General features: G+C 43.4%; 195 protein-coding genes, 4 pseudogenes and 1 riboswitch (2 of these 200 running past the window's edge). Of the genes and pseudogenes, 53 read left to right on the top strand and 146 right to left on the bottom strand.

Features of this window, described 5'->3' with window-relative positions:
• From MHI48_RS16665 to MHI48_RS16650, 4 genes are all read right to left on the bottom strand, one after another.
• Positions 1 to 1,900, bottom strand: partial view of a glycoside hydrolase family 16 protein gene (locus tag MHI48_RS16665; RefSeq protein WP_405141145.1) — the 5' portion only. It extends 149 nt beyond the left edge of the window; 1,900 of the gene's 2,049 nt are visible here — the first part of the coding sequence; the start codon lies at positions 1,898 to 1,900; its stop codon lies off the left edge, out of view.
• 153 nt (positions 1,901 to 2,053) lie between these two features.
• Positions 2,054 to 3,595: a response regulator gene (locus MHI48_RS16660; RefSeq protein WP_405141143.1), complete on the bottom strand. Its 1,542-nt coding sequence runs from the start codon at positions 3,593 to 3,595 to the stop codon at positions 2,054 to 2,056.
• Positions 3,596 to 3,598: 3 nt separating this feature from the next.
• Complete coding sequence (locus tag MHI48_RS16655) at positions 3,599 to 5,416, bottom strand: sensor histidine kinase (RefSeq protein WP_405141141.1); 1,818 nt, start codon at positions 5,414 to 5,416, stop codon at positions 3,599 to 3,601.
• A 94-nt stretch (positions 5,417 to 5,510) separates the two neighbouring features.
• Positions 5,511 to 7,163: an extracellular solute-binding protein gene (locus MHI48_RS16650; RefSeq protein WP_338708965.1), complete on the bottom strand. Its 1,653-nt coding sequence runs from the start codon at positions 7,161 to 7,163 to the stop codon at positions 5,511 to 5,513.
• Positions 7,164 to 7,361: 198 nt separating this feature from the next.
• Between MHI48_RS16650 and MHI48_RS16645 the strand changes: the two genes are divergently transcribed.
• Positions 7,362 to 7,619, top strand: a complete 258-nt coding sequence (locus tag MHI48_RS16645) for a GlsB/YeaQ/YmgE family stress response membrane protein (RefSeq protein WP_036613911.1) — start codon at positions 7,362 to 7,364, stop codon at positions 7,617 to 7,619.
• 160 nt (positions 7,620 to 7,779) lie between these two features.
• Here MHI48_RS16645 and MHI48_RS16640 read toward each other — a convergent pair whose 3' ends face one another.
• The 3 genes from MHI48_RS16640 to MHI48_RS16630 form a co-directional block, all read right to left on the bottom strand.
• Positions 7,780 to 8,571, bottom strand: coding sequence for an SDR family oxidoreductase (locus MHI48_RS16640; protein WP_338706165.1), 792 nt, complete (start codon positions 8,569 to 8,571; stop codon positions 7,780 to 7,782).
• Positions 8,572 to 8,977: 406 nt separating this feature from the next.
• Complete coding sequence (locus MHI48_RS16635; protein WP_405141139.1) at positions 8,978 to 9,424, bottom strand: GNAT family N-acetyltransferase; 447 nt, start codon at positions 9,422 to 9,424, stop codon at positions 8,978 to 8,980.
• 163 nt (positions 9,425 to 9,587) lie between these two features.
• Positions 9,588 to 10,016, bottom strand: a complete 429-nt coding sequence (locus MHI48_RS16630; protein ID WP_036673638.1) for a MarR family winged helix-turn-helix transcriptional regulator — start codon at positions 10,014 to 10,016, stop codon at positions 9,588 to 9,590.
• Positions 10,017 to 10,182: 166 nt separating this feature from the next.
• Here MHI48_RS16630 and MHI48_RS16625 point away from each other — a divergent pair, with 166 nt between their 5' ends.
• Positions 10,183 to 11,493, top strand: a complete 1,311-nt coding sequence (locus MHI48_RS16625) for an amidohydrolase family protein (protein WP_405144672.1) — start codon at positions 10,183 to 10,185, stop codon at positions 11,491 to 11,493.
• A 132-nt stretch (positions 11,494 to 11,625) separates the two neighbouring features.
• On the opposite strand, the gene MHI48_RS16620 is transcribed toward MHI48_RS16625, so the two are convergent.
• Positions 11,626 to 12,045, bottom strand: a complete 420-nt coding sequence (locus MHI48_RS16620) for an ester cyclase (RefSeq protein WP_076317746.1) — start codon at positions 12,043 to 12,045, stop codon at positions 11,626 to 11,628.
• A 359-nt stretch (positions 12,046 to 12,404) separates the two neighbouring features.
• Between MHI48_RS16620 and MHI48_RS16615 the strand changes: the two genes are divergently transcribed.
• Positions 12,405 to 12,761, top strand: a complete 357-nt coding sequence (locus MHI48_RS16615) for a helix-turn-helix domain-containing protein (RefSeq protein WP_221821430.1) — start codon at positions 12,405 to 12,407, stop codon at positions 12,759 to 12,761.
• Positions 12,762 to 12,957: 196 nt separating this feature from the next.
• On the opposite strand, the gene MHI48_RS16610 is transcribed toward MHI48_RS16615, so the two are convergent.
• From MHI48_RS16610 to MHI48_RS16505, 22 genes are all read right to left on the bottom strand, one after another.
• The gene (locus MHI48_RS16610) at positions 12,958 to 13,791 is read right to left on the bottom strand and encodes a radical SAM protein (RefSeq protein WP_405141137.1); all 834 of its coding nucleotides are present in this window, start codon (positions 13,789 to 13,791) and stop codon (positions 12,958 to 12,960) included.
• 225 nt (positions 13,792 to 14,016) lie between these two features.
• Positions 14,017 to 15,144, bottom strand: coding sequence for a Ger(x)C family spore germination protein (locus MHI48_RS16605; protein WP_405141135.1), 1,128 nt, complete (start codon positions 15,142 to 15,144; stop codon positions 14,017 to 14,019).
• Positions 15,141 to 16,235 (bottom strand): endospore germination permease, encoded by a 1,095-nt coding sequence (locus tag MHI48_RS16600; protein WP_405141133.1) that lies wholly within the window; start codon positions 16,233 to 16,235, stop codon positions 15,141 to 15,143. The genes MHI48_RS16605 and MHI48_RS16600 overlap by 4 nt, the downstream gene beginning before the upstream one ends.
• Before the next feature lie 3 nt (positions 16,236 to 16,238).
• Complete coding sequence (locus MHI48_RS16595) at positions 16,239 to 17,732, bottom strand: spore germination protein (RefSeq protein WP_405141131.1); 1,494 nt, start codon at positions 17,730 to 17,732, stop codon at positions 16,239 to 16,241.
• Positions 17,733 to 17,962: 230 nt separating this feature from the next.
• Complete coding sequence (locus MHI48_RS16590; protein WP_091029878.1) at positions 17,963 to 18,331, bottom strand: hypothetical protein; 369 nt, start codon at positions 18,329 to 18,331, stop codon at positions 17,963 to 17,965.
• Between the two features lies 1 nt (position 18,332).
• Positions 18,333 to 18,680, bottom strand: coding sequence for a YolD-like family protein (locus MHI48_RS16585; protein ID WP_036673624.1), 348 nt, complete (start codon positions 18,678 to 18,680; stop codon positions 18,333 to 18,335).
• The gene (locus MHI48_RS16580) at positions 18,677 to 19,894 is read right to left on the bottom strand and encodes a DNA polymerase IV (protein WP_405144670.1); all 1,218 of its coding nucleotides are present in this window, start codon (positions 19,892 to 19,894) and stop codon (positions 18,677 to 18,679) included. The genes MHI48_RS16585 and MHI48_RS16580 overlap by 4 nt, the downstream gene beginning before the upstream one ends.
• Before the next feature lie 316 nt (positions 19,895 to 20,210).
• Positions 20,211 to 21,662, bottom strand: a complete 1,452-nt coding sequence (locus MHI48_RS16575; RefSeq protein ID WP_405141128.1) for a glycoside hydrolase family 1 protein — start codon at positions 21,660 to 21,662, stop codon at positions 20,211 to 20,213.
• A 13-nt stretch (positions 21,663 to 21,675) separates the two neighbouring features.
• Positions 21,676 to 23,541, bottom strand: coding sequence for a beta-glucoside-specific PTS transporter subunit IIABC (locus MHI48_RS16570; RefSeq protein ID WP_076250544.1), 1,866 nt, complete (start codon positions 23,539 to 23,541; stop codon positions 21,676 to 21,678).
• A gap of 146 nt (positions 23,542 to 23,687) precedes the next feature.
• Complete coding sequence (gene licT, locus MHI48_RS16565; protein WP_076250546.1) at positions 23,688 to 24,527, bottom strand: BglG family transcription antiterminator LicT; 840 nt, start codon at positions 24,525 to 24,527, stop codon at positions 23,688 to 23,690.
• A 259-nt stretch (positions 24,528 to 24,786) separates the two neighbouring features.
• On the bottom strand, positions 24,787 to 25,116 hold the full coding sequence (locus MHI48_RS16560) for a metal-sensitive transcriptional regulator (RefSeq protein WP_127549284.1): 330 nt from the start codon (positions 25,114 to 25,116) through the stop codon (positions 24,787 to 24,789).
• A gap of 239 nt (positions 25,117 to 25,355) precedes the next feature.
• Positions 25,356 to 25,595, bottom strand: coding sequence for a glutaredoxin family protein (locus tag MHI48_RS16555; protein WP_405141125.1), 240 nt, complete (start codon positions 25,593 to 25,595; stop codon positions 25,356 to 25,358).
• Between the two features lie 33 nt (positions 25,596 to 25,628).
• Entirely contained in the window at positions 25,629 to 25,832 is a 204-nt protein-coding gene (locus tag MHI48_RS16550; protein WP_339193524.1) for a heavy metal-associated domain-containing protein, read from the bottom strand.
• Positions 25,833 to 25,837: 5 nt separating this feature from the next.
• Entirely contained in the window at positions 25,838 to 26,467 is a 630-nt protein-coding gene (locus tag MHI48_RS16545) for a nitrite reductase (protein ID WP_405141123.1), read from the bottom strand.
• A 16-nt stretch (positions 26,468 to 26,483) separates the two neighbouring features.
• Positions 26,484 to 27,362 (bottom strand): hypothetical protein, encoded by an 879-nt coding sequence (locus MHI48_RS16540; RefSeq protein WP_405141121.1) that lies wholly within the window; start codon positions 27,360 to 27,362, stop codon positions 26,484 to 26,486.
• 28 nt (positions 27,363 to 27,390) lie between these two features.
• A complete protein-coding gene (locus MHI48_RS16535) occupies positions 27,391 to 29,829 on the bottom strand; it encodes a heavy metal translocating P-type ATPase (RefSeq protein WP_405141119.1) in 2,439 nt (812 codons plus the stop codon).
• A 29-nt stretch (positions 29,830 to 29,858) separates the two neighbouring features.
• On the bottom strand, positions 29,859 to 30,059 hold the full coding sequence (locus MHI48_RS16530) for a cation transporter (protein WP_047843207.1): 201 nt from the start codon (positions 30,057 to 30,059) through the stop codon (positions 29,859 to 29,861).
• A gap of 351 nt (positions 30,060 to 30,410) precedes the next feature.
• Positions 30,411 to 31,298: an RCC1 domain-containing protein gene (locus MHI48_RS16525; protein ID WP_405141117.1), complete on the bottom strand. Its 888-nt coding sequence runs from the start codon at positions 31,296 to 31,298 to the stop codon at positions 30,411 to 30,413.
• A 177-nt stretch (positions 31,299 to 31,475) separates the two neighbouring features.
• Entirely contained in the window at positions 31,476 to 33,407 is a 1,932-nt protein-coding gene (locus tag MHI48_RS16520) for a fructose-1,6-bisphosphatase (RefSeq protein WP_405141116.1), read from the bottom strand.
• Between the two features lie 276 nt (positions 33,408 to 33,683).
• Positions 33,684 to 34,004: a hypothetical protein gene (locus MHI48_RS16515; RefSeq protein WP_405141114.1), complete on the bottom strand. Its 321-nt coding sequence runs from the start codon at positions 34,002 to 34,004 to the stop codon at positions 33,684 to 33,686.
• Positions 34,005 to 34,890: 886 nt separating this feature from the next.
• A complete protein-coding gene (locus tag MHI48_RS16510) occupies positions 34,891 to 35,901 on the bottom strand; it encodes a S8 family peptidase (protein WP_405141112.1) in 1,011 nt (336 codons plus the stop codon).
• A 21-nt stretch (positions 35,902 to 35,922) separates the two neighbouring features.
• Positions 35,923 to 36,846, bottom strand: coding sequence for an endonuclease I family protein (locus MHI48_RS16505; RefSeq protein ID WP_405141110.1), 924 nt, complete (start codon positions 36,844 to 36,846; stop codon positions 35,923 to 35,925).
• A 213-nt stretch (positions 36,847 to 37,059) separates the two neighbouring features.
• On the opposite strand from MHI48_RS16505, the gene MHI48_RS16500 reads away from it, so the two are divergent.
• The gene (locus MHI48_RS16500) at positions 37,060 to 37,224 is read left to right on the top strand and encodes a hypothetical protein (RefSeq protein ID WP_405141108.1); all 165 of its coding nucleotides are present in this window, start codon (positions 37,060 to 37,062) and stop codon (positions 37,222 to 37,224) included.
• A gap of 307 nt (positions 37,225 to 37,531) precedes the next feature.
• Positions 37,532 to 38,932 (top strand): hypothetical protein, encoded by a 1,401-nt coding sequence (locus MHI48_RS16495; RefSeq protein ID WP_405141106.1) that lies wholly within the window; start codon positions 37,532 to 37,534, stop codon positions 38,930 to 38,932.
• A 306-nt stretch (positions 38,933 to 39,238) separates the two neighbouring features.
• Here the strand turns inward: MHI48_RS16495 and MHI48_RS16490 are convergent.
• Positions 39,239 to 40,137 (bottom strand): annotated as a pseudogene (locus MHI48_RS16490) (IS30 family transposase).
• Here MHI48_RS16490 and MHI48_RS16485 point away from each other — a divergent pair.
• Positions 40,104 to 41,288, top strand: a pseudogene (locus MHI48_RS16485) (transposase); the annotation flags it as partial. The pseudogenes MHI48_RS16490 and MHI48_RS16485 sit on opposite strands and share 34 nt — an antisense overlap.
• A gap of 978 nt (positions 41,289 to 42,266) precedes the next feature.
• A complete protein-coding gene (locus tag MHI48_RS16480; RefSeq protein WP_405141104.1) occupies positions 42,267 to 42,707 on the top strand; it encodes a fascin domain-containing protein in 441 nt (146 codons plus the stop codon).
• Between the two features lie 770 nt (positions 42,708 to 43,477).
• Here MHI48_RS16480 and MHI48_RS16475 read toward each other — a convergent pair.
• The gene (locus MHI48_RS16475) at positions 43,478 to 44,386 is read right to left on the bottom strand and encodes a LysR family transcriptional regulator (RefSeq protein ID WP_405141102.1); all 909 of its coding nucleotides are present in this window, start codon (positions 44,384 to 44,386) and stop codon (positions 43,478 to 43,480) included.
• A 145-nt stretch (positions 44,387 to 44,531) separates the two neighbouring features.
• Here MHI48_RS16475 and MHI48_RS16470 point away from each other — a divergent pair, with 145 nt between their 5' ends.
• Entirely contained in the window at positions 44,532 to 45,551 is a 1,020-nt protein-coding gene (locus MHI48_RS16470) for an alpha/beta fold hydrolase (protein ID WP_405141100.1), read from the top strand.
• Positions 45,552 to 45,844: 293 nt separating this feature from the next.
• Here MHI48_RS16470 and MHI48_RS16465 read toward each other — a convergent pair whose 3' ends face one another.
• From MHI48_RS16465 to MHI48_RS16445, 5 genes are all read right to left on the bottom strand, one after another.
• On the bottom strand, positions 45,845 to 46,885 hold the full coding sequence (locus MHI48_RS16465) for an NADH:flavin oxidoreductase (RefSeq protein ID WP_405141098.1): 1,041 nt from the start codon (positions 46,883 to 46,885) through the stop codon (positions 45,845 to 45,847).
• A 209-nt stretch (positions 46,886 to 47,094) separates the two neighbouring features.
• The gene (locus MHI48_RS16460) at positions 47,095 to 47,670 is read right to left on the bottom strand and encodes a TetR/AcrR family transcriptional regulator (protein ID WP_405141096.1); all 576 of its coding nucleotides are present in this window, start codon (positions 47,668 to 47,670) and stop codon (positions 47,095 to 47,097) included.
• 96 nt (positions 47,671 to 47,766) lie between these two features.
• Positions 47,767 to 48,330, bottom strand: coding sequence for a GNAT family N-acetyltransferase (locus MHI48_RS16455; RefSeq protein WP_405141094.1), 564 nt, complete (start codon positions 48,328 to 48,330; stop codon positions 47,767 to 47,769).
• 349 nt (positions 48,331 to 48,679) lie between these two features.
• Positions 48,680 to 48,925 carry a hypothetical protein gene (locus MHI48_RS16450; RefSeq protein WP_076317753.1) on the bottom strand — a complete coding sequence of 82 codons (246 nt, stop codon included), beginning with the start codon at positions 48,923 to 48,925 and terminating at the stop codon, positions 48,680 to 48,682.
• A 278-nt stretch (positions 48,926 to 49,203) separates the two neighbouring features.
• A complete protein-coding gene (locus tag MHI48_RS16445; RefSeq protein ID WP_405141092.1) occupies positions 49,204 to 49,770 on the bottom strand; it encodes a hypothetical protein in 567 nt (188 codons plus the stop codon).
• Between the two features lie 153 nt (positions 49,771 to 49,923).
• On the opposite strand from MHI48_RS16445, the gene MHI48_RS16440 reads away from it, so the two are divergent.
• Positions 49,924 to 50,517, top strand: coding sequence for a DUF1648 domain-containing protein (locus MHI48_RS16440; protein ID WP_405141091.1), 594 nt, complete (start codon positions 49,924 to 49,926; stop codon positions 50,515 to 50,517).
• Positions 50,514 to 50,963 (top strand): DUF5808 domain-containing protein, encoded by a 450-nt coding sequence (locus tag MHI48_RS16435; protein WP_405141089.1) that lies wholly within the window; start codon positions 50,514 to 50,516, stop codon positions 50,961 to 50,963. The genes MHI48_RS16440 and MHI48_RS16435 overlap by 4 nt, the downstream gene beginning before the upstream one ends.
• A 282-nt stretch (positions 50,964 to 51,245) precedes the next feature.
• Here the strand turns inward: MHI48_RS16435 and MHI48_RS16430 are convergent, their stop codons facing one another.
• Both MHI48_RS16430 and MHI48_RS16425 read right to left on the bottom strand, forming a co-directional pair.
• Positions 51,246 to 52,409 carry an MFS transporter gene (locus tag MHI48_RS16430; protein WP_338708964.1) on the bottom strand — a complete coding sequence of 388 codons (1,164 nt, stop codon included), beginning with the start codon at positions 52,407 to 52,409 and terminating at the stop codon, positions 51,246 to 51,248.
• A gap of 440 nt (positions 52,410 to 52,849) precedes the next feature.
• On the bottom strand, positions 52,850 to 54,712 hold the full coding sequence (locus MHI48_RS16425) for a beta-glucoside-specific PTS transporter subunit IIABC (protein ID WP_405141087.1): 1,863 nt from the start codon (positions 54,710 to 54,712) through the stop codon (positions 52,850 to 52,852).
• A 415-nt stretch (positions 54,713 to 55,127) separates the two neighbouring features.
• Here MHI48_RS16425 and MHI48_RS16420 point away from each other — a divergent pair, with 415 nt between their 5' ends.
• Entirely contained in the window at positions 55,128 to 55,880 is a 753-nt protein-coding gene (locus tag MHI48_RS16420) for a MurR/RpiR family transcriptional regulator (protein WP_036673609.1), read from the top strand.
• A gap of 91 nt (positions 55,881 to 55,971) precedes the next feature.
• Here MHI48_RS16420 and MHI48_RS16415 read toward each other — a convergent pair whose 3' ends face one another.
• The 3 genes from MHI48_RS16415 to MHI48_RS16405 all read right to left on the bottom strand — a co-directional run bounded on the left by MHI48_RS16415 (position 55,972) and on the right by MHI48_RS16405 (position 60,523).
• Complete coding sequence (locus tag MHI48_RS16415; protein ID WP_405141085.1) at positions 55,972 to 57,144, bottom strand: CynX/NimT family MFS transporter; 1,173 nt, start codon at positions 57,142 to 57,144, stop codon at positions 55,972 to 55,974.
• A gap of 25 nt (positions 57,145 to 57,169) precedes the next feature.
• Positions 57,170 to 58,594 carry a glycoside hydrolase family 1 protein gene (locus MHI48_RS16410; protein ID WP_076327467.1) on the bottom strand — a complete coding sequence of 475 codons (1,425 nt, stop codon included), beginning with the start codon at positions 58,592 to 58,594 and terminating at the stop codon, positions 57,170 to 57,172.
• A 423-nt stretch (positions 58,595 to 59,017) separates the two neighbouring features.
• Complete coding sequence (locus MHI48_RS16405; RefSeq protein WP_076327902.1) at positions 59,018 to 60,523, bottom strand: NAD(P)/FAD-dependent oxidoreductase; 1,506 nt, start codon at positions 60,521 to 60,523, stop codon at positions 59,018 to 59,020.
• A gap of 165 nt (positions 60,524 to 60,688) precedes the next feature.
• Here MHI48_RS16405 and MHI48_RS16400 point away from each other — a divergent pair, with 165 nt between their 5' ends.
• Positions 60,689 to 61,258, top strand: coding sequence for a TetR/AcrR family transcriptional regulator (locus MHI48_RS16400; protein WP_076327468.1), 570 nt, complete (start codon positions 60,689 to 60,691; stop codon positions 61,256 to 61,258).
• A 302-nt stretch (positions 61,259 to 61,560) separates the two neighbouring features.
• On the opposite strand, the gene MHI48_RS16395 is transcribed toward MHI48_RS16400, so the two are convergent.
• A complete protein-coding gene (locus MHI48_RS16395) occupies positions 61,561 to 61,926 on the bottom strand; it encodes a nuclear transport factor 2 family protein (protein WP_340030435.1) in 366 nt (121 codons plus the stop codon).
• Positions 61,927 to 62,273: 347 nt separating this feature from the next.
• Here MHI48_RS16395 and MHI48_RS16390 point away from each other — a divergent pair, with 347 nt between their 5' ends.
• The 3 genes from MHI48_RS16390 to MHI48_RS16380 are packed head-to-tail and all read left to right on the top strand — an operon-like array spanning position 62,274 to position 65,203.
• The gene (locus MHI48_RS16390; protein ID WP_340030433.1) at positions 62,274 to 63,236 is read left to right on the top strand and encodes a phosphatidylinositol-specific phospholipase C/glycerophosphodiester phosphodiesterase family protein; all 963 of its coding nucleotides are present in this window, start codon (positions 62,274 to 62,276) and stop codon (positions 63,234 to 63,236) included.
• Positions 63,223 to 63,921 (top strand): response regulator transcription factor, encoded by a 699-nt coding sequence (locus MHI48_RS16385; RefSeq protein ID WP_036613934.1) that lies wholly within the window; start codon positions 63,223 to 63,225, stop codon positions 63,919 to 63,921. Before MHI48_RS16390 ends, MHI48_RS16385 begins: the two co-directional genes overlap by 14 nt.
• Positions 63,896 to 65,203 carry a sensor histidine kinase KdpD gene (locus MHI48_RS16380; RefSeq protein ID WP_200868516.1) on the top strand — a complete coding sequence of 436 codons (1,308 nt, stop codon included), beginning with the start codon at positions 63,896 to 63,898 and terminating at the stop codon, positions 65,201 to 65,203. The genes MHI48_RS16385 and MHI48_RS16380 overlap by 26 nt, the downstream gene beginning before the upstream one ends.
• Positions 65,204 to 65,325: 122 nt before the next feature.
• Here the strand turns inward: MHI48_RS16380 and MHI48_RS16375 are convergent, their stop codons facing one another.
• The 3 genes from MHI48_RS16375 to MHI48_RS16365 all read right to left on the bottom strand — a co-directional run bounded on the left by MHI48_RS16375 (position 65,326) and on the right by MHI48_RS16365 (position 68,275).
• The gene (locus MHI48_RS16375; protein WP_235200813.1) at positions 65,326 to 66,030 is read right to left on the bottom strand and encodes a hypothetical protein; all 705 of its coding nucleotides are present in this window, start codon (positions 66,028 to 66,030) and stop codon (positions 65,326 to 65,328) included.
• A gap of 101 nt (positions 66,031 to 66,131) precedes the next feature.
• Positions 66,132 to 67,526 (bottom strand): cell wall metabolism sensor histidine kinase WalK, encoded by a 1,395-nt coding sequence (locus MHI48_RS16370; RefSeq protein ID WP_036613936.1) that lies wholly within the window; start codon positions 67,524 to 67,526, stop codon positions 66,132 to 66,134.
• 41 nt (positions 67,527 to 67,567) lie between these two features.
• A complete protein-coding gene (locus tag MHI48_RS16365; protein WP_036613937.1) occupies positions 67,568 to 68,275 on the bottom strand; it encodes a response regulator transcription factor in 708 nt (235 codons plus the stop codon).
• Between the two features lie 154 nt (positions 68,276 to 68,429).
• On the opposite strand from MHI48_RS16365, the gene MHI48_RS16360 reads away from it, so the two are divergent.
• On the top strand, positions 68,430 to 68,687 hold the full coding sequence (locus MHI48_RS16360; protein WP_024630063.1) for a GlsB/YeaQ/YmgE family stress response membrane protein: 258 nt from the start codon (positions 68,430 to 68,432) through the stop codon (positions 68,685 to 68,687).
• Positions 68,688 to 68,955: 268 nt separating this feature from the next.
• Here the strand turns inward: MHI48_RS16360 and MHI48_RS16355 are convergent, their stop codons facing one another.
• The 9 genes from MHI48_RS16355 to MHI48_RS16315 form a co-directional block, all read right to left on the bottom strand.
• A complete protein-coding gene (locus MHI48_RS16355) occupies positions 68,956 to 69,309 on the bottom strand; it encodes a hypothetical protein (protein ID WP_036613938.1) in 354 nt (117 codons plus the stop codon).
• A gap of 51 nt (positions 69,310 to 69,360) precedes the next feature.
• A complete protein-coding gene (locus tag MHI48_RS16350) occupies positions 69,361 to 70,569 on the bottom strand; it encodes a hypothetical protein (RefSeq protein WP_036613939.1) in 1,209 nt (402 codons plus the stop codon).
• Positions 70,570 to 70,626: 57 nt separating this feature from the next.
• Positions 70,627 to 72,294 carry a hypothetical protein gene (locus MHI48_RS16345; RefSeq protein WP_340030429.1) on the bottom strand — a complete coding sequence of 556 codons (1,668 nt, stop codon included), beginning with the start codon at positions 72,292 to 72,294 and terminating at the stop codon, positions 70,627 to 70,629.
• A gap of 109 nt (positions 72,295 to 72,403) precedes the next feature.
• The gene (locus MHI48_RS16340; RefSeq protein ID WP_405141079.1) at positions 72,404 to 74,257 is read right to left on the bottom strand and encodes a beta strand repeat-containing protein; all 1,854 of its coding nucleotides are present in this window, start codon (positions 74,255 to 74,257) and stop codon (positions 72,404 to 72,406) included.
• Between the two features lie 242 nt (positions 74,258 to 74,499).
• A complete protein-coding gene (locus MHI48_RS16335; protein WP_036615349.1) occupies positions 74,500 to 74,784 on the bottom strand; it encodes a sensor histidine kinase KdpD in 285 nt (94 codons plus the stop codon).
• An 88-nt stretch (positions 74,785 to 74,872) separates the two neighbouring features.
• On the bottom strand, positions 74,873 to 75,406 hold the full coding sequence (locus tag MHI48_RS16330; RefSeq protein ID WP_036615351.1) for a DUF1572 family protein: 534 nt from the start codon (positions 75,404 to 75,406) through the stop codon (positions 74,873 to 74,875).
• Positions 75,399 to 75,524: a hypothetical protein gene (locus MHI48_RS16325; protein WP_268748595.1), complete on the bottom strand. Its 126-nt coding sequence runs from the start codon at positions 75,522 to 75,524 to the stop codon at positions 75,399 to 75,401. Before MHI48_RS16325 ends, MHI48_RS16330 begins: the two co-directional genes overlap by 8 nt.
• Before the next feature lie 24 nt (positions 75,525 to 75,548).
• Complete coding sequence (locus MHI48_RS16320) at positions 75,549 to 75,701, bottom strand: hypothetical protein (RefSeq protein ID WP_155985136.1); 153 nt, start codon at positions 75,699 to 75,701, stop codon at positions 75,549 to 75,551.
• Between the two features lie 240 nt (positions 75,702 to 75,941).
• Positions 75,942 to 76,877: an NADP-dependent oxidoreductase gene (locus MHI48_RS16315; protein ID WP_405141076.1), complete on the bottom strand. Its 936-nt coding sequence runs from the start codon at positions 76,875 to 76,877 to the stop codon at positions 75,942 to 75,944.
• 142 nt (positions 76,878 to 77,019) lie between these two features.
• Here MHI48_RS16315 and MHI48_RS16310 point away from each other — a divergent pair.
• Both MHI48_RS16310 and MHI48_RS16305 read left to right on the top strand, forming a co-directional pair.
• Positions 77,020 to 77,160: pseudogene (locus MHI48_RS16310) on the top strand (nitroreductase family protein); the annotation flags it as partial.
• Positions 77,161 to 77,496: 336 nt separating this feature from the next.
• Positions 77,497 to 79,053: a BCCT family transporter gene (locus MHI48_RS16305; RefSeq protein WP_047843191.1), complete on the top strand. Its 1,557-nt coding sequence runs from the start codon at positions 77,497 to 77,499 to the stop codon at positions 79,051 to 79,053.
• A 52-nt stretch (positions 79,054 to 79,105) separates the two neighbouring features.
• Here MHI48_RS16305 and MHI48_RS16300 read toward each other — a convergent pair.
• A pseudogene (locus MHI48_RS16300) lies at positions 79,106 to 79,408 on the bottom strand (MFS transporter); the annotation flags it as partial.
• Positions 79,409 to 79,585: 177 nt separating this feature from the next.
• On the opposite strand from MHI48_RS16300, the gene MHI48_RS16295 reads away from it, so the two are divergent.
• Positions 79,586 to 80,530: a D-isomer specific 2-hydroxyacid dehydrogenase family protein gene (locus MHI48_RS16295; protein ID WP_036615361.1), complete on the top strand. Its 945-nt coding sequence runs from the start codon at positions 79,586 to 79,588 to the stop codon at positions 80,528 to 80,530.
• Positions 80,531 to 81,034: 504 nt separating this feature from the next.
• Here MHI48_RS16295 and MHI48_RS16290 read toward each other — a convergent pair.
• From MHI48_RS16290 to MHI48_RS16260, 7 genes are all read right to left on the bottom strand, one after another.
• Complete coding sequence (locus MHI48_RS16290) at positions 81,035 to 81,181, bottom strand: hypothetical protein (RefSeq protein ID WP_179087923.1); 147 nt, start codon at positions 81,179 to 81,181, stop codon at positions 81,035 to 81,037.
• 93 nt (positions 81,182 to 81,274) lie between these two features.
• Positions 81,275 to 81,760 carry a nitroreductase family protein gene (locus MHI48_RS16285; RefSeq protein WP_036615363.1) on the bottom strand — a complete coding sequence of 162 codons (486 nt, stop codon included), beginning with the start codon at positions 81,758 to 81,760 and terminating at the stop codon, positions 81,275 to 81,277.
• A 17-nt stretch (positions 81,761 to 81,777) separates the two neighbouring features.
• Positions 81,778 to 82,353 (bottom strand): nitroreductase, encoded by a 576-nt coding sequence (locus MHI48_RS16280; protein WP_036615365.1) that lies wholly within the window; start codon positions 82,351 to 82,353, stop codon positions 81,778 to 81,780.
• Between the two features lie 20 nt (positions 82,354 to 82,373).
• Positions 82,374 to 82,856, bottom strand: a complete 483-nt coding sequence (locus tag MHI48_RS16275) for a MarR family transcriptional regulator (RefSeq protein WP_017688279.1) — start codon at positions 82,854 to 82,856, stop codon at positions 82,374 to 82,376.
• Between the two features lie 329 nt (positions 82,857 to 83,185).
• On the bottom strand, positions 83,186 to 83,710 hold the full coding sequence (locus MHI48_RS16270) for a DUF3841 domain-containing protein (RefSeq protein WP_036615368.1): 525 nt from the start codon (positions 83,708 to 83,710) through the stop codon (positions 83,186 to 83,188).
• Between the two features lie 21 nt (positions 83,711 to 83,731).
• Positions 83,732 to 83,899 carry a hypothetical protein gene (locus MHI48_RS16265; RefSeq protein ID WP_155985137.1) on the bottom strand — a complete coding sequence of 56 codons (168 nt, stop codon included), beginning with the start codon at positions 83,897 to 83,899 and terminating at the stop codon, positions 83,732 to 83,734.
• Between the two features lie 527 nt (positions 83,900 to 84,426).
• Complete coding sequence (locus tag MHI48_RS16260; protein ID WP_405141072.1) at positions 84,427 to 84,576, bottom strand: hypothetical protein; 150 nt, start codon at positions 84,574 to 84,576, stop codon at positions 84,427 to 84,429.
• Positions 84,577 to 84,943: 367 nt separating this feature from the next.
• Between MHI48_RS16260 and MHI48_RS16255 the strand changes: the two genes are divergently transcribed.
• Complete coding sequence (locus tag MHI48_RS16255; protein WP_405141070.1) at positions 84,944 to 85,324, top strand: hypothetical protein; 381 nt, start codon at positions 84,944 to 84,946, stop codon at positions 85,322 to 85,324.
• A 147-nt stretch (positions 85,325 to 85,471) separates the two neighbouring features.
• Here MHI48_RS16255 and MHI48_RS16250 read toward each other — a convergent pair whose 3' ends face one another.
• From MHI48_RS16250 to MHI48_RS16220, 7 genes are all read right to left on the bottom strand, one after another.
• Positions 85,472 to 85,747, bottom strand: coding sequence for a hypothetical protein (locus tag MHI48_RS16250; protein ID WP_405141068.1), 276 nt, complete (start codon positions 85,745 to 85,747; stop codon positions 85,472 to 85,474).
• 419 nt (positions 85,748 to 86,166) lie between these two features.
• Positions 86,167 to 87,129, bottom strand: coding sequence for an amidohydrolase family protein (locus MHI48_RS16245; protein WP_338706112.1), 963 nt, complete (start codon positions 87,127 to 87,129; stop codon positions 86,167 to 86,169).
• A gap of 16 nt (positions 87,130 to 87,145) precedes the next feature.
• Positions 87,146 to 88,504: an ABC transporter substrate-binding protein gene (locus MHI48_RS16240; protein WP_405141066.1), complete on the bottom strand. Its 1,359-nt coding sequence runs from the start codon at positions 88,502 to 88,504 to the stop codon at positions 87,146 to 87,148.
• A gap of 191 nt (positions 88,505 to 88,695) precedes the next feature.
• A complete protein-coding gene (locus MHI48_RS16235) occupies positions 88,696 to 89,577 on the bottom strand; it encodes a carbohydrate ABC transporter permease (RefSeq protein WP_338706110.1) in 882 nt (293 codons plus the stop codon).
• A gap of 17 nt (positions 89,578 to 89,594) precedes the next feature.
• Positions 89,595 to 90,527 (bottom strand): sugar ABC transporter permease, encoded by a 933-nt coding sequence (locus tag MHI48_RS16230; RefSeq protein ID WP_036615375.1) that lies wholly within the window; start codon positions 90,525 to 90,527, stop codon positions 89,595 to 89,597.
• A gap of 335 nt (positions 90,528 to 90,862) precedes the next feature.
• Entirely contained in the window at positions 90,863 to 92,083 is a 1,221-nt protein-coding gene (locus tag MHI48_RS16225) for an amidohydrolase family protein (RefSeq protein ID WP_338706109.1), read from the bottom strand.
• A gap of 23 nt (positions 92,084 to 92,106) precedes the next feature.
• On the bottom strand, positions 92,107 to 93,366 hold the full coding sequence (locus tag MHI48_RS16220) for an amidohydrolase family protein (protein WP_405141063.1): 1,260 nt from the start codon (positions 93,364 to 93,366) through the stop codon (positions 92,107 to 92,109).
• A gap of 202 nt (positions 93,367 to 93,568) precedes the next feature.
• Here MHI48_RS16220 and MHI48_RS16215 point away from each other — a divergent pair, with 202 nt between their 5' ends.
• The gene (locus MHI48_RS16215; RefSeq protein ID WP_405141061.1) at positions 93,569 to 95,227 is read left to right on the top strand and encodes a PucR family transcriptional regulator; all 1,659 of its coding nucleotides are present in this window, start codon (positions 93,569 to 93,571) and stop codon (positions 95,225 to 95,227) included.
• 134 nt (positions 95,228 to 95,361) lie between these two features.
• Here the strand turns inward: MHI48_RS16215 and MHI48_RS16210 are convergent, their stop codons facing one another.
• The 4 genes from MHI48_RS16210 to MHI48_RS16195 form a co-directional block, all read right to left on the bottom strand.
• Positions 95,362 to 99,165, bottom strand: coding sequence for a GH32 C-terminal domain-containing protein (locus tag MHI48_RS16210; protein ID WP_405141059.1), 3,804 nt, complete (start codon positions 99,163 to 99,165; stop codon positions 95,362 to 95,364).
• A 66-nt stretch (positions 99,166 to 99,231) separates the two neighbouring features.
• Entirely contained in the window at positions 99,232 to 100,824 is a 1,593-nt protein-coding gene (locus MHI48_RS16205) for a glycoside hydrolase family 32 protein (protein ID WP_076327494.1), read from the bottom strand.
• A 395-nt stretch (positions 100,825 to 101,219) separates the two neighbouring features.
• Complete coding sequence (locus MHI48_RS16200; protein WP_179086459.1) at positions 101,220 to 101,366, bottom strand: hypothetical protein; 147 nt, start codon at positions 101,364 to 101,366, stop codon at positions 101,220 to 101,222.
• A 225-nt stretch (positions 101,367 to 101,591) separates the two neighbouring features.
• Positions 101,592 to 102,473 (bottom strand): LysR family transcriptional regulator, encoded by an 882-nt coding sequence (locus MHI48_RS16195; RefSeq protein WP_076253196.1) that lies wholly within the window; start codon positions 102,471 to 102,473, stop codon positions 101,592 to 101,594.
• 176 nt (positions 102,474 to 102,649) lie between these two features.
• Between MHI48_RS16195 and MHI48_RS16190 the strand changes: the two genes are divergently transcribed.
• Both MHI48_RS16190 and MHI48_RS16185 read left to right on the top strand, forming a co-directional pair.
• A complete protein-coding gene (locus MHI48_RS16190) occupies positions 102,650 to 103,444 on the top strand; it encodes an SDR family oxidoreductase (RefSeq protein WP_036615385.1) in 795 nt (264 codons plus the stop codon).
• A 28-nt stretch (positions 103,445 to 103,472) separates the two neighbouring features.
• Complete coding sequence (locus MHI48_RS16185) at positions 103,473 to 103,814, top strand: nuclear transport factor 2 family protein (protein ID WP_036615388.1); 342 nt, start codon at positions 103,473 to 103,475, stop codon at positions 103,812 to 103,814.
• Positions 103,815 to 103,932: 118 nt separating this feature from the next.
• Here MHI48_RS16185 and MHI48_RS16180 read toward each other — a convergent pair whose 3' ends face one another.
• The 5 genes from MHI48_RS16180 to MHI48_RS16160 form a co-directional block, all read right to left on the bottom strand.
• Positions 103,933 to 105,027, bottom strand: a complete 1,095-nt coding sequence (locus tag MHI48_RS16180) for a Ger(x)C family spore germination C-terminal domain-containing protein (protein WP_405141056.1) — start codon at positions 105,025 to 105,027, stop codon at positions 103,933 to 103,935.
• Between the two features lie 2 nt (positions 105,028 to 105,029).
• Positions 105,030 to 106,169, bottom strand: a complete 1,140-nt coding sequence (locus MHI48_RS16175; RefSeq protein WP_405141054.1) for a GerAB/ArcD/ProY family transporter — start codon at positions 106,167 to 106,169, stop codon at positions 105,030 to 105,032.
• Positions 106,142 to 107,602 (bottom strand): spore germination protein, encoded by a 1,461-nt coding sequence (locus tag MHI48_RS16170; RefSeq protein ID WP_036615397.1) that lies wholly within the window; start codon positions 107,600 to 107,602, stop codon positions 106,142 to 106,144. The genes MHI48_RS16175 and MHI48_RS16170 overlap by 28 nt, the downstream gene beginning before the upstream one ends.
• A 344-nt stretch (positions 107,603 to 107,946) precedes the next feature.
• Complete coding sequence (locus MHI48_RS16165; RefSeq protein WP_174806471.1) at positions 107,947 to 109,032, bottom strand: L-dopachrome tautomerase-related protein; 1,086 nt, start codon at positions 109,030 to 109,032, stop codon at positions 107,947 to 107,949.
• Positions 109,033 to 109,285: 253 nt separating this feature from the next.
• Positions 109,286 to 109,570, bottom strand: a complete 285-nt coding sequence (locus tag MHI48_RS16160; protein WP_036615403.1) for a hypothetical protein — start codon at positions 109,568 to 109,570, stop codon at positions 109,286 to 109,288.
• A 188-nt stretch (positions 109,571 to 109,758) separates the two neighbouring features.
• Here MHI48_RS16160 and MHI48_RS16155 point away from each other — a divergent pair, with 188 nt between their 5' ends.
• Genes MHI48_RS16155 through MHI48_RS16135 form a run of 5 tightly spaced genes read left to right on the top strand, consistent with a single transcriptional unit; the run spans position 109,759 to position 112,072 of the window.
• On the top strand, positions 109,759 to 110,001 hold the full coding sequence (locus MHI48_RS16155; RefSeq protein ID WP_036615405.1) for a hypothetical protein: 243 nt from the start codon (positions 109,759 to 109,761) through the stop codon (positions 109,999 to 110,001).
• A gap of 11 nt (positions 110,002 to 110,012) precedes the next feature.
• A complete protein-coding gene (locus MHI48_RS16150; protein ID WP_036615408.1) occupies positions 110,013 to 110,399 on the top strand; it encodes a spore coat protein in 387 nt (128 codons plus the stop codon).
• A complete protein-coding gene (locus MHI48_RS16145) occupies positions 110,396 to 111,532 on the top strand; it encodes a zinc-dependent alcohol dehydrogenase (RefSeq protein ID WP_036615410.1) in 1,137 nt (378 codons plus the stop codon). Before MHI48_RS16150 ends, MHI48_RS16145 begins: the two co-directional genes overlap by 4 nt.
• A gap of 31 nt (positions 111,533 to 111,563) precedes the next feature.
• Entirely contained in the window at positions 111,564 to 111,764 is a 201-nt protein-coding gene (locus MHI48_RS16140; RefSeq protein WP_076210515.1) for a hypothetical protein, read from the top strand.
• Between the two features lie 11 nt (positions 111,765 to 111,775).
• On the top strand, positions 111,776 to 112,072 hold the full coding sequence (locus tag MHI48_RS16135) for a spore coat protein (RefSeq protein WP_036615415.1): 297 nt from the start codon (positions 111,776 to 111,778) through the stop codon (positions 112,070 to 112,072).
• Positions 112,073 to 112,282: 210 nt separating this feature from the next.
• On the opposite strand, the gene tenA is transcribed toward MHI48_RS16135, so the two are convergent.
• The 5 genes from tenA to MHI48_RS16110 all read right to left on the bottom strand — a co-directional run bounded on the left by tenA (position 112,283) and on the right by MHI48_RS16110 (position 120,674).
• Positions 112,283 to 112,945, bottom strand: a complete 663-nt coding sequence (tenA, locus tag MHI48_RS16130; RefSeq protein ID WP_083669638.1) for a thiaminase II — start codon at positions 112,943 to 112,945, stop codon at positions 112,283 to 112,285.
• A 113-nt stretch (positions 112,946 to 113,058) separates the two neighbouring features.
• Positions 113,059 to 113,156: riboswitch (TPP riboswitch) on the bottom strand.
• Positions 113,157 to 113,362: 206 nt separating this feature from the next.
• Positions 113,363 to 116,035: an endo-1,4-beta-xylanase gene (locus tag MHI48_RS16125; protein ID WP_036615417.1), complete on the bottom strand. Its 2,673-nt coding sequence runs from the start codon at positions 116,033 to 116,035 to the stop codon at positions 113,363 to 113,365.
• 296 nt (positions 116,036 to 116,331) lie between these two features.
• Positions 116,332 to 117,183, bottom strand: a complete 852-nt coding sequence (gene licT / locus MHI48_RS16120) for a BglG family transcription antiterminator LicT (RefSeq protein ID WP_076318155.1) — start codon at positions 117,181 to 117,183, stop codon at positions 116,332 to 116,334.
• Positions 117,184 to 117,200: 17 nt separating this feature from the next.
• Positions 117,201 to 118,643: a glycoside hydrolase family 1 protein gene (locus MHI48_RS16115; RefSeq protein ID WP_036615418.1), complete on the bottom strand. Its 1,443-nt coding sequence runs from the start codon at positions 118,641 to 118,643 to the stop codon at positions 117,201 to 117,203.
• 72 nt (positions 118,644 to 118,715) lie between these two features.
• Positions 118,716 to 120,674, bottom strand: coding sequence for a beta-glucoside-specific PTS transporter subunit IIABC (locus tag MHI48_RS16110; protein ID WP_405141048.1), 1,959 nt, complete (start codon positions 120,672 to 120,674; stop codon positions 118,716 to 118,718).
• Between the two features lie 339 nt (positions 120,675 to 121,013).
• Between MHI48_RS16110 and MHI48_RS16105 the strand changes: the two genes are divergently transcribed.
• The gene (locus MHI48_RS16105) at positions 121,014 to 121,187 is read left to right on the top strand and encodes a tryptophan RNA-binding attenuation protein (RefSeq protein WP_076253183.1); all 174 of its coding nucleotides are present in this window, start codon (positions 121,014 to 121,016) and stop codon (positions 121,185 to 121,187) included.
• A 286-nt stretch (positions 121,188 to 121,473) separates the two neighbouring features.
• A complete protein-coding gene (locus MHI48_RS16100) occupies positions 121,474 to 121,866 on the top strand; it encodes a hypothetical protein (protein WP_036671465.1) in 393 nt (130 codons plus the stop codon).
• A 70-nt stretch (positions 121,867 to 121,936) separates the two neighbouring features.
• Here MHI48_RS16100 and MHI48_RS16095 read toward each other — a convergent pair whose 3' ends face one another.
• The gene (locus MHI48_RS16095) at positions 121,937 to 123,676 is read right to left on the bottom strand and encodes an ATP-binding cassette domain-containing protein (RefSeq protein ID WP_339193454.1); all 1,740 of its coding nucleotides are present in this window, start codon (positions 123,674 to 123,676) and stop codon (positions 121,937 to 121,939) included.
• 307 nt (positions 123,677 to 123,983) lie between these two features.
• Here MHI48_RS16095 and MHI48_RS16090 point away from each other — a divergent pair, with 307 nt between their 5' ends.
• A complete protein-coding gene (locus MHI48_RS16090) occupies positions 123,984 to 124,388 on the top strand; it encodes a VOC family protein (RefSeq protein WP_047843163.1) in 405 nt (134 codons plus the stop codon).
• 17 nt (positions 124,389 to 124,405) lie between these two features.
• Here MHI48_RS16090 and MHI48_RS16085 read toward each other — a convergent pair whose 3' ends face one another.
• Complete coding sequence (locus MHI48_RS16085) at positions 124,406 to 125,269, bottom strand: LysR family transcriptional regulator (protein ID WP_083669641.1); 864 nt, start codon at positions 125,267 to 125,269, stop codon at positions 124,406 to 124,408.
• A gap of 151 nt (positions 125,270 to 125,420) precedes the next feature.
• Between MHI48_RS16085 and MHI48_RS16080 the strand changes: the two genes are divergently transcribed.
• The 4 genes from MHI48_RS16080 (at position 125,421) to MHI48_RS16065 (ending at position 129,053) form a co-directional block, all read left to right on the top strand.
• Complete coding sequence (locus MHI48_RS16080; protein ID WP_036615429.1) at positions 125,421 to 126,260, top strand: alpha/beta fold hydrolase; 840 nt, start codon at positions 125,421 to 125,423, stop codon at positions 126,258 to 126,260.
• Between the two features lie 242 nt (positions 126,261 to 126,502).
• Positions 126,503 to 128,257: a methyl-accepting chemotaxis protein gene (locus tag MHI48_RS16075; protein ID WP_036615431.1), complete on the top strand. Its 1,755-nt coding sequence runs from the start codon at positions 126,503 to 126,505 to the stop codon at positions 128,255 to 128,257.
• A gap of 270 nt (positions 128,258 to 128,527) precedes the next feature.
• Positions 128,528 to 128,779 (top strand): (4Fe-4S)-binding protein, encoded by a 252-nt coding sequence (locus MHI48_RS16070; RefSeq protein WP_036616061.1) that lies wholly within the window; start codon positions 128,528 to 128,530, stop codon positions 128,777 to 128,779.
• On the top strand, positions 128,772 to 129,053 hold the full coding sequence (locus tag MHI48_RS16065) for a GNAT family N-acetyltransferase (protein WP_036615433.1): 282 nt from the start codon (positions 128,772 to 128,774) through the stop codon (positions 129,051 to 129,053). Before MHI48_RS16070 ends, MHI48_RS16065 begins: the two co-directional genes overlap by 8 nt.
• 99 nt (positions 129,054 to 129,152) lie before the next feature.
• Here the strand turns inward: MHI48_RS16065 and MHI48_RS16060 are convergent, their stop codons facing one another.
• The 8 genes from MHI48_RS16060 to MHI48_RS16025 all read right to left on the bottom strand — a co-directional run bounded on the left by MHI48_RS16060 (position 129,153) and on the right by MHI48_RS16025 (position 146,181).
• On the bottom strand, positions 129,153 to 130,820 hold the full coding sequence (locus MHI48_RS16060) for an alpha-glucosidase (protein ID WP_405141043.1): 1,668 nt from the start codon (positions 130,818 to 130,820) through the stop codon (positions 129,153 to 129,155).
• A 52-nt stretch (positions 130,821 to 130,872) separates the two neighbouring features.
• Positions 130,873 to 132,501, bottom strand: coding sequence for an alpha-glucosidase (locus MHI48_RS16055; RefSeq protein WP_405141041.1), 1,629 nt, complete (start codon positions 132,499 to 132,501; stop codon positions 130,873 to 130,875).
• 22 nt (positions 132,502 to 132,523) lie between these two features.
• Positions 132,524 to 133,417, bottom strand: a complete 894-nt coding sequence (locus MHI48_RS16050) for a carbohydrate ABC transporter permease (protein WP_405141039.1) — start codon at positions 133,415 to 133,417, stop codon at positions 132,524 to 132,526.
• A 13-nt stretch (positions 133,418 to 133,430) separates the two neighbouring features.
• The gene (locus MHI48_RS16045) at positions 133,431 to 134,345 is read right to left on the bottom strand and encodes a sugar ABC transporter permease (protein ID WP_047843154.1); all 915 of its coding nucleotides are present in this window, start codon (positions 134,343 to 134,345) and stop codon (positions 133,431 to 133,433) included.
• A gap of 61 nt (positions 134,346 to 134,406) precedes the next feature.
• Entirely contained in the window at positions 134,407 to 136,143 is a 1,737-nt protein-coding gene (locus MHI48_RS16040) for a sugar ABC transporter substrate-binding protein (protein WP_405141037.1), read from the bottom strand.
• 253 nt (positions 136,144 to 136,396) lie between these two features.
• Positions 136,397 to 137,803, bottom strand: a complete 1,407-nt coding sequence (locus tag MHI48_RS16035; RefSeq protein ID WP_405141035.1) for a response regulator — start codon at positions 137,801 to 137,803, stop codon at positions 136,397 to 136,399.
• A complete protein-coding gene (locus MHI48_RS16030) occupies positions 137,800 to 139,512 on the bottom strand; it encodes a histidine kinase (RefSeq protein ID WP_405141033.1) in 1,713 nt (570 codons plus the stop codon). The genes MHI48_RS16035 and MHI48_RS16030 overlap by 4 nt, the downstream gene beginning before the upstream one ends.
• A 285-nt stretch (positions 139,513 to 139,797) precedes the next feature.
• On the bottom strand, positions 139,798 to 146,181 hold the full coding sequence (locus MHI48_RS16025) for a GDSL-type esterase/lipase family protein (RefSeq protein WP_405141031.1): 6,384 nt from the start codon (positions 146,179 to 146,181) through the stop codon (positions 139,798 to 139,800).
• A 208-nt stretch (positions 146,182 to 146,389) separates the two neighbouring features.
• Here MHI48_RS16025 and MHI48_RS16020 point away from each other — a divergent pair, with 208 nt between their 5' ends.
• Positions 146,390 to 147,262 (top strand): AraC family transcriptional regulator, encoded by an 873-nt coding sequence (locus tag MHI48_RS16020; RefSeq protein ID WP_076327513.1) that lies wholly within the window; start codon positions 146,390 to 146,392, stop codon positions 147,260 to 147,262.
• A gap of 128 nt (positions 147,263 to 147,390) precedes the next feature.
• Here the strand turns inward: MHI48_RS16020 and MHI48_RS16015 are convergent, their stop codons facing one another.
• Positions 147,391 to 148,128, bottom strand: coding sequence for an SDR family NAD(P)-dependent oxidoreductase (locus MHI48_RS16015; RefSeq protein WP_047843148.1), 738 nt, complete (start codon positions 148,126 to 148,128; stop codon positions 147,391 to 147,393).
• 176 nt (positions 148,129 to 148,304) lie between these two features.
• Here MHI48_RS16015 and MHI48_RS16010 point away from each other — a divergent pair, with 176 nt between their 5' ends.
• Positions 148,305 to 148,919 (top strand): TetR/AcrR family transcriptional regulator, encoded by a 615-nt coding sequence (locus tag MHI48_RS16010; RefSeq protein WP_036615461.1) that lies wholly within the window; start codon positions 148,305 to 148,307, stop codon positions 148,917 to 148,919.
• Between the two features lie 264 nt (positions 148,920 to 149,183).
• Here MHI48_RS16010 and MHI48_RS16005 read toward each other — a convergent pair whose 3' ends face one another.
• Both MHI48_RS16005 and MHI48_RS16000 read right to left on the bottom strand, forming a co-directional pair.
• Entirely contained in the window at positions 149,184 to 149,915 is a 732-nt protein-coding gene (locus tag MHI48_RS16005) for a hypothetical protein (RefSeq protein ID WP_076327514.1), read from the bottom strand.
• 41 nt (positions 149,916 to 149,956) lie between these two features.
• Complete coding sequence (locus MHI48_RS16000; protein WP_245838040.1) at positions 149,957 to 150,259, bottom strand: immunity 53 family protein; 303 nt, start codon at positions 150,257 to 150,259, stop codon at positions 149,957 to 149,959.
• Between the two features lie 173 nt (positions 150,260 to 150,432).
• Here MHI48_RS16000 and MHI48_RS15995 point away from each other — a divergent pair, with 173 nt between their 5' ends.
• Entirely contained in the window at positions 150,433 to 150,792 is a 360-nt protein-coding gene (locus tag MHI48_RS15995; RefSeq protein ID WP_076327516.1) for a DUF3221 domain-containing protein, read from the top strand.
• Between the two features lie 220 nt (positions 150,793 to 151,012).
• Here MHI48_RS15995 and MHI48_RS15990 read toward each other — a convergent pair whose 3' ends face one another.
• The 7 genes from MHI48_RS15990 to MHI48_RS15960 form a co-directional block, all read right to left on the bottom strand.
• Positions 151,013 to 152,287 carry a choline esterase gene (locus MHI48_RS15990; protein WP_245838043.1) on the bottom strand — a complete coding sequence of 425 codons (1,275 nt, stop codon included), beginning with the start codon at positions 152,285 to 152,287 and terminating at the stop codon, positions 151,013 to 151,015.
• 112 nt (positions 152,288 to 152,399) lie between these two features.
• Positions 152,400 to 153,047 (bottom strand): response regulator transcription factor, encoded by a 648-nt coding sequence (locus MHI48_RS15985; protein WP_076327517.1) that lies wholly within the window; start codon positions 153,045 to 153,047, stop codon positions 152,400 to 152,402.
• Positions 153,044 to 154,267 carry a sensor histidine kinase gene (locus MHI48_RS15980; RefSeq protein ID WP_076327518.1) on the bottom strand — a complete coding sequence of 408 codons (1,224 nt, stop codon included), beginning with the start codon at positions 154,265 to 154,267 and terminating at the stop codon, positions 153,044 to 153,046. Before MHI48_RS15980 ends, MHI48_RS15985 begins: the two co-directional genes overlap by 4 nt.
• 314 nt (positions 154,268 to 154,581) lie before the next feature.
• Positions 154,582 to 156,198 carry a glycoside hydrolase family 43 protein gene (locus MHI48_RS15975; RefSeq protein ID WP_083677346.1) on the bottom strand — a complete coding sequence of 539 codons (1,617 nt, stop codon included), beginning with the start codon at positions 156,196 to 156,198 and terminating at the stop codon, positions 154,582 to 154,584.
• Positions 156,199 to 156,259: 61 nt separating this feature from the next.
• A complete protein-coding gene (locus MHI48_RS15970; RefSeq protein WP_076327519.1) occupies positions 156,260 to 158,236 on the bottom strand; it encodes a YjhG/YagF family D-xylonate dehydratase in 1,977 nt (658 codons plus the stop codon).
• A 16-nt stretch (positions 158,237 to 158,252) separates the two neighbouring features.
• Complete coding sequence (gene gucD, locus MHI48_RS15965) at positions 158,253 to 159,719, bottom strand: alpha-ketoglutaric semialdehyde dehydrogenase GucD (protein WP_036671416.1); 1,467 nt, start codon at positions 159,717 to 159,719, stop codon at positions 158,253 to 158,255.
• A 21-nt stretch (positions 159,720 to 159,740) separates the two neighbouring features.
• Entirely contained in the window at positions 159,741 to 160,616 is an 876-nt protein-coding gene (locus tag MHI48_RS15960) for a fumarylacetoacetate hydrolase family protein (RefSeq protein ID WP_076327520.1), read from the bottom strand.
• A 216-nt stretch (positions 160,617 to 160,832) separates the two neighbouring features.
• Here MHI48_RS15960 and MHI48_RS15955 point away from each other — a divergent pair, with 216 nt between their 5' ends.
• The gene (locus MHI48_RS15955) at positions 160,833 to 161,747 is read left to right on the top strand and encodes an AraC family transcriptional regulator (protein ID WP_076327521.1); all 915 of its coding nucleotides are present in this window, start codon (positions 160,833 to 160,835) and stop codon (positions 161,745 to 161,747) included.
• A gap of 122 nt (positions 161,748 to 161,869) precedes the next feature.
• Here MHI48_RS15955 and MHI48_RS15950 read toward each other — a convergent pair whose 3' ends face one another.
• The gene (locus MHI48_RS15950) at positions 161,870 to 163,291 is read right to left on the bottom strand and encodes a family 43 glycosylhydrolase (RefSeq protein ID WP_036615492.1); all 1,422 of its coding nucleotides are present in this window, start codon (positions 163,289 to 163,291) and stop codon (positions 161,870 to 161,872) included.
• A 135-nt stretch (positions 163,292 to 163,426) separates the two neighbouring features.
• On the opposite strand from MHI48_RS15950, the gene MHI48_RS15945 reads away from it, so the two are divergent.
• Positions 163,427 to 164,236 (top strand): AraC family transcriptional regulator, encoded by an 810-nt coding sequence (locus tag MHI48_RS15945; RefSeq protein WP_036615494.1) that lies wholly within the window; start codon positions 163,427 to 163,429, stop codon positions 164,234 to 164,236.
• A gap of 194 nt (positions 164,237 to 164,430) precedes the next feature.
• Here the strand turns inward: MHI48_RS15945 and MHI48_RS15940 are convergent, their stop codons facing one another.
• From MHI48_RS15940 to MHI48_RS15895, 10 genes are all read right to left on the bottom strand, one after another.
• Positions 164,431 to 164,697: an ROK family protein gene (locus tag MHI48_RS15940; protein ID WP_036615497.1), complete on the bottom strand. Its 267-nt coding sequence runs from the start codon at positions 164,695 to 164,697 to the stop codon at positions 164,431 to 164,433.
• A gap of 133 nt (positions 164,698 to 164,830) precedes the next feature.
• Positions 164,831 to 165,784, bottom strand: coding sequence for an alpha/beta hydrolase (locus MHI48_RS15935; protein ID WP_036615499.1), 954 nt, complete (start codon positions 165,782 to 165,784; stop codon positions 164,831 to 164,833).
• Between the two features lie 56 nt (positions 165,785 to 165,840).
• A complete protein-coding gene (locus MHI48_RS15930) occupies positions 165,841 to 166,893 on the bottom strand; it encodes an LLM class flavin-dependent oxidoreductase (RefSeq protein WP_036615501.1) in 1,053 nt (350 codons plus the stop codon).
• 29 nt (positions 166,894 to 166,922) lie between these two features.
• Entirely contained in the window at positions 166,923 to 167,792 is an 870-nt protein-coding gene (locus MHI48_RS15925; RefSeq protein WP_036671398.1) for an NAD(P)-dependent oxidoreductase, read from the bottom strand.
• 159 nt (positions 167,793 to 167,951) lie between these two features.
• Positions 167,952 to 168,536: a TetR/AcrR family transcriptional regulator gene (locus MHI48_RS15920; protein ID WP_245838046.1), complete on the bottom strand. Its 585-nt coding sequence runs from the start codon at positions 168,534 to 168,536 to the stop codon at positions 167,952 to 167,954.
• Between the two features lie 228 nt (positions 168,537 to 168,764).
• Entirely contained in the window at positions 168,765 to 169,937 is a 1,173-nt protein-coding gene (locus tag MHI48_RS15915) for an MFS transporter (RefSeq protein WP_076327522.1), read from the bottom strand.
• A 24-nt stretch (positions 169,938 to 169,961) separates the two neighbouring features.
• Positions 169,962 to 170,780 carry a MerR family transcriptional regulator gene (locus MHI48_RS15910; protein WP_076327908.1) on the bottom strand — a complete coding sequence of 273 codons (819 nt, stop codon included), beginning with the start codon at positions 170,778 to 170,780 and terminating at the stop codon, positions 169,962 to 169,964.
• 255 nt (positions 170,781 to 171,035) lie between these two features.
• On the bottom strand, positions 171,036 to 173,504 hold the full coding sequence (locus tag MHI48_RS15905) for an FAD-dependent oxidoreductase (RefSeq protein ID WP_076327523.1): 2,469 nt from the start codon (positions 173,502 to 173,504) through the stop codon (positions 171,036 to 171,038).
• Entirely contained in the window at positions 173,501 to 173,815 is a 315-nt protein-coding gene (locus MHI48_RS15900) for a helix-turn-helix transcriptional regulator (protein ID WP_036615511.1), read from the bottom strand. Before MHI48_RS15900 ends, MHI48_RS15905 begins: the two co-directional genes overlap by 4 nt.
• Before the next feature lie 232 nt (positions 173,816 to 174,047).
• Complete coding sequence (locus MHI48_RS15895) at positions 174,048 to 175,862, bottom strand: family 43 glycosylhydrolase (RefSeq protein WP_036615513.1); 1,815 nt, start codon at positions 175,860 to 175,862, stop codon at positions 174,048 to 174,050.
• A 354-nt stretch (positions 175,863 to 176,216) separates the two neighbouring features.
• On the opposite strand from MHI48_RS15895, the gene MHI48_RS15890 reads away from it, so the two are divergent.
• Positions 176,217 to 177,578 carry an alkaline phosphatase gene (locus tag MHI48_RS15890; protein WP_076327524.1) on the top strand — a complete coding sequence of 454 codons (1,362 nt, stop codon included), beginning with the start codon at positions 176,217 to 176,219 and terminating at the stop codon, positions 177,576 to 177,578.
• A 114-nt stretch (positions 177,579 to 177,692) separates the two neighbouring features.
• Here MHI48_RS15890 and MHI48_RS15885 read toward each other — a convergent pair whose 3' ends face one another.
• From MHI48_RS15885 to MHI48_RS15870, 4 genes are read right to left on the bottom strand one after another with little or no spacing between them, the layout of a single operon-like run.
• Complete coding sequence (locus MHI48_RS15885) at positions 177,693 to 179,108, bottom strand: 6-phospho-beta-glucosidase (RefSeq protein ID WP_076327525.1); 1,416 nt, start codon at positions 179,106 to 179,108, stop codon at positions 177,693 to 177,695.
• Positions 179,109 to 179,119: 11 nt separating this feature from the next.
• Positions 179,120 to 181,021 carry a glucose PTS transporter subunit IIA gene (locus MHI48_RS15880; RefSeq protein ID WP_076327526.1) on the bottom strand — a complete coding sequence of 634 codons (1,902 nt, stop codon included), beginning with the start codon at positions 181,019 to 181,021 and terminating at the stop codon, positions 179,120 to 179,122.
• Positions 181,022 to 181,048: 27 nt separating this feature from the next.
• A complete protein-coding gene (locus MHI48_RS15875; RefSeq protein WP_076327527.1) occupies positions 181,049 to 181,603 on the bottom strand; it encodes a DJ-1 family glyoxalase III in 555 nt (184 codons plus the stop codon).
• Between the two features lie 12 nt (positions 181,604 to 181,615).
• Positions 181,616 to 182,173, bottom strand: coding sequence for a DJ-1 family glyoxalase III (locus MHI48_RS15870; protein ID WP_076327528.1), 558 nt, complete (start codon positions 182,171 to 182,173; stop codon positions 181,616 to 181,618).
• Between the two features lie 232 nt (positions 182,174 to 182,405).
• Between MHI48_RS15870 and MHI48_RS15865 the strand changes: the two genes are divergently transcribed.
• From MHI48_RS15865 to MHI48_RS15850, 4 genes are all read left to right on the top strand, one after another.
• Positions 182,406 to 183,365: a LysR family transcriptional regulator gene (locus MHI48_RS15865; protein WP_076327529.1), complete on the top strand. Its 960-nt coding sequence runs from the start codon at positions 182,406 to 182,408 to the stop codon at positions 183,363 to 183,365.
• A gap of 163 nt (positions 183,366 to 183,528) precedes the next feature.
• On the top strand, positions 183,529 to 184,905 hold the full coding sequence (locus MHI48_RS15860; RefSeq protein WP_179086460.1) for an MmgE/PrpD family protein: 1,377 nt from the start codon (positions 183,529 to 183,531) through the stop codon (positions 184,903 to 184,905).
• Positions 184,906 to 185,155: 250 nt separating this feature from the next.
• Positions 185,156 to 185,596 (top strand): CBO0543 family protein, encoded by a 441-nt coding sequence (locus MHI48_RS15855; protein ID WP_036671368.1) that lies wholly within the window; start codon positions 185,156 to 185,158, stop codon positions 185,594 to 185,596.
• Between the two features lie 106 nt (positions 185,597 to 185,702).
• Positions 185,703 to 186,173: a ferritin-like domain-containing protein gene (locus MHI48_RS15850; protein ID WP_036671366.1), complete on the top strand. Its 471-nt coding sequence runs from the start codon at positions 185,703 to 185,705 to the stop codon at positions 186,171 to 186,173.
• 126 nt (positions 186,174 to 186,299) lie between these two features.
• Here the strand turns inward: MHI48_RS15850 and MHI48_RS15845 are convergent, their stop codons facing one another.
• From MHI48_RS15845 to MHI48_RS15795, 11 genes are all read right to left on the bottom strand, one after another.
• The gene (locus MHI48_RS15845; protein WP_076327531.1) at positions 186,300 to 187,187 is read right to left on the bottom strand and encodes a cation diffusion facilitator family transporter; all 888 of its coding nucleotides are present in this window, start codon (positions 187,185 to 187,187) and stop codon (positions 186,300 to 186,302) included.
• Between the two features lie 329 nt (positions 187,188 to 187,516).
• The gene (locus MHI48_RS15840) at positions 187,517 to 192,589 is read right to left on the bottom strand and encodes a hypothetical protein (RefSeq protein ID WP_405141018.1); all 5,073 of its coding nucleotides are present in this window, start codon (positions 192,587 to 192,589) and stop codon (positions 187,517 to 187,519) included.
• A 270-nt stretch (positions 192,590 to 192,859) separates the two neighbouring features.
• The gene (locus tag MHI48_RS15835) at positions 192,860 to 194,068 is read right to left on the bottom strand and encodes an SGNH/GDSL hydrolase family protein (protein ID WP_076317810.1); all 1,209 of its coding nucleotides are present in this window, start codon (positions 194,066 to 194,068) and stop codon (positions 192,860 to 192,862) included.
• Positions 194,069 to 194,085: 17 nt separating this feature from the next.
• Positions 194,086 to 196,317, bottom strand: a complete 2,232-nt coding sequence (locus tag MHI48_RS15830) for an FAD-dependent oxidoreductase (protein WP_340030397.1) — start codon at positions 196,315 to 196,317, stop codon at positions 194,086 to 194,088.
• A gap of 97 nt (positions 196,318 to 196,414) precedes the next feature.
• On the bottom strand, positions 196,415 to 198,025 hold the full coding sequence (locus MHI48_RS15825) for a response regulator (RefSeq protein ID WP_340030396.1): 1,611 nt from the start codon (positions 198,023 to 198,025) through the stop codon (positions 196,415 to 196,417).
• The gene (locus MHI48_RS15820) at positions 198,025 to 199,764 is read right to left on the bottom strand and encodes a histidine kinase (RefSeq protein ID WP_076327535.1); all 1,740 of its coding nucleotides are present in this window, start codon (positions 199,762 to 199,764) and stop codon (positions 198,025 to 198,027) included. Before MHI48_RS15820 ends, MHI48_RS15825 begins: the two co-directional genes overlap by 1 nt.
• Positions 199,765 to 199,857: 93 nt before the next feature.
• Positions 199,858 to 201,444 carry an extracellular solute-binding protein gene (locus tag MHI48_RS15815; RefSeq protein ID WP_036671349.1) on the bottom strand — a complete coding sequence of 529 codons (1,587 nt, stop codon included), beginning with the start codon at positions 201,442 to 201,444 and terminating at the stop codon, positions 199,858 to 199,860.
• 65 nt (positions 201,445 to 201,509) lie between these two features.
• Positions 201,510 to 202,379 carry a carbohydrate ABC transporter permease gene (locus MHI48_RS15810; protein WP_076210617.1) on the bottom strand — a complete coding sequence of 290 codons (870 nt, stop codon included), beginning with the start codon at positions 202,377 to 202,379 and terminating at the stop codon, positions 201,510 to 201,512.
• A 13-nt stretch (positions 202,380 to 202,392) separates the two neighbouring features.
• The gene (locus tag MHI48_RS15805) at positions 202,393 to 203,340 is read right to left on the bottom strand and encodes a sugar ABC transporter permease (RefSeq protein ID WP_036671347.1); all 948 of its coding nucleotides are present in this window, start codon (positions 203,338 to 203,340) and stop codon (positions 202,393 to 202,395) included.
• A gap of 276 nt (positions 203,341 to 203,616) precedes the next feature.
• Positions 203,617 to 205,902, bottom strand: a complete 2,286-nt coding sequence (locus MHI48_RS15800) for a DEAD/DEAH box helicase (RefSeq protein WP_405141014.1) — start codon at positions 205,900 to 205,902, stop codon at positions 203,617 to 203,619.
• 116 nt (positions 205,903 to 206,018) lie between these two features.
• Positions 206,019 to 208,319, bottom strand: coding sequence for a stalk domain-containing protein (locus tag MHI48_RS15795; RefSeq protein ID WP_340935895.1), 2,301 nt, complete (start codon positions 208,317 to 208,319; stop codon positions 206,019 to 206,021).
• 231 nt (positions 208,320 to 208,550) lie between these two features.
• Here MHI48_RS15795 and MHI48_RS15790 point away from each other — a divergent pair, with 231 nt between their 5' ends.
• The 3 genes from MHI48_RS15790 to MHI48_RS15780 are packed head-to-tail and all read left to right on the top strand — an operon-like array spanning position 208,551 to position 212,213.
• Positions 208,551 to 210,014 carry a spore germination protein gene (locus tag MHI48_RS15790; protein WP_340935896.1) on the top strand — a complete coding sequence of 488 codons (1,464 nt, stop codon included), beginning with the start codon at positions 208,551 to 208,553 and terminating at the stop codon, positions 210,012 to 210,014.
• Positions 210,007 to 211,095, top strand: a complete 1,089-nt coding sequence (locus tag MHI48_RS15785) for an endospore germination permease (RefSeq protein ID WP_340935897.1) — start codon at positions 210,007 to 210,009, stop codon at positions 211,093 to 211,095. Before MHI48_RS15790 ends, MHI48_RS15785 begins: the two co-directional genes overlap by 8 nt.
• Complete coding sequence (locus tag MHI48_RS15780) at positions 211,092 to 212,213, top strand: Ger(x)C family spore germination protein (RefSeq protein WP_405141011.1); 1,122 nt, start codon at positions 211,092 to 211,094, stop codon at positions 212,211 to 212,213. The genes MHI48_RS15785 and MHI48_RS15780 overlap by 4 nt, the downstream gene beginning before the upstream one ends.
• A 164-nt stretch (positions 212,214 to 212,377) precedes the next feature.
• Here MHI48_RS15780 and cls read toward each other — a convergent pair whose 3' ends face one another.
• The 4 genes from cls to MHI48_RS15760 all read right to left on the bottom strand — a co-directional run bounded on the left by cls (position 212,378) and on the right by MHI48_RS15760 (position 215,462).
• Positions 212,378 to 213,817: a cardiolipin synthase gene (gene cls / locus MHI48_RS15775; RefSeq protein WP_083677348.1), complete on the bottom strand. Its 1,440-nt coding sequence runs from the start codon at positions 213,815 to 213,817 to the stop codon at positions 212,378 to 212,380.
• Between the two features lie 211 nt (positions 213,818 to 214,028).
• Complete coding sequence (locus MHI48_RS15770) at positions 214,029 to 214,373, bottom strand: DUF3992 domain-containing protein (protein WP_076327542.1); 345 nt, start codon at positions 214,371 to 214,373, stop codon at positions 214,029 to 214,031.
• Positions 214,374 to 214,457: 84 nt separating this feature from the next.
• Positions 214,458 to 214,805 carry an S-Ena type endospore appendage gene (locus MHI48_RS15765; RefSeq protein WP_076327543.1) on the bottom strand — a complete coding sequence of 116 codons (348 nt, stop codon included), beginning with the start codon at positions 214,803 to 214,805 and terminating at the stop codon, positions 214,458 to 214,460.
• 177 nt (positions 214,806 to 214,982) lie between these two features.
• Positions 214,983 to 215,462: a GyrI-like domain-containing protein gene (locus tag MHI48_RS15760; RefSeq protein WP_076327544.1), complete on the bottom strand. Its 480-nt coding sequence runs from the start codon at positions 215,460 to 215,462 to the stop codon at positions 214,983 to 214,985.
• Between the two features lie 105 nt (positions 215,463 to 215,567).
• Here MHI48_RS15760 and MHI48_RS15755 point away from each other — a divergent pair, with 105 nt between their 5' ends.
• Positions 215,568 to 216,542: a YafY family protein gene (locus tag MHI48_RS15755; RefSeq protein WP_076327545.1), complete on the top strand. Its 975-nt coding sequence runs from the start codon at positions 215,568 to 215,570 to the stop codon at positions 216,540 to 216,542.
• A gap of 167 nt (positions 216,543 to 216,709) precedes the next feature.
• Here MHI48_RS15755 and MHI48_RS15750 read toward each other — a convergent pair whose 3' ends face one another.
• The 7 genes from MHI48_RS15750 to MHI48_RS15720 form a co-directional block, all read right to left on the bottom strand.
• On the bottom strand, positions 216,710 to 217,939 hold the full coding sequence (locus MHI48_RS15750) for a multidrug effflux MFS transporter (protein WP_036615585.1): 1,230 nt from the start codon (positions 217,937 to 217,939) through the stop codon (positions 216,710 to 216,712).
• Between the two features lie 137 nt (positions 217,940 to 218,076).
• Positions 218,077 to 219,300, bottom strand: a complete 1,224-nt coding sequence (locus MHI48_RS15745; RefSeq protein WP_076327546.1) for a macrolide family glycosyltransferase — start codon at positions 219,298 to 219,300, stop codon at positions 218,077 to 218,079.
• A 70-nt stretch (positions 219,301 to 219,370) separates the two neighbouring features.
• Complete coding sequence (locus tag MHI48_RS15740; RefSeq protein WP_076327547.1) at positions 219,371 to 220,735, bottom strand: MFS transporter; 1,365 nt, start codon at positions 220,733 to 220,735, stop codon at positions 219,371 to 219,373.
• Positions 220,736 to 220,931: 196 nt separating this feature from the next.
• Positions 220,932 to 221,219 (bottom strand): HesB/YadR/YfhF family protein, encoded by a 288-nt coding sequence (locus MHI48_RS15735; RefSeq protein WP_076327548.1) that lies wholly within the window; start codon positions 221,217 to 221,219, stop codon positions 220,932 to 220,934.
• Positions 221,220 to 221,242: 23 nt separating this feature from the next.
• A complete protein-coding gene (locus MHI48_RS15730) occupies positions 221,243 to 221,602 on the bottom strand; it encodes an iron-sulfur cluster assembly accessory protein (protein WP_083677349.1) in 360 nt (119 codons plus the stop codon).
• Positions 221,592 to 221,939, bottom strand: a complete 348-nt coding sequence (locus MHI48_RS15725) for a winged helix-turn-helix transcriptional regulator (RefSeq protein ID WP_370511441.1) — start codon at positions 221,937 to 221,939, stop codon at positions 221,592 to 221,594. Before MHI48_RS15725 ends, MHI48_RS15730 begins: the two co-directional genes overlap by 11 nt.
• Positions 221,940 to 221,951: 12 nt before the next feature.
• Entirely contained in the window at positions 221,952 to 223,310 is a 1,359-nt protein-coding gene (locus MHI48_RS15720; protein ID WP_076317829.1) for an MFS transporter, read from the bottom strand.
• Positions 223,311 to 223,476: 166 nt separating this feature from the next.
• Here MHI48_RS15720 and MHI48_RS15715 point away from each other — a divergent pair, with 166 nt between their 5' ends.
• Both MHI48_RS15715 and MHI48_RS15710 read left to right on the top strand, forming a co-directional pair.
• Positions 223,477 to 224,136, top strand: coding sequence for a metalloregulator ArsR/SmtB family transcription factor (locus MHI48_RS15715; RefSeq protein WP_036615595.1), 660 nt, complete (start codon positions 223,477 to 223,479; stop codon positions 224,134 to 224,136).
• A gap of 200 nt (positions 224,137 to 224,336) precedes the next feature.
• Entirely contained in the window at positions 224,337 to 224,738 is a 402-nt protein-coding gene (locus tag MHI48_RS15710) for a VOC family protein (protein WP_076327549.1), read from the top strand.
• Between the two features lie 29 nt (positions 224,739 to 224,767).
• On the opposite strand, the gene MHI48_RS15705 is transcribed toward MHI48_RS15710, so the two are convergent.
• Positions 224,768 to 225,946: an MFS transporter gene (locus MHI48_RS15705; protein ID WP_076327550.1), complete on the bottom strand. Its 1,179-nt coding sequence runs from the start codon at positions 225,944 to 225,946 to the stop codon at positions 224,768 to 224,770.
• The gene (locus MHI48_RS15700; RefSeq protein WP_036671325.1) at positions 225,936 to 226,118 is read right to left on the bottom strand and encodes a hypothetical protein; all 183 of its coding nucleotides are present in this window, start codon (positions 226,116 to 226,118) and stop codon (positions 225,936 to 225,938) included. Before MHI48_RS15700 ends, MHI48_RS15705 begins: the two co-directional genes overlap by 11 nt.
• Before the next feature lie 139 nt (positions 226,119 to 226,257).
• On the opposite strand from MHI48_RS15700, the gene MHI48_RS15695 reads away from it, so the two are divergent.
• Entirely contained in the window at positions 226,258 to 227,145 is an 888-nt protein-coding gene (locus tag MHI48_RS15695) for a LysR family transcriptional regulator (RefSeq protein ID WP_036615607.1), read from the top strand.
• 46 nt (positions 227,146 to 227,191) lie between these two features.
• On the opposite strand, the gene MHI48_RS15690 is transcribed toward MHI48_RS15695, so the two are convergent.
• Positions 227,192 to 227,875 carry a TetR/AcrR family transcriptional regulator C-terminal domain-containing protein gene (locus MHI48_RS15690; RefSeq protein WP_076327551.1) on the bottom strand — a complete coding sequence of 228 codons (684 nt, stop codon included), beginning with the start codon at positions 227,873 to 227,875 and terminating at the stop codon, positions 227,192 to 227,194.
• A gap of 136 nt (positions 227,876 to 228,011) precedes the next feature.
• Between MHI48_RS15690 and MHI48_RS15685 the strand changes: the two genes are divergently transcribed.
• Entirely contained in the window at positions 228,012 to 229,364 is a 1,353-nt protein-coding gene (locus MHI48_RS15685; protein ID WP_036671318.1) for an MATE family efflux transporter, read from the top strand.
• Between the two features lie 110 nt (positions 229,365 to 229,474).
• On the opposite strand, the gene MHI48_RS15680 is transcribed toward MHI48_RS15685, so the two are convergent.
• A complete protein-coding gene (locus MHI48_RS15680) occupies positions 229,475 to 230,491 on the bottom strand; it encodes a S9 family peptidase (RefSeq protein ID WP_036671316.1) in 1,017 nt (338 codons plus the stop codon).
• On the bottom strand, positions 230,484 to 230,686 hold the end of the coding sequence (locus MHI48_RS15675; RefSeq protein ID WP_036671314.1) for a GNAT family N-acetyltransferase. 442 nt of this gene lie beyond the right edge of the window; only the last 203 of its 645 coding nucleotides appear in the window; its start codon lies off the right edge, out of view — the gene reads right to left on this strand; the stop codon is at positions 230,484 to 230,486. Before MHI48_RS15675 ends, MHI48_RS15680 begins: the two co-directional genes overlap by 8 nt.

The following is a 230,686-nucleotide window of genomic DNA, read 5'->3' as shown; positions in this document are numbered from 1 at the left end:
TCGGTGCAGTTGCGGAATACCACTGCTCGTTAGTGACTTTATAGTAAAACTTGCCGTCTACATACCATTTAATGTTGTCCTCTTCCCAGACTACCGAGTATACATGATAATCATTGGCAAAAGTTTGCCCCGCCGGGAAGTGATAATCGCCGCCCGAATACTGGTTCCCGGGCCATTGTCCACCAAAGTGTATAGTACCGCTTACTGATCCAGGCAGACGGCCTCTCGCTTCCATAACATCAATTTCTCCTGATGCAGCCCAAGTGCCGTATACCGAATCTTTTGGAAGCATCCACAGTGCTGGCCATACACCATCACCTGTAGGAAGCTTGGCACGAAAATCGACTCTGCCGTATTTCAAGGACAGTTTATCCTTGGTGTTAATCTTTCCCGAAGAATACTGTGCATACCGATTCGGGTCTTGGGGGAAAGATTTGCTGTCGTTCATGGCTTTGATATTCAGCTTTCCATCCTGTACATATACATTTTGGGTGCTGTTTGTGTAGTGCTGCAGTTCTGCATTTCCCCATCCCCAAGTACCGGGATCGTTGTTAAGATAATATCCTGTTTCATAGTTCCATTTACTTGTATCCAGCGTAGTTCCGTTGAATTCATCCTGCCAAATGAGGTTCATGCCCGCGATTGCCGGGTCGGTTGGCGTTCCGATCGAGATATCCTCTTGATCAGATACATCCGGACGCGGGGCATTTGGATTGCCGATGAAGGTATAGTTGACGAAGTTGTTGCCAATATTTCCACCCGCCTGTCCGTTCAGCGGATATCCGATACGGATCTGCATATTTTCTTGGATTGGCTGGAACCAAAGACCATAGATATAATCGGACCAGTAACCCCACTGATTGGCATCGGACATATTGTTATACCCATTACCGGAGTATGCAAATTTGCTCTGGCTGGAGTTACTCAAATCCACCCATTGCCCATTGATGTTAATCTGGTATACGAAGTTGCCTAGTTCCTTGGCGATTGGCGCGCCCCCATCAATTTTGGGAAGCGGAACCCCAATGGAACCATTCGCATCTGCTGTGAAGGTTGTTCCTTCGTATGGCGTAATGACATATGAATTTCTTGTAGGTTCATTAAACGTAATGGTATAAACAAGATTAGTCGAAGAAGTCTTTGATTCTAATTTGACATTGATCGACTCCGTTACGTTAAACCAGTACCCACCTCCGCCATCAGTGAAATGGCCAAAATTGTGATCGTAGATCCAGCCGCTGGCTGCGTTATTGTCAATATCAATCCAAGTGTTGCTGTTTACAGGTTTGACATACACCTTCAAATCATCCGCAACAGCTTCATAAGTGACCGCAGGATTATTGTTGAACGTTGGATATGTAAAGCCTGCACCGCCTGTGAAACTTGCTGTGATTTGTGGACCTTGTGTCGCATTCATCGCTGTGATAGTTGTTTTGTTGATGTTTTGGAATACAAGTTGATACTCCAGTTTAACACCATTCGCTTTGGAGTACAGTTGGATCTCCGTTGTTGCGGAGAGGGTGAACCAATAACCATTGAAGCCGCCATCGCTCCAGTGCCCCCAGTTTTGGTTATAGATATAACCGCCTGCCTGGTCGATATCAACCCAGTTGTTGCCCACTTTTACATTAACGCCTACATCACTGTAAACATCATTCCATGTCGCGGAGCCTCCATTGAACTTAGGCATAACAAATCCGTAGCTGGCCTTGCCAACCCCCGATTTTGAAATAACAGGCCCGTCTACTGGTGAGAAGTACTCCATTGAGGTTACGGTAGTTCCCGCTGCCTGAACCTTTGAAGGTGGCAGTATGCCAATACTAGCCAGCATCACAACCACAAGGAACATACCGAGTACCTTTTTCATAAACCGTTTCGCCGCAAAGTGAGATGGTTTCATGATAGTCCTCCTTTAATAAAATATTAGCTTCTCCCAATCCATGCGCATTAAGGAAATCGCTTACATGAAGGGGTATCTTTATTCTATCGAATAGATTAATTCGCTGAAAAGGTACAATTGTTTTTGTGGTATCCCATTTTTTTGGCTTTTGATTCAATCTGCCTTCTGCCGCATCATCTGTCGGTACTCTGTGGGTTGGATCTGCATCACAAGTCGGAACGCGCGTGTAAAGCTTTTATAGCTTTCATAGCCAACCATAGCAGCCACCTCCACAATTTTATGATCGGTTTCGGCGAGAAGCCGCCGCGCTTTATCCAGACGCACATCTCGTAGGTATTCAGCAAAACCTTTACCAATATTCTTCTTAAACAGATTTGAAAAATAAGCATAATTAAGCGATACATGATTGGATACCATCGCGAGGTCCAGCGGTTTGTGGTAACTCTCGTGTATAAAACGAATGGCTTCATTTAGATCCTGCGAATGGCGATAGCTGCACTTATAGTCATAATATAACTGATTCAACCGAAGCAGCTGCTGTTGCAGTGCTTGTATATACTCACGCATCCCTTGATAATCAAAGAGATTACGCAATGATTCAAGGTCCAGCACTTCTTCCCCCATATAAGGGTGGATAACTCGTTCGTATTCCTCCATCATCTGAACGGTGGCGGCGCAGAGCTGTTGGGTATAGCGAATAGGATAACGTTGCAGCACCTTTTTGTGAAATATTGCAGAAATACCCTGAGTAATTGTTCCGCTGTTATCTGTTCCAACCGACTGGAACAGTTCATATAAGTCTTCATAGGGAAGTTGCCACTGCTGTTCCATATGCTCAATATGTGCTGGGAAGATACTGTACTGATCAGGAAACAGATAACTGTGGCGATAGAGCTCAAGCACTTGGGAATAGCTGTCTGGTAGTTCCTTTAACCCCTGAATCGGGTTAGTCATGGCTGTTATGACATTGATCTTTCCTTCCTTGAGCGCTGCAGGCAAAACACTTGGATCTATGGACGCATCCACCGCAAGGATCAGGTATGGGCGATGTTGCAGGCAAATACAACCTTGTCTGCCAAACACACGATAAGCAATGGCTTCCATACTATGAGCGTTGCTGGCTCCGGGCTGGTTCATGCAAACTTCTTCCCGCAGCAGGGCTAGACGATAATTACGCCATAACGCATCATTTTGTTCCTCAATCTGAAGAATCCATGCGTCATCACTTAATGCACCCTGCATAAACATTCTTAATTCTTTACGATCGGTCTCTTGGGCGAGACGGGATACAAGCTGCATATTATGCGTAAGTGCCTGCCGTGTCTGGATCTCTTGCCATACATGCTCCAGGGAATGTTGCAGATCCTCTCGCTTCAAAGGTTTGAGCAAGTAACCCCTTGCCCCAAGCCCGATCGCTTTTTGGACATATGTAAAATCACTATAACCGCTGATAATGAGGTATTCCACATCCATGTATTCCTCTTTGGTTTGAGCCATGAGAGTCAACCCATCCATATCCGGCATCATAATATCGGTAATAACGATGTGAATGCAATGCTGCCGCAATAGGGACAGCGCCTCAATCCCGCTCGAGGCACAGTATATGTTGTTCAGCTCCAGAGGAAATTGATGCAGCATGGCCTGCAGGCCGTCTCGAATGTGTTTTTGATCGTCCACAATCAGGATATTAATCATGCTCTACCACCCTCCAAGATTTACATTTTCCCAAGGCAAGCGTATCGTTACGCAGGTATATGCACCTTGCACACTATCAATCCAAAGACCGCAATTCTTGCCATAATGAAGCTGCAATCGCTTATTCACGTTTTCCAAACCAAGTCCGCTCCTGCTTGTAACCATCGGTGTATCCGATTCGCTCCTCAGTAATGCCTGAAGACGGTGTAACATCTCAGGCTCTAACCCCTTTCCGTCATCTCTTATGTTAATGAAAAGCAGACCGTCATTCTCCACAGAAAAGGTAATCTCTATAGTTACCCTGCCGCCTGAAGGTGCCCCGTGATGAACTACATTTTCAACGATAGGCTGCATACACATCTTGGGAATGGCGTAGCGAAGTATCTCCTGAGGAAGATCCGCCGTCATAACGATACTGCCGCCTTCCATAAAGTTGATAAATTCAATATAATTTTGGATATTGGCAAGCTCCTCACGAAAAGCAACAGTATCGCTGCGCCACTGCATGCTGTAACGTAGCTGGGAGCCCAACGACACCAATGAATTGGCTATAGCAGGCTGCCTCTGTACCTCTGCCACCATACGGATCGATTCCAGGGCGTTATATAAAAAATGAGAATTAATCTGCGAATGCAGGGAATGCAACTGTGCGTTTTTGGCAATTAACTGTTTATCCACGACCTGTGTCATTAGACGTTTGACCTCATGTAACATTTTATTGTAATTCACCGCCACCTCATCGATTTCATCCCCTCTTTCGTTCTCATCAAGGCCTGTATCAATCATTGCATCCAGCTCGCCTTTCCGTACCTGACGCATGGATACCAGTACGCTGTCCAACCGCCGGAAAATACGCCGCGTCGTTTGGGATACGAGTAGCATAATCAGCAGCAATACACATAATGTAATCGTTACCACAAATGCATACCAACTGCGCGGCCCCTTCATCAATGCCTGATGGGAAGCAATCTCGACCACATAAGTGTTCAACGGAGCGATGTATCGATACAATGCATAGAAGCTCTGACCACCCACCTTAACCAGAAGTGGGTTTTCCTGCGGCACTATATCCAGCTGGTGATAAATACTGCCAAGGATCTCCTCCATCCCCTGCCCGTACTTCTCAGAAAACTCATGCTGGGGATTGTAAACATACTGGGGAGGATCACTTGCGTTCATCAATACCGAAAAGAAGTCCCCCTTGCTCTCCTGGAGCAGGTCGCTGAAAAACATGCTGTGCGGGACTCGCACTTCCATAATACTAGGGCGCTTTTGTTCCTGCCCTTGAAGGCGAACCAGACGATAGTAGGATAAAGTGTGTTCACCATCCCTAAAAGAAAATAAACGGTAAGCCGCACCACCTTCGTCCCGTAGCTTTATCCAATAATCCTGCGGCCAAAATTTCTTATAATGATAGATTTCAGGCCAGATTTCATACAAGTTTGGGTTATCAACGTAAAAGCTAAGCTCACTGATCATCGCATTGCTTTGAATGATATTAAGCATTTGCTCAAACTGGTTCTGCTTAAACTTCACCAGACGCAGTCCATCCACAAGCATATTGGAATGAATAAAATCCACAAATGACTTTTGAGTAAGGGCTGTATTGGAAGCGTTCTCAATCATGTCCATTCGTCTGCGCAATTGTTCATTCAGCCATGAAACGTGGCTGTTGCCCGTTGCCATAGCATCCTTATATAGCTGGGTTTCTTGCATGCGGATATACACAAAGGATATCAAAATAACAGGTATGGCAATCATCAGGCTAAATGCCAGAAACAGCTTTTGGGATATACGGGCATTGCGATATAGCTTCCTCAATCTCGTTAGTAGGTATTTCATTCTAATGTATTCACCACCTTTGTTATACCATATATTACTAGTTAGCTGATAATTAACAATGTAGTAGGAATGGTTATCTGGCTATCTTGGCTTTCCGCAGTTCCAGTTCAGCTTGGCGATATTCCATCACCTGGTTAAAGCCGTAGTTCACACGACGTATCAGAAAATTCTCAAAAATTTTGTCAAAGGCAGCTTCATCCTTCGCTGTAATCAGTTCTGGCAGTACTTCTTCCCAATTCTGAGAAATACGTGACCAGGCTAACGCTATATCGGAATCCCCTATAGGATCTAGTCCCTTATAGATGCCGCTGTCCAGGTCGGCCTGTTGGTTGGCGAACTCCTCCATTTGCTTAATGGATGGGGCATTCTCTGGTCTCCACTTGTTAACGAAAGCAGGGTTTCGCAGCATCCAGTAGGTATCCATAATGCCATATTCCTTTTCCAGCCGCTCCCTATCCGTGTCATGCAACTGAACCATTGCCGCTGTCAACTGCGGTTTGCCGTTCTTCATCTCCCAGGTTTCACCTTCTTTGCCCAAAAATAAATCCCTTTGGCCTTCTTCGCTGGCCAGATAGGTCAAAAATCGAATGGCCCGTTCAGGGTTTTCCGTGGATCTGCTAATCATCGTAACCATCCAGCCATCCATGCTGCCGGGAAACAGTTTGGCGGATTCCCCCCTGCTGCTCCGGGGTCCATCTACAGCGATATAGTATGAACTCTGATTCGTAAGGACTTCCAATTTCGAATTGAGGTCCGATATGTCTGTCCATTCCCGAATCATCATAAAATATTGGGCATGGTTGGTTTTTTCCTGCACCTGCGCACTGGAGTCGACCAGAAAATCAACATTAATCAGGCCCTGCTCGTAAGCGGTACGAAATGTTTTCAGCCACTCCATATAATCGGGATCTGTCATTCGGTCGTATACTTTACCGTTCTGTTCATGGGGGATCGCAAGCAGATTTTGCAAATATTCGGTCAACCCATAGGATGCATTCCCCTGTGCCCAAAACGGACTGATCAGCTGACCTTTATAAACAGAATATTGATTCTTCAGCAGTTGCAATGCATTTAAAAAACCTTTTGGTGTGGTAAGGTCCGGTTTGTCCATCGACTCATACAGATCTTTACGTACGAGAAAGGTTTGGTTCGCTCCCGTCAAGCCGGTTGAACGCATCTGTTCGGGACTGTACGCATCATTGGGAATGATATAGGTATGGCCGTCTTCCTGCCGATACCATTGTAGAGCACCATCACCTGCTACCTTGTAAAAGTAAGGATCATACTGGTCGGCTAGCTCATCCAGGGCATAGACGAGATTACTCTCCCGAAGTTTGTTAACCGCACTCTCCCAGGAGCCGATGGTTATCAGATCCGGCAGACTACCGGTCGTCAACATTCGTGATAACATCTCGCTTGGTTCACCAGTTGATACTTCAAATTCGATATTGACCCCTGTTTTTTGGGTGACATATTTGGAAGTCAGGCTCTCACCCCAAGTGTGCCCGTACCATTCGGCTCCAACGAACCACGTTAGATTCACGGGGGTGGTATCCAGCTTCCATGACGGTTCTTCCAGATTCAGATTAAGGCTCTGTATCTGCTCCGTGAAGTCAGCCTTTGTCGAAGCACCCTTATCTTCCGATTGCTCTGACTCAGAACAAGCAGACAAGCCTGACATCAGACTCATCATCAACAAGGCTAAAATAAAAGGACTTCGAAACATAAACACCTGAGCGCCTCCTTTCTATACTGGCCATCTCCATCCCCATCTGCACCAGCATTCATACTAGTGGTGGTACAACCGATTTTACTACCCTTGGATTAAAATGGAAATGGTTTAGTGGACGATTCGCAGATGATCCGCAACATTCCCCCTAACGAAACATAACTTGTAATAAATCAATGGAAGGGAGACCAATTCGTGTATTTAATCTGGATACTTATTGTCGGTGGGCTAATTGGCTGGTTAAGTGGAAATCTGATTGGACGGGACGTGCCGGGAGGCGTACTTGGAAATATCATTGCTGGCTTTGTTGGATCGTGGTTAGGGTATGAACTGTTGGGACCGAGGGGGCCTGTGGTGGGTGGATTTCATATCATACCCGCGATCGTCGGGTCAATCATTGCTCTCTTGATTTTCTATGCTCTGGCGCGCGCTGGAGCGTTTCGAAGACGTTAAAAAGGCGGAGACGACAAGTTTTACCCAATTGATTGGGTATTGACGTAAAGCTTCTTTCGCCACCGTTGCATCATCTTCTTCACAAAGCGTAGTTTCCACCCGGTAGTCGAATAAAGCCGCCGATCCTGTTGATCGGCGGCCTCCTTTGGTTTTATGGAAATTAGAAACCACCTCTAGAATGAATGATTTGTCCGGTGATCCATTGAGAATCGTCGCTTGCGAGAAAAGCAATCAGACGGGATACATCTTCAGGAAGACCGATCCTGCCCATCGGAAATCCCGGTAGCAAAGATTTTTTCACTTCTTCCGACATCCAACCCGTATCGGTAGGACCGGGATCAACCGCATTCACAGTAATGTGAAACGGAGCCAGTTCAGCAGATAGACATTCGGTAAAGGTGGAGACAGCGCCTTTTGTTGCGGCATAAGCGAGATTGCCAGGCATCGGCCCCTTACCTTGACCGGACGTGAGGTTGATGATCCGGCCGCCGCAAAGGTCCTGATGGACGGCCAGTTCAACCTCCAGCATACGCGCAAATTCGGCCGATAGCATGAATGTACCTCGAATGTTCATTGCACAGTGCGCATCGATCAATGATGCATTTAATTGACGGAAATCAGCTGCTACACTGTAGGTAGCGTTGTTGACGAGAATGGTCGGCAGCCCGAGAGCCGATCGGCATGCATCAAGCAGTTGCGCTGGAGAATTGGGATCGGTAAGATCGACCTCCATATGCGCTGCCTTAACGCCATAGGAGCGAAGTTCTTCGGCAAAGAGATCCGGCCAGTTTTTGTCAGCATCCCCCGGATTCTCTGTTTTATCGTAATCGTACAGATGGGTATAGAACACATTAGCGCCTTCTTGTGCCAACGTGCGGCAGACAGCGGTTCCAATACCTCCGGGGCGGCTTGTGCCTGTCACAATAGCGGTTTTTCCGTATAGTTTGGTCATTTTATTACCTCCGTTTAATAAGGGAGGGAGAAAACCATTTTTCATTGGAGATGGAATTATCCTAGGTATAACAAAAAGCGGATACATCAAGTATCCGCGCCCGGGTTTGATTCAAACGGTTCCTCGCGTCCCTTGAATGATTGCGGATCGGCATCACAAACCAGGCGTGTGGTTATAACCAAAACACCAAGTCGTGCGATCCAGTTTAGATAACCATTACAAGGAAGTCCACATTGTCCGACGAGTCCCCTTTCCTATATCTCCACTTCAAATATTACGAGTCAGACTCAATTACTGTCAAGACAAATACATGGGATTACAGTTCCTGTGAAAATGGTTGGGTGGTCAAGCATCCTGCTAACCTGCAGACTGTTCACTTTTTTGAATGTAACTTTATATTCGATTTTTACAACTTCAATTCATATCGTATATCAGGTAAATTCTCTTCATTTTCTTGTCCTCTACCAGTAATTTCAAATCCATTATTCTCATAAAATCTTTGGGCATTTTTATTCACTTCAAATGTATATAAAGTTAATTTTCCATTTGCTTGTGCTTTTGCTTTATTAAGCAAGGTTCGCCCTATTCCATTCCCTTGATAATCAATATGAATATAAAGTTGGCTTATCTCAGTTTCACTATAGGCAATCATTCCAACTACTTTTTCATCAATTAACGCTAAATCTATTTGATACTGTTTAGATAGTATATGATTTAAAAAATATAGATGGTTTTCGAAGCTATGGGTTTCAGCCTGACCAATTGCCCGTTCCTTACTATCTCTCCACATTTTCACTGTATGTTCAGCATACTTGGGATTATAGTTAGATATTTTAATTTCAAGTTTGTTCATTAATATACCGCCTTAAATAGAAAGATTTTCAAACGATGCAGTAATGACTTGAAAAATATCTTCTTGATCCAAGATTTCCGTTCTATTGTAAGTAATAATTCCTGATGAGAAATCAATGTCATCAGTGTTCTATGGCCACCAGTTACCTCTGCCTACCAGTCTATTATATGCGTTCATTAATTCTGATCAGTAATTTCTTTAAGATTTGCTTCTCCTCGTCATTAAGGGCTTGAACGATTTCATCCTCCACTTTTTGAAATGAGTTATTGAAGTCTTCAATCAAGTCAACCGCTTTTGGTAATACGTAAATATTTTTTTGCCGTTCATTATTGGCCGGGATTTTACGTTCGATGAAACCTTTTTGCTCTAGACCTTGAAGCATGCTTGTAACGCTTGCCCCACGCAGATGAAACCGATCTGCAAGATCCTTTTGAATAATATGATTATCTTGATTCTCATAAATATAATCGATTACTTTTCCTTGTTGAGAACTTAATCCTAGCTCTTTTATACTCTCATCCGCTCTTTTCTTTAATTTAAGCCCGATAATTTGAAACAAATCCATATAAGGCGTATCTTCTCGGGAATGCATGACCGTCCATCGTCCCCTCTGTAATTGTTAGGAATCTAATTGTAAGTAGCTAAAATATACAGTGATCCCAGTAGGCTTGTCAAACAATTGTTAGACTATTGACTGTTAGATATCTAACAGTTATACTGCGAAGTGTTCAGTTACAAACACATTAGGAGGAGTTATGATGGAGAAATTAAATCAGAATGCTGGGTTAGAAGAAATTACGGCGATTACAAATGTACGAATCTTTGATGGATATCAAATTATTGCTCCCAGACATATTGTCATTAAAGGGGTGTCCATTATTTCAGTGGGCGGAGACATCCCAAGCGACGCAACAATTATCGATGGAGAAAATGCGACATTAATACCCGGCCTGGTTGATGCACATGTCCATACCTCAATTGGCGGATTACGAGATGCCTTAAAATTCGGTGTTACAACAGAACTCGAAATGAACGGCGATTTTACTAAAAGAGGGCGCGAAATTCAGCTAAAAAATGTGGATGACATTGCAGACGTCCGATCTGCTGGTACGGCGATTACCGCTCCTGGTGGGCACCCAGATGAACTGCTGCCTGATGGAGATGAAATACCTGAATTCGTATTAAAGGAACTAGAGAAGCTATCGGAGGAAGACCGGGAAGCAATGTTAGCCGCCTACGCTCACGATCACGACGAAATACCTCAAGTGACGACGGTTGATGAAGCGATCAAACATGTGCATACCCAAGTGGAGAATGGATCCGACTATATTAAGATCATGATTGAAGAGGGAACGGTTATGGGTGCACCCGGCCTGCCTGTTCTAAGTGATGAGATTCTAAAAACAGCCGTTACTGAAGCCCACAAGTTCGATAAGTTGGTCATTGCCCACGTTTTGACGGCTCTTTCATCGAAAGCTGCCATCGATTTTGGAGTCGACGGTTTGGGCCACTTGTTTATCGACAGACCCGAGTACACGTCCGAATTGGTCAAATCCATAGCTGATTCTGGAGCTTTTGTTACACCGTGCTTGGTGTTAAATTCATCGATTATTGGTAATCCGGCATCGGAATTGGCTAGTGATCCACGAGTTCATTCAAAATTAAGTCCGGATTGGATCGATATTTTGAACTCAAGCTTCAATACATTCCCACAAGGCAATATGGAGAACAGCTTTAAAAATGTGATGGATCTTCACCGTGCCGGAGTTGATATTCTTGTAGGGACGGATGTCGCACCGGTACCCGTTCCGAACCTTGGTGGCCTTGCTCATGGGGCCAGTGTTCACCACGAAATGCAGCTGCTGGTGAAGGCTGGGTTCACTCCGATCGAAGCTCTTCAGTCGGCTACTTCCAAACCGGCCCGTTGCTTTGGTCTACATGATCGTGGCCGGATTACCGAAGGTGCACGTGCTGATCTTATTCTCATAAACGGTGATCCGATCACTAATATTTCAGATACCTTGTCAATCAAATCTGTGTGGTTCAATGGTTCGCAAAAACTAGGCTAAAACTAGTAGTTTATATTTCCTAATTGTAAAATCACTAAGAAGAGGGATTGCAAAATGCAGTCCCTCTTCGACTTTAATCTATTTTTCCAAATCTTAATTTTTTGGAACGATGCCCAGATCAATGAGAGGTAATTATGCTTTTGGAATTGCCCCTATTTGTTGAAGCAAGCCAAGCATATCGGGTTGACCATACTCTTCAATAATTTGGCCATTAGAGATCCGATAAAAATTCATTGCATTTACTTCGATTTTTTTGCTCGTTGGTGGAAACCCGAGAAACTCTCCGTCTTGTGTGCCCTTCATGACAAAATGAGCTGCTACTAGATCCTCTTCTGCTACCAGCTCCTTAACAGTCCATTGTATATCGGAAAAACCAGATCTCATCATATGAATTATGGAGAGATAACCACTTGGACCATTCATTGGTTCTTTTTGCATAGGTACATAAAAAACAGCATCTGGAGCAATCAATTCTTCAGCAAGTTCCTTGCTTGCCGTATTAATGAAGTTCGTGAAACGATACATCAATTGTTTGTTTTCTGTAATCGTCATATTTAAACCCCTTTCTATTTTCGTGAGCATATGCCTTCATTAAAATTTTATCTCTACTTTAGATAATTGGTAAGTAGGCACCTTAATGTTGCATAGGAACCTTTTTGTAACTAGTATTTTATCTTTAGGTTGCAGAGCCAATAAACTGATCTCTAAATGCTGTCTCCAAGAATTCAAGAACGTTAACATATGATTCAAAAAATAGTCACTCAGTTGCATAAACTCTCTTGCAAACTCCCTCCTCCTTTCATTTGATTTTTCATCGACAGAATTATAATATAAGCAATGTATTGATTTTGAAAGTAGGCACCTTTTTGTTATATAGGAAACTAATAGTAACTATTGGAGGCGATAATACAGTGATTTCAAAAAAAGAGTTGCCGTTGTGTCCCGTCGCAACGACAGTTGGATTGATAGGTAACAAGTGGAAGTTATTGGTTATGAGGGATCTTTTGAAGGGAACTCATCGATTCGGAGAACTTCGTAAAAGTATCCCGGAGATCAGTCAAAAGGTTCTCACTGAAAATTTACGTTCAATGGAAGAGGATGGAATTGTCATTCGTACTGTTTTTGCAGAAGTCCCTCCGAGAGTCGAATACAGCTTAAGTGATTTAGGAAATTCACTGAAGCCAATTATATTCTCTATGGAAACATGGGGGCTCGGGTACCAGAAACTCAATGATGAACTTCCAAACGATATTGATCAGAGTGAATGATGTCAAATTGTTACTCCACGGTCATTTCAAAATAGAATAAATTCCTCTACATCTTCAAGTTAAGTCAATGGAGGACTCATGCGTCCTCCATTAATTCGTATGAGAGAGTTGATCTTCGAACACCAGTTTCTGCAATATTTCTATTGCATGAAGAAAAAACGGACAAGATCCTCATTAAATGAATGGCTATTTAAAATCAAAATGGATATGCGCTGTTTTTGGATACATGAATAATTTCAGATGGAAACCTTGCCTTAAAATATTTTTCGACTTTCAGATGAATGCTTTTCTCGTACCATCTGTCCCAACCGTTCGCCTCAAATAATTGTGGCATCCCTAACCGCTTAGATCTCATCCCCATTTGACCATCACCAATCAATAGCGTATCAATCCAAATTCGATCAGTTATGCCTTGTAACATGTTAGCGAAATTAGGTGAAAAAGGTAGCACAGGGGAAATAGATACTTGTGTATGTATCCCTGCATCATTTATCTTTTTCAAGGCTTTAACTCGTAAATCTATTCCAGGAGCATAGGGCGAAAAAATTCGTTTCACGTCTTCGCGATCTGTCTCGATTGTCATTGAAACCATAATTCGACATTTTCCTTTTAATTTCAGCAGTATATCAAGGTCTCTGGCAACCAGGGGGCTTCTAGTTTGAATTTGAAGTGAATCTGGTGGGTTTTTATCCATTTCTTCCAATAGGCTTCTTGTAATGTTTGCCTTCTGCTCTACAGGTTGATAAGGATCTGTGGCTGATGACATGAATATACTTATGGGTTTATTTTTACGTCTTAGAAGAGAGACTTCTTTTAGATAGTTTTCTGCTGCATTTTTCTTGACATCCACCCACGATCCCCAAGGAATATCCTTAAACTTTTGAATAGGCATTTCTCTGACGTAACAGTATTCGCAAGCAAATGCACAACCCGTATAGGGATTTAGTGAATGAGTAAAACCAATATCTAGATAACCTTTTACTTCACTTAATATTTTCTTAGACACAATGTCTTTGATTTCAATTGGCATGACGCTACCATCCCCTCAATTACTTTTACGCCCACTTCTCCTCTTGCGTTTTATCTTAAAATTTCTCATGCTACTTGAAAAGTAGGCACCTTTTGATTAGATAGGAACCAGAATGTATTTATTGGGTGTTAACAACAAAACAACCGTTTCAAGAACGGTTGTTTTGTTGTCATGAAACATTAAACTAGTGTTCTAGTCCCAGATTTTAATGTCCGGATACTCGGATTACTCTACTGCTCCAGTGGCGCCGATTCGAAGATCAACTTCCACATCAAAATGTGCTCGAGATAGTTCTTTCCCCCAGTCGGCCTGTGCTTCCTTGTATAAGGGATACTGATATGCCCTGGCATAAAAACCATACCCGAAAGGGTCGATATTATAGTTTTGGCACTTTTTAATAAGCGCCTCCATGTTTTTTTTCATTTCCTTGCTTAATTTATTTGCCATTTCCTCGGAATTTCCCAAAAGCTCAAATTCAAGAAACTTTTCAGTTATGCTGACGATCGACTTCACTTTAATGTTGAATTGAAATCTGCCTTTTTCATGAGAGGATTTTGTTTTTACTGATATGTCACCTAAAGAAAAACTCACTTTGTCGATGTTAAATGGCAGGGTTTGTTGCAAATCATCAACAGGAAAAGTGAGACTGACCCCTGGTTTAGCCTCATTTTTCAAAATGTGAAGAAGTGACGTCTCCTGATAGGTCAAGGAAGTTCTGTACTCCCCTTTTCGGGATAACAGAGTTGTTCCTTTTAGCATGATTTTATTATTTTCGATCTTGATTTCGGAGATGGAAGGTGTCGTCGCTCGATCATATAATTGTCTATGTAGTTCCTGTGCGGTTGTTTTTACTGTAGCTGAACTTCTGCTTCCTGAATCGACAATCGCTTTTATAAATAAAGGTAACGGCGGTTGATCTTTGGCTTGAAAATTGAAAATATCCGCAATAGAACCGTCAAAAGCAACGATGCGGTCGGTAATCGTATTGCGAGGATCGCGGAACATGACATCAAGTACTTTAAACCAATCCTTATATTGGAGTAATTGTTTCCCTACAATGATGACTTGATAATTACGTCCCGCAAGCGAACCCGGAAATTGGGCATCCTGCTGATTTTTAGACTGTCTTAAACCTTCTGCTACTCCGCCCCCTTCACGGCTTTTCTTTTGAATGTCCTTACTGAATACAGGGGCAGATATATAATAATGGAGCTTTTTATCTTTGACATCCAGTCCAAGAGCCAAAGGAACCGTTGCGTCTTCTAAATTGGTTTTGTCATTAACACAACCTGCGAGCGCAACCAATAAAATACAGGACACACCCGAGATAATGAATTTCCCGCCCCATCTCATGTGCGTTGCCCCCCTCCCATTTTTTTGCGGATTGTTACATACAGAAGAACGCCTGCAGGCAGAACAAACTCCATCATAAATCCAATGTAATTGAGTATGTAGTTTACTTGGGCAGATTCGATAAAGCTGGGCCGATAGAGGAAAAAGCTAATCTCAATGACAATACACCACATTGCAAGATGGTATCTTTCCTGCCCTTTTCCTACCAGCGACGCGGAGCACCTCGAGACAAGATACATGGAGGGAATCCATATGCAAGAGAAAACGAACAGATAAAATGCGATAAATACCACTTCTACGCGCTCAATAAACTGAAATTCAATGGACTTCATAATGCTAATTACGGGGTCATTATACTCCCCGATCTCATCAGGACTAAAGTACACGTAACAAATCAGGGTGATTCCCAAATAAACGATGCAAGTGAGCGTATTGGAGATGATCATGGCAGGTAATGCTTTTTCTTTGTTTACTAGTTGGGGATAGAGAAACAAAACCAGGCCGATGCCGAGCATCGGATAGATCATAAATTGGATGGATGAAAGAACTGGGAACCACCCCTCTTTAAAGATGGGCAATAAATAGAGCCAATGGGCACGACTTAGCGTAGACACATAAATGAACGGAATCCAAATGGAGAGTATGGTGACTATTTCGCTGTACCGCCCGATGGCCTGAAAGCCATGCTGCGCAATCTGAAATGTGGGGATGAGCAGTAGCAGGACTAGAATATAAATATACGTGCTTGGCAATAACCATAATTTAATGACAAGTGAAGCAATCATATAACCGTCATACGCCAGAAGCAAATAATAGGACATAAATATTAAAGCAGCTAATTTTGCTGCCCACACGCCGATATAACGCTGAATCAATTCGAGAATTGAACTGTTTGGACTATATTTCATCAACTTGACGATCGCTACGGAGGCTAACGTTGCCAGCCCCCAGCCCAAGAAAATAACCATCCAGCCATCTGTCCCCGCATGCCTCGCCAGCTCTCTTGGAATAGACAAAAAAGCAACACTGATTTGGAAAGAAGAAATAATAAGAATGAATTGAAGCATCGTTACCGGGCGTAATGACTTCATGTTCTATTTATTCTCCTTCCATCCTCTGCTTTTCCCCTGTCTTTTTGACTGGCGTGAATTCGTGCTTGCGGGGCGGTTGTTCATCATCCACAAAGGTACCCGCAATATGGTATCCTTCCAATCCATGGCCCTAAATGGAGCTATAGGTGTGCTATAGGAGGTACCGAGTGAGTTTAGTGTTATTAGTCGACCGATGAAGCTCATCATGCCCACGACCAGTCCAACAAACCCGAACCAGGTAGCTAGTATCATCAACATGAACCGCATGATGCGTACAGCTGCCATCATGTCTTGATTGGGAATAATAAAAGATGAAATAGCTGTAAAAGCCACCACGATAACCATTACATTGCTGATCAACCCTGCCTCCACAACTGCCTGTCCAATGACAATACCACCGACGATTCCTACTGTTTGTCCTACTGGAGCTGGAAGGCGAACTCCTGCTTCCCTTAACATCTCAAGTGTTATTTCCATAATAATTGCCTCTACAAATGGTGGGAACGGAACTTGCCCCCGTGACTCACCAAGCGTTAATAGGAGCTTCAAAGGAATAATCTCAAAATGAAACGAAATGACGGATATAAAAATTCCAGGCAAAAAAATAGCGATGAAAAAGGCAAAAATGCGCAATATTCTGAGGAATGACGAAATGGACCATCGGGAACTGTAATCATCAACCGTCTGAAAAAAAGACATGAATGTAGCTGGCGCAACCAGAACACTTGGCGACCCATCGACTACAACGACACAACGGCCTTGCAGTATTTGAGAAGCAGCCGTATCCGGTCTTTCTGTCGTAATCATTTGGGGAAGTAACGCAAGAGGTTGGTCCTCAATAAATTCAGCCAATTCTCCGGTGTTAATGATGGCATCCACATCAATGGATTGAATCCGTTCTTCCAGCGCTTTAATGATGTCCGGCTGGGTCACATCTTCCAAATAAAGCAAATATACTGGCGTTTGTCCCCGCTGTCCAACAATATACCGTTTCACCTTTAACTCTTTGTCCGCAATATAACGACGGATCATGGCTATATTTTGAGAACCTGTCTCTATAAATCCTTGATGAGCCCCTTTCAGTGAGGGCTCCTGCTGAGGATCCTCAATAGCGCGTTGCGGGAATCCTTTTGTATCTAATGCGTATGCAGTACTTCTTCCTTCAATAAATAACACGCTGTAGCCGAGTATAATGGAAAGTCTGAGCTCTTCCCACTTGGCGTGAGGTTTTACATAACCCACTGTTGTAATGAAATCTCCAGAAGGATTTCCGGTTTCTAGTTGAAGCGGAGCAAGAACATTTTGATTAAGTGACGCTTTATCTGTCAATTCTTCCATATAGATTATTGCGGCTAGTTCTCCGGTCTGTTTTATGCTTAACTTTCGGATGATTAAGTCGGGAGTGTTTGTAAAGATTTCTTCAATTCTACCCAAGGATTCGTTCAAACTTTTGGTGATATTCTCCTCATTCGTGTTCGTGGCAGATTGTTCATTCACTTCCCTTACCTCCCTCCCTTCTTACAGCAACATTTCCTTATTATGACGAATATTCTCCTTGATATACATCGCGGATTGTTCTTCGGTACACATTGCAATTTGAAGTCAACGTTTCATCATGGGAAAAAGTTTTCTGCCTTTTTATTTATCTTTTTCGTAATTCCCGGTTTGCCGAAAGATCTGCTCGTATTGGTTGCCGCAACCATAAGTTAGACTCTTATTTTCTATGTTCATTTGAGCAAATCAGTAATATCAACGTTCATATGTTCAGTAAGCATTAAGGTTACATCTACTTTCACTTTGCTCCATAATAATGTCATTTTATGAATGTAACCTCTCACCGAATAATCTACCGTTAAACTCAGCTCAGATCTCACTTCATCTATGATTTTTATATGATGTTCCTTTAGCCTTTGCTTTGATTTGTACATTTCTAAAGCTATTTTCTTTTGGGTACCGTCCAGGTAGTCAACATACACAGATTTCATTTTGAAGTTTGAAGCGTATATTTTATGCTTATCTACCTCCAGAGCACCTAACAGATAAGGGAGCTCCACTACCCTCTTTACGAGTGAAAGTTCCTCGAAAGTCTGTCGCACTTTACACGCCTCCTTCTTCAAGTTTTACAGCGACCAATTGATCAAAATCGACCCATTCAAATCCATTCTCCATTTCAATTTTGATTTTCTTTCCAAAGGTACTGACTGAAGTGACGATCCCGTGTATATACCGATTGCCTGACTCAGTAAATATTGCAAAGGTGGCTTGCAATGTATAATTGAGCGACATATCTATATTTTGTGTAATAATCTCCCACTCATCTTCATGGATCAGCGGTTTCGTTAGATAATGAACTTGAGTACGATGCTGTATAATCCGTTCTTTATGTTGTGGAAGCATCATGCGGCTCGATTCCCATAATCCATTGGCCTCCAGTTTTTTGCTCATTTATAATGCCCCCCAATTTTAGATGCTCGATCGATCGCTTGACCCGCAGCCGTAATGGAGCTTGCTCGTAGAATGGCAATGTCGCCAAATCGATCCTTAATGTCGTCCATCACCTGATCAATGGCCCGTTTCTGTTCTTGATCATCAAAAAAAGATAGTTGATATGTATCCGCGTTGGATAATTGAGACAGGGATACGCCTACACGGCGCACAGGTTGCCCATCCCAGTGTTGATGAAATATGCGTTTGGCTATCTTGCATACATCAACGGTTATGTTTGTAGGATCAGACAGTTTAACCTGCCTGTGAAAACCAGTGGGGTGGTCAAAATCCGCTCCAGACACACTTACGGACACGACACTACCCATCAGTCCCTTTTGGCGGGCTCTTCTGCATACTTCTGTGCAGATATCGAGAATAACCACTTCGATCTCCCAAGCCTCTGTGAAATCTCTAGGCAAGGTCATTCCGTTTCCGATATCTTTTTGTGTACTGTGCGTGTTGACGGTTACCGGCGAATTGTCGAGTCCATTTGCGACTCGCCAGATGACTTCTCCATTAACGCCCCACTTACTTCTTAATTTGGAAAGAGGCGTATTCGCCAAGTCTCTAATGGTTCGGATCCCCATCTTCCACAGATGTTTTTCCATTCTTGAGCCTATCCCCCACATATCGCGGATGGGCTTATCTCCAATATGGAGGTGTAACTCCTCTTTTTTTAAGTGGAAAATGCCCCCCTCTGCTTTTTTAGCGATTATATCGCAGCATAATTTACTGATGATTTTGTTTTCACCAATGCCAGCTCTCGCGTAAACGCCTGTTTCATTATAGATTTTGTCTTGAATTTGCTTGGCCAAATCGACTGGATCATTACCGAATAGATGCATAGACCCTGTAAAATCAGCGAATAATTCGTCTATACTGTACGGTTCGACCAGATCGGTGAACTCTTCAATAATGGACATGATTTGAGTGGATACTTCGATATATTCTTGCATGTGTGGTCTCACAATGATCAGTTCAGGGCACTTCTGAAGAGACTGCCAGAGTGGTTCCGCGGTAGACACACCCTTCGCCTTGGCTAGTGGACAAGCGGCAAGGATAATTCCAGAGCGTCTTGCGGGGTCTCCCGCAACAGCTAATGGTCTATTTTTGTATTGAGGCATTTTTGCCTTTTCGACTGAAGCATAAAACGACTGCATGTCGATGAGCATAATAGTTCGCTGCTTAGCCAACACTGAAATCACTCCTGTACATTTGAGAACGTATGTTTGTATATATTATAGACCGAACACACGTTCTTTATGCAAGAGGTAAATATTTATAATTAGCTTTTGAAAACCCTTGGACACCATAATGAACTGTAGACTGGATATTGTCAGCCACTTTAGCCATCCAAATAATTAATTTTTAGTTTTATTATTGATGCACAAAAAACCAAGTACTTGTCTCACAAAGTGATAAGTACTTGGTCTATTTGATAGAATTTAAAGATTGGATCATCTTTCGTTCGATTGCAAATTATATTTCCTAATTCAATCTTTCCCCGTTGGATTCAATCACCTTTTTATACCAGTGGAAACTGTCCTTTTTACTTCTTTTCAGGGTACCTCTGCCCTTGTTATCCTTATCTACATAAATGAATCCGTAGCGTTTCTCCATTTCGCCAGTTGAGGCACTAACGATGTCGATGCAACCCCAAGCCGTGTAGCCGATAAGATTAACGCCATCGAGGATAGCTTCTCTCATTTGTTCGATATGATCTCGCAGGAAATTGATCCTGTACGTATCATGGATAGAGCCATCCTCTTCGATGACATCAACCGCTCCCAGACCATTTTCAACGATCATTACAGGGATTCTATACCGATCGTACACATGATTGAGTACGTAACGAAGTCCAACTGGATCGATTTGCCATCCCCAATCATTTGCCTTCAAATAAGGATTTTTGAATCCACCAAAGACATTCCCCTGGGTCTCATCACCTTCTGGGCGGGTACCCACTACATGAGACTTGTAGTAGCTGAAGCTATAGAAATCAACACAGCCTTGTTTTAGCACTTCTACGTCCTCTTCTGCCATCTCAATCTGAATATTGTTCTCATTAAAATATCTCTTGGCAAAGTCAGGGTATTCCCCTCTAACTTGCACGTCGCTGCTCAGCATATTGTTAATCTGATCCATTCTCAGAGCCTTCAACATATCTTCCGGTTTACATGTACTTCCGTAACCATGACTATAATTAATCATGCAACCGATTTGGAACGCCGGATTAATCTCATGAGCAAGCTTGACTGCTTTTGCACTTGCTATAAATTGATGATGTAAAGCCTGGAATCTTAATTGCGTACTATCCACAACCGTATTGTTAAATACCCCACTATCATCAACTAATAATGCCCCTGCTATATATGCTCCTGCTGGAACAATTAAACTATTGATCTCATTAAATGTAATCCAGTACTTCACGACATCCTTGTAACGGGTGAAAATGGTCTCACAATACCGTACGTAGCAATCGATCATTTCTCTGGAAGCCCAAGCATTGAATTTCTCAGTTAGCGCAAACGGAGCTTCGTAATGTGAGATCGTAACGATAGGTTCAATATTATACTTTTTCAGTTCACTGAACACCTTGTCGTAAAATTGAAGTCCTGCTTCATTTGGCGTTACATCGTCCCCGTTGGGGAATATTCTGGACCAAGCAATGGACATTCTGAAGCATCGAAAGCCCATCTCTGCAAACAGACGGATATCTTCTTTGTAATGATGGTAAAAGTCTACTGCCTCATGGGAAGGATAGTTTACACCCTCCTCAATGTGTTTAGTGATCCGTCTTGGAATAGTATGCGTTCCACCCGTCATCATATCTGCTGTACTTGCTTTTTTACCATCAATGTTCCAGGCACCCTCGTATTGATTCGCCGCTGTTGCGCCGCCCCACATAAAAGAGTCTGGGAATACGGTTGTGTTCTTCATTGGAAATTCCTCCTTATATGATCTTAATTAGTTTTTCCCCGATCGTAATCGATGGTTTATCTATACCAATTACATCTGTAAAGTCATCTGAATTCGTAACAATAATAGGTGTAGTCAGATCATAACCTTTGGCGGCTATTGCATCTGTATCGAATTCGATAAGTAAATCCCCAGCTTTTACTTCATCACCTTCTTGTACATGCACCTTGAAATGTTCACCTTTCAGCTTCACCGTGTTCATGCCGATATGAACGAGGAGTTCAGCGCCATTATTCGAGCTAATACCCATTGCGTGGAAGGTAGGGAATACCGCGGATATGACACCATCGGCTGGTGAAACAAGCTTTCCAATTGTAGGTTCAATGGCGATCCCTTTTCCCATAGCTCCAGTTGCAAAGGCTTCGTCCTTTATTGTTGATAACTCTAGAACTCGACCAGTCATTGGTGCTGTGAGTACATGTTCAGAAACACTAACAACAGGCACACGGTTTGTTGAAGATGAATTGGCTGGTGTTCGTTGATCCTCTCCATCCTCAGGCACATCTTCAAATCCTAAAATAAGCGTCATCAAGAAGGTAACAACAAAGCCAATGACCAGACCAATTGCTGCATGGATTAGGTTCCATGGATTATCAGTGATAAATGCTGGTAACGTAGCCAAGCCGGCAATGCCTAGAGCAGATCGAGCTACACCGAACAAGCCAACGTATATTCCGCCTACAATACCACCAATGACAACAGCGATCAGTGGTTTTTTTAACCGTAGATTTACACCAAACAATGCAGGTTCGCTAATTCCTAACAGCGCAGTTACGCTAGTAGAGTAAGCAACTTGTTTAAATGCTTTATTTTTGGTTCTTAATGCGACCGCGAGCGCAGCTGCACCTTGAGCAATATTGTGTACGAGCATACCTGGGCCAACAATGCCATCGGTTTTTGTCTGTGCATAAGCAGTGAGGACAACGGGTCCCAAACTATAGTGCATCCCCGTCAGAATCAGGAATGGGAATGCCCCGCCGATAATACCAGACACTAACCATCCTGCGTGTGTATTGACATAGGATACAGCAGAAGCAAGATAGTTACCGGCAATTGCACCCAATGGTCCTAGAATAATTAATGTTAGAGGCGCCATAACAAGGATTACAACTAAAGGTTTCAAAATGGATTTGATCACGGAAGGAGAATACTTTTCAGCAAATCGTTCCACATATGACAGGATCCATACGGCTAGAATAATTGGAATAACGGAAGAAGAATACGTCGCTTGTGTGACAGGCAGACCCAAGAACGTAACAGGCTCACCTGCAGACATTAACGCCGAAAAGCTAGGATGTAACAAGATACCCGCAATGGTTAACGCAAAACCCACATTAGCTTTAAGTTTAACAGCAGCACTCCAGGCGAGTAGCATTGGCAAGAAGTAATAAGCCGCATCCCCGACGAAAGTCATAATCGTATTAAATTGACCGTCAAGGTCAACGAGATCAAAGGTTTTCAAAATAAGAAGAACTGCCTTAATCATGGCACAACCGATCATCGCCGGTAGGATGGGTGTAAAGATTCCGGAAATCGTGTCCAGAACAGTAGAGACTTTTCCTTTTTTCACAGTTGGAGCATCATTCTTGCTTGTAAAGTTCCCTAGCTGCGCAAGGGCTTTATAGACGTTGTTGACCTCATTACCAATAATGACCTGATACTGACCTCCACTACTGGCAACGCCCACAACTCCTTGTACGTTTTTCAGTGCTTCGTTGTTTGCAATCGACTCGTCTTTTAAGTTAAAGCGCAGCCTGGTAGCACAGTGTGTAACACTTTCAATGTTTTTTTCACCACCAACAAGTTTTAGAATGTCGGTAGCCGTTTGTTCATGTTTCATTTTTGTTCCCCCTTCAATGTATTATTCTACAAAAAAAGACCTAGAGTTCTATCGAATATAGATATGCTCTATACACGATGGAACTCTAGGTCTTGCCTGCATCACCAGTAACAATCCTAGTATAGTCATTATGGAGCGATGATGGGTCAATCCCTTTCTTCATCAGTCACCCTTTTGATATGAACAGTTAAATACACCAATTCGTCTTCGGTTAATTCTTTCCCATAGTCTACCCGAATCAACTGCGCAATTCTTAGACTACATTGGTACTCTAGCTTATATTTTTCTTTAATAATATTGAGGAAATCGTTATCATTACTTTTCATCACCGTATTGTTAAACAGACGATAGGCAAAAAACTTTAGATGCGTGATCAGTCTGGAGTAGTGAAGGGAGCTTTCGTTAAAGTGAATTTTGAACTGATAACGAATAATATTTAAGACCTTTTGAATCAATTGTGTCATCTTCATGGTATCTTCCATTTCAGATCCTAGTTCTGCATTGACGATATGAAGCGCAATAAAGCCGGCCTCATCTTCAGGCAACGTAATGTTGAATTCTTGATTAATCATATCCAAAGCCTTCAAAGCCACTCGATACTCATTGGCGTAGAATGCTTTAATTTCAGACAATAACGCATTGTTGAAGTTCATTCCCTGTTTATAGCGTGATACGGCGAAGTTAATATGGTCTGTTAGCGTCAAATATATATTTTCATTCAGCTCTTTATCCAAGGACTGCTTGGCATATTGAATAATACTATCAGACACACGGATGTACTCCATCGGAATCTGCGCGAGCAGGGCATATAATTTTCCAGTTACATTTTTGGACTTCAGGAAAAATTCTTTCTCAATCTTCTCTGTGTCCACATCGTCTCCTTTTTTCTTCTGAAAACCAATGCCACTTCCTAGAAGCATCATCTCCTGGCGTCTTTCATTTACAGCGCAGACGACATTATTATTAATAATTCGCGTGATTTTCATACGAATCTCCTTTTAAAATGAAACGTTAACAGAATTTAGCAAATAAAAAAGACCATTAATAGTGCACACATGGTAATTATACTCTACATGTTTGCATATTAATCGGTCTTGCCTGCTGATCAGTAACAATCCTGATTATATTCATTATTTACTTGTACGATTATCTTAGTGGAAGGCGTTAAATTTGTCAATATGGTCATTTAAGTACTGATGGGGCATTTGCCTGAATAAAACAAGAGGATATCTCCCCTATCCTAGCTTACTTAATTAACTTATTTACAGTGATCATCAGTTCATCCAAAACTTTGTGATCGCCTTCTGAAATGCGTTCAATGACACAGCTCTTCATATGATGTTCCAAAAGCTGCTTTCCTACGCCATTCAACGCGGATTGAATGGAGGCAATTTGGTGCAACACGTCATCACAATACGTATCCTTCTCAATCATTCCTTTTACTCCACGCACTTGCCCTTCAATCCGATTCAACCGGCTAATTAATTTTCGCTTTGTACTCTCCGAATGATGGCTTTTCCGCTCGTTTGAAGATGTATGGTCACATGAGGCGTCCTCAAGTATCGTATCATCCATGTAGATCAACTCCTTTATTACACATTACCATCCCCCCCTACCCTATGTAAAGGGAGCAAGAAGTATCATGGTACGTGCTAAGAGAACGGCTTGTCATCAACCAAGATTGAATCGGTTGGGCAACCATCTACTGCATCTTGTAAGCATATTATACCCTCCACTCCTACAACGATATATCAGTCAAAGGTATTTTTTTATTAAGAATAACCCCAGTCGGAAGTTGACCGGGGTCATAACAGTTACTTAACTAACTCACTGATTTCAGTTAGATTTTCGGCAAAGCCTACAAAAACCTTATCTCCAATGACAATGGTTGGAACAACCTGTTTGCCAGTCAACTTCCAGACTTCCTCAGCGTACTTGGCATCTTCCTCACAATTGTAATCCGTATAGGGAATCTCATGCTCTTTAAAGTAACGTTTAGCATAATTGCAATCGCTACAGGTTGGGATTGAATAAATATGAATGGATTCCGTCATGCCCAATTACTCTCCCTTGTATTTCAATATATATTACGCTCCGACGTTATATCCTTTTTTACGGATCGCTTCTTCAATTTCAGCGATTTGAACTTTAGAATCGTCAAATCGAACTTCTACTGTTCCCTGTTCAAAATTAACGTGGCCTTCAGCGCCAAGAGCGCTAATTGCACTTTCAATTTTAGATACACAAGAACGGCAAGACATACCTTGAATTTTTACAGTTGCTTCTTTCACTGTTTTCACCCCCTTTCAAGCGTCATAGACTTCAAGTTTTCCAGTGTCATTCGATTAACGAATTTGCTGAACTTTTCTTTGCCTTTTGCATGCATCTTATAATAATCAATAATTGCGGTAACGAAAGGAATAAGCTGATCCTCCGTTAATCCGGAATGTAGCAGCTTGGCGAAGGAGGGTTTAAGCCCCTTCGACTCGCCACCAACATAAACATTGAACTTATCGCGCATCTTTACGATCCCAATATCCTTAATCAACGGTTCACTTGTGCCTAAGGCGCATCCAGCATATCCAATCTTGAGTGGTGTAGGCGTATCGATACCGGAAATGGCCTGATTTAAATTTTTGGCTGTTTCCATGCCTGCTTCTTCTGCACCTCTACAAAAGTTGCAAGCGATCAGACTTTTGGTTACAAATCCTGCAGGGTTTATTTCAAGACCGTGATCCTCAAGTTCATTTGTGATCTGATCTCGTTGTTCAATCGATACTTCTGTGTAGAGTTGCTTAAAGGGTGTCATTTCCACTTTTGAATCTGGACCAATAATCTCACCAATTTTAACTAGTTGCTCCGGAGTGAATAAGCTTCCACCAAGTTGGATTGCTGGACTAATCGCTATTTTAATTTTATCTCCCATGCGCATACCTCTCTACTCACTTTATATCTACTACAAAAGGTACTGTAAAGACTTCCCCATCATGCTGGAATTGGCCCCAGATTTTATAGATTCCGCTATGCGGGAAGGAGGTCATAAATTCCGCTTTTGGACCTGTTGCCTTTTCCTCTGTTGGATGAACATGCAGATATTGCTCTGCATCCTCAGAAAGGATAACAACATGACCTACAGCACCGAGGTATTGTTCAAGATTATTAATCCCTTCGTTCGTTGACGCATCCATGATATTAAAGGTCAGATTTACGTCGTTGTTGGCCTTTTTGGTACTCAATGAAAGTTCGATTTTTTTACCATCCACTTCTTTTACAAGGTTGGAATCCGCTTGAACAGGCTTTTGGGCTTTTTCTTGTCCCCCAACGTTCACCCATTCACTGAGTGCAGTACTCACTCCACCTTTTGGAACAAAGTCGGCAAGGATTTTGTATTCGCCACCGGCTGGAAATGAAGTTTCAATCGCAAACTTTCCATCGCCTTTATAATCAGGATGAATGTGATTAAAGTAAGAAAGATCTTTACTCACTACGATAAGGTGCATTCGTTTTTCGTGACCCATTTCAAATTCATTAACCGGATTACCATCGACGTCCGTGATTTGGATTGTCAGATGCGAATTTTCATTGGCCTTCACATCTGATGCAAAGGAGAACGAGGCTTTAAGGATACTTGCTGTTGAATCAGCATGAGGCCCTGCATGATCATGACTCGCACCTTCAGTTTCAGAATTCTTCTCAGTATGATTCATACCACCATGTCCATCTGTATGTGCACTTTCTTTAGGGGTTCCGCAAGCAGACAACACACCGAAAGCTAAAACACCGGTTAACATTAGCATGATTTTTTTACTCCTCATCATCATTATGTTCGCTCCTATTCTAGTACTTTGACTAGTGACGTACTTTTACGCGTTGCAATCGCAGGGCGTTTAGAACGACGGATACCGAACTCAAGGCCATCGCTGCGCCTGCAACCCATGGGGCTAACAGACCGATAGCTGCAATAGGGATGCCTAAAGTGTTGTAACCAAGTGCCCAGAACAAGTTTTGCTTAATGTTGTTCATGGTCTTACGACTCATGTAGATAGCATCAGGAATACTGGATAGATCGCCGCGCATGAGCGTTACATCAGCCGCTTCCATCGCTACATCTGTCCCCGTACCAATCGCCATACCAATATCTGCAGTTGCCAAAGCCGGTGCATCGTTGATACCATCGCCAACCATGGCCACTTTTTTACCTTGAGATTGCAGTTTTTTCACTTCTTCCGCTTTTCCTTCCGGCAAGACCTCTGCACGAACGTGGTCAATACCTACTTGAGCAGCGATGGCTTTTGCCGTCCGTTCATTGTCACCTGTAATCATAATGACCTGAATGCCCATTTCTTTCAGACGGCTCACTGCAGCTTTCGAAGTTTCTTTAATCGTGTCTGCTACAGCGACCATACCTGCATATTGACCATCAATGGCAACCAGCATCGCAGTTTTCCCCGCTTCTTCCAAACGTGACATCGAATGATAAGCTGCTTTTGCATCGATATTATACTTTTCCATCAGTCGACGTGTACCCACGAGTAGTTGTTTACCTTGAACCATTGCCTGGATTCCGAAACCCGGAAATGCTTCAAAGGATTGTGTTCCTGGTAGTTCGATATTTCGTTCCTGGATGCCTACAACGATGGCTTCTGCAAGTGGATGCTCAGAATTTTTCTCTGCAGCTCCAACAAGTTTCAGGAATTCATTTTCATTGCCAAGAGCGACGACGTCAGTCAATTCAGGTTTACCTTTTGTAACAGTACCGGTTTTATCCAGAAGGATCGCATCAATTTTATGCGTCTGCTCCAGATGCTCTCCGCCTTTGAACAACACCCCTAGTTCAGCCGAACGACCAGACCCCGCCATAATGGATGTTGGGGTTGCAAGTCCAAGTGCACATGGACATGCGATAACAAGAATCGCAATTGCTTTTTCTAACGAACCTGCAAAATCGCCTGGTGTAACCCAGAAGTACCAAACCACGAAAGCAACTATTGCAATTCCTACAACGATCGGGACGAATATGCCCGAGATCACATCGGCTACCCGCTGAATTGGTGCTTTTGATCCCTGAGCTTCTTCAACAACCTTAATAATTTGTGCAAGAGCGGTTTCTTTACCTACTTTGGTTGCTTTGATCCGAAGAATACCGTTTTTATTAATCGTAGCTCCAATCACAGCATCTCCGACTTGTTTCTCTACTGGAAGGCTTTCGCCCGTAAGCATGGATTCATCTACAGATGAGATCCCTTCCAGCACCTCTCCGTCTACAGGTACTTTATCTCCTGGACGAATAAGGACAACATCTCCTACAATGACTTCATCCACTGGAATGGTAAGTTCTTTGCCATCCCGAACCACTAATGCCGTCTTCGCCTGTAGACTCATCAGTGATTTAATAGCCTCTGATGTTCGGCCTTTCGCAAGTGACTCAAACAATTTACCCATAAGAACCAATGTAATAAGGACCGCACTCGTTTCATAATAGAGGGATGGACCATGATGCATCCCGTCAGCCATACTTGACCATTGAATGGTTAAATACAAACTATAGAAGTAGGCTGCAGAGGTACCAAGTGATACCAACACATCCATGTTGGCACTCCCGTTTCGGAGAGCCTTATACGCACCTACATAGAACTGTCTACCAATATAAAATTGTACTGGTGTAGCCAGGATTAGTTGGAACCACGGATTCATAAACAATTCCGGCACATAGATCCATGAAGTGAACGAGAAGTGACCTACCATAGTCCACAACAGCGGCAAGGAAAGAATCGCCGAAATCAGTAATTTCCGTTTTTGATTACTCAGTTCTTTCGCACGATGGTCACTTGCACCACCACTGGAACCGTCTGCCTTCACGATCGCCGTATAACCAAGTTTTTTCACCTTGTTTTTCATGTCTTCGATGGAAACTTCACCAGGGGAAAATTCAACTCGGGCCGTTTCCATGGCGAAGTTTACTGAAGCGTTAGTCACGCCGGGCAACTTGTTCAGGCCCTTTTCAATTTTGTTCGCACATGCTGCACAGGTCATACCTTCAAGATTGAACTGCGCAACCTCTGATACGGAACCATATCCAAGTTTTTTGATTTTTTCCTCAAGTTCTTTCATTTCCACTTTCGTGGGATCATACGTTACACTTGCCTTTTCCAAAGCAAAGTTAACATTTGCTGATGTGACCCCGTCCATTTTACCGAGGCCTTTTTCGATTTTGTTTGCACATGCTGCACAGGTCATTCCTGTAATTTGTATACTCGACTGTTTTGTCTGAGCCTCTGCTGTTGCCACAATAACTCACTCCCCTCATCGTCCATTACTTACGCTACTTCGTAGCCTTGCTCTTCAATAACTTCTTTAATTTGCTCCAAGGAGACTTGATTTTCATCATACGTCGCTTCAACCGAATCATCACTGAGGTTCACCTTGCCACTCACTCCAATTTCTTTCAGAGCACCTTCGATGGAGTTTACACAATGTTGGCAGCTCATACCTTGTACATTCAAAACAATGTTTTTCATCTTATTTCGTCCCTTCTTGTGGGTGATTTTTTGGTTTAGTTTGACCTAAACGATGGGCTAAACTCTCGAGGCCAGTTTTTCAGGTCTCATCAAGCTCTTGTACAATACAATACCCCCCTACCCTATATTAGTCAACATATTTTTATACCCCCACACCCTATATCGACTGTCTTTCTCGTTAGATCAATGAATTATGGAGAGAAGAATCGATTATTTATACGCTGATCGGTAATCGGACCATGTTCTTGTCCAGGACTTGGGAAAAAACTTGTACCGATAAAATAAAAAAGCCGCTAAAATAGCGACTTCAATGGGATCATGATTTTGTCTCTCGATATAAAATTCCCTTATCTATTGTTGGATGCTACTCCATCGGCTTACATCACATTGTCCATAATGATTATCACCCACAGCAACCATCGTACCATCCGATTTCAGTCCAATCGTATGGGCACACCCCGCCGAAACAGCTCGAATATCGTGCCAGCCACGTACATCGCATTGGTGATGTTTATTCGAACCCACCGCAACCATTGTACCGTCAGACTTAAGACCAACGGTATGATAACTCCCCGCTGAAACTGCCACAATATCGCGCCAACTGCTTACGTTGCATTCACCATCATTATTTCTTCCCACAGCCACTACCGTGCCATCCGATTTAAGTCCAACCGTATGAAGATACCCCGCCGAAACAGCCAATATGTCGCTCCAGTCGTTTATGCTACATTGGTTATACTTATTGTTACCAACCGCTGTTACCGTACCGTCTATTTTTAGACCAACTGTATGCCAGTCACCTGTCGTGACCGATACAATATCACGCCAGCTGCTCACGTTGCATTCCCCTTCATTATTTCGCCCCACCGCAACCACAGTGCCATCTGATTTAACCCCAACCGTACGGCACCAACCTGCCGAAATGGTTACAATATCGCGCCATTCGCTTACATTACATTGGTCATGCTTATTCCAACCTATAGCAGTTACCGTACCATCAGATTTAAGACCAACGGTATGTGCATTACCGGTGTTCGTAGCCATATGAACATTACCAGCAGCGACTGCGACAATATGGCACCAATCGCTTACCTTACATTGACCGTATTTATGATCACCCACAGCTATTACTGTTCCGTCAGATTTAAGAGCAACGGTATGACGACGACCTGCCGCTATGGTACAGTTACATAACCGTTTCGTCTCAAACACTGTTTCCTTACGTGAAATGTAGTCCATATCTTCCTCCTCTTCACAAATTGAAGGCAAATTTACATTTCCTCTACGTTGTTAGATCGCACTGCTACAAAAGAAAGGCTCGTACAGGCAGGGTATTATTACTTCCCTGCCCAATACGAGCGTCTACGTCCAATTGCACTCAAACGGTTGCTCCGAATGTGTACTTTAGCAATCGTTTCATTTCATGTGGCGATAGTCTAATAGATCCTTCAAATTTGAGATTTTCTGCAACAGCTGTTCCCCGACATTGGTTTCCCTCACCAGTTTCCGTGCCAGTTCTTTGTCCACCAATCTTTTTAGAGATAACACGTCCGTTCCGTTACATAAGACATCTTCTTTTGAGTTAAATTTCTTATGGGCGACAAGTTGCATGCCAAAGGAATTGTACAACAAGGTATATCCGGCAATGCCCGTTGTGGATTGATAGGCTTTGGAAAAACCGCCGTCAATCACGATCATTTTCCCATTTGCTTTTACAGGGTTCTCTCCACTAATTTCTTTGACTGGCGTGTGCCCGTTAATGACATGTCCATGATCTGGATTCAAATCAAACTCCTGCAAGATTTTTCGACAGATCTCTTCATTTTCACGTAAATGGTAGTAAGGATTCTTTCTCTCCTTATGTGCTTCTTTATCTTGGATAAAATACCGTTCAAAAGTGGTCATTTCTCTCTTTCCAAAGAGCGAGGAGCATTCTCCTGTCCAGATGTACCATACCATATCCGTCGCCAGATCTTCTGTCTCTTCCGGATGCGCAAAGGCGTAACGTAAATAGTCTTCAAAAACATCAAGCAATTGACGGCCCGCATATGTCTTGTCTTCAATCTGCATTTCTTCCATATTTCCTTCTTCATCCAAAGGAATACAGCCGTGGATTAACAAATTCCCGTTGTAGTTTAAATAAAGGCTACCCTTTTTCATGAGAAAATTCATATGTCTGGCCATCTTTTCGGAATGCTGAACGGAAAACAACAGCTTTTCCATCACTTGGCGTTCTTCCTCCAGCAATTGTTCAGGTTTCTGCGGATTTACGGTTGCGAAACAGGTGTTTTCCAGCAGGTATGTTTTACCGCAGATGTTGATTTCATTGTTGTCGTAATCAATCTGCTCCAGCAAAAGTCTTTCAGACATATTAAAGTATGGGCGTCTCTTGATAATCGGGATTTCAAGTTTAAATTGAATCATGGCAATGGCTTGGTGAATTTTGGTGATCTGCAGAATCTCCTGCTCCGATACATTATGGCCAGCCTGTAGCTTAGGTCTGAAGGACGGATTGTCCTCGTAATATTTCTCCGCCAGGTTTAGCAGTGGGCGCAGATTGATTCCGTATACATCTTCAATGATGTCCAGATTATCGTATCTGGCGCAGATCCGAATAATATTCGCAAGGCAGACCAGGGAACCTGCGTAGGCTCCGATCCAGAGGACATCATGGTTCCCCCACTGTATGTCTACAGAATGGTAGTTGATCAGCGTATCCATAATTTTATCGGGGTACGGCCCCCGGTCATAGATATCTCCAACCACATGAAGATGGTCAACGACCAGGCGCTGTGTCGTATAAGCAAGTCCGATAATGAGATTGTCCGCCTGGCCCAAGGATATAATTTGCCGATATATTTCCTCGTAATAAGGATTCTTATTGTTGGTCGAATCCGTCTTGTATAAAAGCTCTTCTACAATATATACATATTGCTCCGGCAGAGCTTTACGCAATTTTGAGCGTGTATACTTGGAAGAGGCATAAGAAATAAGCTTAAGCATGTGTTCAATTGTTAGTCTATACCACTGGTTCAAAGCCTGTTTATTGCTCAGTTCCCCTATAACCAGCTGTATTTTTTCTTCCGGGTAATAAACTAACGCCGCAAAATCATTGATTTCTTGTTCCGTCCATACCTCCCGGAATAATTCTTTGATTTTCTCTTTGACGGTACCCGAACCGTTTCTTAGTACATGCTGAAAAGCGTGGAACTCCCCATGCAAATCACTGACAAAATGCTCGGTTCCCTTTGGGAGATTGGAGATCGCTTCAAGGTTGATGATCTCTGTTATGATTTTTTCTTCCGTATCATATTTCTCGGCCAATAAATCTAGAAACTGCTCATCCAAAACAGATGTCCCCCCTTCAAGGAAGTATGGTGTTGTATAGCCGGGTCCAAAAGCTTTAGACCTATATAAAATTACACTCTATACTTGGCATTGATTATATGGTGATTATCAGCATTGCCTTCCCCCATCATACTCCAGTTCATCATATATGAACAAATTTCATTGAATGGATTTGAATGAACAATGTCTGTAGTTATTTTAGGAATAAAAAAGCTGCTAATATAGCGACTTTCAATGAGAGCATGTTCTTGTTTCTCGACATTTTTTTACTAACTGCTATTTTACACAATGAAAAATAAACGATCTATTTTCCGAATTTGCTTGTTTAAATTCCCAATCACCATATGTTTTAATTTTTGAAAAACCAATTTGTTTCAGCGACTCATCAAGTTCTTCTTGATTTCGAAACCTCAGCTGCATTTTTTCATGAACTAACACTTTTTCTGTTTTGGTATTTTTTACTATTTCATAGAAAGTGTAAATATCTCCCTCAAACCCTTCATATTCTGTATAAATTTCTAAAGGATCTCCGCTTAGTCTCTCTTTAGCTAAGTCAGGAGTTTTGTCCTTCTCCCATTCTTCCCATACTTTTACCAAAGGGTTTCTTGTATCAAAAATAAAGTGACCCCCGATTTTTATGTTGACTGTCAACTGTGTAATTTAAAGTAATCCCTTTTATAACAATCCTTCAATAGAATTACACCTTATTTTCTGTGTAATTAGCATACTACGATGTATAATTGCTTCTTTCATTCGCACACATGAGAACTAGTGTTCCTTATAACTATACAGAACATTTGTTCTAATATAAAGATGAATTTTTATACAATTGTAGGACAACAAACTTATACATACGAAAAACTAGCTAATGCTATGTCAAGTCAAGCTTTCTCATATTCAGCTTATTGCTGTAAATAGAGCACCAGCATACGGTGATAATGTACTGTAGATTTTAAAATAACGGCTGGCCTCAACCATCAAACATGCTAGAAGGGCGGTGGGAGAACTGTTTTTAGTACGAGGTTTGTCCCCAGGGGCTGTCACGTTCTCCCGGCTACTTCCAGCATAAAATAGCTATTAAAAAAAGCCAACCAGAATCTCTGGTTGACCAAATAATTCGAAGGACTGTCCCATAAGTCATGAATAACAGTGGACATTCCTTACTAGTGTTATTTATTTATGTTATTTGCTCTGATTTGCACAGGTCTGAGCTGTAACGAATCACGGAAACCCTATTTCGTCGATTGGGTCGATTTTTAGGTCCTGACGCCATATTATGACGGAATAACGTTTACTGATGGAGTTAGAATAAAAAGTGGTACGGCAGATTTGTTTCCTGTGAAGCAAGGATTGTTAGTGACTGACGTTACTGCACGTATCAACCTTGTCACAAGGCATGTTTGCATATAACATGAAGTCCCTCCCAACGATAGCACTGCTAAATAAAAGCCTGATTCAGAGGTGGCTGTGTTTTTACTCTAGACTATCTCGTGAGCCCAGGTTCGTGATTCCGTACACGAACAGATTCGGGAGTTACGACGACGTGATGATTAAGTTGCAGTAGACCGCACCCTTCCAGTCTCGGGTCTTGTGCGAGTGATACGGTTCGTTTGATTAGCTGAGCATAGATTTCCGGTTCTGTGAATTTTCTTCTATATTTGGTTTCAAGAAAATTAATGAGCAGAGCGGCAGCGCCAGCCACATGTGGTGAGGCCATTGAGGTTCCTCTTAATTGTGCATACTTAGGCTGAGTATAAGTCGACCAGATGCCGTCACCAGGCGCAACAAGATCCACCTGATCATTGGTATTGGTGAAGCCAGGGAAAGTGCCGTTCAAACTAATGGCTCCTACGCATACAGCCTCTGGGTAAGCGCCGGGGTAACCGACTTCGTCTTCTGCTGCACCAGATCCATTGCCTTCATTGCCTGCTGCGCAGACAACCAAGATATCGTTATCAACGGCAGCCTTCACGGCATCGTGCAGAGCTGGATCGTCGTCTGGTCCACCGAGGGACATATTAATGACGCGAACGCGCTGCCTATTGTCTGGACCGCCACGCCACTTTATACAGAATTGAATTGCTTTTACGATGTCCTCGTTAGTGGCGCCGAAGTCCACGCCTCCAGCTCTATTAATCCGCTGCATAACTTTGGCGATCAGCAGCTTCACTTTAGGCGCTACACCGATAACACCGTTTCCATTCTCTACAGCCGCGATCGTACCTGCAACATGTGTGCCGTGACCGCTGAAGTCAGTGACATCACTATCTCCTCCTTCAGAAGCAACGAAGTTGCGTGTTGCTACAATATTGCTGCTCAAATCGGCATGTTGTACATTACAACCACTGTCGATTACCGCGACAACAACATCTTCGCCTTTGCGGCTTTCTTCCCAGATATGTTCTGCTTTTATCATCTGAACACCAGCAGGCATCTCGTGAATCGTTTCTTCTTGTGCTAATACTTCATACTTAGGTATTCGAAAGTCAGTCATATGGACATCTCCTTAGTAGATTTAGTGAAATTGACTAAACGTTGAGAAATCGATTTTCGATGCAAGCTCCGGCATGTCAATGAACGGATTGCGATTACCCTGTATACGGAATATCGCTTGATTGCGGTGCTTCTCATACAGCAGATTCGGTGGAAACTGCTTGTGCCAGTCCAGCAAGACTTGAACGTTAAACTTGCTTCTAAACTCCGGTTTGATCTGATCACCATGCCTCATCAAGAAATAAAGAGTGGCTCTCGCTACGAATCCTTTTCCATATTCAGGCTCGAATTCACCTCCTGTTCGTGCATCTCCGCCTGTTTCCATACCGCAATGGTCTCTTGTCGAGTCATTGGTCATAATCCGTTCCGGGTTAAAATTTGGGAAGTCCTCATAGACCTTGTTGCCGCGATAGCTGTTGCAGCCGATCTCACAATAAAAGAGGTGATGGAGGTCACCTCTCATCGGTTCGCGTTTATTGAAATAGGATTGTGGAACAACATGCTCAATATTAAGCGGTAAGCCGCCTTCACTCGTTACATCCTGCTGCTGAAGGAATTCTTGATCTTCTTTTAATACGGAAACCGGGTCGGCTTCTTTTCCGGAGTATATGCTTCGAAAAGTCCCATCGGAGTGTAAATCTACCCAGGTTTTCAGGTGCTGACCGCTGCTTCCGTAGTTGGGCTGATTCTCGTGCGTATGGGTTAACAGCTCGTTAAGCGAACGAAATAATGTCTTTGAATCGGTAGTAGACAGATCAACACTGTTGTAATACTGTTGGATATCTGTCTGATCTTGTGCGGCATCATAATATTCACGATCATTCAGTCCTATACGTTCAAGATTAGTTTCAAGTAGCTTGATGCTGCTATCCATGCCTGTTAGTAAATGACGGATATCATCAATCTGAACTGTCGTTTGTGTATCAGACATCATCCTTTGATCCAATGCATAAACCTCCTAATTTTGGGTTGATTTCTTATGTGCCATGAAGTAGCATGGTCGATTTTAGATTTTACTATACGCAGAAAAAAGTTCCGGTAAATGATGAGCATCAATTACGTACAGAGATTCTAACAATGGAAAATGTCGAACACTAAGAAATGGATGTTTATTTTTTGATACAACTAACTTTACCAACGGAGCTTCCGGGCTAAAGATATGGAAAAAGCTTTGCAGGATGCACTGCACAAGGCTGAAGGCTTGCGGTTTGACTTCAATCATCCGCAAAAGATAGATTGGATCTCAGAACAGCAGGTTCGACAAAGAAAGACATTTTCCCCAACATATTTTGAAAAAGATTCCGGGATATCTTATAAAAAGTAAATCGTTATCAATGTCAGCAGAAAATAAAGTATTAGACTGGATATCTTTATTCCACACGGCTTTTCGAATTGTAATACCATCAGACTCCATTGAATAAGTTTTTAGACTGACCCTAGAAATTGAAACAGCGACAGCAAAGGACGAGAAAATAAAGCCCTAGACTGTCGCTGTTTTATTGAACTAAAGTTACCCGTTAGCGTAAAATCGTTTCTTGATTTCTCCAAAAAAATAATTAGGCATTTACCCTTATGTCCATTTGCCTATAAACCGCATAAGATGCCTTTAACTAAAGAAGAGGAGTAATCAAATGAACTATTACAGCCTAAATCAAAATTCTTTATATTACGCTAATGCAACCCAATCATTACCACTTCAATATGAAGTATTATTTCAACAACCAAATTACTATTACAACCCATGTAGAGCTGGGAACTGCATATGCTTTAATCAGTTGCATCCTTACCATCCTTACCATGCTTATCCTTCCTATTACGATAATCGTTTCTATACGTTTCCAACCTATCTTGTCAATGCAATAGACTACCACTTTGCCAGACAACAAGGTGAACACGTCTATCTGGTAAGAAGTGGCGAGTTAATCAAGATGGACAGCAATACACTCAGACCTGTCGGAAGAGACTCGGGATGGGAAAATGCGACACTCATGGCAGCATCAGGTGAACACGTCTATCTGGTAAGAAGTGGCGAGTTAATCAAGATGGACGCTAATACGCTTAGACCTGTCGGAAGAGACTCGGGATGGGATAATGCGACACTCATGGCAGCATCAGGTGAACACGTCTATCTGGTAAGAAGTGGCGAGTTAATCAAGATGGACGCCAATACGCTTAGACCTGTCGGAAGAGACTCGGGATGGGAAAATGCGACACTCATGGCAGCATCAGGTGAACACGTCTATCTGGTAAGAAGTGGCCAGTTAATTAAAATGGACGCTAATACGCTTAGACCTGTCGGAAGAGACACAGGATGGGATAATGCGACACTCATTGCAGCATCAGGTGAACACGTCTATCTGATTAGAAGTGGCGAGTTAATTAAAATGGACGCTAATACGCTTAGACCTGTCGGAAGGGACACAGGATGGGAAAATGCGACACTCATGGCAGCATCAGGTGAACACGTCTATCTCGTTAGAAGTGGCGAGTTAATCAAGATGGACGCCAATACGCTCAGACTTGTCGGAAGAGACTCGGGCTGGGATAATGCGAAGCTCATGTCGGCGACTCTTTCTGCCCTTGTAACCCCTCCACCAGCTGAGGAGTTGGGACCGGGCATACACAGAAACCTAATCAGAAAAATAAGTTATGATGAACCATATTCTACAACCTGTTATGAGGATGTTCTTGGACAGCAAGTTCCTTATCCTTGCTTTGGAATGAAAACAAAAGTCATTGAAGTATTTCTTGAAACCAGATATCCTCCAGAAGCTACACCTGTACAAAAAGCTGAAATAATTGCATGCGCAGTGATTGCAACTGAAGCTGCTTATGCGGCCTTTATATCAGCTTATTCTGCAACTACTGCTGCGACTGTTGGTGGGGGAATCATTGCTGGTGTAGCCGCTGGGATTGCAGCAGCTGAAATTGCTGGAAGGGTATCATTTGACGAATGCAAACGAAAAAATTTACCTCATGACATAGCTAGTAGAACTGGTATTGGCATCGTACAGGAGAAATACGACCAATAAGTTAGTCGAATCAATTAACGAAACCATAACGATTAATATAGTTTAAGCACGTTACCTAAACGATAAGCAGACGATCGTTCTGGTCGGCTGCCTTTCACTATCGTTACCCGTTAGATCAACGAGGATGCCGTGTCATTCCGGCAGCCTCATCCAATTAATTATTAAGCGATAGTTGCACGTTAGTGAAGTACAATCCTTGAAAATATGCTCATAAAACTAATACGCAGCACTCCCTAGAGATTTAGAAATGACGGATTGTCAAACCAAGTGCGACAGTTCCTCTGTGAAAGATTCGTGAGCAGTTCTCTAATCCAAACATTTTCGTGGTCTGTGATTAATTAAATCTAGTGAACGGGCGAGATCTTCATCCTCCACTTTAGCGAGATCGGTGCCTTTAGGGAAAAACTCTCGAAGCAAACCGTTCGCATTTTTTTCATTTGCACTGCGTTGCCAAGACGAATAGGGATCTGCAAAATAAACGGGTAAGTCATGGGTGGTTTTCAGGTTGGCATAGCAAGCAAACTCCTTACCTCGGTCAGCCGTGGCTGTGAGGAAGGTAGCTGTAGGGTACTGTGAGATGGCTACACCGAGCGCAATTTCCATAGACAATGCCGTACCATCCGGCATGAGAATAGCCGTATACAAGCGTGTTTTTCGTTCAATCAACGTCACTACGCACCCTTTACTTTTCCCGCGATCCGATACGACGGTGTCCAGTTCCCAGTGTCCAAACGTTTCACGAAAACGGACCTCTTTTGGACGATCCGAAATGGATCTGCCGATAGCGAATGTACCGCGAGTTTCTGTGGGTTTTTGACGCTTCCCGTTGTGTCGGAGGATCTTTAACGTTGCCTTGAACCAGCCGACCTGCGTAGATCCAGTGATAGATGGTTTTGAAGGAGACCACAGGCAGACCTTTGGTGCGGCAACGTTCTGTGATTTGTCCTGGAGACCACGTTGCCTTGAGTTTTTCACCCAAGGAAGTACCCAGAGCGTCTGACCATTTACCGGGAGAGACAGACGCCATACGCCGTTCGCTGATAGGCCCTTTGAGCGTGTTCAGCCTGATAGGGTTGTGATGAAACCGTGCGCTCCAACTCACGGCAAATGGTCGAAGGATGCCTACCCAGTTCTTTCGCGATAGCTCGTGAACTTTTTCCTTGCTGGTGGACTTTTGGAGAGTGATCGCCGAGCAGAGCTTCCATGTAAAGATGTTGTCTATCGGTTCTTGAATCAATCTTCTTTTGCGTGGCGGCGATTTTTGCAAACGTTAAGTCTTCGGATCGTACGCCATTTTGAATCGCTCATTTCCTCCAAACGGGTGCGTGTATTTATCGTTGATGATTCAGTACTCACCCGGAACCGGAGTAAAAAAGCAGAGCTGCTGGCACGTGTGTTTGACCACTCTACAGGCAAATTTTCTAAAGGATACACCATGCTCACGCTCGACTGGTCGGACGGCTTTAGCTTTGCTTCGCTGGATTTTGTAATGCTGTCTTCTGCGAAATTCGCCAATCGCTTATGTGAAATGGCTTGCCAGCTTTCGAGACGTAGCCACGGATACAAACGCCGGAGCGAGGCTTTTTCCCGGAAGCCAGATGCGGTTGTGGGCTTGCTAGATCAGGCTTTAACAGCGGGCTTCACGCGGACTATGTGTTGATGGACAGCTGGTTTACGCAAGCCCCACTGCTTCGGAAGTTCAGGGACAGAGGTCTGCCTGTGATTGGGATGGTGAAAAAAATGAAGCAGCGATATCTCATGTCGGGACAGCGAATGACACTGGGAGAAGTGTTTTAAACCCTGCCAAAATCAAGTGCAAAAGACATCAAAGGCTCCGTGGTCGTGCATACTTCATACGGTCTGCCGGTGAAGCTGGTCTTTGTGCGTAACCGGAATAAAAAGCGGGAATGACTTGCCATTTTAAGCACAGACATCACGCTGGATGATGCCGAAATCGTACGAATCTACGGCATGCGTTGGAGCATTGAAACCTTTTTTAAAGTCACAAAAAGCTATTTAAAACTGGGAACGGAATTTCAAGGGTGTTCTTTCGACTTTCGACCAATTGATTAGCCATACGACGGTTGTATTCAGCCGTTATTTGGCGATGGAATACGAACGGCGTGAATCCAGTGATGACCGTACACTCGGTGGACTCTTTTTTCTATTTGCCGATGAAGTTCGCGATCTGGACTTCCAGACCGCGCTTCAGCAACTGATGAGATTATTTCTTGAAATGGCAAAGGAAAAAACGAAAAAGAACAAAACGACCGTTTTTTGTCAACTACAAGAATGGATCTCCGGTTTACCCAGCTATATCAAGGGTTTGTTTGGAGATTTGAGCTGCGAAAGTTGAGTGATTTATTTAAACCTTCAGCAACAATAAGCTTAGCATCAAGAGCTACTTAGGCTCATTGACGATTTAATCACCTGAGAACTAATAATTACAAGAGTACGGTATTAACTAAATAATCGTGAAATTTCCTTGACGAATAATTTGAGTGAAATTTCACAATGCTAGTACTGTTCAAAAAAAATTATTAACGAATGGAGCATTAACAAATGGGAGGCCAATTTATTGTTGCGGTTAAGCCACAATTGAATATTAGTAAAAAAGAAAATGGATTGGTTAGTTCGGAATCTGTTCGAGGGAATGAATTAATGAATATCATCTTCTCGGAGGGAAAATTCTTGAACCTATATTTTCTATGGCCATAAGCTCCTGATGCTCTATGAACAGTATTACATCTTCTGATATTTCCAGGTACTACAACGTAGTAGTCATTGAGGATAAAATGAGGAATTTGCCGAACGTATTCGCAATGAGAGCTCTGTAGAAACTGCTTTTATTAAACCCGATGCAGAACCAGCTGATGCGCTTACTGTGTTTGAATGTACAAGCATGAGGAGGTGAAGCACAACAACCGGTTATGGTGCCCTTCTGGCGGGTAGCGGTAAGAGTCAACAGTATAAAGATCAATTTAGCTGTACATCAAGTGCTTCGCAAATTGTCGTAGAAGTACTCGGATGTTTACAAGAGAATTTTCGTGCAAAAAACAAAGAATTATTGACCTGTTCCAAAGTAAGAGATCTTCTTAGAAATAAGTGGTCTCCTCAACAGGATGCTCTTTCATTTCCACGAACTCATTGAATAGGAAATCGACCAGATATGCGTCAGTTAATAGCAAATATTCACTAAACTAAAGAATATTTCATTGAAGGTATATTCTTTAGAAATGACATTAGTAGATCTCCCAAGTATAAATGATGATGTTATTGGGAGGTTATTTTAAAAAATCGAAAAGACTAAAGTTACTATGATTGGAGTGACAACATGAAAACTTATTCTTTTTCTCAAAAAGCCTCTACCCCAGACCTAGGGCTCTATTTGATAAAAACAAGTAAGGAGAAATACTTAGATGCATTTATTACACCTTTTCGACCTATAGTTGTTGTCAATGACACAGAACAACCAGGTTCAAGAATTGAGTTCGTACCGATGCCATGGCAAAACGAAAATACATTCTGTTTACGAAGTCATATAAAATATTTTGTAACTGTAGATAATGAGGATGCATTTCTAAGAACTAGTGACATTGTAATCGGCACAGCTCAAACTTTTGAAATTGTTTACCATACAATTAGCGGTAAAGACAAAATTTCTTTTTACTCACACGGTAAACATAAATATGTTAGAGTGGACAATAATATGCTGAGAGCTGATGTAGAAACACTTGATGAAAGTGAACATTTCGAATTCATAAAAATAACTTAAGGGGGCTTGGTATTATCCCCTCAAGGTAGACAGTGAAAAAAGAGATCATGTTAGAATGATCTCAACACTGAAAACCGGAGGGGCTTTTTGTTATGCCAGCGAAAAAAGGCCAAACCTTTAATCGATATAGTGAAGAAATGAGAAAAAGGCTGTTCGTCTGCGAGTGGAAGAAGGTTAGGCGTATAGTCGAAACAAGGAGAAGTTTGGAATTAAGAGCGACAGTCAGATTATCACATGGATCCTAAAAGCCAAAACGGAGAGAGTTTTAAGGATTACCAGGGAACTGAATCCAATAACACTTATCAAGTGTATTTTACGGATGGAGTTTTAATTCATCTATCTCATTAACCTTCATACACGAAAATGTCTAGGCTGGAAGTCTGTTTACGAAGTTCGTAACCGAAATATCACACTTGGTTTGGCAATCCGTTATACAGTAGAATGCCCCTTAAGGACTTTGGGTTTTTGTTGCTCGAAAATTTGCTCTAGTCTGCGCTCCAAATCCATCACTTTTCTAGTTAAATGCATATTTTGCTCTAGAACCATTTTCATTTCTTTATCTAATTTTAGATTTTCTTTCCGAAGTGCGCTGAGTCTTTCTTCTTGAATGGTCGATTTCTTTGGTTTAAGTTGTGGATTTTTGCAAGGAAAAATTCATCGTCTTTTCCCCAATGGTTAATCTGGTCGTATACTAATGGAATCATAAATAATATCTCCCCACTTTCAGCAGCGTTTTACTGTGCTCAAGAGTTTGATGTCTCGTACATAAGCTATACGGTTTTATTTTCACTCTGTGAACCAAAAACTTCCCTAGTTGCTTCTATAAAAGATAACATGATTGGTGAAAGCCACTTGTCTTTATGCCACAACATCTGTGTATATACCTGCAAGTCCGGAATTTGCCAGGGGAGGACAACAAGTTCTCCGCGTTCAACTTCAGATTCCGCGACGATCTCAGGAAGAAAGGCAATACCGATTCCTGAAATTGCACATTGTTTAATGGCTTCAGCACTTTGAAACTCTAAATATGTAATGTTATCAATGCCCTCTTTCTCAAATGACCGATCAAACATCGTCCGATAGGGACAACCCTTCTCATTTGTCAGGAACACTTCATCATGAAAATCTTCCAATTGCAGCACAGTTCGTTTGGCGAGTGGATGATCTGGAGCAGCTAACAATCGGAAATGTTCTTCCAGCAAAGGTTCCACGGAAAGTCCACTCGAGCGAATAGGTTCATCCAACATATAAACAATATCCGTGGTCCCCTCAAAGAGCGTTTGCTTGAGCTCTTGATTCGGAACTGAGCGGAAAATTAAGCGAACTCCCGGATGCTGCGAACGAAACCGTTGGAAGACAGGTGGAAGCCGATAGGAGCAAATAACCTCATTCGCACTTATCGTTAAGGTTCCACTTAGTTTTTCATTATCATGGACAGCACTACGAGCCTCGTCCATTTTTTCGAGAACGCCTTGGGCGTGTGTTAAAAAGCGTTTACCCGCAGTTGTGAGCGCGAGTTGCTTGCCCAACCGATCAAAGAGGCGAACACCTAGCTCATCTTCCAATGCTTTAATTTGCATCGTGACGTTAGAAGGAACGTAGCTCAGCACTTCTGCTGCCCGCGTGAAATTCAATGTTTTTGCAACCGTACAAAACGTATTCAGTTGACGCAATTCCATCCGATGATCCCTCCTTCATCTTTCAATTTTATTGAATACTATCTTGAATTCTATTCACTTTTATTGAGAGTATCACAGCTCTATACTGAGTACAAGAGATCACAGTGAACCTGTGGTGTTTCATTTTGAAGGGAGCAATTATACGATGGATTATGAAATTTTTAATTTGGGTGATGTACTCTTACAATCAGGAGTGACGTTACCAAACGCTTATCTCGCTTATCAAACTTATGGAAAATTAAATGAACAGAAAGATAATGTTGTTGTCTATCCAACGGCTTTTGGAGATCAGCATGTTCAGAATGAATGGCTCATTGGCAGCGGGATGGCACTGGATCCAGAGAAATATTTTATTATCGTTCCTAATTTGCTGGGCAATGGGCTCTCTTCCTCTCCCAGTAACACGCCTCCTCCATTCGATCGGGCTAACTTTCCACAGGTAACCATCTATGACAACGTTCGATTCCAGCAACAACTGCTGACCGAAAAATTCGGTATTGAAAAGATTGCTCTCGTCGTCGGGTGGTCGATGGGCGGCATTCAGGCATTTCAATGGGGGGCAAGTTACCCGGAGATGGTTGAACGAATTGCACCTTTCGGAGGCATCGCCAAACCTTGGCCTCACACATTTGTGGTCCTGGAAGGCGTGAAAGCTTCACTGCTATCCGCAGTCGGCTTCGACTCAAGTAAATTAAACCAACTAAGTTCTACAGACATGCGTGCCGTTGGTCGGGTGTATGCGGGATGGGGACTATCACATGCGTTTTATAGAGAAGAGCTATACCGTGAGATGGGATTTGACATATTGGAGGATTTTGTAGCTGGTGTCTGGGAAAATAGCTTTATGAATATGGATCCGCATAATGTTCTGGCCATGTTATGGACAGGTCAACATGCAGATATCAGTGCAAACCCCTCCTATAACGGAGACTTTGATAAAGCACTTCAGAGCATAAAAGCTTTTGCCTGTATCATGCCGGGAAGCACGGATCTCTTCTGCACAGCGGAAGATAATGAATACGAAGCTAAGCGTATACCTAATGCGGTCTTGAAACCGATCCAATCGATCTGGGGCCATTTTGCCGGTCGTGGAATCAACAGTGCCGATAATCAATTTATTGATGACAATCTAAAACACTTGTTGTCACTTAGCACTAATGAATAGATCGTCACTTGCATTGGGAATTCAGTGAAGAGAAGCGTTGATCTTTCGGAGGGAGAGCTCCCCCCCAAGCAGTGGTGTTGTTGAGTGATGATGTAGAAATTAAGGAACCAGCAATAATGAAGTTGAGGACCTTATTCCGATCTTTCTTTTGCATCCTCTGCCAGTCTCATCTCTATGTCTTTCATCTTTAATTCCACCGGATAACTCACTCTGGTTGGCATTACAAACACACCTCCAAGATGATCTTGAAGGTGTGTTTGATTAATACATATTCCTAATGATTATAACTACAATTAAGTAAGTACAGTCATCGCCTCTCTTGTGAATGGAACCAGATCATCAGTACGTCCTTCTTGAATTTTCTTAACCCATTCAGGGTCGACCAGAAGAGCACGGCCTACAGCAACCAGATCAAACTCATCATTCTGAAGTCGTTGTACCAATCCTTCGATACTGGCGTTACTTGCGCCTTTACCTTCTGTGAACAGACTTGTAAAGTCACCATCAAGACCAATCGATCCAACAGTGATTGTCGGTTTACCAGTCAGTTTTTTGGTCCAACCAGCAAAATTCAGATCAGACCCTTCGAATTCCGGCTCCCAGAAACGGCGTGTGGAACAGTGGAAGATATCGACTCCAGCTTGAACCAACGGTGCGAGAAGCTGCTCCAGTAATTCCGGTGTTTCAGCCAATTTAGCCTGATAATCATCTGTCTTCCACTGAGACAAACGCAGTACAATAGGGAATTCCGATCCCACTACTTTACGGCAAGCCTCAATCACTTCAACTGCAAAACGTGTGCGAGCCATCATATCTCCACCGTAACGATCCGTACGAGAGTTGGTTTTCTCATACAGGAATTGGTCGATCAGATAGCCGTGTGCTCCATGGATTTCAACACCATCGAACCCAACGCGTTTCGCTTCTGAGGCTGCTTGTGCGAATTCCTGAACGATTGTAGCAATCTCAGCTTCCGAATAATCATTAACATGACCTTTGGCTCCCATATGCCAGATCTGTGGAATAATTCGACCACCAGCATCATGTACTTCAGATACAACATGTGCCCAACCATTCATTGCAGCTTCACCATAAAAGTGCGGCACATTGGCTTGATTGGATGCATCCGGATGATTAATTATTGTCCCTTCTGTCACAATAAGCCCCACTGCGTTCTCTGCTCTGCGGCGGTAATAGCCCGCAACATTCGAACCCGGGATACCTTCCGGAGAAAATTGACGCGTCATCGGCGCCATCACGATCCGATTGGATAACTTCAAGTGACCTAACTCTATAGGTTGGAACAATGCTTCTACGGATTGAGAATAATTCATAATAACCTCCACATATTTCGTTTTTTTTATATAAATTGACCTAGGAGATGTTAAACAGCAATCAGCCTGGTTAACAGCTAGACGTTATTTCCAAATGAATCAATACACGATTTTTCTCGAAAAGCCCCACCTCCTTCAAGCTTTCGTGGTGTATTAATCCGCCTTCAATTATTTTTGACTTCGTAGTCAAGAATTTCACAAAAAAAAGATCAAGACATGATCATGCCAAATGAAGTACGCAGAACCGTCTCGATCTGTTCACGGGATGAACCTGATTTCTCCATAACTCTCACACCAAGAATAGTGTTATTTAGATAAGATGCTAGCTCTATACTCGTATACCGGTTGGAAATTAACTGTTGATTCTGGCCACTACTTATGATCTTCTCTAATACCAGTTGAATCTCTTCTGCCATGAGCTCAGCTTCGCGTGTGACCTGCTCGTCATCTGTTCCGAATTCGAGTGATGCATTCACAATTAGACACCCTTGGCAGCTAGTTTCATCGTCTAAAAGGGAATATCGTAAGGTATCCAGTTTATCAACGGGAGACGAATCCAGGGCTTCAATCTCTTTCAGTTTCGCTATAACCTGTTCACGGTAAATTGCCAGCGCCTTCAGAAACAACGATCGCTTGTCTTTAAAAACACAGTACAAACTTTGCTTTTTGACTCCTGTAGTACGCGTAAGGTCCTCATAAGAAGTTGCTTTGAAGCCTTGATTCCAGAACACTTCCATAGACTGGTGTAATACACGATCGACATCAAATTCTCTTGGTCTGCTCATGGGATTAATGTATCAGTTATTGACCACGCAGTCAAGAACTGATCATTTTACATCCTAATCTCTACGGTATTTTCCTGCAGGTCCATTGAATGCGGTCTAACTCTTCCGGTAAGCAATCTTGTGAAAAGCATTGATATAACGAAACAGTGCTTCACCATCATCAGGCACATGCGTACTTGTATCCAGTGGCAGCATCATTGCCTGATATGGCTCTGGCACCATTCTATATTGATGGACATAGGAGGTTAGGATGAACCCGTTGCGTTGCCAGAACTGAATGCGTTCCTGATGAGCCTCCGTTGTCCCGAACTCCGCCTCGATAATCATACCTTTGATCCGGTGTTCCCTTAAGGCCCAGGCTCTGAGTTGCTCTAGCATCCAGGTCCCTATGCCCCACCCACGCAACTTCTGTTCAACCGCGAGGTAATCGATGATCAGGATGCGGTCCGCAACCTTCCCCTCCAGTCCAGTAACAGCCATCGCAACCACTTCTCCATGATGCACGCCCGTGTGTAAATAACCAATCCTTCGGTCCAGCATACTGCGCAGAATCGCTTTTGTCTTAGCGCCGCTTTGAAAAGCCTCATGATAGATTCGCTCCATCCGCGCCCACAATGCTTCATCCCACTCCTCTATAGTCGTAAACTCTAATTCCAGCATCTCATTCGCCTCCAGCTTTAATTCAGATTTATCGTGATTCAAGACATGTAAGAGATAATCCTTCCGGTTTAATGGATTATGATCGTATCTTGTACATGAAGGCACTTCACCATCGAAGGGCTGATAGCCATAAAATTCGGACGGGTTCGACCTCTTTATTCTGCGATTCTGAAGACTGTAGCATGTCTTTAATCTTAAAAGTTTATGTTTTTATCGTTCGCATACCTGGCGTATATTCACAAAATTCATCTACCCTGCCCATTAACGTAATGAAGGCTGCCGGCTAACACAGGCAGCTTCATTTTCGTCGTATATTGAATTATAATTTCTACGTTAGCGCAATAAAGCATTAACTTTTAATATCTTCTTTAGCCTTTTGTTTATATCGAATTATGGAAAGAGGTAAATTAACTACTCCAAGAATAAAAGAAGAGCCAATAGATATCCATTGAGATATTGAAGGATAATTCGGTTTTCCGTCTCCTACAGGTCCTATTTTGGGTTGGTGGCTATCCCACAAAACATATAAGAGACCAACAGCAGGTAACAATATGCAAATTACACTTGCAACTATATGTAACACATACTTGTTCAATCCTACCCCTCCATTTATTGTATTCATGTCTTGAACTCTGTTTATATTATAACGTTATCTAAAACGGGAAATTACACTAACCTACTCCTTAGTTTAACAAAAATTTTTCTCCTTTAAGATATTTCCTAAAATAGTTTTCAATAACTGATGGAAAATTTGGCGCTAAGGATTGTTGTTCATTTGGATTTAGAGAATGGAATGCGAGAGTCCTAATGAATGACCAAATAAAAAATGCTTCTAATAACTCGACATAATTTTCTTCCAGTTGATTTACTTTGCTATACGATGAAATAAAATAAATAAAAGCCATAGCCACAATTCGAAAAATCTATAGGTTGAGGAGTATCCTCATAAAAAACATAGTTACTCTCATGAAGGTCAGAATGAATAACTCCCCAGTTACTTGGCAAACGTTTATAATTTTGTATCACATCTGCTATTTTATGTGCTGACTCTTCCACATGAACAAACACTTCACTTGAGATAAGCTCTAAATTTACTAACCGTTTTAATTGATTAAGTGAGCCGTCATTAAGAGAGCTAATTTTCAGTTTCATTACTTGTTGGCTCTCTTTGAAGTACGCTTCCATGAATCCAATAGTCACCATGATTGTATTTTCTCTAAGATCAGTTAAGATTTCTGTTACCAGATCACCTTGAAGATCTCTAACAGGTACAGGTACGACGAGATTTGTATCTTTAACCAGAGCTTCAAGCCAAATAAGCTCTGATGCGATATTCCCTTTTGATTGAATGGAAATCGTTGAGATATGGATTTTGATAAGAAACTTTTGATTAACATTGTTGGCCTGAACTTGAAATGTTAATTCCACCCATATATCCACTAAAATCGATTATAATTAACTTATATTCAAGTCGATTACCTACCCTAAGTTAAAAGGATATCATACGCAAAAAGACATAGTGATGCATCGCATATGCTCTAAAGGTTATAGAGTTTTCAAATACACACTTATGTATAAGAGGAGGCGAAAGATATGACGATAATGCCTGTTATAGTAATGATCTTTGTATTTGTACCTTCCATTATACTCATGATAAGCATGCCTTATTTAACAAGAGAGACGATTAGTTTTGGGGTCACTGTCAGCGCTGTACAATTTCACAGCGAACCTCTGCGCCAGATGCGGAAGTTATATGTTAGGATTAGTGCTACCTTGCATACCATCCTATTCATTGTTTGTATCATCTGCTTAATATACGGTGATGAACATTCCAAGCAACAAAGTTGGATCATTGTCACTTATTCACTCGCCATGGTCGTAATCTCCCTAGTCATAAACATTAGCTATCATTTCAAAATGAAAAGTTTACTACCTATGCTGCCTATTGCTCTGGAACCATCGATCATAGCAGTGGACACTGGTTTTCGGAAAAGAAACATTAACTTGTCTAGTAACTGGTTCCTCATCCATGTTTTCATTATTGTTGTTGGTATTGTAACTGTGCTACTCAACTACGACCTAATTCCTGATCAGATTCCGATCCATTACAACAGCAGTTGGAACGTAGACGGCTATGCAGCTAAATCTTTGTGTTCATATTTGAGAATTGGAGTATTCGCAGAGTGAAGCAGCAGGTTCAACCCACTGATCCGAACCGATCCATCAGACAAGACGTAACTTTCCGCCGTACTTGGTCAGGTTTTATGATTACAGCAAGCTTCTTAATAGTTATCCTGTTGTCCGTCGTGCAACTAAATATGATATCTCTGCTTAACATCAATTTCGCTATTCCCATTGTCCTAATCATAATAGCCTTTATTATCCTATACGCCTTAGCATTATCGTTCTGGGCTGGTCAGGGCGGAAGCCGCTTGGAGCAATCGGCAGATCGCTCCAATTTCAGACCTGTCCATGATGATGATAAATGGCTATTAGGTATGATTTATTGCAATCGCAAGGATTCAAACCTAATCGTCGAGAAAAGGTTCGGAGTCGGCTGGGGATTAAATTTCGGTCACCCAGTATGCTGGCTAATTTTGCTCGGAATTATCGTACTGTTAGTTGTGGTGTAACCAGGCTTGGAGGTTAGTACTCGCCTCAACCGGTATATAGATGTATGGGGAAACCGTCGATAAGCTTGACGAGATCGTGTCTACGGCTTCATTCGCTGTGAACTTAATCCCATCACATCAAGCTTTGGTGCAGTTGGACCTACTATCATTGGGTTAATGAGTTATGAATTATAAAACAAAGAAAGCAGCTGATCACTTGGGTCAGCTGCTTTCTTATTGTTATAGAAGGTTTTATACATCGTTAAGAGGCATGTAACAAACGAAGATGATACAAGTGTTTATTTATTGCAAAGATTTTTTCGTTTGTTTTCTTTTAGATAGAGAGTTATCAAGCAACGTTGTTACGATGCCAATCACAAGGGCAAGCGCACCGATCCATGGGATGTAGTTCAACAAACTGTGGTTGACAGCAATACCCCCGATACCAGCTCCGGCAGCCATTCCAACTTGTCCAATCGCGCTATGCAAACTAAGTACAATGCCTGAAGCAGCGGGAGCGAGACTTATAAGCTGAAATTGGATCGGCGTACCTGAGGACCAGGCTGCTATTGCCCAGAAAATAAGTAATATATATAGAAGAAATATGGATTGGCCTATAAACGGGAACAACAGTAATGCAGTGGCGTGGAGTATCATTCCACCAGCTAGGGTACGGAATGTACCCCATTTATCTGTACTGAGTCCTCCTATTTTGGAACCAATAGCACTAGCGATACCAAATATAAACAGGGCTACCGTTACACCTTGATCACTCATGCTAAATATATCAAGGAGATACGGTGAAATGTACGTAAATAAAATGGAATATGAGCCTAACCACACGAACGTAATCAGTAACGCTGCTGCGATACGCGGTTGCATGATGAATTTAAACTGATCACGCAAAGGAACAACTTCTTCAGCAACTACTTTGGGTATGATCAGCAGCGCTAGGAATAAGAGAATAAGTCCTATTACTCCAAGACCAATAAATATGATGTTCCAATCATAATGGGAAGCTACAACCCTGCCTATGGGTACACCGATAACTAATGCCGTACTATTTCCCATAATAACAGTAGCAATTGAACTGCCTTGCTTTCCTGGAGCAGCCAAAACCGCAGCAAGAGTAAGGAGCGTAACCTGAATAACACCGGCACTAAGTGCTGAAATAATTCTAGCTACGATAAGCATCTCATATCCTGTTATCGTTGCAATTAAAATGTTAATAACAGAGAATACAGTTAATGCATAAACTAAGAGTTTTTTTCGATCTAATTTAGATGTGAAAGCAATTAAAAAAGGAGTACCTACGCCAAATGCTATAGAGAACACTGTAATTAGCTGTCCAGCAGAAGAAACTGAAATGTTGCTAGATTCAGCAATTTTGTCTAGGATCCCGGCAATAACATATTCTGATGCGCCATTAAGAAAACTAATTACAGCTAATAAATATATTTTCCACATATTTTTCAACAATTGCACCTTCTTATTTCTGTATTTCTAGAAAAATAGATTAATTAAGCCCCTTCTATTGAATTAGTAGCTAAAGACCTTCCCACATTAAAACAGCCGCTAATTGAATGGTTAGACTCATTTGTGTGTTCCACCTTTCAGTGTTAACTCCATAAGAGATTTCTCCATATTCAGAGTAATCCTACCTATCCGTCTGTAATAAATTTTGTTTTGCAAAACTTATGTTACTTTTATTATTCAAATAAATATATACATTTTGGCATTTTAGTTTGAATTAACATGAGATCACATTTGTTACTCAAAAGTAACGCAGTGTTTTTTAATATTATGTAGAAAGAACAATTTTTTTGGTTTTACTATGCAGCACCATGACAAAAACGGCAGCGTTCCAGAAATAACTTGGAATCACTGCCGCTATTAATAACATCAAATTAGGCTTTGACTGTGTACATCAATTCTTTTTGATTAATTGTGGTACGCCCAGCCGATTGGACATAGGTATATTGAACCATGTTCGTAATAATGACCGGGGTAATCATATTGTAACCCGCTTTTTCGATCTCTTCACGGTCAAATTCTATCAATAGATCACCTACGGATACTTTTGCTCCTGCCTGAATCTTGGGCGAGAAAAATTGGCCTTTCAGCTTTACCGTATCAATCCCGATGTGAATCAGCATCTCTGCGCCAAGATCACTTACGAGACCAATAGCGTGACCACTCTTAGAAACAGAGAATACTGTGCCGTTAACTGGGGAAACTGCACGTCCTTCTGAAGGTTGAATGGCAAATCCTTTACCCATCATTTCTTCTGAAAAAGCAGGATCTGGAACCAGGCTAAGTGGCTTAACTTCCCCACTCATAGGGCTGAATATTTGTTCATCCTGTAATTTAGTGTCTTCAGCTACTACAGGTGTAGTTGCAGACGTTGCTGATAGTGCAGGTACCTCTTCCTGGAAGCCCAGAAAATAAGTAATTATGCTAGCTACAACAAATGCAATTAAAGCAGCAATCAGTGCAAAGAGCAGGTTGCTAATGTCTGGACCGACATATGAGGCAGCTCCCGGAAGACCTACAGTGCTAATGAAATAGGCTTTAACAGAAAAGGTTCCCAGAAACGCCCCAGCGACTGCGCCCCCAATGAGCGCTGCAATAAATGGTTTTTTGAATTTCATGTTAATTCCGTACATGGCAGGCTCCGTAATTCCCATAAGAGCGGTCAGTCCTGTAGAATATGAAAGTGATTTGGTTTGGGTGTTTTTAGACTTGAAGCCCACACCAAATGCAGCACCACCCTGGGCCATATTAGCTGCGAACATTAACGGAACGATAAAATCGTAACCAAGTGTTGCAATCGAACCAACTGCAAGCGGCAACAGTGCATAATGCATGCCTGTAATAATCAGCACAGACATTGTGCCACCAATCAAGATACTTGCCAAAATGGATGCGTTATCAAATAACCATCTGATACCCCCAGATAAACCGTTTCCAATAATGCCACCCAGTGGCCCGATCGCGATCAAGGTTAGTGGTACCATGATGAGTAACGTAACCGTTGGTACAACAATCAGTTTCAGTGAAGAATGAGTGATGCGGTCAATGGCTCTCTCCACGTGAGCAGCGATCCAGATTGCAATGACGATGGGAATAACCGATGATGCATAGGATGTGGCAATAACCGTAATGCCTGCAAACGAAGTATTACCCTCTTGAAGCAACGCTGTAATGGTTGGATGCATGAGACCAGCCGCTAGTGCAGCACCTACATAAACATTGCTCCCCATTTTCTTAGCAGCACTAATGGCCAGAATAATGGGCAGGAAGTAGAATGCGCCATCGCCAACCGCAGACAAAATGATATAGGTTGAACTTGTATTCGTCATCCAACCAAGAGCCACCAGAATGGACACGATCCCTTTGATCATACCTGCGCCAGCAATTGCTGGCAGGATTGGCGTGAACATGCCCGATATGAAATCAAATAATGCGCTGATCGGATTCCTTTGTTTCTTTCCGCCTTTTGGAGCACTCTCTGCGTTAGGCTTCATGCTCATATTGTTCACTAGTGCTTTGTACACTTCGGAAACTTCACTGCCAATAATCACCTGAAACTGTCCACCGTTTTCCGTTACACCCATAACGCCAGGTGTGTTTTTTAACGTCGTTCTGTCTGCTAGATTGTTATCGTTTAGATTGAATCTGAGTCGAGTCATACAGTGCGTAACTTGATCGATATTCTCTTCCCCACCAACCAGTTTGAGAATATCTTTGGACAATTGTTGTTTATCCATGATGTAAGGCTCCTTCGACGTATATTAAGGTAGTAAAGCTAAATTTTTGAGGATGGCAAAACAAACTCATTATGTTTTCATATGACAGCTATTGTGACATTCTCAAGCAGACTAAGGAAGCTCAACAAGCTTGAAACTGGAACTAGTTAAGGGTAGGTTGGTTTATTCGTTGCCACCTTCGTTCTCTGACCATGGACGCGTTAGCCAGTTATAATGGAAGTGCGAAACATATGTTATAACGTCATGTTACTCAGAACAGAGAAGAAAATATATATTGTTTAAGTGTTTAGTTTCCTTTGACACGAAATGATTTTTGTAACAAAAATGTAACGCGTTGTTTTTTGGGCATAGGTAATGTATACTGCCTAAGCAGGTTACCTATTATTTTTATTATGGTCTAAGGGAGTGTATATCCATGTTCACCAGTGAACAAATCTCATCCTATAATGAATTGGAATTATCTTTATATAACTATATTTCTCAGAACATGGAAAAAGTGGCGTACATGCGGATTAGAGAGCTGGCCGATGAAACTCATGTATCTACAGCCACCATTATGCGATTTTGCAGAAAGAATCAATGTGAGGGATTTTCGGAATTTAAAGTAAAACTTAAGATGCTCATTTCCCAAAAGGGTAAACTAACGAAGCAGGAGTTAAAAAGTCCACATCATGCTGTGTATGAGTTTTTTGAACGTTCTCAATCTCCTGAATTGGAGGAAAAAATTCAAACGGCAGCAAAGTTAATTGCTAAAGCCAGTAGCGTCATTTTTATTGGTATCGGGAGCTCTGGAATAATGGGTGAGTATGGAGCCCGATTTTTCTCAAATCTAGGGATATGCTCCGTGTACATAAAAGATCCTCATTATCCTGTTCATATCAAAATGCAAAAAGACAGCGTTACGATTGCATTATCTACGCGAGGTGAAAACCCGTATGTTCTACCTTATCTCCAACGGATCAAGCAGGAGCAAAATAAAATTGTGGCGATAACAAACAATCGCCAATCCACCATGGCTAAAATATCAGATGTGAATATCCCTTATTATGTAAAAGAAGAGTATTATGAATCCACTAACATCACCACTCAGGTTCCTGTTGCGTTCCTTTTAGAATGGCTGGGACGAGAGGTTTTCAAAGAAATGGTAAATACAGAATCAGAGCTATAAAAGAGAACTCGTTATTTCTAAAAATACGCACCAGAAAGAGAGTCATTTGGACTCTCTTTCTGGTTGTTATGGCTCTTAACGGATGACTACATTAGACTCTTTCCATTACTTTTTCCCCTCGTGTTGCTGCAATTTGCGTTAGAATCATTAGGATGATGATCACAATCATTCCAATCATAGCAGGTGTGAAACTATTGGAAGCATCATGAATCCAACCTAGCAATATTGGACCCATCGCTCCAATAACATACCCAGCAGATTGCTGCATCGCAGACCAGGAAGTTGCATCGTTCACATTGGTTGTAGAATCAATTGGTAACATCAGGTTTAAAGTGAACAAGCCCCCTGCTCCAACTCCAAAGAGTACAACGGAAACCATCGGTATGAAATTCATCATCAATAAAATCAAACCAACAATCATGAACAGAGATTCACCAACCATCCATACTCTTCTTGAGGGAAAGATCTTCAATAATACAGGAAGTATAAAGCTAATCGGGATTTGGATTACAACAAATATGGTCAGACAAAGCGTTGCATAGGATTTGCTATACCCCATTTCCTGAATCATTAACGGGAGCCACGCTGTAAAAGAATAAAACAACATAGCCATTAATCCAAATGAAAGCGTAAGCGTCCATGCGCTTCTATTTCCCCAAGGAAGTTTAATTTGCGGACGTTCTTTTATTTCACTCACATGAACAGATTCAGACCGCGGCTTCACCATGATCCACCAAACGATCGCTGCCACAAAGGCAATTAATGCCCACCCTCCTACCGCTGTCTGCCAAGAATTGAAGTATGCCTCTAAGGGAATGGATACCATTGAACTAACTGCAGCCCCTACAGTGATCGCAATACTATAGAGTGCAATCATAGATGGAACATGATCGGGAAAATATTTTTTAATAAAACCTGAAGTTAACGGGCCAATCGAAGTGATCCCGATACCTACGATCAATGCAGATAAAAGTAAAACGAACGTAGACTGTGTAAATAGCCGAGTGCCTATTCCGATTCCCACCACAATCAGGGAATATCCAATGATTCGTTCTATTCCCCATCTCCCACTTGCTTTGACGGCAAAAGGTGAAAATACGCCCATACATAGTACAGGTATAGAAGTTAGCAAACTGGCTAGTGCAGCGCTCATCCCCAGATCTTCCCGAATCGTATCTAGCAGCGGAGATATAGAATTAATAGCTGGGCGCAAATTCAATGTAGCAACAAATAATGCAATAATTAAAAATATTTTTTTTCTCATCTTCTACTCCCATTAGTGCCTATCACTATTCTCGAAACAAACTGTTCCCGTTGGTCTGAATGACATCCTTATACCAGTGGAAGGACTTCTTACGATAGCGTTCCAATGTTCCTGAACCATCATCATGACGATCCACATAGATGAATCCGTACCGTTTTTTCATCTCTGCAGTTGTTGCACTAACCAAGTCAATACAACCCCATGATGCATATCCCATCAATTCAACACCATCTTGAATGGCTTCAGCAACTTGAAGCAAGTGCTCCTTCAAATATTTAATGCGATAATCATCAATAACGGTTTTATTACCATTTCCGTCCGTGATCAGTTCATCTACGGCTCCTAATCCATTTTCAACGATGAATAATGGTTTCTGATAACGGTCATACATCGCATTCATGATGTACCTCAGGCCTTGGGGGTCGATCTGCCAACCCCATTCACTCGCGCCCAAGAGCGGATTTGGAACACCCCCAATCAGGTTTCCCTCTCCTTTAATTTGCTTGGCAGGATCAGCCGTTTCACAACAACTTTGATAATAGCTAAAGGAAATAAAGTCAACGGTGTTTTTCAATATTTCTTCGTCGCCAGGTTCAAAATGAATGGTAATTCCGTTATCTTTCAAATAACGTTTCATGTAGCCTGGGTAGTAACCACGCACATGGACATCCGTGAAACCTGTATTCTTATGATCAGCTTCCATCACTTTGATCATATCATTAGGGTCAGGAGTCAATGGGTAAATCGGCATAGCAATGACCATACAACCAATTTTGAAATCAGGGTTAATTTCATGCCCTATTTTAACCGCCAGAGCACTTGCAATAAACTCGTGGTGAACCGCTTGGTACAGATCCTGTTTGCTAAGTTGATCCGCATGCGTGTTAATCCCGCCGCCCACAAACGGGTGTTCCAGAATAGAATTAATCTCGTTAAATGTAAGCCAATACTTCACTTTGTCTTTATATCTGTCGAAAATGGCTCGCACATACCGTTCATAGAAACCGATCATTTTTCGATTCGCCCAGCCATCATATTCCCTAACGAGATGTAGAGGAGTCTCATAATGAGAGATCGTAACTAGAGGTTCAATTCCGTATTTCCGGCACTCGTCAAAAAGGTTGTCGTAAAATTGGAGGCCTTTTTCGTTTGGCTCAAGTTCATCCCCTTTGGGGAAGATTCTGGACCAGGCGATAGACGTGCGGAAAACTTTGAAACCCATTTCGGCAAGGAGTTTAATGTCCTCCTTGTATCGATTATAGAAGTCAATTGCGATTAACTTCATATTCTCCTCTGTTGGTTCTGTTGTTGGAGGTGTCTGAATGCCGTGCGGCATGATATCCGAAATGGATAATCCTTTCCCGTCCTCTAGATATGCACCCTCAATTTGGTTCGCAGAGACGGAACCGCCCCACAAAAAACCATTAGGAAATTGAAATGTTTGACTCATTTAGTAAGCCCACCTTTCTTTTAAACCTTCAGCTGATCTGGATAAAAACGAATCCCGCTTTATCGGTTTTTTTATCATGTATTTGTTTGCACAACTTATGCTACATAGATTAATTCATAAAATATATGTTATTTCGTATTTAGTTCAAGGTATCACAGATTCACATTTGTAACATAAAAGTAACACAGTGTTTCAAAGGGTTGCTGCATGCTAGCTCGAGGGTAACTTTACTTTTAATAAGCGGAATGGCTCCGGTCAAACAGGGTGCAGCCTCCTCACTTGCGAGCACCGTCACCTCGTTATTCAATTGTACGTCCTCATTCAAACATGAAAGAAACCCAAGGTCTATGAATCACCTGGGTTTCTCGACTATTAGTTGTGGTGGTTGTACTCACCCCTACACACAGCTTTTAAGTTGTTTTATTAGCTCATCGCAGGCTGAAGAGTTTCCAGCAGTTTCTTAATCTCTTCATCATAGTCCAGTTGGAATAATGGAATTACCTCATCTAATTTTTGCTGGTACAATTCCGGATCCTGGATACGAAGCGCTGCTCTTAATTCCATTTCTTCTTCTGAACCATTGTCGTTCAAAATCATGTCCAGGACATCCGCTTTGAAATATTCACTTGGAGGAAGGATCAAAGCATTCATCAGGAATTGCATAAAAAAGAGATGGTTATCTTTTTCCTGATCCGCTTTTTTCATCGCTTTCTTCGTAAATAAGTTGATATATTTCTGAGCAAAATCCACTCCTTTCAGTTCATAAGGCCCACCATGTTCTACCCCTCTCCAACGCAGGTCAGCCACGGAACTAAGCCACCAAGCCGGATCGATGGCCTGCTGCATACGCAGCAATACGTTCCGTTCAAACTGCGGATCGGGATGCAAGCGCTGTGCTTCCAAACATTTTCCTATAGTCTCAGCTTCGATCGCAGCAACGGTGATGCCTTGTCCATGAATTGGATCAAAGCTGCAAAATGCATCACCAAGGACGAGTAAACCAGAGGGCCAATCTTCCATGAGTTCAAAATGCTGACGAATAGACTCGGATATACGATATCCGCGCGGCCCTTGCACAGGCTCCAACCGTTCCATCAACTCCACAATTTTATCTGAAGCAAATAGATGCTTGAGTTGTTCTTGAAACTCCTCTGGCTGAGTTGAAGGATACTCCTCCCCTCCAGCATTGAAAAGAATGAGTCCAGCGATATCATCTTCAATGCGCGTAAATATGCCTGCACGAATACCTTGCTCAGGATCTGAATCAGACATCACGAATTCATTTGGAATAGAGGATTTTATTTTGTAATAACGAGTGCTATAACCAAGAGATACCTTTAGCACTTCTGGTTCTGGCACATTCAACCTTATTTTATCAAGCCACCTAATCAATTTGGAAGAACGTCCTGAGGCATCAATAACCATATCCGCTGGAAGTTGGTCTTCCCTTTTTTCACCGCTTCTTTCTTTGGTATAAATGCCTGTAACAGCATGCTGGTCTTCAGATACGATGAGTCCGGTAACTTCCATACTTGTTAAGAAGCTTATATGAGGGATATTTTGGATTCGTTTGCGCAGCACCCATTCCAGCAAAGCTCTGCTGCACGATGCAATTTTTAATGAAGAAGGATCCTCTTTGTTAACTAATGTACCGTATCGATTAGTAACTATAAGCTTCTCATCGTGTGAAGAGATCGCTCCCAATGCTATCAATTCGTCATTGTATCCTGGGAAATAATGTTCCATAATTAGCGCGCCGCGTGGTTGTACACGGTGTGGATGAAAAGATTGAGGCACACCCTGTCGGTTATTTGGCTCCGAAGGGAATTCATCCCTCTCAATCACACATATTTCCTCATAATAATCAGCTAACATTCTTGCAGTAATTAATCCAGCAATCCCTGCTCCGATCACCACAACTTTTTTCATGTCAGACACTGAAGATTCATCCTTTCTAGAAATTAGATTTTAATCTACACTTGTAGATCAATCAAAATATTACTTATAATACCAATATATAATCAAAATTTCTTTTATAGTAAGAATCAATATAGCGATGGCATATAGTTAAACTACGATATGGAAGTGGTGTAGATGAAAATCAATGAAAAAAAGCTTGATTTAAGAGTTGCCAGGACTCATAAATTGTTAATTACGGCCTTTAGAGATCTGTTATCTGAGCAAGGCAAACTATTCAGCAATATCACGATTAATGAGATATGTGATAAAGCGATGGTTCACCGTACAACGTTTTACAAACATTTTGAGGATAAATTTGCGCTGTTATCCGCTACCCTCACGTGGGTTCTTCAGGATTATTTACAAATGAGTATAGAAGATCGGCTTCGGCAGCCCTTGCAAAGCCTATCTAGATTCATGTTGGAGAATTTACTGGAGCCGATTGTTCAAAACCAGAAGAATGACAAGGGATTTACTGACTTTTTCAAAAACTATATCGGAGATATATCCAGAAGAGATTTTCTGGAATTAAAAAGAAGAGGTAAACCATTTTCACCTCCCATAGAACTCTTAGCCGAATATCATTCAGGGGTCATTAGTTTACTTGTGACGTGGTGGATATATCATCTTGAAGAAGATGTTACGGCAGAACAGATGGATGAGTATTACTATCAAATGGTTAACGAGAAAATCATGTTAGATTAGCATGAAGCTCACTCTACGCGACGTACCTAGCCAAGTTATCCAGCCTGACCTATTTTCACCACCAGAATAAGAAGGTATCTTATTGTTGAGATAAAATAAAAACCGATGGGCATTTTACTTATGTAAAGTCCCATCGGTTTCTTTAGTTTTAGGATAGTTCGGTTGAAGGCCACAGATGCTGTGAATCTAAAATATAAGTCGATAAAATTATGTCTACTGATCAAAAAAATGGGTTACTATGTAGCAAACTAGCAATGGTTGCTTACCAGAGGCCTATGAAGTAACAACCACCTATATTCATCTTACGAGTTATATTCATTGTAAGCATCTTCAGTCGTCTGCACGTTCTTCAGATACACGATCTGCCCTGACTCGTTCACACGCATAATATCTATACCCGCCTTCGCATACACCGTGCCATCTACTGATTGCCCGCATACTGCCCAGTTAGTTCGATAACTGCCGTCGGGCTGAAGAACCCATGCATCCCACATATGTTTAATGTCTTTATTGTATTCATAAAAAGTCTTAATAACCACCTCGAATCCTGTACGACTGCTACCGTTTGAAACAATTTCAGCATTCTGCGTGAACAGGGATAACAAGTCCTTCATAGCCCGATCGTCAGTGCGAGATGCATCAAACAAGCGAAAATAATTATTTAACATCGTGATGTTTGCATCGGTGTTCAGAGAGTTGGTAGTATTGCCAGCGGTAAGGCCATAAATTTATCCTTTTCAAATTGAAAATTCAGATCTGTTAATACTTGTTGATTACCAAAACTCTTCTTAAACTCTGAAGTACCAATTTCATTTCATTCGGGGTCATTGAACAGTGCATACGGGGGGCGTGACTAGGCGGAAAGTTGTGACTGTGAATGTCTTCTTTTCAGTGAAGAAATCTCGTTTGGTAGTGAAATGTACAAACTTCATAAATTCCTTCGTTTTTATACCACTCCTTCTTCATTTGAGTCCTGTAGTATGACTTACATCGGGATAACAAAGGAGCAGAACGAATGAAGAAAACGATGATGTTAAGCTTACTCATAGTCATTACGGCAGGAATGATCTGGTGCAACTGGGGGCTTGTTAGGACAGGTCAGAATCAGCTGGAATCTACAGCTGGCACCAGCGACTGGCAGGAAAATAGGCTTATTGCCCATGCATTTGGTGGAGTTAACGGGGCTAGCTACACCAATTCTTATGAGGCATTTATATCCAATTACAATAGAGGGTACCGTTTGTTCGAGGTTGATCTTGTGCAGACGACGGACGGGAAGCTTGTAGCCAGACATGATTGGTCGCAGAGGCTACAGCCGGATTTGGCCGCTCATCGCGGACGAAACGTAACAACGCTTCAGTTTGCAAACTCGCTTATCATGGGAAGATTCCACCCTCTTACACTGCCGGACATACTGCAGCTGATGCAGCAATATCCTGATTTTGACTTAATTGTGGATACGAAAGCAGGCATCAAAGAGCAAATTCAGCAGCAGTTTGCGCATCTAGTCAATGAGGTTCGACGTACGGATCCTGCACTGCTCAACCGGATTATACCTGAAATTTTCAGCCCGGAAATGTATGACACGGTTATGGGAATCCACCCCTTTCCAAACAAAATATATTCACTTTACAAAACTGGCGCCTCCGCCGAAAGTATTGTAGAATTCGTAAGGGACAAACAACTGACAGCGGTTGCCATGCCTGTATACCGTGTGTATCTAAACCCCAATTTAGTTCCAACACTACATAAGTTTGGGGTGAAAAGCTATGTTCACACCGTCAACAGCAGACCGGTTATGCAGATTCTGTCCAGGTTCGGGGTGCATGGATTTTACACGGATCAGGAAAAATCACCAGAGGAGCTGATGCTTGCAGACGCTCCCCCCGGCCATGTTGAATTTTCGGGATACATGAGTCCCGGATTAGTAAGTATAAGAAATATCGTGATGAAGGTGAGAAATAATGGCTATAAATAACATTCTTGTTGTAGACGATGAACCGGAAATTCGAGAAGCGCTCGTTATTTATTTGAAAAGCGAAGATGTGGATGTATTAACTGCCTCTAACGGATTGGAGGCGCTGGAAATTCTTGAACAAGAAACCATTCATCTTATTATCATGGACAACATGATGCCACAGCTCGATGGAATTAAAACGACATTTAAAATTCGTGAAAACAAAAATATACCGATCATTATGCTTTCCGCCAAGTCAGAAGATAGCGACAAGATTTTGGGACTCAACGTTGGGGCTGATGACTATATTACGAAGCCGTTCAATCCTCTAGAGCTGATCGCTAGAGTCCGATCTCAGCTGCGCCGGTTTACGAATTTAGGTTCCTTCCAGTCAAACGGGGATGAGCTCATCCAAGTAAGAGGACTCGTGCTGAACAAAAGCTCGAAGACTGTTGAGATAGATGGAGAGGACGTCAGATTGACCCCGAAAGAATACAAAATTTTGGAGCTGCTGATGGAGAACAAGGGCAGAGTTTTCTCAATCGAAGAGATTTATGAGCGCGTGTGGAATGAACTGATCTTCACTTCAGAGAATACGGTTGCCGTACATGTGAGAAACATTCGTGAAAAAATTGAAATCAATCCCAAAGACCCAAAATATTTAAAGGTGGTATGGGGAATTGGATACAAAATCGAGAAAAAATAAAGCCGATCGGAAGGTTCCAATTGACCTTATTGTCATCATTGTCGCCGCGATTCTATGGAGCCTCGTACTCATAAACAGGTATTCATACACGGGGTTGAGTCTGAGCTATTCAACTTCAAGTTATATCCAGACACTGCTTGCCTTAATTATTCTTTGCCTGCTGGCAAGCAGACTGTTTCTTTATTTTAAGGCACCCCATAGTAGGCGTTCCTTCTGGCATGGCAGTCTGCTGATGGATTACTTTCATATTTGGAGAACCGGTCTTAGAGCCAGTTTACAAAACGGGAGACTAACGTTTGGCCTCATCATGATGCTTTTGCTAACCGCGATAGCCGGCATTTGTATTTGGCAGGCAGTCACATATTACGGACAGGGGTGGCTTCTACTTTATTTGTTGCTCTACGTGTTGTTCTTGGTTCCATATATACTTTCCAAGCTTAGAAGATTCATCGCCATTATCAACGGGAGCAAAGAGATTGCCGAAGGAAATATTCAAAACACAATTCAGGATACCGGCAAGGATGATCTATCCAAGCTTGCTGGTTATATTAACAATATGAAAGCCGGGTATCAAAGCGCGCTGGAGAATCAAATGAAGAGCGAACGGTTAAAAACAGAGCTGATTACCAACGTATCACATGATTTGAAGACCCCACTTACTTCTATTATCAACTATGTTGATTTATTAAAAAAAGAAAATCTGTCTACAGAGACCACCCGAGCCTATATTGAAACCCTGGACCGGAAGGCGCTACGGATGAAGCTGTTGATTGAAGACCTGTTCGAAATCTCAAAGATGGCCAGCGGTACAGTAGAGCTGGATATTGAGTACGTCGATGTCGCGACATTGTTGACACAGGCGATTGCCGAGTCCAACACCAGTATAGGACAAGCGTCGCCTGTGATTCGGGAGAGGATTGCGAAATTCCCGATCCATGCACATTTGGACGGCAATAAAATTTGGCGTGTATTCGAAAATTTAATTGGCAACGCGCAGAAATATTCGCTTCCGGGAACCAGAATCTATATTTATTTGGACGAGTCTGATGATCTGGTGCTATTCAAAATTCAAAATACTGCTGCTTATGAGATTGATTTTGCTGCGGAAGAGTTGTTCGAGCGTTTCAAAAGAGCAGATGAATCCCGCCAGACAGAAGGCTCCGGCCTAGGGCTGTCCATTGTGAAAAGTATCGTTGAGCTGCACGGCGGGGAGATCAAAATTGAAATTCATGGTGATCAATTCAACGTTATTCTGCATTTGCCCAAGCAGCGCTTAATTTAAAAGTCCTAAAACTACGTTAACCCTCAATGCTCCTTTTCAGGAGTATGAGGGTTAACTTTTCATTTTTATCAGGTACTAAAGGTGAATCGTATGAATGGCTTACCAACATCGATTCCTAAATATTAGTCCAGAAGGCTGTAGATCTGAATGCTCTCCACCTTGGCATCCTTGATATGAAACGACATTACATCCACATAATTGGATGGTTCGTAACGGAAGTCATCCTCTTCATCTGGGGCTCCATCACCAAGCAGTTTCCCCTCAGGGTAGGCGTTCTTGAGTGTATCCAGGCTATCTCCTGCTTTAATGTTTCGCGCTGTCGCGTACTTAGGATCTGTAATTTCGATATGAAAGATGGAGTCTTGTTTTCCCTCTGGTATACTGATTGTTTTAATCTCCAGACCAGGATACGTATAGACCTTTTCTGTAAAACCGATTAACGTATCCATGTTGGTTCCATCGTCGGCACTGTACGTATGAGATTTCAGGTTATCCGGTTTGCCCAGCATCTGTTCCATCTGATCTTCATTCGCTGTATCCGAAATCGCAATGGTGTGCTCATTATAGACAAAAGCAAGCTCCTTCAGCACCACATTACCTTCCTTCTCCATCGAACCTTCTTTAATAGCTTCAGTACCCTTTTCTTCCGAACTTTCGGAAGCAGGCGCAGGAGAATTGGTTGCTCCTTCGCCTTTGCTCTGTTCATTCGCTGTGTTCTGTCCGGTTGCTGGGGGCGTAGCATCATTGGACTGACAGCCCGCTAATGCCACCGTTAGTAGAGCACCTAGTACGATAACACCTGTTGCTTTGTTTATCAATTTCATCATGATCCCTCCATAAATGTGTGATTTGTTCTTATGAAGTGATTATAAATAAATCATTTGTTAGTCTCATAACAGAAATGTACCAATCTTGTAACGTTAATTATTTACCCGCGTGTTTCCGCACGGGGCAACACAATCGTAACGGTTGTTCCTTCCCCGATTTGACTTTCCATGTCAATATAACCATTAAACCGCTCGACAATCTCCTTGCAAATAGAAAGCCCAAGACCTGAACCGTTCGCTGTGCTTGCATTTTTCGCCCGGTAAAAACGTTCCTGCACTCGCTCCAGCTCATCGCCCGCGATACCAATACCTTGATCACGTATCCGTATAACTACCTCGCTTGGCGTATGTTCCAACTTCAATTGGATTAGCGATGGACCGCCTGAATATTTGATGGCATTGTCCACAAGGTTCGCAATCGCATGAGACATCAGCATTGGATTTACGTTGGCGTAAACTCTTGTCTTACCCTCATCATCCGGTTCTTCCTCCGCCTGACTAACTCTGATCTCTATCCCTTTATCCTTGGCCTTGGCACCCATATTCGTTGCGACTTGCTGAATCAGTTCGTTCATTTCTGTCTTCTCGACTTCCAAATCGTTAGAACCAGCCTTGTCGAATCGGGATAACAACAACAGTTCATTGATCAAGCGCGTCAGCCGATCCGATTCCTGCAGCAGATGAGCATAGATTTTTTGCAACTCCTTGTCCTCGTTCTCCCCTTCAACCAAGTACTGAGAGAAACCACGAATGGCTGCCAAGGGTGTTTTTAACTCGTGAGATACATTGGAGACAAATTGTTTCTGGTACTGAATGTAATCATGAAGCTGCCGCCCCATGGAATCCAGCCCATCTGCCAGCATGCCCAGCTCATCCTTCCGATTGAGATGAACTCTCCGAAACTCCTGTCTAGAGAAACTTTGCGTAGCGCTAAGCAACAGTTTAATCGGCTTGGTAGTGTTGCGGGCAATCCACAGACTGGATAACGTAATCAGTACAATAAATCCGCCTGCACCCGCAAACAAGATATAACGGATTTGGTCCATAATCGCATAAAAGTAGGAAATGTCCTCCACGAACTCATACACATAAGCGTTCTCGTAGAATTGATCCTGAATGGGCGTCGCAAAATAAAGCAGATGATCTTCCGTTACGGTGTAGGCATAACTGCCGCTCAGGGATTTCTCAATATTTTTTTCGAAAATAAGAGGTTTGCCATCATTAATGATGATGCCATCCACAGCCAAGCCCAGCAACTGCTTGGAGCTGTCATAGATACGTACTTCCTTGCCCGAAGCTTTCAGCTTCTCTAGAGCAAGTCTGACAATTTCCTTGGTCTGGGGGTCTCCTGAAGTTGACCTATGCTGTGATAACACCTCACGGAAGGACAACTCGGACAGATCTGCTTTCTCCATCATCTGTTTCTCAATGGTAATGAAGCTGTAATAATCGATGGCTTTATTCACCGCAAAAATGATGATGCCAAAGGACAGCACGGAGAAAAATAAATAATTCAGCAGTAACCGGGTTGCATACTTCAGGCCTCGCCACCTCCAAGTTGATAGCCAAATCCATAGATCGTCCTGACATACTTCGGTTCGTCGGCGTTATCCTCCAGCTTCTTCCGTAATCGCATGATGGTCATATCTACACTGCGACTGTCTCCCATAAAATCATATCCCCATCCGATCTGCAGCAGCTCATCCCGGGTAAAGATTTTGTCTGGCCTTTTGAGTAACGTTTCCAGAATTTTAAACTCTTTGGCCGTTAAAGACACGGGTACACCGTTTTTCAGCACCCTGCGGCTTTCCAGATCAAATGTCAGTTCTTCATGAATGATGCGTGTAGATTTCACTTCTGTTCCTTCACTTGATTCTTCCTTGCTCTCGTTTCTTCTCAGAATGACCTTGATCCGAGCGAGCAATTCACGATTGTCAAAGGGTTTGGTTATGTAATCTTCCGCCCCTAGCTCTAGTCCCAACACCTTGTCGATTACCTCATTTTTGGCAGAGAGCATGATCACAGGAACGGCACGTTTCCCGGTGATTTCCTTGCATAGGTCATATCCGGAGCAGTCAGGCAACATCAAATCAAGCACCACTAGATCCGGCCCAAAAGTATCCAGCAGCTGCAGGGCTATTTTACCGTTTTCAGCCGTTTGAACGACGTAGTTTTCTCTTCTCAGTACAAGCTCAATTAAATCTCTGATTGCGATTTCATCGTCAATGACAAGTATTTTCTTCAATGTGCACCCCTTCTAGCCTTGTTCCCCAGCTTGAATCATCATTTACCCTCATCTTAGCACAGACACTTTAGATTCCTCCACCAACTGGAAGGTGAGGTATATTCCACTCAGCCCAACATAACTTGTAATAAACTCGAAGAAAGGAGAACAATCCATGGATCTGCTCTGGGTACTCATTGTTGGTGGACTTATTGGCTGGTTAAGCGGCAACTTGATTGGGCGGGACGTACCGGGCGGTGTACTTGGGAACATTATTGCGGGTTTTATCGGTTCCTGGTTAGGAACGGAATTGTTGGGACCAAGGGGGCCGGTAATTGGCGGATTTCATATTATTCCCGCCATCGTTGGCTCGATTATTGCCCTGCTCATCTTCTTTGCTCTGGCACGCGGCGGAGCCTTCCGAAGACGTTAACATAGAGAGGCGGAAACCGATCCCGTCGTTCATTAGTACAGGATAAACATCAAAGGACCGAAAGCATTCATCGATGGAAGATGAACACTTACGGTCCTTTTTTTATTTTTGTACTGATTTCATCCATTGTCGTGTTTTTCGGAAGATTGGTTTTTGGCTGTTATCATCCCCTGAGCCAAAAGACACATCCACCATCCTCTTCATTTCTTTTCTAAGTGTTTTGACGAGTTTGTTTTATCTAATTCAAGCCCGCCGTTTATCTTGCTTCTTATGCTTCGTCAAGTTGTTCAGAAGCTACTAAGCGATGCGCCGAGACAAGCTGTCCGGAAGCATCCTTACCCCAAACTGAAATTTGAACTTGTTGCTCTGCTAAACCGCTCGTTGTAAAGACAAATTCAAAAGAATTAAAGTCTGCGTAATAATTTTTGGTTAGGACCTGATTAGGATTTATAGAAATTAACTCAAGTACATATAGTGTTCTTGTTCCATTCAAATAATAACCTTGAATCAGGATATTCGAGCCATCGACTAAGTTTCGATTATCTATTTTGATCGTCAACTGTTGTGTCGGCCTTACACTATTAACAGGATTATTTTCTATCGGTCCGGTGGATAAAATCATTCTCTCTTACCCCTTCCCAACATCTATTGTGCATCATTATGACCTGAGGTTTTACCAGCTCTCAGCAACTCTAAATACCACATCAACTATATTTGAGCCTGCCCCACCAATATTTGATACAGCTAATGTTACGACCTGATTTTCAGGAAGCGTGAAGTCCAATAGTTCTGATGAAGCTAATATTCTGGCAACACCTGTTCCGCCTCCTGTAACACCTTGAAACACTACTTCTCCTCCGGTAATCGTTGTAGACGAATTGTTTACCAACAAAGCTGTTTCACTATCGGGAATGATCGTTGTAGCTGTTGGATAATTAATAAATGCTCCATCAAGAGTTCCACCCACAAGTACTTGATAACTAAGATCTACGGATGAGATAATGTTTAGTTCTTCTAGATCCACCTGAACAGAGTTCGTTCTAGCTGATCCCGAAGGGAAGATTGCTTTTCTTGTAAATGATAGGACGGGCGTTAGTGTTGATGTAAGATTAGTAATCCTTCTCCTCTCCGAAGTGACCCTAAAAGTAGGATCATATTTTCCGATAATACTATATTGTCTTCCTCCTACAAAAAGGGTATAAGCTTCTGCAGTTCCGTTATTATCGATTTGTGCTCTTAATGGGAGGTTCGGGTCAATAAAACTCGTTTGACCTGTTGGAGAGAATCGATGGACGGTAATTACCTCTTGCGCTAAAGTCGACGGATTAGGGATGACCACTCTAAATTCGATTACTCCATATCCATACCAAGTAAATACGATTTGAAATATATTCCCTTTAGATAAACTAAGCGTCGCTCCACTCGGACCTGTTCCATCTAATCGGTCTACATTCCATAAACTTTGAGGAAATGTTGTATCGGAGCCTCCTCGCCGTATGACCACGAATACATTTGTGCTATTTACTCCAAAAAAAGCCCCGTTCTGATCGTCAAAGAATCCCCATCTTCCAATCTGATTACCTATCGGCAGCATAGGTATTCGAACGCCGATTCCGGCTTCTCCTGCGAATCCTGGCTCGTATCTACCTCGTAATACACTTTCTAGAATGGCTGAATCTATTCCGTTAGTGGTATTGCTTAGATTAAATTCCGTTGCATCATTGGTAACCGTACCATCCCCAAGGGTTGTAACGGAATCTCTTAGAATGGATAGACCATATGCAGATGTTAACTCCACAATTGGGGTTTTTTCCGATACAATTAGCTCATCGAATTGCGAACTTATATTGGGACCCACATTTGAGATTATAATATCCGACAAGATAGTTCCTCCTTCGCAGGAAGGGAAAAGTGAATTTCCTCCTTCTCCTATTACTTTTTACCATTCTTCAGTAAGACTGAAGGTGGCCGTAACAGGATTAGTCCCCCCGCTTAAATTCGCTACGGCTAAAGTCACAATTTCAGAGTCAGGTAATTGGAAATCCAATAATGAAGCTGAAGCTGATATTCTGACACTTCCCGCAACTCCGGCTACTAAGCCTTGTAATAGGACTTGACCATCCGCAATTGTCGTTAGTGTGTTGTTAATTAGAAGAGCTGTTTCCGAAGTTGGAATATTAGTCGTTGCTGTTGGAAAGTTTACGAAGCCTCCATTAATCGTTCCGCCTAATATGATCTGATAATAAATATCATCTGTAGTTATAAGATCAATACTTTCTAATTTGACACTCACTGAATTTGCCCTACCTGAACCTGGCGGGAAGGATGTCTTTCTCTGGAAAGACAAAATTGGTGTGAGTGACCCTGTTGCAGTTACAGTTCTCCTTTCGGAAGTAACCCTGAAAACGGGATTATATTTACCCAATATACTGTATTGTCTTCCTCCAACGAATAAATTGAGTTCTGATTCTGTGCCATTATTAAAGATTTCCGCACGTAGCGGAAGATTAGGATCGGCCAGACTGGTTTGCCCATTGGGGGAAAAGCGATGAACGATAATTACTTCTTGTGCTAAAGTTGCAGGATCAGGGATGACGACTCTAAATTCGATTACTCCATACCCGTACCATGTAAATACGATTTGAAATATATTCCCTGTAGATAAACTAAGCGTTGCGCCACTCGGACCTGTTCCATCTAATTTATCCACATTCCAAGATGCTTGAGGAATAATAGTGTCAACACCTGCTCTTCTGATCGCTACAAATATTCCATTCACTACGCTCTGTCCAAAGAATAAGCCGTTCTGATCGTCAAAAGCGCCCCATCTGACCACTTGGGCCCCTGTCGGTGGAGCCGGCAATCGAACTCCTATTCCTATTTCTCCCGCTAAACCTGATTCATACCTTCCTCTCTCCGAGCTTTGAAGAATAGCAATGTCAGATCCGGATATAGTTGTAGTTAATTGAAATTCCGTATTATTACTTCCCACTGTAGCATCGCCCAATGTTAAAACAATGTCTCTTAGGTTGGATAAGCCATATACAGAAGTCAACTCAATAATCGGCGTTTTTTCACTGGTTCTTAATTCGTTAAATTGAGAGCTGACATTTGGTCCTACTCCCACGATGGTCGCATTAGGCTCAATCGTACCTGGGGCTCCCGTCGCTCCTGTGACTCCTGTAGCCCCTGTAGCCCCAGTGGCTCCTATGGCTCCTGTAGCTCCCGTTGTTCCTGGGGGTCCTGTTACTTCATTTGCACCTAGCAATTCTGAAGATACAATACGATGGGGAATTACAAGTTGCCCTTCTACATTTTTTCCCCAAACCGAGATTCCCGTCTGATCTTCTGCTAAACCGCTCGTTGTAAAGACAAATTCAAAAGCATTAAAGTTCCCATCATAATTCTTCGTTATTACTTCATTTGGATTCACATTAATGAGTTCGTTTACGTATAAGTTTCGAGCTCCGTCTAGATAGTATCCTTGAATCAAAACATCGGCACTATTGATTAAATCTCGATTATCCATTTTAATTGTCAGTTGCTGCGTTGGCCTTACACCACTGACCGGATTATTCTCAATCGGTCCGGTTGATAAAATAGCCATAAAATTTTATTCTCCTTTTTTCCAAAATGATTAGAGGTAGAAATATTCATCCACCTCCACCCCTTTGGTTTTAAACTAACAAAAATTTAGGCGCTCATCTTCCACTCCGCTACTGAACCTGAATAATCGAAACAGAACCATCTGTAAGTGTAGCTGTTGCCGATCCATTATAAAGAAAATCGATTGTAAGCGCAGTTGAAGTAGCATCAGCTAAAAACGTACCCGATACACTTACATTCGCATCTAAAGTTCCTGTAACTGCTCTCCCTGAAAACCGACTTTGAAATACGAGGTTAGTTCTTGGTGTGACCGTAACGTTCCCAACTACAGAACTCGTTGCTCTAAACGTATACGAAACCAAATAAATGTGGCCTATTGCCAGTACAAAGGTTGTACTTGTAGGATGCAATATGTTAGTGCCATTAATAAATACAGTCGTATACGAAATAGCTGTCGCATTTGCAACAGAAGGTACGCTAACATTAAATAATCCATTTTGTATTGTGGCATTTGCCCCGGTTGCACCTGTGCTCCCTGTTGCCCCAGTTGAGCCCGTTGCACCTGTTGCCCCACTTGTGCCTGTTTGCCCAGTCGCACCTGAGATCCCCGTGGCCCCAGATACGCCCGTTGCGCCTGAGATGCCTGTGGCTCCGGTTGCACCCGTGGCCCCAGTCTCGCCGGTTACGCCCGTGATGCCTGTCGCTCCAGTTACCCCCGTTGCACCAGTTACCCCGGTTACGCCAGTGATGCCCGTGGCTCCCGTTACGCCGGTTACGCCGGTTGCACCAGTTTCCCCGGTTGCACCCGTGATGCCTGTGGCCCCAGTTACCCCCGTTGCACCAGTCTCCCCGGTTGCACCCGTGATTCCCGTGGCTCCAGTTATACCTGTTTCACCAGTCTCACCCGTTGCGCCCGTGATGCCCGTGGCTCCGGTTACACCGGTTGCCCCAGTCTCGCCGGTTACACCAGTGATGCCCGTGGCTCCGGTTACACCGGTTGCCCCAGTCTCGCCGGTTACGCCAGTGATGCCCGTGGCTCCCGTTACGCCGGTAGCACCAGTCTCGCCGGTTACGCCAGTGATGCCTGTGGCTCCGGTTACGCCCGTTGCCCCTGTCTCGCCAGTTGCACCTGAGATCCCCGTGGCTCCGGTTACGCCGGTAGCACCCGTGATACCTGTGGCTCCGGTTACACCCGTTGCGCCTGAGATGCCCGTAGCTCCGGTTACGCCCGTTGCCCCAGTCTCGCCGGTTGCACCTGAGATGCCCGTAGCTCCGGTTCCGCCCGTTGCCCCAGTCTCGCCGGTTACGCCAGTGATGCCTGTGGCTCCGGTTACGCCCGTTGCCCCTGTCTCGCCGGTTGCGCCTGAGATGCCTGTGGCTCCGGTTACGCCCGTTGCCCCTGTTTCGCCGGTTGCACCTGAGATGCCTGTGGCTCCGGTTACGCCCGTGGCTCCAGTTGCACCTCCATCGGGGCCTGTATTCCCTGTAGCTCCAGTTAATCCAGTTACGCCCGTTGCCCCAGTCGCACCGGTTGAACCTGTGTTCCCCGTAGCTCCGGTTACGCCCGTGGCCCCAGTTGCGCCGGTTGAGCCTGTGATTCCCGTGGCTCCATTGTCTTCTAACAATTCTGAAGATACAATACGGTGAGGCGTTACGAGCTGTCCCATGGAGTTTTTTCCCCAAACTGAAATTTCTACTTGTTGTTCTGCTAAACCGCTCGTTGTAAAGACAAATTCAAATACGTCTAGGTTTGCAAAATAATCTTTTTTTATGGCTTGATTTGGATTTACGCTAATTAATTCGAGTATATATTCCGTTCTGGTTCCGTTTAGGTAATAACCCTGAATCAAAACAATTGCATTCGTAACCAAATTTCTATTATCAATATTAATGGTCAGCTGTTGTGTTGGTCTTACACCACTGACCGGATTATTCTCAATCGGTCCAGTTGATAAAATGGCCATTTATTTCACCCCGCTTTCTTTACGTTTTAGGAACAGGAGAGAAATTTGCATTCCTTATATCCTAATCCTTCTCTCACTCCTATAGACCGACAATTTCAACGGTTTGGTCATCCGCTTCTCTGTGCCGCATATTTGTATCCATTAATGTTGTGCTTTTATTTTTTCATTAAAGGGAACTAATTGACTCTGGAAAGCACTTGTACCTTTTCTTCACAACAAAAAAAGCCGCTAAAATAGCGACTTTAAAGGGTATTCGTTCTTTTACATCGACCTGAACCGTTCGCTGTGCTTGCATTTTTCGCCCGGTAAAAACGTTCCTGCACTCTCTCCAGCTCATCGCCCGCGATAACGATACCTTGATCACGTATCCGTATAACTATCTCGCTTGTCGTATGTTCCAACTTCAATTCGATTAGCGATGGACTGCCTGAATATTTGATGGCATTGTCCACAAGGTTGGCGATCGCATGGGACATCAGCATTGGATTCACGTTGGCGTGGACTTTCGTCAGAAGCTTATCCTCCATTTTCTCGACTTCCAGTTCGCTAGAACCAGCCTTGTCGAATCGGGATGTTTGAACGGTTCAAGTCTGATCATGACCATCTATGCCCTCCTCAATGGTACTGACCCGTGACATGTTCTTGCGTATCTTGCAGCATCTTGGCAAGCACAACGATCTGTCCTGCGTGATATCCGTAGTGTGCCGATACCTGGATAAGCAGACGACCGATTACTCTTGTATCGTAGGTTTCTTCAGTACACCTATTCGTTCGATGCATTCGGTTCCAATCCTCACGGTCATAGCGAATGATAACCTCTCGGGACAAATCGTCGTTCGATAACGCAGCTACAACATTTTCCGATTCCTTTCTGGTTTCCCGAAGAAGAAGAATCAGCTTTTCTCTCGATATTCCCCCGTCCTTCGTGAATTCACGGGTTCGCGTCCGGATGAACGGTCTGTTGCCGATCGCGCTAACGAAATTCTGATATTCGTTACCTGCCAAATGCAAACAAAGATTACCGATGCTATTCATGGAGCCCTTTATTCTTATCCAAATGAGTTCATCATTCAGCAAGTTCAAACTCTTCTCGATACGGTCAAGCTGCTTGTTCATGTCTTCCATAACGTGTCTGATCAGTTCAATCATGAACATCCTCCCAATTCTCGGTCAGGCGCAAATAATCTTCAAGGGTTACATGCGCGAATTCTCCAACTTGAATGGAGAAACCTGTATGTATAAAATGAACGACTCGCAAATTTATCATCGTCGTAACCCACCTCCATCTGCTCTATTGATCCATGATAATGAATTGCCCTTCGAGTGTAAAATGAAAAATACCAGCCAATCGGGCGTTAGCCATACGATTGCCTTTGATGATACTACCGGCTGTACCAGCTAATATCCTGCTAAAACCGTTAACCCCTTCCATTAACCGTGTCATAGGATTGGCAGTCCCCTCCCTGGGAGCGAGTTCTCCTGCTATCGCCGCTTTTATTAAAGAGACGCAAAGTTTGCTTACATAAATCTCTTAAATCGCAATCGGTACAAGTGCTTGGCTCGGGACACGAACTTGTACTGATAATATAAAAAAGCCGCTAAGATAGCGACTTAATGGGAATATGTTTTTGTCCCTCGACAGATGCCAATTTTAATGTTTAGCGGTTTTTTCCAGTCTTCTTTTTTAAAATGTAATGACAATCTTACCTACAGCGTGGTGAGTTTCACTCAAAGCATGTGCATCATAAATCCCCTGTCTACTAAACGGGAATGTGGCCCCTACAATCGACTTTATCTTTTTCTCTTCCATCAGATCTGCCATTCTCTCCAATTGATCACCATCTGGCTGTAGCCAAATCCCCTTTTCCGATACATTGTGAGACTTAGCAGTATCATGATTGGGTTCACCAACAATGGTAATCAGTCTTCCGGTATTTGGCTTAAGCACCTTATAGCTATTCTCAGCTACTTCTCCACCCATCGTGTCAAACACTAAATCTATATCTTTTAGAATTTCTTCAAAATTTTCCTTTTTGTAATCAATGACCTGATCAGCACCTAACGAATAAAGAAGTTCATGATTTTTTTCACTTGCTGTTGTAATAACATGAGCGCCGGCATGTTTTGCTAATTGAATGGCATACATACCTACACCACCAGCTCCAGCGTGAATAAGTACGGTTTCACCTTCTTTTAGATCGCCATGAGTAAACAGTACCTGCCATGCTGTTAAACCAGCCAAAGGTACAGCCGCAGCTTCCTCATATGAGATTGAATCAGGTAGTTTTGCCAGAAGGTGTTCATCAACTGCTGTATATTCAGCATACGAACCAAATCGTGTTGTATCAGGACGACTGAATACTCGATCCCCAACTTTCCATTTGGTAACGTTTGAACCAATTTCAGTTATGACCCCAGCTACATCCCAGCCTAAGATAATAGGAAATTCCCAATCATACATTTCTTTTAAGTAACCCTCTCTTAATTTCCAATCGATTGGATTAATGGATGTAGCCTCTAATTTTACAACCACTTGATTGGCTTCTGCCCTCGGTTTATTCACTTCCTGCTCAACTAACTCTTCTTTACTTCCATATTGATTAATCACAACTGCTTTCATTTTTGTATCACTCCTCTAAGCTAATAGCCTTTTACGTGCTATTCCTGATTATTTATTTGTATCTAGTCACTGGGGTTCATGCATATTATCCTTACTCATTTTTAAACAACCAGGATAAAATTATGCAAAAGCTTTAGGGATTTTGAGTTGTGTACACCAACAAATAAACGATTTTAACGAAATTATTTATGGACGCCGCTCCATTAAGATATACGATTCATCCGTAAAAATCAGCAGGGAAGAAATGACTCAAATCATCAATGAAGCTAGCACTGCCCCTTCCTGAATCAGTGAAGAAGAAGTTGCAATGATGACCGACATGCTTACACGCATGCAATTTAATCTGAAGGATCTGTAAATTTACGATGACAGTCAGCCTTCTTCAGATTTCTTTTCATAAATGAATAAAACTAGTTAGATGAGATGATACAATATCTCAGATTAACAAGAGATTATAGGCCATATATTATTCAGGCAAGATCAAAGCAAACCGCTGAGTGTTTCATTACATGGCGGTTTGTTTTAATTTATCAACAGCTAGCTTTTCGAAATATTACAAGTTGGACTAGCACATACTAAGGAAACAGTTGGCTGAAGCTTACATAATGGAGGTCTCATCATGGTATTTACAATCACAATTATCATCGTTGCACTGTTTGCAATATGGGGAGCCGTCGCTCCTGATCAGCTGGCGGATGTGGCTAATGTTGCCTACAACTTCTCTATTCAGAATTTTGGCTGGTTTTATTTGCTAGCGACACTGTTCTTCCTGATCTTTGCTTTTTATCTGGCGTTCAGCCGATTTGGCGGTATTAGGCTTGGGGATGACGATGATGAGCCGGAGTATTCTACGGTTTCCTGGCTGTCCATGCTGTTTAGCGCGGGTATGGGCATTGGGCTGGTTTTCTGGGGAGTTGCTGAACCGCTGTCCCACTATTTATCTGCACCTGAGGGGGCGGTACCCGAAACAACGCAAGCAGCCATACTTTCAATGCGTTATTCCTTTTTCCACTGGGGGCTGCATCCTTGGGCTATCTATACCGTCATCGGTTTAGCGCTTGCTTACTTCCAGTTCCGGAAAGGATACAAAGGGCTGATCAGTTCCACCTTTATTCCTCTGATCGGTGAGCGTCTTGCTGCTGGCTGGCTTGGTAAGGTTATTGATATTCTGGCGGTCATATCCACCATCTTTGGTGTTGCGACCTCGCTTGGATTGGGTGCTCTTCAGATCGGCGGGGGTCTGAATCACTTATTCGGTATTCCTAACTCGACTCTGTCTCAGGTTGTCATTATCATCGTTGTAACCGTACTGTTTTTAATCTCGGCAACCTCCGGTCTGGATAAAGGTATTAAGATTCTGAGCAACGTCAACCTCGTTATAGCTTTGTTATTGATGTTGTTTGTATTGGTGACTGGACCGACTTCTTTTATATTTGACACATTCACAACAACCTTGGGCAGTTACATGCAGAATATTATTAACATGAGTTTGAGACTGACGCCGTTCTCAAGAGAAACCTGGATTGGAGCATGGACGTTATTTTACTGGGCATGGTGGATCTCGTGGGCTCCTTTTGTCGGCACTTTTATCGCAAGGGTATCCAGAGGAAGAACCATAAAGGAATTTGTAATTTACGTCATGGTTATTCCAAGTCTTTTCGGATTTATCTGGTTCTCCGTCTTTGGCGGAACAGGACTTCACATGGAATTGTTCAATGCCGCTCATCTGGCGGAGGCTGTCAAGGAAGATACGACAACCGCTTTATTCCTTATGCTGGAGCAGCTGCCTTTGGGCACGATCGTGGCATTCATCGCCACAATGCTGATCATGATCTTCTTTATTACGTCGGCTGATTCAGCTACCTTTGTACTGGGCATGCTCACTTCAGATGGCAAACTGGACCCAAGTACAAGAGTGAAATTAACCTGGGGAATTATGCAGTCCTCCATCGCGGTAGTACTGCTAATCAGCGGGGGGTTAACTGGCCTCCAGACAGCATCCATTGTAACCGCATTGCCGTTCGCTATTGTCCTTATCGGTATGTGTTTCTCCCTGCTCAAGGCTCTAAAGGCTGAGGACAAAGAGCGCCGTCAGAAGGAAAAACGGCAGCGCCAAAAGCTGAAACGACTGCTGGAGGAACAAGAAATCTCGTTGAAGGAAATTTCCGGCAGGTAATGTATACTTGATGTTAAAACTAACAAAAGCCCGCGTCCTTGCGGGCTTTTTATTATTTCATGGTATTGAGTTTTTGATTACTTGCTGCTCCTATACCAACTACAAAGAGTAACACCGAAGCCCCAAGAAGAATGAAAAGTGGCAGGTTCCAACTATTTGTTGCATCGTGCAGATATCCTATAAGGGCTGGACCGATTGCGGCAAGAAGATATCCGATCGATTGGGCCATGCCAGATAGTTCCGCTGCTTGATGCGCATTTTCAGTACGCAACCCGAAAAACATCATGGCCAAACTAAAGGCGAAACCTCCACCAATTCCGAGTATGACGATCCACAACAGAATGACATTAGAACTATTCACCTCAACAAAAAAAACTATATAGCTAGTATATTGTTTATCTAGATTCTTTTCCATTCCCGTTCAATAGAACGTGATGAGATTTTATTGATAAAATTGTATTAAAAGGATAAAATGACGAGCATCAACGGTTTTATTTGAAAAATGGTATAGCTTATGAAAGGTGGTTTAGCAATGAAAATTCTCATCGTTGGCTATTTTAGCGAGACCTCAAAATCAAATATTGCAAGGTGTTTTCCGCAAGACTGGAACGTTGTAATTGTTCCGCCCGGAAAAGAAATGCTGCATCATATTGAAGATTGCCAAGTAATCATTCCTGAACATATTAAAGTGGATCACAGTCTGCTTTCTAACGCAAAAAAATTAAAATTGGTACAGACAGGTGCAGGATTTGATAATGTGGATGTCCCTGCCTGTACACAGCGCGGCATTTGGGTGGCCAATGCTGGAGGAGTGAATGCACAGGCAGTGGCCGAGCACGTCATGGCACTGATATTGTCTTATTATAAAAACATACCGTTTCTTGATACTTTCATGAAAAACAAGATGGATGAAAATCAATTGGACTATACAGGGAGTGAATTAAAGGGCAAAACGATTGGGATTATCGGTTTGGGTGCTATTGGAAAAAAAGTAGCTGCGTTTTCCAGGGTTTTTGACATGAATGTGCTGGCGTATGCGAGAAATGCCATTGTACAATCTGATGGTTTTGTGAAAATGACGGATTTCGATACTCTTGTAAGTACATCGGACATAGTCAGTGTACATGTACCCTTGAATGAGCAAACCAAACAACTGATCAACAAAGCGGCATTCAAAAAAATGAAAAACACCACTCTTTTTATCAATACAGCACGCGGCGGCATTGTCAACGAAAGAGACTTGATTGATGCATTAAAAAACGGGGATATTTCAGGCGCATGCCTGGATGTGTTTGAATCTGAACCGCTTCCGATTGACAGTGAGCTCCGGAGTCTGGGTAATGTGATACTTACTCCCCATACAGCGGGAATGCCTGATGGTCGGAAATTTCATAAAACAAGATATGATTTCTTTATAAAGAATATAAAACGTGTAGAAAATGGTGAAGAGCCTGAAAGCAAGCTCAATCAATTATGATGTTTTGGTGTAGGGGTACCTTTCCCCTGCCCGTTTTGCACAGCAATTTACCGCAAGATCCGTAGCGTAAGTGTCCACTTTCTTGACAGAGGTACATCATACAGATTGATTCGAACTGTCCCACTATTTATGATTTTGCTTAAGTTGGTATTCAAGTTCATGAAGTTTGATCTATTATTGCCAACGGTTAAATCGGTACCAAGTGTTAATATCTTTCCCTGCGTTAAGCGTTCCCTCACCTCTCGTAATGTTGAGCTGTTAATACTCGTTATCTGGTGTTTTGTAGTAAGCAACTAATTGTGACTGCTTGGATTGCCGTTTTTCCTGGTTGGTCATTTCCAGTTCCGTGTACATTAGATTGGACTTTGCGTCAAGGTAAATGGTGGTCAAGCGTTCACGGACTTAGGTCTGCATTTTTTCAATGCCTAATGATACAGAAAAAAACCTCAGCCGGGTTAACCGAGATGAGGTTCTTTTAACTTTCTAGCAGGTCTCACGTATGCTTTATTTAATAACTTCAACCTTTTTATCCCCTGCTGACTTCGCTACTTCTAACGTTGTTGTACCCTGAATAGCGACTATCACGCCAGTAGCCAGCATAGAAACGATTAAAGCTGCACTGAGTGCTGTGGACATTTTCTTCTTGACCATAATCATACCTCCTATATTTATTATGTAATAAGCGGCTCAAGACGATGACGAGCCGAGGTTTTCCATTTGGAGTCTCATCCCATCGTCCCCACCTTACAGCAGTTCAAAATGAAGTTGAGTCTCAGGTAACTTCGTATTTCCTTTCCACTGATTTGCACCGTATCCCAATTCCAGAACCGCAGCAATGCGCTCGTTACTCAGTACACCAAACATTTCAGTACGGCTCGGGTCGTACATCCAGTCATGCAAGGTACAGCGCACACCCAGACTTTGCTCATGAGCCAGCAAGCGGAAATTCTGAATTAGGCAACAGACAGCTGCAAAGTCCTCTTCCCGCTTATATTGATCCGCCTCTTCCTTCACCAAGACCAGAAGATACGCAGGAGCCTGGTTCTGTAATCCCTGCATGATGTCCCCATACCGGTTATCAGCAAAGATAAATCGCCACGGCTCTCGGAGGCCATCATTTGGCGCCCATACGGCATGATTGAGCAACTCAAGGATTAGGTCCTGCGATACCGGTTGATCCAAAAACTCAATCGGACCGTCCATGTCTCCTTCCAAATCTGACAATTTCATTTTCATATCCTCCTCTTCTATGTAGGCTGCCCTCGCAATACGGTCCACTTCTGCTCGGCTGGTGTCCTTTTCCGACTTCTTGGCGCTTTGTCGTAATACCCTATATGAAGAATACCAACAAATCTTTCATCCTCACGTAAGCCAATTCCATTGAAGAACCCTTCATGCTGAATCATGGACTCTGTATCCCACAACATTCCTAACCCTCGTTCCCAGCCCAGCAGTTGGAAGCTCTGCATCACCCCGCAGGCAGCCGCATAATTACGGTCATTGGTCAGACGATTCGGTCCTACAGTCGACATAACAATGACGTGCGCAGGAATATCGGTAAATCTCTTTTTAAAAACATCCAGAAGTTTCCCTGGAATCAGCTTGCCGAGCTTGCTTTGTGACATCTGTTCCAGCATGCAGTCCACCAACCGTTTGCGTGCTTCTGGAGTTCCGGCATATACTACACGCCATGAGCCAGACTCAAGATATGGTTGAAGCCGTATAGCCTTACGCAGTAGTTCAACAACCAACTCCTGGTCCACCGGCGTAGAGTTACATTTACGAATACTCCTGCGCTCCCTGATCAATTCCGCCAGACTCATATGCTTCACTCTCCTTTGTTCTATCTGGATTCAATATTTATACTGCTGTCTTGTAGAAATTGATGGATTACTTTTAGCTCCGTTTCCGAATATTTGTCAAGAGTACGATAGAAGCGCTCAGCCTCATGTATATGCAGACGTTCATGCAATTCAAAGATTTTTTTGCCTTGCGGTGACAACCGGAAATAGCTCTCCTTTTTGTTGTCGTTCATTTTCGTACGTTTGACGAATCCTTCCTCCAGCAGTTTGTTGCCAATTTTGGTGATACTTGCTTTGGACAAATTCATTGCCTCGGCAATACCCGTGTTGTTAATTGGCTCATGCTTGCCTATGCAATCTATCATATGAACCGCGGTCAAATGCTGAGGGATTTTCTCGATGCTTTCACGCTGGGCGATACTTAGGAAATGCTCGATTTCTGTATCCTTGTGGTTCTCATACACATGTAAAAAACGGATAAATTGGTCATAAAGCAACTGTTTTGTTCGATCTTTTGAGATCATTCTTTGATCGCTCCTTATTTACTTGTAAACAAAAATATTCTTTAAAAAATAGAGTTATTCTAAATAAATTCTTATATTTAGTTTACTGGTTAACAATATATCATGAATGATAATGCTTATCAACTATATTCTCTGACATTATGAATGATGAGTTTAGAGTACTAAACCACCAGATTAATGACTTTAGCCCTCACACATTTAGGCTATTGGCCATATCCTAACTTGGAATTGTAAGTAACGATTAAAGGGAAGGATTTTTCAATGTTCCCCCAACAACATTTGAAAAGAGGTCATGATATGTCTTATTTACCTTATTGTTATAATTGTTATTAGTATAACTTTGATTTACGACTAATATATTGCTCTACTCTCTTCACTTTTTCTAAGTAGATTCGTCCCGTAGTTCCCTGAAGCCATGCACCATTACCTGTCCAATTAACATCAACCGCTCGATTTAAATCAAAAATCCGCTCCCAACTTTCTTCTTTCGTCATTTCTAGTATCCCCTTATTAAACTCACCTTCTTCATGTTCATTATCAGAGCAAAATCCATTGTTCAGTACCAGGTTCCATCTATCAAGATCTGATATTAGTACATCTGTCTCCTTGAGATCAATGGTCAATCTTACGCATTTAGTTCCTCCCTCAAAATGTCCGGTAGATCTCATATCCGGCTTTTTGATCCATAGCCAGATTGGATACTCACCTTTATAATTAGGTAATCTTGTTTTCATTTGTTCCATCATCCATATGTATTGTTTTGGAAACATTAAGTGTTCAGAGCTTCCCTCCAAGTAACCTGTTTCTTGAGCTTGTTTCCAAACCTCTGATGTCTGCATACTCCAATAAATCATTTTCTTGGGTACCTCCTTGCTTTAAATTTCTCGCCAGTCTTCCCCATATTCTCTTTCTAACTCATCTTTAAATTTAAAGTATAGATCTTCAATTTCCTGATATACTTGCTCCTCTCGTAACTCCAAATCATTGTATCTAGCCTCGATCAAATAAAATAACAGAGCCTTTTCCCTAAATTTTAATTCCATCTTACGTGTCTCCTTATAAAATATAGTTCAACTAAGATAAGTTTTGGATCTCTCTGAAGTACAGATAACTCATCTTTTTTGCTTAATTCCTTAAACAAGTCCCGTTGCTCACCGCCCCCGTACTAAAGAACCAAATGAGCTCATACGTATGTAGCGCAAAGAACAAATCCTGGACGTCGCCGTGCCCTCCTACTTTTGCACCGGACTCGCCCGACTCGCTATGCAAGCTATTACGAATGAGGCCTGATACGAACATGATCATTTTAAAAAGTGATTATGAAATCGAATCCATCCGTAAGGCATGCCAAGTGGTTGCTGAATGCCATCGTAAAATTGCCCAGGTACCTGCACGAGGTGCCAATGTATAATTGGTAATTGCGCACCATGATCTTGTCCCTCGACATCAATTCATAATGATAATGAAGAAACCTCAGCTCGGTTAACCGAGCTGAGGTTTTCGCATCAGGTGCTTCGAATATGCCCTAATTAGGACGATATAGTCGCACCTAAGCTTCTTCATAGTAAGGTCACGCTTGTGCTTTAATAACTTCAACCTTTTTATCACCTGATGATGCCTCTAACGTTGTTTTACCTTGGATAGCGACTATCACGCCAGTAGCCAGCATAGAAACGATTAAAGCTGAGCTGAGGGCTTTGGACATTTTCTTCTTGACCATAACCATACCTCCAATGTCTAATTACAATATTTAACTTTGTTGGGTAATCCATCGGGTGATTGTATTATAACGTACTGACAATGATTGTAAAAGGATTTGTTCCTTCCTCCGGTTGCCCTCTATTGCGACTGAATATGCCAGTGAATTTTCCGTGGTTACATAAGAATCTAAATAACCTAAAAACGGTTTACAATTACGACATTAAATGTTACATTAATTTGAAAATGAGTAATTTAATAGATTCGACTGGGGTTAAGGATCTGGGGATTACGAAACTGAGGCAGTGTTTGCCGTTTGACAGTCTGGTAAGTATGAATATGACGGTGGTTCTAAAACACCATTCATTCAACATTAGGAGGATATTCTAATGAAAACAAAATCACTAAAATTAATTACAGTTGGTGTGACTTGTGCTTTAGGGATTGGAATAGGAGTTTATGGCTGGGGAGCTGCATCTGCCGATACTAGTCCCTCTAAAGATCAAATGGAAATAAAAATCAATGATAACGGTCAAACATATGGTTCATTTATTTATCATGATGAAACAGAATTAGATCTAGTTAAGGCTTTTGGTGTAGACGGAACTGAAGGTTACATCAAGACTTCAGATATGAATCAAGATTTGCCACAAACTCCCGAAGAAGCAATTCAGAGTATGAATGAACCAAAAGTCGATAAGTATATAAACTTGTACGATAGCAACGAGAATATTATCGGAAAAGTTCTACTCACTAGTTCAGATGATTAACACTAAACTATACTACTCCCCCAAAAAAAGGCTCTCCATGATGATTGAGGGCACTTTAAAATGCCAACATCTATAAACAGGATACCCACCTCATTTCTGAGAAGGGTTATTCTGTTTTCTTTGCTCCTTGATCGGCTTCCTCGTTATCTACCGCAAAACCCGATTTTGCTCCTGAATTTCAGGTGATTGAAAGGCTAAGATATATCTTCCCACCGCCGTTTTAATAACAGGCAATTTTTCTCCTTTTTCATAATGTGTCCTTGTCGGAAAACTACCTGGAATAATATGCGTGGCAAGAACGGAATCATCATTCAAGACACCGATAAAGATGGTTTCGCCAGTTAATGTCTTCAACTCGTCAGCAACTCGAAGAATACCTAGATTAAAATTAAAGTTTAAACTATGATCTTGAAGCTTACTCATTAAAACACTACAATGTCTTTGATTTCAATTGGCATGGCGCTACCATCCCCTCAATTACTTTCAATGAATCTCCCACGTAATCGGTTAATTTGACGATCACACTATGCATATCTTCTACAAAGTAATGGTGCGATCTATATTCTCTGCAACTCCTTCGGGATGATCTCTATTACGTCAAAGCAACGTTGCATATAACTTTTGTTCATTACATACGCCCTCTGTTTAACCACCTTTCGTTAAATCTTAAAATGTCTCATACTACTTGAAAAGTAGGCACCTTTTTATTAGATAGGAACCAGAATGTAACTAATGGGTGTTAACAACAAAACAACCGTTTCAAGAACGATTGTTTTGTTGTTACATTGTCATGAGAGATTAAACTATTGTTTTGTAATGTTGAGTTATCGGTTCCTAACACTTTAAATTAACTTTTTCTCTATATCAAAAAGCTTAGAAATGCGGGGGAATAGACGAAAGGCATTGCCATAAGCGATCGCCTTCGCGTTTTCTTCGCTGACCTGCTGTGCTTCATGGAATACCGACTCCCGCTGTATACGAAGGACGCTGTCAGCTGGCCAAGGTATGTCCGCTCCGAACAGAATCCGATCAGGCGCAATCAACTTTTGGATTGTGCCGAGGTTTAACGTGGAATCATAATAAAGGTGGTCCAGTTTGGCTATTTCAGCTTGAAATTGTTCCGGTGTTGTTTCAACCTGAATCGAATCTTGCCCGATGGCGGCAAGCGCAATTCTCCATTTGATATACGGCACCATGCCCCCTGTATGGGGAAGAATGAACGTAATGGATGGGTATTGGTCGAAAATGCGATGAACAGCCATCGTAGTGACAGCACGCGTCGTATCGAAGGTGCCCTCAAGCAGTGCAGGACTAAGCCCAGCGATTTTTTGCGGTATGAGGATGGGATGTAGAAACACAACAGCACTGCGTCGATCCAATTCGGTTAACAATTCGGTGTAATCCGGATGGCTTAAATATTTCCCCTGATAACTTGTTAGCATTGCAACACCATCCATCCCAAGAACATCAAGTGCATACAAGGTTTCTTCCATGGCTGCTGCGGGATCGGGGAGTGGAAGCGTTGCAAATGCACCATACCGCTCAGGATGAAGTTGAGCATACGATGCGAGCTCTTCATTCATTTTACGTGCCAATGCGTTGGCAGAAGATTGGTCGATGAACGTCAGGTCTGACGGGGCTGAAAGGAATGAAAACGAGATGTCACATACATCCATTTTTTGCATCCCGATCTCGGGCGTCCACTTCGGCATAAAACTTGGGATCTCCATTCCCAGCTCCCGTTGCTTTCGTTGCATTTCTTTAGAAATGATATGGTGGTGAACATCAATGACAGGATTAAACATGCGTGATCAGCTCCTTCTATTTATTTTTAAGCCATTGGTTTAACTGGTTTTGCTTTTCCGTCAATATTTTCTCTACGCCTGCATTCTTTAGTTTGTCGAGATAAGCACCCAATTCTGACGGGTCAAAAGTTCCTGTCTGAAAGCCTGCATCATACTGGTTTTGGACGTTGGCCACCGAGGTAATTTGTGTTTTGACCGGATTGATGTCGAAGCTGAAACCCATCGCCCTTGATTTTACGGCACTCTCATTTTCGCCCCTCAAGTGCTCCCACATGTCAGGATCGTTCCCTTCCCATATATAGGACAGGAAATTGTTCCCCACGGCATATTGGTTTGAATCGTATCCTGTTGCAGTAACGCCATCCGGCTTGCCGATTAGGTCATTATCCCGTTTAACATAATGCTTGCCTTCGATCCCATTCGTAAACAGATTAATGACTGCTTCGTCCGAGTAAAACAGTTCCAATACTTGAATCGCCTTATCCGGCTGCTCACTGTTCCTTGCCAAAGACATCATGTTGGAAGCTACGCTATTTCGTGTCATATACGAATCCTCAAGGGGGACGCATACAAGTTCAGTCCCAGCCGCAAGTGATTCCGAGTAACATTCATTGATATTCCGGATATACGAGAAGGCTTTGCCTGCCTTGATCAGATTGGAGCCCGTTTCCTGTGACGTTGCGACATCTTTGCTGAAATAACCTTTTTGATACCAATCACGCATCAGGTCAGCCATTGTGGAGAACCGCGAAGTCGCAAAAAGGTTCTGCAAGGTGAAGTCCTCCCCGCCAAAATCCAGTACGCCAGGTACTGTTCCCAATGGATCAAAATTCAGCATGGCTTGTCCGGGTGTTTCCTGTGAGTTATAGCTGACAATCGGCGTGACACCCGGCTCCTTGTCCTTGATAAGCTGCAATACAGAAGAGATATCATTCCAGGTTTTTATGGCGCTAAGGTCAATAGCATGTTTATCGGCAAGCTCTTTGTCCATCACAAAACTGGGGGAAAGTGCCCAAGCTTTAATGCTGGGAACGCCATATGTTTCGCCATTCATCTTACCGGCTTCTGCGGCTTCCTCCGGAACAGCCTCCAGTATCTTTTTACCAAATTCATTCAACGATTCGTCCATGGGCAGTAACTGCCCCCTGCCGATTTGGGATTCAAGGCCGAACCATACGCTGGTATACACCAGATCCAGTTTCTCGCTGCCCGCCAGCATCAAGTTCATTTGATTGGCATAGTTCGATCCATTAACAGGTAAAAGCTTCACGGTGGCGCCTACCTTTTCCGCTGTAATATCACTGATGGCTTCCTGAATTTCCTTAACATCTGTTACATCCCCAAAAGCTGGATACGTCATGACCACTTCATACATGTCTGTTGCTGAAGCTTTTCCAAGTTCTGCCCCCTCCTTACTGTCTGGGTTTCCGCATGCCGTCAACAATAGAGGGGCCGCACAAATTAAGGACATTACCTTTATGAAACCCACAGGCAATCTTTTTCTGAACATCTTCATTCACTCCCCATGTTTGCTTTTGGATAAGACATCTTGGATACGAAGCATAACTAACCTTTTACGGCACCAATAGTCAATCCCTTGACGAAGAACTTCTGGAAAAACGGATACGCTGCGATCAGCGGCAACACGCCGATTACGGCAATAGCCATTCTCACACTGCCGAGAGGTACGGATGAGACAACCGCTGTCTGACCAGACAAACTGCTTTGCTGCAAGTACTGGACATCAGACAACATTCGATTAAGCAGGTTTTGAATGCTGTAGAGGCTTCCGTCATTGATGAAGATCAGACCGTTAAACCAATCGTTCCAATACGAGATCATGAGCATCAGACCAATGGTTGCCAGGCTTGGAAGAGCAAGCGGGAGAACGATTTTGCAATAAATAACCCATTCGTTGGCTCCATCCACATAGGCTGACTCCACGACTTCGCCGGGAATTGATGTGGAAAAGAAACTGCGCATCAACAAAATGTAGAACCCGTTGGTCAGTAAATTCGGGATGATTAGCGACCAGATGGTATCTTTCAAATGGAAGAGGTCCGTATAAACCAGGTACATCGGCACCAGCCCCCCATTGAAAAGCAGGGTGAAAAATACGAAGAATGACAGGAACGAACGAAATGGAAGCACATTTCTGGATAGCGGATAAGCGACCAGGGTTGTGATCAACAACCCAACGATCGTGCCCACGACCGTGATGAACGTCGTAATTCCATACGACCGCAGAATCAACGAATACTGATTAAACAGATACACATAAGCATCGAAGCTGAATTGAGCCGGTAACAAACGATAACCGTCCCTGATAATGGCTTGTTCCTCGGTTAGGGAAGCGGATATCAGAAGTATAAACGGAAACACTGCAGCGATTCCCATCATGATGAGCACGAGGTGAACAGCCATTTGATATATCCTATTTGAATACATGTTGTCCTCCCCCTTAGCTAAAACAGCGCCAAATCCCGGTTTTTGCGACGAACGATCGCATTGGTCGTTAATACTAACAGAAAACCGACAATGGACTGGTACAGTCCGGCAGCGGATGACATTCCGAAATCCCCAAAAGTCATCAATCCACGATATACGTATGTGTCAATGACATCGGTAGTCGTTTGCAGTGCACCCGAATTCAGCGGAACCTGATAGAACAATCCGAAATCGGAATTGAAGATGCGTCCCACTGCAAGAAGCACCATAATGACCATCGTGGGTTTAAGCAGAGGAAGGGTAATGCTCCAGACTTGCCTCCACTTGGATGCCCCGTCCAGCGTAGCGGACTCATAATATTCTTGGCTGATACCTACGATTGAGGCCAGATAAACAATGCATGTATAACCGACGTTTTTCCACAGATATACGACACTTAATATAAAGGGCCATTTACCGGAATCCGCATACCACGACACGGGGTCTATCCCCAGTAAAGGAAGCACGTAATGGTTGACGAATCCGTTTTCCTCGTTGAGCAATGCCAGAACCAAGTAAGCGACAATGACCATCGAGATCAGATAGGGCAGCAAAATGATGCTTTGATACAGTCGGGAGGCAAATCGCTTTTTTACCTCGTTCAACAATACGGCCACAGCTATGGAGAGCACTGTTCCAAGCACGATAAATGCGCCGTTGTAGAGTAACGTGTTTCGGGTAATCACCCAAGCATCCTGCGTTTGGAACAGATAGGCGAAATTATCGAAGCCTACCCAGTCACTTCCCCAGATTCCTTTTGCAAAATTGATATCTTTGAACGCAATCACAATGCCGAACATGGGCAAGTAATTGTTGATGAACAGATAGACGATGCCTGGCAAAATCATGACCAATAACAGCCCATGCTTTCTGATGTTTTGGATGCGGTTTGCATGGAAACCTCGACGCATGTCTCTCTCCCCCTGTTCGTAACAATGATGTTTGGTTTGTGTAACTCCTCTCCAACATCCCTCCTATTCTATGAATGTCAGTTTATATGACTCAAAATTGTTCTTATATGAATAATACGATGTAAGTAAGCCTCAGTCATTGGTGTGATTCACTAAAAAAAATGATTTCATTTGGATTATTACACCAAAAGAAAAGCCTGTCTAAATTTTAATGTTATGTATTATCACATTCACTGCATTAAGCAACGTATTTTAAGCCCTGTGATCAGCCTTTTCATGTCAAAAAGCAACGCACCCGAAAAAGGATGCGCTGCTTCATGTATAATTAAAGATTGTTACGAATGGATGGCTGCCATCTGTCTGCTGTTGGGAAACATTCGACCACCAACAAGCACACCACCCGAAAATACAGCTTCGCGTGGAGGTGCCGCCGCCAACGCATGCATCGCATTTATGGCATTTACCAACGAGAAAGTACCTCGTTCACCCACTTTTGGAGTTAATGGCGCATTGGAAATAAGCTTGTACGTTTCTAGCAACCAGAAGTCCTCCACCCAACCGGATACTTCAGCGAGACGTGACCCACGGGAGAGCATATCTCCATTTCCGAATGGGCTCCACGAATCCAAAATGTTATCGGAACCGATATGCACGGACACTCCCGTTTCCATCAACAGTTTGATGGGGGGCATGGGCCTGTCAATGGGCACGCTCGTCATGATGGCTACGCCGGTCGCACACAACCTTTCCGCGAGTGAGTGCACCTCTGTTTCCCCAACCTGGCCCAAACAATAGGCATGGCTTACCGCGGTACGGCCGGACATACCGGCTTGTTCTGTCAGTTCGGCGAAGCGGCTGATCGTGTATATTCCGAGATGACTCGGGTCATGCAGATGCAAGTCGATGCCCGCAGAGAATTCTGTCGCAAGTTCAAACATGGCTTCCAGACTGGCATCCACTCGGCGGTCCAGTCCGGCCGGATCCACGCCACCAACATAGTTGGCTCCAGCACGAAGCGCTTGCCGCATGACGGAAACGGAGTCGGATCGAAGCAGGCCTTGCTGGGGAAACGCCACAATTTCCATATCGATGCGTCCCCGGTACATCTCACGCACTTCCAAGACCTCCTCAAGATGAGAGAGGCCAATTTGCGGATCCACGTCAACATGTGTGCGGATTGCCGTTGTACCTTGGGCTAACATTAAATCCAACATTCGTTTCGCACGTTCTCCCGCCCCGGTTGGTAGTTTTCCCAACATGTTTTTCTCAAATTCCAACTGGCCGGGCAGCGTGACAAACGGCTGCAAAGACTTCCAGGGCTCCCCAATAAAATGCTTGTCCAAATGGGTATGCATATCTGCCAATGGCGGTACATAGTGGAGCCCGTCCGCGTCAATGACGGTTGTCGCCCTACCGGCAATATTTACAGATGTGAGATCCGCATCCGTTCCGGCAGTCTCAATGCTGACAATGAGTCCTGTTGCTTGATCAATCGTTAGATCAAACAGGTTTTCCGACCATTTGACATTTTTTACGAGTGTTAAACCTTTCTCCATAACTCCATCCCCTTACTTCATAATTAGATTGTTTCCATCCCATCCGACAACCACGGTAATTCCAAAGGTTTTGAGTCGGTACAAGCTACCTGTAATCCCGATTTCCAGACCGTACGGGCCTCCGGTTTATTAAGCAGAACTTCCCTTTCCGACCGCTCTCGGAACAATACCATATCGGCCGGAGCGCCAACCTTAACGCCATAATTATCAATGCCTAAAGCCTGTGCTGCGTTATGCGTCAGCATGTTGGTCAAGATGAGCGCATCCCGTTTGCCACCCATGTACGAAGTAATCGCCAATAGCCAGGCAGCCTCAATTGGGTCTGCTTTGCCAAACGGCGTGAATGGGTTGCGCACATTATTGACGCCAATTGCCACATTCACTCCACAATCCTGCAGCAGTTTCACGGGAGTCAGACCTCTATGATGTCCTTCGGAGCCTTCCCTTCCATTCAAAAAGAGGTCCGTCATCGGCAGCGTAATGACGCTGATTCCGGCAAGACACAGGAGCTCTCCGATAGCCAAAGCTTCGTGTGCAGGGAGGGAACCGAGCGAGGTTACATGTCCGGCGGCTACATGCCCCTGCATTCCTGCAGCAATGGCCCTTTTTGCAATTTCCACAACGGCACGGTCATTGGAATCGACCGAGAAATCCGCGTGAAAATCCAGCGGTTTTCCGTACTTCCCTGCCAGACCAAATGCAAAATCCAAGTGCTCCCCCAGGTCTGCATCTTGATACGTGATTCCTCCAATCACATCGGCTCCCATACGAATGGCCTCTTCCATCAGCCCAGCAGTCCCCGGACTCTTGAACACCCCTTCTTGCGGAAAGGCAACTACCTGTAAATCCAGTTGATGTTTTAAGGATTGTTTGAGACGAAGAGCAGATTCGACAGCTCTGAGTCCAAGAACCGGATCAACCTCTGCATGGCAACGCATATGGGTTACACCATTCCTCACGGCTTCTCGAATGACAACCAGCGAGCGATGATATATGTCCTCCATGGTGAACGAACTTTTCAGTTTGGATGTTATCCGAATCGCGTCCTGGAGAGACTCCGCCTCTCGATCCATGGAATCCAGCAAATATGCTTTTTCCAAATGAATATGCGGCTCGACCAATCCAGGCAGCAATAAGCCCCCTTTACCCTGCACTACACAAGACGCCTCAGTTTTCCTTTCCCCGCATGGCGTGACAAATGCAATCTTGCCTGAGGATATCCCGACATCCATTCGCTTTTCATCCCCGGAAATCACCGTATCTGTGATAAGTAGATCAATCATTACATCCTCCGTTCATGTACGCTTTTATTACACGCAAGAAACACTTTAAGCATAATTCACTCCTTATGAGAAATCATTGGATGAAAAAGATAAAAATAATTAGCAATCTTGGATGATCAAACCAAAGATATTTACTCCACATGATCGTAGTGTTATATTACTTAACAATAAAATAACTTGTTCCAGAAAGGGATGGGTCGATGTGCTGCTGACAGATTTGCTGAAAAACGGCATTTACGATGATGCCAGAGTGATTACCGGGAATAAAGGTCTAATCCGTGAGGTTCAAACGGTCAACATTATGGACTGTCCGGATATCATTCGGTTTCTAAGGCCAAACGAGCTCTTGCTGACCAACGGCTTTTTCATGAAGCAGCAACCAGAGATGTTTATTCAACTAATCAGGGACATGCAGCGTCTTCAGTGCTCGGGGTTGGCCATCAAAACCAAGCGCTTTGAACTACCAATCCCTGATGAAATACTTTGGGAAGCGGATCAGAACGAATTTCCCATCATCGAAATTTCCGATGTCCGTCTATCCCTTGGCGAAATTTTGCAGCGATCGACCAGTGTGATTCTGAATAACAAGAGCGACGAACTGCAATATGCACTCAGCATCCACAAAAAATTCTCCGAGATGATCATGCGCGGCAAAGGAACTTCCAGCATTATCGATTCTCTGTCCAAACTGTTCTCATCCCCAGTCGTTCTGTTAAACTACAAATGGCAAACCATCTCCGCTTCCAGCCAGAATACAAGTATTGCTGAACTCACTGCAGCCGCTGTAAATACACTTCAAGACTTGTCCGATATTTCTAGTCCCACTTCTTTGTGCTTTATCAACCCATCAGTCCGAGAGTGTTGCTGCATGCTAGTATATCCAGTAAAAACTTACCGCCACGAAGGCTATTTGTTATCCTTTCATTCGCCGGATCAATGGACTGGACTTTTTGGTCTGACGCTTGAGCAGGCCTCCAACGTCATTGGAATGGAGCTGACCAAATCACAGGCTGTCAAAGAGCGCTCCCGCAGGCACAAAAACGAATTCTTCTCCGATCTGATTGAGGGATATATCACTTCTGAGCAGGAGGCGCTGAACCGCGGCAAGAGATGTGGGCTTATCAAGGGGCGTTCAAGCGTCGTGCTGACCATGCGTAATGACGAGGTGCATCACATGCATCAAAGATTTCCTAATTACGAAGGGTCGGCGCCTCCGAAAGGAGATAATGTCACGGAGCAAGAGGAGCAATACGAGCACATCAAACGTGTTTTTGGTGGGTTAGATCATTCCTTCGTCATGTTTACCAAACATGATACCTACTGTCTTCTGTTATCTATCCCTGAGTCGGGGTGGGATGAGGCGAAAATTACCGAGCAGCTGTCAGGAATGCTTAGAGAGCTGCATCATGAGACTGGACTGAGTCTGTCTATCGGCATTGGCAAACCTGCAACAAATGTACTCGGCGTTCGTCATTCTTATACAGAAGCGGTTAATGCAATGCAATTCGGCTACTGGCTAAAACGAAAGCAATTCGTCCAATCTTACCAAGCCAAGGACATCGGATATTTATTCCACATGCTTCCCCACAATGAACTGAAACAATTTTACGACGCGACCTTAAACGGACTGCTGCAGATTGCAGACGAACATGAAAAAAAAGAGTTGCTGCGCACCTTGAACGCTTTTTACGATACACAATGCCAGCTTGTCGAAACATCCAAGCAACTTTTCGTTCATCGAAATACGGTGGTGTATCGACTGGAAAAGTGTGAAAAAATCCTGGGTGTGAAACTCAAAGATCCAACTGAAAGCTTACGAATCCGCATAGCGATAGCCATCGAACCTCTGCTACTTCAATAAAATTTGTCCTTGCCTTGGGACAAGCTTAAAACAAAAAAAGCCGCTATAATAGCGACTTGAATTGAACATGTTCCTGTCTCGCGACACTTCTTTATTGGAATATCTATGAGATACGCCATCATGGAATAAATTTATTATTTCGTTAATATCCACTTTTGTCGATCAAGTGATAGATTCAGTTCACTTAAGAAGAGTTCGGTCCCATCTTCCGATACCTCTAATGCTTTTTGATGATGAGCTGAAGTAATATGAACTGATCCGTCTTTGTTCTCGTGAAGGATCCAACGCTGGTTGTTGTACCCTAAGTAATGATATAGCTGAAGTTTGTTTTGCCCTATATCCAGATCAAGCGTCTGACCGGCCGTAATACGAATTGAATACGAACCGGCTTCGTCGCCTGTCGGAACAAATACCCACTTCTGGGTGGAAGCTGCACTTGCATCATGCAAGGTAACCGGCTCTCCGTTGACAAGGTTAGCTGTGTAAATGGATTTCTGCGTTGCGGCATTTACAAGGCTGGACTTGGTGAGGTTTGCAGCTTCACCGTTGCTGACATTGACGTTCTGATAAGATGCGGAGCCGCCAAAAACATGGAGTCCAAAGTGGCCTTCTGCAAAAGTACCATCCATGATATCTATCACTTTTTGACTGTCCACGTGAACGACAATATGCGGACCATTCGCTTCTATTTTCACCTTATACGTATGACCTGGCTGAATGAACGTTGGTACTTTTGCAAGAACCTGCCGTTCTTCAAATCCTCCATTGATTTTATAGAACAGACGAATGGCCTTCATGTTAGGGTCTAGATTCAGATAATAACCACTGCGACCATCTTCGCTAGCCCTGAACAAAATAGAACCTGCCCCTCCTGTTTCACCGAGCATCATGTCTGCTTCATACGTAAAGTTCCCAGCCTTCTCTTTGGCAATATAATTCGCATCGCTAAAATACTTACCACGAATCCCATGTTCACTAACTAACCATGAAGCAGCAGACAGATCTTTAGTCCATCCACTCAGGTTTGTCCGGAACTCGCCACCTGAGACTTTAATGAGCACACTACTGGAAGCTTTACCATTCGGAGTAGATACAGTGACTGTGGACTCCCCTTCTTTTTTTGCCTTAATAACTGCATGTGAATTGTCTACCAAGTCTATGGCTATTACGTCGTTATTACTGGAACTCCACTTCAGCGGTTGAACGCCTAGACCTGGGCCATACTCGACCATCGCCTGCAGTGTATCCGACTCGCCTACCCCCAGTTCCCGAACCCTCGTATCCATCTTTATTTGAGCTTTTGAAGGAATGTCCTCATTCCAGACAGATTGAAGTTGATGCACTTTCAAGGAAACAACGTTCACATTCCCACCTTTCACGTAAAAACTCATCGCTCTACTAGCAGGATCCGGAAATATTACATCTGAAAAGACGACTTTGCCGTTGTTACCAAAGGCTTCAACAGAAGATTCATCCACAAGAATACGCATCTTGATCCGATTATTTTCCATTTGCGTAGGCGCTTCATGTTTCTTACTAAATAGGTTAGAAAAATCCGTTTCACCGGATGCAGTTCGGTCCACAAACATATTACTATCGCTTGCCTTATAACCCACGACCGTCTTCTGATTTGCACCCTCACGAATGTTAAAGCCAAACTCGGTCGCTGTGCTGGTTTCAGGGATTTCAATTTCAGCTTCAATTTCGTAAGCACCTGAAATAATACCTTTTAGCAGATTCCCGGAAGAAGGACTCACCGACTTGTTAGAAGCAGAGTACAAAGGTTTACGCAGTGATTCCAATTCTTTGATTGGACTTTGCGTCATCCGAATTCCATCTTTGGTTGTTACCAATGATACTTCTCTCGGAATGGTTAGTTCACCTTTCCAATTGGACGTTGGGAAAGCGAACGGATAGTCCCAATTCGTCATCCACGCCATCATCACTGTGCGATGATCAGGCATGTTAGCGAAAGACATCGAAGCGTAAAACTCTTTACCAAAATCTGTTCTTAGTACCTTACCCGCCGGATTATCGTTCACGAATTTACCATCAGCTGTTAAATGACCGATAAAATACTCGGCATCTGATCCGCCTGTTTTGGGATTCGCTCCTGTACTGATCATCATAACCCACTTCTTCTGTGACGTTCCGTCTACCGGAAGCTGGAACAAATCAGGGCATTCCCATACGCCTCCGCGGACGTAATCCCCATATCCCCAATTATCTGTCAATGTCCAGTCAAGTAAGTTCGTTGACGTGTAGAAACGAATATGATCTCCTCCGGACACAACCATAACCCAGCGGTTATTCTCATCATCACGGATCACTTTCGGATCGCGGAAATCCCAATTCCCAGCTTCATTTCCGCTCTTACCCGGGTTCTCGATCACAATCGGGCGTTCCTTCGAATACTCCCAAGTACGACCTTGGTCTTTACTGTATGCCAGACCTATACGCTGGTTCCCATTCGGGCTATCTGGGTTAAAGGAAGTATAATATGCAATAAGGCCCTTGCCTCCTGAATCTCCGAATAAACCAGATGCATTTGTCATATCCGCAATAGCCGACCCAGACCAGACATGTCCGTGATCATTCCAGGGAAGTGCAATCGGAAGCCGTTTCCAGTTCAGCATATCTTTACTTACCGCATGCGCCCATGTTCCTCCATCCTGATGGAAGAGATGATATTCTCCTTCGAAGTAGACAAGTCCATTCGGATCACTCGCTGAACCACGTATTGGCGTGTAATGATATTGTGGACGATATATCTCATTGTAATATTGGCTCAGTTCCGTTACATAAGTATCCTGAAAGTAAGCCGTCCCCTTTTTTACGACGATTCCGGTACTTCCACTCCTGTAGGTTGAATCTTTCACGTCAATCGCGGCCGTAGTGTATCCGTCCAGGAAGACCTGAATTCGATCTCCCTTTGCCTTGATTTCCACATGATGTTTGGCTCCCATCTGACTCGGATAAGTACGTTGCGAACTTGCAATTACTGTTCCTTTTGTATTCGTCAAACTTACACGGACCTGATCTCCTTCCTTCGTAAGAGTAGCTTCATATCCTTCAGCTCCATCGGTTGAAGATCGAAATGCGAGAGCTGCAATAGAATCAGGACGAAGGGTAATATTCCCTTCATAGACCATATCAGTCGCCTCTTTGTTATAGATTTGCTGTGCTATGCTCCCCTGTTCTACCGTCCCTCTTTTGCCGTTGATATCAGGTTGCCATTTTCCCTTGCTAGAAATCACCGGCCCCAAATTACCTTTCAGATCGCTCACCACGATGTTCGAAAACAAGGCGGATCCATCCCATACATGGAGTCCAAGTTTTCCGCTTTGATACGAAATGTCCTGAACATCAATTAATGGTTTATATTGATTGCCCCAATATACTTTTAGCGAGGAACCCACTGCCTTCACTTTGAGATGATAGATTTGCCCCATTTCAACAGAAACTTTACGCTCCTCCTTTAATTTCCCATCTCCATTTCTTGCATCTCTTAACCGAATCAGGCCTGCGTCCGGAACGATTTGCAGCATGTACGAGCTAAAGCCATCCTCATTAGATCGAAACAACAATGTTGCATCCGCCTTCGTATCCCTGATCATGACATCAGCTTCATAGATAAAATCATCGGACACTGTCTCTGAGATGGCCATTACATTTTCTTTAGGCTGTGAAGTTAGCAAGATTCCTTCTGAAGTATCCTCTAATCCTCCTTTTCCTTTCACTTGCCAGCCTATCAGATTGGTATTTGATTTGGATGCGCTTTCAAAAATATCAAGCACCTCCTTTGCCTGTTTATTTGTTTCCTGATCAGCAAGTACAGCACTAGCCGCAATTGATTTAGATGTAAAAATCCCGTTTGAAGTCAGAGCTAATCCCGTTGCCATCAGAAGACATATTGCGAATTTAGATTTATCTTTCATTCCATACCCTCTTTTCTAATAATATTGTGAAGTTGGTTCAAATTTAATTGGTTTTGGACAACCAGTTCAGTTCGGTTGGTTTTCCCAAATGCTTACGAGATCATTGATTTGAAGCGACACGACCTTTAGTTCTCCGCCAATGGCATAGAGTTCCAGCCCTCTACTTCCCAAGTCGGGGAAAATCGTGTCTGAAATGATAGTTGTCCCATTGTTGCCAAAGATCTCTACACTTGACCAATCAACATAGATGCTCAACTGTATCCGTCTATGCTCTGGCTTCATAGGGGCCTTGTGTTTTGTAGCAAAATCGGGATGGAAATCAACAGCGTTTGACTTCGTTCGATCGACAAACAACTCCTCATTCAAGACATTATATCCGATGACTGTCTCCTGGTTGGAAGAGGAAGACTTTCGCACCTTGAACCCAAATTCTATTGCATTACCGATTTCGAATTCCGCAATAATTTCCATCTTTGTAGCAGAAACATCAGACAAAACGTTCATATCTGGTTTAATCGTAATGTCTTGTAGAGACAGAATTGATCTTCTAAGTTGATTTAACTCACTTATGGGTGCTTGAATTAAGCGAAGTCCTTCCGAATACGTCCTGAGCTGAATCTCTCGTGGGATGGACATATGGCCACGCCATTCTTTAGAAGGAAGAGTGGAAGCATAACGCCAATTATTCATCCAGCCGACCCAAATCTTTCGCCCATCCTCATTCGGTATACCATCCCAGGTCACGGCCGCGTAAAAGTCAGATCCGTAATCTATCCATTGGATTGTATCGAATGATTCCAATGTTTCATCTAGTGTAAAAACCTTACCATCAAAGTGACCTATAAAATACATCATGCCAGAACCGCCTGCGGGTGGTTCTGAATCGTTTGGATTTACACCATTTCTATCTCCGACACTTAGTGCCAGAATCCATTTAGTGGTATTAGGGTCCTCATCCACTTGGAGTTTAAAAACATCAGGACATTCAAATATTCCACGATGGATGCCCGGAATATCAGAACCGAAACCGCTTGCAAAAGACCAATCCTTAAGATTCGAAGATGTGTAAAATTCTACACGGTCGCTTACAGCAAGAACCATTACCCAGTTTGAAGATTCTTCATGCCAGAATACCTTTGGGTCTCGAAAGTCTAGCGTCTCCGTGGGGAATAAAACAGGGTTACCTTCATATTTTGTCCAGGTTCGACCTTTGTCCTTGCTGTAAGCGATGCTTTGAACCTGCGTTTTACCGGGTTGAGCGTTGTTACCATTATTCGTATAAATTGCAACCAATCCTGATCCTGCTTCGTTGAAGAATCCGCTTGTATTGTTCTTATCGACTACCGCACTTCCCGAAAATATCGCTCCATCTTCCCCAGGCGAGATGGCTGGTGGGAGTTCATCCCAATGTACTAAATCATTACTTACTGCATGCCCCCAATGCATTCTGCCGAAGTCAGGCTGCGTATCATGGGGAGTATATTGGTAGAAAAGGTGATATTCTCCTTCGTAATAAACCATTCCGTTAGGATCGTTAATCCAATTTCCCTTAGGGGAATAATGTATTTGCGGTCTGTATTCATTTTTATAAATAAAGTTTTCTGGATCTTTGCTGATATTATTTTCACCTGATAGATGTACTTTTTTAATTTTATTCACGCTCCCTTAAGGCTATTTAAGATCTAAAAAAAGTAATATGCATTCCTTATTAACAAAATAAGCCACCTGTTTTCGTTTGTCAAAGTATTTTTGTATAAATGAACACTATTTTTTATGTATAAATCTGTTTTAGTTTACATTTGCACAATTTATGACTGATTATAGAAAATAACAATTTTTAATTTAAGTTCATCTTATCATTTCTTTATTATTTCGAACCTAATGGTTTACAAATGTAAAAAAGGTTGCATCTAAACTTCTCTTTACCTGTTCAACAAAATATCGTTAGTGTTAAACCCAATTTTACCGATAAAACAAAAAAAGCCGCTAAAATAGCGACTTCAATAGAAATATGTTCGTTTCCCGCGACAGGTTAATTAATTAACGCCTCGCCTTCATTTAATAACTTCAACCTTTTTTTCCCCTGCTGACTTCGCTACCTCTAACGTTGTGTTACCTTGGAGAGAGACTATTACGCCAGTAGCTAGCATAGAAACGATTAAAGCTGCGCTGAGGGCTGTGGAAATTTTTTTCTTAACCATAATCATACCTCCGATATCTATTGAGTGGTAATATGCGGCTCTAGATTATGACGAGCCGAGTGTGACTGGGTATTACAATATTTCACTTTTTTGTTGGGTGATCTACCTGGTGATTGTATTATAACGTACTGCCAATGATTGTAAAAGGGTTTTTTCCTTGTGTTCAAATACAATAAAGTATGATTGTTTTCTCAGAATTTCTTTTCAAAACTAAAAATTTGGCGGTCATTCTCCTTGATGTAAAGTATCCACATATTCAATAAACCTTTTCGCTGCTGGGGAAATATTATGATCATCTCTCCACTTTAATCCTATTTCCCAGTACCATCCTTCATCAATAATAGGGATCCAGACCAATTCATCTAACATCAACCCCAACGTCTTAGGTAGTACTGATACACCTAGACCCGACTTTATAAAACCGGCTACAGTGATCAGGTCCTCCGCTTCATAAGCCGAAGCAAGAAAAAATCCGGTATGTCGGAACCGGGATATGATCGTTGCTTTTAATCCACAATTGTTTTTCAATCCAATAAATGGCTCGCCAGACAGCTCTGCCAAACTAAGAGCGCTACAAGCTGCATAACGATGTTGGGAGGGAACAACAATGTATAAAGGAACATTTTTAATCGTCTTCCAGTGATGATTATTCAAAGTAGATTCCCTCGATGTAATCATAATATCCGAGAATCCTTGCTCCAGATGTTCATCAATATCTCCTAAGTTCCCTTGTGTCAATTCGAACCGAACTTTGGGATACTTCAATTGATAACTTCGAATTAGGCTAGGGATCAATTCAACACCGAGAATATTTAGATAAGACAACGTAATCACACCAGTATCCGGATTGGACCACTCTTCGATTTCTCTTAGACCATTTTCAATATTATGTAGGGCTCTACCAATCCATTTAGAGAACATAGTACCGTTTCGGTTCAGCTTAATATTTCGTCCATTTCGCTCAAATAAAGGAGCTCCTATCTCGTTTTCAAGCTTGGCAATTGCATGACTTAACGCTGGCTGAGTAATACCGAGTTTTTTGGAGGCTAAGGTCATATGTTCAAGCTGTGCAACGGTCATAAAGTATTCCAATTGTGTAAGTTCCATTAAAACAACCCTCCATATATTAATAATATTCATCATTTCTATTATTATAATAAATTGGACGTTATGAAAGTAGCAAGTGTAGTATTAGTTCTAGCTCCTCTCGAACAACACATTAAGGTTTAGAGACAGAGCAATTTCAAATTAATCATCGAATACCATCACTAGGAGGAATAGTTATGCATAAAGAATTTGAGTTCTCTGTATCAGAATTTAAAGGTAAAAGGGTGCTTGTAACCGGAGGAACAAAGGGAATGGGGCAAGCAGTTGTGAAAAGACTTGCAAACGGCGGAGCTACAGTTCTTACTACTGCCCGTTCCCTATCTGCTGACTTGCCAAATTCGGTCAAATTTGTGCAAGCAGATGTCGCCACACCTGAAGGTGTAGAGCAAATAATTACAGCAGTAAAAGAGCAACTTGGAGGTATCGATATTATCGTCCATTGCGTAGGTGGATCAACGACACCACCAGGAGGCGCACTTGCATTGAGTGATGAGGATTGGCTTCATACATTAAATTGGAATTTACTCGCAGCAGTTCGACTTGATCGTGGCTTAATTCCACTTATGTTAGAAAATAATTCAGGCGTTATTCTTCATTTCACTTCCATCCAGAGACGTTTGCCTTTATATGAAACTACATTGGCTTATGCGTCTGCCAAAGCCGCGCTGGCTAATTATAGCAAGGGATTATCAAATGAATTTTCCCCACAAGGAATTCGCATAAATACGTTGTCTCCTGGGTTTATTCAGACAGAAGCAGCTGACGCATTAATTGATCGGATCGCAACTGAAACCGGAAGTCGAGAAAGTGCCCTTGAACAACTTATGACTTCACTCGGAGGTATTCCAATTGGTCGGCCAGGATTTCCTGAAGAAGTCGCTGAGCTGGTCGCATTTCTGGTCTCAGACCGAGCAGCATCTATTACAGGTAGTGAATATGTCATAGATGGGGGAACTATCCCTACCGTCTAATAATTAATTAATAAAGGGAGAGAACAATATGGATCTCAATCATTTACCGTCTGTAATTGCCAAATACATTACTGCATCTAACAAGCCAGACCCAGTAGTATTTGTAGATTGTTTTTCAGAAAATGCCGTTGTGATGGATGAAGGAAAAAAGCGAAATGGCAAACAGGCGATTCGGAAATGGAGTGATCAAAACCATTTCGCGGCGAATGTAACGTTAGAGCCAACAAAAGCCAAAAAAATAGGTGATGAAATTGTGTTAACATGCAAGCTGGATGGTACCTACGATAAGACGGGTCTACCCGATCCGCTATTATTGGATTATCATTTTGTTATTGTTGACGATAAGATCATTAGACTTTCCATTTTCTAAAGATATCCAAATGGCTTGTCCGCCACGGGCTGCAGTAATAAGCTCTCTTTGTACATGATTTGAACAAAAAGATGCCCCCACAATGATGTATTTGATCATGTAGGGGGCATCTTTTAAATCACGACAGCCGTTCAACATTAATCAAAGGCTGTATTTTGATATCGAAGTCAACATTAATTTTCATATTGTCCCAATATTTTAACCATTGCTCTTCCGTTAGTTCTTTAGAAAACGGCTTAAGTGAATGTGTTCCGACCTCTAAGGGATCCACTTTCAACCGTTGCATACTTTTTAATAATTCTGATGTTTGTTCCTCAAGGTATACCTCAATCTCATGAATTAAATGTTCCAATTGTTCCTCGCTTTGAATATTCTTTTCTCCCTGGTATTCCTCAATTCTTCCTTTCAATCCCACACGTAAAGACAAGGATGAATAATCACTCGATAGATTCATGCGAATATTGGATCGAACACGTCCTAAACTGATAGATAACTTTGGAATGGCCAAGACTTTTAAGAAATGATCGTTATCCAGAAGTTGAAAAATTTCATCACTTACGTCTTGAGTAACCATTACTTCTTTATCATTTCGGAAGAAGGCCGTTCCTACGTAATTGAAATTGTTCTTATCCGCATGAAATACCGGCAGGATCGGATCCTTAAGAGGGGAATATAACATCTTCATGAATTGATGAATATTGACAATGCTCATTTCACCTTGGTTATGTTCCTCGTAATGCTTTAACATCCGATAAAGAAAATAATCTTGGTTTTCTTGCTTCGTCAATTGATTTTTTATGTATTCATCAAAATCGCCTCTGACAATCAATAAATAGACATGCATTGAAATATCGGGATCAACCAATATCGTATTGATCAGCTTTTCAATGCCTTCTTTTGTTGCCAGTTCCTCATTGATTAATAACATTCGCAGCTGCCCCTGCTTTAATTCCCGATAATAAATTAAATTAAACTCCTTGCCCCCCTGTTTTAACAGATCAACTTCCTTGGAGAGAAAGCGTTTTTTTTCTTTGATGAGTGGTGGCACTAAAGTGCTGATTTTAAACTTCCCCTCCGTCCCCTTGTCAACCGACCAGAAAACTACCGGAGCGATCTCTTCGATGATATTGTTCTCGGCATATGGTGAAGAGCAACCGGCCATCCACATAAGGCTTACAATCGCCAATAAACCATAATGCTTGTATGGTATCATGCCTACACACTCTCCTTTCGTTTAACCATAGTGAAAAGGATCGTAGGAACAAGTAAATAAATGAATGCACCAAGCCAGATTTGAATGTTCAGCAACATCTTTTGACCCGGAACCGTTTGCCATAACCATTGATCCATTATGATAATACTTATCAAAATGACAAACCAACTCGACAATAATCCGAGCCGAGTTGTGCTTTTGTTCATTTTTTTCATAAAGACTCTTCCAGCTCCATATAAACACAACAAAAGAATTGAAATGTCAAATACATAATTAAACATATGGAAAGAGATAAGGATGTAATCGATTCGTTCTAAACCACTCATTTGAATGTAACTTCCCATATATACTACCGGAAAGTTGATCTTGCTTAAAAAGTTTGAACCGTAAAACAATACCGAAGCAATGAACAATAATGAATATTCCATAATCGTCAGCATGTTTCCAATGACAAGATATTTTGATATTTTTTTATTGGAGCTTAACCATGGAACCATAAAGGCCAAATATACTGGACCGGAAAATGCCGACCAAATAAACAACAAGCCCTGCCATGAATGTCCTGACCATTCGGTGGGGATTAGAGGATACAAATCGCGGTAATTTGCAATCGTTGGAAAGAAAAAGGGAATAAACATGATTAAGATCCACGCCCCGCAAAGAAAGGCGATAACGACAAAACGCAATGTTTTTTCCATGCCATGTGAAGCCACAAATAAACTGATCGAAAGGATAACTAGGATCAGCCACTTTTTATTCATTGATGGATATATAAAATTATGGAGCATTTCAACGTAACCCAGTGTGATGATTGAAATTTTTAACAGTATTATTACAAAACCAAGTATCGCGAAAACTTGAACCGCCCGTTTCCCAAAAAGCTGTACAAATCCTTGATAGCCTTTCGATGCATAACTGGAAGTAAACCATTTGGATAGCATCATCAAATTAAGTTGGGACAGTAGCCCCAAGGCGACAATTCCCCAAACCATATAGGAATGAACCAAATAAACCGGCATGATTAAAATAAAATAATGCATTTGCGTTCGATTAACTAATAAAAGGAAATGGATGCCGCCAAGGGTGGAAGTTTGATTGAATAGGGATAAAGTCTTCATTTCTTCATCTTCTCCTGTCGCCATTTCTGTAGTGGTTTTAGATTATGCGGACGCGTTTTCATCCAAATCAAAGGCCCGCGAATAAAGAGGTCAATCCAATCCTTCCCATAAAAAGGTGAAAGCGGCGCTAAATAAGGTTGACCTAATGACGTTAATGCATGGAGATGCGCAAGAATGCCGATTATCCCGACCACGATTCCTGGCAGCCCAAGAAACGATGCAAGGATAAGAAGAAGCAATTGCAACAGAACCATGGATTTTGTCATTTGATAATTGGGAACTAAAAAGAAAGCAATAGCGGATATACCCATCAAAACAATTAATACTTTACTTGCAAAGCCTGCCTCTACAGCCGCTTGTCCAATGACAATACCACCGATAACCCCTAGAGTTTGACTGGTTTTGGTCGGCATTCGCAAACTTGCTTCTTTGATGATTTCCAGCGTTACGATCATGAAAATTCCTTCCACAAACGGAGTAAAGGGCAATTTGCTTCTCGATTCCAATAATACGAAGAGAATCGGCAGCGGAACCATTTGGTAATGAAATGTCGTTAACGCAACATAAAAAGGAATCATCGTCAAAGAAATAATAAAACTTCCATACCTCATTAAACGTAAAAAACTGGCTACCGGCCAACGAAGGAAGTAGTCTTCTGGCGATTGGAATAGATGGAATAATGTAATGGGACAAATTAAAGCAAACGGTGAATTGGAGACTAATAAAGTCAGCTTACCCTCACCTAAGGCGAAGGCGCAGGCATCCGGCCGATCCGTTTGTAGAAACTGGGGAAAGACCGTATGGTTATGATCTTCAATAAAAGCTGCAAGCTGTGCGGAGTCTAAAAACTGATCGAAATCCACACTTTCAATTTTCTCTCTTGCAAGGGAAACAAATTCCGGATTAATTATTCCGTCTATGTACATTAACACAACTTTTGTTTTACTCAGTGATCCTATAGTGAAGCTTTCCGTTTTTAATGTCGTTATAGGCAAACGTCTGCGCAACATTGTAATGTTATTATCGATTTGTTCGCTGAAGCTATCTTTCGCTCCATATATAACCGTTTCCGTTTGGGAAGGTTCAATTGCCCGGCCAAGAGGATTTTCCAACTGTATGCCTAGCCATTGATCGTTGACTGAATCGTATAGAAGAATATATCCTTGCATTATTTTTTGCCCAGCATCTTCGATCGATATAACTTCTGAAACATCAGAATTGATTATGCATGAAGGAAGCGAATTTCCGCCTGATTGATGAAGTGGCTGAATAATCGCCTCGTTTAAACGCTCTTGATCTATTAATGTTTTTATAAATAAAAGATGGACTGAAGCACTCGTACCTATTTTGTGCTCAATGATTTCGGCATCTTCCATATGGTTTAATATCTGTTTTAAATCATCAAGCCATGTAGACTTTTGATGATTTTTCATTTGAGGCTCGTGTTTTTCAACCATGGTCGTCTCCTTTATCAAAGTAATAAAATGGTGATAAGGTTAATATCTTGTCCTGTAATCGAAAAATCATACGACCGGCAATTTGTAGTTTAACAGCAATATCGGGAACAACATGCTACCAGATTAATCTTAATCGAATGAGTGTATTATGGTACCCTACCCTTTGTATCTGTCTCCGGCTTTCCTCTTGGGCGACAAAAAACAAAAAGACAGGCATCAACTGATACCTGTCCCTATCTTAAGTTCATTAGAATTACTATATTGCCCTTAGATAAAGGGCCTACGGTCCCGCAAAATGAACTGAATAATCTGCTATTAAAATCTGCTTTGAAAAGTGGGATGTATCAAAAGGTAGGAGCAGGTAATTCATCAATGTTCATGCGTAGTAGACTATAGGGTTTTTGTCGCAGGTCTTTTCCGTAATGAAATCTGGCCTGCCTATGTAATTGGTTCACAATTACATATAAGTATTGATCCGGACCAATAGAAAAAGTATCCGGCCATAAAATTCGGGGATCATGGGCGATGGTTTCCATGATTCCATTTGGCAATATCTTTCGAATACTATCGTTTTCGTAATCTCCAGCATAAACGTTTCCTTTAGCGTCTGTGATCATCCCATCAGATGCACCCTTCTCTCCCCAATACTGCACAAGATCACTTAACTTAAAATCCGGTATCGTTCTGTCTCTTAACGATTCTGTTGAGATAGAGAATAACTGGCGACTGGTTAATGGACAATAGAATAACATTTTTCCATCAGGGGAAATCGCTATACCATCAGAGGCCAATCGAAACGGAGATGTCGAACCATCCGCGTTTCGATTCATCAAAATTTTACCTTCCACTTTCGGCACAAAATACGGATCGGGTGAGGTCGAGCTTGCTCCATGCAACCGTCTATACGCATTTCCGTTTTCTAAATTTACGACGATAATAGCGCCTGGACCATTGGAAGAAGAATCCGTTATATATGCGTAACCTGCTTTTCCTACACGAAAGTCAAATCGGACATCATTTAGATACGTTGTCGGCAAGACTACATCATCTGCAAATGTATATACTTTTCTAATTGTATTTGTTTCTAAATCTACCGCGACTAATTTTGCCCCTCCTTTAATAGGCTCTGAAAAATTTGGTGCAGCCGTGTCCAGTACCCACAGGGTTCCCCTTCCATCTGCAACAACACTCTGGACACTAATGAAGGACATAACGATATTCAATGGGTTGATCAAATTCGTTTCTTCATTAGGATAAGGTTGCATCTGACCATCAACAATTTCCGCTACCGTAAATCTAACGTCATCTCCCCATTTTGGAAAGCAAATAAAGGTACGCCCGGTTTCGGATACACTAACGCCTGTAGGCATAGCCCCGTAAAAGGAATGAACGAGTTCTAACTTACCAAAATATTCTTCCATAGGTAACATAGGCTGTATGATGTCCTCCTCAACATAGTTGAATAGATATTACCTATAATTATGTTCAAGACTTTTTCTAATGCCTGGCCCTTAATCATTCTTTTTTAACCTCGATTTTGAAATTGTCCGATACATTTAAAAATACAAAAAAACTTCGGCGTAAGCCGAAGCATGTTGACGTTAACTATATGTGCTCTAGGAAAAATGCTTCTTCCGATCGTCAACGCAAAACTTTGCCAAGCTTATCAGTACCAAAACCGTTTTATTGTTGGTCCGGTAAACCTAATGCATTGGCTGAAGTTATCGCTTGATCTAAAAATTCCTCTGCTCGGGTCAATTGCTGCCTGGCAATCTCCAACGCTTGTGAATTTGTTGCCGCATTAGATTCACTTAACGAGCTTATTGCCTGATTTAAAGCCGTCTGCACCTTAGAAACCGCGTTAGATGCATGCTGCTCCAGCGTATTACTACCACTCGAGTTAAGTGCATCTTCTGCTGGTTTTCTTGCGTTTTCGGTTGCTAGATCAATTTTGTTTTTATTGGGCACCGTGACTCCTCCTTCCATGAGTAAGATCATTCATTTAAACAGAAATAAGTATGGGATTGAGATTTTGTATATATCCCTGCGACTGTATGGGAATATTCGGATCTTACCTCTCCGGTGATCCATATTAGTATAAGATCCGATGCATTGGAAAATCTAATCTTGATGAAAAAGGAGGGGATCATTTCTGAATGGCTAATCCAACGCTAGCGCCGCACGAATCGATGGAACTGCATGAAGCGTTAAACTTCAAAACGCTCTGCATCGCTAAGTCGAAACTTATGCAAGGCCTGGTCTTTGACCAAGAGCTAAAAGCATTAATGCAGAAAGACGTAATTCAATCCATACAACAGATTGCTGAGCTGCAAGCAATCTACGCAAGAGCTCCTTTTCAAGCACCCGTTCCGAATAATCCGACACCTATAACACATTAAGGGGAACTCAGATGAATACCGATTATTTAGATCCGATTAATTCATTGAATATGCCGGAAATGGCAGATATGACTTTTGCCATGGATTTCCTTCTTCGTGCCAAGGAGGGTGTACGTAATTTGTCCATCGCCCTGACGGAAACGGCTTCACCGGATGTAAGAGCCCTGTTGCATACTCATCTGAAGCAGGGAATTTCAATGCACCAAGAAATTTCGGAGCTCATGATTCGCAAAAAATGGTTTCATCCTTATGAGCTGAACGAACAGTACCAACTCGATCAGCTTTCGGCGAAAAATACGGTGATGATCGGGCAGATGAATCTGTTCCCGGGTGATACGTCACGTAAAGGGATGTTTGATCGGACCCCAGATGAACATATTGGAGGACATAAAGCATGAAGGCGGTAACGTATCAAGGGGTTAAAAATGTCGTGGTCAAAGAGGTGCCGGATGCGAAGATTGTGAAACCGGACGATATGATCGTAAAGATCACCAGTACCGCGATTTGCGGTTCTGACCTTCATCTTATTCACGGGATGATCCCTAACCTTCAGGAAAACTATGTCATCGGACATGAGCCGATGGGGATCGTAGAAGAAGTGGGCCCTGGCGTGACCAAGGTAAAAAAAGGCGACCGCGTAATCATCCCGTTTAACATCGCATGCGGAGAATGCTTTTTTTGCAAAAATCAGCTGGAAAGCCAATGTGACAATTCCAACGAACACGGGGATATGGGCGCATATTTCGGCTACTCCGGAACGACCGGCGGATATCCCGGCGGGCAAGCGGAGTATTTACGGGTCCCATTTGCTAATTTTACCCACTTTAAGATCCCTGAAAACTGCGAACAACCGGACGAAAAGCTAAGCTTGATCGCCGATGCCATGACGACGGCATTCTGGAGCGTAGATAACGCCGGCGTTAAAAATGGAGATACGGTCATTGTGCTCGGCTGCGGCCCGGTCGGACTCCTAGCCCAGAAGTTCTGCTGGCTGAAAGGAGCTAAGCGGGTCATAGCCGTCGACTATGTCGATTACCGCTTAAAGCATGCGAAGCGAACAAACAATGTGGAAATAGTAAACTTCGAACAGGATAAGAATATTGGGAACACTCTCAAGGAAATGACCAAAGGCGGCGCCGATGTTGTCATTGATGCGGTAGGAATGGACGGCAAGATGAGCGATCTTGAATTTCTAGCCAGCGGTATGAAACTGCAAGGCGGCACCATGAGCGCATTTATCATTGCATCTCAGGCTGTTCGCAAAGGTGGCACCATTCAAGTCACTGGGGTATACGGCGGACGTTATAACGGATTCCCGCTCGGTGATATCATGCAGCGAAACGTGAATATCCGTTCCGGACAAGCTCCGGTCATTCACTACATGCCATACATGTACGAGTTGGTTACGTCTGGCAAAGTGGACCCTGGCGACATTGTTACGCACGTCATTCCGCTCAGCGAGGCCAAACGGGGCTATGAAGTGTTCGATACAAAAACGGACGATTGCATTAAAGTCATCTTAAAGCCTTAAATATGAATAGATACATGGGAGGACAATCTGAATGGATTCCACATACGCTTTGCATGAGATGCTCGAGGTACATGAAATAGCTGCGTTCAAGACGGTTTGTATGACTAAATCCAAGACCATGCAAGCTCTGGTAACCGACCCGGAGCTCAAGCAAATTTTGCAACAAGATGCGATCTTATCACAACAGCAGCTTCAGGAGCTCGGTGGAGTGCTGTCTAAAGCGACTGTATAGGAGATAAAAAAATGAACCCAATATTAGAACACATGACTGGTCTTAATACGCTGACCGATGACGTGATCGCAATGGATTTTTTGATGAACGCCAAGAGCGGTGTCAGAAACTACGCCATGGCTGTGACCGAATGTGCCACCCCCGAAATCAAACAAATTTTGATGAAACAGCTCGATGAAGCCATAGATTCTCATGAAAAGATATCAAATTACATGGTGCAGCATGGTTTATACCACCCTTACCATATTGCAGAGCAAATTCAGCTCGATCTGAAAAACATTCAGACTGCTATGAACATTCCGTCCTGACACCCTTTTTGATTTTAGCCAGAGACTTCAGAGAACAAAATGTCCCTGTGTCAAGAATTTCAACAATGAAAAAAGGCGGATACTATCCGCCCTTTTTTTGGCATCGTCACGAAACACGCTTATTGCAAGCGTTCCTTTACGTATTCTACTTATTTCTATCCTGAGACTGTTTATGGCCGCTGCTCTCTACTTTAATTGACTACAGTGAACTTAAGGCTCCAGCTTCCATGACATTTCCCAAAAATCAAGCTCAAAGCGACTGCACATCACGAAAATATCCTCCATCCGTTGGTACGTTCCCTCGCTACAGCCTTCTAATAGCTTATCAGTTAACGTCACTAGGGATTGATTGTTGCTGTTGTATTCAGAGGAAGCATATCCTGTGATCCACTCTCCGTAAAAAGGATGCTCAGCTGCACCTGGCTTTTGGGCAAGGACTTGACCAATCTCTGCATAGCTCCATGAGCAGGCCAGAATGGATACAAGTACTTCTGCTATGCCACCCGCATGGGAAACAGAGAGCATATAGTTAGTATAGGCTGCATTTTTCAGGGCAGGTTTTACCTGGAAAACATGATCCTCTGTAATTCCTAATCGCTCCATATAAGAACGATGAATTTTCATTTCACCATTCAGGATGTTATCTACGTTTTCACTAAAAAACTGCATCAATTTGGGGTCGTGCGACTTGACAATACCTAGTGCAAATACGCGGGCATAATCGAACAGGTACAAGTAGTCTTGCAGCAAATAATAACGAAATTGTTCAACCGTTAAGGAACCATCTCCGATTCCTTTAACAAAGGGATGCTCAAGACATTCCTTCCACACAGGCTGTGCTGCCTGATATAGTCTCTCTGAAATAGTCAACATGTGTTCCTCCAATTCATAATGTACGTATTTAAAAACAAAAAAACGAAACATCCTATGGATGTTTCGCAGACAAATACACTAAAACAAGGGGGTTCGCATGAGCTACCCAAGTACAGTGTTTCATCGTTGCATCCCTACGTTGGCATTATCCAAATCAGGTAAGGTCGGTTTAACACCCTCTCAGCCGGTTAAGGCTCCCTCGCAAACGGTTGTATGTAGTTGATTACTTTCCTATTCCCATAAAAGATAAAATAACATCCATTTAGTATATCAAGGGCTGTTAAATATAGTCAAGGAAGATTGTATCGCCCCTCATCACCTTTGGTGACGTATGTAAACGATGAAAACCATCACAACAATGGTTGAGTTTCAGCCACTGTTATGATGGTTTCTATTCTTGCAACTACTGCCGATGGTTTAATGCCCGAGTTTGTTCTTTCCGACAAAAGTGAGTATTCCGTACTGGGAAGTATTTCTCCAGCTCTCATTGGTCGTATCATTCCACTTGGCTACGCTCTGCTTACCTCCGCCCTGGTTGTCGTTAATTTGGAGCTCGAAACCGAGAACATTTCCTGCTTTGGGCGTCAATGATTGTAAATGAATTCTGGCTTCTACGAGATATCCTTTATTTGTTTTCTTCACAGCACTTACAAGGCGTCCAGGTGAGGCACCCCCTGCAAAGGTTCCCACATTGTCTGCACTGATTCTGAACTGGGCATCATCATATTGAAAATACGGTGTGCGCTGGTGATTCTCGTCCAGGAAAATCTCAACCGAATCCTGATCCCATGGGTTGATACTATCTGTAATGATGTTTGGATCAGTGACGTCGATCAGCAGGTATAGATACTCACCTGACCACATTGCGCGAGCCACTGCCTCTGCACCTTCGCTCTGGTTCAACCGTTTTACTTCAAATGGTGCAGCCTTATTCCATGATGTGTCTTTCTTCCCATCAATCTGAACAATCCCTTGCACAGCTTGTGCAGATTTGGGCATAGGGGCGAGTTGAATCACGCCGTATTTGCTTGTATCCTGTTCCTGAGATTGTGTTCTATCATTCCAGTACAGTGGATTATAAGGTTGTGTCCCACTTGAACCGCCATCAGTCACACGGATATCCAATCCGGCTTCATATTCTGATCCGACTTGGATACCACCCCACGGAATGGACAATTCAACCTGATATCCGGCTTTTGTCTCGCGTACACGATATGAACGCTGCTCCACACCCTCAGCTTTGCCCGACCGCTTAATGATTACGTGTCGGTCATCTGCTTCATATGAAGTGGTCTTGCCATTATTGAGATCAACAAAGATATCTACTCTGTCATTCACATCTGCCTTTGCATCCTGTACATCCACGAGGATATACAGGTTACTATGATCCCATAAAGTGCGGAAACTGGCTGATCCCGAAGAGTCACCCTTCAGTGGAGTAGACACCGCTTTGTTCCAGAGCGGATCTTGTGTCTGTTTTTTGATATCCGGTTTACCCGAAAGTGAGACGGCTCTCTGCGTCAACACAGGCAAACTGGATTCATCCACGAGTCCCCAGTATGCCTTTTTGGCCTTCAGGGCTGAATCAAACAGCATAGCCTGGTTGTTGTAAGACTTCTCATCTTGGAGTCCCCATAAGGTAACTGAAGAAATGTGGTCTTTGTGTTTTTTGTACAAATCCAACAGTTCCTTATATCGATACGCCTGCTTTACTGCAACTTCATCGGACATCTCTTCACCAAATGGAATTCCGCTATCCACATCCAGTTCCGTGATCTGAATATCCAATCCAAGTTCGGCGAACATGCTGATCGTTTTTTCAATTTCCTTGATGGGCGGGGATTCCAGGTTATAGTGGGATTGCAAACCCACACCATCGATGAGCCCTTTCTCTTTCAGTCGTTTGACCAACTGATACATATGCTCTCTTTTCTCAGAGATTTCCGTGAAGTATTCGTTGTAATATAATTTGGCATTCGGATCGGCTGCACGAGCGAATTCATAGGTTTTCTCAATATAATCCGGACCAATTAGTTCATAAAAGGGACTTTTACGTAAACCGTTGGCATCACCATTGCTATCCGCAATCGCCTCGTTTACCACATCCCAGGCATAGATCTTACCTTTGTATCGGGTCATGACGGTTTCAACGTAATCCTGAATCCGGGCAAGTAGTAATTCTCGACTCGCAGGGTTACCCTGAGGATCCTTGAACATCCACTCTGCTGCATCAATATGCCACAACAACGCATGTGCGCGTACGCCCATACCATGCTCCTCGGCGAACTGAACATATTGATCGGCTGCCTCGAACTCATAAACACCTTCGGAAGGAGACATGTACTTCGGTTTCATCTCGTAGGTTGCGGTCAAGCTGTTAAAGTGCTTTGTGAGCAGTTGTCCATATGCGCCTTCCAACTGCCAGCGATACACCGCTGCACCAATGGGGAAATCATCTTGATACAGGTCTTTCAGAGACAGAATCCCTTCTTCAATCTCCAGTTGCTCGGCCAGAGTAAATGATACATCATCCACATAGAACGATAACGTATCTACGCTATCTTCAGAGATGTAGGGTGTTTCGATGAACAAATTCAATTCAGTGGGATCATCGCTATACTGAAATTTTCCGGTGATTTTGTGCCATGTATTCCATTCTGCTTTGGCAATTTTCACGCTACCGATTGGGTTCCAGCTTTCGGCAGTTGTTTTTTTATATGTGGTGAGCTGTAATGTTTGATCCGTGGTGGGCTCCTGAGTAAGTCTTACATATGCCGCAATTTCGTACTCTTGGTTACGCTTAAGCAGATCCTTCATGGATAACATCGGTCCATGATAGGAACGCTCACGGTTGGCGACCAGCATACTGGACTGACCTTCGTGTGCTTCCTGCTGTGTCACTGTCAGCCTTTCGTTACCTGTACGTGGAGTCCACCCCTGAAGTGTACCGTCTTCAAAGTTTGTACTCAAATGACCTCCCTCCACTTCCGTAACTGCTTTGGCTGCATGTGAGACATTCGTAAATGGAAGCATGGCGAGTACGAGCACAAGAACCAAGGCCGTTATATTCCATTGACCTAACCGTTTCATACAATTCCTCCTCTTGATTTGGTCTAAGTATTTCTGAACGGATTAACATCCAGATAAATAGATTATAGCTCTTTGGATAACGCTTACATATAACAAATTTACAATAATTACAATAAAATGTTATCACTTGGTAATCTCGTGTGGGTTTAGGAAGCTGGAGTTCGTTCGCAAGGGATATCAAAAAACCGCTACATATTTGCAAAAATAAAAGACCGTTTCCCGATAAAATACGAGAAAACGGTCATCGTTAGAAAGTATCTTTTTTCCTGTCTGCTAACAGGCATATAAACTTTGTTTTATAATCGTCCCTCGTGACCCTGATCCTCCTGCACAATTCGAGCTATGTGAATCATCAAATATAATAATTCCTCGTTTGATATGGAGATATCCAGCATATTCTGCACGTAGGTTTTAATCATCTCCGCGCATTTGTATTCAAACGGATGCTCCTTCACCATGTGTTGAAATATAAAATCTTTCGCCGAATTGCCCAGACGTCCTTCTTGTAAACGCTGGATGAAGAATTGCAAATGTGTGACAAGTCTCACATAATGGATGGAATTTTTGTTCAATTGCATATCAAAGGTGTATTGAATCAGGTTAAAAATATCTTTTAACATCTTAACGGATTGCATCGTTCGCTCCATATTCTGTTCATGCGTTTGGGCATTCACGAAATGAAAAGCGATATTCCCTGCTTCTTCTTCCGGCAGTTCGATACCCAATTCTAGATTCAGCATCTGAACGGCTTCAAGGCCCAGTTCGAATTCGACAGGATGAAACCTCTGGATCTCCCATAACATGCGATTCTGTAATGCTACACCTTTTTTCCATCGTTCAATGGCAAATGACAAGTGATCCATAAGCGTGAAGAAGATTTGATCGTCAAGAGACAGCTTTTCTTTTGCATTGGTAATCAGTTTGTTTATGACATTCACATGTTTTTCTGGCATGTTTTCGATGGTTCGTACGTAAGCCTGGGCAGACGGATTATTTTGCAAAATGAATCGTTTCTGGATGTGTTCTTCATCCAGCCGCTCGCCGACTTTGCCTTTGAATGCCAACCCTTTTCCCATGACAATCATCTCTTGTCCCTGTTCATCTTTGGTCAGAAGCAAGCTGTTATTTAATATTTTGATTACTCTCATGCATTCATCACGATCCTTTATTCTTTCGTGACCGCCTGATCCGAATTTCCGATACATCTGCCATTCTGTTTAATGACCTCTTGATACCACGAGAAGCTTTTCTTCTTCAAACGCTTCAAGTCTTTCAGATCCTGTTCACCGCGGTTTACATAGATCATTCCATAACGTTTCCCATACCCCTGATGTGTGCTTACCAAGTCAATAACGGACCAAGGGCAATAACCAATCACATCTACTCCATCCGTTAGAGCCAGTCTGATCTGTTCCAGATGTTTCTCGATAAAATCAATCCGGTACGTATCGTTAATGGTGTTATCTGCCTCAAGTACATCCGGGGCTCCAATACCATTTTCCGTAATTAGAATAGGGAGACCATATCGTTCACATACCTTACGCAATGTCAGCCTTAGGCCAACCGGGTCAATGACCCAACCATATTTCGTTTTTTCCGTATAAGGATTCTCCGCGGCCCGGTATACTCCCTGCTCGCCAAGCATAATTTGCTGATCACCCGCACGAGCTGTAACATCCGACGCATCGCCCATACTGGCGGCAATGGTTGCCGTCGAGTAGTAGTTGATTGCTACCAGATCGGGGCGGCCAAACTGGATATCTTCCATGTCACCCTGCTCAATAACCGGCTCGATGCCGCGTTCCTGTAAATAACTCCAGAATAATGGATTATACCGTCCCCACACCGATAAGTCGAGAAAACCCCATCCACGAATCGTCTCCCAGTTATGAGCAGCGACTGCATCGGCTGGTCTGGAGGTTGCCTGGTACATGGAAGTCATGTTTAAAGCAGGTCCGATCTTACCTTGCGGGAGCATATCATGAAATAGTCGCATCGTTCTGCCTTGAGCTACAAACATGTGATGATTTTGCTGATACAGTTCCTTATTGGATGGCAAACGCCCGCCTTTTGGTGTACCAATAGCACCTGGATGAAGAATCATCGTATTTTGCTCATTAATGGTCAACCAATATTTCACTTTATGCCCGTAATGCTCAAACAAGATACGCCCATACTCGACGAAGGCATCGATCGTCCCCCGGTTGTTCCATCCTCCGGTTTTCTCAAGCTCGTAGGGTAAGTCGAAATGGTACATGGTCACAATGGGCTCAATACCATGGAGCAGCAATTCGTCAATTAATTGGTGATAAAAATCGAGTCCCTTCTCATTAACAGTCCCTGTGCCTGAAGGCAAGATTCGAGTCCATGCAATTGAAAAACGATATGCTTTGAGGCCCAGCTCTGCAAAAAGCTTCACGTCTTCTCTGAACCGGTGATAGTGATCGCTCGCAACCGTGAAATCGGCGGTTCCAGCCGGATGATCACACATATCGATGACGGACAGGCCTTTGCCATCTTTGTTCCAGGCTCCCTCCACTTGATAGGCCGAGGTAGACCCTCCCCACAGAAATTCATTGGGGAATGGTTTGATCTGTTGATATAACATCTCAAGCACTCCTTCATTTTAAATGTTGATCATGATATATGACGGACCATATGAAGTATCGTATTACGTTTGTTACGAAAGATGGATAATGGTTGCTCCAACCTCCACAGGATTCTGCTTCTCCAGCTTAATATCCGAGAAACGATCCGAATTGGCGATAATGATCGGGGTTATGACTTCATACCCTTCTGCCTTGATGGCATCGATATCAAAGCGGATCAACAAGTCACCCCGTTGTACGCGATCCCCTACTTTAATGGAAGAGTCAAAATGTCTCCCCTTTAGGTTGACGGTATCCACTCCAATATGAATGAGCACCTCTTCTCCATCATAACCGTTTAATTTGACCGCATGTTTGGAGTCCATGAAAGCCGTAACTTCACCTGCGATTGGTGCATACAGTTCTCCTTTGGCAGGAATAATGGCAGCACCCTTACCCAGTAATCCCAAAGAGAAGACATCGTCTGGTACACGGTCTAGATGGACTAATTCCCCTTGCATCGGGCTGGCGATCGTAAGTGGGCGTAATTCATTTTGGCTCGGTACATTTGCATTTGTTATTGTAGAAGACTGTGTGCTTGGGCTGTTGTCTTGAACAGGCTGCCCGGAAAGTGTCTTGTCATCGTTAACGTTGGTAGTTCCTTCTTCTTCATCTTCCACTGGATCTTCAAAACCAATGATCCATGTCAGAGCAAAGGTAACGATAAAAGCGATCATACAAGTCACAATGGCATGAACGATGTTCATCGGATTGCTGCCAATGAATGCAGGTAACGCGGCAAGCCCTGGAGACACGAAGGCATAACGTACTAATCCGGTCAGACCAGCGTATATCCCTGCTACACCACCACCGATCATTGCGGCAATTAAGGGTTTCTTCAGTTTCAGCGTTACACCGTACAAGGATGGTTCCGTGATGCCCAGCACAGCGGTGAAACCGGATGAAGCAGCGAGCTGTTTCAGTTTTTGGTTTTTGGTTTTCAATGCTACAGCAAGGGTGGCCCCACCTTGAGCAATATTGGACGCGAGCATTCCGGGACCGTTGATCATTTCATATCCATTTTTGGTCAGTTGGCTAGTTGCAATCGGCGTCATGGCCCATGCGGTACCTGTTACGATCAGGAATGGTTGCAAAGTTCCCATTAACAACGGAATCAGCCAACTGGCTCTGGCATTGATCGCTTCTGCACCCATCGCAACCAGATCATTCAGGTACGTTCCGAAAGGCCCAATCGCCACCAATGCAAGTGGTGCTGTAATCAATAGTACAATCATTGGTTTCGTGAAAAATTTGATCATTGAGGGCGATACCCGATCCGCGAAACGTTCAATATAGGACATGAGCCAAACGACGATAATAATCGGCAGTACGGAGCCCGCGTAATCGGTTAGTCGAACTGGCACACCGATGAAAAACACGTCTTTTCCTTCCGCCATCAGGGCGCTCCATCCCGGGTGTAATAACACGCCGGCAACTGTCATCGCCAGAATGGGACTTGTTTCAAATTTAATGGAAGCTCCATAAGCCAGCAGAATAGGCATGAAATAAAAAGCCGCGTCCGCAATGGTATTAAGGATATAGTAGTTTTGGCTTTCCGTCGTTACGAGGCCTGTCAGCACAAGTACGGCTAATATCGCTTTGATCATACCTGCGCCAATGATTGCCGGAATTACCGGAGTAAATGTTGTTGAGATCACGCTGATGAATCTGGAGATCCAGCTCTGTTTTTGCTTTGGTCCGTTATTTTTGCCAGAATTCGATTTGGAGTCCGCACTTCGGGTAGCCGAACCCATCTGCTGAGTGATAACTCGGTAGACCTGCTGCACCTCATTGCCCACAACGACCTGGTATTGTCCACCATTGTTCACAACGGTAATGACACCTGGAAGTGCTTTGAGTTTTTCTGTCTCCGCTTTGGAGATGTCGTGCAGTTCGAACCGAAGTCGAGTTGCGCAGTGCGTAAGCCGAGCGATATTCTCTTTCTTCCCAACCAATTCCGTTATCTCTTGTCCCAACTTGCGATAATCCATACCAATGCCTCATTTCTGAATTTGGATATAAAAAAGACCAAAACGATATGCCCTCCCCTACTCACATAAGGAAAATGCAAAATCATTTTGGTCATGCCTGCTTTACCAGTAACAGCCAAACACTGCTAATATTCAATTCGTTATCGATGTAAACGTTTACTGGATCATAATATCACACAATAAATTAGTTAGCAATCACTTTATTCGACATTTTTCTGCAACATATTTACACCCATGTTATATCAGCACATATTGAAAAAAATCCTACATTAGCTACTATAAAAAAAGCGAATTGAATTTACACCACATTAAATCTAAATGACAGGATGGTGCTAAAAGGTGTCGGTCGTTATATCAACAGATGATTTAGAACTTTCTTGTCCTCATTGTAATGGCGAAAAGCAAGTTAATGAGGAGGACCAAATGGTGCCTTGTCCAAAATGTGAAGGTAAGGGCGTAATTCTAACTACATTAGGACAAACATTACTTCACTTCATAAAAAAACATACTTAAAATAAGTAGAAAGAGACCGTAACTATTATAGTGCGGTCTCTTTCTGTCTTTATCCAATTTATATACGGTGAAAATGTATCCAATGTACAATCAGGACGTGGTACGCTTGCTTTTCCTTGTTGGATTTAATAAAACATAATATCTTTTGGGCAAATTCTGTTGTCTTTTTTACTATCTAGCTGACAAGGCTATGACCAAATTAGCGGCCTTCTATAGGCTTCCACCCATTCCCCTTCTCATTTGCCTACATACAATACATTAGACTAATGAACAGGAGTGATGTGATATGACATTTTTACCTCCTTTTGGACCTGGTGGAGGGTTCGGTGGCCCTGGGGGTCCCGGAGGACCAGGAGGACCCGGCGGACCAGGCGGATTTCCTGGTCCGCCATCGTTCCCCGGGGGTGGAGGCGGCGGACCACAAGGCGTGCAGGCACCTACAGGGCCGCCACCATCATTCATTCCACAGCAACCCGCTTCGTTATATGCGGTAGATCCAAGAGCCATATCCGGCTGCCTGTTTCGTTACACATATATTTGGCCGGATCGTGGTCCCGGCTTCTGGATGTACCCGGTATTTGTAGGTAGAAATTCGGTGGCTGGCTTCCGTTGGAATGGCTTCTTCTGGCTATACACCGGCATTGATCTGCAGCGAATCAGCTCGTTTAGCTGTTTCTAGAAGTAAATCCCCCTGTATGCGGATTAATCCACATACAGGGGGATTTAGAGTTATGGAATATTCACCTTGTCTAAAGCAACTTAATCAGCTTTTCTAGCTCATCAACCAAACTCTTTGCAAGTTCAAAATTAGTATCTTTTAAAGCCAATTCAATTTTCATTTCAACAGACTTTTTCTTTTGTTCATTTTCTAGATAGTTTTCATTAAAATGACTCGCATAAATCATCTGTCTAAATTCTTCTATACTCATTTTACTAATCGTTTTGTCCTCGATAATTAAAACATAATCCATACCATTTACAACCGAATAGAAATCATGAGAAATCATGATAATCGCACCTTTGTAGTCTTCAATGGCTTTCTCCAATGCGATTTGTGTATAGATGTCCAGATGGCTTGTCGGTTCATCTAGGAGCAATACGTTGGCTTGACTGGCAGAAACTTTAGCCAGTTGAAGCATGTTTTTTTCTCCACCAGATAAAGATTCAATCTTTTGATCAAGGATTTCTCCTTCAAAGCCATAGTTTGGAAGATACGATCTAATTTCATCATACGTTTGAAAGCCGGAATCAATGAATTCATTTAGGATGGTATTCGAATCTTTTAGCATTTCGCCTTGAACCTGAGATAAATAGGCCACTTTAACATCAGCATTTATTTCAATGGCATCCTGATTATTTTTAAAGATTTCTCGGAGTAAAGTCGTTTTCCCGGTACCGTTAGGACCGATCAGGGCTACTTTATCTGTCGATTTGATCTCAAAGTTCACATTTTCCAAAAGCAACTCGTCAAAGGAAACGTTATAGTTATTGACGTTAACCACAACGGTATCTTCCATTTCCTTATCGATCCCAAAACGGATATTCGGCTGTTTGATATCGACAAATGGCTCTTTTATTCGACGTGCTTCCAATCTCTCTTGAAACTTGACTCTGGCTTTTAACGCTCTTCCTCTGGAGGCTTCCGAATTATACGTGGCGATCTCTCTAAGATTGTCGATGATGTGATCATATCTCTCAATTTCTTCAGCTTCAGCAACTGCGATTTCTTGCAGTTCGATCTTAGACTGAAGCAGTGAGAAGTTATAATCGATATATCGCCCGTCAAACTCTTGGAGCTCTGTGTTTTCTAGGTGTATGATTTTGTTGAAACAATGGTTCAACAGATATCGGTTGTGCGTAACGACCAGCAACATTCCCTTGTGTGTGTTAATCAATTTTTTAAGCGCGTTCAGGTTTTCAAAGTCTAAAAATACATCAGGTTCGTCCATAATCATGAAGTCTGGACGATTCAGCATTTCCTTCATCACTTGAATAAGTTTGAATTCCCCGCCGCTTACGGCGGATATACTAAGATCTTTGAGCTTCATGAGGTTGGCAAGGTTTAACTGTTTATTGATGTTTTTTTCGTAATTATCCCCATCCATCGCCTCGAATGCATCCAAAGCCAATTGAAGCTTTTCCATCAGGGAATCCATATCCGATGTGGTGGCCATCTCCGCATAAATCGCTGTAATTTCATCTTGTATCTTGATGAATTCTTCTGCGATATATTCAAAAACGGTCATTTCTTTTGTTTTGTCTACTTGCAAAAACTGACTCACATACCCGATTCTGCAATCGGGGTCTATCTCTAACTTGCCCTCGAACAAATATCGTTCCGGATCCATCAGGATATCGATCAATGTACTTTTTCCACTGCCGCTTGTTCCGATAAAAGCACAATGTTGTGCCTCTTCAAACGTAAATGAAATGTTTTTATATAGTTCCTTTTGTGGAAATGAGAAGGATAGGTTTTCAACTTTTATCATAGCGTTACCTTTCTTTATAACTAAATTGGTGGCTAATATTAAATATATTGTCGAACACAGACTTTTAGAGTAACACTGTTTACCACCAAGTACAATCGATTTTTAGCACTTACCCTCACTTTGAAACTCTAATACGTTCTATAGAATGATGGCTAGTGGACGGTGGTTTCTTCGTAAAACACTACTGACATACTGTTGTCAGTAGTGTATTTGTATAGTTGGAGTAAGCAATTGTAAAGGAGTAGAAGTAAATGCGAAGTGTTTTTGGTCCAAAATGTATTACTTATTATAGGAAGGATGATATCTCGTGAATTTTGCTTCTTTGCGTATCATTACTGATGACGTGGATCGTCTCGTCGAGTTCTATGAGAAAATCACGGGTGTTTCGGCGGAACGCCCTGCACCTGTCTTTGCCGAACTCGTTATGCCATCGTGCACTCTAGCGATCGGCCACTCCCAGACGGTGCAACTATTTGGCGCTGGTTCCGCTGTGGCAGCCAACAATCGTACTGTCATTATTGAGTTCCACGTCCACGATGTTGATGCCGAATACGAGCGCTTGAAGCCGTTTGTTGATGAGTGGGTAAAGGAACCTAGCACAATGCCGTGGGGGAATCGTGCTGTGCTGTTTCGCGATCCTGACGGTAATCTGGTTAATCTCTTCACGCCGGTGACCGAGGAAGCAATCCAACGGTTCAGTGGTAGGCTATAAAGGACGGTTGAAATGAGCTACCAGAGGGCGGCATGCTTTCTAACGATCTCAATAAAAGCTTCTACTTGGGGAGAGATCCACTTGTTTTTGGGATACAGCAACTGCGTAGCTAGATTTTGTTTGTACTGCTGACCTGAAAGTTTTTCTTCCTTCAGCTCCTTCTCTACCGTAATTCGAGGTAACAAGGATATGCCCATACCGCTCAATATCGACTGTTTCACAGCTTCAATACTCCAGAATTCAATATTGGAAGTAATCCCAATCTGATACTCTTCAATGCATTGTTCAAACAATGTGCGATAACCGCAACCTCTTTCGGTAAAAAGTAAATTGCTTCGTACAATGTCCCGTTGTAGCTCAAATGAATTGGGGTACAGCAGCATCATGGGCTCCTCAGCCAATTTCTCACTGTACAGATTGGGATCATGTACCTCTGTCCCCAGCATGAAGGAAATATCACTTTTACCTTGCATCAAATTCTCTTTATAATATACGGAATCTAATTGGTGCCACTCGATATTGACATGAGGATGCAATTTTTTGAATTCCTCAATAATAGGTGGAAAACGATAGATCAACAACGTTTCCCCAATACTGATCACGATATTACCTGTTAATTCCCCTTGTGCAGCAGTCACTTCCTTAATCATATGATACAGATCAAGCATTTTTTGGGCATGTGGCAACAATTTTTTCCCAGTCTCTGTTAAAATAACCCGCTTACCAATTCGATCAAATAAAGGGTAGTTAATCTCCTCTTCCAACGCCTTAATATGCAATGTAATTGTAGATTGCGCGTATCCAAGATGTTCAGCAGCTTTGGTAAATCCCTCGTGTTCCACAATTGTAATAAATGTGACCAAATGACGTATTTCCATCATTGGCTCCCTTCTTTTTAACATCATTAAAACTGATCGTTTACATATAAACTATCAATTTCACTAATGGAAAGCAATCGTTTATATTCAATGTAGCTCATTAAGAGCCCATTTCATTTTTAATCTCAAACGTTTATGGAAGGGAGTAATCACTATGCAAACAGCAGCAACGTCATCCATCTTGATCAATGGATATCGAATCGCTTATGAGCAATACGGAGAAGGCTCTCCCATATGGCTCCTTCACGGAACACCCTCTTATAGCTATGAATGGAGAAAAGTAATACCCGCGCTGGTTCAAAAAGGGTATAAAGTCTACGTACATGACCTTCTGGGATATGGAGCATCCGAAAGACCACTCGAAGCAGATACTTCTGTGGCAGCACAATATACGCTGTTCAGTCAGCTTTTAGACGAACTTGGAATGGATCGTTTACATGTTGCAGCCCACGATCTGGGTGGAATTGTTGGAGTCCAACTAGCCTTGGAACAGCCTGAGCGTGTACAATCGCTTACGTTACTCAACATGCCCAGCTATGATTCGTGGCCCTCACCAACCTGGAAGAAAATTATTGAAGAACAGCTTGAACAGGTTGAACAAATGCCCCGTGCAGATTTTGATATCATGCTAAAGAAACAATTACCCATGGCAGTGTATAATAAAGAGCTTATGACTGGCGATACACTTGATGCGTATCTGGAACCCCATGCAGGTTCATTGGGCAAAGCCTCTTTTTTCTCCCATCAGGTAGCTCACTATAATGCAAAATATACTGAATCCTATGGAACAGATTTACCCAAGCTGAAGGTCCCTGTTCAAATTCTATGGGGTGAAGAAGATGAATGGCAGCCCCTCATGTACGCAAAGAGGCTTGTCCAGGATATTCCCCATGCCTGCCTACATGTCATTCCCAAAGCTGGTCATTTTGTCATGGAAGATGAACCGGGGCAATGTTCAGATTATATCGACCGTTTCTGCAATAAACATCCGTGAGTAGGTTTGTATATTGAACAGAATCTCTAAGAGAAAAATTAAGCGCTCCACTGGCATAAAGCTGGTGGAGCCTTTTTTTGGTTAATGGCAAGGTGTCCTTGCATACTGTTAGTTTATAATCTGCGTATATGTATATACAAATTTAGGATTAGTCTTCATTTCCCCCTTCAATATTACGATAAATAGTATGGGGTTATACGAATAGCCATATTTACTTTATTACATCCAAGGGGGAACCGTACGTGAAACAGACTCGCAAAAAAAAGATGGATTTAAGGTTCAAACTGTATTTGATTATTCTGGTTCCGCTACTGGCCATGGGCGGTCTAATCATATGGGCAACCATCGACTCCAGTGAAAATGCATCATTAATGACCATGCAGCATAACAATCAGCAGCTGGCTGTGAATACCGCCTCTCAACTAGGTCAGGAGTCGGAATTAATTAAGACATTATCTTCTCCTGCTTCAGAGGAGAGCAACGAATATAAAAGTCTTAGGGACGAACTCGTTAAAGTTAGGCTTCAATCGGGAGCCTTGTATGTTTATATGTATAACAAAACTTCGGACGGGTGGATCTACACCGTAGATGGAGCGAATTGGGACGATACGGAATATAGTCCTTACGGCACTGCAATGGAATTCAATCCCCAGATTCAGGAACGCTTGTTACGCGGTGAAGTCGTCACAACAGGCATTGTAGATGATCCAACTTGGGGACAGCTATTGTCCTCCTTTACACCAATCAAGGATTCGCAAGGTGCTGTCATTGGCTATCTGGGCATTGATATTTCTGCTGGAGCAGTGAATCAAGTCTCCGCGACATCTGTGAATAATGCTTATCAGACCATTATCCCGATTTTTGTGGTTGTACTGATTCTTTCTTTGGTCATGATGTTATTCGTAGTACGAGGTATTCTTAGACAAGTACGCGATATTAAGTCAAGTCTCGAGCAGGTTGCTGATGGGAATCTCAAAGTCGTATCCACACACATGTCCAATGATCAACTCGGTGACATTAGTGATTTGATTAACATCATGGTTGCCCAATTGACGAACATTCTGATGGGAATACAGCAAGGTTCAAATACATTACAGCAGTCATCAAAAGATATTTCGGAAACCGCTCAGACAAACCAGCGTCAGAGCGAAGAACTTTCCAGAGCGATTGAGGAGATTGCCATAGGTTCAATGAAACAGGCTGAAGAGACAGAACACTCCGTCCAGCATTCAGAGAATCTGGGCAAAATAATGGATGAAGTAGGTTCATATGTGAAACAGTTTACTTATACTTCAGAGCAGCTATCTTCTGTTCAAGTACAAGTTACACGTGAACATGAGGTTCTGCTTGAGAAGGGCAGAGAGAATGCCAAGCGTGTTGAGCATCAACAGGATATTTCCAGGTCTCTGACGACTCAATCCGAACTCGCTTCCTCTATTAGCGGTCAAATTCACAACATTTTAAAACAAACTCAAATTCTATCCCTGAATGCTTCAATTGAAGCTGCCCGAGCTGGAGAAGCGGGTAAAGGCTTTGCAGTCGTTGCAGGTGAAATGGGACAGCTCGCTCAACAATCCGAACGTTCGATCCAAGAGATTGATGAGATCCTGGGTTCATTTGTTCAAGAGATACATCGGATGGGCAGTCATTTTGATGCAAATATGGTAGCTGTTAAGGAACAGGAGAAACAGATCGCTGATTGTCTCCAGGCATTTGGACAGGTTAGCCGCTTATCGACCGAAGTGCATGAGTTGGCTCAGAGTTTAGACAGCCGGACGATGGACATGCACTCTATTCGTCAGGAGTTGGAACAGAATCTCAGTTATATTGCTTCCGCAACCGAGGAAACTTCAGCCATGGCCGAAGAAGTCACGGCTAGTGCTGTGGAGCAGCAGCGATCGGCAAACGAACTGTCGAACATCTCCGGGGAACTCGCTGGTCTTGCAGGCAACCTAAAATCATATTCCGATCAATTTCAGATCGAAGTCACTAAATAAGTTCCCAATCTTGCTAAGGGTGTTGTTAGATGACAAGTTAGAATCGCCGCCGGAAACATAACTTTCTTGGAGCGTTAATTTTTCGGAGGACTCAGGGTTCTGATCAGCAGCTTCCACCAACGAATTAGGAGATTCATCACGTTGACTTAATAATGATTCCTCATTTATAATTCGAACATTAAGAGCCTGCCAGACATGACTTACCATGGATGCCTGGGATATCGATCTGTAAACAAACTCAAACTCAACAGTGAAAGATGTGAATGCATTATGGTTAAAGAGAAATTATATTACGGTAAAGATATCGAGGTTATGTTTAACTCGGATGTTTGCATTCATTCCGGTATTTGTGTAAAGGGCCTTCCTGCTGTTTTTGATTTAAGCAAGCGTCCTTGGGTTGATCCTGATGGTGACACTTCGGAGGCCATTGCCCGGCATATTGACACATGTCCAAGCGGAGCATTGACGTATAAGCTTCTGGACGGTGAATATTCAACAAAGAAAGAGGATGAACATGCATAACGTAGAACATGAACCTGCCAATAAAAGATTTCTTATTCAAGATAACGGTGACATTGCTGCGGTGATGACCTATGTAATCTCGAGTCCAGAGCTATACATCATTGATCACACTTTGGTGGAAAATGCTTACCGAGGACAAGGGCTTGGCGATGAACTTATCAAAGCGATGGTGGAATACGCGCGGGAAAACGGTATTAAGATTTTACCTCTATGTCCGTTTGCCAAGGGACGTTTCGAACGTATTTCCGAATACGCGGATGTTCTCCATCAATAAAACGAATATTCGCAGTTGATTTTCATGTGATTACACAACAATAAAAGGCGCCTATATCATTCAAACCATGATATAGGCGCGCCTTTTTACGTATCCTACTTAAACTTTAATGCTTAATCCAACAATGGTTTCAAACGGTCGCAACATCAGTGGCAGCAAACCATTCTCATAGTTGGTAAGCCAGATCTCTGAGAAGTTGAGGCCAAGCTCATCTTCCTCAAGCTCCACCATGTGTTCAGTAAGATTGATTACTACCAGCACCTGTTGGTCTGCCAGTGTACGTGTATATGCATATACACTCGGATGATCCGGCATAAGGAGCTCATAGATCCCATAAGTCAGCGTATCGTGCTCTTTTCGCAGCTGAATCATTTGTTTATAAAATTGAAGAATAGAACGTGGTTCCTGGAGTTGTTTCTCTACATTAATATGGATGTAATTGTCATTCACCTTCAGCCATGGTGTTCCACTGGTAAACCCGGCCTCTTTGGCCGAAGACCACTGCATCGGTGTTCTGGAGTTATCGCGACTCGAAGCCCAGATGATGTTCATGATCTCCTCATGCGACATGCCCTCTTCGCGTTTGATCTGATATAAATTCCGATCGGCTATGTCGTTATAATCCTCTATCGAAGGGTAAGCCACGTTTGTCATGCCTATCTCTTGCCCCTGATATATGAAAGGTGTGCCTTGCATGAAAAAGTACATGGCTCCAAGTGCTGTGGCACTTTCATACCAATACTCCGTATCATTTCCCCAAGATGAAACTTTACGAGGCTGATCGTGATTTTCAATAAATAAAGCATTCCAGCCGACGCCTTCCAGTGATTTTTGCCACTTGGTCAAGACGTTTTTCAATTTGGGAACATCCAGTTGCCTGTCTGTACTGTTTTTCCAAAGGTCCAGGTGTTCGAATTGAAAGACCATATTAAATTTCCCTCTGACTTCACAGATCCAATCCAGCAGATCTTCTTGGTCCTCAACCTTAACTCCATTTGCTTCCCCAACAGTCACGACGTCATATCTGGATAATGTATTCTCTTTCATTTCTTGCAGATAACTCTGGATTCCCTTGACATTCATATGCTTTTCAAAAGAAGAGATATACTTGACGCCTTCTCGGATTGGCATGTCCAAGAGACCCTCTTCTTTGTGAATATGGCTGATGGCATCCACACGGAAACCATCAATCCCTTTATCCAGCCACCAATTCATCATTTCATATATGGATTTCCGAACTTCTTTATTTGCCCAATTCAAGTCCGGTTGTTTTTTGGAGAACAAATGAAGGTAGTACTGTCCGGAGACTTCATCGTATTCCCAAGCTGAACCGCCAAAGATGCTCTCCCAGTTATTTGGTTCGTCCCCATTCTTCCCATCTCTCCAGATGTACCAATCTCGTTTGGGATTATCCAGTGAAGCTCTGGATTCAATAAACCACGGATGTTCGTCACTTGTATGATTGATTACCAGGTCCATGATGAGTTTCATGCCGCGTTGATGAACTTGATGCAGCAATTGATCAAAGTCCGCCATCGTGCCGAATTCATCCATAATGGAACAGTAATCACTGATGTCATAACCATTATCGTCGTTAGGTGACTTATACATCGGACAGATCCATATCAGATCAATACCGAGATCTTGAATATAATCCAGTTTAGATATGATCCCCTGGATGTCACCAACCCCATCCCCGTTGGAATCCATAAAACTTCTCGGATAGATTTGATAAGCTACTGCTTCTTTCCACCATACTCTTTTCATTGAATATAATCCTTCTTTCTTGAGAACTGAACATTATATAACGTATTATGCTTTAATTATGAATAAGGTACATTCTTGCTTCATATGGACGAAATTCGCTCTCTGACATTTCACCTGTATAGTTAGCTATCAAAAGCTGATAGGACCCTGTTAATTGCTCCTGAAGCGAAAGTTCAGTCGTATATCCTTTGAAATTGCATACCACAAGAATTGTCGTACCATTCAACGTTCGGGTATAAGCAAACACGTCTGGGTTCTCTGGAAAGATCAGCTCATAATCCCCATATACAATGACTTCGTGATCTTTTCTGAGTTGAATTAACTTCCGGTAATAATGGAATATGGATTCGGGATTATTCAAACTTTCCTCGGCATGGATATGCTTATAATTTGGATTCACTTTAATCCAAGGATCCCCTTGTGTAAAACCCGCGTTATCGGAAGTATCCCATTGCATAGGTGTGCGTGCATTATCACGTCCCTTGGCGTAGATCGACTCCATCACACTTTGTTCAGGATAACCTTTCCCCATTCTTTCCTTATAAAAGTTGAGCAATTCAATATCTCGATAATCCTCGATAGCGTATTGGACATTCGTCATACCCAATTCTTCACCCTGATATATGTAAGGCGTACCTTGCATGCCATGAAGAAGGGTAGCCAACATTTTAGCCGATTGAACTCTGAATTCTCCATCATTTCCCCAACGTGAAACGATTCGAGGTAAGTCATGGTTGTTCCAGAACAGACTGTTCCAGGCATCACCCTTGAGCTCCGTCTGCCATTTGGACAGCACTTTTTTTAATGCCATCACATCCAAAGGTTTAAGATCCCACTTTCCTTTGCCTTCTTGTTCATCCAAGCTGATGTGTTCAAATTGGAAGACCATTGAAAACTCACTTCCGTCTGGATTACTGTACAGTTTGGCGATTTCCGGAGTGGCGCCCCATGTTTCTCCAACGGTTAGCAGGTCTTCCGCTTTTTGAAACGTCTCCTTGCTCAGTTCCCTGATATATTTATGCAAATTAGGTCCGTTTCCCGTAATCTTCAAATCCGGTTCTTTACCGATTAAGTCGATCACGTCAAGGCGAAAACCACCCACACCCTTGTCGATCCACCAATTGATCATGTTATATATCTCCTGCCGGACTTTGGAGTTTTCCCAGTTGAGATCTGGCTGTTTTACGGAAAAGAGATGCAAATAATATTGCCCGATCTCAGGCAACCATTTCCAGGCTGAGCCACCAAAGGTGGACCCCAAGTCGTTCGGAGGTGTTCCTTCAACACCATCTCTCCAGACGTAGTAGTCATGGTACGGATTGTCTTTGCCTTTTTTGGCTTCTTGGAACCAGGGGTGTTCATCCGATGTATGGTTCAACACCAAATCCATAATGATTCGAATGTCTCGCTTCCCGGCCTCCTGAATTAACGTTTCCATATCTTCCAAAGACCCAAACATCGGATCAATGTCCTGATAATCTGAAATATCATATCCGTAATCATCTTGAGGAGACTTGCAAACGGGTGATAACCAGATCGCACCGATGCCTAGTTCCTGTAAATAATCCAATCGAGATACTATGCCCTCCAAGTCTCCGATTCCATCACCGTTTCGATCTTGAAAGCTGCGTGGATATATTTGATATACAACGGTTTCTTTCCACCATTTTTTATTTTCCATGTTCCATTCAACCTTTCTAAGGTTATTCTTTGACCGATCCTACGACAATGCCCGTCACAAAGTATTTTTGCAGCAGCGGATAAATCATCAATAGCGGGATAACAGCGACTACGATTTTGGCTGCGTTCAGGTTTTTGTTCGATATTTCAGTCAGGTTACTGAGTTCGCTGGAATTCGTGCCGGCTTGAAGCAAATCGGCAATATTCACGTTAAGGGACTGAATATAGGTCATTAGCGGATAATTACTCACTTTGGTCATATAGATCAACCCGCCGAAAAAGTCATTCCACGTACCCACGATACTGAACAAGGCGACTGTCGCCAGTGCAGGAATGGATACGGGAACATACACTTTGAACAAGACCTGGAGCGGATTGGCCCCATCGATGAATGCTGCTTCTTCAAGCGCTTTAGGTACAGCGGAGAAGAAATTCATCACGAGAATGACACTGAATATCGGGACAGCGCCTGGCAGAACAAGTGCCCAGATCGTATTCAGCATGTCCAGGTTTTTGATCAGCAGGTAACTGGGAATCATGCCTCCACTAAACAACATGGCAAAAATCATGATATTCATATAAATGTTTCTGCCTTTAAAATCTCTTTTTGATTTGGATAGCGGATAAGCCATCAAAATGATCAGAATCATGTTAAGCACAAGAGCTAGCGCAACACGTAGAACGGATATACCAAAGGAGCGCCAGAACTGTGCATCATCGATAATTTTGGTATACGCTGCTGTTGTGAAATTAACTGGAACAAGACCTACTGCGTTGGCGGATACCGCCTCGCTGCTGCTGAATGAAATGGCAACGATATTCCATAACGGAAGAAGGCAGACCAATGCCAGCATGAGAACGATGGCATAGATGACAAACCGGCCGATTCGATCTTTTAAGTTTGCAGAATAGGACACAGGTTTGGCCTCCTTAAAATATTTTTCGGTCCGTATATTTTTTGGCCAACTGGTTGGCAGACATGAGCAAAACAATACCGATGACGGACTTGAACAAGCCAACTGCCGTACCGAAGCTATACTGTCGTCCAACGAGACCGATCCGATAGACATAAGTATCCAGAATGTCGCCTGACTCATAGACAACCGGGTTATACAGATTATAGACTTGATCGAAACCGGCGCTCAAAATGTTGGTCAAGCTCATTACGCCCATGAGCAGAATAATAGGCAGCATGCCTGGCAATGTAATATGCCACACTTTTCTCCACCAACTTGCTCCATCCATTCCTGCCGCTTCATACAGACCGGGATCAATAGACGTAATTGCAGCCAGATAAACGATGGAACTGTAACCAAACTCTTTCCATACGTCTGTACCGATAATCAGTGGCTGGAACCAGGTGTTGCTGCCAAGGAAATTAATATTTTCGAGGCCAAAGAACGCCAACATTTGATTCACAATGCCATCCAAACTGAACATGTTGACAACAACCGATGCCAGTACAACCCAGGATAGAAAGTGTGGCAGATAAACAATCGTCTGCACGGATTTTTTAACGTATTTGATACGAATTTCATTTAATAAAACGGAAAAAATGATGGCCATCATCGTTCCGAGCAGAATCTTGCCAATCGCAATCACCAACGTATTGCTGACGACCTGCGCGATATCCGGCAGCTTGAACATATACATAAAATGCTTCAGGCCTACAAATTCGGAGCCGAACATGCCCTTAGCCGGTATATAATCCTGGAACGCCGTAATGATGCCGACCATTGGAACATAGCTGAATACAAGCAAAAACAAAATGCCCGGAAGCATCATCATATGGTACATGGCACCTGGGCCGAGCCGCCCTCTCGCTTTCCAATTCCCCTGTTTCATGGATGAACCCCTTTTCTGAAGAAAGGCTGCGTATCGCAGCCCTGCTACTGTTCATGGATGTTTATTTTTTCGATGCGATCTCGTCTTCAATTTCCTGAATGACTTGATCACCACCTTGTTTCTTCCAATTGCTGACGAATGTATCGAAATAATCGAGCGGTTCTGAACCCGTTACAATTTTGATAAACGATTCCTGTTCCAACTTTGTCAGATTGGCCCATGTCTGTTTCATACTTGGCGTAGTGCCAGAGTAAGCAGGTGTCATCCATACAAATTTGTTTTCCTGAGTCAGTTTGTCAATCAGTCCCACTCCGTTGATCCGCGAATGATATTTTGACCAAGCAGTCACATCATCCGTATCCATGTCGCTCAAATAGGTTTTGATGCTTCCGATATTGTTCTTCGATTCGGTAGTGCGAACCTCATCCAGGGAAATTTCTCCTTTGATTCCGCGAACAACGTCAGAGTAATCATCCAACAGCGATGTAGCCGAATTAACTTCGATATTAAAAGGTCTCGTGGAGCCGTCTACGCCGGTCTCCTGATACTTGGCAGCTTCCGGCATGGTTGCTGCGGCATCTTTATCATTGGCCAGTTTATCGTAGAACAGGTTTACAATCTTAACCGCCAGTTCAGGGTGCTCATATCCTTTTCTCACCACGATAAACTGATTGGATGGATTGGCATGCGCCACGTTGACCTTGCCGTCTGCATCTTCCAGCGTATAAGCCGAGAATTTCGCATTTTTATCCATCTGTTTTGCACTGATCAGTCCCCAGTCAGGGATATGCCACGGTCCAAAGGCAATACCGCTTTGGCCATTGGCGTAGAGTGCGGTAATATCATCAAACGTGCGGGTTCCGAATTGCGGGTCAATGATGCCATTCTTGAACCAATCCGCCATGGTGCCCAGCATTTTCTTCGTTTCTTCTGTCGTGGAACCATACACGATTTTGCCGTCTTCACCATTCATCCAATATTGCGGGAAGGCTCCCTCGTTTGAGGCCACACCCAGCATCGTATAAGCAGAGCCATTATAATCTGTTGTATTCATCGTGTTCACAAATGGAATACCTACCGGGTTCCCGGATTGGCCAGGATCTCTTTTCAGGAATTCCAGCGCTGTTTTCTCCACTTCATCCAGTGAAAGGGCACCGTCTCCGTCTGCATCCAGTTGAATCCCCAGCAGATCCAACCAATCTTGACGAACCCATACCATCGTTGGTGCGGAATCCAGGGAAGTCGCCGGAAGGCCCATCAAACGTCCATCAATCGTTGCATTGTCTAATGCACGCCCATCATAGGAATCGTACATCTGCTTAATGTTATCTGTGGCATATTGATCATAGATGGCGGTCAGATCCTCAATCAGATCGTTATCCACCAGTTCTTTCAGTTCATCTTTGGAATCAACACGCATCATGTCAGGCAATTCCCCGGATGCGATGGCGAGCGAAACTTGACGGCTATAATCTTCACCATTGGCTTCAAATTGATCTGTAATCTGAGCGTTAAACGTGTCTTTGACCAGCCGAGTATATGCGTTGTTCTCATAGGTATCACCAGCCGGAAGTTTTGGGTTGGCTGTGGTTACCCGTCCCATGGTTACGGTGATTTCGTCTTTATAGGCACTGAACGGATCTCCCGGCGTTACTTCATATTTGCCTGCTTCCTCTGCAGTAGGAGGGGTGGTAGTGCCTCCACATGCCCCTAGGGCTGCAACCATCAAGGCGGACATGGACAGCACGGCCAGGCGCTTTGTCACCCGGTTGCTTTTAATAGACCATTTTGTTCTCATCTAGTTCGATTCCCCTTTATTCTGATGTTCAACATATTTGTTTACGCTTTCATTATAAAATGAAGTGAAGGCCAATCGAGATAGGGATTACACGTCCGTTTGGATAGAGAAATGGTTACAGTTTTCAGTCCGTATGATGAAGGATGGTTAACTTGTGATCATTTACCCTACCTACTGACCAACATTTGTCTATCTACCCCTCTTCTCGATCAAAAAACAAAAGCCGGCAGCTCCTAAAACAGGAGACTGTCGGCTATTTATTTCCTCTACCTAGCTGCCGATATTCGCTTGGCAGAAGACCTGTCAGTTCGCGGAAAATCCGGCTGAAATATTTTTCATCCGAATAACCCACTCGCTCCGCAATCCAGAAAATCGTATTATTCGTATTGAGCAAGTACTCTTTGGATTTCTCTACCCGGATGAAGCGGGAGTACTCATTAAAGGTTTTCCCCATCAAATCTTTGAAACATTGACTGAAATAACTTCGGCTGATGTTGAGTTGTTGGGAGAGACCTGAAGCTGTATAGGCCTGTTCCAAATCCTGCTGCACGATCATCACCGCTTTTTTCACGGCATCGATGATTTCCTGTGAGTACGAAGTCTGTTCATCAGCCTTTCGAATGCTTGCAGCAGTCTGTTTGATCCATTCTTCAACCTCGTACCAAGACTCGAAAGAGTGGATCATCGAGATTCTTCCAAGCGTAGTTTGGGCAAAAATACGGTTCCACTCCATCAAGATCGAGTACAGCAATCCCATCAACTGACCTTTATGTAATCGTAAGGATATAAACTGGTCAATGAGTTGGTTATAGTAACTGTCGTGGTGGGTCCATGGGGTTTGGAACCAACTTTGTTTAATCCGGTCAAGGTCCTCATCCTGCGGTTCATTTGAACATGTGTCTTCCTCATTCATCGAAACGGCAATGACTTGGTTATTGGGGTTGTATGCATAGAATAAAGACGTCTCTGTATAATTCATAATCCAGTTTTTGATTTGCGACCATGTTCGCTCTTGTACATCAGACAAAACCAACAACGTACACTGGGGAACTTGATGCAGGGATTCTCTCAATTGATGAAATAGTTGATCCTCTTCGGACGGGGGGGCAGCCCACATGCAGCTATGACGCTCAACCTCCCATCTTATCTCATCTTCATGCGCAGTTAGCTCCATTGGCCATTTATGCTCTGATTTCCGATCTTGTGAAACAAGAGCATACACATTTCGATAATGGAAATTGATTTCATTCTGTGCAGGCATCTTTCTTATCGTGCTTGTCAACCCGTTAATTCGGGTATGAATCCGTTGCAGAACATGTTCGAATTGCTCTTTCTCCAGCTGCACTTTGGCTATATAATCGATGGCTCCGAGTCTTAGCGCTTCCTGGATATAATCGAAATCCTGATGCAGTGTTAACACAACGATATGAAGTTCAGGATAGAGCTGCCTCGCAGCTCGCATCAGTTCGATCCCTGACATGACGGGCATCGCAAGATCCGTTAGCATCAGATGGACCGGTTGGGTTTTCAGAAAATCCAGCGCTTTCGCCCCGTTGCTTGCTTCCCCTACAACCTCCATGTCGAACTCGTTCCATGGCATCGCAGAGCTAATACCTTTGCGTACCAGCTTATCATCATCTACAATCAATACCTTAATCATGCCGAGATATCTTCTCCTTTAATAGGCAATACGAGCAGTATGCTTGTCCCTGTTCCCAATTCACTCTCAATCACCAGTTGTGCTTGGTCCCCGTACTGTGCTTTCAACATGCGGTGAACGTAATTGAGTCCGATGCCCATCCCTACTTTTTGTTGTTCAGCTTCACGATTGTTCAGCAGATTATGAATGGTTTCCTCAGTCATACCTGCACCATTATCTTGTATCATAATGTTCAACGTTGAAGTGCATGTCACTTCAATCTGAATAAAACCTTCGTCATTTAATCCATGATATAACGAATTTTCAACCAGCGGTTGCAGAATAAAGCGGGGCACAGGAATCTGAAGCACTTGTTCATCTGCAGTAATGCGGACGTCAAATTCAAAGTCATAGCGAATTTGCTGCAAAATCAGATACTGTCTTAACGCATCGATCTCCTCTTCCATGGTGGATACTTGCCCTAATTTGCCTAGATTGTAATAGAGCAGCTTGTTCAATGACTGCACCAGCTTGTCGATCTCCCCTTGTCCGTTCATGACGGCCAGCCAGTGCACCGTATCGAGCGTATTCATCAGAAAGTGCGGGTTGATTTGATAGAGCAGTTTTTCCACTTCCAGGTCTGCACGTATCTTCTCTTTCTGCTGAACTTCCTTGAAGAGGTCACCGATTTGATGCTGCATATTCGAAAATTCACCCAACAGAAAATCAAATTCAGGAATCTGAGTGCGAGCTCGGCTTCCTTTCGTTTGTGGATTCTTGGACATTCCATTGATCTCCGAATGGAACAGACCGAGTGGTTTGTAAACCATCTTCCACAGGAGCCAAGCGAGAAACACGGTAAAGCCGAGGAAAAATAAAGCGACCAGCAAAATTTGAAGCAACCACTGGTTTTTCTCCTGTTGATATTTAGACTGCGAAATGACCGATACGACACTCCATTTCTGTGAGGAATCCTCCTTGAACCAGTGATACCCGCGGGATATTCCGTCCTTGGCAGGATCGACCGTTAAGCTGGTGAAATTCTCCCCTACCTTCATGGCTTCCGGTATTTCGCTGTACACAATGTTGCCTTCACCATCCAGGATGAGATGAGATAATGCGCCGTTGTATTGATTGTAGCCCAAGATATCTTGAGTGAGGCGAAAGCCTGATTCTACGTAAATGAACACGTCGTTCCTCTCGGATAGTTGCACTTTGCGCATAGCAGACAGAACGAGTTGATCATCAAATCGGTTCATACTCATATGGGGGCCATAGTACTTAATGCCATAGGTTTGGAAGAGCACAGGCAGAGACTCAGGAGAGAAACGATCCTTAATCGGAAAGTTGCCGAACTGAGTAGTACCTTCTTTTTGAAAGTAATATAGGGTCAATCCGATATTAGGATTGGTGAAGGTCACAACACTTAACTCGTTTTTTAATTCGTCCCTGGCCTCAATCAGTTCGAAGATATCGGAGGACGGATTCAAGAATTCATCCATTCTTTTGCCTAAAGTACCCCTGTAAGATAATTGTTGCGTCACATGATTCAGATTGGTGATGGAATTCTCCAATGAGGATGTCACCTGCTGTAAATTGCTACGGATACCATCATCGATCTTATTTGCGAAAATGGAGTCGATCGTATAATAAGAAATCGCAAATATACTGATAAAGGGGATAAACGCACTGAGAAAGAACAGTAAAAATATTCTTTTTTTAAGTGTCATGGGAACCTATTCTCCTTCTGAAAATGAAACAGCAAGCCTCCTGCGTATGGAAGCTTGCTGTGGATATACATACAGCTATGCCGGTTATCGTTTTCTCCATAGGCCTCGTCCAAGTCCAATTTCCTTTCATCATTATAGATTGATATTCAAATAAGTCAAACGCTTTCATACTGTGCGCATATAAAAAGTGCTACTCCTCAAAATGATGAGGAATAGCACTTTTATATGCGTACCTTACTTCAGTTGTAATCACTTCTTGTTAATGGAATGCTCAAACATTTCAGTCTACTCTCGTACCGTCACATTTAATTTGTGTGATCTGGTTTCCCCTGAAGAATTACGAAGTACAGCTTCATACTCGTAGATACCGGGTGCCCTTCCAGAGATTGAGGTAACCGCAGACTGTGCACCAGGCGAATGAGATTGCAGCGATTGTGTGTCAATCAATACTCCATTTTCGTAAAGTTCGTATTCGGTTGCGTTTGTTCCCCACCACAGATTCATGGTGACATTATAGTTGCCGTCACCATCCCAGTTGTCGTTCGACAGAACAGCTTGCCCCGGGGAAGCATCCGTGACGATGACTGTCAGTGGAACACTCATGGTTGAACCCAGTGCATTGATCAATTCTCCAGTATAGATATAGGTGCCATTTTTCTTTCCAGTAATATCAACTTGAACAGATTGGGCGGACGGGGATTGATCGACCAGAGAAATTTCCTTAATCAATTCACCATTCTCATACAGCTTGAACTGATTGCCGTTATTCCCCCACCACAAATTCATAGTGATTGTATAGTCTCCGTCTTTGAGCCCCGTGTCGTAACCATTATTATCAGATAACACCGGAGTGCCTGGGGCACCGTTTGCAAGTGGCGTTGTCTGATGGAGCCATTCCTCCCACTTAATCAGCACACTTGTCTGCTCATCCGTAAATACGGTTCCTCTAGCTGCTTGAACGTCATTACCGAAGGATGCAAGCAATTGACGCGCTTTTGCTCCTTCACGATCGTTTGCTGCCTGTTTGGCCTGCTGTAACGTGTTTGTGAGCTGATCAGCAAGAATGCTGGCATTAGGATCGATCGATTCATCAGCAAAGGTGTTGGTCAGATTAATCAGGCTGTCGAATGTAGTAATAACTGCAAAACTATATTCTACCGTCTGTTCCCACCCAGCCAAATCGGAGACGGTTGCCGTAACCTGGTTCAGTCCGGGTTCCAGTGTATACGCAGGAGTGTCGAGAAGCACACCCTCTGGTTCTTCTACACCGGATACCGAATCGGAGGCTGTATAGCCAATTTCCACCTGCTGATCAATGGTGTATTCGGTTTGACCATGAATTTCAATGGTTGGAGGTACGAGATCAATGGATATGGACAAAGACTGTTCGCTCTCTTTGTTACCGTCAACATCGACGCTCCAGTAGGTGATGGTATGTGTTCCTTCTTCAGTTAGGGTCAACTGTGTGCCACTCACCGTTTCGCCACCATTAATTTGATAATAGGTCCCTTCGATATCGGAATCTTCATCGCTTGCTGTGAAGGTTACTTGTGCCGGAGAAGTATACCAGCCGTTCTGCAATTCTCCTTCTACAGTTGCCGTGGTATGCGGGGCTTCCTGCTCCGGAGTTTCCCCTTCCAGCGTAACAAAATCAGATAGCGGTACATTCAATTCCTTCACAAGACGTGCCACGAGTTCAGACACCTTGATTGCACCGTTCATTTGCAAATGTGTATTGTCTTCCGTTGTGCCTACCCACATGAACATAGATTTGGTTCCTTCTGTGCCAAGCTCCTGGAAATGCTCCCAACTGGCTTGGTTCAGATCGATGATAAGCGTTTCCGTTTCCTGCGCCGTTTCTTTCATCGCCTGTACGTATTCCGGGAAGCTTTTGTTCAGCACCTCTCCGGTAAAATCACGACGATTCACTGGCGTGACCAGAACTGGAATTGCCCCTCTCTGCAGAGCACCGTTAATGTATTCTTTCAGATATACCTTAAATTGCTCTGGTGTAAGATAACGCTCTGGACGTGAAGGTGTGGAATCGTTATGAGACCACTGCATGAATAGATAATCGCCTTCTTGAATGTCGAGTAAAATATCGTTGAGATATCCACCGACCAGGAAGGTTTTACTACTCAAACCTCCAACTGCCCGGTTATCAATACTGACTTCATTTGGATCAAAATATTCACCCAACGTTTCTCCCCAGCCCGCTTGCGGACGATAGTTTTCCGCGTAATTGGCCACCGTGGAATCGCTGGCCAAATAAATAACTGGTTTATCACTTGCACTGTGATCTGGCAGTCGCTCCAGCTTCAGCGCATTGATCTTCGGTGCATTTCCGGTAAAGTTGAAGTTAAAGACCCCATCAATCAGGGCAACGTCATACGTGATTTCTTTGAATTCGCCCTTGGCAATGCTTGTAAGCGGCAGCTTTGTCATCTGCTCTACAACGACATTTGCGCTGGTCAATTCCTCCGAATCCCCGATGGTCATCGTTACCCGGTAATTCGCCGGCTCCATTTCCGCCAGGAAAGAGGTACCGTTTACTCGTGTGAAATCTTCCTTGAGCAAATCTCCGGTTTCCCGGTTCTCATCTTTGGTCAGTGCAGTATCAGCAAAGCCGTACCCATTGCCTTCAATGTACGCTCTTTTGGCATCCACCTTGATGTATCCGTCGGCTGCGCCGCCAGAACCAAAGTCAAATTTGTATTCGCTGATCTCTTCGCCCGGTTCCCTTGTTAATGAATCCTTCGCAACAGTTAACATGTTCAACGCATGGTCAACTTGAGCCTGGGTGGCTTCCGTATTAAATATAGCTTCTGCAGCTGCCAAAGCCCGGTTTACCACAGCCTTCGATGCATCTGTATATTCCGACAGATCAATTGCTTTGATCTCATCATACAGAGCGATCAATGCAGTCTGATCTCCATTCTCCGAAGAGAGCTGAGTGCCTTCAATCCGCACGTTGTCGATCTGGGTAGTCCAGTTCAACGTGCCTCCACCGCCTTTTCTCGTTCCCAGGAACCGCATGGATCTGACGTTGTCCGCATATGCGGCGGAACTCAGCGAGATATCTGCAATCGTTTGGGTAACTGTCGGATCGGCTATGTTCGTTAATGTCAGATCCAATGTTTTCTCGGCAAAATTAACGGTTGCATCCACATTGACCCACTGGTTCTTGGAAATATCTGTAGCCGTTCCCCCTTCGGGTATGGCTGTATCCCCTGTGCCGTAGTCTGGGTTATATGCACCAACAAAATAATGAATTTTGGTGCTTCCAGTTTTGGTATACAGCGTGAACAGGGCATTTTCGTTAGAATCCTGTATTGTGAGATGACCTTCTGATGGATAGGCACTCACATTACCGGACTGCCAGTCAAAGTTCACGTTCACCTGATCGCCGTTTACGGCATCGAACAGACGGAATACCTTGGCCCGATTGCCCGATCCGGAACCCGCGACGGACAGTACCTTATTTCCGGACTGGTCAACAACGGTTCCCGTCATGGTTCCTGCAATACCCGTGGCATTGACCATCGCATATTGGTAGTTGGCAGCGTCGCCTTCAAAATCCTCCTCATATAGCTGGGCTTCCGGCTCTGGCTCTGGCTCGGAAATATCCGGGTCGATGACCAGTGATGAAATGCTCAGCTCCATGTCTTTGACTGCACCAGCAACGAGTCCGGCAATTTTCTGTGCACCATAGCTGCTGAAATGCGTATTATCGTTGATCCCATTCGGGTATTTTGGATATTCACCCGGATTAGCATATAGGAACACTTTTTCCGTAGCTGTATTACCAATTTTGTCGTAGTAAGCAATACTCAACTTGCTGAGATCAATCAGCGGCACGTCCTGCTCTTCCGCCACTTCTTTGGCAGCTTGAACATATGCCGGGAAGCTGACGTTGAATTCCTGAGTCACTGTATTAAAATCTCTGCGCCCAACCGGAGTGAGCAATACCGGTGTAGCGCCCCGCTGTTTGGCACCATTTACATAACGAGCCAAGTAAATCTTATAGTCCTCTGGTGATGCGTAACGGTCCGGTATCCCTGCACTCGCGTCGTTATGACCAAAGGAAATGAAGAAGAAGTCCCCCGGCTTAATTCGCTGCAGGGTCGTATCGAGACGACCGTCTACCATAAACGATTTACTGCTTCGGCCACCGATCGCATCGTTCACGACGACTGCCCCATTGGAGAAATAACGTCCGAACTGTTGGCCCCATCCTTCTTGAGGAGCCTGCGCTTCACTGTAAGATTGCATGGTTGAATCACCAGCCATATAGATCGTTGTTGCCGCACCAGCCGCTTTCTCTGGGTATTTCTCGATGCTGACGTCTTGGATGTCTATGGCTGTACCCGTGAAGAGAAGATCGAGCTGTCCATCCACCAATGCAACATCATAGGAATACTCCAGTGGTGCTCCTGCTGTCACATTGGTTAAGGCGAGCTTCTGGACGAATTCGGATTTGACTCCAACGTTCGAGTCATTTGCATCATTGCCCAATCGCAGCGTCACCTTATAGTTTGCATTTGGCAGATCAACAGCAAATGTCGTACCTGTAGCGACCGAGACCTGATTTGCCCCTACCCTAACACCACTTGTATCCTTGAAGCCGTATCCCGGATCTTGTGCGTAGAGCATATCCTGTATGTTCGTACTTCCTGACGCAGTCTCTGTACCGAAATTAAAGCGGTAGACCGGCTCCAGCATTTCAGCTTCGCGGGTCAGAGTCAGATCGGCTTTAGGGAATGCTGTAGCTTCCGCTCCAAGATAAAAGCCGGTATGAGGCGGCTGGTTGTAGGCTACATTTTGCCAGGCTACGCCAAGTCGATATACAGGGTCCTGCATCAGGGTAGGGATGCGATAGTCTGAAGGAATGGTCGTTGTGTAGAGACGATACTCCGAACTATCTTCGCTCCGCAGCAGAAGCTCCTCACGCCAGTCGCCCAGAATGTCCGCCTGAAGTGCCGGATTGCCTTTGGTATGGTTGTTCGTTAACGTACCGGTCGCCCGGAAGATTTCATTCAGCTTTTTGTTTTGGTAATCCCACTTATAGATGAGTGGAATACCTTTGGCTGTGCTATTATCCCACTCATGGTCCAACAGCTCCCGCTGAAGATCTCCATCCCACCAGATGGCGAAATTGGCGGTTTTGGGCCCTTCGTCCACAGTGTAGATAGCCTCTCCTGCTGCAGAATAGGTATTGGTTACAGGTACACTTTGCCCGTTGGTAACGGTCGTGGCCCATGATTCGTAACCTGGATAGTTCGGATCAATGTCCGCCGACATCCCGCGACCGGTGTCAAAACCTGTTTTCTCACCCCAGAGGATTTCACCTGTTGCCGCATCGCGCATCTCCAGACCGTATGCCGCATCAGAATGCTCATGCACGCTTACGACCTGATAGCCCTCCCGGTTCGGATCAAGCTGGCCGGCGTGCATGGCGTCACCGTGGCCGAGTCCAGTGCTGTACAGCAAGCTGCCGTCATCATCAATGGCCAAGGCACCAAACATAATTTCGTCCTTGCCGTCCTTGTCAACATCCAGCACACTTAGATTATGGTTGCCCTGTGATTGATATTGTGATCCTGCTTCGTTTGTATCGAACGTCCAGCGTTTGACGAGTTCCCCGCCAACATAATCATAAGCAACAAGCACTGTGCGGGTATAATAACCCCGGCTCATCACAACACTTGGCTTCGTACCGTCCAGATAAGCAATCGCGCCAAGGAACCGATCTACACGGTTGCCATAGCCGTCACCCCAATCGTTGACGTTGCCTCTTGGCGGATCATAATTCACAGTGGATACAGCCACGCCAGTCTCACCGTTAAACAGCGTGAGATATTCTGGACCTGACAGTATGTATCCGCCGTCGTTGCGATAATCCTTCGTGCCATCACCAATGACTGTGCCTTGGCCATCCTTCGTGCCGTCCGCGGTCTTGACAACAACCTCGGCCTTTCCGTTGCCATCGAGGTCATACACCATTAACTGCGTATAATGCGCTCCGGCGCGGATGTTGACTCCCAGGTCAATCCTCCACAGCTTTGTGCCATCCAGTTTGATAGCATCGATATAGACATTGCCGGTATAACCTGCCTGCGAATTGTCCTTGGAATTGCTCGGACTCCACAGAAAAACAATTTCATATTCGCCATCCCCGTCCAAGTCAGCTACGGAAGCGTCACCTGCATAATAGGAGTAGGTTCCACCATCCTTAGTCCGGCCATCGGCCGGTTTATCGAGAGGGATAGGTAGATAATCGTTATGCCAGACCGATACAACCTCCGGTTGCATTTGCTCTTTGCCTGCAATAACGGTGGAGATCTGATATTGCGAACTGTCGAAACCAGTGGTGTCCACATAGTTGGTCACATCGCTTATGGGAGATGCGTTCACTTTAGTTCCGTTTTTATATATATTAAAAGCGATATCATCTGGGTCGTTGTTTAGATACCTCCAGCTTAAAAAAACGCCGTTGTCTACAAGAACCGCAACCAATCCCCGGTTAAGATACTCTGCTTGGCGACCCGGCAGGCTGCTTGATGACTCTGCACGTATCGGCGTCGGAGGAACAGCCAGTGAAATAACCATAAGGAGTGCTAAAAAAGATACAAACATCGATTTTTGGATGGAAACAGTTCTTCGGATCATTCGATTAACTCCCCCTTATCTAAAAATTCATTTTTAGAATCATCAGTTCGATCCTGCCCAGCTTGTTGTCATATGAACACAATTTACAGCCACCTCCTCTTTATGTTACCGCTTACATTTATCTTACAGGTCTAAAAAAAGACAGACAATCTAAAAAATGTGACGTATTATATAAGATAATTGACTTTTTTAGGAAGGAGATGAAACGATGGTTCATACGGTTTCTTATGCTTTTCGTAATGACGATACATCAATCATGACACTGGACTCTATTGGATGGCAGATCGTTTCTAGCGAGGAATATCGTTGTCCAAGTGATGATAGACCGGACCCGGGGCATGTCGTTTTTCAATACACACTTAATGGCCAGGGTTATCTGGATATTGACAATCAAACGCTCCCTTTACCGAAGGGACATGCCCTACTTGTCAAAATTGCAGGAGAACATTGCTATTACTATAAACAAGAGAACAACGAGCCATGGGAATTTATATGGATCAACATTCGCGGGGATGAAGCTAACCGAATTTGGGATATGATGCATGATAATGAGGGACATGTCATTCGACGAAACGCGGACTCTCCCTTGATTCAAGAGTTATGGCAAATTATCAATTTGATTCATCAAGAGAAGGTTACGGACAAGTATCGCTTGTCCATGCAAATCTATCGGTGGTTGCTTATCCTGGTACAGACGAGTCGGGATGCGGAGAAGGATATCGGTGCCCTATCCATAACAACGATTGAGAAATGTAAAAAGTTCATCCGAGAGAATTATGCATCTCCATTGACGTTGGATCTTCTAGCCAGCCATTGCGATATCAATAAACACTACTTGTGCAGGTTATTTCAGAAATCCGAGAAAACATCACCGCTAGCCTATCTTAAAGACAGACGCATTGAGGTTGCAATCCGACTACTCCGCACAACGGAACTTCCGATTTCTCAAATTGGTCAACAATGCGGATTTGAGAGTCCCAGCTATTTCGGCAAAGTTTTTCGGCAATATATGTCCATGTCGCCCAAAGAATATCGCTTGAATAAGTTAGAGTTTCCTTATGAGGCCATCTATTATGAATAACCAAACCGCCGTTTGCTAGTTGTCCTTGGATTGGGAACTTGCTCTTATACCAATACAATAAAAAAAGCCGCTAGAATAGCGACTTTTAATGGAACTATGTTCTTTGTGTGCTTCGATAATTGCTACACTTATTGAGCGGTGTATCCTCCGTCTATGATCAGGCTATTTCCTGTCATATATGAAGAGTCGTCGCTAGCCAGGAACAGAACGGCTTTGGCCATCTCATCTGCTTGACCCAGACGTTTCATTGGTGTTGCCGCAGAAAGTGCTTGTTTGCTCTCTTCCGGGATAATCGGTGTATCGATGAAGCCAGGGCAAAGGGAGTTCACCCGAATATTCTGCTCAGCATACTCCAGCGCGAGCGAACGAGTCAGGTTTACAACGCCGCCTTTAGCTGCATTGTAGGCTGCAGAGCCAGGCGAACCAACCCATCCGTACATGGAAGCCGTGTTGACGATTGTACCTCCACCAATTTTGAGCATTTCGCGAATCGCTTCACGTGCAACCAAGAATACGCCGTCCAGATCAACATTGACTGTATTGCGCCATTCGGCATAATCAAGCTCATGCGTAGGATGAACACGTCCGATTCCCGCATTGTTGAATACGATATCGACTTGACCAAATGCTTCTACGGTTTGTTTGAAAATCTCAGAAACCTCTTCTTCACTTGTTATGTTTGCTTTAATAAAGAGAGCCTCTGCTTTAAGCGCTTTCAGTTCCTGCTCAAACGCTTTACCTTTTTCTTCATTCAGATCCACCAAGACTACTTTAGCTCCTTCGGAAACGAATAAGCGAGCTGTCGCTGCACCAATCCCGGATGCTCCTCCTGTGATGACTGCAACTTTATCTTGAAGTTTGCCCATGAATAAATCCCCCAGTATAATATTTTGAATAGCGCCTATATAAATAGTGCTATATGATGTTTACAAAACTAATTCTATGCTTAAAATTGTAACAATCCAATCATTAAGATGTGACCAAGTGTCTACCTCGTAGACACTTTATAAAACTATGTCTATATTTATAGGAGTTTTTTTGAATGAATAATGAACTTATTGTGACATCTCAACATCGTAATCGAACCAAGGAGCACCTAAAAACTGCTCTGATTCAGCTCATTAAGAAGAAAGGCTTCCATGGTGTTTCTGTCAAAGACATCGTTGATCAGGCCGGTTATAATCGCAGCACGTTTTATTTACACTACCAGGATAAATATATTCTCGCTGAAGAGTTGTTAATTATGACACTCGAAGGATTGAGGGGCGCAGTAGGCAAACCTTATTGGCACGGTCAAAAGGTTTCAACAAACAAGCTGGATGCCGAATCTTTTCAAATCGTGGATTATATTTACGAGCACCGTGATTTCTTCGAACTGATTCAATACGATGATACGTTACCCGGTTTACATACAGGCTTTCCACAAACCATACTCAAAATCTATCAGGAGCAATTTGTCTTTGAGACGATCAACAACTCCCCAGTGAACATGGACTATTTCAAGTACTATACCGCCTACGGTTTTTTTGGACTATTAAACAATTGGATATTAAGCGGATATCGTGAATCACGTGAGGCATTTATCAAAAACGTGATTGATCTCACCAAAACGCATATTCACTCTTTTCATTATGTCGGTAACACGTTTGAATCTTGATCTCAAGTAAGTTGATTTGTGAACATCACGATGAACGATATGTCTGCTTTAGATAACAGGCTAGTTGCAGATGGAGCAGATGCTCCTGATTACTCAGGGACATGCCCAGACACCAACAGACGCAAAATCACAAGGGGATTTAAAGCAAAATAAAAACGGGCATGTCATTTATACGAGAGGAATAAAAACCTCAAGGTAAATGCATGCCTAATAATAAAAGAGACCATGACACCAGGTGGACAATGTTTTCTAGAGGCAAAATAATTAATGTTTTAGTTTTGTAGAAAATTTTTTAGTACCTGTTTTATTAATTAAAGCAACTTCAAACTCAGATACCCATGTAAGTTCACCTAGATGTCTATCATAGGCAAATTCATCTGGTTGTTCTGATATGACCTTCTCTACAAGTACTTGCGTACCATCACGTTGTAAAATAGATAGGAATATATCCATGCTATCTACATTATGATGACAAATGACTCTAGCATTGTACTTTTTATTAGGGCTCTTCACGTCTTTTTTCCAAGTCCATTCATTTACATAATCTAACTCCTCTATTTGCAAAGCTATCTCCCTAAATGGATCAATATCCCAATTATTACGTAGAGCAAGTTTCTCTATGCCTTCCATTAGCAGGCGAAGCGTAGCCTTTTTTTTCTCCAACTCATTTTTTGCACTAAAGTCATTCAAACTAAATTGGATCGGTACCGAACACACACCAGAATCGTTACCAATCCGTTCATCCGTAATGTTTTCTACACACTCTATTAGGACTTTCCAACAATCTTTCGTTTTGTATTTCCCCAACAGACGTTCATACATCGCTGTAATACAGCGAGTTTCCAAACTAAAAGAGCGTCTTTTCCATTTCCAATTCAACGCATAATCTAATTTTGTTGCTTCGTTGTACTCACATTTTTGTTTTTTCATTATAGATTCAATATTTTCATCATCTACAATATACGGTAAATCCAAATTGAATCCTTTTAGATACATCTGGTTCGCTCCTTAGATTACTCCCGATGGTTAGTGCATTATTAACTTCTATCCAAACTTGAAGCCCAATTTTTGAAGCAATTAAGCATTTCTTCTAAATTTTTTGCTCCCCCTGCACTGTGAAACACTCCATCTCTCACGATACAGTAGAACCAATCTTCTTCATTTCTCTCTTCTTCAATCGAATCAAATGGCACATCTTCTAAATAGGTATCCGTCAAATCGATTTCGACAGACCAACCAGGATTATCCACCGTATCAATTCGCACACCGTATAAATGCTCCCAATCACCTTCACAGTTTTCATAATACCAGCTTTGAATCCATTTTAGGATATCCATCATCGTGACCTCTTTTTTTGTTTTTTCTACTCTAGGGACTTATTATTTAAAGGAATTCTCATGCCATGTTGCATACTTTTTTCGTATGAATTACCTTTTAGTAATAATTTGCTTTTTTTACGTAGGGTATACTTAAAAGCAAGGGGAAAACTTTATTTCAAATCAAGGAGGTCATTATGAATAAAATAATATTGTTTATCTTCATTAGTATGATTATACTTTCGGGCTGTTCTAACAAGGATGAGAAAGAGAATTATCCAGTTTTCGAGGGCACTGTAGTATTTAAAACAGATGAAAATGACAAGTACAAATTTCTTGTTCTTCAAAATGTAAGTAAGGAAGACCTGGAGAATGGAAATCTTGAGGATTTTATAGAATTAGCACAAGACCAGGAAGCTTCGTATTATTTGTTCAATAGAGAAACATATGAAACAATTGAGGTAGGGCAAAGAGTAAGAATTACTACTGGCTTTGACCAACTAGAACCCTCGCCACCCATTAGAACGGTTGTGAGTATTGAAAAAATCAATGATTAAAACTTATTAAATATGAACTATTTTAAGTTATGTATCATTCTCTCATTCGAAATATATTTCCCCATATGATAAAAAGACCTTAACGTTTTAAAGCAAAAGTAAGGTCTCTTTATCATTTTAATTTCAAGATCAGAGTTGAATCACGTGCAGTTAAATCCGACCACCCGGTTCTCTCCTTTTATTACGCGATAAACCCTCCCGAAATTCAGGCAAATCAATACTAAGGCTTTTGAGGTTTTTTAATCATCTCTACGCCGTCAAAGGTAAGGCTATCAATATCCGCATCCTTTTTCAACATATATTTATCAAAGAACGCCTTTGTATAAGAAGTGATAATGTTGCGCTGTTCCATCGCGTCCCGGGTTCCTCTGGATGCTTTATCCGTAGTTGTAAACAAGGAATCGGAGAAGTCACCATGGACTACATTATCAATAATGGCAAAGTAGGTGTCCTTGCTGTTGGATTCAAGAAGAAATGCATTCGTATTATAGGCAAGTACAGTGCTGAGCTGCATGAAGGGTTTCTTAAAATCACTATCCAAGGCACCTAACATATTACCGTCAAGGTTTACAGCGCCGACAAATCGGTCATCGTCACGGCTAACAATTGCCGCTGTCGTTCCTCCAAAAGAATGTCCGAACACACCCATACCGAGATCAAGCTGCAATCTGCCTTTAAACATAGATTCCATGTCACCTGTATTCATTTTGTACAAGTTATCTGCAACATATCGAATATCCTCGCTCTGTAAAACGGCATAGTTAGCAAACTTGACTGCTTCAGGCGCGGAAGTTAATTTGCGAGCAATCTCAATAGCTTCTTCTTCCTCAAGCTTCTCTGTCACAATTTCAGGTGGGGTTAGGGTGGCCGCTTCCATTCCGTATTTCGTTACTTCGTCCATAAATTTCTCTGACATACCCATCGTTCGTCCATCTTTAAGTTTGTACACGCCACTTTCGGCATGGCCGATGGATACCACAATATAGCCGGCGCTTGCCAGGTCTTGTGCGAAAAAAGTGCCTTGCTGTGGGTAAGCGCCTGCGCCATGAACAAAGAATAAAACCGGATATTGTTTTTCCTTTTCAGACAAGGCCAGATCGTCGTAAGACCATGTCTTGAAATTGGAATCAAAAAGCTGCTCACCACCCGCGGTGCCCCCTAATCTAACCAAAAGCTCATCCCTCAGTGAATGAAACTCCGGAAATGCATACTCTGCCGTTGGTTTGCCCTCATTGCTGTCGGACGGATAGAAAAATAATGCTGTCAGTTCTCTTTCTGAATGGTCTGATGCTGTGTACTTGAAGTCCATCTGTGTACGCCCGACCGTATAACTTCCCATTGGTTTCGGAAACTCATTCTGTGCGGAAGCAACGTTATTTTCAGGTTTCGGAATTTCCTCCTGTGTTGAAGTCCCGCTATTAGTGATGCTGCAAGCGGAGAGCATGGTCAGTGAGAGAACAGTTGCCAGAATCGTTGTCAGTCTTTTTTTCATCATTTCTCCTCCAATTTGTATTCATGCAACTATCATAAACGGAGGAGAAAAATAAAAAATCGTACAAAAGGGCAAGACCCAAGTGTACGATCGGGCAAATCTATGAAATGTTTGATTATAAATGCAATATTCCACGCTCTACCGCGACGGCGACGGCCTGCGACCTCGAATCCACACCCAATTTATTGTAAATACTCGTTAAATGAGTCTTTACAGTCCGTTCGGATATGCCCATATCAAAGCCGATCTCTTTACTTCGAGAGCCACGGGCAATTGCTTGAAGCACGATCAGCTCTTTGTCTGTAAGAGATATCCTCACGGAGGATGACTCTTTCGCCTTTTCTGATGTCTTGTGAGCAAATACTTTCTCGCTGATCTCCGGAAGTAGCAACGTTTCCCCCCGCATCGCTGCATCAATCGAGCGAAATATCATCTCTCTTCCCGTGTCCTTTAGCAAATACCCTTTAGCACCTAAAGCCAGCCCGCGGATCATCATTTCATCCTCGTTATATGTAGTCAAAATAATGATCGGTATATCCATTCCTTTAGCTCTGAGCGCTGTCATGGTATCCAGGCCGCCCATTTCAGGCATGTTTAAATCCAATAGAATTATGTCCGGATTGTAAGTATCTACCCGTCGAATCGCTTCCTTACCGTTAGATGCTTCTGCAATTACCTCGTACCTTTGATTGGTTTCCAGGATCAGCTTAAGTCCCTCCCGAACGACGAAATGGTCGTCCACGATAAGAATCTTGATTGTCATGCGTTGGTTTCCTCCTGCTGTAATGGGATGCGAACAGAAACTTGGGTTCCTTGCTTTCCGCTTTCAATTTCGATCTCCCCGTCCATAATTCGAGTTCGTTCATATAAACCAATTAAACCATAACTACCGGATTGTTTCTCGATGAGGTTGGTATCGAACCCTATTCCGTCATCCGTTATGTTTAGCTCGACTTCCTTTTCCCGTGCAGCAACCACGATTTCTACATTCGTAGCATTAGCATATTTAGCTGTATTGGCCAAGCATTCTCGGATGATATGTAAGCTATGTTCGAAGATCAACTTCGGCACCACCAGATGGGGCATCGATAACCGAGTGACAACACAAATCCCTGTTATATGTGAGAAATGTTCAGCCTCTTCCTTCACTGCTTTAGAAATATCTATGACCTCTGCAGAATACGAACGCAAGTCGTCAATTGCGCTTCTCGCTTCTGAAAGCGTGCGCTTTGCTTGGGCTTTTGACAACTGAACAATCTCGTGGGCACGATGGTTATTATCATTTTCTAAATGCGCATCCACGGCATCAAGCTGCATGATAAGACCTGCCAGCCCTTGTGCAAGGGTATCATGTAAATCACGGGCCATCCTTTGACGTTCATTGGCAATCGTTAGCTCCTCCACTTTCCTGTGCGCTCGTTCCAATTCACGTAAAAACGACTGGGTCCGCAATTTGGCACGAACTTGTTTATAGAACAAAGCAGCATAGCCGATTACGAAAAACATGATGAAGAAGAGCGATGGTACTGTAGATGGCAAATCCTCGGTAGTCCCGAGCCAAACCAGGGAGGCAGAAAACAAGGTACAGTAAAAGGTACATACCAGAAGCACCTTCATCCGTTGAGCGTATACGCCAATACTCTGACCGGCCAAAGCCGTCAATAGACTTACAAAAATGAGAGAATGAGCATTAGGCATGAATAACGCACACCCCCAGACAATACATCCTTGTGTCACAAAATAAATCCAGGGTCTTCGATCGACAACGTATCCGGCATACCAATGCAGCAGAATGTGAACCAGAATGAGAACTGTAAACATCATAAATTCAAACCATGTGGGCAACATCGGTAGCTGGGAGTACAATGCAGAAAAATAAATCAGAATGCCCCAGATCAAAGCAGGCAGACGAGAATCACGCAGAACATTTTGAATATCAGATCGGGAGCTTGTATACGGTTTGTTTATCGAATAATCACTCATGCTTGATCACCTCTATCAGGTACTATCTCAAAACAATCTTCCTAAACACAAAAAAACGGTACATTACTGTACCGATCATTATCTCACTCCATCTATGTTAATGTACGAAGTGTCTCGAAGTCCAGCCCCAGCAGAATCGTCACAATTCCACGCAGCCTTCCTGTTCCGCACTATGCCCTGTTCCTTTACTTCTGCGAGCATATATTCCTCTATTCTTGCTGCTTTACTTTCCATGTTCATTCCATGCTGGTTTCCATTTTTGTCACTAACGCTATCAACTGATCATATGGAATAATGTGCCTTTTTAAAGACCGTCACATGTTTTCCAATACACCAGCTGCATGCTTTGTTTCTTTATACATAAAGTAATCAAAATCGGCATGTTTTCGGGTTCCACCTAGATCCTGCACACAAAGACCGATATAGGTTCCCGTAAACCGGATATACTCCGGAGATTCATCGGACAGATGTGTGATATCAACCCACCCGCCTGCTGTATTCCAGGATGAATCAGTATTTAACGCATAATAAAAGCGGGCGCGATCTTGATCCACCACAACCTTTAAACGGAGCGTGCTCACCAACTCTAGCGGAATATCCTCCAGCAGTTCGTCGTATACCCCGTATTTGGACTGAATGATCCCCAGGCAGAGCCCTTTCTCCTCATGATAAGTTACACGTAAGTAGAGATAGTCCTGGGTATCGTAGTACAAAATCAATCCGGCCATTTGCTGTGGATGGTCCGGCGCAAATTCCAGACACGTCTCGGCTTCACACTTCAAGGCCTGAAGTCTCCGTGCGATCATGCTTTGCCTGTGCGTTGAACTCATCGACTCCATGCCGTGCAATCGTATGTAACCGGGACGTTCCGTCAAGCTGAGCCAAGTCGAATCGGGTGGAATGCGAAGTGTATTCCAATCATGCCGAAGCTCAAAGTGATCAAAGTCATCCATTTCAGCAATCGGCTCAAACGGATGGGACTGGATCATCGGTGCAGGCACCTGAACCTCCGGATATCGGTCACCGCTCGCAAGTCTCAGCCAGCCGTCCTCACTCCACGTACATGGCTGAAGTGCGGTCTCACGTCCAAGAATGCAATATTTGTGCTGAACGGGTCGTCCGACCAGATGAGCCATGTACCATTCGCCGGTATGCGTTTCGACCAGACTACCGTGGCCTGCCTTTTGCATAGCTAAATCCGGTCTGCCGTATGAAGTGAGGATCGGATTGGCAGGATCGACCTCATAAGGACCTTGTAACGTACGGGAACGTGCTGAGGTAACCGCATGCTCATAACCGGTTCCACCTTCAGCCGTAATGAGATAATAATAGTCCTTGTGTTTATACAGGTGGGGTGCTTCGGTCAGGCCTAATTCTGTTCCCTTAAATATGTTCATGGCCGGTCCGATCAGCTTATGTTCCTGGACGGAATATTCCTGAAGAACGATGCCTGCAAACCGATTTTTGCCCTTACGGTGATCCCATATCATATTGACCAGCCACTTACGCCCGTCTTCATCATGAAACAGGGAAGGATCAAAACCGCTGCTGTTCAGATACACCGGATCGGACCAAGGGCCCTCGATATCCGTTGCTGTCACAAGGTAATTATGGGTATCTTTAAAAGCGCCTACCCGGCTTTTGACATCGGTGTAGATCAGGTAAAACACACCGTTGTTGTAACTAAGACAGGGTGCCCATACGCCTCCGGAATTAATGTTGCCCTCCATGTTCAACTGCGTTACACGAGTCAGCGGAGAAGCGATGGGCCGCCAATGAACCAGATCCCGGGAATGGTGAATTCGTACACCAGGGAACCATTCAAAGGTGGAAGTGGCGATATAATAATCCTCCCCTGCTCGGCAGATGGACGGATCGGGATGGAAACCGGGCAGGATGGGATTGGTGATCATTTTCTTGATCTTATTCATGGAAGAAACCTCCGGTATGAAAGTAATGATCTGTACAACACAGATACACAAAAGGTGGATATCAGTACCAGCCTAGCGCTTTTTTGCCGGCTTCCAGGGCGGTTATGATCCGCTCGACATCATATACATTCCCTCTCCAAGTCCCACCGCTGACCGATTGCAATGCAGCCCAGAGCTTTGTATCATCCGGCAAAGCTTCATCCGGCCTCATATCTGGATGAAAGGGCCTTTGTGCCAAGATGAGAGCACCTTCTTCCGGCGAAAACTCCAGATCGCCTTCTCCGACAAAGTTAATGCTACCCTCCAGCGTGTTACGATCAACCGTGATGTCAATCAGGTCTCCGTTCCGCAGCTTGCCAATCGGTCCGCCTGCCAGCGCTTCGGGGCCAACATGACCAATACATGCTCCGGTGGAAACACCGGAGAACCGGGCATCCGTAATCAGTGACACGTATTTGCCAAAAGGCAAATGTTTAAGCGCAGATGTAAGCTGGTACGTCTCCTCCATTCCAGTTCCCGATGGACCTCGCCCGAGAAGCACAATAACGTCGCCAGCCAGAATACCTCCGGTCTTAATCGCATGGATCGCCTCACGTTCAGTGGTAAACACCTTTGCTCTTCCACGATGACGATATACGCCATGCTCATCCAGCACAGCAGGATCAATAGAGGTGGATTTGATGACAGAACCTTCTGGAGCGATATTCCCGGTTGGAAATGTTACGGTCGATGAGATTCCAAGCCGCTGAGCGTGTTCTACACTCATGATGACACTGTCCGGATCGATGCCGTCCTGCTCTTTTAACTGCTTCCGCATGAGATGACGGCGTTCCGACGATTCCCACCAGTCCAGTACCTGACCCAATGAAGTACCTGTAACCGTTGGTACAGACTCATCCAACAGACCAAGCTGTCTGAGGTGTAGCATGACCTCCGGTACACCTCCTGCCTGAAAGACACGTATGGTCGGATAAAAGATCGGTCCGTTTGGAAGGGCGCTAACCAGCCTTGGAACATTTTTGTTGACCTGTATCCAGTCCTGTACCGTGGGTACGGTTAAACCGGCTGCATGGGCAATCGCCGGTATGTGAAGAAGCAGATTGGTCGATCCGCCAAACGCGGCATGAACGGTCATCGCATTGCGAATGGATGCATCGGTGACAATGTCTGCCATCCTCATCCCCTGTGACTCCATATGGATGAGTGCACGTGACGATTGGCGCGCCATTTCAAACCAGATGGGCTGCCCGGAAGGTGCAAGCGCGGCATGTGGCACTGTCATACCCAGTGCCTCTGCTACAACCTGGGCCGTAGCCGCGGTACCTAGAAACTGACAGCCTCCTCCCGGTGTAGCACAAGCTCGACATCCTAAATCCGACGCCATTTCCAGAGAAAGTTCCCCGTTGACGTACCGTGCACCAATGGTCTGAATTTTACCGGCATCCTCTCCGTCGGTAGGCGGAAGTGTGACGCCACCGGGAACGATTACACCAGGCAATTGCGGCATGCCGGCAAGTGCGAGCATCATCGCTGGAAGACCTTTGTCACAAGTGGCGACACCAAGCACGCCTTTACGAGTTGGCAGCGAGCGAATCAGTCTGCGAAATACCATAGCGGCATCGTTCCGGTACGGAAGCGAGTCAAACATGCCGGTCGTCCCCTGTGATCTGCCGTCACACGGATCGCTGACATATCCAGCAAACGGGATTCCTCCCCGGCTTGACAGTTCTTCTGCGGCAGCCTTCATCAGCAGGCCGACCTCCCAGTGGCCGGTATGGTAACCGAGTGCTGCCGGGCTGCCGTCTTCATTGCGTATGCCACCTTGTGTACTCAAGATCAGAAATTGTTTTCCGTTCAATTCCCCGGGCTTCCAACCCATTCCAACATTCTGGGACATGCCGAACAAGTCGCCGCTTGGAGCATTCCGCAGCAAATCATCCGTTAAAGGCAGACGTCCGGCAGCCCCAGGAGCATGTGCTATGATATCAAAGCAGTTGGACGCGGTCTCTCCCATAATCGACGTAATCTGTTCGTACATGATAGCCTCCCACAGTTTATGACTTCACGAAGACCGTTTTGATGGCCGTGAAAAACTCGATAGCCGCTTGCCCCTGTTCTCTGGAGTGTGAACTTGACATCTTCATTCCGCCAAACGGAGCCTGCAGCTCTACGCCGGCTGTTTCTGCATTAATTCTGACCAGTCCTGCATCCATGTCCCGGATGAAAGACAACATGGCTCCGACGTTCTGTGTATAGATGGAAGCACTCAAGCCATAATCGCTATCATTAGCCGCTTCGATGGCTTCCTCCAGGGAATCTACCGCAATCAAGGCCAGAACCGGGCCAAAAATTTCTTCCCGGGCGATGGACATATGGGATTCGACCCCTTCAAATACGGTCGGCTGCACATAGAATCCCTCTTCTAATCCCGGACCGTCCCCTCTTTTTCCACCAGTGAGCAGAACGGCACCTTCATCTTGGCCTTTTTGAATATAACTCAGCACGGTATTGAGCTGTCCTTCGCTTGCACATGGACCCATCCAGCTTCCAGAAGACATGCCGTCACCCAGCCGAATTTCCTGGATTTGCGAGAGCAGCTTTTCTTTGAAGGCATCGTATACTTTTCGTTCAATAATGACCTTGCTGGTGGCCGTACATTTTTGCCCGGTCGATTTCAACCCACCGCTGATCGTGGCTTCCACAGCCAAATCCAGGTCAGCGTCAGCCGCGATAATAATCGGGTTTTTCCCACCCATTTCAAGTTGATACTTGGCCCCACGTGCCAGTGCTGCGCCGCCGACCCGTTTGCCCACTTCATTGGAACCTGTGAACGTTATTCCGCCCACATCCGGATGCTCAGCAAGTGCAGATCCGATCACTGAGCCTCTGCCGCATACCAGATTAAGAACGCCTGCCGGAATGCCCGCCTCTTCAAAACACTCCATTACTTTAGCCGCAGTGACCGCAGTTTCCTGAGCAGGCTTCAACACAACCGTATTGCCGTAAATCAAGGCCGGAGCCGTTTTCCAAATCGGAATGGCTACTGGGAAATTCCAAGGAGCAATAACCCCAACAACGCCAAGGGGTACGCGAGTCGTAAACATCAGTGCTTCGCTGTCCGTTGATGGAATGACATCCCCAGTTTTTCGCATGCCTTCTCCGGCGTAATACCTTAAGATTGCTACACCGCGCAGTGTCTCTCCTTTAGCTTCTGGGAGTGTTTTGCCCATTTCCCTGGTCATCGCCTCTGCAACTTCATCGGCCCGGCGTTCCAGCACATTGGCTGCTTGAAATAGATAGTTTCCGCGTTCCGCGCCCGATAACCTCCGCCAATCTTTTGCTGCTTCCTTCGCGGCTGCAACAGCCCGGTTCAGATCCTCTACGCCTGAGGTGGGTACGTAGCCAACTACCTCCTTCCGATTCGCCGGGTTGATGCTCGGTTCGGTTTCACCGGATGTCGCCTTCACCCATTCTCCGTTAATGTAATTGCTGTATGTCTGCTCTACCTGAAATGTGGTCATTGCATTCATCCTCCTTGTACATTAGTTTGAAATGACTGGATTAATAAGTGTCCCGATATCGCTAATGGATATTTCAATGCGGTCCCCTGGTGCAAGTGTAAAATCATTAGGGGGCACAATGCTTGTGCCTGTTAATAACACCGTACCGTCAAAGAGATCGTTATCTCTGGCCAGAAAAGAGACCAGCTCATCGAGTTTTCGGTTTAACTCACTTGTGCTTGCCTCGCTTTTGACAATTATTTCACCTTCGCGATATATTTCGCAGACGATGCTGAACGCATATGGATTCTGCACCGTTTCCGCTAGACGAATGGCTGGCCCTATCGAGCAGGAATTGCGCCACATTTTTGCTTGCGGTAGATATAGCGGATTCTCCCCTTCAATATCGCGGCAACTCATGTCATTGCCAACGATGTATCCCACAATGCTGCCATCCCCGGCAAGCACCAACCCCAGCTCCGGCTCAGGGATCTGCCAATTGGAATCGCTGCGAAGTGTGACAGCCTCATTGGGCCCGACGGTGCGGGCCGCTGTAGATTTAAAAAAGATCTCCGGTCTTTCGGCATCGTAAACTTTATCGTAAAAGGTCTTTGCATCTAGCTTGCCTTCCGTTGCTTCATAATTTCGCGCTTCCCGGCTGCGCTGATAAGTCACACCCGCCGCCCATACTTCCGGAGCTTCCAATGGAGTGATTAGATGTAAGGAAGTCCAATCGTCAGTTAACTTGTTTGATGGTTTAAAAGCGCTTTCAACAAGTTGAATTGGAGAAATCCCCTGCTTTCTTGCTTGATGGATCAAAGTCATAAAATCTGCTTGTGGCAAACGATACGCTTGTTCATCATCCGTAACGGCTGCCAGCCACTTCTGTTGTCCGTCCAGAAATCGAATAATTCTCATTCAAGCTTGCCTCCATTTTTCCCCATCGGGTTGATAATACTACCATAGCACCCGCTATGGTTCATGACGATGTTCTAATCACTCCGACGATTTACCCTTTTCACGCATTTTTTTCTGTTAAGATGAGGTTAGATCCATTAAACTAAAGATAATTTACGAGGACAATCCGATGACAGGATGTTGGTATATAGAATAGTACAAAGGGGTTGGTTTGCTGTGACCAAGCTTTCGGATGCTGTGTATTTAGGTCGTCTACCCGATGTTCGCATGTCTTTTCAATTATTGGGGCTGCATGCAAGAAAAGTAGATTCAAGCTGGACTTATCCGTCTCATGAACATTCAATGTATGAAGTGCACTGGATGATGGACGGGCAGATGAACATGGTTGTCAACGGGCAGTCTTATCGTCAGTCGGTTGGTGACCTTCTGTTCATCCGGCCTGGTATGACCCACTCTTGCACCGGAGCCGGACCGGAGGGGTTCACTTATTTTTCCGTGCATTTCAGCATACACGATACATCCTTTTGCAGAGAACTTAACCGTTGCAAAGACATCTATTATCCGGCAAATTCGAATTTGGCTCTGGGGCTCTCCCCTTCCCTGTCTACCTTGTATAGTTTGGCTACAGAGCATTTGTCTAGCTCGCTATCTTCCTCCAAACAAATGAAGGTACACGCCGCCGTGTTTGAACTGCTCGGTTCCCTGGTCGGTCAGTTATCTCAGCAAGCATCCGTTACGTTGTCGAGAAAAGAAACCATTGCCCATCAGATTGCTGAGCACATTGAGGATTCGGTAAGGTATATCCATCTTCACGGGGAAATTCAGGAGAGCGATCGAACCTGGATTCAGGACATTGCCAAATCGCTGAGCATAAGCCCGTCACAGGTTAATCGTATTTTTCGGGAGGTATACGGCATCGCTCCACGCAAGTTTCTATCCGAAACCCTTCTGAACGAAGCGCAGCGGCTGTTAAAGCAAACCGACTTGAACATAGACCATATTGCGATGATGCTGGGGTATAAGACCAATGCGCATTTCAGCCGCCAGTTCAAGCGGTGGACAGGCATCGCGCCAAGCGAATATCGCAGCCATTCGCAGCAGGCAGGAGAAGCCAACGTTGTGGATGACTAAAAGTTTAATCATAACCCCCCCAATTGTCTGAGCCGCATAGGCTGATCGGTCAACAAAACAGCTACTGGATGACCAGCAGCTGTTTTGTTTTGTCTGGATTGCTCAGATCATGTGTTTGAGGATTACGCTAAAATAAATGATGCAAGGCTTGCACTTCCAGAACCTCTGTACGTAAAATACAAAGCCTGTATACCATCCGGAATGGTCATCTCGACTGAATAGGGTTTCCAATGATTGGTGAAATGTACCGGGATTGTACCCAGGACAGGACCGTTCCATGCGGTTTTGACCTCAAATACCCCGTGACAATATCCCCGTACCTTGATCGAGACCTGGCGAATTCCTCGGCAATCAAAGTATTTAAAACCTGCCGTTGCGGATTCAACCATATTGGCGATATATCCGACTTCTTCATCACCGTCTCTACCATCCTGGGTGATCTTTGGAAAGCGGCTGTCCAGCCAGGCTCCTGCCCCGAAACCTCCAGTGTACTTCTGATCATCTTTGGTCAAAAGATTACATGCAAGATATGCGGGGTACTCGCCTTTTCCTTCAAGCGGTCTCCCACTTGGACCAGAGGAGGTCATTTCCACCTGAGGAATGCTGCCGTCCTCTTCAAAAGATATCTTCTCAATACAGCCCTGCCGGTTGAATGCGTCCCCATTGGTATGACGGTGATAGAAGACATACCAGTCTCCGTTGATCTCCACAATGCTGCCATGGTTATTGCCTCCATAATACATGGGTTTGTCAGCAGGTTTGTAGGAGTCGATATGGAGATCACAGTTGCTTACGATGACGCCCTGATATGTAAATCCTTTATTTGGAAATCGACTGGTGGCATAACATAATTCATGCATAACGATGGAGGAATACACCAGATAGTAGGTATCACCTCTCTTCCGGATGGAAGGAGCCTCAAAAAATTCATGGCCCTCATAACCGCTGCCCTCACTGTAAGGCTCGCTCGGTGCTACGAATATGGGTTCTTCCACAATCGTCAGCATATCCGGACCTAGCATCGTGGCCATCGCGCCATGTCTTGATTGGTCTCCGGCCGCACAGAAGCCGGTATACAAATAAGTGTGCTGTCCTTCAGTCATCACGCCGGGATCGAACTGGGGCTCGTCCCCTTCTCTTTCGCCCAGACGAGTGCCGTCGTCATATTGTACATAACCATAGAATTCATATTTACCGGCAGGTGCATCACATACAGCCACCGAAACAACGGGTACCTTATCCAGCACATAATACAGATAATAACGCCCATCGGGACCCAGCGTAACATCTGGCGCATATAAACACATATGGCCATTCGGATTCAGCGGGTCATCTGTTTTTCGGTAGATCACCCCTTCATTTCTCCAATTCCCAAGGTCATTCACGGGTGCAGACCAGCATACATAATCGTTCAGACAGAAGGCATGTCCGTTAAAACGGTCATGTGAACCATACACATACACTCTTTCATTGAATACATAAGGCTCACTATCAGGTACGTACTCCCAGGATGGAAGATATGGGTTGAACCCCTGCTTGTTCATTCCAGCTACACTCCTCATATCATCGTAATAGTACATTCGTTCTATGAAATAAAGATAACTCTCGTATAATAGAAAATAGCTTAAGTAGAGTATGGGTTATTCTTTTCTACAACTTAAAGATAAAGGGGAAGAACCATGACATCTATTTTTTACGTTGAATGTGACGCGGTACATCAGAATCATTTTGTTTTTGATATCCCTGAAGGACATGATGCCTGGTTATTAGTCATTACACAGACCCCTGCCCAGTTTTGGGTTGATGGACAACTTAAGGAATACCCGGCTCATTGTGCTGTACTTTTCAAACCGTATCAAAAAATATATTATCGGGCTTGTTCAGAGCGCTATATAAATGATTGGATTCGTTTTGAAAGTGATGAACCGTTTGTAACCGATACCTCCCTTCCGCTAGGCACACCTTTCCCGCTGGATGATCCGGAATACTGTCATAAGCTGTTCCAATTGCTTGTTGCAGAGCATTCTTTTCAGAACGATTACCGGGAATCATCCATCAATTGCCTGCTGCGAACCTTGTTCAATAAATTGCTTGAGTCTTGTGTCCAAGAGGATATTAGTCCTCAGCACTATCCTCTGTTGAAGCTTCGAACGGCAATTCATAACCATCCCAGCCATCCTTGGACAATATCAGAAATGGCGAAGATCATAAACGTCAGTCCGGGGTACCTGCAGTTGATGTACAAGAAATCGTTTGGCCTCTCGTGTATGGAGGATGTTATTCATAGCAGAATACGTTTGGCCAAAGAATATCTCAGACATCATTTGTATACGGTTGCAGAGATTGCCGATCGATGCGGTTACCGTAATGTCGAGCATTTTTGCAGGCAGTTCAAACAAATGACCGGTTCCTCGCCTAAACAGTTTCATAAACGACATGAAGGTGTCCCGTCTGACTTAACAGAGTTGGGATATAAATCTCACTTTTAAGGGGGATGTACTTAGATCAATGGAAAAATTCCCACTCTGTCCAATAGGCGTTTACATACTTTAGCCATTTAATCGGTATAAACGTCATCGAGGTTGTTAGCGTTCTCTGCTGTCATTTTAAGTTAAGGTTTTAGACTGTATGATGCAATGACATATTCTCAAGCATGATTGATCAATTATCATATTGTGATACCTTATAATGGCATCTTATTTTTTGCATATGCAGCCGCGCCGATCATTCCTGCTTGCCCACCTAACTTTGCTTGTACGATAGGACATACACCGGATGAGAGATGCAATGCATGATTTTTAACCGTGTCACGTACTGTATTCAGCAAGCGGTCACCGGCTGCCGACATTCCTCCACCAACAATAATCACTTCTGGATTGAACAGATTGATTACATTGGAAAGACCAAATCCAAGAGTCTTCCTGATTGGAATCCTGGAGCTTAACCCCATTTCGAACTTTTTGGATTATTTATCTATACTTATATCTCCAAACAAAAGAAGTCACTAATTTAGTGACTTCTTCTGACATAAAGTTTCCTATTATAAATTTTATTTAACCTAAAAGGTTCTGATTCATCAATCCTTAATTAAGGGTTCTATTGGGATGAAGTGCACGAGCCATTGCATCCATATAACCCTGAACAGTGCGTTGACTCACTTCTGTTTCTGGAGCAAGAATTTCAAAAAGGTGGAAGCAACCTGGATAGAGGTGAAATTCAACATCCACACCTGCTTGTGCTAGTCGTGCCACATACTTCATCGTCTCGTCCCGGAATAGATCGAGCTGACCTACACAAGTATAGGCTGGCGGCAATCCGGCCAAGCTCTCTGCTCTAGAAGGTGTTGCATAAGAAGAACTTTCAATGACATCGTTCTCATCACCAAGGTACATATTCCAAGCAGCTAAGTTGTCCGTTCGGTTCCAGATTGAACCCTCTTCTGTAATCTCATGACTAGATGGCGTGATGTTACGATTATCTAACATCGGATACAATGGCATTTGGAAGATGATAGACGGACCTCCTTTATCACGTGCCATCAGCGCGAGTGCTGCTGTCAGTCCTCCGCCACCGCTAGCACCGGCAATCGCAACCCGATTAACATCAATGCCAAGCATTGCTGCTTCCTCCGTCATCCATACCAATCCAGCATAACAATCTTCAATCCCCGCAGGATAAGGGTGCTCAGGAGCGAGCCTATAATCGACTGATACGACAATACATTCTGCTGTCTGAACAAAACGTTCGCACAATTTGTCGTCCATATCTGGATGTCCTAACACGTACCCACCCCCATGAATCCATAACATGGCTGGTAGTAAATCATTCGTTCGTTCGGCTGGCTCATAAATTTTGACCAGCATCTCACCTCCATCCCTCGGAATTTTCCGGCTAGTTGTGTTTACATGCTCTGATTTTTTCACCGATGCAGCCGATACTAAGTTTCTGCTCCACTCTAAATTTTTCTCCAATTCAAACCCTGGAAATTGTGAATATACCTCTCTTAATTCTGGTAATATACGTGTCTCAATACTCATGATAATTCCTCCAAATATAATAATGAATTCGTTCATTTATGTTTTTTAGTTAATCCTTATCTCATTTCAGCTTCCCACTTGGAAATTTCCTCTCGTACTCGCGGTGCAACCTCTTTACCGAGCAGTTCTATAGCCTGTATTACCAACTCATGTGGCATCGTGCTTAAGGGAACATACATCATGAAACGTGTAATTCCTACATGCTTGCGCAGATGAATAATTTTTTGAGCAACTGTTTCCGGATCCCCTACATACAACGCACCATCAGAGCTGCGGGCAGCGTCATAGCTGGAACGATCGTAATATGCCCACCCCCGCTCTTTGCCGAGTTTATTCATGCCGTACTGAGTGGACGGGAAAAAGAGTTCTGCGGCCTTTTCTGTATCTTCTGCAACAAATCCGATAGAATGTGAACCTACCCGAAGCTGTGATACATCATGACCAGCATGAGTTGCCGCCTTTTTATACAGTTCTACAAGTGGCGCAAATTTCGTTGGATTACCACCGATAATTGCAAGAACAAGTGGCAGACCTAGAATTCCAGCACGTATGGCAGACTCCTGAGTACCTCCGCTACCGATCCATACAGGTATAGAATTCTGAACAGGACGCGGGTATACCCCCAGATTATGTATCGCTGGTCGATGGCCTCCATTCCATGTTACTTTCTCGGATTCCCGTAATTTAAGAAGCAATTCAATGTTTTCATTAAATAAATCCTCGTAGTCATGCAGGTTATAACCAAACAGTGGAAAGGACTCAATGAAGGAACCTCGACCCGCTATAATCTCGGCACGTCCATTGGAGAGACCGTCAAGCGTGGCAAAATCCTGAAACACACGGACAGGATCTGCTGAAGATAGGACCGTCACAGCACTTGTCAATCGAATCCGTTTTGTGAGGGGCGCGGCAGCGGACAACACCATTGCTGGTGAAGATGCTGCATAATCATCACGATGATGCTCACCTATGCCAAACACATCAAGTCCTACCTGATCTGCAAGGACGATTTCTTCCACGACTTCTCGCAATCGCTGTGCGTGACTCATCACAACTCCGGTCTTAGTATCAGGCTTTGTTTCTACGAATGAAGTAACACCTATTTCCATAATTAATCTCTCCTTATATTTTTCTTTCCTTAAGAGGAATGCTCAAGACAACGGATTAAAGCCGTCCAATCCAACTCACCATAACCATGGGTAATTCCTTCAGAGAGGTGTTGATGAATAAGCTGACCTAAAGGGAGTGGAGCTTGAACTGACTTGGCTGCCTCGATAGCTAATGCAACATCCTTTAACCCGAGCGTCATTTTAAAACCGGCTGGTTCAAATCGCTGTTCGGTCATGATCGCTCCATAGTTCTGATATACCGGAGATTGAAAAAGAGCATTCACAACATCCATATATCGGGACGGCTTAATGCCGTGCTTTTCAACCATGAGCTGCGCTTCCGACAATGCTTCCAGCATTGAAGCAATTAGAAAGTTAACGCCTATTTTGACAATGTTACCTTCTTCGCCATGATCCCCAATCTCAAATATCTCTTGACCTAGTACTGTTAACATGGGAAGTACTCGTTGTCTTGCATGTTCCGGACCAGCTAAAATAATGCGCAATGTAGCTGCTTTAGCGGCATCCGGGCGCCCCATTACGGTGGCAGACACAAAGTGCTGGTGTCTCTCCGCATGCAAAGCGGATAATTTTCGAGCCAGATCTACGCTGATCGTACTGGCAGATACGTGAATTCCATTTTCAGATAATCCGTTCAGAACTCCATTTGGTCCCTCGACAATCTCTCTCAAAGCAGCATCATCAGATAACATGGTAATTACAAGATTGCTTTCTTTCGCTGCCTCTAGTGGTGTTTGGACATAACGTGCTCCCTGTTTTATTAACGGTTCAACTTTTTCAGGGGTCCGATTAAAGATGACTAATTCATAACCCGCTTTCAACAGGTTTTGTGCCATTGGAAGCCCCATATTTCCAAGTCCAATAAACGATACCTTCATTGGTTGCATCTCCTTATTGTTGATGGAATGTTTCGATAACGGAATGAATGTTCCAGAATGATTAAAAAAATTATGGTCTTGCAGATACTCTTCAAATGGCACCTTCAAAATATGAGGAATATAATAACGGAACAATCATTCCAATATTGCTAAAAAAAATTATATCCCTGTAATTACAAAGCTAATCATCTCTTTTGCACGTTCTGGATTTTGACCTGTTTTGGCCATAATATTTATGCTTTGATGTAAATTCAGCAATAAATAAGACACTGTTTTGATATCTGTTGTTTTATCTATCTCTCCCGATTGTTGGCCCTTCTCCAAAAGCTCACAAAATGCTTGTTCCAACTCCGAAAAACTAGTCTGTATCAAGACATTTACCTGTTCATCTGGTGACTCCAATGTTGTAGCTGTATTTGTTACAAAACATCCGCCCGGTAGGCTGGTATCGTATGCTGAAGCAATATGATACTCAAAAAATTGAAGAATTCCATCTTTAACGTTTGATGCTTGTTCAAGAATGGTCTGCTTATTGGAACTCCCTTTTTTATAATGCTCCAGGGCATCTCTGTACAAGGTTTGCTTGTCGGAAAACGTATCATAAAGGCTGGATCGGCTAATGCCCATCACTTCTAGTAAATCCGGTATGCTAGCAGCCTCGTATCCTTTTTTCCAAAACAACAGCATCGCTTCGTGCAACGCTTGATTTTTGTCAAATTCTTTAGTCCTGGCGATAAGTAACACCTCCCGTTTCAGAAATATAACATATCTGAACTGATCAGTCCAGAAAAGAATTTTGCCGGTTGTTAATCGTTATTAAAAATTTATCCATTGAATAATATATGAGCATATTTTACATCTAACTCCAAAAATATTAACTTTGTTATACACCAAAAAGATCTCTTGAGCAGTGAATGCTGAAGAGATCCTCTTTTTATTTTACTCAAAAGCAAGAATTACCCATCACTGAAATTACACTGGATCTGGAGTTCCAGTCCTGCTTCTCGATTTCTTAAATAGCAGTATGGCAAGAAGTAAAGCAATTCCTACAGCTCCAAATCCCAACCAATTTAAATACAGGACAGATGTACGACTGATCACAATCCCACCTAATCCAGATCCTAGTGCAAAACCAAATTGGATAAATGACGTATTTACGCTAAGGGCAATGTCGGGATTACGAGGTGCCAGTGTAACCAGATATAGTTGCTGGGCCGGAGATATGCTCCACGTTGCTAACATAAAAATCATTAAAACCAAGATTAATATCATAAGATTAACTCCAGCTAGAGCAAACAAAAGAAGAGTTATGCCTTGTAACAGAAGGCCTAGACAAATTGTAAACTTTGATCCCTTTGCATCTGCCAATTGTCCGCCCACTTTTGATCCGACAAAGCTGCAAATTCCCGCGAGAAACAGAACACCGCTTATTTCAGTCATAGAAAGAGTGGATGTAGCTTGCAAGAAAGGCGTAATATACGTGAACAGTGTCGAATAGCCGCCGATATACAATAATGTAATAAGCAAGGCAGTCAGAATGAGTGGATTTTTTAAAATGGAGAGCTGCATTTTGAGCGTGATCTTTTCTTCCTCTTTGATTGCCGGAACCTTTTTGTAGATAATAAGTAATGGAAGAACACTTAACAATCCAATGAATATAAATAGAACTCTCCATCCAAACATTTCACTAAAAAATGTGCCCAATGGGACACCGAGCACTAGCGAACTGCTTAGCCCCATCAAAATGATGCCGATGGCATTGCCCCTTTTTTCTTTTTCAACCAGTCGTGTCGATACGGCCATCGCTACTACGGTAGCCACTCCTCCGCTAGCCCCTTGAATAATTCGCACCCATAGTAAAGTTTCATAAGAAAGGTCAACAAGCATAAGTCCGTTGCTGGCAATAAACACACTGAGGGCGGACAACAGTAACTTCTTGCGATCCATATTTATTGTAATTGCAATGAGAATCGGAGCGATAATGGCCGCTGCCAGAGCGAATACAGTCACCAGTAAACCCACTTCGGAAGTAGATACGCTCAAGTCTGAGGCGATCATTTCAATGACTCCTGTAATAATGTATTCAAGGGTTCCAATCAGAAAAACAGCCAATGCCAAGATATATATAATCCATTTATTTTTCACTTTAATCCACTCCGTCTTCTCTAGTTATCTATTTAGTATTGGAATTTGTATTTCTATAAACTGTACATCTTGTTCTTGAGATAAGGGTAAATATAATTCCCTACCAGCTCCGTTCTCCTTGATCTGATAGTTATTATTCTCAATCCATGTAGCTAGATGAACACAGGCTTTACAGGCAAAGGTGGCATTGGAACGATAAGCTATGGTGGCCATCATGGGCTCGGCAGGAAGAGTCCGCAGTTGAAATGGGTCGGGAGGTGATCGCAGCTCACAGTTTAAGAAGTAACCTATTTCAAACTCGAACTCTTCCTCTTGTCCTGCGATTTCTTTCCACAAAACAACCTGAGGTCCGTTGATCAGTTGGCGCATTTCTTTTGTTAATGATTGATCAAACTGATGAAATAAACTCGGGATCTCCTCTTCCCTCCCGCACCCTGTCTGAAAAAGAAACTGCCGAGCACCTTCCTCTTTGATTCGGATTTCTTGCCCAGTTTCGACGTGCCCCTCTTCCTCTATAAGCTGCATGCGTTCCTCAATCCGGACAAGTTTGGCTTGTTCCGTATCGATAACCTGCTGAATTTCGCTTCTTTTTAGCTTAAACATGCCTTGAATATTCTCCAATGTAATATGCTCCTGTAACAGCTGTGTGATTTGTGGCAACGTGAACCCCAATTCTTTATAAATGAAGATTCGGTTAAGCTCGAGAAGCTGATCTGCGGAATAGTAACGGTAACCCGTATCGTGATCTACCTTTCTCGGCTTAAGTATGCCAATCTGGTCATAATAACGCAGTGTTTTTAATGAGACCCTACTTAGCTTGGAAAACGCACTGATTTTGAACAACATATCATCTCCAATCTTTTAACATAATGCGAGTATATAGTTTCCCGTACAGGGGAAAGTCAAGGGTGTATATGCTTCTCATTTGCCTAGCTAAAATCAACCACCGTCCTTGTCATCACTCTATGTTGCTGTTAAATGTAAGTCAAAGAACCGTTTTTGAATGAAACGTTCATTATTTTTGAACAAAAAAATGCCACTCATCGTGGCATTCTCTCGGTACGCATTCAATTATCCTGCTCAGCATTACTAATTTTTTTAAATAAACAGATTATGATTGGCTTGTGATGCTTGTCCAAGATAGTAACCTACGCCACCAATTTTGACTTGATCTATTAATTCTTCACGCTGAATTCCCATTAAATCCATGGACATTTGGCAGGCAACGATCTCTACTCCTTGTGTAATTGCGCTCTCAATCAATTCCTCCAACGACGGCACATGATGTTTTTTCATCAAACCACGGATCATCTTCGGGCCTGCTCCAAGCATATTCATTTTGGACATGCCAAGCTTCTGGCTCCCGCGAGGCAGCATCATATCAAACATACGGCCGATCATAGTTTTGGATAACTTCTGCGGTTGCTGCTTACGAATAATACTCAATCCCCAAAAAGTGAAAAATAGGGTTACTTTCCGTCCACTCGCTGCTGCCCCATTAGCAATAATGAGTGAGGCGATCGCTTTATCCAGATCACCACTGAAAACAACCATCGTGCTGGCAGGATCGCTGATGGGGGAATCCGATACGGGTTGTGCTGTATTTTTTACAATGACAGACTCAATCGTACCGCCTTTCAGTCTTTCCAACTGCAAGATTGTGGAACCCGACATTGTCGCCCATGCTTTGACATCTTCATAGAATCCTGGATCGGAAGCTTTCACGCGAAGGGTTTCCCCGTTCGAGAGTTTATCCATTTTCTGCTTAACCTGAATTAGCGGACCAGGACAACTTAATCCACAGACGTTCAACTCATGATCAATACGTTGCGGCTGTGTTAAGGCAGTGGGAATAGACTCCTTTTCCTTAACGTCCACCGCAGAATCATGATGATCTTGTTTTGCAGTAGTAAATGGAGCAGGATTAAACTGGGCTTGACGGTATGTTTTATAACCACCACTCAAGTTTTTTACACTAAAACCATGCTGACGCAAAATTTGCGAAGCAGTGTAACCACGTAAGCCGACTTGACAGTATAGCCAAATTTCTTTGGATGGGTCTAATTCATCTAAACGTTGACGAAGCTCATCAACTGGAATAGAGATTGAGTCCGGAATATGACCATTTTGATGCTCAATTTCACTGCGTACATCCAGAAGTATCGACCGCCCCGGCTGACGATCAGCCAGTTGATTATAGGTGAACGTCTGAACACGTCCGGTAATCATATTCTCTGCTGCATATCCAGCCATATTTACGGGATCTTTGGCAGATGAATAAGGAGGCGCGTAACTCAGTTCAAGCTCTGTTAAATCCCGGACATGTCCTCCAAAATGAATGGCTACAGCAATATCATCAATTCGTTTATCCACTCCATCATAACCGACTGCTTGTGCGCCTAAAATTTTGCCTTCAGGAGTAAACAGCAGTTTAAGAGTAATTGCGCTTGAACCCGGATAATACGATGCATGAGAAGCAGGGTGTACGATAACGGTTTGATAGTCCACGCCCAGGCGCTGTAGTGTTTTTTCATTACTGCCTGTCGTAGCTGCGGTCATTCCAAATACTTTGATAATGGACGTACCTTGTGTCCCTTTATAGGTAGAAGGAAGCCCTGCGATACGGTCGGCAACAATACGGCCTTGTTTGTTGGCAGGTCCGGCAAGTGGTATCGTTGCCTTCGTACCATGAATGGTTTCCGTTACTTCGATCGCATCCCCAACAGCATAGATATGTGGCACACTACTTTCCAAGGCTTCATTTACGATAATATGTCCACGTGCACCCAGCGAAACGCCGCTATCTTTCAAAAAATAGGTGTCCGGCGTTACGCCTATCGCAAGAATAACCATGTCAGCTGTCAACACATGACCATCGGCAAGTTCAACCCCTATGCCCTGCTCTAGGGAATGAAATCCCTGAACACGTTTGGAAAACAGCAGGTTTACACCATGATTCTCCATTTCCTGTGCTAATGCGGCTGCTAACTCGGTATCATAGGGTGTGAGTACTTGTGCGTTCCCCTCAATCAGCGTTACATCCAGACCAGCTTCCTTTAAATTCTCAGCCATTTCCACGCCTATAAACCCACCGCCTATTACGATCGCAGATTGGTTGTTAGACGAACTAACCTGGTCTTTGATCCGATCAATATCTGGAATACTTCGTACGGTATAAATTAGTGGATTCTCCTTGCCCGGCAGATCGGGAATGATCGGTTTTGCACCTGGTGACAATATCAACTCGTCATAGCTTTCTTCATATGCACCGCGCTCTTGGGACTGTATCTTAACCACTCGCTTCTGCGAATCGATAGCTACGACCTCACTTCCTGTACGGACATCAATACAAAAGCGATCTGCCATCCCTTTTGGCGTTTGCACCAGCAGACGCTCTCGATCATCGATTGAGCCACCTATATAATAAGGCAAACCACAATTGGCAAATGAAATGTAGGGCCCTTTCTCAAAGATAATAATCTCGGCATGTTCATCCAGACGGCGAAGACGTGCAGCTGCAGATGCACCTCCAGCTACACCGCCAACAATGAGTACTTTTTTGCTCATGATTCACAATCATCCTTTTCAAATAAAGTTTTGATAATCTGTTCAACCCGTTGATCGGCAAGCACATAGTTCACTTCAAGACCATTCCGCTCCGTAGCAACAATACCTGCACTACGAAGTTTCTGGAGGTGTTGTGAGACTGTTGATTGGGGAAGATCCAGACATTCCTGCATATAAGAAACATTACATTTTTTTTTCATCATCAGTCCGCGCACAATGCATAAACGAATGGGGTGAGACAGAGCTTTCAGCAGATTAGCTGGTTCATCGAACTGTTTAATGTTATTGCTGTCAAAAGCGGGAGTGTTCAAAAGTATTCCTCCTAAATCGTTATATCGTAATAATACGATTTATTGATTCTCCTGTCAAATGTATTCTGGAGTTAATGCGTTTAATAAGTTCCATACACGCTCACCCCTACTGTTTTGGCTTGTTCCAGGTGGATGATAAAAAGGCCTGCCAAAACCGCTAAAAGCGACATTTGACAGGCAATCATGCTGTATCAGTTCTTCATAAAATAGTGATTTAATTGAACATCTTATGTTAGAGTATGACCGGCTGAATCAGTCCGTCCTTACCAAAAAGAATCGGGTCCATACATATTTCGCGGTGATACCCCTTTCCAGAGGAGAATCTGGACAGTGGCGTTACAAAACGGTGATAGGCAATCCGTAGTTGACCGGTTTCATTTTCATTAAATATACAGTGATGACCTGTGCCCAGCATGCCCTTCTCCACATTTTTGCTCAGGATTGGGTATCGATAGGTAATTGGACCATATAGCTGCTCTGCCGTACCATAATTCACATGATAGTCTTCGCTGCCTGTGTCATCACAGGACCATGTAAAGTGGTATAGTCCACCCTGCTTCAACACGGTTACCGCCTCACGAAAATCATGCAAGCCCGCCAGATTGCTCATTGTGTCCTCCACGACACTTATCATGTCTTCACCAAGCTCCACAATGGCACCATGTCCATTGCCAAATAGCAGATACGGTCTTCCATCATCTTCGATATAGATGGAGGGATCAATCGCTTGACCCATAGTAATGCCCAGACGTTTCAACTGCTCCATTGTGATTAAAGGCTGCGACTCGGCCAGGAATGGACCAATCGGTGTATCTGCTACAGCAACGCCAATGGCACTCTCTCCGTTCCGCATTTTTCCGCAGAAATAAAAATAGAACTTTCCGTTTCGACTGGCAATTGCCGGCGCCCAGGCATTACCGGTTGCCCAGGCGACATCCTCTGTTTCCAGATCAAGGATCACGCCTTCGTCTTGCCAATGCTTCAGGTCTGAAGAAGAAAACACCTTAAACTGTGTCCCCGACCACCCCTCGAAGCCATCTGTTGTTGGATACATATAGTAGCGATCCCCAAACTGTGCGACATCAGGATCGGCATATTGTCCGGGAAGCACCTGATGACCATCCCCAAAAGCCGCGAGAAGCCGGCTGCACTCCTCAGCTGTGATTGGCAGGACACTTCCATGCCGCTTTTGAGTCGTTCCCATATCGAATTCACCATCAGGGACGATTCGGAATTCTCCACTTCCCAGATCTGTAGTCAGCAGAGGAAGATAACCCTTGCCTTCAGCAAATCGATCAACAATCAGACACCATTCCTCCCGGTCATTGAATTTAAAGATTTGAGGTCCCTCCACACCTGCCATAGCCTCCAGTACCGGAGCTTGAAGTGTAACAAATGCCCCTTTGTCGAGAGAGTCTCCTTTTTCTACCCGTATGTTTTTGGTTGTTTCATCCTTGGAGTATCGATAATAAGAGCCATCCGCAGGAAGAATCGTTGTATCAATAATATGATTATCCCGCTCGATGTATTTTTCCGATGCAGAGAACGTACGAAAGTCTTTTGTGCGAGCACTGTATATTTTTTGTTTTCGTTCTTGCTCCTGTGGTTCCTGCGTCGCAGAAGCCCAGAATACAAGAAACTCATCTGCCATCTCATCATACACAGCTTCTGGTGCCCAGACACATCCAGCGCCCTCCACACCTAGTGTAACGTTCCATGGGGATGACCAGTTCACGAGATTGCTGGATTCCCATATAATTACGTCACGGCTCCCGGCATTAACGGCATGAGTCCATCCTTTGCCGCTTGCGATGCGGAGATCCGTAGCAATCAGATAAAATTTATTATCCTTGACTGAACGAACCAGAAACGGGTCCCGTACCCCCTTTTCTCCAAGGTCGGAATACAGCACAGGCGATCCGCCATTAAGGTCCTTCCAGTGAAGACCATCCTCGCTATAGGAGAAATAAACCTGCTCTCCGTCTGGTTGTTCGCCAATAAAATGTACAAAGAGATACCCATCATAATTTGGAGTTGTTTTGGTCAATGGTAAAGAGCCTCCTGAAAATGAAATTGATTGTATACTAACAGTAATATAAAAATGAAAGCGTTCTACTTATGTTGTATCATACTTCAAAAACAGCGGAATGAGTATATTTTTGTAATCTCGTATGTAAAAGATCATGTGAATCTTTCGCCGGAAACATATGCCCTAATTGGAATGTTTGACTTGCTCCTCATGCAAAGAATTATCACATCGCCTTTATTATGTTTATTTTACCTCAGGTATACAAAGTTCTTGGTTTTCATTTACATATAAATGCTAATCTTCTTAATGATGAACAAATGAATATAGATTCATGCATTCATTTTTGTTGTTGAGATATTACGAGGAGGAATCATTGTGAAATTATCCAAAAGAGTATTACCAGCGGTAGCGCTGACTCTGGCTGTATCGGCTTCTACTCTCTTGTCTGCAGGACAAGCAAGTGCGGTTCAAGCTGTAAGTGTGGAGAAAAAACAAATCAAGAACATCATCTTCCTCATTGGGGATGGCATGGGGACCTCTTATACTTCCGCCTACCGTTATATGAAAGATGATCCTTCGACGAAGGGCATGGATAAAACCGTATTCGACCCTTATCTGGTTGGAGCACAAATGACCTATCCGGATGATGATAAACAAAATGTAACGGATTCCGCTTCCGCAGCAACGGCTATGTCGGCGGGTGTAAAAACATACAATGCGGCCATTGCGGTTGACCCTGAGCAGAAGGAAGTCAAAACCGTACTTGAGCAGGCCAAAGAAAACGGCAAGTCCACCGGACTCGTGGCTACATCGGAGATCACTCATGCCACACCAGCTGCATTTGGTGCCCATGATATCAGTCGAAAAAATATGGATGCAATTGCGGACGATTATTATGATGAGTTGATTAATGGCAAGCATAAGGTGGATGTACTTCTGGGTGGAGGGAAATCCAATTTTGTACGCGAGGGTCGTGATCTGACGAAGGAGTTCCAGAAGGCCGGATTCAGCTATGTGACGGATCGTTCCTCTCTCCTTGCGGATAAGAATCAACAAGTTCTTGGACTGTTTGCGGACGGAGGGCTGGACAAGTTGATTGATCGTACTGCTGCAACTCCATCATTAGCTGAGATGACCAATACAGCAATTGATCGCCTCAGTTCGAACGACAAAGGATTCTTTCTAATGGTCGAAGGCAGCCAGATCGACTGGGCAGGACATGATAATGATATCGTTGGCGCGATGAGTGAAATGGATGATTTCGCAGCAGCATTTCAGGCAGCTATTGATTTTGCCAAAAAAGACGGTGAAACACTTGTCGTAGCTACTGCCGACCACTCCACGGGTGGACTTACGCTTGGAAAAGACGGAGAATACAACTTCTTCGTAGATCCAATCAAAGCTGCACTGCGCACACCTGACTTCATGGCAGCACAAATTGCAAAAGGTGCTTCGGTTGAAGAAACACTGAAAAGTTATCTCAAACTGGAGTTGAAACCTGAAGAGATTCAATCGGTGAACGAAGCAGCCAAAAGTGCGGATGTAACAAAGATTGATAATGCTATTGAAGCGATTATTGATAACAGTTCATATACCGGCTGGACAACAGGTGGACATACAGGTGAAGATGTTCCGGTCTATGCCTACGGTCCGGCAAGTCACCGCTTCGCCGGTTTGATCGACAACACAGATAATGCCAAGATCATATTTGATATTCTCAGCAAGCACCAGTAAAAAAAATCCCTAATAAATTTCGGTAAAACTTTGAAAAAGCTTAAGCCCTTGTCTCCAGTTGTTGCCGATGGAGACAAGGGCTTTTAATTGATCATTCGTGTACTTGACGAAGTGTTATATTATCTTCCCTTGACTTTTAATACATTCTTTATACCAGTAGAAAGAATCTTTTTTAACTCGCTTTAATGAACCCTTCCCATCATTGTCTTTATCGACATAGATTAAGCCATATCTCTTTTTCATCTCTCCTGTTCCGGCACTGACAAGGTCAATGCAACCCCAAGGAGTGTAACCTATCACTTCGACCCCGTCTTCCAGAATGGCTTTTTTCATCTCACTCACATGCTGTCTAAGGTAATCAATCCGATACGGATCATGCACTGACCCATCCTCTTCGAGCGTATCCACTGCGCCTAAACCATTCTCTACAATAAATAGCGGGATCTGATACTTATCATACAGCCAGTTTAATGTAATCCGGAGACCTACCGGATCAATTTGCCATCCCCATTCACTGGCAGGCAAGAGCGGATTTTTATAACCGCTTATTTCATTCCCCTCACTCTTGTCCTGATCGGTTGGATTAGCCATAACGACAGAGCTGGAGTAATAACTGAATCCGATATAATCTACGGTTCCTTCTCTCAGAATCAATTCATCCTCAGGAGCAGTTTCAATTTCCAATTGATGCTGCTTCAGGAACCCATAATATGAGCGTGGATATTTGCCTCTGACATGTACATCGAGAAAGAAGTAAGCTTGTTGAAGTTTTTTGACCTGGGCAAGCACATCATCAGGGTCGCATGTAGCTGCGTATGATGTTGGATGAAGGAACATGCCGCCGATCATAAAGTCCGGGTTGATCTCTTTACCAAGCTTGACTGCTTTGGCACTGGCTATCAGCATATAATGCGCAGCCTGGTACATGGTCTGAAGTTTGTTTTCCCCATCGTTCCACTGAATGCCTCCTGGCTTCCATGGCTTGCGCACAATCATATTGATTTCGTTAAACGTCATCCAGTACTTAACCTTTGTCCGATATCTGGTGTAGACTGCTTCGCAGAAGTTTAAATAAAAGTCAATCAATTTACGATTGCGCCATCCCCCATATTCCGTCACTAGATGATATGGCATTTCGAAGTGAGATATGGTGACTACTGGCTGAATCCCGTATGCCAAACAGCTGTCAAACAAGTCATCATAGAATTGCAGACCTTCCTCATTCGGTTCCGTCTCATCTCCGTTTGGAAATATCCGTGTCCACGCGATGCTGGTTCGAAAGCATTTGAATCCCATCTCATGAAACAACTGAATATCTTCCTTGTATCTTGTATAAAAATCACTAGCCTGATGACTAGGGTAATATACATTCTCCTCAATTCCCTGTGTAATTCTTCGCTCCAAGCCATGTGTTGCTGCTGTCATGACATCTGCAACACTGACTCCTTTGCCGCGCTCATTCCATCCACCTTCTAACTGGTTGGCCGCTGCAGCGCCTCCCCAAAGAAAGTCTTCAGATAATTTACTCATATTTACCACCTCTAAGCGTGAATGCGTAACAGTGCTTCGTTTTGGACAACCCGATCCTCAGCAATCTGCTCAACACTCTGATATTCAAAAGTATTCGATATAATGATGGGCACGACCGTATCAAATCCTGCTGCCCGAATAGCTTCATGATCATATTCGATCAGCAGATCTCCTTGCTTAATCACCTGATCCTGCTGCACATAAGCCGTGAAATGCTTTCCTTTCAACTTGACTGTATTTATCCCTACATGAACAAGCATTTCCACACCCTCATTCGACATCAGTCCAATGGCATGTTTGGTTGGGAACAGCGATACAACTTTACCGTCAAATGGCGCGTATACTTTGCCATCGATTGATTCAACTGCAGCACCGCTCCCCAGAGCAAAGATGGGATCGTCGATTTCAGTTATATTTTTAACTATCCCGTTAATCGGAGAGCCAATGATTAGTGTTCCGGTTGGTCGAGTCAAAGCATGGGATTCTGAGGTCGACGTAATCACATTAGCGGCAGCAGAAGCATCTGTTCCATTGCCAACACTTGCAGTAACTGGAGCTGGAATCTCTTCTTCAATTCCCCAGATCAAGACGGCAACCAGTGCAAGCGTAATGCTGATTGCTATCCCGATAATGATGTGTATATAACTGTCAGCGATATAGGTTGGCAAGGCCAGGATACCTGGCAGAATCAGAGCCGTTGCTCCTCCACCCCAGAAATTGATGTAAGCTGCTCCGATACCTCCTGCAAGCATCGCACAGATAAAAGGACGCTTGTACTTAAGGTTGAATCCGAAGATAGCCGGTTCGGTAATACCAAACATCGCCGTTACACCACTGGATAAAGCACTGGATTTGCTCGCTTTATGTTTCAATAAGAGGAATACACCAATACATGCCCCGGCTTGAGCCAGATTTCCAGTCAAGTTCGCAGGTGAAATTACCGAGTATCCATATTCAGCAATCAGCTGGCTGTTAATTGGAGTAATCGCGTAATGCATGCCAAATATAATTAGAAGGGGTCTGAATGTTCCAAATAAAAATGCACCAATGACGCCATTCACCGTATACAAATACGTTACAATTTGAGCAACTCCACTGCCGAAGTAGGTTCCTAAAGGTCCGAAAACAATTAATCCAAGTGGAACCATAATGAACAACACAATCATCGGCACAAACAAAATTTTAAACATATCGGGTATTCGCTTATTAACAAACCGGTAAACGTAGCTCATCACCCAAACCGAAATAATAATCGGAATGATCGTTGATTTATAGTTCACGAGCAATAATGGAAGGCCGAAAAAGCTTAAACTGGTAACACCCGTCTCTGCCACTTTTGCTGCACCTTCCATAATGGTGGGATACATGTAAGCCCCGGCAAGGGCCACAGCCAGATATTCGTTGGTTTTGAACTTCTTGGCCGCGCTGACTGCAAGGAAGAAGGGGAAAAAATAGAAAATAAGATCGCTAATCAGACTAAAGGTTTGGTACGCACCACTTGTTGTCTCAAGAAGATTCATTGTCGTCAGGATTGCAAGCACAGACTTCACCATACCGCACCCAATCAACACTGGAATGACTGGCCCGAATATACCTGCCACCGTTTCCACGACTCGGGAAATCACATTCTTTTTTTGTTGTACTGCTTTCACTTCAATGTCCTGATTTTCCAAGTCAAGCTTTTCACTTACTGCGTCAAAAACGCTTTTCACTTTTGCGCCAATGATGATCTGTAACTGACCGCTGTTAAACTGGGCTCGCAGGACACCTTCCAGTCGATCAAGCGCTTTCAAGTTAACCTGAGACTCATCTTTTACGTTGAATCTCAATCTGGTTGCACAATGCGTGGCATACGTAATATTATCCTGTCCAATGTTAGCGATAATCTCCTTAGCCAATTCCTCTGTTTTCATATGATTCCCCCGCCCTCTTAGCTGTCTTTACTTGCCTCCGGCAAAGTTGTATAACATCTTTTCACGTAGGCCTGATGTATCTTTGCCGAAGATTTCTGCAATTTTGTATGCAAATGGATAAGGTGTTGCAGGCCCTTGGCTTGTAACGAGATTCTGGTCAGCTACGACGACTTCATCCTTGAAGATGCCGCCAATCAATTTCTCAGCGTACCCTACATAACCTGTTACCTGTTTGCCCTCAATGACCTTTGCATCGGACAGTACCACCGTACCGGAACACATTGCGCCAATGTACTTATTGTTCTGATTGAAGTACTGCACCATGTCAATCACATCCGGATTTACCTTCAGGTTTTGTCCACCTGGGCGGCCTCCCGGCAGAACGATCATGTCATACTGCTTTACTTCTTCGCCAAAAGGTTTGTCTGCTTCTACAAAGATGCCGTGCATGCCCTTAACCAGCTTATCGCCAAAATAAAACGTGTCACAGGTTAATCCAGCTCTTCTCAAAATATCAACAATCGTCAGCGTTTCTCCCTCTTCGTAACCTTCCGCCATCAATACTGCTACTTTATTCGTCATTTCAGTTCCCTCCTATTCAGCATCAAATGCATTGAAATAAACCATACGATTTTTGACAGCCATACTGTCTCCGCCTAAGGCATCCACTAATGCAAAAGCGAAAGCATAAGACGTCGCAGGGCCACGGCTTGTAATCAGATTTCCATCTTTAACAACAATATCTTCTTTAAAAGTACCGCTCGTTTCAATTTTCTGATCATAACCTACATAAGCGGTAAAATTTTTGTTCTCCAACACACCTGCTTTGCCTAGTGCAAGAGGTGCTGCACACATGGCTGCTACATATTTGCCGGACTGATTCATTTCCTGAATAAGTTGAATTACACGGTCATCATCACGAAGATTAGCGGCCCCAGGCATTCCTCCAGGAAGTACGATCATATCGTAAGTTTTAACATCTTCACTGATAAGCGCATCAGCCTTGACCACGATGTCATGACTACCACAAACCATTTCACCCGCTGTACTAATCATGTGACATTCGATATGTGCTCTTCTCAAAATATCAACAATCGTCAGGGTCTCACTTTCTTCAAATCCTTCTGCTAATAGAACTGCAACTTTACTCACGCACATAACCTCCTGTTAATTATATTTTGGAGCAGACATTTGCATATTGCTCACGCTTACACCGCTATGGACATCGTGAATACATTCATAATTTATCATAGATATTCGCAACCCCAAAGCACATTTAGATTGCTTGTATGTAACTAATAGTTGCAGTATGATGATCTTTAACCGTGTTGCATCTATAGTGTTTACATCAGAGTCACACAGAAGATTACCTCAGGAGGTATGCATGCTTAATAACTATAAATATTTTTTGGTTCTGTCCGAAGAGTTAAACATTTCCAATGCAGCGAAACGACTATATATTTCCCATCAATCACTCAGCAAATACCTAAAAAGCTTGGAAGAAAAACATGGTGTTGCGTTCTTCGAAAGAAAACCTAAAATTGCGCTGACAGCAGCGGGGAAAATTATGCAAGATACGCTTCGTCAAATTGAGCTGCTGGATCAAAACATGGAGAATCAACTTACTGATCTTAAAGAGGATAAGTCAGGCACGATTCATTTTGGCGTTACCGAAGGGCGCTATCCCATTATCGTGCCGAAATTATTAAAAGAATTTTATGCCCTGCATCCCAAAGTGGAGCTTAAAATTCATCGTACAACCTCACCGCAAATGCAGGAGATGGTGTTAAACAATTCACTGGATCTGTTCCTCTCGGGTGTGGACAATATCGTAACGCAAAATGTAAAGTATGAAACGATTCTGCTTGAGCAGATGTACATGGTGATCTCGGACAATTTGCTCAAGCAGTATTTCCCTGATCAATATCCCGAGTGCATCGAAACATTTAATCAGGGCGCGGATTTGAGTCTGTTTCAACATGTCCCCTTTGTTCTGAATAAGAAAAACTTCAATTCCCGTATTTTGCTCGATAAACATCTCGCTGAACGTAACATATCCCTGCATTGTATTAACGAATTGACGCAACCGGATATCCATCACCTTTTGTGTGCTGAGGATTACGCGGCCAGTTTTTCATTAACGATGTATCTTTCAGGGATTCATGCATTAAATGAGTCTAATCATACGAATTCTCACCTTCATGTATTTCCAATCGCTGATTTTTCCTATCTTCACCCGCTCGCATTGATCTATCACAAATCTAAAATTTTCCCCTCTTACGTAGAGGATTTTAAAAAAATAGTCAAACGTTATTGCACCCCTTCATTACATCAAAGCAATTGAATCATATTGGCGTTCAATTACTTATGTGCATACAAAAGTTGAGTTAGTGCAGTTAACTTGTGCTTGAGTTCAACATCATGACAACTTTATATTTCTGTTATGTAAACTTCCCGTGTATTTGCGGATTGAAGTCAAAATAACGAGGTGAACTGTTGTGAATCATATGAATGTAGAACTTGCCAACTACATAACCCGTCTTCAATTTGATGATCTCTCCGAGAGGGCTATCGAAGTAGGTAAACAGGTAATACTGGACTCTTACGGTAATATGGTATTTGGTCGATACTCTGAAACAAGTGAACGTATTTTGGAATACGCAAGATTGGCAGACTCTATTATTAAAAATGAAGACTTGGTCTCATTGATTGGTGAACAGGATGTCCGCACTAGCACAGATCATGCTGTCTTCATTCATACCATGATGGCACGTTGTGCAGACCTGGATGACGGCTATCGCCACGCCATGGGCCACCCTGGATCTGTGCTTGTTCCGCTCCTGCTAAGTATGGCTCAGCTCCACCGAAACGATGGGAAACAGATGATCACCGCCATTGTTGCGGCTTATGACGTATATGCTAGGTTAGGCGAAGCGATCAATCCATTTATGTACCGGGAAAGAGGATTTGATGCTACCGGGGTATGCGGCGCTGTCGCAGCAGCGGCCTTGGTAAGTAAATTAACAAATGCAGATGCCAAGCAGACCAAGGATGCGATGGGGATTGCTTCTCTGTTCACAGGAGGTTTGATTGAATATCAGAATGATGGAACTTCAGGGAAAATTTTATGCAGTGGCTGGGCGGCATTGACCGGATTAAGGGCCGTGAGACTGGCATCCTGTGGTTTCACGGGTCCTGATGCAGCTTTGGAAGGAAAATATGGATTCTTCCAGGCCTTCAAAGGAACAAGCGGGCATTGTGACACAAGTCATGTGCTGGAAGGACTGGGAACTGATTTTAAAGTGACTTACATTTATTTCAAACGTCATGCCTGCCAGCGTGGATTACACGCCACTCTGGATGCTATGTTGGAACTTCGCGAAGACTATAGTTTAACACCATCCAAGATCAAGTCTGTTGATGTGAGGACCTCTTCATTTGTATATCGTCTGACGAATCCTAAGCCTAAGACCGCAATCGGAGCACAGGCCAGCACACAATTCACTTCAGCCGTGGCTCTCAAATACGGTCGTATGGACTCAGAGGAATTAATATTCAATAGCTTTACCGATCCGGAGGTTCAGGAACTGGTGCAAAAAATTACAGTAACCCTGGATGATGAAGTGCAGCAATATCTGGCTGATCATCCAACTCATTTTTGCGCTGCCCATGTTGTTATAACAACACATGATGGCAATATATATGAACGGTGGATGCCTGTACCTCTAGGCGATATGGAAACTCCGTTTGGCTGGAATATGCTTGAACAGAAATTCAATCAATTTCTTTTAGAAACACCATTTAATGGAACAAAACAAGAACGATACGAGTTTATTCGTAATCTGGAACATATGAATCATGTGGATAAGCTGCTCCGTTTTTAAACGAATTTAAACTGCATTAATGTAAGTTTACTAAATGCGCTAAAAAAGGTCGCTTACCCTTGTTGGATAAGCGGCCTTTTTAACGTTTGGACTCACACAAGCCTATTTCGAATTTGCTAATATGCATTATATCCCATGGAGTTGGTTAACTTATACAACACCACTTGTATTGAAGTGAGAGAAATCCGATAAATGCTGATGCGGCTTATAGTGAAACTACAGAAGTAACAAAGCTTTGGAGGAAAATGGCATGTTAGGAAACATTCTGTTGGGTATGGTCATTCCCATTATATTGGGTGTATGGATTCTGCGTCGGAACTTTACAATCCTTATTCTATATTATCCACTTGGTGTGGCTATTTCAGCATCCATCAACAATATCGGATTTAATTACTTTTGGAATATTATGCCAAATACTCATAATCAATCCTTGGCTGCTCTTCCAATGGATCTTGGAGTCTATCCGATCGCTGGTTGCCTGATGATGTATATGATTTCAGAAAAAGGCGCCAAGCCATGGTTGGCGATTCTTGTTGCATCATTGTCGCTGACATTAATCGAATGGGTTGCCAAAATGATGGGGCATGTCATTTATTTTAATGGATGGAACATAATTTGGACCTTTGTGTCATACCTCCTGCCATTTGTTCTTGCTTATGGTTACAGTAAAATATTGAGGTATACCAAGTGAAGTTTTACTGAAGCTTTCCACTAATAAGGCAGGACAGATGATATGGGTTAACGCTGATGGGCATACGTGCATATCTTAACTCATATTTGTCTTGGAGGGATTCGTAATGTATGTGGCATATCCTTATGGTTACAGGTACACTTTTACTCCGGTATGGGCAACATCATCAGCCGAAGCACTTGAATTAATCAAAACGGCTGTGCAAGGAGAACGAAACGATGAGGTGTTCTATGATTCACTGATTCAGTTGTCGCCCGATGCCAATCAGGCTGCCATCATCACGAGCATCCGCAATGATGAACGAGGACATAATCAAATGTTCCGCCAAATGTACAAGGATCTGACAGGTCAGGAGATTACGGGCATAAGCAGTGAGCCGGTTGAAACGGTCACCTCTTATCTTGCCGGACTGCAAAAGGCGTTTCAGGGTGAATTGGCGGCCGTGGAAAAGTATAGAAAAATATGGTTTGGTCTCCCTTATGGCATATATAAAGACACGGTGTGGGGGATCATCCTGGACGAACAGAAACATGCGGATAAATATAACAATCTGATTACCTACAATTTGCCGAGATAGTCATGTATGGGATAAACAACGCGCGTATTCTTTTAAAAATGAAAATTGAAATCAGCAAAAACCAGTGAATAATTAAAGCTCACTGGTTTTTTTGCTTTGCCGAGTCGCTCTTTTATAATCCTGAGTTTAAATGCACTCTTCCAACGTATCAGGTTCCACATGAACGTGAACGGTGTATACGTCATGTTCCTCCATTAACTCGTTCTCCACGTCTGTACAGATATCGTGTGCTTGTTGAAGATCCAGCTCAGCATCAACTGTTATGACAACGTCTACTACAACGTTATTGCCATAGTTCCGCGCTCTCACGTCTTTAACTGTCTCTACGCTGTCAATTCCGGCAATCGTTTTTTTGTACTCCTGAATCAGTTCAACATCAAAACCATCCGTCAGATGATGTGTGGCTTCCTTGAAAATGTCCCAAGCGGTCTTGCAGATCAGGAAACCTACGATGACAGCCGTTACAGGGTCCAGCCATGGGAGGCCGAACTGGGAACCCACGATCCCAATGACCGTACCGGTGCTCACCCAGGCATCGGAGATATTATCTCGAGCTGCAGCCATGACTGCCTGACTTTTAATACGAGTAGCAAGTCTCTTGTTATAGCGATAGACCAGATACATGATAACTGCGCAGAAAATGCCTGTGTACCCAGCGATGATATCCGGAGATTCATGTTTACCCTGAAACACAGAACCAATGGCTTGAAACAGTACTTGTAAACCTACTGCCATCATAATGAAAGAAGCAACAAGTGACGCAACGGTCTCTGCTCTCCAGTGACCATATGTATGATCTGTGTCGGCTGGTCGTTGGGCAAGCTTCAAACCGATCAGTACAGCTATTGAGGCCACAATATCGGTGGCATTGTTTAATCCATCCGCCTTGAGCGCTTCTGATCCGGCCATATTGCCAACGATCAGTTTTAATACGGTCAAACATATGTAGGCGATAATGCTGATGATAGCTCCGCGCTCCCCCAGCTTTAGATTATCGTATTTAAGTTGATCCACATGATATCCTCCTGCAATCTTCAATTCAAGCACGTGTATGATGGTACCATTGAAGATTTGTGTGGGTCTAGAGAAACGTTTTGAGTGTGACGAAACATAATCTGAACGCGGCAATTTTTTTACAAGAATCCAAAAAAGTTGGATTTGGCAAACTTAAGTGATTAATGGGTGGTAAGAGGAAGGTGGCCGACTGCCTTCCCTTGTAAACACACTTTCTTGCACTTAGACAAAAAGAGCCAAATGGATCGTTTTGATCCACTCGGCTCTTAGCGTTATTTTACAATAATTTGTATAACATCACTTACCGTTGTTCCACTTCCATTCATAATTCACTGCTCTGATTCAGAAAGTGTCGGTTCAACTGGCGCTTCATTGGCAAGCGGCTCCGAATCATTTGAATGCCGTTCGAACATAACTGCGTCAACCCTCGTATAGATCATATCCGCAGGAAGCGTTGGCGGGTCTACCGTTGTAGGCGTAACCCTGGTTAATCGAACATACTCGCTACCGTCGCCCGTAAAGTCGAACGTCCCCAGATTAACCCAACCCGATGAGCCGACCGTTGCATCGATATAGGTGACCTCGGTACCCGCTTTATGTTTCACTTCCACTTTGACATTGTTATCGTTTGCTGTCGTATGGACGAGTTTATAGATCGAGACCGTATATTTACCTTCTGGAAACTCGCCTTTCCACGTTGCTGATGAGCCTTGAACTGTTGAATAGCGGGATTTAACCCCAATTTTGTATCCAGCTAAATTGCTTTGGCTCCACGAACCTTCTGTCGTGTATAACCCTGTTGTATTTGTACTGTCCACGATAACCGTTAGGTCCCTGATCGTGATGTTCAAAGGTGGTGTGGTTAAGGTCACTCCGTCAATCGTAACCGTAGCCCATACCTCAATGTGATCCGTGTCTCCATCAAGATTAAGAAGGGTCAACACCCCACTGCTATTCACTTCGGCCAGATCCGTACGATCAACGAAATACTGCACATCGGCCTGTGTAAGATCACCGACCAAACCGTTATCCAAATAACCGGTTACGCTCAGTTGTGCGGTTTGAGTCATCTGCAGTTCCTTCCGATCGGACAGGATCACAGCAGACTCCAATTGCGGTACCCTGTTTGGGTCCACCCACATGATTGCATCGGCAACGACTCTGGACTTATTGGCCTTATTGGTTAGTTCCACGTACCCGCTATCGCCTGCAGCAAAAGGATAATCCCCCAGGTGCACCCAAGTACCATTCGCTGTTGTCTCATCAACTGTCACCGTATCGGAGCCGCCGCTATGATAAACGGTAAATGAGACATTTGTTGCCCAATTTTCACTCGCAGCCGTGATTTGCGGAATCTTATAATACACACTGTAAGTGACACTTTCTGGAAGCTCAGGCCGCCATCTCATTTTACTTGTCGCTGTGCCGGTCGTAGATTTGGCATACACATAGTTATCATAATAATAATCGTTAGCCGTCGTATCCCTTATCCAGACGCCTTCTGTCTCCGCCTCCGTATTATCCACGATGATGGTTGAGCTAACCTGCCCATCGGGTTGAACTGGAGTTTCCGATACCTGATCCGGCAGATAGAGTGTCCGCTTACGGGTCTGTTTCCCCTCCGATTCCACGTAATACGTGAAAGTTTGGGATAAATCATTCACTCGTATCGACCATTCCATCGGATAGATCGTATCTGGGATGGTCGTGTACGTGGCCCCGCCATCCAAGGAATAATGGATTGTCGCTGGTTTTGTCGTTTTGGCCTGCACATAAGCATCATAAACCGTTTCGTCGGGCTTAACGATGAGCATGCCTTTAACCGCATCAATTGGACTGTGGGTATCAAAGAAATAACTTGCATCCGATGTATCTGCCGTTCTGACCTGATGTAGCGGCACATTAATGTTAAGTCCTTCTACAATGATCGCGGTGATGCCCTTACCTGAAACCGTGGCTTGAATGATTCCACCACTCATTACCGTTTGCTCTGGTGTGCCATTGTCGCGGATGATCGTTACGGTATAATCCTGCGCCGGATTGAATCCAATGATATGTTCGTTTAATTCAATTGGAGTCTGAACTTCTTCTGACGATGCGTTGCTTAGCCCGATGTAAAATTTATCCCCGCTCTCACCCGTTATCCAATTCAATTGAGGATGGTTGGTCTTAATAATCCCCTTGGGCATCCATAGCCAAACGTCGGAGTTACCATAAAATTGACCTGGTTTATTCCCATAGAGGTGATATTTAAACCATAAAAAATTCGTTTCAAAAACGGAAGGAAACGTAATACTGCCGTTTGATTTCAATGATTGTTCGCTGATCAAATAATCCATCGTTTGCCCGAGCTGCCCCGGGATATGGTGATAATAGATGGATGTAGCCCCGCTGGGGCCTTCCAGAGGAAAGTCTGGTTCAAGTTGACTAACGGCGAAACCCTTATAATAATAACCTGGATAACTGGAATATCGTCCAATAACCGCATTATGAGCAATATCCTGCAGCAGTTCATCCCCTGTATAGAGCGACAATCTCAGCATGAACGGAGCTTCCTGAGCATTCATCCGATAATAGCCGGTTGTACTTCCTGCTTCAAACGTCAATCCGCTCGGTGAAATAAGCCAACGCTCCGCTTGAACACCTCCGGCAATATCTTCGGGAAGCTTGAGTCTCGGATATTGAAATTTACCACTTTCCGGCCAATGGAACGACTCGGCGTAATTATATGTCTCCGGCTGAGGAATTGTAACGTTACCTTCAGGAACTGGACGAGCAACAAACATGGTCGCATAGCGTTTGGCTTCTTTATAGGCGGCATCCAAGTATTTGGGATCCTGAGTTTCCTCATATAGCTCCAAGATCTCCATCCACAGCTTGCTATAATAATAAATGAACTCATTTTTACTCACATCGACTGATGCAGGCGTATCAATATGTTGCGCGATATAACTGTCGGCTGCATCCTTCGCAGCTTGCAAATACTGTGCATCTCCCGTCATCCGATACATCATCAGGGGCTGAATGACAGGCCCGCGGTCTTTCTGATCCGGGTCACGTACGAGGTATTCTTCCTGTGCCAGCGCCCCAATACCAGCTGTAGTGCCCATCATCTGATTAACAGCCGCTACGCTTGAAACATCAAATGGCAGAGTAGCCATTTTCCATAAGGAAGGCACACCGTATACTTTCTTCTGCGTTGGCGACCAACCAATACCATTTCGCGATAGGCCATACTGGACGGACGGCAGTGCTCTCGTATCGTATAGCTGGTCATCCCCAGTTAAATAATAAGCTCCCAAAAGAACTGCATTTGAGCTTGTTCGGACGCTATCCTCGTTTTCGATATCTATAAAACCCTTGGCACGGCTCCACCACCCGCTGGGTGATGGGACATAATTCACAGAGTCGTCCCCTTGCGGCTCAATTTTAAGGAGATCAATCATATTAAACATCGCGTCAGTAAGCGACTGATCTGACACATTTTCCCGGTATGCCGAATAATCGTACTCATTGCGAAGAATATCCACGTAGGACTCATATAGATTGCTTTTTTGAGCGATTAGCCCCATATGAAATTGATACGTGCTTTCTGCGGTCATTTGCGAATAAGTCCCTAATTGAGGCGCATACAGGATTGGTTGCACACTGCCTTCGTTGTTGACCAGGCTCATGCCAAGCCGTTGTTTCGTCACACCTCCCGTCGGTTCAAATTCAACCGGAAGCTCTGCCGAAGGTACAAATACGCCATACGTTAATGGATTTCCCGAACCATCTTTTTTCTCAACCAGGCTCATCGGAGCGCTCAGCTCTCTTAAACTTGTTGATTCCACTGTACCTACCATTTTGGCATGTGACCGGAATCCATTTAACACTTCATTGATGCCCGAGACTGCCTCTGTTGTGAAGGACTGATATCCAATCACATAATTGCCATCGCGGCGAGGCGTAAAGGCAAAAGAAACATCTGGTTTATCCCCTGCCATGGACCAGTTCACTTCAAAATCGTAATCACTGCCATGCGTAGAATCGGTCAATACCGCCGTGTGGCTGTCGGGAAAATGGACCCCGTCGAATGTAATCCAGCGTTTGTTCATCGTATCATAGTAATTGGTTCGGCTCCCCGCATTCCCGTCCAATAAAACCCATTGTTCCTCAAGTCTTTCCGATTCATTATTGATTGGAACCCAGTTCCCTGTCTCTGTGTTTTTGTAGAACATGTCACGCACGATGGATTTACCTTCATCCCATGCCGCTTCATAGAAGGTCGCCTTATAGTTATCATTTTCGATGCTGCCTTTCTCTGTGTAACTGAGATTTGTTAATGTGCGGCTCCGCAGCGGGGGCAACGGTGGTGCCTGTTGACGGATATTCCCCTCGAACTTGACTGCATCAGCCCGCGTAATAATTGTACCCGTAGAAGGCTGTGTTCGAGTCAGCCTGACAAATTCGCTATCATTACCACTAAACTCATACTCCCCCAGATCTACCCATCCAACCGATGGACCTGACGAAGGTCTTAGATCCATAAACTTAACATCCGTAATCCCGTTATGAACAATCTCAATTTTCACATTACTATCTGCTTTATCCGCCCAATCCAGCTTATAGAACGATATTCTCGCCGTCCCTGCTTCCAAGCGTGGATTCCAGGTGATGCTTCTACCTACAGCGTCTGTAAATTTGGAACTGGAATTATTGTATCCCTTCACTCCCGCGCTTGTGCTCCAATATGGAGCAGAGAATCCGTTATTAGCGTTGCCGGAATCAACCGTAACGACATGATCAATTGTGAGGCTTCCATCATCAATGATGATTGTCTTATGTGGCTCTTTCTGCGTTATATTCCCTTCGAACTTGACCGCATCCGCGCGTGTAAGGATCGTGTTTGTGGTGCCGGTAGAACGGGTCAATTGAACGAATTCTTCACCAACTCCAGAAAAATAGTACTCTCCCAAATCAACCCACCCTGCTGGAGCGCCAGATGAGGGTCTTAGATCCATAAAGACTACATCCGTTGTTCCATTATGAACAATTTCGATTTTTACATTGCTATCAGCCTTATCCGCCCAATCTAGCTTATAGAACGATATTTTCGCCGTTCCTGCTTCCAAGCGTGGATTCCATGTTATCGTTCTGCCTGCTGTACTCGTATATTTGGTGCTGGAAAGATCATACCCCTTCACCCCTGTGCTTGTAGTCCAATTCGGAGCCGCATATCCATTGTTCTTGTTACCCGCATCAGGTGTCACAACATCATTGATCTTGATACTCCCGTCATCGATGATAATCGTCTGATAAGGTAAGGTCTCCGCATAAGCGGTCCTTATTCCGATCAGGCTGGAAGGAACTACGACCGTCAACATGAAAACGATGAAGAAAAACAGCTTCCTTTTGACCATACAATTCACAGCCTCTCCTCATAATGATAACGCTTCCAAAAATGAGTTACCTTTTGCTCTAATGATCGTAAAAAAGCACTTAACCTTCCCTTCTGCCTAATCCCGCTCTGTCGTTTTTATCTTAGCATGTTAGATTACGGTGATATTTCTTTCATTTTAAGAATTTCTTATACGATTTTAAGTAAAAAAAGAAACCTACATCCTAATTGATTGCTCAGTAGCAGTCAGATAGAATATAGGTCTTCCAAGTGTTGCAAGAGGACTTATCAATTATAAAGGCGGCTGCACCAATAACAACTTTCCAAGCTGAATGACGGTTTGATCATACCAAGCTGGATGTTGCCGAACATGTTCCATACCTCGTTCATTGCCACTTGCCTCAAACACGGCCGCTTTGTCAGTTTTCTCGTGATCGATCTCGAAGAGAACTGTATGTTTCCCATTTGGTAGCTCCGGCAAGAAAATATATTGATTTCTATTATGATCGTTGTAGAGCGTGAATCGATCAATAAGGAAGGGTTCTCCTCCATCCACCGACACCTTCAATCGGCCAGAATCCGGCCCCCCGATATCAAATAAGCCGATGTGGGTTCCTTCAAACTCCACTGTGATCGCCTCTCCGGCATCAACTGCTCGCCATAATCCGGGGAACAACCAATCATACTCACGCACTAAAGGAAAATCATCAGAGGTCATGTAAGACCACCCTGCGGAAAAATGAGTAAGACGATCCAGTGGCAACATGGTTGCATACTCCCAAGGATTGGCCGGGACCAAGGGGTCCTGCGGCAAGTGATGTTCGACTTTTCCCACGTGATCTCGAAGTTCTCTGATTTTCTCAAACGACCGGGTGATTGTATCGGTGTAAATCTGATGTCCTTTGGGGATCGTTGGATGGATCGAATCATGCGTGAAAATAACTGCTCCGGGGATGGATACGTCTGCCCTTGAAGTAAAAATAAGCTTTCCATCCGAAACCAATTGACTGACCGCTACGCCCAGATGAATCGAAGGAATGCCGTAATAGTCGGCGACTTCCTCTTGCATAAGAGCGCCCTTCTGGTATTCGCCGGATTGAAATGAGGTCAAATCCCGCTCCTTGATCGTATATACAAACAGGATATCGATAAACCGGCTGCGCTTGCGAATCTGTCGGACAATGCCTTCGATCCGCGCCTTGGATTCGGGCACTCCGCCATCGTTGCCAACGAATTCAACAAATACGAGATCAGGCTGATGACGAAGCACATCTGTCTCTAAACGGGCGCAGCCGAGGTCCGATCCTGTCCCATCAATGCCTGCGTTCACAGCGTGGATATCGGCATGGGGATATTGCCCTCGCAGCCAATCCGCCGTCATGACCCTATATCCTTTCGAACGTGTATTACTACCGCCGAAATAAACGATGGTCACGGTTTCACCATTTTCCAACTTCTGAATGACATTAGGTAGCCCTCTTCGTGGGAAAAATTCCTTCATCACGACTTCACCCGCCCTCACTTAGCGTTATTAGGAGCATAAAGTTTTACAGCAAACACTTCATAATAAGGCGAACCATACGTTGCACAGAAATCAAACCGGATGTGGGTTACACCTTGTGCAAACACCTGATGTTTGTTCAACGAAAGATAATTCCCACGGACTTTAGTTACACTCTCGGTTCCGTCTTCTAAAGTTAAAGTCACATCATAATCTTGGATCAACGACTCGATTGGATCATCGAAATGCTCCAAATTCAGCTGCGAATTGAAAACAAGATGGATTTCATCCAGATTCTTGGGGCTTGCAAAACCAAATTCCAACCATTCCTGTCCTTCCGTACGTTCCGAAATCCAGCTGTTCGGCAGACCATAAGGTCTGGAGAAGCCGTTGACGACATTCGCGGGATTATACATATCCTGGGATGGTAGCAGATCCTTGAAGCAAATGCTCTTATTAAGTTTCTTCAGCCTGGATGGCTCTTCCGGTCTATAAAGGAAGCTCACCGCTCCAGTCATTTTCTCTTCATTGCCATACACGGCAAGGCTCGCTGTACCTTCCAATACGATGTAGATTTTGTCGTTTTCTGGCTTCTTGCAGTTGAGGTCCAGTGTAATCCAGTCATCGTGACCCGCTGAAATCACCAAGTTGTAGCCCTTCAGCTCGCTGGTGGGAATATAGTTTTCCTTTCGATCCCCACCAAACAGCTTCACTTGCAACGTTTCCGAATGCTCGGATCTATTTTTGATTTTGATCTGCACGCTTTCAACCACGGGTGTCTGAATCGGCAAGACCAAACATAACGCGTTCTCCAAGGAGATCTCTTCGGTTGTATGAAGTTGTTCATAGCTTCGCTGAGACGAGGCACGAATCGTTAATCCGTCTGCGAAATAAGGATCTAACGGCTCTTGAAGCCCTACAATTGTTTGCCCGTCTCGAAGCAGCTGCGCCTGAAGCTCACCCATATGGGCTTTGACGATGGCCGCGGGGTCTGTATCATATTTTACGCATAACGCAGCAGCCGTTCCTACCGCCTGCCCCATACAACCACAGGTTGCCATCACCCTTGTAGATCCAAAAGCCACATGTGTAGCGCTTATATTACGGCCAGCGAACATGAGATTAGGAATATTGCGTGAAAATAAGCTGCGAAACGGGATATTATACAATCCCGGCACAAAATTCCATGCTGTAGCCGGCCCTTCATCGTAGATGCCTTTATTTGCATGCAGATCCATATACCAGCCTCCGACGGATACCGCATCTTCGAAATGAGTCTTTGTTGTAAGATCGTTCTGAGACAGCATGTGTTTACCTATAAACCGTCTCGACTCTCGCTTTCCCGGAATCGGGCATACATAATCCAGGATGAGATTGTCTACATCATCAAACTCACCGCTATTTTTGATATAATCCCAGATCCCGTACACCAATTTCCGCAGTTCCAAGGCGATGTCTTCATTATTCTTGATAATATCCATATGTCCGCCGTATTCCAGCCACCACAATCCGCCAAGCCCGTTGATTTTCCTTGGAAAAGACCGATGGTTTAATCCTTTTCTGATACTATCAAAAAACTCCAGCTTCGTAATATCATACGCAAAGCCTGGCCTTTTGTAAGGAACGGCATAGTTTACGTCACGGGCTTGAAACAGAATCGTATCGCCCATGGTGTAATGATCCGCCACTTCTGGAGCGAGCTCCTCCTGGTATTCATGCTTCGCCTCTCTTCCCCATCGGAAGTGAGCACCTGCTTGGTATCCAACAATTCCATCCCCGGAGCAATCGATGTAGGTTGAGCTTTCAAAACGAAATTTTCTTTCGGAAGCTAGTTGAAGGCCCTCCACCCATTGAATTCTGCCGTTCTCCATGCCTGTTTCATGCACACATGTATTCAGGAATAGAGAAATGTTGGGCTCATCATAAACCATGTCCAATAACACCGTATCCGAAAGTGAAAGCATAAGTTTTTTGTTGTATAACGGGTTGTAATGAAAGATCTTCAGTTTGAGTTCTTCCACCAACCCGCCCTCGCGAGCATAATAGGATGGACTGTTTCCGAGATATGCAGACCCATTGATATGAACTCTGACCTCGCTGCTCGCATTTCCACCCAGAACCGGCCGATCATTGATAAGTGAAACCAGGAGTCCTTGGCGTGCGGCAGCAATGGCAGCACATATCCCGGCAATTCCTCCACCTATGACGGTTACATCTGATTTCATAAGCTCCATTTTGATAACCTCCATGATTAGATGCTCCTATCATGGTAATGGTTTTGACCCCTTTTTTTTTACAGGATTTTGCGAAAAAATCATACATTTTTTTGTATCCTTATTTGAATTCCTACCGTGTCATTTTTATCCGATATTGCTTAGGTGTATCCCCCGTATATTCTTTAAAAAGTTTGCAAAAGTACCCTTCATTGACGATGCCTACTTCCTCGCACAATTCCAATAATGAATAATCTCGAACGTTTAACAACTCGAGGGCGAGATGGATTTTTTTACGGTTAATGTAGCTGATCACGCCTTCATTCATTGTTTTTTTGAATAAGCTACTAAAATACGATGGTGCTAAATTCACTTCCTCGGCAATTGCCTCCAACGTTAAACGTTGTTTCAGGTTTGTCTCTATATAATGCATAGCACTCATAATTTCAGCACGATGTAATAGTTGGCCCGCGTGTACGTATTCAAATGTGAAGTCGCCAATATAGGCGAGCTGCTCCTGAAATGCCATAAATTCCATGGGGAAGTCTGGAACTTCCGTGGCCATCTTATTCCCTGATTTAAATTTCACGGTAATGTCTCTGTACAAATCTCTAATCATTGGCGCCATGATGGACTTGTGGATTTTATGGTCCGTAATAAATTGCGACAGATCGGCAAGTGCATTGTCCAGCTCTTCCTTGGAAATCTTTCGTTTCAGCCGTATAAGAAAATCAGCCAGCTTCTGCTGAAAATCTGCTTTTTTGTCATTATGATATTGGAACCGATGCATCGGTGTTTTTACGACTTTTTCGGTATGATAATAGAAGTCTTCACTCACATTTTTAGCTTCCGTGTACGCCTGTTTGATCGATTCCCAGCCTCGGTGTGGACTTCCAAAAGCGACAGACACCCTTTTATTCAAATATTGATGCAAATGAGAGATGATCTGCCCTCCCAAGGATAGGCAAGCATATTCCGTTTCCATATCACTGCGGTTATTTTCCCAGGATAAAAAGCCAATAAAACGATTATCGGACAGATCCGCAGCTACCCCACTACTACCATTCATCACTGTTTCTTCGATGATATTTGTTATCGCATACTTCAAGATGTTTTGATCTGAGGCCGCGTATTCGTTTCGGAAACTTTCATACGTATTCATCTCAACGATGAAGCAGCAATAGTTGGATTGAAAGAAATGAAACTGCATGCGATTGGCAAAATCCGATGCCCGATGAGAAGGAATTTCACCTCGGATCAATTCGTTAAAAAATTGCTTGCGGACTCTGTATTTATTTTCAAGCACGGATACGTTTAATGAGTGAAATTCCGCTTCTTTTTTCTCGAACTCATTTAAAATTCCGGCTGCCTTATCCAACGCTCGATTCAAATCGGCTTCCCTCAGCGGAACCTTTACAATGTACTCCAATACGTTGGCTTGAATCGCTCGCTGAGCGTATTCGAAGGATGAATAGGCGGTCAAAAGTATGTATTGGGTATGGGGGAGCTCCGCCTTGAGCTGCTCAATCATGGAGATGCCATCCATACGCGGCATTACAATATCGGATATGACGATATCCGGTTTAAGTTTTATGATCTCCTCGATCCCATTCAGCCCATTATTCGCTTTTCCCACCAGAACAAATCGTCGATCCCTATGAGAGAGCTCATTAAAAAACAATTCCAATCGTTGAATGATCAGGTCTTCATCGTCAACAATGAAGCAGGTATAGTCTCTCCCCATTATGCATCTCCTTTTGGCAATTCTGCCGGGAATACAGCGCGTATACGGGTTATTTCCTTAGGTATGCTAATGATATCCAGCCCGAATTGATCTCCATAGTGGAGTCTTATTCGCCCATGAATATTGTTCAGCCCGATTCGTTTCCTTTTTACTTCCTCTTCACTCGGTTCTGAGATTAAAATATGCTTTATTTTATCAGCTGGAATTCCCTCACCTTGATCAATAACTTCGATGATGACGATGCCGTCCTCCCTGTACGCATGAATCGTAATTGGCCCCTCAATTCCCCCTCCGTTATAACCATGGAAGATACTATTCTCCACAAGGGGCTGTAACAGCATTCGGAAAACCAGAAAATCCATCAGTCCTGCTTCAATATCTTCAATCAAGTGGAAGTTTCGGTTATACCGAATGTTCTGGATCTCGATATAGTCCGCTACATTGCGTAATTCCTGGCGTAGGGAAACCTTCTCAGAAGCATCGTCTATCCCGTACTCCAATAATGAAATGAGCGATCCGATCACCACATCTACTTTCTCTATTTGTCCGAGACGTATCACATTGCTGATCGAACCAAGTGTGTTATACAGAAAATGTGGGTTTATTTGAGACTGTAACACCTGGATTTCCAGCTTCCGCTCAAGTTCATTATGAAGCTCGGCCCGGCGAATCAGTTCCACAATTTGCTGTAACATACGATCGAATGCTCGTGAAAGATCTCCAAACTCATCGTTTCGATTAATGGTTATTGTTGTTGTGAGGATGCCTTGCTCTACCTGCTTCATTTTTGTTTTGAGCGTATAAAGTGGTTTTCTTATATATTTGGCAACCAAAAAAGAAATGAACAAACTTAAAAGAAGACCTGCAGCGAGCAACTCGAGGTAATAGGTTTCCAATCTGGACAACGCTGCTTTTAAGCGTGATTCATCGTTGATCGAGATGATGGTCCAGTTGAATTTCTCCGTTGGTTTTTTCAAAAGGGAGACCGGAATACCATCGTTGGTAAACAGTTGAAGGTTTGTTTCTGTCGTATCCAGAATTTCTTCCGCTGACGTCTCTCCGATCGAAAAAGAATGATCTTGAATATTCAGAGGTCCTTTATTTTCAGAAAATCCGGCAATGATCTTACCTGACGCAGTGATCAGAGCCAGATTCATTTGTTCCTGTTTATTAATCTTGAACAAGGTTTCTTCAATGGCATTTAGATCCAAATCAACCGCAATGGCCATAGGAAACGGAGCACCGTTCAGATATCGAACCATCGTAACGGTCCAGCCAGAATACTTCGATTTGTAAGGTTCACTAACAAAGGTAGTCCTTCTATTTTTGTCAGCCGCATCAAATAAAGGTGCTCTTTCAGATAAAGGTTCATCGAATATTCGAGTAGGTGTACTTCCACCCAGAATGGATAAATCACTTTTGATCAAATAAATATTACTGACATAAATACTGTTGAGTTCATACAGCTCTCTTAATTGCTTTTTAATCACTTCGGTATTGTTAATGTTGGCTTTCACTGATGTTTCAACTGAGAAGAGAATCGTCTGGAAGGAGGAAAAATTAACGGTAAAATACTGGTCAACCTTGTCTAATATTTGATTGGTGTAAAAAATGTCATTGGTTCTTATTTCCTTTTGGACATAGCGATAAGACAATTGGCTTATCAAGATGATGCAGCCTAATACAAAGGCAAACACGATAAAAAATAATTTTAAAGGCAAGCTGATTCTTCTTCGCATCCATCATCTTCCTTTTAGTCCCGTTTTAAACTAAGAATAGCATATGCTAATAAAGAGAGGGGCTACGAATAGCCACTCTCTCTTCGTTTATTTTTACTTGATAAGGCCGGCTTCTTTAAATTGCTGGATTGCTGTTTCCTTATATTTCTGCATGTCAAACTTGGTATCCAGCGTCTGGAGGAAATTGTCCCAGTTGGAAAGAGGCTCTTTGCCCGTCATAAATTTAACCAAGCTTTCATTAATGAAACGTGTGCGGTCAGCATCCAAGGTATCGCTAGGGTCAGGGGTCAATAAATTTCCGGGCAGCGTTGGCCCCACATATTGCTGATTGTCCTTGAAAGCTTCCGCTGTCTTCGGATTCTGGAAGCTGAAGTACTCCGCATCATCACCACGGCGCGGCATTCTATAATGATCGACCCACAGGTACTTCTCTTTCATTTCCTTTGATAATTCGGAGGTTTTATTTTTGATCTTGCCGTCTACAACATCCCAATGGATGCCTTTGATTCCGTATGCAAAGTTTGGATAAGCTTCTTCATCCGTAAAGAGATAATTCAGCATGGACAAGATCCGAATGATTTTATCCTCGTCCGCTTTTGCGGATATGGCCCATGAATTGCCCTGGAACGATTTTCTCTCTACAATTTGATCCCCGTAAGGACCTTTCATCGGAGGAATAACGATCCATTCCGGCACCTCGCCACTAATTTCTTTCATTTTCTGCTGATAGTCCGGCTCCAGTCTGCGAGCATCTCTGATCATGAAGCCAACTCTACCCTTAAACATCTTTTGGTCCAACAGATCAGGCGAATTCATCGTCACCCAGTCCGGGTCAACCACCTTGGCTGCCATCATTTTATTAATGTAAGCAAGCGCCTCTTTCATTTTGGGATCGATAAACAGAAATACCGGTTCATTATCTTTTATCTCAACGGCTGAAGGAGGATTGACGCCAAACATCCACATCAAGCTATCAAAGCCATAGGTTTGCAGATTACCTTCTTTATTCATACCACCGATGAATCCGTACGTATCGTTTTTGCCATTCCCGTCCGGATCTTTCTCTGTAAAGGCTTTCATAACTTCAAACAACTCATCAGGTGTCGTTGGTACCTCCATATTCAGCTTTTTCAGCCAATCGTTTCGGATGAAGAAGCTTCGACTGATACCGTTTACATTATCATAGCCTGGAACTCCAATGGTTTTTCCTTGATAGGACATTGCCTCCCATGAGTCGGTGCCAAACCGTTTCTGTAGTTCAGGGAATTGGTCCATATACGGTGTTAAATCCGCAAGAACTCCTTGGTCGTAATATTGCGCAAGGTCAGCACGACTTTTCAAGAAGATCAGGTCTGGAATATCCCCGCCTGCAATGAGTGTATTCAGTTTGGTTGTTGCTTGACCCGCTTGAGGAATCATCATCTCCAAGTCGATGTTCATCTCTTCTTCCAACATTTGGCGTTGAATATCTTCATCACGTGGAGGTACCGGAGCAGCAGCATTAAAAGTGCCTTGGTTAAACATTGAGATTTTCATTTTGGTTGCAAACTGGCCAGACTGGCCTTGCGAATTACTCGAAGTTGTCGATGTAACTTCTTCATTTCCCCCACATCCTGACAAAAGCGTTCCAAGTCCTAAGATTGCCGACAGAATAGCAAATGAAATCTTTTTACGCTGCATATTGACCTCTCCTTTGCTTGTATATTATCACGGTTTCCCCGTAATAAGTTAGGTTGGAACACCTTTTATCCTTTAACGGATCCCAGGAGTACACCTTTGGTAAAATGCTTTTGCAAAAATGGATAAACGATCAATATCGGGACTGTAGTTACAACTACTGTAGCCATCTGCACAGCGAACGTACTGACAGCCCCGGAATTGGCGAGCGAATCAGCGCTTTGAGTTGCGACGTTAAGCAGGATGTTGCGCAAAATCACTTGAAGTGGCATGTAGTTGGAATCATTGATATATACAATAGCATCAAAATAACTGTTCCAATGCCCGACTGCGTAAAATAAGGAAATGGTGGACAGGACGGGTAAGGACAGGGGTAAAATGATCCGCCATAACGTCTGAAGTTCACTGGCACCGTCTACCCTCGCTGATTCCTCGATTTCACCAGGTAATTGCTCAAAAAAACCTTTAATAATCACCAGATTAAATGCACTAATGAGATTTGGAATAATCAATACCCAAGGACTGTTTAACAATCCCAGAGAGCGGATTAGTAAATATGTCGGAATTAAACCCCCACTGAACATCATGGTAAACACAATGAAGAGTAAAAATGGACTTCTTCCGGGCAAATATTTTTTGGATAACGGGTAGGCCGCGATTACCGTAAAAAACACGTTTAACGCAGTGCCTACAATCGTTCGAAATAACGTAATTTTATACGCCTGCCAGATCCCATGCGAGATGAATACTTCTTTATAGGCCAGAAAGGTAAAGGATTCTGGTATAATCACAATCCCTCTTCTTAATACTTCCGATTCTGGCGTTACGGAGACAGCAACCACATATAGAAAGGGCAGCACGCACAGTAGGGATAACAAAATAAGAATTACATAAACGACGGTTTGCCAGACTTTTTCACCGATTGTCATATGGATCATTCTAAAGACCACCTCACCAGATTTGCCCATCGAATTTTTTGGCGAGCTTGTTTGCTGCCAACACTAAAGCAAATCCGATGACAGCTTTAAACAATCCTACAGCAGTAGCCAAGCCAATCTTAAGACGCTCCAACCCTTCCCGGTATACCCATGTGTCGATAATATCGATCTTCTCCTGGTTAAAGGTGTTGGCAAACATGAATATTTGGTCAAAACCCGCATCCAGGATATGGCTTAATTTAAGAATCAGCATCAGAATAATGACTCCTCGAATACCAGGTAACGTGATATGCCAGAGCTGTCTCCATTTGGATGCACCATCCATTCGAGCCGCTTCATATAAGCTTGGATCGATTCCTGCCAAGGCGGCAAGGTACAAAATCGCCCCCCATCCAATATCCTTCCATACTTCAGATAAGATGATCAGCATTCTACCCCAGGCAGGTTCCGTTAGAAACGAGATGGGTTCAACACCAAAATCTTTCAAAATCATGTTAAAGAGACCATCGCCTGGGGCTAGTAAGGCTACCATAATTCCATACACAATGACCCATGATAGAAAATGAGGCAAATAAGTGATCGTCTGTACGATTTTCTTAAACCATTGGCTATACACTTCATTGAGGAGTAAAGCAAGCACGATGGGCGCGGAGAAACCAAACAATAGCTTATACAGCGATATGACGATCGTATTTTTCATGATGTCCCAGAAATAAACGCCGTTCATAAAATCCGTAAAATTTTTGAATCCCACCCATGGGCTATCCCATAGTCCCAAAGCCAGGTTGTAGTTTTTAAAAGCAATCATAATTCCCGCCATAGGAATGTATTTGAATACCGCAAAGTAAATTAAAGCTGGTAATAAGAGAGCATACATCACTTTGTGCTTTTGTATCGTCCTTATCCATGTCTTTCGCTTTTTGGAGATGGGAATGGCGTCCGCTGCCAATTTTGCTTGCATTTCATCACCTCGTCTTTGTTTGTATTTGTATAATAGCACCCGCCTATCGGATAAATTTCTGAAATATCAAGAATTTCTTATAAGATTTTAAGGAAGTGTGCCTGGCTCGTTCCAACAGCTAATCCCGGCAGGTGAGACAAGAACTTGTTCTACTAAAATAAAAAAAGCCGCTATAATAGCGACTTTCAAATGCCGTATTTATACTTCTCCCCAAAAAATCTCAGTTTCATAGTCGAATTCAACAAGTATTGTTCATCGATCGTCACGCTCCCATCACTATTTTGACATCCTATATACTGGCTTCAGTAACAGCTTCAAAATCTTGCTGCCCCAAAAAGCAAATACCGTCGTTCCGGTCCATGAGCTGCGCTTATCTTGGCTGTATTGATCGTTGATCATATAGGTTCGAGTCGAAATAGGACTCTTCAGACCGAACTGTTCCCATTTCTCGGGATCATTCGAACCTCCAAGTTTTCTAAGCATATTTGCCGACTCATGATCTATTTTAGCTGGAATTTGCTCGAATGCTTGGGTGATTTGCGTATGAAACTCGTCGATTGGGTTACGACTGGTAATGCTCTCGAGATGAATGCTTTCACGAATGTAAGAAACAAATGCCAGATGGTCAGCCCAGAACTCGTCGATATAAAAAAGCCGTACACGCCGCTCCGATGGACTCATCAGTCTCTCAGCTTTCAAAATTCCGAGCCGTTCTTCATATAGAATTCGCCTCTGATCCTCCACCGTATCCGAATAACAGTTCAATTCCCGCTGAATATCGAAGTTTTGACCTATAATAACGCGCTGAATATGCTCGATTTTGCTGTGAAGCGCCGGATCATCAAGAACCTCGTCCTGATTTGGGGCGCGAAACAGTCTATGAATGCCAAAGCGAAGCATCAACTCGTCCTCCAGGCTAATATAAAATACGGAAGACCCAGGGTCACCTTGGCGGCCGCAACGTCCGCGCAACTGGTCGTCAATCCGCATGCTTTCGTTCACATATGTACCTATCACGTATAATCCGCCCAGTTTGGCAACCACTTCTGCCTGTGCGGGATTACCGCCGCCGAGACGAATGTCGACGCCGCGCCCTGCCATATTCGTAGATACCGTTACCGCGCCTATTTCTCCCGCTTTAGCGATGATTTCGGCTTCTTTTGCATCGTTTTTTGCATTCAGAACCTGGCAAGGTACGCCAGTAATGGCAAGCGCCTCCGCGAGCATATCAGATTCCTCGACGCTTGACGTACCAATAAGAATGGGGCGTCCTACCCTATGGACGGAAGAGATTTCTTGTACAAGCGCCTTATATTTGGCTTCTTTATGGGTGTAAATTCGGTGTTTGTGGTCGATCCGTATGTTTGGCTGGTTTGGCGGTATTTGCACGACTTGCAGCGCATAGATATCCTCAAATTCCATTGCTGAAGCATGCGCCGTAGCCGTCATTCCGCAAATTCCCGAATACAGGCTAATAAAATGTTGAATAGTGATCGTGCCGAGAATTCTCCCACCTGCCTTCCACTGCAACCCTTCTTTTGCCACCAGCGCAGCTTGCAGCCCGTCCGGCAAATACCTGTCCTCGGCCACACGTCCGGTGTGTTCTTCGATTAGCTCGATTACACCGTCCCTGACGATGTAATCAACGTCTTTTTTTAATAACGATTCCACATGCAGCGCACAATTCAATGACGTTAACCAATGACTGTTATGGCTATCGTACAAATTGCCACATCCCAGCAGCAACTCTGCTTTTGCAGCACCCGCTTCATTCAAGTAAACGTTCCGCTGGAACTCGTCAAAATCGTAATGCTCTCCTGGCTGCAGCTGCCGGGCCACTTCTGCGAAAAGAACGCCATCACTTTTGGAAGCACTCGAATCGCCACTAATGACTAACGGCACTCGTGCTTCATCAAGAAGCAATGAATCTGCTTCGTCGACGATGACGTAATGGAAAGGACGATGCACGGTATCCACTTCATTAAATGCGATTGTGTCACGCAAATAATCGAACCCTGCTTCTTTAGCTGTAACATAGGTTATATCCTTGGCGTAAGCTTCCCGTTTCTCGAACAGGCTCATGCCCGATTGAACCGAGCTTACCGTTAACCCGAGGAAGCGATAGATCGGTCCCATCCACGCTGCATCTCGATTTGCCAAGTAGTCGTTAAAAGTAAGCACATGAACGCCTTTGCCTGTCAAAGCGTTGAGATAAACAGGCATAACGGCAGAGAGTGTTTTTCCTTCACCGGTATGCTGCTCGATCAAAAATCTCTCGTGCAAAGCAATCGCAGCCATAATTTGCACATCATAAGGCTGTAATCCGAGTGTTCTCTTCGCAACCTCGCAGACTAGAGCATAAGCATCAACAAGCAGATCATCCAAAGGCTTGCCTGATCTTGCTTCTTCTTGCAGCCGAAGAGATTCCGCTTGCAGGTGCTGATCATCCCAAACTTCCAAGTTCCGTTTCCTGATAAGCTCCACTTTGTCTCGATAATCCTTCAACAAACGCCGGTTATCTCGCTCTTTGAATTCACGTATCAACTTGACGACTACATTCATCGGAATTTGATTCCTCCTTAGTAGAAATAAGTTGTGAAAAGAAAAGACTCCATATGGAGTCTTTTCTTTCGATGATTAAAGTGCCACCAAACCATTCGTTATAAGAGAAACCTACATTACTTCTCCGATGGGAGTGGTGTAAAGAGCAGATTGACCGGCAGGTTGCTTCCCGGCGCGGCAGAGAATAGAATGGTTACGCTCTCTCCAGTTGACCCGGTGCGGTAAAGCACGCTTTGTTCACTTGAATTGGCAACCGCAACGTTACCATCGGCAATCGATACCAACTGATTGTTCACCAGAGCTACTCCGGAGTACTTCCCTCCACGAGGGTTAAAGGAGATAAGCGTACGTGGTGCAACATTGGTCAGCGTGATTTTGTACAATACGCCGAAATTACCCGCATTGGATGCGTCTGTGTAAGCCATCGGATCTGTTCCTACCAGATTGGGATCGCTTGAATTGTCACCAAGTGGCAGACGGGCAGGTTTGATTCCCACGTGCTCATCGTACTTTATAACGCGAGTCGCATTCGGGTACGTACCACGGTTGTGCACTCCGTCACGATCAAGCACAGGTAGCAATGGCAGAGCTTCGAACGGATCTTTATTTTCTTCCACCAGGATAACGTTATAGTCTAAGGAATAATCGCTATAAGCGTCCGAATAGAGAGAGATGACTTGTCCTTCTTTCATCGGCGTTTTATTAAGTTCGGTCAAAATGAGTTTGCTTTCTCCAGGTTGAAGGTACTCTTTCTTTTGATCCGCTCCAGTCTGAATCGACTTGAACCATTTATCAATAGACAATTTCCCAGCTACGGTAGCATACGGAGTAGGTCCGGCAAAGCCCATATTCTGTTGTTCAAATACGGCCGGATTTGGGTTGTTATTGGTTGCAATCACATACATTTTTACTCTTTTGCCTGTATTGTTCACGTGGTGAATCATGAAACGGGTCTGCCCCAAAGATGATTCTTTATATACAATGCCTTCCGTATTCACAGTTTCCGGACTGTTACTGCGAATCAGCAAACTTGGCTCATCCATGTACGTATAAGGCACTTTCTCCATCGTAGTCACTTCGCCGCCGTTAAAGGTGAATTTCTGTCCTACCGGCGTGAAGAGTAAATTAAAATCGGTAAATGAATATAAGGTCTCATTGGTTATGGTGATGACTTTGGAGTACGTGTTCGTAGCACCGTGATTGTCAGTAACTGTAAGTGTCACCGTTTTTGGACCCGGTTCAAAGAACGCAAGTGAATTGTTCTCCCACGCCGCTTTAACAATATTATTTTCATCATCTGTACTTTGGTCTGTGTATGTTATTTTTTCGCCCATTTTATACTCTTCTTTATCCGTGGCGAACATGGCTACAGGAGGAAGATTAGGAGCCAAAACTTCAATCGTAGTTGAATAGGGATCACTCCATTGACCATTGGAATCCTGTACTTGATATGAAATCGTATATGTACCTGCTTGATCAAATGAATCCTGGCGACCAGTCCAGCGTTCGTCAACGATATCCATTCCATTAGGTGAACTGGAAGAAGTCACGTAGTCCACTTGATCACCCGCAAAGATTTCCTTTTGGGAAATGGTAAAGCTTGCAACAGGTTTTGTATTAAGATTCAACACAACCGTTTTAGCCGACTGATTCACTTTATAGGTGATGTTCAGAGCTTGAGTAATGGAAGTTAACGGCACCATGAAAGTACTTTTTTGCTGATAAGCAGGGCCTTTCATCGTTCTGGTCTCTCCATTAACCGTATAGTCCTTGCTGTTAGTTTTGAATCGGAGTTCATCCTCACCACTAATAATGATGGTTTCCTTGGTTTTGTTATCGTATTTGACGCCATATCCCACACGGTCAACCAACGCACGGATTGCAACATAGGATACACCGTTTTTTACAGCCATTGGCTGTCCAGCAAGATACGTTTTTCCATCCTGCTCCATTTTGTTGCTATTCATGTACAACGTCAGATTTCCACCTGCTACTGCAGGAGACGTCCCATCAACGGATGGTTGCTCTATCTGAGCAGGCGTAGCTGGCGTTTCAACCATCTCAGGGGTTTCCTCTTGAACTACAGGTTTTGTACCCGTTTCGTTTGCAGGGGTCTCTCCCCCATCCAATGCAGGCTTCTCGCTATCTGTTTTGGGTGTTGCCTCAGTGCCGGTTGAGGTTTGAGTGTCCTTGGCTTCAGTGGGCGGAGTATTGATAGATTTGTTATTGCTCTCCGTCTTCACTTCACGCTCTGCAATCGGCTGCTCTTGCTGTAACACCTCAACTGATTCTACATTGGCTGTGTTTACTGACGCGGTGTCACCTTGCGGTGCTGATTGCGCACTCACAGAACCAACTGCAAATGCTTGAAAAACGGCTAAAGCGGTAAAAATGGATAATTTCTTCTTCATATTCATGTGTTGTCTTTGGCTCCTTCTACTCTCTAGTAATGTATAACCCCTCAAAAAGTCATAGTATAGACGCTAGATTTAGGAAAAAGTTTCTAATTGAATTGTAAATTTTGGATTTTTGTGCAACTATTTTTTCAATGTTTGGTTATAAGTTCTTTGAATAAGAAGCGCCTATTGCATAATAGTCTTGATTTTGCACAAGATAATCCATGTCGCATTTTATAAAGAGGTGGATCAATGACCCCAACCAATCAGGCTTTCTCTGAATTAAAAATGAATATTTCTTATGTGGAAAAGTCCCTCTACTGTACAGACGATTTGAAACAACAACAGCTTCTACTTAATGGTGTACAGAGTGTGCTTCTCTATATCGATTCACTTGTAGATCAGGAGATCATTCAAACACATGTCTTAACAGCACTGAATGGCCAAGCTCATTCGGAGATTTACCCATCGTTCACCACTTTAGAAAGTCGAAAAGATACGGATCTGCAACGTGGAATAGATTCACTTATTCAAGGGAAATGTCTTTACATAATCGACGGGCACCCGGAGTTTTACATTCTTTCTACCGAGAAAATGTATGTCCGAAGCACAACCGAACCTGAAAACGAAGGCGTTATTCGAGGGCCGCACAATGGATTCGTAGAGCAGCTTTCGGTTAATTTGAATCTGATCCGTAGACAAATTATTAGTCCATCCTTAATCGTTCGATATTTTAACGTCGGCGAGAAGACACATACCAAAATTGCAGTTGTATATCTTCAGGACTTGGCCAATCCGGAGTTAGTGAACGAAGTAAAAGAGCGAATCACGTCCATATCTTCAGATATGGTGCTCGCTCCAGGTTTTATTGAAGAGTTTATGGAGGATAACCCCTTCTCTCTGTTTCCCCAGCAGCTCAATACAGAAAGACCTGACCGGGTTATTGCCAACTTGATGGAAGGACGTGTCGCCATACTTGCCGAAGGAAGTCCTTCAGCTCTTATTGCTCCAGTTACGTTTTTTGCTTTTTATCAAAGTCCGGATGATTATCATGGTCGCTGGATTGTCAGTTCCTTTTTACGTTTAATTCGCATGATGAGTTTTGTCATTGCTTTTACATTACCTGCTGTTTATATTGCAACCATCTCTTTTCACTCCGCTATTTTACCGATCGAACTGGCACACACAATCAAGAAATCATTGCAGAACATCCCCTTTCCTGCACTTGTAGAGGCAATGTTGCTTGAACTGATCTTTGAAGTATTAAGAGAAGCCGGGGTCCGACTTCCCAGCCGAGTGGGCCAGACCATCGGCATCGTTGGCGGTTTGGTTATCGGAGATGCTATCGTTCGTGCGGGGCTTGTATCCTATACAATGATTATTGTGGTTTCACTAACCGCTATCTCGTCGTTTTTGGTGCCTTCGCATGAGATGAGTTCGGCAGTCCGTATTCTCCGCTTTCCAATGATGATTGGAGCGGCGCTTTTTGGATATATCGGCATCGCATTTGGTCTGGTGATTCTAACCATTCACCTCTGTAAGATGGAAAACTTCGGATCGCCTTATTTTGCTCCAGTGGCCCCTTTCAGATTAGCCGACATGAAGGATGTATGGATTCGATTTCCCATCTGGGCGCTTCGCGGGCGTCCTCATGATGCCCGCCCGCAGCGGCTGAATCAGCAGAAGTTCTCTAGGAGTTGGAAAAAACGTGAATAAGGAAACAACAATTACTCGGGGACAATTATTCTTGCTCATTTTGAAATTTGAAATTGGTGTAGATATCTTGTCCCTCCCTTACCGTATACACCTTCTCTCTAAAGGCGGTGGGTGGATCTCTGTATTCCTTGGAGGGGTCCTGATCCAACTTGTCATATTGTTGTGCTGGCTTTTGATGCGAAGATTCCCGAGTTCATCCATTTATGACATTGTAACGCTGATTACGGGGAAATGGATTGGCAAGTTGCTGATCATTGCCTACGTTGGATATTTCCTGTTAATGGGTACTTCTGTTCTGGTGAACGCCTACAGTGTGATTAACCGCTGGATGCTGCAGGATACGCCTCGGTGGGCTATATTAGCCCTCTTCTTGTTCAGCAGTATCTATTTGGTTCGGCAAAAATTACGAATCATTGCCCGAGTACTGGTACTCATCTCCTTTTTGGTCTTGCCCATGATGGTATTGATCAGTTATGGACTCAAGGAAGTCAATCTGTTATATCTTTTGCCTTTAACCGAAGCAGGATGGCCCAATATCATTAGTGGATCAACCGAAACATTAATGGCTATGTTTGGATTCGAGTTTTTTCTCGTTGTGTTTCCTATGGTTGAAGGTAGCAGCGGTGGCAAACTCAAGTCTGTTGCTTTAGCAAGTGCTGTAGTTGTGGTGTTGTATGCATTCACCGTGTTCATTTGTTCAACGGCGTTCAGCCCCCAGCAACTTGACTTAATGCCTGAACCGGTCATATATCTGCTCCGCTCTATCCCACTCGGAACAATGGATCGGGCCGATTTCCTGTTCCTCCCTATCTGGTTAATATCCATTTTTGGGGCCATATGTGGCTATTACTATACGGCATCCTATGGTATAAGTTATCTCTTCAAACAAAAACACCATAAAAAAGCGGTGCCTTATGTCGTTCTTGCTTCTTGCATAATTGCCTATCTGCCACAACAGAAGGAAAAACTTGAGTTAATTAGTACGATAGCCAACAGATCGGCATACTTTTTTCTCATGATCCTGCCTCTGCTCCTGTTGGTTCTATCTTATATAATGAAACGAAAAGAGAAGATGATATGAGTAAACGGGGGAAAATCCTCATCCTGCTGACCCTGCTCATGGTGATGACGGGATGTTGGGATCAGGATAGTTTAAAAGATGCAAGACTGGCTAATGCTTCGGCGTTTGACATCACCTCAGAGGGTGAAATTAAACAGACGCTTGAAATTGTCGATGATTCTGAGAGTCAACAAGGGAGCAACGGTAATGAAGTCCACTCAGGCACCGGGAGATCCGTCCGTCAAAGTACAGATAGAATTCGTGCTAAAGTGACTGGTGATATCCGGTTTTTCAAATATGGGATGATCTTATACGGCAACAAACTCGCACAAAATGATATCTATCCCTACCTGGACGTCTTATATCGGGAACCCGATTACCCAACCTCACATGTGAAAATTGCGATTGTGGATGGCGATGCCGGAGATCTGTTACACCAAAAAAAAGTTGGCAGCATATTGATTGGTGATTTTATTACGAAAAAAATTAAGAGTCTGGAGGAATTATGTATTTTTCCGGAAATGACGTTAGAGACCCTTCTCCCTCCCATGCTGGATCCGGGACAGGATTTTACACTGCCTTATCTATATAAGGACGGAGAGGAGATTGATGCTCGGGGAATCGCCCTGTTTCATGGGCAAAGATTCAATGGGAGTCTTACTACCGAACAGGCTCCTCTATACATTATTATGAGTGGGAAATGGAATAAAACAGCGCGTTTTGTCAAAAAGGTCCACGCAGGGCCGTCCAACAACCCGCGGAACTATGTCACTTATGAAGCAAATATCGCACAAATTAAGCGTAAACTTGCGGTAAAGGTGGCAAGTGATAGCCAAATTGATGTGAACCTCCGTATCGAACTTCCAGTAACGATCGTTGAGTATGCAATGAATCATCTTCAGGAAAAAGACACAATTGAACGTCTGAACCGCAAGTTAACCGATGACATGACTCAGGACGCAGAACAAATTATCAAGACACTTCAGCAAAGTGGTTGTGATTCCTTCGGTATTGGCAGACATTTAATTGCCCATTACCCGGACTTATGGAAAAGCCTAAACTGGAATAAAGAATATGCCCAAGTTCGTTTTCACCCGGAAGTAAAGGTTACAATAGTCGGCAGCGGCGTTTTAAATTAATAACATGCTGTCGTGCAATTGGGAAAGCTCTCTTCCATTTGGAAGAGAGCTTTTAACTGTTGACTTAAAAAAAAGGATTTCCTAATACCTCTAGTCGTTAAGAAGAACTTCAGTGAAAAGCTTTATCGTGCCTGGTTGAGTATAACATCGGCAGTGAAGCTGACCTATAAAATAGGTGAAAGAAGCCGTGATATTCCTTCTTTAAATTTTATAATAAGGGACCTGTTTCTATAACGATCAGAAGTAAGTTCTGTACTTAACTGGCTATCTTGATGAAACAATTCTTGAAGTTGTTTCGCAACTCGCTCGTCATATACAATTGCATTCACCTCAAAATTCAATCTAAAGCTCCGGGAATCAATATTCATCGTCCCTACTGAAGCGACTTCTTCGTCTACTACAATGGTCTTTGCGTGTAAGAATCCATTATCATACAACAGAATCTTGGCTCCATAGTCCAATAATTCACCAGCATACGCCCAAGTCGCCCAATATACAAACGGGTGATCGGGCTTATTGGGAATCATAATGCGCAGATCCACCCCGGATAGCAGTGCGATTTTACATGCATCCATAAAAGTGCTGTCAGGAATAAAGTAAGGCGTTTGAATATACACACTCTTTTTGGCATTTACTATAAGCTTGATGTACATATTCTTCAGGTGTTCCACCTGTGAGTTAGGACCACTAGACACAATCTGAACTGGACTTGAACCATCAAGCCTTGCTGTGTTGAAGGAGTATTGTTCGTAACTTACTTGATCGGATTTGCTAGCGTGTTTCCAATCCAAAATAAACCTTCCTTGAATATGATTAACGGCATCTCCGTGCATTTTAAAATGTGTATCACGCCAGTATCCAAACTTTTTATCCATGCCTAGATACTCATTCCCCAGATTAAATCCGCCAATATAAGCAATCTCTCCATCAATAATACAAAGTTTTCGATGATTTCGATTATTCATACGGAAATTTAATGGCCTAATCAGTGACGGGAAAAAGACCTCTACTTCTCCACCGGCAGAGATCAGTTCTCTGAAAAACTTCAATGAAAGTTTCTTTGAACCAATTTCGTCATAGAGAACTCGCACTTTTACGCCTTCTTTAGCTTTTATGGTTAATTCATCTCGTAATTTCTTCCCTAAGGAATCCGGTTGAATAATGTAATATTGGATGTTAATCTCTTTCTTGGCATCCTTGATATCAGCAAATAAAGAATCAAATTTCTCTTGTCCATCATCGAAGATGAATATCTCATTGTCATTGGTTAAGATTGCATTGGATGATGTGAGATTCAATTGAATCAGGTCAGCATATTTCATGAGCAGGGGGTTGTTTTCCTTACGTTGCTCCTTCAATGTCACTAACTGGTTCTCGACAATTAACTTTAGGGAGTTTCTCTCTTCAGCTGAAAGTCCGTAGAAATTTTTCTTTTTAAGGTTACGTCCCAAAAATAGATAAACGATAAAACCTAAAATAGGAATGAAGTAAAATATCATGAGCCAGGCCCAAGTATAACCAATGTCTCTCCTTTCAAAAAACAAAAATACCGCTGAGAGTAATATGTTTATAATCATAACGAGCGAAAGTATCAGCGTGACCATACTGCTATATCTCCTGCCTTCCATTGACTTTATGTAAATAATAAAAAATGCTTATTACTTAGCTGTTCTCGAATGAAGCCGCCATCACAAAGAATATGATAACATACTTGAGGAATACTAAATCTATTAAATGATAATTACTAGACATCGAACTAAAAAAGAATCCACTTCCTATAAAAGAAGGGATTCTTTTGCATTGAATATCCTATACTTAGAATCTGTAATTCAAAGAGAACGCAATTTTGATACTTGTTGTTCCCGCACCGGCTCCAATGAGACTTATAGTATTAATTGTTGGTGCAGTATAAGATCTACTGCTACCTGGGGCTACGACAAAACCAGGAATTTGAACACCGTCAATAAGCAAAGCAGCGGTGGGTGAAGCCCCCACTCCGTTATTCTCAATTAGAATAGTTCCGTTTACCAGAAACGTTGAGGAATTTTCGTATATAATTGTTGGTGTCCCTCCCGTATCTGACAAACTTATCGTAGTACATACGGCATCGTTTACCACCGCTGGAGAAACCGTATTATTACAATTACCAATTTGAGCCATTTGTGAACCTCCTTAAAAATGCTCTTTCTATAAATATATGTGGGGAGATAGTAGTGGTTCGGGCTATTCCAACTTTGTTTCCATTTATTCCTCATCCTCTTCTTCATTTAGAACTTGATAGTATATATCTATTCCAAATGTGCCGCTTGCAATATTGTTTAAGCTCTTTTCAATCTCCACTTCAATATGATGCATTCCGGCACAGCTAAAAGCACAGGTGTTACCCGGTAGAACAGGAAGCGAACACGTTCCTTCATTATGTATTATGTTCAAAAAGACAGATGAATTACTTTGTTTATGATTATAAATACTTACTGTACCATGTACTTTTAAGGTTGAAGATGCTGACCACAGGGTTAAAACCTCTGTTATGGTTGCTGAATTTATATGGAACTCCCCACAAATAGTTGTTTCAGCGAGACGAGTATTCACTCAGACTGCTCCCTTCCATAATTCTTCCTTTCATCTATTTTATTAGTGATCTGCTGTTTTCATGTATGATTATGCTCCTAATGAACAACATAAAAACCGCTACATTAGCGGCTTTTAATAGTACTATGTTCGTGACTTTAAACGATATACGACCGACTATCCAATCTCCCCTGCTCGTTAGTTCCTTACAACAGGAATCCACATTTCACCATATACCAAACCGTTTTTCTCTCCCATTTTAACTGTTGTATTTGGACCGCCAACATAGGCATAATCTTTTTCTACGGGGAGGGCTTGACCAAAGGCAATGCCAGTAAGCATATTATTGAGCGCATCAGCCGTTTCAGCTTCGCCCTTCACAACCAGGTATTCTCCCTTAGGAAATTGGATTACTCTCGTTGCTTCTGGCAAAGTTTCTGCTGTCATGACACCAGCATAATGCATCATCTGGTTATTTACTGCTTCGTTTACTGCAAAAATGTAGTCGTTTGTTGCCAGAGACTTTAGTTTGTCCAGGCTTCCATCCTCTTTCACCGTGGACCAAAAATCCGCCTTCTCCTTGCTGATGCCAACATAGTCTGTATAGTCGCTCTTAAGATCCGTTCCAATACCTAACACGATAAAGCTCTCTTTTTCTTCGAAATGATAATTACTCATGGTTTACACCGTCCTCTTTAAATTTTCAATTGATTTGTGTTTTCACTTGATAGGTTTATAATAACCTTAAATCATGTCAGAATATGATACTGTTTAGGGGGCCCAATGAAAAAAGTTGAACGCATTAATACCATCACGCGGTATATCAATAACCGTGCACACTTTACCATCTCTGAAATCATGCGAGAATTTAATATTTCTCGTTCGACAGCCATTCGAGATATCAGAGAAATTGAAGCCATGGGAATGCCACTTGTCGCTGAAGTTGGGCGGGACGGGGGTTATTTTGTCATGAACAACTCCCTCCTGCCCACGGTACGGTTTACCGATAATGAAATCAAAGCGTTATTCATTGCTTTTATGGCGACAAGAAATCAACAGCTTCCTTATCTGAAGAGTCGTCAATCTTTGGCTGAAAAATTATTGGGCCTTATCTCAGAAAATCAGCAAGATGACCTTGTACATTTGAATCAAATATTGCTTTTTGAAGGAACCAATCCCCATAATCCAGACTTGCTTGATCTATCAGACCTGCCTCACCCTACCTTGGAAAAACTCATCCAAATTCTTCTTATAGAACGTTATTTGTTAGTTACTGTCCAAGAAGAGAAGAAAACAAAATCCTATCCCATTGTTCTCTTGCACCTTCATCATCAAAAAGGCCATTGGATCATTGAAGGTTTTGACCTGGAGGAAGAAAAAAGACGAATCGTATCCGTTGACAACCTCATCCATGTCGAAGCATACCCGGCGAAAAAAAGACTGAGTACAAAAAAGATTGTAGAACAACTCAAACGAAATACGCAGGAAGAAGTTATCAACCTTGTCCTGGAACTTGGCCCAAAGGCGATTGCGCAATTCAAAAAATACCATCCTTTAAAGTTTTCAATTGCCTATACAAATCCATACCAGACTACGGCTGTCCTAAAGGTATTTATGAATGTTCATAACTCAGAAGAGTTAACCGAAATCACCAATTGGTTGCTTTTTCTAGGTGAAGATATCAAGGTGAATGAGATTCCGGAAGAAGTTCTGGATGCTGTACAAGAGAGATTAAGCTTATATCAAATCAAGCAGTGAGCAGCCCCCTCCTACCTAGTCTCTCCATTATCTAACAATGCCTTACCTGAATTCAGGCTGAGGGTTCAGTACGGAAAACCAAAAAAAAGCCGCTGTGTTAGCGACTTGTAATGGAATCATATTCATTCATGTCACACGCCAATGCTTGGCGAGCTGTTCCTTCTATACTAGAAGTCAGCATTAGACTGGGCATGATTAGGTGTATGCTGCGGGACGTTTTTAACGAGTAGGAAATAAGTAACAATGGCAATGATACTGGTCATTAACAAAGTGAGTCCTAACGGGACGGCAGTGTCCTCACCTGCGATGCCGACCAGAGGAGCAACCAGTGCACCCAGAAGAAAAGGAACGACTCCAAGCAGTGCTGCTGCACTTCCGGCCATCTTAGCTTGACTCTCCATGGCAAGTGGGAATGCCGCTGTAGACGTAATGCCGATCGAGCATACGAAGAAGAACAATGGAATCACCAATGCGAAAAGTGGACCATGAGCCAGGGTTACGACCAAAGCAGCCACACTTGCTATTATAGCAAGCCATAGTCCAGATAATAGCAGCGTCTGCTCAGGGATACGTTTGGCCAATCGACCCACGATTTGAGATCCGATGATCAAGCTGATGCCGTTTGAAGCAAACAGTATAGCAAATACCGTCGGTGTAACTCCATATATATTTTGGTAAATGAATGGGGTTCCGGCCACATAAGCAAAGACCCCTGCCGTCATGATTCCCTGTGCCAGCATGTAACCAACAAACTTGCGGTCACGCAGAAGCATTCTGTAATTACCCAATTGCTGTTTGAAGTCAGGAACTATACGTCTTTCGACGGGGTGTGTTTCTTTTAAGCTCCACTTTGTCATGATTAATAAGAAAATCCCCAAGAATGAAAGGCAGATAAATACGCCAATCCATGTTGTGAAGGAAAGAACCCCACTTCCCGCAATCGGTGCTGCCAAAGGCCCCAGATTCCCTACAAGCAACAGCAAAGAGAAAAATTTAGTGAGTTCATGTCCACTATATAGATCTCTAGCTATCGCACGGGAAATGACAATTCCAGCTGAAGCCGCAAATCCTTGCGTGAAACGAAACAAAATCAATAGTCCGATATTCGGAGCAAAAGCACATGCCAAGGAACAAATAATATAGGCTGCCATACAGATCAACAATGGTCTACGTCTACCGTACGCGTCACTCAAAGGCCCCATAACAAGTTGTCCTACACCCAGTCCTAATAAACAAGCAGTTAGGCTAAATTGTACAAGTGATGCCGTTGTATTCATATTTTGTGCAATCTCCGGAAAAGCCGGTAAATACATATCAATCGTAAATGGACCTAATGTAGAAAATAAACCTAGTAGTATTGCCAGTCCAAAAACATTCCAATTCGTGCTCTTCGCCATAATAAATAAAATCTCCAATTCCTTTATAATTTGCAAGCCTAATCGAGTATAAGACATAGAGTTAACTGTAGGTCAAGTCTTAAGACTATTAAAACCAAAAAAAGCCGCTTAATAAGCGACTTTGAATGGAAAACTATTTAAATTGTGTAACTCCCCCGGCCTGAACCCATATGACTCATAATCATTTCAGCGGCTCGCTTGTAACCGCCAGCCTGCCTTAAAGATTCACCAATCAGGTAAGCCTGCCGTCTATAAAGTGAATTGTGTAGTACTTCTGTTAATGCCTCTCTCAAATTAGTTGCATTGAGATTATGTTTATTTAAAGTAATACCCGCGCCCAACTCCTGTACCCGATTGGCGACAAGAGGCTGATCCGATGTTAATGGAATCATCACCATTGGAACGTTATAATATAACGCCTCACTTGTGCTGTTCATTCCAGCATGTGTAATAAAAACATCGGTATGCTGCAACATGTCCAACTGGGCAATGTATGGCTTCACGATAAAATTAGGAGGTATTTGATCAGCCAGCGGCTCCATATCCGTGTATTTTCCTGAAGATAAAACAACATTCACGGGTAGATCCCCTAATGCTTCAAAACAAAGCTGATAGAAATCCAAATTTTTATTTAAAATCGTACCCATAGCAATGTACACGGTTTGCGGGTACCGTTCACGAAGCAACTCAAACGAGAAGGTCGGAGCATCTTGACGTGTTATGATCGAAGGACCCGTGAAAATAAAACGATCATCCAGCTTTTCTGCCTGCGGCTGAAAATAACGGCTGGTGTACACGAGCTTTAACTGACCTGTATGTGCCGGAATCTCTTCCATAGCTGGAATACTCACTTGAAGCTCTTCAGCTAACTCCGTTGTGATCTTCATCGTAGCCTCATAAAGCTCCTTCGTCTCCGTCTCATTCAGAACTGAGCTAGATCCCAGAGGCTCCACAAAAGCAAAGGACGCAATCGAGCACACCGCAGGAATTCCCAGTTTTTCTGCAAGAATAGTCCCTCCCCATCCCATCAGGGAATCAAAGATCATATAATCGAACTTTTGATCCTCGATCACCTGTAGCACATTGGGGATGATCCTCCGGATAATACCGCTTACCATCATATAAATGAACTGATAAGAATGCTTGTATTCTTGGGGTTTCAACACCGGATCATGAGAGAAGGCATCTTGTGGAAACGGATAGGTAATGATCTGGGCACCGGTTTGTTCAATTCGGGAACGGTACTCCTCCGTGCACACATAGATGACTTCCTCACCATTGTCTATCAACTGAGTAACTAATCCTAACGATGGATTCACATGTCCTTCAGCTGGAGTAATGACTACTAATACACGTGCCATCTTACCCACCTCCCGATGCAATTAGTCCCCCCGTTCTTCATGATGTATTTAACGACGCGGTCGTCATCCGTTACATGGAGATGTTATCCTTCACTTGGTTGATTGGATGATGTTCTTGATGAACGAGTTTGGTAATTCGTAGTGATGCCAAGAAACTTAACAAGACCCATAATAATTGCAGTGTTAACACGATCAAAACACCTGTCGATATGCCCCACTGTAACGTTTCGGACAAGGCAATCAGAGCGCCACCAACTCCAATGCTTACGCCCATATAGAAGGAATCCACAAATTGCAGATTCGCGGACATTTCGCCCTCTTTCCTGGGCAAGGCATGTTGTAAAGCAATGGCTGCTGTTGTAGGGTTGGCCAATCCAACACCAAACCCTGTAATCATTTGTGAGAGAAGGATGAGTATAATCCCGCCGTCCGTCAAAATAAGAGCCAGGATCACAAGTGCAGTTCCAACGATCATAATCCCAATGCCCGTCATGACCCTACCCTTTCGGGCACGACCTTGATCTCGTGCATCAAGCTTGGCTTGTAACCACGCTGCGGCGGACCAGCTCAGAGAACCTGCTGCTACGATGAGGCCAGCAAGGTCAGCTGATAACCCCTTCACTTCGGTTAGCGCCAAGATCACAAAACTTTCCGTTGTAAAATAACAAGCAACATATAGCCCTCTCGATACCAAAGTAGCAGGCAATCCTTTTTTTACCGAAAAAGTCCCTACTGGCAGCAATTTACGCATTGGTTGGATCATGATGACTAATCCAGCCAAAGTGAGTACTATGCCTTTCCAATCGGTTATCATACCAAGTCCTGTGAGTAACAGCCCCGTTCCAACCGCAAGCAGAATCGCATACATAATCTTTGAGTCGGTTGCTCGCGCTGGACCTGACAGATCTTGCTGAAGCTGCAAATTACGGAAAGAACGGAATGTGAGACTCAACGCTATTCCAATCAAGGGTAAAACGATCCAGAAAACATATCGCCACGAGATGTAGGAAGCTATAAGGCCTGCTGCATAAGGTCCGATTAAGGTAGGCAGGACAAATGCCATGGAGAATGCGGCCAGGATTTGAGTACGAAGTGTATCTGGATAATGTAACGTCACACAGGTATAAACGCATGTGATCAGGGCCCCTGCTCCAAAACCTTGAAGGGCTCTTCCGGCAATAAGCATGTGCATATCGAAAGAAATAGCGGAGACCACAGTTCCTAATACAAAAACACTAAAAGATATCAGCATAGATGTAAAAACACCGCGCTTGTCAATCTGCTGACCCATAACCAAAGTTCCAATAAGCTGAGATAACAAAAATGCGCTGAAAATCCAACCGTATAAATGAATGCCATCTAAACTTTGTGCCATTTTCGCGGCAATCGTTGTGATAGCCAGTCCTTCAAAAGCTACGGTTGCCAGAACCAGCATAATCCCAATTGTAGGCGCCCTGTACTGAGCATCAAAAATCCCAATCTGATTGTTGTTTGTCTTCTACACCTCCATAATTTGATGGATATTATGGTAAAATAAACCTTTTTACTTCCTGAATATACATGAAGTGTTATACTTTGTAAAGTTAAATGTTTAAAAAGTAAGATTATGGTCTAGAATAGGTGCCCCATGTTCAATAGGAGATTTTGCTTGAAAATATGCCATCTTCATTACAGTCAATTTGGAGAAGTTCATCCTCCAGGATCCAGGCATCTGTTTTTTCAACAAAGAAATGAAATCCTCCAATGGATTGAACCAATGCGGGATCGACCGGTGTAGCACTCGCATTGATGCCAATTGTAAAAGCATCGGAGCCTCCTCCGACATATTTTGCGTAAATCCTTACATATTGGTCCTCTTCCAATTCCCATTCATTCTTAAATGAATCGATTGCTTGGTCAGATATTACAAATGAGATCATTGCTCTGCACTCCTTCCTTCAGTTCAGTCACATTTTTTCACTTCGCCACGATAATTGGCCATTCTGAAACTGGCCCCGCATCCACACGAAACTTTGGCATTTGGATTATTCATGGTGAATCCGCCTAACATTCCGCTCTCTTCATAGTCAATCTCAAGACCATCAATATATGGAATACTGTTTGCGTGAACCAATATCTTAAATTGCTTTTTATTTAACACAATGTCTTCTTCTGCCTGCTGTTCATCCACGATAAGGGTATAAGATAAACCACTACATCCCCCTTCATCAACGCCTACTCTAAGAAAGGCATTTTGGATATCCGCACTTGATAAGATCTCAATGATTTTGTCCGATGCTGTATCACTGACCTCAATGATCATCTTTATTCCTCCCGGTGGTATCATTTTGAAATTTGGTATCCCAGTCCATTAGACAGGGTATGAATGCTGCAAGAGCAGCTCCTTTTGGCGTAAGTTCATAAATAATTTGTGTAGGGCGTGTCCGTATTGTTCTTTTGACCAAATGATCATGTTGAAGACCCTTTAAACGTCTGGAGAGGATCATTTCGGAAATGGAAGGAATGTTATCGAATATTTCACCGAATCTCTTCGGGCCTTGAGACAGAGCACATAAAATATGGATCGTCCATTTCGTTCCGATGATGCGATAAGCTGTAAATAGTTTATTCGGATCTTCAGTGAGCAATGGTCTGTACACCCACTTTCTTATTCATCTGCGTGGTGAAATCCGAGTGCTGGCAATGATACTCGTGACGATCAACAAGAGATGGAAACCCATGGCTACAATTAAGCCGGATTGAAGTGACATACCGCCAGCCTGACACACGACAAGAATGGAACCACCAATGCCGATCACTACACCAGGTGTAAAAGAATCTGCAAATTGCAGATTTGCCGAGGTTTGACCCACGCCTTCTTCCCCCGTTTGGGAAAATGCGACAACACCACTAATCGGATGCGCCAATCCAATACCAACTCCTGCAATGATCTGACCAATAACTGCAATGGTAACGGTCACAACAGGTACCCAAAATACGATGGCAATCCCTATGGCAAGTAACAATACGCCAAGAATAATTCTCATATGACGTCCACTGCCCTGATCTGCCGCATCCCACCGTCCTTGCAGATACGCAATGATACACCAACTTAATGCAGCACTCGCCACAATTAATCCGGCCTGAGAAGGTGTAATTCCTTTCACATCGATTAGAGCCAATACCAGGAAATTCTGTGTACTAGTATAGGCAGCGAAGAACAATCCACGTGTTGCCAAAATAGCTGGCATTCCTCTGCGCAACGTAAGTGTTCCCTTCGGTAGCAATTTACGGAGAGGAAATATCATCAATACGAAGCCAATTATGACTAAAACAAATCCCATAATGCTCGGAAGCCTACTTAGACCGACCAGGAAAATCCCTGTACCCAACGTTAAGAGTAACGCCATCCAAGTGGATGAAGATCCGCTATCCCCTCCCGTCTTCTGCACTTTCAATTTCCTAAAGGCAGGTAAACTAAGCAATGCTGAAACCACCAGCACAGGTAAGATCCCCCAGAAAACAAAGCGCCAGGACCACTGATCTGCGATAACTCCTGCTACATATGGACCGAGCATGGACGGAAGAACATAGGCAGTACCAAATGCTCCAAGTATTTTGGCACGTAACTCATCCGGGTAACTTAACGATATAGCTGTATACACACAAGTCATCATAGCTCCGGCACCCAAACCCTGTAGAGCCCGTGATCCTATCATGGTATACATGTCGCCTGCGGTTGCGGCAGCGATCAGCCCTACGATAAACAACAGAAGTGCAAAAGTGAACGGTGCTGCAGGTCCTCTTTTATCAATGATTCGACCGACGACCAGCGTTCCGATAATCTGCGCAAGCAGATAGGTACTGAATATCCATCCGAACAGGCTAAGGCCGTTCAAGTCTCCAGCAATTGAAGGAGCAATGGTGGTGACGGATAAACCTTCGAATCCAACGGCCATCACTGACAAAATAATCCCTATGGTTAGTGCAAAATAACGCGGGCTGAAAATACTTTGATGATTAGACGACATGAAATGTGACCTCCAAGAAAATTGGTATGTATACATCGTATCCGGATACTTAGTAAACATTTTTGTTTATAATGTCTAAGCTACAGTTCGGCTTTGACTTTGTCAACATTTTTGTTTAAAATGTAGTTAGTCATGAAGATTCAGTTGTTTCAAAAGGAGGTGCACCATGAGCGGAAATCAAACCAAAAAGGATGCCTCGACCAGTACCCGGAGAGCAATTATTAATCTGTTAAAAGAGCGCGGGGGAATGGATGTTGTCACTCTCTCCACTCAGTTTTCGTTATCTGGAATGGCTATTCGGCAACATCTGAATGCGCTAAAAGAAGAAGGATTGGTAACCACTGTGGAAGAGGCCCGTCCCATGGGTCGCCCCACCAAGCTATGGATATTAACTCCCGCGGCTAATCGTTTTTTCCCAAGCGGATATTCCGATTTATCCGTCAGCCTCATCCATTCGATGAAGGAAGCCTTTGGTAATGAAGGGCTGGACAAGCTGTTGGATGTTCGGAATAAAAATATGCAAGAACGATATCTTCAGCAGCTTGGAAATGCATCAGGAGTCAGAGAGAAATTGGAGAAATTGGCCGAAATTCGTACGAATGAAGGTTATATGGCCGAGGTTAAGGAGCAGGATGATGGCAGTCTCCTATTCATTGAGAAGCATTGTCCGATCTGTGAAGCGGCCGCGGTATGTACCGGGTTATGCAAGAATGAGTTACATTTATTCAAAACAGTTCTAGGCGATAATGTTCATATTGAACGGGGAGAATACATTCTAGCCGGAGGAAGAAACTGCGTATACACCGTTAGGCAAAATAAGCCATGACCAAAAGAGCAACCTCATTGGAGATTGCTCTTTTGGTTTGGGTTCTGAACTGATTAGAACGATGCAGATTTCTCTAAATTATCCTTCATTATATTAGTTATTTCTAACTCCTTCATAATCGTATGTACCCGATTATGTAATTTTGAATTGAGGTAGAGTATAGTAAGAGTGTCGAAAATATACTCTAGGAGGCTACTGCCATGTCACAAAAAATCTGGATGAACCTGCCGGTGAAAGATGTTGTGAAATCCACTACCTTTTTCAATGAGATTGGATTCCATGGGGAGAATGTTGGCAATGAGAGAGCCCAGCTTGTCATAGGCTCAACAACGATTCTCCTGTTTCCGGATGCAACCTTCGAGAAATTTACAGGTGCCAAAACCGCAGATACTTCCCATAGCGCAGAAGTGATATTTTCCATTGGTGCTGACAGCAGAGAAGAAGTTGATGCTTTTATTAAAAAAGTCGAGTTAGCTGGAGGAACCATCTTTGGCAAGCCTGGTGAAATAGACGGTTGGATGTACGGCGCGGGATTTGCCGACCTGGACGGTCACCGCTGGAACCTGTTGTATATGGATGAGAGTAAAATGCCGAAACGGTAATGTATAACGGCTAACACTACATCCGCCTCTTATCCTCCAATTTTGGAACCCTCGAATCGGCCAGACATGGAGATTCTGAAGTAATTCGTTACGATACTAAAGATAAGGAACACGATTCCTCCAACTACAATATATTGTGTACTTATTCCAGTTACGATTAGTCCACATACACTAGCACCAAGTGTTGTTCCCAGGTTGGAAGAGGTTAGAAAGATCCCATTCGACAGTTCGGGTGCCTCTGGTGCTGCCGATACCACCCAATATTGAGTGATATTGCCCCCTATGCCTCCTATGATCCCCCAAATGAAAATAAGGAAGGCTGTTGGCACACTGAATTGTCCGAAGGTGAACAACAAGATGTATACCGTTATTAATGCAATGGGATACATCTTGATCGTTCTCAAAGGGAAATTAGCGAGCAGTTTCCCTGCTATCATGTTCCCAACCATATTGGCCAAGCCATATAGAAATAACAACACACTGACGGTGTTCCAGTCATATCTTGTCACGGTTTTCAGAAACTCGGCAAGGTAACTATAGACCCCAAATACAGCTCCGTTCATGAAAATCACGCCAGCAATGGATAGCCACATCACGGATCTTCTCAATACATACAGATGAGTACCCATAGAGATTCTTTTCGTAACTGGCATTGAGGGCACAAAAAGAAGTGTTGCTACAAATGAAACGATCGTTACGGCGGCAAAGAACAACATCGCATAGAACAACGATGTGCTGGTGGCAATCAAGCTCGAAAGGGGTACTCCAAGTACCATGCCTGCCGACACGCCTACAAATACTTTAGCCACTGCCTTCGGCGCTTCTTCCTTGGGGACTGACGCCGCTGCGACCGTAAATGCCAATGAGCAATAGACCGGATGGAAAAAAGCCGGAACGACACGTGCAATGACCAATACCGTAAAGTTTGATGTGATGGCGGAGACCAGGCTGCCCACAATAAAAATGCCAAGTACAAACAACATGACATGCTTGCGGTTCATGCCCGAAAATAATAAGGGCAAAATGGGGCCAGATATAGCAACCGCAAGCGCAAAAAGACTCACGATCAAACCAGCGGTTGAGATACTGACCTCGTAATGTTCTGCAATCAAAGGCAAGATTCCGATTACGCCCATCTCCGTATTTAAAATACTGAATACACCAAAGGTCAGAATGAAGACAAGCAGTTGATTTCGTTTAGTTGTCATATGCCATGGATTTAGAGAGATCCCGGTAAGCATTGATCTCTGTCTGAAGGTTGGCAATTTTCTGCTCTGCATCAGCAGTTAAAGCAGCCTTAGCAATAGTTGTGCCCATACCTCGACCAGCGCCATTGATAAACCATACTTTTGTCTTATCCATATCATTCATTCCTTTCATTTTCTTCTCCAGTTGCCTTGCTTTTTAGTTTAGCGTTTATACATCACATAGCAAATACTCATATCTTATAACAAGTTATGCTTGAAAGGCATTTCTGTAAGGTTTATTGTAGAATATAAGGGATAAAGGAGGAGTTACGATGGAGATTAGAGTATTGCGTTATTTTCTTACGGTCGCCAGAGAAGGAAGCATTACACGCGCTGCTGATTTCTTGCATGTTACGCAGCCCACCTTGTCCAGACAATTGAAAGACCTTGAACAAGAGTTGGGAAAGAAATTATTTATTCGCAGTAGTTACAGTATTATTCTCACAGATGAAGGTATGCTTTTAAGAAATAGAGCTGAAGAAATTGTAGGTATGGTTGATAAATTAGAGGCAGAATTTGAATCCATGGAAGAAACCATAAGTGGAGATATTTATATTGGCGGTGGAGAAACGGAAGCCATGAAACAGATTGCAAGAGTGGCAAAAGAAGTTCAGAATAAATATCCCAATATACGCTATCACCTATACAGCGGTAACGAAGATGATGTAACTGAGCGGCTTGACAAGGGACTCCTTGACTTCGGTATTCTGATCCAGCCAGCGGATGTCTCCAAATATAACTATATCAATTTCTCGGACAAAGATGTTTGGGGAGTGGTGATGAGAAAAGAAAGTCCACTCGCCTCCAAAGATACGATTCGATCTACAGACTTATTACATGTTCCACTGATCTGTTCACGACAGTCGATGAAGCAGACATTTTCAAAAAATGAGTTTGCGGATTGGTTTGGTGAAGATTTTGACAAATTAAACGTCGTAACTACATACAATCTTGCATATAATGCTGCCATTATGGTTGAAGAAGGCATTGGTTATGCATTAACACTTGATAAAATAGTGAATACGTCCAGTGAAAGCGATCTTTGTTTCAGACCTCTAGAGCCAAGACTTGAATCTGGGTTAAATATCGTTTGGAAAAAACATCAGGTCTTTTCGACTGCTGCGGATTTGTTTTTAAAAGAAATTCAGGCTAAATTTTAGACTGATAAAGGGATTAACGTTAGCATAAGAAGAAACCCACCGGAGTTTAATTCTCGGTGGGTTTCTTTATGACTTGTTCAATCCCGAGCAAAATAAGCTTCAAGCCGAACTCGAAAGCTCCGTCGGTTCCCATCACCTCAAACAGACCGTTCTTATACATCCTGCTGAATAGTCCAGCTTCCTTCTCACTCATAGAGTCCAGAAGGCTGATCATCTCTTCACCCTGAAGTGCTTCCTGGTCCTTAATAACAGCAGAGATATTGCGCTGATGCTGATAATCGTCCAGAACGAAGTAGAATACATAGTTCACAAGCGTGAGAACGGCCTGTAATTTCTGCTCTTGCTCTAGTGGTGTAGATTCCATGCAGAGCAACATGCGGTTAGTGAAGCGGATCATGTCCGGTTCATGGGGCAACGTCATCATCATGAGCTGTGTGGAGCACGGGTATCTGCTGAGCACACTCCGTACCGTCACCGCAAGCCCCTCCATCTGCTCCTTCCAGTCCCCTTCAGTATGAAACTCGTCAAGAATAATTTTCGATATCTGGTTGGCCAGACGCTGGTAGAGCGTCTGCTTGCTCTTGAAGTACCAGTATAGAGATGGAGCCTGAATCCCCAGCTTGTCTGCCAAGCGTCTCATGCTGAACTTCTCGATGCCCTCTTCCCCGAGAAGCTCCCACGAAATTTCCAAAATCTTATCTTCTGAAATCTGAGGCTGTTGTTTTTTCATCGATATCCGCCCTTTTATCTAACAGTGTAAGTTTATGCTTTACAGGTTCATAAGTTCATGATAACATCTAACACTGTAAGGTTCAATCTAACGGTGTTAGATTAGATCAATATTAACGAAGAAAGTAGTGACCCACATGGATGCAGAAAACCTCCATTACTTTGAAAAAGCACCAATCGCCAAAGCCGTAGCTCACTTTGCTGTCCCAATGATGCTAGGCACGTCAATGAGTGTTATCTACTCCATCTTGAATGCCTATTTCCTTGGCACACTGGGTAATACGGCAATGTTAACCGCACTCGCATTAACTTTACCTTTATTCGCGGTTATCATGGCCCTTGGTAATTTAATTGGTATAGGCAGCGGCACATTCATCTCCCGTTTGCTGGGAGAGAAAAAAGTAGATGATCTGAAGCATGTATCTTCATTTGCCTTTTACAGCAGTTTAGTTCTCGGAATTATTGTGATGGCCGTTGGGCTCCCGCTGATTGAACCAATCGTTCATGGGCTGGGGGCAACGCCAGAGTCCTTCGGATTTACGAAAGAGTATGTCACGATTATGCTTATGGGTTCACCCTTCGTCATCTTATTCTTCACCCTGGAGAATATCGTGCGCTCAGAAGGTTCAGCAATGACTTCTATGACCGGTATGATTCTCAGTGTTGTTATAAATATTATCCTTGATGCATTATTCATTTTTGTCTTCCATTGGGGTGTGATTGGCGTTGCATCTGCTACCGTCATCTCCAACTTGGTTGCGAGTGCATTTTACGCTTACCATATGAGTTATAAGAGCCAATTCTTAACCGTCTCCCTGAAATGGTTCAAGGTGACCAAGGACATCCTGAGCAATGTGTTCAAAATCGGTGTTCCCGTCTTTGTTATGAGTGTCTTCTTGGGTGCAATGTCGCTTATTCTTAACCTTTTTCTTGTCGAATATGGGGATCAGGCCGTTGCGGGGTATGGAATATCATCACGTTTACTGCAATTTCCTGAATTTATTCTGATGGGCTTGTGCGAGGGAGTTGTGCCGTTGATTGCCTTCTCATTCACAGCGAACAAATTACGTATGAAACAAACGATTGGATTCACGATCAAAGCTATTTTGGGCTTAGCCGTCATGTTCGGTGTTATCGTTTATCTGATCTCTGACCACTTGATTGGTTTATTTACGACTGACCCGCAATTAATTGAAATGGGTAGCTACATTCTGCATGTAACCTTCTTATCCTTGTTTATTACAGGAATGACTTCTTTGTTTATGGGGATCTTCCAAGCAACAGCCCAAGGAACCGCCGCGTTTGTTATGTCCATAATTCAAGGGATTACACTAATTCCTATATTGTATATCGCTAATCAAATGAATGGCTTTCATGGAGTGATCTGGTCGCTCGTTATTGCGGATGCCGTGGCTTTCCTAGTTGGGGCCATTATGTTATATGTTTTGCGGACCAAATTGCAGCCGGATCTGGAACATTTGGCACAGTAGTTAACATATAACACGCAAAAAGGCAGGATAAGGGCGCTCCCTGACCCTGCTCTTTCATTTCGAAATGAAAATTATCTATCTGGTGATACGAAGAGATCGTAAACCCTCTGTTATAAGGAAAAAGCGGTCAGCATATGTTCTATTTCATCCATATACCCATCCACTGTAATGCTTCTCGGAGCAAGCAGAAATCGTAGTGATTGTTTCCATTCCGAGCCTGCAATAGAGGTTGGTAACATCGAATGTTCTGTATTAGAGAAGATTTTCACATGAAGCAAGGAAGATGGCTGAATTCCTTTACGGTATGCTTGCTCTGTATCAACAATGTCCACATTCACATCATCTTCTCCAAGCAGAAGTAGCACCGGGGTTTTGAAATGATGCAAATCCGCCGTGGCATCTGAAGCAAAATTTTTCTTTATGAAGTTCCAGCGTTCTTTGGAAATCAGATCATGCTCTCGAGCAATCTTGGTGTACTCTTCATATGTGCCATGTTTCTTTAAAATCTCTTTAATCTGGTTTTCATAATCGACCTGATTTTGAATCTCCTCCGTGGAATGACCGTCTTTCGCCATTTGGCTACGTGTGTTGTATTCTCCCTGTTCCAACCAGTTTATCGCTGGTGATACCAAGATACTGAAGGCGAGATGTTCTTGCCCAGCAAGCTTAGGAATCACCCAGCCTGCTTGGCTGGCACCCCATACGCCTATTTTGGAATCATCAATGATGGATTGTTCTTTCGCCCATGCAATTGCGTGTTGTGCCTCCACAACACGATCATCCATGCTTTGATCTAGCCAGTTTCCCTCTGAACCCCCGATTCCCCGTTTATCTAGCGACAAGGATGCATACCCGATCGATGCCAGTCGCTCCCACAACGGTTTGTATCCCTCACCATGAGTAGAGTCTATCGGACCGTCACCGTGAATAAACAGTACTAGACCTAGCTTGCCTGAATGGTTTCTGGGTAACGTGAGCGTACCTGTTAACTTACCCTGTGGAGATTGAATTTCAATGGTTTGTTCCTCCATGTCAAAATCACTTTGATCGACTATGTACAGTCCTGCACCAACCATCAGTAAGATTGCCACAATAACTGAGATGTATCGTTTTTTCCAATTAAACATAACTATCTCCTTTGTAAATCATGTAATGCCATTGGTTTTCGCCTAAGAGCAGGCCGGTCAGAAAGCTGTTTGTGCTATACTGCTTGCGAAATTGATAGCGTTCATATAACTGTATCGCTTGATGATTCTGACTTGCCACATGCAAGCTAAGAGATGACATTGATTTGGATTGCAACATATATTTCTGTGCCCATT

Origin of the sequence: Paenibacillus sp. FSL H7-0942, assembly GCF_045040715.1 — a bacterium.
Classification (GTDB): domain Bacteria; phylum Bacillota; class Bacilli; order Paenibacillales; family Paenibacillaceae; genus Paenibacillus; species Paenibacillus amylolyticus.
Note: the sequence above shows the minus strand (reverse complement) of the source record. Positions and strands in the feature narration are given on the sequence as shown.

Bases quoted from the DNA above. Each gene is read 5' to 3' on its own strand.
- MHI48_RS16660 (WP_405141143.1), bottom strand. From the start codon at position 3,595: ATGATTAATATCCTGATTGTGGACGATCAAAAACACATTCGAGACGGC.
- MHI48_RS16650 (WP_338708965.1), bottom strand. From the start codon at position 7,163: ATGTTTCGAAGTCCTTTTATTTTAGCCTTGTTGATGATGAGTCTGATG.
- MHI48_RS16640 (WP_338706165.1), bottom strand. From the start codon at position 8,571: ATGACCAAACTATACGGAAAAACCGCTATTGTGACAGGCACAAGCCGC.
- MHI48_RS16635 (WP_405141139.1), bottom strand. From the start codon at position 9,424: ATGAACAAACTTGAAATTAAAATATCTAACTATAATCCCAAGTATGCT.
- MHI48_RS16630 (WP_036673638.1), bottom strand. From the start codon at position 10,016: ATGCATTCCCGAGAAGATACGCCTTATATGGATTTGTTTCAAATTATC.
- MHI48_RS16625 (WP_405144672.1), top strand. From the start codon at position 10,183: ATGGAGAAATTAAATCAGAATGCTGGGTTAGAAGAAATTACGGCGATT.
- MHI48_RS16620 (WP_076317746.1), bottom strand. From the start codon at position 12,045: ATGACGATTACAGAAAACAAACAATTGATGTATCGTTTCACGAACTTC.
- MHI48_RS16610 (WP_405141137.1), bottom strand. From the start codon at position 13,791: ATGCCAATTGAAATCAAAGACATTGTGTCTAAGAAAATATTAAGTGAA.
- MHI48_RS16605 (WP_405141135.1), bottom strand. From the start codon at position 15,144: ATGAGATGGGGCGGGAAATTCATTATCTCGGGTGTGTCCTGTATTTTA.
- MHI48_RS16600 (WP_405141133.1), bottom strand. From the start codon at position 16,235: ATGAAGTCATTACGCCCGGTAACGATGCTTCAATTCATTCTTATTATT.
- MHI48_RS16585 (WP_036673624.1), bottom strand. From the start codon at position 18,680: ATGAGCAAAAAACTGGAGGCCAATGGATTATGGGAATCGAGCCGCATG.
- MHI48_RS16580 (WP_405144670.1), bottom strand. From the start codon at position 19,894: ATGCTCATCGACATGCAGTCGTTTTATGCTTCAGTCGAAAAGGCAAAA.
- MHI48_RS16575 (WP_405141128.1), bottom strand. From the start codon at position 21,662: ATGAAGAACACAACCGTATTCCCAGACTCTTTTATGTGGGGCGGCGCA.
- MHI48_RS16570 (WP_076250544.1), bottom strand. From the start codon at position 23,541: ATGAAACATGAACAAACGGCTACCGACATTCTAAAACTTGTTGGTGGT.
- licT (WP_076250546.1), bottom strand. From the start codon at position 24,527: ATGAAAATCACGCGAATTATTAATAATAATGTCGTCTGCGCTGTAAAT.
- MHI48_RS16560 (WP_127549284.1), bottom strand. From the start codon at position 25,116: ATGGATGATACGATACTTGAGGACGCCTCATGTGACCATACATCTTCA.
- MHI48_RS16555 (WP_405141125.1), bottom strand. From the start codon at position 25,595: ATGACGGAATCCATTCATATTTATTCAATCCCAACCTGTAGCGATTGC.
- MHI48_RS16545 (WP_405141123.1), bottom strand. From the start codon at position 26,467: ATGGGAGATAAAATTAAAATAGCGATTAGTCCAGCAATCCAACTTGGT.
- MHI48_RS16540 (WP_405141121.1), bottom strand. From the start codon at position 27,362: ATGATGATGAGGAGTAAAAAAATCATGCTAATGTTAACCGGTGTTTTA.
- MHI48_RS16530 (WP_047843207.1), bottom strand. From the start codon at position 30,059: ATGAAAAACATTGTTTTGAATGTACAAGGTATGAGCTGCCAACATTGT.
- MHI48_RS16525 (WP_405141117.1), bottom strand. From the start codon at position 31,298: ATGGACTACATTTCACGTAAGGAAACAGTGTTTGAGACGAAACGGTTA.
- MHI48_RS16510 (WP_405141112.1), bottom strand. From the start codon at position 35,901: ATGACTGACTTTCGAATACCTAAGTATGAAGTATTAGCACAAGAAGAA.
- MHI48_RS16500 (WP_405141108.1), top strand. From the start codon at position 37,060: ATGGAAAAAGCTTTGCAGGATGCACTGCACAAGGCTGAAGGCTTGCGG.
- MHI48_RS16495 (WP_405141106.1), top strand. From the start codon at position 37,532: ATGAACTATTACAGCCTAAATCAAAATTCTTTATATTACGCTAATGCA.
- MHI48_RS16480 (WP_405141104.1), top strand. From the start codon at position 42,267: ATGAAAACTTATTCTTTTTCTCAAAAAGCCTCTACCCCAGACCTAGGG.
- MHI48_RS16475 (WP_405141102.1), bottom strand. From the start codon at position 44,386: ATGGAATTGCGTCAACTGAATACGTTTTGTACGGTTGCAAAAACATTG.
- MHI48_RS16470 (WP_405141100.1), top strand. From the start codon at position 44,532: ATGGATTATGAAATTTTTAATTTGGGTGATGTACTCTTACAATCAGGA.
- MHI48_RS16465 (WP_405141098.1), bottom strand. From the start codon at position 46,885: ATGAATTATTCTCAATCCGTAGAAGCATTGTTCCAACCTATAGAGTTA.
- MHI48_RS16460 (WP_405141096.1), bottom strand. From the start codon at position 47,670: ATGAGCAGACCAAGAGAATTTGATGTCGATCGTGTATTACACCAGTCT.
- MHI48_RS16455 (WP_405141094.1), bottom strand. From the start codon at position 48,330: ATGCTGGAATTAGAGTTTACGACTATAGAGGAGTGGGATGAAGCATTG.
- MHI48_RS16440 (WP_405141091.1), top strand. From the start codon at position 49,924: ATGACGATAATGCCTGTTATAGTAATGATCTTTGTATTTGTACCTTCC.
- MHI48_RS16430 (WP_338708964.1), bottom strand. From the start codon at position 52,409: ATGTGGAAAATATATTTATTAGCTGTAATTAGTTTTCTTAATGGCGCA.
- MHI48_RS16425 (WP_405141087.1), bottom strand. From the start codon at position 54,712: ATGGATAAACAACAATTGTCCAAAGATATTCTCAAACTGGTTGGTGGG.
- MHI48_RS16420 (WP_036673609.1), top strand. From the start codon at position 55,128: ATGTTCACCAGTGAACAAATCTCATCCTATAATGAATTGGAATTATCT.
- MHI48_RS16415 (WP_405141085.1), bottom strand. From the start codon at position 57,144: ATGAGAAAAAAAATATTTTTAATTATTGCATTATTTGTTGCTACATTG.
- MHI48_RS16410 (WP_076327467.1), bottom strand. From the start codon at position 58,594: ATGAGTCAAACATTTCAATTTCCTAATGGTTTTTTGTGGGGCGGTTCC.
- MHI48_RS16405 (WP_076327902.1), bottom strand. From the start codon at position 60,523: ATGAAAAAAGTTGTGGTGATCGGAGCAGGGATTGCTGGATTAATTACT.
- MHI48_RS16400 (WP_076327468.1), top strand. From the start codon at position 60,689: ATGAAAATCAATGAAAAAAAGCTTGATTTAAGAGTTGCCAGGACTCAT.
- MHI48_RS16395 (WP_340030435.1), bottom strand. From the start codon at position 61,926: ATGTTAAATAATTATTTTCGCTTGTTTGATGCATCTCGCACTGACGAT.
- MHI48_RS16390 (WP_340030433.1), top strand. From the start codon at position 62,274: ATGAAGAAAACGATGATGTTAAGCTTACTCATAGTCATTACGGCAGGA.
- MHI48_RS16385 (WP_036613934.1), top strand. From the start codon at position 63,223: ATGGCTATAAATAACATTCTTGTTGTAGACGATGAACCGGAAATTCGA.
- MHI48_RS16375 (WP_235200813.1), bottom strand. From the start codon at position 66,030: ATGATGAAATTGATAAACAAAGCAACAGGTGTTATCGTACTAGGTGCT.
- MHI48_RS16360 (WP_024630063.1), top strand. From the start codon at position 68,430: ATGGATCTGCTCTGGGTACTCATTGTTGGTGGACTTATTGGCTGGTTA.
- MHI48_RS16355 (WP_036613938.1), bottom strand. From the start codon at position 69,309: ATGATTTTATCCACCGGACCGATAGAAAATAATCCTGTTAATAGTGTA.
- MHI48_RS16345 (WP_340030429.1), bottom strand. From the start codon at position 72,294: ATGGCTATTTTATCAACCGGACCGATTGAGAATAATCCGGTCAGTGGT.
- MHI48_RS16340 (WP_405141079.1), bottom strand. From the start codon at position 74,257: ATGGCCATTTTATCAACTGGACCGATTGAGAATAATCCGGTCAGTGGT.
- MHI48_RS16335 (WP_036615349.1), bottom strand. From the start codon at position 74,784: ATGGAGGATAAGCTTCTGACGAAAGTCCACGCCAACGTGAATCCAATG.
- MHI48_RS16330 (WP_036615351.1), bottom strand. From the start codon at position 75,406: ATGATTGAACTGATCAGACACGTTATGGAAGACATGAACAAGCAGCTT.
- MHI48_RS16325 (WP_268748595.1), bottom strand. From the start codon at position 75,524: ATGATAAATTTGCGAGTCGTTCATTTTATACATACAGGTTTCTCCATT.
- MHI48_RS16320 (WP_155985136.1), bottom strand. From the start codon at position 75,701: ATGACACGGTTAATGGAAGGGGTTAACGGTTTTAGCAGGATATTAGCT.
- MHI48_RS16315 (WP_405141076.1), bottom strand. From the start codon at position 76,877: ATGAAAGCAGTTGTGATTAATCAATATGGAAGTAAAGAAGAGTTAGTT.
- MHI48_RS16305 (WP_047843191.1), top strand. From the start codon at position 77,497: ATGGTATTTACAATCACAATTATCATCGTTGCACTGTTTGCAATATGG.
- MHI48_RS16295 (WP_036615361.1), top strand. From the start codon at position 79,586: ATGAAAATTCTCATCGTTGGCTATTTTAGCGAGACCTCAAAATCAAAT.
- MHI48_RS16290 (WP_179087923.1), bottom strand. From the start codon at position 81,181: ATGGTCAAGAAGAAAATGTCCACAGCACTCAGTGCAGCTTTAATCGTT.
- MHI48_RS16285 (WP_036615363.1), bottom strand. From the start codon at position 81,760: ATGAAATTGTCAGATTTGGAAGGAGACATGGACGGTCCGATTGAGTTT.
- MHI48_RS16280 (WP_036615365.1), bottom strand. From the start codon at position 82,353: ATGAGTCTGGCGGAATTGATCAGGGAGCGCAGGAGTATTCGTAAATGT.
- MHI48_RS16275 (WP_017688279.1), bottom strand. From the start codon at position 82,856: ATGATCTCAAAAGATCGAACAAAACAGTTGCTTTATGACCAATTTATC.
- MHI48_RS16270 (WP_036615368.1), bottom strand. From the start codon at position 83,710: ATGATTTATTGGAGTATGCAGACATCAGAGGTTTGGAAACAAGCTCAA.
- MHI48_RS16265 (WP_155985137.1), bottom strand. From the start codon at position 83,899: ATGGAATTAAAATTTAGGGAAAAGGCTCTGTTATTTTATTTGATCGAG.
- MHI48_RS16260 (WP_405141072.1), bottom strand. From the start codon at position 84,576: ATGGTCAAGAAGAAAATGTCCAAAGCCCTCAGCTCAGCTTTAATCGTT.
- MHI48_RS16255 (WP_405141070.1), top strand. From the start codon at position 84,944: ATGAAAACAAAATCACTAAAATTAATTACAGTTGGTGTGACTTGTGCT.
- MHI48_RS16250 (WP_405141068.1), bottom strand. From the start codon at position 85,747: ATGAGTAAGCTTCAAGATCATAGTTTAAACTTTAATTTTAATCTAGGT.
- MHI48_RS16245 (WP_338706112.1), bottom strand. From the start codon at position 87,129: ATGTTTAATCCTGTCATTGATGTTCACCACCATATCATTTCTAAAGAA.
- MHI48_RS16240 (WP_405141066.1), bottom strand. From the start codon at position 88,504: ATGTATGAAGTGGTCATGACGTATCCAGCTTTTGGGGATGTAACAGAT.
- MHI48_RS16235 (WP_338706110.1), bottom strand. From the start codon at position 89,577: ATGTATTCAAATAGGATATATCAAATGGCTGTTCACCTCGTGCTCATC.
- MHI48_RS16230 (WP_036615375.1), bottom strand. From the start codon at position 90,527: ATGCGTCGAGGTTTCCATGCAAACCGCATCCAAAACATCAGAAAGCAT.
- MHI48_RS16225 (WP_338706109.1), bottom strand. From the start codon at position 92,083: ATGGAGAAAGGTTTAACACTCGTAAAAAATGTCAAATGGTCGGAAAAC.
- MHI48_RS16220 (WP_405141063.1), bottom strand. From the start codon at position 93,366: ATGATTGATCTACTTATCACAGATACGGTGATTTCCGGGGATGAAAAG.
- MHI48_RS16210 (WP_405141059.1), bottom strand. From the start codon at position 99,165: ATGAAAGATAAATCTAAATTCGCAATATGTCTTCTGATGGCAACGGGA.
- MHI48_RS16200 (WP_179086459.1), bottom strand. From the start codon at position 101,366: ATGGTTAAGAAAAAAATTTCCACAGCCCTCAGCGCAGCTTTAATCGTT.
- MHI48_RS16195 (WP_076253196.1), bottom strand. From the start codon at position 102,473: ATGGAACTTACACAATTGGAATACTTTATGACCGTTGCACAGCTTGAA.
- MHI48_RS16190 (WP_036615385.1), top strand. From the start codon at position 102,650: ATGCATAAAGAATTTGAGTTCTCTGTATCAGAATTTAAAGGTAAAAGG.
- MHI48_RS16185 (WP_036615388.1), top strand. From the start codon at position 103,473: ATGGATCTCAATCATTTACCGTCTGTAATTGCCAAATACATTACTGCA.
- MHI48_RS16180 (WP_405141056.1), bottom strand. From the start codon at position 105,027: ATGATACCATACAAGCATTATGGTTTATTGGCGATTGTAAGCCTTATG.
- MHI48_RS16175 (WP_405141054.1), bottom strand. From the start codon at position 106,169: ATGGCGACAGGAGAAGATGAAGAAATGAAGACTTTATCCCTATTCAAT.
- MHI48_RS16170 (WP_036615397.1), bottom strand. From the start codon at position 107,602: ATGGTTGAAAAACACGAGCCTCAAATGAAAAATCATCAAAAGTCTACA.
- MHI48_RS16165 (WP_174806471.1), bottom strand. From the start codon at position 109,032: ATGTTACCTATGGAAGAATATTTTGGTAAGTTAGAACTCGTTCATTCC.
- MHI48_RS16155 (WP_036615405.1), top strand. From the start codon at position 109,759: ATGGCTAATCCAACGCTAGCGCCGCACGAATCGATGGAACTGCATGAA.
- MHI48_RS16150 (WP_036615408.1), top strand. From the start codon at position 110,013: ATGAATACCGATTATTTAGATCCGATTAATTCATTGAATATGCCGGAA.
- MHI48_RS16145 (WP_036615410.1), top strand. From the start codon at position 110,396: ATGAAGGCGGTAACGTATCAAGGGGTTAAAAATGTCGTGGTCAAAGAG.
- MHI48_RS16140 (WP_076210515.1), top strand. From the start codon at position 111,564: ATGGATTCCACATACGCTTTGCATGAGATGCTCGAGGTACATGAAATA.
- MHI48_RS16135 (WP_036615415.1), top strand. From the start codon at position 111,776: ATGAACCCAATATTAGAACACATGACTGGTCTTAATACGCTGACCGAT.
- tenA (WP_083669638.1), bottom strand. From the start codon at position 112,945: ATGTTGACTATTTCAGAGAGACTATATCAGGCAGCACAGCCTGTGTGG.
- MHI48_RS16125 (WP_036615417.1), bottom strand. From the start codon at position 116,035: ATGAAACGGTTAGGTCAATGGAATATAACGGCCTTGGTTCTTGTGCTC.
- licT (WP_076318155.1), bottom strand. From the start codon at position 117,183: ATGAGAGTAATCAAAATATTAAATAACAGCTTGCTTCTGACCAAAGAT.
- MHI48_RS16115 (WP_036615418.1), bottom strand. From the start codon at position 118,643: ATGTTATATCAACAGATCAAACCATTCCCCAATGAATTTCTGTGGGGA.
- MHI48_RS16110 (WP_405141048.1), bottom strand. From the start codon at position 120,674: ATGGATTATCGCAAGTTGGGACAAGAGATAACGGAATTGGTTGGGAAG.
- MHI48_RS16100 (WP_036671465.1), top strand. From the start codon at position 121,474: ATGACATTTTTACCTCCTTTTGGACCTGGTGGAGGGTTCGGTGGCCCT.
- MHI48_RS16095 (WP_339193454.1), bottom strand. From the start codon at position 123,676: ATGATAAAAGTTGAAAACCTATCCTTCTCATTTCCACAAAAGGAACTA.
- MHI48_RS16085 (WP_083669641.1), bottom strand. From the start codon at position 125,269: ATGATGGAAATACGTCATTTGGTCACATTTATTACAATTGTGGAACAC.
- MHI48_RS16080 (WP_036615429.1), top strand. From the start codon at position 125,421: ATGCAAACAGCAGCAACGTCATCCATCTTGATCAATGGATATCGAATC.
- MHI48_RS16070 (WP_036616061.1), top strand. From the start codon at position 128,528: ATGGTTAAAGAGAAATTATATTACGGTAAAGATATCGAGGTTATGTTT.
- MHI48_RS16065 (WP_036615433.1), top strand. From the start codon at position 128,772: ATGCATAACGTAGAACATGAACCTGCCAATAAAAGATTTCTTATTCAA.
- MHI48_RS16060 (WP_405141043.1), bottom strand. From the start codon at position 130,820: ATGAAAAGAGTATGGTGGAAAGAAGCAGTAGCTTATCAAATCTATCCG.
- MHI48_RS16055 (WP_405141041.1), bottom strand. From the start codon at position 132,501: ATGGAAAATAAAAAATGGTGGAAAGAAACCGTTGTATATCAAATATAT.
- MHI48_RS16045 (WP_047843154.1), bottom strand. From the start codon at position 134,345: ATGAAACAGGGGAATTGGAAAGCGAGAGGGCGGCTCGGCCCAGGTGCC.
- MHI48_RS16040 (WP_405141037.1), bottom strand. From the start codon at position 136,143: ATGAGAACAAAATGGTCTATTAAAAGCAACCGGGTGACAAAGCGCCTG.
- MHI48_RS16035 (WP_405141035.1), bottom strand. From the start codon at position 137,803: ATGATTAAGGTATTGATTGTAGATGATGATAAGCTGGTACGCAAAGGT.
- MHI48_RS16030 (WP_405141033.1), bottom strand. From the start codon at position 139,512: ATGACACTTAAAAAAAGAATATTTTTACTGTTCTTTCTCAGTGCGTTT.
- MHI48_RS16025 (WP_405141031.1), bottom strand. From the start codon at position 146,181: ATGATCCGAAGAACTGTTTCCATCCAAAAATCGATGTTTGTATCTTTT.
- MHI48_RS16020 (WP_076327513.1), top strand. From the start codon at position 146,390: ATGGTTCATACGGTTTCTTATGCTTTTCGTAATGACGATACATCAATC.
- MHI48_RS16015 (WP_047843148.1), bottom strand. From the start codon at position 148,128: ATGGGCAAACTTCAAGATAAAGTTGCAGTCATCACAGGAGGAGCATCC.
- MHI48_RS16010 (WP_036615461.1), top strand. From the start codon at position 148,305: ATGAATAATGAACTTATTGTGACATCTCAACATCGTAATCGAACCAAG.
- MHI48_RS16005 (WP_076327514.1), bottom strand. From the start codon at position 149,915: ATGTATCTAAAAGGATTCAATTTGGATTTACCGTATATTGTAGATGAT.
- MHI48_RS16000 (WP_245838040.1), bottom strand. From the start codon at position 150,259: ATGATGGATATCCTAAAATGGATTCAAAGCTGGTATTATGAAAACTGT.
- MHI48_RS15995 (WP_076327516.1), top strand. From the start codon at position 150,433: ATGAATAAAATAATATTGTTTATCTTCATTAGTATGATTATACTTTCG.
- MHI48_RS15990 (WP_245838043.1), bottom strand. From the start codon at position 152,287: ATGATGAAAAAAAGACTGACAACGATTCTGGCAACTGTTCTCTCACTG.
- MHI48_RS15985 (WP_076327517.1), bottom strand. From the start codon at position 153,047: ATGACAATCAAGATTCTTATCGTGGACGACCATTTCGTCGTTCGGGAG.
- MHI48_RS15980 (WP_076327518.1), bottom strand. From the start codon at position 154,267: ATGAGTGATTATTCGATAAACAAACCGTATACAAGCTCCCGATCTGAT.
- MHI48_RS15975 (WP_083677346.1), bottom strand. From the start codon at position 156,198: ATGAATAAGATCAAGAAAATGATCACCAATCCCATCCTGCCCGGTTTC.
- MHI48_RS15970 (WP_076327519.1), bottom strand. From the start codon at position 158,236: ATGTACGAACAGATTACGTCGATTATGGGAGAGACCGCGTCCAACTGC.
- gucD (WP_036671416.1), bottom strand. From the start codon at position 159,719: ATGACCACATTTCAGGTAGAGCAGACATACAGCAATTACATTAACGGA.
- MHI48_RS15960 (WP_076327520.1), bottom strand. From the start codon at position 160,616: ATGAGAATTATTCGATTTCTGGACGGACAACAGAAGTGGCTGGCAGCC.
- MHI48_RS15950 (WP_036615492.1), bottom strand. From the start codon at position 163,291: ATGAACAAGCAGGGGTTCAACCCATATCTTCCATCCTGGGAGTACGTA.
- MHI48_RS15945 (WP_036615494.1), top strand. From the start codon at position 163,427: ATGACATCTATTTTTTACGTTGAATGTGACGCGGTACATCAGAATCAT.
- MHI48_RS15940 (WP_036615497.1), bottom strand. From the start codon at position 164,697: ATGGGGTTAAGCTCCAGGATTCCAATCAGGAAGACTCTTGGATTTGGT.
- MHI48_RS15935 (WP_036615499.1), bottom strand. From the start codon at position 165,784: ATGAGTATTGAGACACGTATATTACCAGAATTAAGAGAGGTATATTCA.
- MHI48_RS15930 (WP_036615501.1), bottom strand. From the start codon at position 166,893: ATGGAAATAGGTGTTACTTCATTCGTAGAAACAAAGCCTGATACTAAG.
- MHI48_RS15925 (WP_036671398.1), bottom strand. From the start codon at position 167,792: ATGAAGGTATCGTTTATTGGACTTGGAAATATGGGGCTTCCAATGGCA.
- MHI48_RS15905 (WP_076327523.1), bottom strand. From the start codon at position 173,504: ATGAGCAAAAAAGTACTCATTGTTGGCGGTGTAGCTGGAGGTGCATCT.
- MHI48_RS15885 (WP_076327525.1), bottom strand. From the start codon at position 179,108: ATGAGTAAATTATCTGAAGACTTTCTTTGGGGAGGCGCTGCAGCGGCC.
- MHI48_RS15880 (WP_076327526.1), bottom strand. From the start codon at position 181,021: ATGAAAACAGAGGAATTGGCTAAGGAGATTATCGCTAACATTGGACAG.
- MHI48_RS15875 (WP_076327527.1), bottom strand. From the start codon at position 181,603: ATGACGAATAAAGTAGCAGTATTGATGGCGGAAGGTTACGAAGAGGGA.
- MHI48_RS15865 (WP_076327529.1), top strand. From the start codon at position 182,406: ATGCTTAATAACTATAAATATTTTTTGGTTCTGTCCGAAGAGTTAAAC.
- MHI48_RS15860 (WP_179086460.1), top strand. From the start codon at position 183,529: ATGAATGTAGAACTTGCCAACTACATAACCCGTCTTCAATTTGATGAT.
- MHI48_RS15855 (WP_036671368.1), top strand. From the start codon at position 185,156: ATGTTAGGAAACATTCTGTTGGGTATGGTCATTCCCATTATATTGGGT.
- MHI48_RS15850 (WP_036671366.1), top strand. From the start codon at position 185,703: ATGTATGTGGCATATCCTTATGGTTACAGGTACACTTTTACTCCGGTA.
- MHI48_RS15840 (WP_405141018.1), bottom strand. From the start codon at position 192,589: ATGGTCAAAAGGAAGCTGTTTTTCTTCATCGTTTTCATGTTGACGGTC.
- MHI48_RS15835 (WP_076317810.1), bottom strand. From the start codon at position 194,068: ATGAAGGAATTTTTCCCACGAAGAGGGCTACCTAATGTCATTCAGAAG.
- MHI48_RS15830 (WP_340030397.1), bottom strand. From the start codon at position 196,317: ATGGAGGTTATCAAAATGGAGCTTATGAAATCAGATGTAACCGTCATA.
- MHI48_RS15825 (WP_340030396.1), bottom strand. From the start codon at position 198,025: ATGGGGAGAGACTATACCTGCTTCATTGTTGACGATGAAGACCTGATC.
- MHI48_RS15820 (WP_076327535.1), bottom strand. From the start codon at position 199,764: ATGCGAAGAAGAATCAGCTTGCCTTTAAAATTATTTTTTATCGTGTTT.
- MHI48_RS15815 (WP_036671349.1), bottom strand. From the start codon at position 201,444: ATGCAGCGTAAAAAGATTTCATTTGCTATTCTGTCGGCAATCTTAGGA.
- MHI48_RS15810 (WP_076210617.1), bottom strand. From the start codon at position 202,379: ATGATCCATATGACAATCGGTGAAAAAGTCTGGCAAACCGTCGTTTAT.
- MHI48_RS15805 (WP_036671347.1), bottom strand. From the start codon at position 203,340: ATGCAAGCAAAATTGGCAGCGGACGCCATTCCCATCTCCAAAAAGCGA.
- MHI48_RS15800 (WP_405141014.1), bottom strand. From the start codon at position 205,902: ATGAATGTAGTCGTCAAGTTGATACGTGAATTCAAAGAGCGAGATAAC.
- MHI48_RS15795 (WP_340935895.1), bottom strand. From the start codon at position 208,319: ATGAATATGAAGAAGAAATTATCCATTTTTACCGCTTTAGCCGTTTTT.
- MHI48_RS15790 (WP_340935896.1), top strand. From the start codon at position 208,551: ATGACCCCAACCAATCAGGCTTTCTCTGAATTAAAAATGAATATTTCT.
- MHI48_RS15780 (WP_405141011.1), top strand. From the start codon at position 211,092: ATGAGTAAACGGGGGAAAATCCTCATCCTGCTGACCCTGCTCATGGTG.
- cls (WP_083677348.1), bottom strand. From the start codon at position 213,817: ATGGTCACGCTGATACTTTCGCTCGTTATGATTATAAACATATTACTC.
- MHI48_RS15770 (WP_076327542.1), bottom strand. From the start codon at position 214,373: ATGGCTCAAATTGGTAATTGTAATAATACGGTTTCTCCAGCGGTGGTA.
- MHI48_RS15760 (WP_076327544.1), bottom strand. From the start codon at position 215,462: ATGAGTAATTATCATTTCGAAGAAAAAGAGAGCTTTATCGTGTTAGGT.
- MHI48_RS15755 (WP_076327545.1), top strand. From the start codon at position 215,568: ATGAAAAAAGTTGAACGCATTAATACCATCACGCGGTATATCAATAAC.
- MHI48_RS15750 (WP_036615585.1), bottom strand. From the start codon at position 217,939: ATGGCGAAGAGCACGAATTGGAATGTTTTTGGACTGGCAATACTACTA.
- MHI48_RS15745 (WP_076327546.1), bottom strand. From the start codon at position 219,300: ATGGCACGTGTATTAGTAGTCATTACTCCAGCTGAAGGACATGTGAAT.
- MHI48_RS15740 (WP_076327547.1), bottom strand. From the start codon at position 220,735: ATGCTGGTTCTGGCAACCGTAGCTTTTGAAGGACTGGCTATCACAACG.
- MHI48_RS15735 (WP_076327548.1), bottom strand. From the start codon at position 221,219: ATGATCTCATTTGTAATATCTGACCAAGCAATCGATTCATTTAAGAAT.
- MHI48_RS15730 (WP_083677349.1), bottom strand. From the start codon at position 221,602: ATGATCATTGAGGTCAGTGATACAGCATCGGACAAAATCATTGAGATC.
- MHI48_RS15720 (WP_076317829.1), bottom strand. From the start codon at position 223,310: ATGTCGTCTAATCATCAAAGTATTTTCAGCCCGCGTTATTTTGCACTA.
- MHI48_RS15715 (WP_036615595.1), top strand. From the start codon at position 223,477: ATGAGCGGAAATCAAACCAAAAAGGATGCCTCGACCAGTACCCGGAGA.
- MHI48_RS15710 (WP_076327549.1), top strand. From the start codon at position 224,337: ATGTCACAAAAAATCTGGATGAACCTGCCGGTGAAAGATGTTGTGAAA.
- MHI48_RS15705 (WP_076327550.1), bottom strand. From the start codon at position 225,946: ATGACAACTAAACGAAATCAACTGCTTGTCTTCATTCTGACCTTTGGT.
- MHI48_RS15700 (WP_036671325.1), bottom strand. From the start codon at position 226,118: ATGAAAGGAATGAATGATATGGATAAGACAAAAGTATGGTTTATCAAT.
- MHI48_RS15695 (WP_036615607.1), top strand. From the start codon at position 226,258: ATGGAGATTAGAGTATTGCGTTATTTTCTTACGGTCGCCAGAGAAGGA.
- MHI48_RS15690 (WP_076327551.1), bottom strand. From the start codon at position 227,875: ATGAAAAAACAACAGCCTCAGATTTCAGAAGATAAGATTTTGGAAATT.
- MHI48_RS15685 (WP_036671318.1), top strand. From the start codon at position 228,012: ATGGATGCAGAAAACCTCCATTACTTTGAAAAAGCACCAATCGCCAAA.
- MHI48_RS15680 (WP_036671316.1), bottom strand. From the start codon at position 230,491: ATGTTTAATTGGAAAAAACGATACATCTCAGTTATTGTGGCAATCTTA.